Below are 230,686 nucleotides of genomic sequence, written 5' to 3'. Positions count from 1 at the left end.
TGGTGCACCTTCAACAATATGAGGCGGTGAGATAATAAACTCCGGACCAAACTCGGTACGAGCATTACCAGATATCGTGTTGGCCATTTCACCAAGTAAGTCCTTCATCATTGTCATCGATGAATCAGGCTCACCCATTATTTTGATCACTTGGCGCAGCATGTTGCTGGGAGCGCTGACATAAACGCAGCCTTCAAGAGGACCTGATATTTCAATAACACCACTATAGTCATAACCGATAGTGCTTTTATTGTTATTCAAATAAGGGGTATTAATAGCCACTTGTGCGTCATCAATTTGTGCAAAAAATGCATTAATCGAACTTAGGAACACACCTAACTTTTCTACTTTAACCATAATATATTATTGTCCATATCCAACATATGCCCGCAACATGTTTAATCTTGCAGACAAATTACAATTTCGCCGACTTGCGATAGCCAAGTAATAGGAATAATAAAGGAACGCTCTTCGCTAGGTAATACGATACTTTGCGGCGCCCCTTTAAATACGAATGGGACAGAGATGTGAAACTCGGCTCCAAACTCATTGCGTGCATTACCAGCGATAGTATTAGCCACTTCACCTGCAAGATCCATGTAAATCTCTTCACTATTTTCAGTTTCGCCCATACTGTTTAATAAAGAAGTCAGTAACTCGCGTGTTGCTGAAAAATACACCACACCTTTTTGGACGCCTGATATTCCAATCACACCTGTATAGTCGTGAACTTTTGGCTGTTTGTTTTCTAACAAATAAGGCGTATCAGCGATGAGCTCTGAACCTCCGAACTGATTAAAATAGTTACTAATAATGTTCAAAAAAATTTGTAGCTTTTGTTCTTTCATAATGACATCTGCTTAGGTCGTTGGATGATATTAGTCTTGTACCAGCTCATACAAAGACTCTACGAGATCTTCTTCTGAAAAAGGTTTACATAAAAACCCACTAGCACCAAGCGATAATGCTTCGATGCCCGTAGATTTATCTGACAATGCCGATACCACCAAAATTCGTACATCAGGATCAATAGCGATGATCTTTTCAATGCATTCAAGACCATCCATCTGTGGCATGGTTAAATCCATAGTAATGACATCAGGACGATGCGTATTAAACTTCTCAATAGCTTGAACACCGCTGGTTGCCGTCGCAACCAACATAAAATTTCCTGAGTCATAAGCCCGCTGGATGCGGTTTCGAATGATATTGGAATCATCAACAATCATTAGTTTATACATAACGTATTTATTATCCTTAATTAAGCGTTAGGCAGCGTAATGACAAAACGTGTCATCTTACCATGCTCACTATTTACATTGAGCTTACCATCATATTCTTTTACTTGAGCTTTGATGATGTCTAAACCAACACCGCGACCACCATCTTCGTCAGCATCTTCTTTCGTAGAAAATCCAGAAGAAAACAGCTGTTTTAACAGGCCATTACGATCAAGTTGTTTTGCCTCTTCGACATCGAAACGACCTTGCTTGACTAACTTTTCACGAATACCATCATAGTCGATACCTTGACCATCATCTTGTAGGGTCACAATAAAATCTTGACCACTACTTTGCATCTCAAGACCAATTGTACCAACAGCAGACTTGCCAGCTGATTGACGCACATCAGGCGTTTCAATACCGTGTACCACAGCATTACGTAGCAGCTGGATACTGATTTCTTTTACGGTCTTTTTAAGATGCTCTGGTATCTTGATTTGTCCCAAAGTAGCACTATCAAGTTGTACTTGTTTGCCTTGTCTTGCTGCGATATCTCGTGCAAAATCATGATAATAATCGAGCAAATGACTGTCAGCTTCTTCATCCAAGTCAATCTCATTGCCTGCAATTTCTAAACCATCTATTGACAGATCTGTTGCTTGATTTTGGACTACTGCTTCATGTACATCTGATGCTGCACTAGCTGGCGCTGTACGGTTGATACGCTCACCCAATGTCTCGATAGTGTTAGACAAACTGAGCAAATCATCCAAATGCACTGCTAAAGGCAGGAAGTCATTACCAGACAGCTTGCCTTGATTTTGTAGCACGTTAAGCTGATCTTCTGCTTCTGATGCAATCTTAGTAAAGCTGTGTAACTTTAATGCTGAGGCCTCACCTTTTAAGCTATGCATTTCACGATAGATAGCGTTTAATTTAACCTCAAGCTCATATTGCGTACTGCCAGGATTTTTTAAGATATTGTTGATTTTTTCAATATGAGTTTTGGTGTTAGTGATGAACTCATTAATGATTTTTGGATTTACATTTAAGATGGTTGTTAACATCTCAATCTGCATGTCATTTTGTGAACGTTCTTTCTCTAAACGTTGTTCTAGATGAACAGCGTCTGATACATCGTTAACGTTGACCAAAATACGAGCAATGTCTTTATTTTCATAAACCCGTGAAAATCTAAAATCTAAGAAACGGCTGTCCGAACCCTGTTCGCTAGTAGTGTTATGTAGCAATACTTTGTGTAGGGGGTTTAGATCGTTAACCAGTTTTTCTTTCACTCGTGGATTGTATAGCTGCTCAACGAACTGGCGTGTGGTCGTTAGATCTTTATCAGAAATACGGCCGCGTAGTACGCTGGCAAAGTTTTCTCCTGCTAAGCTATCAGAGCCAATAATCTTATTGAGTGCCTTTGAATGCTGCTGACCAATATTTAAGTCTTTATCAAGCAAGAACAGGCCGGTATTAACCGTTTGCATAATCTCTTGGGTCTCGCGACGTGCTGCTAATGCTTCAGCATCTGTTTCACGTAGGCGACGTACAAAGAAGAATACAAAGATCAAAAAGTAGGCAAAGATTGCTGCAACACCAAGTATCTGAACCAGACGAATAGTATTGGCTTGGTTTTCAGCACTCGTAAATACATCATCAGTCAGTTGGTCTAAAGAGTCATTAATAAGCAAACTTGATGTCTTTGCCTGTTCGACTGCTTGCGTTAACTCATCAGCAGAGTCAACCATAATATTATCAGCATCTTTTAGATACGCTTGAATTTTAGGTTCTAAAAGCTGCCATTGCTCACTAGCTGCTACGATGTTGGCTTGTGCCTTATTATCAACTTGCGGTAAATCATAAGTATCGCCATCGATATCAGTAATCGTACCACCTTGTCCGATAGCTGTAATAGAGTTGGTAATCAACCCAGTATTCTGCTCTAAACGCTCAAAAACTCGCTGCATATGAGGAGAGTTGGTATCCTCACCGTAGCTATTATCCAAATCAAACAAGTCTTTGATCACCGCCTGCGCACTGTTGGCAACTTGGTTGGTTTGATCAATTAATACTGTGTTTCTTTCTAATAAGCTTGAGGTATAAAACGTAAACGCAAGCAAAGCACCAATCAACGACAAGAACAATGCAATTGATATAATCAGACCTTGATAACGCTTATTATCGACATTATGTGTGGTTGCCATGTTGAAAGTCCTTTAGTTTGCTTGCTCAGTAGTTTGGGCGTCAGATTGAGCTTCACCTAACCATTTTTCTTCGATTGTCTTAAAGGTCCCTTCTGCTTTAAGTTTGGTGATACCTTCATTAACAGTGTCGATAAGCTGAGTGTTATCCTTTGCCATTAGTACAACTTGCTGCGCTGAAGGCGTATCTTCACCTTCATACGGTACGATAGTAACGTCATACTCTGGATGGGTCTTAGCGGTGTATTGCAAAATAGGCAAATCATGTAGGATAACGTCGACCTTGTTTTGCAGTAGGTCTTCAAATAGTAAAAAGGCTGTGGTTCTTGTAGAAAGCTCACCATATTTGCCAATTTCTTTTAGTTGCTCTGCAGGTTTTGCACCTTCCATACCAGCAACATGTAATCCTCCTAAGTCCTCTAAACGCTTCAAGTCTAAGTCTTTATTTGAGTACATCATGGCTGATGGGTTAAAAAAGTAAGGTGTGGACAAGCCATACTTTACGTTACGATCGTCTTTATAAGAGATACCTGATACCGCCAAGTCACGACCGCCAGTCTCTACGCTATCAAACATGTCTTGCCAAGTTTCTTTATAAAACTCGACTTTAAAGCCTTGCTCTTCTCCAATAGCACGGATAGCATCAATATCAATACCTTGCATATTTCCATAGTCATCCTGAAAGGAAAACGGAGGCATGGTCCCTGTTGTTGCTACTTTAACTACTGGAGCATCATCAGGTAATTTACTGACAAAAGTATCTTTGTTTTCTGCCACTGTTGGACTGGTCGTTGTTGCGTTTTCTTGCGTAGTTGTATTGCCTGCATTGTTAGAGTTGCCACAACCAAATAAGCCCACACTTAGTACAATAGGAAGTACACGATATAACTGTTTCATAATCTATCCTTGAAAAATTGAGAGGTTTTTACAGTTTAATAAATTGTACTTATCACGCTTTCGTATTCAACATTTACTTTTTATTTAATACAAAATGATTTTTCATAAACATCTTTTGTATTTTTGAATTAATAAACTGTCATAAGCTCGAATAGATATTGACTGTTACAGCTTCAAAAAATAAATATCAAATCCATATTTTTCACCTAATACGATATAGAATGAATAGGTAAATAACACGTTGAACTCGCAGTACATTTATTACACAAACTTACAATGAATAATACTCAAGTAACTTTGTAATAGCAATCAAGGTAAGCGAGTAGTAATTGATAATTATTATCATTAACTTGGATATTTGTGTGTAATAACGCTCGTGTATACATAAACAGTATTAGATAAGTTCAAATGTGATAAAAAAAGCATTCATACGATTAATACGTATGAATGCTTTTTAGCAGAGTGCTTTTAGTTAATTGAGTATTTTTAAGTTTATTGATATTAAGTATTTGGTTTACGTTGTTCCGATACAGCTTGCGTCAGATCTTCACCAAACCATTTTGTGGTTAAAGTGGCATAAGTACCATTTTGTTTTAGACTCTTTAAGCCAGCATTTACCTTTTCAAGTAACTCAGGCTGTCCCTTTTCAACGAGCAGTACTTTGTATGCACTTTCTGCATGGATATCTTCATAATCAAAATATTTTGGCTCCAAATCAGGTAAATCATTCATAAGATAACGAAGGGCACCCACATCTTCGGCAACTGCATCAACTTCACCTCGCGCCATAGCCTTTACTGCTAAAAAAGTTGACGGATATGGGCTAACAGATTCAACATTGATTTCACCACTACTAAAGTAGTCATACTGTACGGTATCGCTAAGCACCCCAATCTTTACATCGTCTAATTCGTCTACAGAGGTGAGATTTAAGGACTCATCTAAATACACTAAGCTTGATGGTAGCGGTGCATACGGGTCAGACAGTAAATACTTTTTGTCACGCTCCGTACTATATGGTACAGCCGCTGCAAGCATATCTCGAGTTTTGTTATCTAAGTTTTCAAATACCTCTTCCCATGGATCACTATAGATTTCAACTTTAAATCCTTGATCCTCACCAATCTCACGCATAAGATCAATATCAAATCCAGTAACACTTCCATACTCATCATTAAAACCATAAGGAGCAAACTGCGCGTCAGTGGAGAGCTTGACTGTCGGTGCAGTATCAGGCAATTTACTTACAAACGCATTGTTATCTTTAATAGCTGTAGTACTGTTGGTATTTACATTGTCCTGAGTGGTCGCGTTGTTGGCATTGCTACAACCAAACAAACCTACGCCTAACATCATTGGAAGTACTTTATATAATGTCTTCATAACTCATCCTTGAAAATTAAAAGATATTAGTAACTTTTTCCTTAACAAACTAACAAATTTGTATATAAATTTTTTGTAATAAAAAATACAAACCGTTACATTCGATATTAATTCAGTAATTTTAGGATAGCTAGAAACATAGAAAAAACTAGATAAATGGACGAATAGTATGATAAGAGGTAGATAACAGAGGTTATTTGAAAATTTTACCCATCTATTTGAATGAAATAAATTTTTGGGATATATATAAATTATTGTAATATATCTTTTATTAAAGGTATAAAAAAAGCATTCATTATCTATTAGATAACTGAACGCTTTTTAAATAAAAGCTAATAACAAAATTTTAATCGGTATCTTCAAGATTTAAGTTACGATCTATTTTCCAAATTAAAAAACAGCCCAGACTCATTAAGGCAAACATTGCAATACCAATCTTAAGTACAGGATTAACTGGAAATAAGTTCAACAATAGCCCACCAAAAATACCGACTGAAAACATCAAAGAGCCTTGTAAGGCACTTGCCATTCCAGCACGGTGTTTTTGAAATGCCAACGCAATGGCAGAAGCGTTTGGCTGAGTCAGACCAAGACCTGCAATACAAAAGAAAATACAGCTTAAAACTAGCGGCAGCCAAGCATCTGTACCAAGAAAAATTCCAACCGCAAATAATACGCCTGCAGAAATCACCTGCATCATCGCCCCAAAACGTAAGATACTCAAAATACGAAAGCGATTGGTGAGCCATTGATTAAGCTGAGTTAACGCCACAAACCCTGCAGCGTTCATACCAAAGAGCCAACCAAAATGCGTCGCTGACACACCATACGTGTCCATAATTAGCTCAGAAGCCGAGCTAATATAGACAAACATCGCCCCCATCAACAGCCCGCCACCAATCGCCGGATAATTAAAACTTGGATCTTTTAATAAGCTCCAATATTGGCTGAGCACTTCTTTAGCAGGGCGCACATTACGGTTTTCTGCTGTAAGGGTTTCAAAAAAGAAAAACTTAGTTAATAGTAAATTAAGCACCCCAAAAGCTGCTAAAAACCAAAAAATCGAATGCCAATCAAAGAACTGTAGGAATAGTGCACCAAGTGATGGCGCTAAAATAGGCGCCAATCCCATTACCAAAATCATAATAGAAAAAGCTTTAGCCGTTTGTTTGGCGGTGAGTCGATCACGTATCGCTGCGCGGGTGACGACCGCACCTACGCAGGCGCCAAGTGCCTGTAATGTCCGCCCAGCGAACAAAATATACTCGTTACTGGTCGTAGCACAGACAATCGATGCAATGACATACAAGGTCATACCTATATATAAAGGTTTGACCCGACCAACACGGTCACTAAAAGGACCATAAAATAGCTGCCCAAATACCAAACCAAAAAAGTAAGCTGGTACGGAGTTGGCCATAAATGCTGTAGATACCTCAAAATCATCTGCCATCGATGGTAATGCAGGCAGATACATATCGATAGATAAAGGTCCTATCGCCACAATCAGCCCAAGCATCATAATCCATGCAACAGGCAGATCAGCAGCGCGCACACGTTCAGCAGTCATAGGTTTATTGGGCAAAGAGGTTTTTGGAGCAGACATAGCGGGACCATTTTATACAGAGATTGCTGTTGATACTTCGATTGCTTCTATTCAATATAAACGTTATCAATAAAATATTCCTGTTTATTGACAAGCATTACTGATAAAAACAATGGTGCATATCTAATTTATTATCGTTACAAATATGCAAGCAGACAGTCCTATATCGTACTATCTGCTTGTATTTCAATAGAGATATAACCTTAATAGAACAAACCTCAATAATTAAACAGCACCTACAACACTGCTATAAGCTGAGGATTAAATTAACGAAACTGGCGTTTGCTAAACACTGTACTGACCTCTTTGGCTTTTTTGAGCGCAAGCTTACGATTTCGTCCTAACATAAGTTTTAACTGCCACATTTTTTCTTTATATAGCGTCGTATGCGACTGCTGATACATGGCATTGATGACACGCTTACTTGCGAGCACCGCATCAGGAGAACGCTCGGCAAACTCAGCGGCCAGCAACTGTGCTTGTTGTAATGGTGATTCACTACAATGACTAACCAACCCTAGTGTTCGCCCCTCCTCCGCATCAATGGTACGCGCACTCATTGCTAGCTCTTTTAGCACGTCTGCACGCACGACCCCTAGTGCCGATTGTGTCAATCCCATGTCTGGCACTAATCCCCACTTGGCTTCCATAATGGACAGTTTGCAATCAGGATGACTAATGCGCACATCGCACGCCAGAGCCAGCTGTAATCCTGCCCCAATGCAATACCCTTCTAATACAGCAATCACAGGAACTGGTACTTCGCGCCAGACCAAGCAGACCTGCTGAAATAGGCTTTGGTTAGGTTTAATTAATTCCCAAAAAGCGTACGCTTGATTTTTGGGATGATTCAAATCACCCAAATCTATACCAGCACAAAACGTCCCCTCAGCACCATTAAGAATGACGGCACGTAACGTTTTATCCTTACTAATATGTCTAGCAGCAGCGATCAGCTCATCAACCACTTGAAAACTCATGGCGTTCTTTTTTTGAGGACGATTTATAGTAACGGTGGCAATATTTTCGGTAACGCTAACTTGTAGGGTTTTATATTGATGAGCGGCGATAGCATGCATAACAATCCTTAATAAGCAATTTGGATGATAAGTTGATGTTCGTTTTAGCAGTTATACTTTATTAATCTTAACAGGCTTATATCTGCTGTAGCGCGCGAATAACTGACTGCAGAGGTATCGATATTTTATTGGCCATATCGTTTTATAATATCTGACGCATTACTTTAGTGACAGTTGACCAGATAGTTATTTTGACGACAACCACACTAGATCATTTTCCAAGTCATATCATTTTCGCTCAAGCGATGATAGTTCAGTTGCGGATATGGTGATAGATCAAGCGCCTGTAGATTGTTGAGCGCAAGCAATAAGTTCTCATAGTACGGCTTGAGCATGGCAAACTGCACCGGCGTAGTATGTTGAACATTTAATAGACACTTATCTTCCAAGTCTTGGCTGGCTTTACGCAGTTGCGGGACACCAGTATAGCGACTGGCACCCAAAATGCGGTGTGCAACTTGCGCCAGCATATTTCGATCACGCGCTTGCCACGCTTGAGATAAGGCCTCTTTTTCATCCGCTATTGTATCGATCATCATAATAATGAGCTTAGCAGCCAAATCCGGCTTGTTTGCCGAACGTGTCAGCGCATCTTGCCAGTCCAATATCTCCATCCCAACGATGCTGCTACTTTTTGAGCCATGATCCTGTTGTGTTTGTTCCGGTGAAGGGTGTTGTGATTGCTCATCTTGTTCAATGAGAGTATCTTGATATTGTAAGCTTTGATAACGAGGCTGAGTCGCCCGTTGGGGCTCTCGCCTATACTCATCACGAGGGTGAATATCTCGCATATAGTCATCACGGATTTTTTTTAGAGATAGTGGACGTCGCACAGTTTTATCTACAGACGGACTTTTGATTTTGGTATTGTCTACGACATTGGACGCCATGCTATGGGTAGCGTCAGTAGGCGCAACTGGTAGTAAATGCTGCGACGTTGATGTACGCCCTAACCATTTTTGTAGCACTTGTAACAATTGCGGTTGGCTAATTGGTTTGCCAACGTAGTCATCAATACCACTTGCGAGTAGCTTATCGCGCTCATCAGACAATCCGTGAGCCGTTAGTGCAATAATAGGAATATGGCTATCACCAACCTCTATTTTACGGATTTGCTGCGCCGCTTCACGACCCGACATACGTGGCATTTGAATATCCATAAAAATAAGATCGATGCTGTCTTTATCTTCTGGGTTGTTTTTTGAATGGGCCAACGAATTTTCTTCGGTATCTATGTCTATGGTTGAGGCAGCATTGGCCGACACCTTATGGGTTTGCGCACGGGCCTGAGCTTTTGATATCTGTGTTTTTTTGGATAAGCTTTGTTGCGACGATTTAGCATTTCTTATATTTTTGGCCTGCTGCTTGCTGATCAATTCGATGGCATCAAAGCCACTATTGGCAGTGATGACATGAATACCAAGCTCACTAAGAAGCGCATCTAATACTAAAAGGTTGGGCAGATGATCGTCTACTGCCAGCACAGTTATGCCATGCCAGCGCGGTGCTTGCGCTGCGACCGGTTCGCTTTTCTTTTGAGTGTCGAGCATGGCATATAACTGCCTCTTATCTAACGGCTCATATAAGACATTGGCATGATAGCGGTTTAATAACGCTTGGTCAGCAGCAACTTGATAGCCAAACACAGCAAGCTTGCCTTGATAGTGCAAACGAATTTGCTTAAGCAGTGCTGTCATGTCATCTTGTGTGTCGTTGTCGACGATTACCCAGTCCCAATAATTGCCATGCTCTTTTAGTGACTCAAGCACACCAGGTAACGAGTTGGCTTGAGTAAGTTTGATAGGCAGGACTTGCAGGCTAGCTTTTAAAACTTGTCTTGACGCAATGTGATTGATCCAGACCAATACATTGAACTCATCATTCGCACTAGCCAGTGGTGCAAGTACTGGCAAGGCAATGGTTTGACCAGTGGCAGCTTCCAATACATCGATATGAGTTGGCATACGAAACCAAAACGTCGCTCCTTGATTGGCTATATTTTCTTGTGCATTGTCATAAAACCCAATATCACCGCCCATAAGCCGTGTTAGTTGCTTAGATATGACAAGGCCCAATCCTGTGCCACCATACTGACGCGTGATAGAAGGATCACCTTGGCTAAAGCTTTGAAACAGCATCTTTTGGTCTGCAAGAGATATCCCTTTGCCACTATCTTGGACGCTAATCATCAGATGATTATCGCGATGATCATCTAAGCTTACGCGCACCACGACATCACCGCTATCGGTGAACTTAATGGCATTACCGACAAGATTGGTTAAAACTTGTTTGAGGCGTAGGGCATCACCCACGATTCGCATCGGCACATCGTTATAAAACAGTACGGCCATACGTAGACCTTTCTCTGCCGATACAGGAGAGAGCATATCGACCACGTCATAAATAGTGTCATAAAGATCAAACTCGTGACGATCAAGCACCAACTTGCCTGCTTCAATTTTGGAAAAATCCAACACATCATTTACCAATGCCAGCAGATGTGCAGACGACTTACGAATGGTATGTACGTATAAGTCTTGTTCAGGATTGAGCTCACCGTGACGCGCCAGCAAATTAATAAATCCATCAATACTGTTTAGAGGTGTGCGCAGCTCGTGACTGATATTGGCTAAGAATGCAGACTTAGCCTGACTGGTTGAGATGGCATCATCACGAGCATTTCTGATAGAAATGTTTTGCATCTCCATCTCATCAAAAGCCAGGCGTAGATCGTCCTCGGTTTGTTCCGCGTGGTCTTTCAAATCCTGAAAGCTGCTGTGCAAGCGCCGTAACGTCTTAACCAAGTCTTGTTGTAATAAGTTCAACTCTCCATCAGACTCAACGGGAATAGGCTTGTATAAATTGTCCACATGAGTACGCTGCAGCTGCAAACGCAGCTCATAAATAGGTGCAATCCAGCGTTTGGCATAGATATTGAGACTTAATAGCAAAATCAAGATAGTAAAGAGACCAGTAATGACCAGTGCCATCGCGATGCGGTAACGCGCAATATAAAGTGGCTCGTTATCCATGTCGACGAGCAACCACAATCTATGCCCTTCAAAATTACCCAATACAGTGCCATAAGCTGTACCGATAGGCGTCGATTGCTGGGACAAAAAACTTTGTGATGCATCGATTAGAGGCCAACTTTCACTAACACCATAGCCGACTGTTGCAAGTACCTGATTATTTTCATTGATAATGGCAATGCGTTGTACATGCTGCTCTGACTGCATGCGACTGAGCCTATCGCGAATCGATACCAATGTCGCCATCGCCCCTTGCGGAGCGTCAGCTGTCTCATTGAGACTTTCATCAATAACTGCAGCAGTCGATAAACGTGAGGTAGACACTCCTCCGAGCGCTTCTTCTGACAGCACTGTACTACTTAGTCTGCCTCCGCGGGCACTAATATAATGGTCCGAATGTACTTGTGATAATGGCAGATACTCAGGTCGGATATTGTTTTCAAGTGCTGCTTGACTGGCTGCCGCCATATTATCAATCATATCTTGCGAATTTTTTTCATTGGCTTTTGATCGCTGACGTTCTTGCACTAGCAATGCAGGGATCAGCTCAGTAACCATAGGCTTGTAACGAATCAACACAGCCTCGGCTAACGCTTCTTGTTCTGACTCACTAGCACGCATCGTCTCATGAAAAACAAGAATACCGCCGACTGCTGCTAACACACAAATCGGTAAAAACACCAATATGATCAACTGACCATAGGCGCTACTGGTATCAAAGCGTTTTTTGTATGCCATGTTAAAACTTATCCCTACAGGTTTCTGTGCTATCTATCAATAACCACTATAAATGATTTTATCCAGCCATCAATATGTTAAATACTTTCATTATTTTAGCAGCATTTAGAAGTGTCGGTATTATCTTGGTCATTCATATCAACTTATCATAAATATCAACAATTATTTTATACTGTTATGACTATCCGCTGTCCTCATACTTAGATACCCAACAGACTCTAGTTGACTGACTTTTTAATCTTATTCATTTACCAAAATATCTTGATGCTATCAGCGTAGCTAAAAACAAAATGATATAATGATGCCATTTTCAATTTGTCATAACTTTCGGTTATAGTCGATACCAAATAAAATGGTTACACGACATTATGAGATGTGACCAGTACAAAATTGACTAGAACAAAGATTAGAACTGTATTTACAATACTATTATTCCAAAATAGACAAAGGTGCCCTATGTCCTCCACCACTACGCCAAACGCCAATTTTATCAATCAAGTTACCGAACTTGCTGATTGTGTTGGCCAAACGCCACTCGTAAAATTACATCGTTTGCCTGTAGAAGAAAGTATTACCAATGGAGCGACTTTGCTGGCAAAGCTCGAAGGTAATAATCCTGCAGGCTCTGTAAAAGATCGCCCTGCTTTTAATATGATTTATCAAGCAGAACAGCGCGGAGATATTCAGCCTGGTGACACCTTGATTGAAGCAACTAGCGGCAATACGGGCATTGCCTTAGCCATGGTTGCCGCGATGCGTGGCTATCCGATGACTTTGTTAATGCCAACAAGCTCAACTCAAGAGCGTAAAGACGCCATGAAAGCTTATGGCGCAACCTTAATCGAAGTCGATGAAGGGATGGAGGCTGCACGTGATTTGGCATTACAGATGCAAGCTGATGGTCAGGGGGTTGTGCTTGATCAATTTAATAATATTGATAATAAGCAAGCACATTATTTGACGACAGGCCCTGAACTGTGGGCGCAGACCGAAGGCAAAATTACCCACTTTATCAGCTCAATGGGCACTACAGGTACCATTACAGGCGTATCGCAATACCTTAAAGAACAAAACCCAGCGATTAAAGTTATCGGCCTGCAACCTGATGAAGAGGCGTCTATCGCCGGTATTCGCCGCTGGCCTGCAGCTTATATGCCAGGTATCTTTGAGGCAGATTTAGTCGATGAAATCATGGATATTGACCAACATATCGCTGAAATCTATATGCGCAAACTGGCGAAGACTGAAGGTATCTTTGCTGGTGTCTCATCAGGCGCAGCAGCGTGGGCGGCTATACAAGTCGCCAAAGAGAACCCTGATGCTGTTATTGCCTTTATCGTCTGTGATCGCGGTGATCGCTATCTATCAACTGGTCTATACAATGTCGATGACACTCCTGTCGATGATAATACTCAGTCGTAATGCCTGACCAATGCTTGCACAATAAGTAACTAGGACTATTTATGTCACATGCCCTACCTGCCAATCCTGTACTGGTCTTTGATATTGAGACTGTGGCGGATACAGATGCTGCACGTCGTATTTATCCAAAACTGGCTGACTTAAGCGACGCTGATGCGCTCAGTGCCTTGACTGCCATTCGAATACAAGAAGCTGGCCATGACTTTATGCGCTTACCATTACAGCGCATAGTGTGCATCTCAGCGCTATACATCAAAGATGGGCAGTTTTCTTTATTTTCTTTGACGGCAGATAAGTTTAGCGAAAAAGATATTCTTGCCAAGTTTTTCCGCGCCTTCAGCGATATCGAAACCTTGCCACAGCTGATTAGCTGGAATGGTTCAGGCTTTGATATACCCGTACTCATTTACCGCGCTATGCAGTATGATCTGTCTGCCCCATGGCTGTTTGAAGAGGGCGAGCGTATTAAAAACATGCGTTTTGATAATTATGTCAATCGCTTTCAAACCAAGCATCTAGATTTAATGGACAGATTTAGCCAATATGGTGCGAGTCGCCGTGAAGCGATGGATGTGGTTGCAAGCCTGTATGGGCTACCTGGTAAGACCGATGTGGATGGCAGCATGGTAGGCGCTCTGGTTAATGATAATGATTGGCAAACACTATCGATCTATTGCGAATCTGATGTCATGAATACGTGGCTGATATATCTACGCTGGCTGCGTCTAACCGGTAAGCTGTCGTCTCCGTCTTATAATCATTGGCAACAACAAAGCCGTGACTATTTAGCAAACTTTACTCAAGCAGATGGTCAAGCGCGCCATCATGAGTTTCTTGCCGATTGGACATCCGTACCTGAACCATAAAAGACCAAACACAGTATTATCGACAATAGCACCTACTCTCATTTTTAGTTATTTATTATTAAGGCAGGTTTATGCAACCCACCGATTCAAAAACGTCTACAGCACCTGATACTATGTCACAAGCCAACGATACCCAAACGATCACTATCCCGCCTAATAAGAAAAAATCTAAACCTTCATCCAAGACACGTCGGCGTCTAAAAGAGGCAGAGCCACTTCCCTTCAATATTGATGGATTGTCGCACGATGGGCGCGGGGTTGCCGTATATGGTAATGGCTTTGATGAAAAAGAGGGACATGTAGCAGACAAGCATGGCAAAAAAGTTTTCGTCAGCTTTGCTTTACCGGGTGAAAGTGCTTTGGTCAAACTAACCAATAGTCGTGCCAGCTTTGAAGAGGGAGACGCGATTGATATCACATCCAACCCAAATCCTGAACGTGCTGTACCGCCCTGCCCGCATTTTGGCGTTTGCGGTGGTTGCAGCTTACAACACTGGCAGCCAGATGGTCAAATCAACTTTAAGCAATCGGTACTTGCTGAGATGCTTATACATCAAGCCAATGCTGAGCCGGACAACTGGCTTGCACCGATAGTTGGTGATCGTCTCGGCTATCGTACCAAAGCACGACTTGGCGTACGCTATGTCGCCAAAAAAGAAAATGCATTGGTCGGCTTTCGTGAGCGCTCAAGTAACTTTTTAGCCGAATTAAACGAATGTCATATTTTAGATCCACGTATTGGCTTTGAGATTGAAAACCTCAAAGCACTTATGAGTACACTTGAGAGCCGCGATAAGATTGCTCAGCTAGAGCTAGCAATGGGTGAATACCTACCAGAGCTACCTGATGGCGATCAGCCTGTTGCTCTTATCGTACGTCATCTAGCTCCATTATCAGACTCTGATATCGAAAAGCTTAAAGCGTTTTTTGCAGCGCGTCATTGGCAGCTATATTTACAGTCTAAAGGCGCTGATAGTATCCAACGCGTTGCCTTGACTGACAAAGATGATCTGAGCCAACAATTTGGACGTTTATATTACCAACTGCCAGAATATGACCTTACTTTCGAATTTATCCCAACTGACTTTACGCAAGTAAACCTTTCTGTCAATCGTCAGATGACCAAGCTTGCTTGCGATTTGTTAGATCTAAAAGCGGGCGAGCGGGTACTCGACTTGTTTAGTGGTTTAGGAAACTTTAGTTTGCCTCTAGCTCGTCTTGTTGGTGAAACTGGCGCAGTTGTAGGTGTGGAAGGCAGCGACGCAATGACAGCACGCTCAGCAGACAATGCACGTCGTAACGGTATTCATAATACCAAATTTTATAACCAAGATTTGACTCACGACTGTACTGATAAACCTTGGGCTAACGAAGGTTTTGATGCGTTACTCATTGATCCGCCACGTTCTGGTGCTTGGGAAATCATGCAATACTTGCCTAAATTTAATGCTGAGCGGATTGTCTACGTCTCTTGTAATCCTGCTACCCTTGCACGTGATACAAAAGCTTTGTTAGAGCAAGGCTACCGTCTCACCCATGCTGGAGTAATGGACATGTTCTGTCATACTGGTCATGTCGAATCCATTGCTCGCTTTGAGAAAATAACAACTTAATTTTTATTGATTGTATCATTGGGCTTATTACTGATTTAAATTGAACTGTTTTGCACAAATGGAATTTCGTCAGAATACCGTTACGCTTGTATGCATTATCACTACAGAGCCTTGCTTGAATTAGCTTTCTAAAGTGACATAATAATATCCATACAAGCTGTATGTGTTTATCTACACATTGTGCATATTTGCGCTTATCGTCTTAAAATACTGGGCATAAACTCTTTATAACAGCTGCTAAAAAATGGATTTTTGTAGCTGTGTTGATCATATCTGATAATCATGAATTATGGGGTAGATCAAGCGTTTTTGCATAGCAGGTAAGACGATAAGAAATTTTGAAAATAGCTAAGAGGAGTCGGCTATGGTAAAAATTCGAGAAGGTTTACCGCTTATTGATGGGCAAACAACACAAGCTGATAGTGCAGCTTTAGCAGCACAGTTGGTGGCAAGCCAGCGCTCTCATCAATCTGCTAATAGCTACGCCCAAGTACCATCTGATATTAAACAACAACTAGCAACGCATAAGCTACATACCACTTTTGATCGCTCTGCCTACTACTCTTATCATAGTCATGATCCCAAATTAAAAAACGAATATTCGGATCACATTCTTCTAGACGATATGCAGATGCTTGCAGAAGCATCTATCGCTGATGATTCAGGTCAAGCCAATATTGATGTACCCGTATGGCTAGATAATGTTGCAAAACGTATCGACCAAGAAACTGTCCCTAATTTAGCCGCTGCTTGCGAGTTTATTCGTAGTCGTATGAATACTAGCGAGTCTGAACGTTCTGGTGCTTATGTGACGGGTATTGGTATGGCAGATATCCTGACTTATTTATATCAAGACGAAGACGCTTTGGTGGCTGCTATGTTATACCGTAGCGCACGCAAATCGTTGGTGAGTTTGACTGATATTGAGCAAAGCTTTGGGGTAGAGATTGCAAGTTTAGTTAAAGACGCCTTAGCTATGGGAAAGCTGTCTGCCATTATAGAAAGCAATAAGCGCCTAGAAGACCATTTCGTCAACAATCAACGTGATCAGCTATCTAACATCTACAGCATGCTTATTTCTGTCACTAACGACGTGCGCGTGGTACTTATTAAGCTTGCCGAGCGTACCTTTGCCATGCGTGAGTTATCATTCTCCAAACCTGAACGTCAACAGCGTGTGGCCCGCGAAGTGATGACCATTTATGCACCGCTTGCTCATCGATTAGGTATTGCTCAGTTAAAGTGGGAGCTTGAAGACCTGGCTTTTCGTTATCTTGCCCCTGAGCGTTACAAAGAGATTGCCAAGTTATTATCCGAAAAACGCAGCGAGCGTGAAGACTATATTCAGCGAGTGCAAAACAAGCTAAATGATGCGTTAGCAGAAGCTGATATTACTGCCGATGTCTCAGGACGAGTCAAGCATATTTATTCTATCTATCGCAAAATGAAGCTAAAACGCTTATCGTTTGATCAACTCTATGACATTCGAGCACTACGAGTATTGGTGGAAAACCCAGCGGATTGTTATCATGTGTTAGGTTTGGTACATGGCTTATGGCGGTACATTCCTGAACAGTTTGATGATTACATTACCAACCCAAAGCCTAATGGCTATCGCTCGTTGCATACTGCGGTTATCGCTGAGAACAAGTCACTTGAAGTACAGATACGCACCCAAGGCATGCATTTTGAGGCCGAGCTTGGTATGTGTGCTCACGTAAATTATAAGGAAGGTCTCAAAAAGAAAAAAGACAGCTACCTCACTCAAAAGATCAGCTCATTACGTCATCTGCTTTCTATTAATAACGAAACTCGGAGTCAAAATCGTTTAGGGCTCATAGCAGAGGGTGAGTTTACTGACCGTGAGTTAGGTGAACTAGAAGATGACGAGCCAATCGTTGATTTTGATGAGCTTGAGAGGATTTACATTTTTAGTCGAGATGGTGACATCACTGAACTACCAAAAGGGGCTACCGTACTTGACTTTGCTTATTATGTACACACGCAAGTAGGCAACCGCGCTCAAGCAGCGCGAGTCAATCAGCGTTACGTGCCATTGACTTACCAGCTAAAAACAGGCGAACAGGTTGAGATTATTACTAAAGCGTCACGTGAGCCTAATCGTGATTGGTTAGTTGCGTCACTTGGTTATATTCATACCAATCGTGCCCGCTCTAAATTGCGTCAATGGTTTAACAAACAAGACCGTGATAAAAATATCGAAATCGGTAAGCAGATGCTAAGTAAAGAGCTTGAGCGACTTTCAGTACATCCCAATAGCATCGACTTGAATGACTATACGCAGCATTTTCATGTTAATAATACGGACGATATTATCGTTGGGCTTGTTACAGGCGACATTGGACTCCATCAATTAACTGGTCACATCTCTCGTCAGCTGCATTTAGAGCCTGAAAAAGAAAAGGAAGATTACACCCCTAGTGTTGATCCAAAAACAACAGGCAAACTTGATGCCTACAAAATCTGTATTGATGGTTTGGATAATATTGAAATAAATTTGGCAGGTTGTTGCCATCCTGTGCATGGTGAGCCAATTTCTGGATACATTACTTTATCTCGCGGCGTTAGTGTTCATAACCGTGGCTGTCCTGAATACATGCGTCTGATTGAACGTGACCCTGAGAGAAAGATCAGTGCAGCTTGGAAGTCTAAATCCGGTCGTTATCAGCCTGTTGATATCCATATTGAAGCTTATGATAGACGTGGATTATTGCGTGATTTAACCCAAGTCATTGACAAAGAAAGTGTCAATATACGCAAGGTTGAGACCTTGAGCACTGATGACAATATAGCCTCGCTAAAATTTCATATCGAAGTCTCGGGATTGGCCCATCTATCCAAACTGCTTGCCAAGCTTGAACTGCAGCCAGGGATTTTGCATGCACGTCGTACTATTGTCTAACCGTTAATCGATAACTTAACTTTATATTTTATAAATTTTGTAGAAAGCCCTTATGCCTGAATTACCCGAAGTTGAAACCACAAAAACCAGTCTTGCCCCTTTATTAAAACAAAGAGTTACCGCCATACAAGTATTTCAACCAAAACTACGTTGGCCGATGCCAGATGACTTAGGTATATTAGTTGACTATACGTTGCAAGACGTAGAGCGCCGAGCAAAGTATTTAATACTGACTTTTATACCTAGAGTAAAATTGATAGAAAATGGCCAAAACACCATTGAACATCGACGTCAACTGATCATACATTTAGGCATGTCAGGTAGTCTACAACAGCATCCTTTAGGTACTGATAAACGTAAGCACGACCATTTGATAATAACTTTTGACAATGACGGTATTCAGTCGCAACTGCATTATCATGATCCCAGACGTTTTGGCGCATTATTATGGTATAAGGATTATAGTACCAAGCTTTTAGATCATCTAGGACCTGAACCACTATCAGAAGATTTCGATACTGACTATCTGTATCGCCTGATTCAGCGTAGCAATGTCAATAGTATGTCGGATAAGACAACCAAGCGACGCCCTATTACTCGTGCTATCAAGTCAGTCATTATGGAGCAGCAGGTCGTGGTTGGTGTAGGCAATATATATGCAACAGAGAGTCTATACTTGTCTGCTATTCATCCTGCTACCCCAGCACATCAATTGTCTTACGAACAAATAAGTATATTGGTCAAACATATTAAAGTCATACTACAACGAGCAATCGAGCTTGGGGGTTCGACACTACGTGATTTTACAGTCGCCAGCGGACAAACGGGATACTTTCAACAAACCTTAAATGTCTATGGTAGACAAGGTGAGTCTTGTCCGCATTGCGATACTGTACTCGACAATATCAAACTCAATGGTCGTGCTAGCGTGTTTTGCCCACTCTGTCAGCCAATTTTATAAACAAATATTTACTAATATATATGAGATAAAGTCGATATAATATGTTTTTATATTGCTTATCGGCACACATCTTGCTTTAATAAAGAGTCAACGCTGCTTTGTAAGTACCTTTGTTTATAAGTACCTTTGTTTGTAAATATCTTCAATAGCAGTGTTTATTACTTATACCGCTTACATGTTTTAGGAAATAATGATGACTGCTAATGCCGATAACCCACGCTTCAATAAAAGTAAGATTCTTACGATGGCCTTAAGCATAGGCTTTATGATAGCTTTTACGCAGCCAGCCTCGGCTGCAATAGAGATAGATGAGCGTGATTTTGGTCCATCATATGACACGATGATTGTTGATACAGTCGTTGGAAAGCCCTTACAATTAGTCACCGCTGTCACTGGTACTGCCGCTTATCTCGTCAGTCTGCCTTTTTCTCTTATCGGTGGTAACGCTGATCAAGCACAACAAAAACTGTTCGTTGAGCCTTGGAGTGCGATGGGGCGCTGCTTGGGTTGTACAGTCGCTGAAGACAATTTTTATAAGTCACAAGACGCTAACGACAATATCGTACGTATTGTCGTTGACCAACCTTCAGAAATCCTTATTGATACTAACGATCATGTCGTAGTAACAAAATAACCAACTATAAAAAATTGATGAGCAAACATAAAAAAAGGCTAACGTTGCGTTAGCCTTTTTTCAATCATTCTATACTACAATATTAAGCACCTTTCTTACTACGACCATGACGTTTGCGCTCACTTTCAGTCAAGTAGCGTTTACGAATACGGACAGCTTTTGGCGTCACCTCTACCAGCTCATCATCTTGAATAAATTCAAGCGCTTGCTCAAGGGTAAACTTAACCGCTGGCGTCAACGTCAACGCTTCATCAGTACCACTGGCACGTACGTTAGTAAGCTGTTTAGCGGTCGTTGGATTAACAGCCATATCGTCGTTACGTGAGTTCAAACCAACGATCATACCTTCATATACTTCAAGCTGTGGCTCAGCGAATAGTTTGCCACGCTTTTGTAGATTAAAGAGTGCAAAACCTAAGCAAGTACCGTTTGCCATAGATACCAATACACCATTAGAACGGCCACCGACATCACCAAGTTTCTGTGGTCCATAATGAGAAAAGCTTGACGTCATGATACCAGTACCTGAGGTCAACGTTAAGAACTCAGAACGGAAACCAATCAAACCGCGAGCTGGTATGGTTGCTTCAATACGCATGCGACCTTTACCATCAAGCTCCATATTGGTCATCTCGCCTTTGCGCAGACCTACTTGCTCCATGATAGAGCCTTGATGCTCTTCTTCAATATCGAACACAACGTTTTCATACGGTTCTTGTAGTTTACCGTCAACTTCTTTAACGATAACTTCTGGGCCTGAAACACCCATCTCAAAACCTTCACGGCGCATATTTTCGATAAGTACAGATAAGTGAAGCTCACCACGACCCGATACTTTAAATTTATCAGGAGACTCTGTATCTTCTACACGTAATGCCACGTTATGAATCAATTCACGCTCAAGACGCTCACGAATGTTACGTGAAGTCACAAATTTACCATCACGACCAGCAAACGGTGAATTATTTACTTGAAAGTTCATTGATACAGTTGGCTCGTCTACTGTCAATGCTGGCAACGCTTCTACGTGGTTAGGATCGCAAATAGTATCTGAGATGTTTAGCGCATCAATACCGGTAATACAAACAATATCACCAGCCTGTGCTTCTTCAACATCAATGCGATCAAGACCATGATAGCCCATAATTTTCAAAATACGGCCATTACGTGTTTTGCCGTGCTTATCAATTATTGTTACTTGCGTATTTATACTAACTTTGCCACGCTGGATACGACCAATACCAATAACACCAACGAAACTGTTATAGTCAAGGCTTGATATTTGCATACGGAACGGTGCATCTGCATCTACTTGCGGAGGCTGTACCACATCGACAATAGTTTTAAATAACGGCGTCATGTCATCAGCCAAATCTTCAGCGTCTAGACCTGCAATACCATTCAATGCCGATGCATAAACCACTGGAAAATCTAACTGTTCATCAGTTGCACCAAGGTTATCAAATAGATCAAAGATCTGATCCATTACCCAATCAGGACGGGCACCTGGACGGTCAATCTTATTAATAACAACAATTGGTTTTAGACCTTGCTCAAATGCCTTTTGGGTCACAAAACGGGTTTGAGGCATTGGTCCATCAACAGCATCAACAACTAGAAGTACGCAGTCAACCATTGACATCACACGCTCAACTTCACCACCGAAATCAGCGTGGCCTGGAGTATCCACAATATTAATACGGTATTCTGTATCGTCAGAGCTGTCTGTCCAACGAATGGCCGTGTTTTTGGCCAAAATAGTAATACCACGTTCTTGCTCAATATCACCTGAATCCATTGCACGTTCAGCAATGTTTGCACGATCGCCAAAAGTACCAGATTGATGTAATAGTTTATCAACTAGAGTTGTTTTACCATGATCAACGTGGGCAATAATTGCAATATTACGCAGGTGTTTGATATCGTTCGCCATATAAAATGCTCGTTTCGTCTTAATAAAATGCAGTAGCAGTAAGCGCCGCTGGAGAATCTTTTATCATAAAGCAGATAGTTGTTTTTACTTTACTATAGAGTGACTACGCAAGAGGGGTAGTGAAATAAAAAATACTGGCAAAGTAAGATTTTCTACTGATAAATCCATCATACAGATAGCTATGCTAATGTACACTTTGTCAATTTACAAAGTGTTTGGGCGGCTAGTATAACATTATTAGATTATAAATTTATGCAATAAGTTATTTATCTCACAGTATAAACAAAAAAAAGCCACCTAATAGGCAGCTTTTTTTGTAACTATACAATCTAGAACATAACTAATTGGCTATATATTATTGAATAACCATGTCTTTAGTTTGTTCAACAGTCATTGTTTTGTCACCAGTGATGATGGCATAAACACGACGGTTCATTGCACGACCTTCTTCAGTATCGTTTGGTGCGATTGGGCGGTCATAACCGTAACCAACTGTTGATAGACGGTTTGGAGCGATACCAAATTCGTTAGTCAACATAGATTTCACAGCAACAGCACGAGCTTCAGATAGACGTTGGTTGTAACGTGCTGAAGGACCAGTTTTAGAAGCATGACCTTCTACGCGAGCGCTAGAGTTAGGATACTCACGCATCTTCTCTGCTACTTTAGCGATTTCAGTTTTGTACTGGTCTTTGATAGCTGATTTGTCGTTATCAAAGAATACACGTAGCTCCATTTTTAGCTCATCAGTAATATCTACTGCTACTGGGCAACCGCGCTCATCAACTACGACGTTCATAGGAGTGCCTGGGCATTCGTCGATGCTATCAGGTACACCGTCGCCGTCTGAATCAACGTCTTGCTCAACCACTACTACTGGTGGAACAGACACTTCTGGCTCAACTTGTGGTGGTACAGCTACTGTTGGTGATAAATGGCCACCAAGTACAACTTCTAGACCGGCCAATGCCATGCCTTCCCACCAGTTGTTATCAAAGTTATGAATCGCACGAGCTTCACCACGTAGGCTTAACGCGTCGTTGATGCGATACATAGCACCTAGACCTAGGTTACCGATGGTATCTTTTGATGATGATACTTCAGTACCGGCCGATATATCTTCACCATCAACAGTTACTTGTTGACCATTAGGTGCAACACCAGCAATTGTTTCCTGGTTTTCTACTTCGATCTTAGACTGACCAGCACCAACTAATACATATGGTTTGAACGCGCTATCAGTATAACCAGTAAATTCTTCAGTACCGATCAAGAAGTTACCAGAGATCATTGTTTGTTCAACATCGAAACGGTTAACACCAGCATCTGCAGAATCTTCAGACGCTTCACCGTTAGCACTTGATACGCCGTACTCTACTTGGAACTGAGTAGAAGGAGTCAGTTCAATACCTAGAGCAGCACCAGTATATAGGCTACTTTCTTTAGCCACACCACCATTAGGTACGTTCCCACCACGACCATCGATAGAGTTACCGTTGGCATCGATATATAGATCTTTACCAGTTTTTAGAATATCACGCTGCTCATCATGAGCTTCGTCAGTATAATGATAACCTAGTAATAGCGGGCTAATCGTAACGCCAGCGTTAGCTGCTAAAGGTGCAGCTGCTACGGCAACCAGAGCTAGAGCAATTTTATTCAATTTCATGGACTTCCTCCAAAGGATGATTTGAGTGATGCATTAAGCAAAACCGCTTCCTAAGATGTAATAAAAGTAGACATCTTTTACGAATGCATAATTATACAACAAAACTAATTAGGAAGTAGCTTATCGACTATCTATTAATTTTACAACTTTTTTCGTTAGGCAGCTACACATTATTACACGATAGTGTTGCAACACAAACACAATAGCCTGCTTGTTTTACTAAGAACTAACATACGTTGCAATTTTAGTCTTTTGAATGTTAATTCGCAATAGAAGTAAATTAGATTTTACCTATTGTCTGCAACTAGTTTAATACAATCGAATTTTTTTCTCTATTAATAAAGATTAGTCTTCACTAATTGAAACAAATTTTGACAGTTGCACTATAATTCATATATATTAAATAGTAAACATTATTCTAGTATATACTTTTAAAGTAATGAGCTGATATGTGATTGTTGCGTTAAAAACGTTGTTGTTAAGGTTTGTGAATTTAAAAGTCCAAGGTATTTTTAAAAGTTAAAGTCTTGTATTAGAAAAGGTATCAATGTAGGGCTTCACTCAAATGTATAAAGCTGATGAATTTGGCCTATATAATTAAATCTATAGCGTAAGAGATGACTATATATGATTAGAATATGTCACACCATATCGAACCTTACTCTATCTTATCTGAATCTAACTGTATGCTTAAGAGTCCCATACTTGTCGAAATCTTATCAACAAAAAGGGTTTACTCTTGTAGAGCTTATGGTAACAGTGGCAATTTTAGCTATTATCGCAACGATCGCAGCGCCAGCGATCGTAGATCAATTGGCAAGTATGGAAGCCAAACGTATCAAAAATCAACTAGAAAGCACTCTCAAAATAGCGAAAGCTGAAAGTTTTATTCGACGGCAGAATCTATTAGTATGTTTATCTGATGCAGGTGGACGGTGTAATAAGAATAGTGATAAAAACCTTTTGTTATTTGTTGATAAAAATAATAATAAAGTTTTTGATATTAGTACGGATTATTTACTTAGTAAGCAAGGCTTAAATCCTAAATATGGCACACTACATTTACGGGCTGGAAAACGGCATTATGTTAAATTTTATGGTGATACAGGCAAACCCCGAGGACACTTTGGCCACATAAAATACTGTCCAAGCTTAACCTATAGTCAGACTATGTATCAAATTTCTTTTAATCAAAATGGTAATATCAAATACAAACCTAATGATAGACACCCTACTGGTTGTACATAAATGCATTATTTGTTGTAGCAATATTATTAGAGGCGCTATTAGCTTATACCTGATCTACAAAGTTACTTATGCATCGCAGCTTTCATCATAACCACTGCTTGCTCTAAGCCTACGAATACAGCATCAGCGATCAAGGCATGTCCAATATTAAGCTCATAAATATCACCTATCTGAGCAATAGCATTTACATTGTCACGAGTCAAACCATGACCTGCGTTAACAAGTAACTCGCTGTCTAAATTTTTTGCAATGCTCACTGCCTGTTTGATACGCTCTAATTCGTCCTTTTGAGCATTCGTATTTCCAGCCAGACCTAACTCAGCATAAGTACCAGTATGTAGCTCGATAGCATTAGCATGACAGTCAACTGCTGCTGCAATCTGGTCCTCGTCCGGATCTATAAATAAAGAAACGTTAATTCCTTCTGCTTGTAAGTCTTTAATATAAGGTTTTAGATGACTGATCTGCCCTGCTACATCCAAACCACCTTCGGTCGTTAGCTCCGCACGTTTTTCAGGCACCAAGCAAACCCAATATGGCTTAACTTTATGAGCGATAGATAACATCTCAGACGTTGCTGCCATCTCTAAATTTAATCTGGTTGTTAACTGTTTTGCTATCTCATAGACGTCTGAATCTTGAATATGACGACGATCTTCACGCAAGTGTATGGTGATACCATCTGCTCCCGCTTTTTCACATAATAGCACTGCTTCTAAAGGACTGGGATAGCCAACCCCGCGTGCTTGACGCAAGGTTGCTACGTGATCAACGTTGACACCCAATAAAGGGGTTTTTATTGTATTCTTCGATGAGTGCTGTAAAGATGTGGTCATAAGAAATCCTTTTGATAACGAGTTCCAAGTAACATACAGATGATAGGGCTACAGTAGTACTACCTCAAATACTTTTTGAACGACCATACTTTGTCTAAATATTGATGCCATCATTGGTAACGTTGTTGCTGCTGCCACAGTAATCGACTTTGCAACGGCTGATAATCAAGCAAGTGATCAATCAGATGTTTATGAAGACGTGACCAATTATTTAGTGTGGCCTCAACTATTCCTAGATGTGCCATATCAATAATATCTGCACCGATAAAAAGTGTTTGTAGCGTATTGATCGTCGTTTTATCAGGTTGGTTAGTAGCCACAAAACCTACATCAGATAAAAATCGATAATCCGTATCAGGTTCGATAGGCGTTAATAAATTGTCATGGTCTAGCGTCAAAGAAAAGCCTAACTCTTGAAACAAATCAGCCTCAAACTGACGTAAGCATAACCTAAGAGCAGTCGCTGTTAATGGCTGCTTTAATTGCGTTAAGCTGTCTTGATAATGCTGCCACAATACTGGCATTGGGTCTTCGCTAGGCAATAACTTCCACAGTATCTCATTCAAATACAAAGCTGCATACTGCTGCTGACCGCTTATTTGCTGATAACGTGTCGGCCTAGGCGTTGTAGCATCTTTTGTAAAACTATCTTCTACGGGTAATAAACCAATCTGACTAAAGGTTTTTAGATCGCGCTTACCTGTTGCAAACAGTTGTAGCGGCTCAAACAAAGGCGCACCTTTTTTACCAATACCGTGTACTACGCCATGTTGCCAAGAAAATAAATAGTAAAGCGCCCGTTTTTCTTGGTAAGGACGCTGATGTAATAAATATCCTGTTAATGCTTCATTACGCATTGGCTATTACCTCAGCATCATGTGTAGATCAAATATTTATTTTAAATCAATAACCTAGGCTGGTGAGTGCGCGTTCGTCGTCAGACCAGCCACGCTTAACTTTTACCCACAAAGTTAGCATGACCTTTTTGCCAAATAACTGTTCCATATCTTTGCGTGCATCCATCCCAACTTGCTTGATACGTTGACCTTTTTCGCCAATCACAATAGCTTTTTGTCCATTACGCTCTACATATATCGTGGCATCAATAAAAGTACAGGCTTTACGTGGACGACCAGTTTTTGGGTCTGTATGAGCTGCTTCATCTTTAAACTCATCGATTTGGACGGTGAGATCATAGGGTACTTCGTCGCCTGCACTACGCATGATTTTTTCGCGAATAATTTCACTGGCTAAAAAACGCTCTGAGCGGTCAGTAATTTGCTCAGTATCGTAGATAGGCGTGGCATTCGGTAGATGTGACGCAATTACTTCTTCAAGACGGTCTAAGTTTTGGTTTTTTAAAGCCGAAACAGGTACGATGTCAGCAAAGTCGAAGCTCTCATCAAATGTTTCAATCAATGGAAGCAGCGTACCTTTATCTTTTAACGTATCTGCTTTATTGATGACCAATACGACCGTCAAATCAGTTTCACCAAGCTTTTGTAACGTCAGTAAATCATCTTCACGCCACTGGTCTGAGTCGACTACAAATAATACTAAGTCCACGTCTACCAAAGCTGATACGGCAGCTTTATTCATACGCTCATTGATAGCACGTACTTCATTGTGATGAATACCTGGCGTATCTACGAACACCGCCTGCATCTCATTGGTACTCAAAATACCATGAATGCGATGGCGCGTCGTTTGCGGCTTGCGGGAAGTGATTGATAGCTTTTGACCCAATAGATGATTCATCAGAGTCGACTTACCAACGTTTGGACGACCAATGATCGCCACATAACCTGCTTTAAAGTCGTTAGCAACCCCAGCCTTATTACTTGGCGCAAAAAACCCATCAATCGCAGCATTATTTTCAAGAGTAATACTCTTATCATGTTCATCAGCATCACTAGTGTCGTGCGGCTGAACGGCGGTTAATGAATCGCCTATTTGTCTATTTTCTTGCATATTTTCAACGTTTTCTACAGCTTCATTTTGATTGGTGTCAGCATTTTCTGTCATATTATGGGCATTATTTTTGGGAGTGAATGGCAAGTCATTATGATTGCTCATAGGGTAATCCTGTGGGGTTTTGATAATAATCTTAGTAGCACGTTCTATATTTTAAGAACATCTACAAAGCTAATGTTAATGTAAAGATATTTGAAGTCTGATGGCATCTACTGAGACACTATAAATTGGTAATGTAATCAATGCTTTAGGGCTTATAAAACCGAACATCATATAAAGAAAAAGCTATCAACGTTTTTTACAAGCACCTGGCAACTTATGTAATTGATTAATCATTAATTCAGCTGCTTTTTGCTCGGCTATACGACGACTCTCACCAGATTCAGTAATATCAGGACAATTATTAATATTGACCTGACAGCGTACTACAAATATTTGATAAGGAGCATTGCCCCGTGTTTCGACCAACTCGTAATGAGGCAAATCAAACTGTTTGGATTGTAGCCATTCTTGCAAACGACTTTTGGCATCTTTCAAAGCTTTTTGGTCATTGACGTTATCAATAAGGTCACCATACCATGCTAATACGCAATGACGAGTAACCTCCATATCTTGACTGTCTAAATAAATAGCCCCAATCAATGACTCCACAGCATCAGCCAATATCGAGGCGCGGTTACGACCGCCACCTTTACGCTCACCAACACCTAGAATCAAATGGTTAGACAATTCTAAATTTTGCGCAATAGTCACCAATGATTCTTGACGTACTAACGTAGCACGCATACGCGTCAGACGCCCTTCGTTTTGATTTGGATAACGATGATATAAAGCTTCACCGATGATCATACCAAGAAGCGCATCCCCCAAAAACTCCAAACGTTCGTAGTTCTTCTTGCTATCAAATGAACGATGCGTCAAGGCCAAGTTTGGTAAACTCAAATCATTAAACTCGTAGCCTAATTTTCGGGTCAATACTGCCAGACGCTGAACAAAATCTGAGCCTTTTGGTAAAGTCTCCATAGATGCGCTATTTTTTTTGGCGGTAGGCAGCGCTTTGTATGGTTGTGAAGTTGATTTCATGCGTGGCTTTTGGCTATCCTTTAATGTTAGTGATCTGTACAGTTAAATAGTCGATTAATCTACTGGAGCGGCATTTATCTCACCTTCAAAACGATTAACGATATCAACGTTACCGAAAAAATTACTGGTTTTGTCATAATCTTTATAAAGAGCAAGCTCACCTGGTTTTTTATTGGTAAAAGTAAACACCTCTTCAGCGGTCGTATCGTAATCAGCGTTGATAGACAGTTGACGATTAACACGCTCAACGAATTGTTTTGCAGTCTCGCCATTATTGTTCGCCTCTTTTAGCTGAGTACCTAATGTTTTACTCAGTTGATAATCACCAACTTGAGCCGGCATAATGGCAATCACCAATTTGCCAGCAATAACAATAATAATAAGCAATAAAACTATGCTAGTCACACTCGCCCCACGTTGCGACGACAACCCTGTTAACTGCTGCAGCATAAATTCTCCTAATATTTAATATAATTGTATTTCATACTCTATGATTTATATCTTAATATTTTCTAACCTTTCTGTGCTCTTACACAGCTAGGTTGATGAATTACATACAGTATATATATTAATTTAATTAGGGTTAATATTGATATTAGCACAATAATCAATCAATAGAGTAGCGACTAATCAATTGAACCATTACGTGCAAAAGTTGGAAGATTCAGACCAGGTGGTTTGTGCATCCAAATATACACAGCTTTACCGGCTAAATTCTCATCAGGTACAAACCCCCAAAATCTGCCATCAGCACTACGATCACGGTTATCACCCATCACAAAGTATTCATCATCGGGCACTGTGACACGCCATTCTGTCCCTGCGGAACTGACCACTTCAGGAGATTGCTGTTGCAAAAATGGCGCATATTGTGAGCTGTTCATATCTGATAGATAACGTACTAAATGCTTATTCTCACCTTGTGTTTCTTGAAAATACTGAGCTTGTTCTTCTTCTTGCTGGCCCATTTGCGTAGCCTCAGACTCTGTCAATACTTGACCAGGTGTCACTTGACCAGCAGGATAAAGCTGTGCAGTTAGATCATTATTGGCATTAAAGTCTACAGGCTTAGTATCGACTGGTACGTCATTGATCGCAAGCTGTCCTTGACTATAGCTGACAGTATCACCAGGTAAACCAATGACACGCTTAATATAATAAATGCTAGGGTTTTCAGGATAGCGAAACACCATCACATCGCCATGCTCAGGATTACCCGTTTCTAATACTTTATTATAAGTCAGAGGCAATCGCACTCCATAAGCGTATTTGTTGACTGCAATAAAGTCGCCAGTATATAAAGTTGGCACCATAGACGATGATGGAATATTGAAAGGTTCAATTAAGAACGAGCGTACGACCAAAACCACTGCTAAGACGGGGAAAAAGTCATAAGCCCAGCGTACCAATAAGCTCTCTTTACCATGGCCACGTGTTTTACGCTGTTTTAGTGCCAACTTATCTAGTAGCCATATTAGCCCTAAACCTATCGTTAATGGCACTAAAATCAAGTTAAAATCAAAATCCATACTAATTTGCCTATTAAAAAGCTGTTTATCTCACGGCTTTAACGGTAAGAACAACGACATTTGACGTATTGTGTGTAAAACCAAAGTAAGACAGTGTAAACCATCAACTATCTACTTGCAGTACCGCCAAGAATGCCTCTTGAGGAATCTCAACATTCCCGACTTGCTTCATACGCTTCTTACCTGCTTTTTGCTTAGATAACAGCTTTTTCTTACGTGACACGTCCCCGCCGTAGCATTTGGCAAGGACGTCTTTACGCATGGCTTTGACCGTACTACGACCGATAATCTGACTGCCAATCGCTGCTTGAATGGCCACATCGAACATCTGGCGCGGGATAAGCTCTTTCATCTTGGTCACCAATTGATTCCCGCGGAAACGTGCTTGGTCTTGATGTACGATCATCGCCAAGGCATCTACCTTATCACCATTGATCAATACATCAACTTTGACCAGCTTGTCTACTTGATAACGCTCAAAATTATAATCAAGCGATGCAAATCCACGAGAGACTGATTTTAGACGGTCAAAGAAATCCATGACCACCTCACCCATTGGGATATCAAAAATCAGCTGAACTTGCTTACCCATAAAGCGCATATCAACTTGCACGCCGCGACGCTCAATGCACAAGGTCATAACGTTACCCAAATAATCTTGCGGTACTAAGATTTGACAACGGGCAATCGGTTCGCGGAACTCTTCAATATTGTTAGGCTCAGGCAAATGCGAAGGATTGTCGACATAAATGACTTCACCATCTTTCTTTTCGATCTCATAGATAACAGATGGCGCAGTGGTGATCAAGTCCAAGTCGTATTCACGCTCTAGACGCTCTTGGATAATCTCCATATGCAGCATACCTAAAAAGCCGCAACGAAAGCCAAAGCCTAGCGCATCAGAAGTATCAGGTTCAAAAAACAGTGAGGCATCATTAATTTGCAACTTTTGTAGTGCTTCACGAAACTTTTCGAAATCATTGGCATCAACAGGAAACATGCCTGCATAAACTTGCGGGGTCACTTGCTTAAAGCCTGGAATGCGATCAACGTCTGGTGTTTTAGCATGGGTGATCGTATCACCGACGGGAGCCCCTGCAATGTCTTTGATACCGGCAATAATAAAACCCACTTCCCCAGCTTCTAAAATACCTGTATCGACAGGCTTTGGCGTAAACACACCAATAGAGCTGACCGGATGCGCCTCTTTGGTCGATTTAATGTAAATCTTATCGCCTTTTTTTACGGTTCCTTCACGCACACGCACCAATGAAACCACGCCTAAATAACTGTCAAACCATGAGTCTATAATCAAAGCTTGTAGCGGTGCTTCGCGGTCACCCGTCGGTGCAGGAATAACTTCAACTAAGGTTTCTAATAGTTTGTCAACACCAAGCCCTGATTTGGCAGACACACGCGGTGCATCAATGGCTTCAATACCAATGATATCTTCAATCTCTTGAATCACACGCTCAGGCTCAACTTGAGGCAGATCAATTTTATTTAAAACCGCCATTACCTCCAAGCCTTGATCAACTGCAGTATAGCAATTGGCAACGGACTGCGCTTCTACGCCCTGCGCGGCATCTACCACCAGTAGTGCACCTTCACAAGCGGCTAATGACCGAGAAACTTCGTATGAAAAATCGACGTGTCCCGGCGTATCAATAAAGTTGAGCTGATAGCGCTCGCCATTTGGATGATCATAGAACAGGGTTACTGATTGTGCTTTGATGGTAATACCGCGCTCGCGCTCGATATCCATGGAATCAAGTACTTGTGCTTGCATTTCACGATCTTGCAAGGCACCACACATTTGAATAAATCGATCGGCAAGCGTTGATTTGCCATGATCAATATGGGCGATAATAGAAAAGTTACGAATATTGGCTAATGCAGTCACAAAGCGCCTACTAAATAAAAGGTGATTGGATAACCGCTATTGAACAACGATTCCTGAACAATAGTAAAAAGCGAACGGTTATTAGATATTAATTATGATAAAAATGTTGTAAAACAGAATTAACAATAAAGATAAGTGTTGTCGATGGTTGTCGCCAAAGTGCGTCTGATTGAACTGAATTAATAATATTAACTATTAAAATCACGACGGACGACACTTGCTAACCTACATAGACATATGAGCGTATTCTAGCAGTTTTCCACTATAAAGTAAGAAGATTTTATTAGGAGCAATCTGGTTGAAATTTAACACTATAACTGATCAGCATTGCCAGTTGCATAAGCCTTAATTGTATAAGGCATAATAGTTTAGAGTTACGGTAGCAAATCAGTGACTATAAGTGGTTGCATTAAATGAGTTACTCGATATGTATAAGACATTATTTGACTGTATCAGATACTGCGTCTGTGCTAACTGGTCGTTGCAAGTATTTATACATCCACGGCGACTTACCATAGAATGCCCCATTGATCTGTGTTTGTTCGATCAAATACTCACGGAACCTCAAATAGAACTCATTGTCTGGATGTTTGGGTTGCTGCCAAAATTGTGCAAGCGCCTTAGGATCTGTTAGCTTAGGCGTGTCATAGATAGCGCGTCCCATAACCTTAGTGGGTTTTTTGTGATATACCGACTGTAGACCCGTTGTACTATTGATGGTGACCATGCCAATGCTGTGCTTCATGAGCGTTGGCAGATGCATGTCACAACCATAAAATACTCTTGATTTGATTTGATAAAGGGCTGCTAAGCTTGCTACCAATTCGCGATAATCCCGATGGCCACGGTCTAAGGGATGATGCTTAAATACGAGCATCTGCTTTGTATCAGCATGGTCTGCAAAGCTTGCAATAACTTCGTCTATGAACTGCACGACATCACGATAACCACTATGATGGGTAATCTGCGAATCATTATGTACTTGCAAGCTGACCAAAAAATAATTGTTATCTGCGTGAGTGACGAGATGGTTTTGTAGCTTCTTATCTGGTAAATACCCACGCAATTTACGCCAAGGCGCTTTTAACCAAGCGATTGCTTCTTGCCATGCGGTCATTCCGCGATAATGTGAATAGTGCGGATAACGCGACTTGTATAGGCGGGTAACGATATAATAAACGATAGCAGCAACACTTAATCGATAAAATCGATTGTGCGTGTATAACGGTTTATCATTGGCTTTTTTGAGTGCTTTAATATCGGCAATGTTTAAGCGTGAGTAGCCATTGATACCATGCTCTTGTAGGGTAATATAATCAGGTCGTAAATAGCCTTCTTCAAACACAAAAAAGGATATGCCTAACTTTTCACTCAAGCAGGCAGCTTGCGTATGATGCGGGCGACAATCACCAAAGCAGACAATCGCATCAATGCTGTGCTCTTCAATAAAAGCTTGTAACCAAGAGGAAAACTGCCCTAAAGTCCCTACATAATCATGAGCATTAGGATGACGATAAAAAAACGCATCACCAGCATTGAAGTTAATTTTACTTACTTGAATATCTTGAGTTTGCAAAAATGTTGTAAAACGATTGAAAAAACCACCCATCTTTCCTTGTAGCAGCAAGACGTGTCGATGAGTAAGCAATTGATGCATCGAAGCTGCCATAAGATTAGGTACCGTCGGTTAGAAAGTTAAAAATTAACGTTGAACAAATAAAGCAATGTTGTAACAACTGCTAAATTGTACACAAATTATACCAAAAAAAACATAATTGTCGTAATGGATTTGTTTTAAACCTACTGGTTTTTTTTGTGCAAATGCTGTTGCCATGTATGACGCTGCTGCATAAAGCGCGTAGTAGTATGACGTTTCAACTGATTAGTAAGCTTTGATAGCGTAGACAACTTTACTGGTAAAATAGTGTTTGTTTGAGCCACACTATCATATGATTTATTTTGAGACACTTGTTGATTTTGGTGCTTAGCAGGATATAAGTAATCAACCACTTGCTCTACTTGCGCAAGTCCATAACCCTCAGGTAAGCGATATATTGGATAGCGTATGAGTGCACAGTACAGTAGCTGCTTAAGCGATAATGCTGTGTCCCGCTCTCGCCTCTGTAGATAATCCACCTTTGGTGATAATTGTGCATCTATATCGGTCGTCAAGCCCCACCCTGCATAAAACGGCAAACCGTAACAAGTCACTTTTAGGCCACGTAATAATGCTTCAAAGCCAGTCAATGAGCTAATCGTATGTACCTCATCGACGCACTCTAAACAATCAGGCATCGCTGTATCATAGGCAACTGCTTGTACTTTTGTTAAGCACTCTTTGTCAACCTTTCCTGCTCTTAGGCCAGCTTCAACATCTGGATGCGGTTTATAAATCAGATAGGCCTTAGGATTATCTCGCCTGACACGTTCAATCAGACCTCGGTTGGTCTTAATATTTGAGCCGCAATACTGCACCGACAGATCGTCTTCCACTTGCCCAATGATAAGTATACGTGGACTGCCAGAGACCTTTGCATCCTGCATCCATTGCGTTTTTTGATTAACATTGTCTGTTTTATCAGTAGTGCCAACCAAAGCATTGACTTCCGTACCGACATTGTATTTACTCACTCGCTGAGTAAGCAGTTTCGCTTGAAGCGTCTGTACTCGTGCATTTTGCTGTGGCGTCAACGCTTCACAGTTGCGTAATAAGGTTTCTAAATCTGAGGGCTGAGTGGCATCATAATAAATACCTTGTTTGTCTATTACTACCGACAATGGTGCGAGCAATGTTGCACCCAGACCATTTGAGCGGATAAAACCATCTTCCATACAATAAATAGCTGGCATATCCGACATTGGCGGCTTTGCAAGTTTACTCTGTAGTCGTTTTTGGACTTGTTGACGTTTAGCTAAACCCCACACTAATAGAGGTTGCTGATAATTGACCTTGAAATGATCCGGATGTAGCAAGTTTTTTAGACGCGGTTTTGGTTTGATAAATAATGTTGTACGCGGCAGATTGGTAAAGGCTTTAACGAAAGGCAGTTTCCAACGGCTAAACTCATATACCGTCAACTTACCTTCAAGATGCGATTGCCAATGGCGATTGGTTACCAACCATTCAATTGCAGTATCAATATCACATGCCTGCCTCGTGGCTGGATCGACATAGCGACTATAATCAATATAGGCACTATAAAATAACGTCTCTAACGTTGCTGTTGAGGTTTGGCGGCGCTTTTTAACTGCTTTTAGCAATCGTTTTGGTGCGCCGCTGTCATCAGTGAGCCCCCAACCGCTATACCAATTCACCCCAAAGCAATGTACAGCCTTGCCTAGCATTAACCCCTCAAACCCCATATGCGAGCTGACTGTATAGACATGATCTACCTGTACCAGTAGCGCAATTGGATTGAGTGCTTGCGTTAATAGACGAACATTTTTAGGTAGCTTGAGACGGGTCAGGTAACCTGACTTGGCCGCAGGATGGGCTTTAATCCATATATAGGCATCAGGATGATTGCGACAGGCAGTCTTTAGCATACGTTTAAACTGACCCTTACTTGCACCAGCGCCTTTGATAGAAGCATCGCCAGCGACTTGATCAATTAAGAGTACATGCGACTTTACCGAGTCTTCTTTTAGATTGGTGTTTTCTTCAGTAACCAATTTGTCTAATGAGGAACAAGTAATCACAGCATTATATTTACTCAACTGTTTATCGCAAATATATGTCATTAACTGGCGAGCATGGACTTTATTTAAAATATTACTATCAGAGTTAGCGTATTCTTTAGCGCATGCAACGATTAATTGCTCAAGGCGTGAGCTTTGCGTTAAATCGAAGTAGATACCAATGTCATCAACAACCACGCTCAGTCCATGACGACTACTAATACCAGAATCTAGAGAGCGTAAAAAGCCATCCTCAATACTTAAAGTTGTTAGTTGTTGACGATTAGCAATCTTTTTGGCTCGTCGATAGCTTTTTTTGTGCCCCCAACCGATAAAGGCGCCGGGCGTTTGAATGGTCGAATTAAAACGCTGCTGCACGCTTGACCATGGATACCAGCGCTGAACATCAGCTTGTAATATTTGAGATAACAGTACATTGTTACGACGCATGCCTTTGCCAATGACTGCCAAATTATTGGGCAATCGACGTTGAGTTGATAACAAACGTAGCGCATTATTAGAGGGAGAAGTTAAGGTCATCTTGCCTTCATGTGCCACGCTTTTTGCCATCTCTAATATCCTTGTCAACTATTTATGTCTTAACTTATATATCAAGCATTACATAGTTATAAGTCTAAAATAACTTTAGCCGCGACTGCCAATTGATAAACAATTTGTGATATTCCGCGGGTAATTTCGACGCGCTTGGTTTTGACCTTTGGTAAGACCATAATCTCATCACCCTGCTGGATACGATAAGCGGTATTGACCACTTCGTTCGCGCCATTTTGATGAATCACTAAGATTTCTTTAGTATCCGCATTGTCTCCAAAACCACCTGAATTGGCAATATAATCACCAGCGGTAAAGTCCGGATTAAAGGTGAGCGCGCCTTGTGAACGTACTTGACCATTAACAGTAATCACTGATGTTTGCGCAGGTATTTCGATGACATCGCCTTGCTGAAGGATAATATCCTGCCAAGAGTTTGGTACAACTACTATCTGACCGTCAGGTCTCACAGTACGTGCCTTGGCCACAAACTGCTTGACCAAATTGGCATCGTCTTGGCGTAGCGCTGCCTCCTCACGCGTCGTTGATTGAGTAGCAAGCGTTAATTCTTCTAAGCGATCAAGTGACTCATTAATCATGCGTTTTTGCTGTTCGGCCACCGACTCACGGTAAATAGTCAAGTGCGTAAGCTTCGCTAATGGACTTGGTTGTAACTGCGGAATGATATCTTTTAGACGAGCGCCATAAGGTACGACCATAGCGCCATTACCAGTATGAGCACCTTTTACTTGTACCGCGATAGTGCCTGCATAGCGGTCTGAGGTAACGACCATTTGATCACCATTATAGACAGGTACATTTTGTGCGTCGGCAAGCGAGTAATATTCTGCCGTTTGTGCGCGTCCTGCACTGCGAGTGATGCTGACGTTGGTTGCATTGGCAGCTGGGTTCGCAACTTGTAATACGTCACCAATGGTCAAGTCATTGACATCAAATTCAAAAGTATATTCGTTCTGAACCTGTCCGCTCACAGCGAAAGTTTTTTTCTGCGGTGCAGCCGTGATCACATCGCCATCGCGAAAAGAGAATGGCTGCAGCTTACCTGCTAATAAAAAATCATATAAATTGACTTGCTGTAATAGCTGACCATTACGCTTGATTTGAATATCAATATAACTGCCACGTGTTGGGTCAACGCCGCCTGCCCGATCTAAATATGAGAGCACTGAGTCTGCTGCGAGCCCGCCATAATACCCTGGTTGTTTAACAAAACCTGTAACAAACACTTTAACAGGCTGGGCTTGCTCTAATGAAGCATAAACACCGACGTTTGAGCGATAAATACGGTTAACAGCACTTTTGACGACATTCTGTAGGTTGCCATTTTGTACACCAGATACCCGTACTGGACCCACGTTGGGTAAGAATATATTGCCTTGCGGATCAACAGTCATAGTCGATGCAAACTGATAAGCACCCCACATACGTACTTGTACATTATCACCAGGATTGATGACGTAGCTGTCATTAAAAGTAGAACCTGATGTGGTAGAAAACGCACCGCGAAACAATTGCTCACCGAACATCAGGTCTTGCGTATTGATGTCTTGATAAGGACGCGTGGTATTAATGACTGATTGACTTGGTAAACTGGCCGCATTGACTGCCTCTTGTGTCGTAGCCTGACCAGGAACACCGCCTGCGAATGCTTGAGTCGAGACATTGATATTATTACGGTTTTGATCCTGACTGGTATTGTTGGCACTGGTTCCAAAGCTAGACCCTACCATCTGTTCTGCATAGCTGGTTGCAGCTATTGCTGGAAGACTAGTAGCGGCCATCGTCAAACTGATCACTTTAATCATCATCACGATTGGGCGTGGTTTCATGTTCATGAGCGGTATTCCTTTGCTGATCTGTCGATCATTGCTGATATCTAATTATATAAGTCAAATTGATCAAATCGTTTATAGTTGTTAGATACATTAAGTTGCTAACGACTTGTAGTACTAACAACCAGTGTTTTTTCTAACCACCAATGCCAAACTAGCTACGATGATCACGTATGACTGCCATGACTAATCGTACAAAGCCATAAAGCATTATTAATAACGCCAGCGATGTCCAGATAATGTAGGCACGGCGCGGATACAACGCATCTTCAGCCTCATAAGGGGTTGAGATGACGATCAGGTTCTTCATTTTCTTAAAGGCTTCTAGACGTGCTTTTTCAAGTGAAGATAGCGACAGTTTATAGAGCTCAGTCGCAAAATCGACATCCGCTTTAATCGTTTCAAACTGTACTGCTTGACGATTCAATTTGGTCGTACTTGGGGAGGTCAGCTTGGTTTGTTCTTGAGTGATTTGTTCTTCTACCGCTCTAATCTGACTTCTTATCGACACCACTTGCGGCGCATCAGGGTTCAAGTAACTAAGCAGTTGCCGCTCTTCAGTGCGTAGTGAGCTTAACTGCGCTTGTAAACTACCAATCAGTTGATTTACTATCTGCGCATTGGCTTGCGGATCATAGATCTCATTAGTATTTTGATAAGTAAGTAGCTGCTCTTTAGCTTCATTTAGACGATCTTGCGACTCATCTAGCTGAGTTTCGGCAAATACGAGCTGGTCACGAGCGACTTCTTGCGAGATACGGTTGACGAACTGCTCAGACTCACCCAAGATGGCTTTATTGAGCTCATGAGCGTAATCTGAATCAAAGGCTTCTGTTGAGACGCTAAGGATGTAACTTTGCTCATCTAAGTCGATATGAACGCGCTTTTTGAAGTACTCAAGTAGCTCCTCTTGTGACGCTTCAGGGTTTATCTCATAGATAGGGTCTGAGCCATCGACATAATAAGATTCTCGAAACTGAAACTTATTATCGAGACGTTTGATCATGTCATTGGACAGGATATATTCGGTCAGATAAGTGGCATCTTCCTTACTGGTGCTATTAACGCCCAGTAGCGCTGATAAACCGCCGCCAGAGGGTACGCTTGCATCACTCACTTGTTTGACCACTACGTCAGAAGTCGAAATAAAGCGCGGATGTGCAAGCGTCATGACATAAAAAATCACCAAGACCCATGGAAGGATTACCAAGCCGATAAACAGCGAGAAGTCAATAATCTTATTTTTTCGCTTTGTGGACATGCTCTTCATATACCTCAATCGCTTCTTTTGTATCGTTAAACACGAGTGCTGTTTGATCCATTAACACAATACCAATATCGCAATTACGCTTAATATCACCAATATTATGCGATACTATTAAAAATCCTGCTTGCGCACGGCGAGCCGCCAAAATATCCTCACTACGCTTACGAAAAGCAGCGTCACCAACGGCACCTGCTTCATCGAGCATATAATAATCAAAATCAAACGCTAGACTTAAACCAAAAGTCAGACGTGACTTCATTCCCGATGAGTAGCTTTTGACCGGCATATCAAAATAATTACCGATATCAGCAAACTCTTCAACAAAACGAATTTTTTCATCAATATAAGGACCGCTTGAATATAATCGACAAACAAAACGTACGTTTTGACGTCCAGTCAAGCTACCCTGAAAGCCACCTGCAACGCCGACTGGCCATGAAATCGTTGAGTCAGTAATAATCTCACCGTGGTCCGGCTCATCAAGTCCGCATATAATGCGTAGCAAGGTAGACTTACCAGCACCGTTACGGCCTAGCAAACCCACACTTTGTTTATCACCAATGGTCAGGTTTAAGTCTTTAAATAGATAATGCCGACCTTGCTTGGTCATAAACGACTTGGAAACGTTTTTTATCTCAATCATTTACTTCTCTTTTAGTACAACTTATATAAATTGGTATCTATCAATTCAACGAGAACGAATCATGTCACGTTCAGCAAATTTATAAAGCAGCAAGCCTAAAAAGTTGACACTAAACATCCATTTTAGAAAGTAACCTATATCAATGTGATAGGCTGGGTAGTTGGGGGCAAATGCATGCCTGATAAGTTCAATGTTATGAATAAAAGGGTTATATAGTAAATAACTAAAATAGGGTTCTGGAATAATATGAATAGGATAAATAATTCCAGACGTGAAATATAAAATGGTAAACAATATAGTAATTACCTTACTAATTTCACCACCATAATATCCAACAACCATCATAATTAAAGCAATACCAAAACTAAATATAAAAAGTGTCGCCCAACAAAATAGTACGATATGTAAGTTTTCTAAACTGGCATAGATATCAAAAAAAGCTAAGCCCAGCAATAATAGTATCGAGGTAAAAAAATAAATAACGAGCTCTAAAAATGAGCGAGCAATGATGACATCAATGTGTTTGATTGAACGATACATCAACAGGCCTTTATTGGCTTCAACAGCCCCTAACGCTCTTGTAGCTATCTTCTGAAACATTCGAAAGGGAACCATTCCGGCTACCAAAAACAGAGAGAAATCCATTCCAGGAACCAAACGCTCACGAATCGCACCAAAGATTACTAAAAATATCAATACCTGAAAAAGCACTTCTAACGGCGCCCACAGGTAACCCAAACGATAACCACCAAAACGCGTTTGTAGCTCACGCATTAGTAATGCATGAAAGGCGGCGCCCATGACTTTAAGGCCACTGCGATGTTTAATAGGACGATAAGGAGGCAATTGTACAGACATAGCGTTACAGGACTTCACCAAAAACAGCCCCTATGATAAGTAAGAGGGACATAAGTTACAAGAAATAATCTGTGAGTAGGTAGATAAAGCTATGATTTAGCAAGAAATTGGCAAGTAAATAGCAGTAGTAATGATTGTTTATTGAGCTTGTATCATTCAGACAGACATTGTCTATTAATTTATTTCAGACAAAAAAAAACCAACCACAAAGGATTGGATTTATTCGTACTACACGTTACTGCTATATAGATGGTGGCGATGGAGAGACTTGAACTCTCGACCTCACGATTATGAGTCGTGCGCTCTAACCAGCTGAGCTACATCGCCATTTAAGGCTCGGTATTATGCCGATACAGGTGACTGACGTCAACCCCCCAAACAGCATTTTTTGCAAAAAATATGAATTTCGTTCAAATTAGCTGCAATTATTAGCACTATTAGTGATAAAACACTAACAATAAAAAAGGTTTGGTAAACCGATAAGCCGGGTTCTGTCGTGGACGATCATTCCTCTAGGCGTATCATCGCTGATACGCTCAAGCAACCTACCCGCATCGAACGCGGGCCGCGCCATGCCGATGCCTATTTGGTCTTGCTACGCGTGGAGTTTACCATGCCGTGAGATGTTACCATCCACGCGGTGCGCTCTTACCGCACCCTTTCACCCTTACCTCACGTGCTGACGCGAGGCGGTCTACTCTCTGCTGCACTGGTCGTCGGGTTACCCCGCCCAGCCGTTAGCTGGCACGCTGCCCTATGTAGCCCGGACTTTCCTCCCCTGCAAGTCTGTTAAACAGTATGCAGCGGCGATCGCCTAGTCTACCAAGGGCGCTAGTATAACAAATCTAATCGCAACCTAGTAATAAGTTTTACGCTTATTTGCACTTTTAAGACCAGATTAAGACTTTTTAAATAAAATTCGATGGTAAAACCCACGCTTTATCTACTGACGCTGTTTGGTTGTCAGGCAGTGTTGTATCGTTTAGATAAGGCAACTGTAACCAATATGTGGTTGGATAATACTGTTGTATGTGATTTTTTAAAAACTCAATTGTACTAGTAGCTATCTCGTTATCGGTATTAAGACTCGTATCATGTATGGGATTATAAACAATACTATGCACAGACAATCCACGCGCTTTTATCGCCTCTAGACTAAGCAGCGTATGATTGATACTGCCGAGGCGACCAGAAGTGACTAATACTATAGGATAGCCTTGAGTAGCAATAAAATCTAAGGTTAATAGTTGCTCTGTAATAGGTACGAGCAAACCACCTGCGCCTTCTAATAGCACCACATCATAATCGGCTTGCAAACAGCGCGTAGCATTGTCAACGACTTTGGGGTCTAAGACTGCGTTGGCAAGTTTTACAGCCAAATGCGGTGAAGCAGGCTTTTGATAACGATAAGGACAAGTTGTAAAATCCAAATCATAAGACTGTAGAGGAATACCCATTAACCTACGATGAGTGATGATGTCATCAGCGATACTCATTGTGCCGTTATTATCGATCGTCACGCCGGTCTGTACCAGCTTTTGGGTAATGACACTGATGCCTTGTGTCATTAACGCTTTAGCAATCATTCCAGTCGCGTAAGTTTTACCGATGTCGGTATCAATACCAGATACAAATAGGACGCTCATTATCTACCTTAATAAGAAACTTATTTTTGCGTATTTTCAATTTTTATTGCGCCAGTTGTAAGGTTTGCAGATAGCTTGTCACTACCTTTAACAACGCTTGGCACAATGTGTTAAGTTCACTATCTGTAATCACATAAGGCGGCATAATATAGACCAATTTTCCAAAAGGTCTGACCCAAATACCATTGTCAATCAATAACGCTTGAAAAGTGGGCATATCAACGGCCATCTCTAGCTCGATTACGGCAACTGCCCCCAAACACCTGACCTCTTTCACACCATCTAACGCCGTAGCAGGCGCAAGCTGCTGCTGCATCACAGCTTGCATATTTGCCGTACGCGCCTCGATATCATAAGACATGATTAAATCAATCGATGCACAAGCGGCCGCGCATGCCAGCGGGTTACCCATAAAGGTCGGCCCATGCATCAGCGCTGGATAATCACTGTGATGAATAGTATCCGCGATTTGTCTTGTACATAAGGTGGCAGCAAATGTCATATAACCACCTGTTAGCGCCTTACCAATGGTCATAATATCAGGACAGATATTTGCATGTTCACACGCAAACAGCTTACCGCTGCGTCCAAAGCCTGTGGCAATCTCGTCAGCGATTAACAACACGTCATACTCATCACATAGCTTACGTAACAGTTGCAGGTATTCAGGACTATAAAAGCGCATACCACCTGCGCCTTGAATAATAGGCTCAATAATAAATCCGGCTAATTTATCACTATTGTTGGCAAAAAACTGGGTTAATTCATCGCGCACGTCTTGCGTTAACTTATGCTCAAACCCCATAGGCGGCGCAGAAACAAAATGCTGCGTCGGCAATTGCGTGCCATACAAACTGTGCATGCCATTGACCGGATCGCAAATACTCATGGCATGCCAGGTATCGCCATAGTAGCCTGAATGGGTCGAGGCAAATTGGTTTTTATCAGTACGTCCAACCGCGATTTGGTATTGCAGCGCCATTTTTAGCGCTACTTCCACAGCGATGCTGCCACTATCAGCATAGAATATCGCATCAAGTCCTTTTGGCACTATCTTTAGCAGTTTTTCGCCCAGTTCTATCGCCGGCTTATGCGTCAACCCTCCAAACATGACATGCGCCATTTTGCCCAGCTGCTTTGTGATAGCAATATTTAGTTTGGGATGATTATATCCATGTACGCTCGCCCACCACGACGACATGCCATCGATAAGGCGCGTACCATCTTCAGTGACGATGTAGATACCCTCTGCATGATCAATAACGATATTAGAATAAGTGGGCGGTAGACTGGCATAAGGATGCCAAAGATGATGGTGGTCAAAATCGCTGGTAGAAGTATTTGTCATAGCACACTCTTAAACATCAAACGTGTGGCAAATTGAGTGTCCATTTTCATCATATTATTCCTAGTTTTTAGCACTTTCATACAGTTAGTACTTTCGTATAGATAGTGAACTCAATTTAAAATAGATAAAGTGCGACTGGGATGATTTTTTCGTAGCCGCTGTGATAGCAGCAAGTAAGGAAAATTTATACCAGTCGCGTACAACTATTAACGTATCGATTTTATTTTGAGCTGAGCATTTATCAATAGCATAATCTACAACGCATCACTGACCGGTGATACGTTTATATTTAGCCAGTAAATCGCCTTCAGTCTCAACGTGATTTGGATCCTTGGGTATACAGTCCACAGGACAGATGACCACACATTGCGGCTCATCAAAATGACCGACACATTCCGTACATAGATCGGGGTCGATAACATAAATATCGTCCCCTTCTGAGATCGCTTCATTTGGACAAGCTGGCTCGCATACGTCACAGTTGATACATTCGTCAGTGATTAATAACGCCATAAACTGCTCCTATTAAATAAGTAGGGTTATGAGCCAAGTTTGTTAATAAAAGCTTGTGAGACGCACTTGGGCACAAACTTACTCACATCACCATCAAGCTTGGCAATCTCACGAATCATCGTCGATGAGATAAATGAATAATGCTGAGATGGGGTCAAAAATACCGCTTCAAAGCGCTCATCAAGCTCACGGTTCATATTGGCGAGCTGAAACTCATACTCAAAATCTGACATGGCGCGCAAACCACGTAATACCGCGGTGGCATTTTTTTCACGCATAAAATCGACCAGCAACCCTTCAAAGCCCACGACTGATACTTGCGGTAAATCAGCAAATACCGTCTCTACCAGAGCAACGCGCTCCTCAAAACTAAACAACGGCTTTTTATGATGACCTGAGGCAACAGCGATCACCACTTCATCAAACAACTTAGTCGCACGGGTGACCAAATCGACATGTCCATTTGTGATGGGATCAAAAGTACCTGGATATAAAATTTTGGTATGTAGCTTTGAAGATTTTGAAGATTCTAGAGATTTGGTAGCGTTTGAAAGCTTTGACGCATTAGAATTTGGAAGGTTAGAATCTAAATCGTTAGAAGAAGTTGCTGGATTCATGGCAAGGCTAATTTATTGGTTAATAATAGCGCTTATGCTAACAAATTTTGGTTAAACATAATACTTATCTATGGTCAGTACTTAGTATAACTTTTAATCCAAATCTACTGAATATCGATAACGCACGACTACATTTGCCCTAACATTTTTAGTAGTAGCTTTGCTACAATAGTTGGTTCGACTCATCCATCTTAGCATGACAAAAATATAATCCGTATTAGGGTTAGGGTGAGGAACAGTTAGACAAGGACACGGTATGTTGTAGTCCTTATGGAGAGATTATGTCAAAAAAATCAAGAAAACCGGACAATCAAATTTGCTCAAATAAAAAAGCGCGGCATGAATATTTCATTGAGGAGACGTTTGAGGCAGGATTGTCGCTACAAGGTTGGGAAGTTAAGGCTATTCGTGCCGGTAAAATGACCATTACCGAAGCTTATATTATCTTTCGTAATAATGAGGCTTTTCTTTTTGGCGCGCATATTCAGCCGCTGCTCAGTAGCTCAACGCACGTGAGCCCTGATAGCATTCGTACCCGTAAGCTGCTGCTTAATCGTCGCGAAATCGAAAAGTTGATGGGCGCGGTTAACCAAAAAGGTTATGCTTGCGTGCCATTATCATGCTACTGGAAGCGCTCTATGGTCAAGTGTCAAATTGCACTGGCGGTGGGTAAAAAACAACATGACAAACGCAAAACTCTTAAAGATCGTGACTGGGAGCGTGATAAGCAGCGCGGCTTTAAGCAGCATTTAGATTAAAAAATTTGTCACCATGCAATAAAAAACGGCTATCGTTATGATAGCCGTTTTTACGTTAATGTGCTTAGAGCTATGTAAACCCGCTACGCTGACGCCGCGACTTGCTTGCGTTTGGTCGCTCGCAACTGCTTGACCCCGTGCGCAATTAAAAATGCAATCCCTGTCCAAATCAAACCATAGCTAAAGAGCATGCCTGACTCAAACGGATTGCCCAAAATGGTGATGGCAAGGATAAAGAGCAATGCCGGCTCCAAATAACTCATCATGCCATAGACATTGACGGGCAGCATTTGACTGGCATCAACATTGGTTTTCATCGCCAGCACGCTTAAAACACCCAAGCCAATCAGCATCATAATAAAAAAGCCCGAGCCGCCAACCAAACTTAAGCTATCCGGCGCCATAAAAAATAAATACCCCAAAGCAAATGGCGCAAATATCGTCAAATCTACCAAAAGACCAGTAACCGCACCAACCCCCTGCAAGCGGCGCAAAATATAATATAACGGATACGTGCCGCACACCCAAAGGGTTGCCCATGAGATGCTTTGGGTGCGAATGATTTCACTGCCAACGCCTAACGCGGCAAAGCCCACCGCTAGCCACTGCAAGCGGCTTAATTTTTCACCAAATAAGACACAGCCAAACACCACCATCATCAGCGGAAATAAAAAATATCCCATCGCGGTTTGTACGCCTTGGCCATTGACCGGTGCCCACATAAATAGCCAAAACTGACTTAAAAATATTGGCGTTGGCAATAATAGCCACGCCCATTGCTTGAGGCTGCCAAGCGATTTTAATTTATCAATGTGCCCTGTCAGCTGACTGCTAAAAGTTAAAAAACCAACCAGTGCCGCCCACATCGCCAGCATGCGCCAGATAAATACCTGCGTACCTGATAATGGTGCCAAAAAGCTACTGTAAGCATATAGCACCCCAAATAAAACATTGGATAAAATAGCTAATGCTGCGCCCATCATCAGCGTTCGCTCCTGTGCGCTACCCGACGCCCATACCGCAGGCATCGGCAGCCGTGACAAGGTCGCGTGAAGCGCACCGGATAAAGTAGACGTTGACATAAAAGCACCTTGATTTAGCGAGTGAGTAGAAGAAGATCGGTTATAGGGTTTATCGGTTAACCACTCTGAAATGGTTAACGACTATCATACAGACGTCCTCCAATAAAAAATCTCTATAAAACCTCGTTTATAACTTTATTTATCATAATTTTCGATATTTTCTATACTTATTATCATATCCTCTATAATAGTGATAATAACTACATTTTTTATATTTATGATTTAAGCATGCGCTAATAACCATTACGATTTAACAGAGTATGATCCTATGAGCCAGTCTTTAGACGCCACCGACAAAGCCATTTTAAACCTCCTTCAAGACGATGCCACGCTGCCGCTAAAGACGATCGCCGAACACGTCCATGTGTCCATCGCTACCGCCCAGCGCCGCATTCAAACACTGACAGACACAGGCGTGATCACCAAGCAAGTCGCCATCGTAGATCCTAATAAGGTCGGCTATAGTTTGACGGCGATTGTGATGGTTGAGATGGCGCGCTCAAATAACTCGATGCAGCACCGATTTGAGCGCTTAATGAACGCGCAGGCGCAAGTGATGAGCTGCTATGAGATGTCGGGCGATGCCGACTTTATGCTGATGGTGAGTGCCAAAAACATGAGCGATTATCATCAATTTACGCGCAATCTACTGACGTATGAGAACAACGTGCGCAACTTTAAAAGTCAGTTTGTGATGAACTTTACCAAAAGTGGCACGAAGATTTATTTAGATTGATCCATATGCTAAGGCTGCTTGTTTGGCGTTATCAGATAAAGCAGAAAAGGGATGGCAAAAATAATCGCTATAAAGGCGTAAACAAATAAGACAGACAACCATGTACCGACATGAATGCCGCCATGCGTCATATTTATCCAATATTCAAAAGTGATCAGCGCCATGCCCGCTATGGGCACCAGCATCGCTATCATTAAATATTTATAAGTAAAGGATTTGCGGCAAAAACGACCTTTTTGATAATAATAAACCGTCGTTATTAGATAAATAAGCACGACAACTGGCATAAAGTACACAAGTAAAATCATCGAGAGCATTTTCGATTCCATTAAGTAAACCGCACTATCAATAAAATAGGCCTTTATGGTTCACTATACCCCATTTAATCCATCATTTTACCTTATGCTATCAATCACTTATCGAAGACTTACTATAAATCAGCATTCACACCATGAGTGCAATTCATGGTAAGATGAGCGCCTTTTTATGCATCAGCGACTGCGGCAATACATTGTCCATCTGTCGCGATTGCCAACACGCTATTAATAGGGTCACCTCATGTCTGCCGATACCATCGCTCGCACCGCCTTCAAACAAGGCGTCAAGCCACTATATGACTACGATAAGCATTGGGCAAGCTGCTATGAGCCTGCGCCTTATTTGCCGATGACGCGTGCTGAGATGGACACGCTGGGCTGGGATGCGTGCGATGTGATTATCATCTCAGGTGATGCCTATGTCGATCATCCAAGCTTTGGTATGGCAATTATCGGGCGATTATTAGAATCGCAAGGCTTTCGCGTCGGCATCATCGCGCAGCCAGATTGGAAGAGCAAAGACGCCTTTATGGAGCTTGGCAAACCGGTCTACGCCTATGGCGTGACTGCAGGTAACATGGACAGCATGATCAATCGCTATACCGCCGATCGCAAGATTCGTAGCGATGACGCCTACTCGCCTGGCAATGTCGCGGACAAGCGCCCTGATCGCGCCGCCATCGTCTATAGCCAGCGCTGCCGTGAAGCTTATCCAGATGTGCCGATTATCTTAGGCGGTATCGAGGGCAGCCTGCGCCGTATCGCCCACTATGACTACTGGTCAGATAAAGTACGCCGCAGTATTTTATTAGACAGCCGTGCCGATGTCTTATTATATGGTAACGCTGAACGTGCCATCGTCGATGTGGTGCATGGGCTATCCAAAGGCTATACGTTTGAGCAAATGAGCAGCTTACGCGGTACGGCTTATTTATTAACCCCAAGCCGCCGCCATTGGCAAGCGCATATGACGGAAGTCGCGAGCAACGATGTCGATACGGTCGGCCGCGTTGACCCTATCATCAATCCGTATGTGATGACCGAAGACGTTGATAGCTGCAAGATTGAACAAGAAAAGCCTAGCGACTCGCCAGTTGGGCAAGCCATGACTGGCATGTCAGCCCAGTACAAGGGCTTTGTCGCAGAACCCGTCACCAATAAAGTACTGAACGCCGATCAAGTCGATGATGACACGCAAGTGGTACAGATGCGCGGCTTTGATAATAAAAGACTCACTGCGCGTAAGCACAAATTTAAAATGCCGCCACGTGATAAGACCGTCATTCGCCTACCTGATTATGACCATGTCAAATCAGACCCTGTACTTTACGCGCATGCCAGTCGAATTCTGCATTTAGAGACTAATCCTGGTAACGCGCGCGCCTTGGTGCAGCGCCACAGTAGCGGCGCGGGCAACTCGTTTACCTCCATCGATGTCTGGCTCAATCCGCCGCCGATTCCACTGTCTACCGAAGAGATGGACTACGTCTTTGACTTGCCCTATGCGCGCCTGCCGCACCCAAGCTATGGCGATGCGCGTATTCCGGCTTTTGATATGATTAAATTCTCCGTCAATATCATGCGCGGCTGCTTTGGTGGTTGTACGTTTTGCTCGATCACGGAGCATGAAGGGCGCATCATCCAAAACCGCTCTGAGGACTCTATCCTGCGTGAAGTCGAGGCCATCCGCGATACTGCGCCTGCGTTCACTGGCGTCATCTCCGACTTGGGCGGGCCGACGGCCAATATGTACCGTCTCAACTGTAAGGACGAGACTATTGAGAAAAACTGCCGTAAGCCGTCCTGCGTCTATCCCGATGTCTGTGAAAACCTCATCACCGATCACAGCAATTTAACCCAGCTATACCGTAAGGCGCGTGATATCAAAGGTGTGAAAAAAATCCTTATCGCCTCCGGTCTGCGTTATGATTTGGCGGTCAAAGACCCCGAATATGTCAAAGAATTGGTCAGCCATCATGTCGGTGGCTATCTAAAGATTGCCCCAGAGCATTCTGAAGAAAATGTCTTATCTAAAATGATGAAGCCTGGCATGGGCAGCTACGATAAATTCAAAGCCATGTTTGAGCAGTACAGCCAAGAGGCTGGCAAAGAGCAGTATCTTATACCCTACTTTATCGCCGCGCATCCGGGTACCAAAGATGAGGACATGATGAATCTGGCGCTGTGGCTAAAATCTCACGACTACCGCGCCGACCAAGTGCAAGCCTTTTACCCTAGCCCCATGGCGACGGCAACGACCATGTATCATACCCATAAAGACCCGCTACACAAGGTCAACCGCGAGGGCGGTGATATTGATATCGTCAAATCCGGCAAGCAGCGCAAACTGCACAAGGCGTTTTTGCGCTATCATGACCCGAAAAACTGGGCCTTACTGCGCCGCGCTTTGCAAGACATGGGACGTAGCGACCTAATTGGCAAAAACCGTGGTTGTCTAATACCGCCATTTAATGCGCATTTAGAGGGCCGTGATGCCAGTCAGGACAGCTATCAATCGGCACGTAAAAAGAATAGCCGTATGGGTAATGACTCCGTCAAACGCAGTGGCAAATCAGCGAGCCAAAACCGCAAAAACCAGCCTAATAGCGCGCGCAAAAAAGTCAGCCGTGGTAACTTCCAAACCCAGCATACCGGGTTGCCACCGCGTAAAACCAAATAGTATTGAATGTATAAAACGATGAGCGGAATATTATTGGCTCATCGGATTAATACCATTAGCAGCACTTATTGGCTTCCCAGTCGATAAGTGTTTTTTTGATCAAAGTAGTTCATGCAGTACATACGTCTGTTGTACAGAATTGGCCAATTAAAATACTCTGAGAGTAAAATTACATTAACCAGCGATTACGTAACGTGAATAACAGCTAGCAAACAATTTCTAACAATCTACAAGCTCTACTTTCGCTAATATGTGCGCTATATGCTTAATGCATTGTTAAATACAAATAAACGATATGATTTGATTCTTTGGAGAAAATTATGAACACCTTAACTAAGATTGCGACTGCTCTACCTGCCCTTGCTTTACTTAGCGCTTGTGCTACTACCGCGCCTACGCCTACCGCACCAAACACTCCTACCACGCCAAGTACGACAACGCCTACTTCAGAAAGCGTAACTGATGCAGCCTATGATCGTATGGCACCGGCACCTTATACTTGTACTGATGATAGTCAAATCCTTGCAAAACAATCTATCAATAAAAAACAAGTGATGTTGACTGCCACCCTACCTAAAGTGAACTGGTCAGAGCAGCCAATTATTTTAAATGGCGGCGTAGAGGGCGATACGGCAAGTTATGTCAATGAGTCAAACCCAGAAGTTGTCTATGCATGGCATATGAAAGGCGATAAAGGTATCCTAGCCATGAAATGGGCTGATGGTAAAGAATATCAAGTAAACTGCCAGATCGGTAGATAATGGTTAAGGTTGAATCGTTAACCTTGCGCATTTAAACGATATAAAAACAAAATAAGAAACAGCGAACCGAGAGCAGTCATCGAAAGATGGCTGTTTTTTTATGCGTCTAGGTCTAGATGGTTTGATAGATGGCACTATGCTGTGTTCCATATTTTTAAGATAAGAAAAGATATTTTGCTTTATTCCGCTAGAGAAGCCAAAAGAAAGCTGTCAAAATAGCGCTTATATAAAAATTTATGATTAATAAAGAGGATACGTCGATGACGAAGCGCCTAATAAGTATGATGATAATCGCTACTACAAGTATATGGGCGCTAACAGGCTGCGATAACGCCACCGACTCTGTTGATACTACCGACCAAACCACGCAAACAGCCACGGCAAACTCATCAGCATCAGAAGTCGATACGATAGACTGGTCATTAATAGATAGCGGTGAAAAGCCTGCTGATCGCGCCAATTATAAGTATCCGTTTGCAATCGATAGTCAAAACGTCCTTGATTATGCGGACTACTTTAAAGTGGACGCTGCGACCGCTCAGCATAACCTAACCGTGAGCATGGCAAGTAACGAAGCACTGTCAAAGGTGCTTGATCAAGTCAGCGATAGTTATACTTCTCATGAGCTGACTGATGGTAAAGATATGAAGCTTATCATTCATACTACGCCCGATGTCGCTGCCAGTAGCTATGATTATGTGCTATCCGATGACTTTGCTAAAGGGCTGGTGTTACCCATCGTGATTCAGCCGGATGGTGAGAAAGGTGATGTTGAGGTGCATGGAGAGATGCCACAATAAGAGGTTTAGAATGGTCACTAGTAAGCTCTATCCGCCATAAGTTTTACTGAAGCAAGTTTTTCATTTTTATGTCGAGCAAAGTACTTATTTATCTGCAGGCTGATATAAAAGTTTAAGGATTTTCTAATATTGGAGGGTACGCAAAGCGCACCCTCCTAAAAACTACTTACTAAAGCAAAGCACGAATAAGCATATAGCTACCCATACCTACCATCATCACGTTTTCAGTTAATGAGATAGCCCCTAATGGCACATTACTATCTCCGCCTACGCAGGCACATTTTAGCTCTCGCTTATCAATATAAACCGCTTTGATCACTGAGGCGCCGCCGATCAAACCAATCGTTAACGCTATAATACCCGCTATCGGATTGAGCCAAGGCTGATCAGCAAGCATGGCAATACCAGCAATGGCTTCTAAAAACGGATAGACATAAGCATAACGCACGACTCTTCTGGCCAATAAATCGTAACCCAAAAACCCAGTCGTAAAGCTTTCTAAATCTTCAAGTTTTTTGATGGCCAGCACACACATAGATAAGGCAACAAACCACATCAAAGCTTGCATGGACAATACACTAATTGATAGTGCCCAACATAAAGCCAAGCTCATTAAAGCGGTAACAGAAAATATGGCGATAATGGGCGCATAGGTAGTGTCATCATTGCTTTTGGCTTCGCTATTGCCTAAGAATACTTGTAGTTCCTCATTGCCGCCAATACGCTTGCCCTCAATAAAGGTTTGCGGTGTGGTTTCAACTCCCAATGTATCTTTGACTAAACTGTTTTGGTCTTGTGTGGTGATATGGCGATCGACAATGTCGTAGCCAGCATGCTTGAGCGCGTCCAGCGACTTTAATCCGAACGGACATAGATGATCTTCCATTACCATCCGGAAGATGATGGCGCGTTTGCCGTCACCGTTGACATGCTCACCGGGCAATTTATTGATGAGAAAATCAAGCTTGTCTTGGCTGATAGAGTTGGTGTTGGTTTTTTCAGCGTCGTTATTATTATCGTTGTCTGCGGGCATGATTTACTCCTTTTTACAATTGTACAATCCATTATAAAAAAGAGCGCAAGGCTTGCGGGTAAGCGTATGTTATTGATTTTTAGAGGGTAATAACATTGGGGTTAGTGGTGAGAGATTGGTTGGCTTTTAGAGTTTTATAGGGTGAGTTAGCTAAAGCCTAAATCACCCTACGTTTCTAATTTATAATTGGTGTGCGAGGGACGAGCATGTTATTAAAGTATGACCTAACCAGCAAATCCCCTCTAAGGGATTTGCACTTGCGAACCTGAGGAGGAATAAGCAAAACACTGTTTTGCCCGACGCAAGACAAGAGCCATGCTCGCAGTTAGCAGTGCAATTTTTTAACGGTTCTCATCCCCAACCATCTTTAAAAACTCATCCTCATCCACCACCTTAACCTCTAATTTTTCCGCCTTAGTTAATTTCGAGCCGGCCTTCTCCCCTGCCAGTAGCGCCGTGGTTTTAGCAGAAACGCTACCAACAACCTTTGCTCCGAGTGCTTGTAGTTTTGCTTTAGCTTCATCACGCGCCATGCTATCGAGCGCGCCGGTGATGACCCACGTTTGCCCATCGAGTGGTAGCCCTTCTGATGCGACTTGCTCAACTTTATCCCAATGGACGCCAGCCTCACGTAGTGCAGTGATGACTTCGATATTGTGCGGGGCACGGAAGAACTCATGGGCAAGCTCAGCGGTAATCGCGCCAACGTCAGGAGTTTCAATAAGCGCGTCCATATCGGCTGTCATCAGGCTATCAAGATCACCAAATTGTTGGGCGAGGTTTTGTGCTGTACCTTCACCCACACCGCGAATACCCAGCGCATAAATAAATCTGGCTAAGGTGGTCTTTTTACTGGCCTCGATAGCGCTGATGATGTTTTGTACGGATTTTTCACCCAACTTTTCAAGGGTAATCAACTCTTCTTGATGGTTATGCAATTGATAGATATCAGCGACGGTTTTGATAAGTCCATGCTCAAAAAAGCTAATAAGCCAACGCTCGCCTAAACCATCAATATCCATCGCCCGACGCGAGACAAAATGAATCAATGCCTCGGTCTGCTGCGCGGGACAAAACAGTCCGCCAGTACAACGCGCCAACGCTTCATCTTCTGGCAGGATGACAGGTGAGTCGCAGACAGGACAAGTAGAGGGTAGCTTAACTGGCTCAGAGTCTTCTGGACGCTGATCATGCCAGACGCGCGTGACTTTTGGAATGACGTCGCCTGCCCGGTGTACGCTGACCATATCGCCTGCACGCACATCTAAGCGCTGAATTTCACCAAAATTATGCAAAGTCACATTACTAACGGTGACGCCGCCAACCTTGATGGGTTCTAATTTACCAACTGGGGTAATCTGTCCCGTACGCCCGACCTGCCATTCGATAGTATGCAGACGGGTCATGACGGTTTCGGCGGGGAATTTATAGGCAGTTGCCCAGCGCGGCTCACGTGACAAAAATCCAAGCTGCTGTTGTAAGGCTAAGCTATTGACTTTAATTACCACACCATCGATTTCAAACGGTAGCTTGGCACGCTTTTCAATCACAGACTCATAGTACTCTTGAGTTTCGCGTGGGTTTTTTACCACTCGTACGGCACTGACACTAAAGCCAATGTCACCAAGCCAAGCTAACGCGGCCGATTGCGTCTCAATAGTTTCAGGTAGACCTTGATTTACCGAGTAGCAATAAAAAGCTAGCGGACGACTGGCGGCTATGCTTGGATCAAGTTGCCTCAAGCTACCAGCCGCGGCATTGCGCGGATTGGCAAAAGTTTTGTCGCCCTTCTCTTCGGCAAGGCGATTAAGACGCTCAAAGCCTGCCTTAGGCATCAGCACCTCACCACGTACTTCTAATAGTGGGATATCAGCGGCATCAGCGAGCCAAAGTGGCAAGTTACGAATCGTTTTAGTATTTTGAGTGATGTCTTCACCCGTTTGCCCATCACCGCGCGTGACTGCTTGCACAAACTTACCGTGCTCATATTTTAGTGAGACTGCAAGCCCATCAAGCTTAAGCTCCATCTCGTATTCAGGATTTTGCTGTGCATCGCTCAGACGGTCGTTGATCCTGCGCATGAAAGCATGCAGCTCGTCATAATCAAATACGTTGCCAAGCGACAGCATTGGAATGTCATGGGTCACTTGAGTAAATGCCGACAGCGGCGTATCACCGACTTGATTGATAGGACTGTCCGGCTGCACCAAATCTGGATATTCTTCTTCAAGCTCAAGCAAAGAGCGACGTAACTGATCGTATTCACTATCGTCTAAAACAGGGTTATCAAGCACGTAATAGGCATAATTGTGCGTCTTGATGGCATCAATAAGCGTGCGCATTTGAGTGATGATGTCGTGATGAGCATCAGAATTAATCGAAGGTTGTGAAGCTACTTTTTGATTGGTTTGGGTTTGAGAGGTGGTCGGTGCGATAGGGTCAGTCATAGTCGGCGTCTTTACAATTCAAGATGCCGATATGATAACAATTTTGCAGGTTACTCGGATAGAGTTTTACAGAAAATGAGGACGATTGAAAAAGGCAAATAACGTAACATCAATATACTATCTGCGTTACCTTATTTGCCTGTTGAGATACTACTGGTACGGTTTGATTTTCAATATTTATTAGATTTCATAGTCGCGAACTTGATTACGCAATTGTTGTTTATATTCAGGAGTGATCGATTCATTGTTTTCATCAAGTATCAGCGCATTTAAATCATCCGCCATCATATAAGCAATGCTCATCATACTATCAAAGCTACGCAGCGCTTGTGGATGCGGCAGTGATAAAAATACTACCACCCCATTATAAGTGTTAGTCGCCACACTATGCGGATCAAACGGCGCGATACCACTATCGGTGATACCCATCATACTAAACCACAGCATGCCGGTGCCGTCTTTTTGCTCATAGCGGTGGAACATATTCATGGCCCCAAAGCGTAGGCCATATTTATCAATCAAAGCCAATAAATCGCGGCCACGAATGATTTCTACAGGGCGATCACGGTACTGACGCGGCAAGATAGTAATGTTGATATTGTCTTTGGCATTGATAAGTGGGCCATTTTGCGCTTCATCGACAGGCTCTAACAGATGCTGATCTAGTATCGGGCTGTTGTCATCAAAGCTTGGCTCTTCAGCCGTATCAATCACTGGCATCAAGCTATCCGTCGCTGACATAAGGCTAGAAAACGCATCAAGCTCTTGCTCATTACCAGCTTGCATGTGGCGAGCTGCTTCTGAAAACTCAGCATTATCTGCACGTTGCTGCTCAGCTTGCCAGCGCGTATAGTCTTCATCATTGTTGTCATCAGTATCCACGCCAATCTCACCGCGACCTTGAGTCAATTGTGCATCGACAGTGGTATGGGTCTCGGTCAACGGCTCATCTTCGATAACCGCATCGAGATAGTCACGATTGGGCGCAATGGTGGTCTCACCTGGAACTGTATCATCAAAATCTGGTTGATCGACAATATTACGCTCGTGACGCGGTATGATAGGTATACCATTTTTATCATAATTGACTACCGCAACCTCCGTACCATTCCGACGCTTAAAGCTACGAATGACCATAAACAGGCCTGCAAGCACAACAAATGCAGCAACGGCAATCAAAACAAACTGAATAGCGGTCATGAGAAATACATCCTAATAACTATGATAAAAGGGAATACACAAAATGGAATAAATGGCAATAGTCTAGCATGGCTGACTAACCTCGTCACCATATAGTAATTGTTTATGGTCAGCGCGACATAGTTGCGTTACGTTACACTCTCAGCACTCACTATAATACTAAAGTCTGTATAAAATCCGATACCAGTTATCAATGATTAATATCGATTATTTATACTAATTGTCGATATAGCTGGCCGCTTCATTGAGTGAAACACTCACTAAAGTAGAGATACCAGCATTTGGCATGGTAATACCCTTCAGCTCATCGGCAATTTGCATCGCAAGCTTATTATGGCTGATAAAGATAAACTGCAAATCGTCTGCCAGCTCATGAATGAGGCTAGTAAAACGAGCGACGTTGGCATCATCAAGTGGCGCATCAACTTCATCAAGCACACAAAACGGTGCTGGATGCTGCTTGAATATCGCAAAGATTAAACTCAGCGCGGTTAGGGTTTTTTCACCGCCCGAAAGTACGGCAAGGCGACTATTACGCTTGCCCTTTGGTTGCGCCATTAAGGTTAACCCAGCTCGCCACTGCTCTGATTTTGGTGCATTGGCAGGCATATCATCAGTATTTAACGTTAGGCTGGCTTGCCCACCGCCAAAGACTTTGGCAAATAAATTGGCAAGCTCGTTATTGACCGCGTCAAGCGTTTGTATAAACAAGGTCTTAGTGGTCTCGTCGATGGAGGCAATCGCCTTGCTCAATGTCTCCATACTGGCTGTGATATCTACTATCTGCTGCGCGAGTGGCTCTAAGCGCTCATTGACTTCCGCCAGCTCTGCCACTGCCGCGAGATTGACCGCGCCAATTTTACTCAGTTGCTGCTCAAGTTTCGTCTTTTCGCGCTCAAGCTCAGCGATTTTGTCAGGGCGCACGCGGCGATCATGCGCGATAAAATCCGCTAATAAATTTGAGACACTCGTCATTAACTGGGGCTGCTGTGATAAGTCCTCATCGGCCTTATATTTGTGAGTCACGCTATAATAAGCTTCTAAAGCCTCTTGCGTATGAGTACTGGCATCGTCTAACCGCGCTGCACTTAATGCCAGCTCAGTGGCGTGATGTGCAAGCTCACTTTGCTGAGTCTGCAATGTCTGCTGTAGCGTCTCTAGCTCTGCCTGCTGCTGACTATACTCCTCTTTAAGCGCCGTTAATGCCAACTCACGCTCTGCTAATATTGCCTGCTGCTCATCGCGTGCTGTCTGCGCAGTTTGTAATGCTGATTGCAGTGCTGGCAGTTTATTTTGCTGCTGCTCGTAACTTACCTTTAGACGTTGTTCACTTTGTAGCGACTTGTTATGTTGCGCACTTACACGGTTAAGGCTACTAACGCTATGCTCTAAGCGCATCTCGTTTTGTTGAATACGCAGCTGCAAGGCTTGCCAAGCGTCCTCGTCTGCTTGACGCGTCCGATTTAGCTCACTGCTCTCGGACTGCAATTGCTGACTCAATGCCCGAGCATCCGCTATTTGTGGCGTCAGCGCCGCTATCTCACTTTGGATATGCTGCTGTTCATGATTGAGGGTTTGCTGCTCTTGCGCCAGCTCTTGTTGTTCCTGCTCAAGGGAAACCTTATCCGCATTTAGCCTCAGGCTATCCGCTTGCAAGCGCTCAGCGGTAGCACGCTGGGTGGTGAGCTGCTGCTGATAGTTGTATTTATCACGCGTTAATTGCTCCGCTTGCGCGCGGGTTTCTTCTAAGCTGACCGTTAACGCATCATAGTTGCGCTGGTTATTAGCGATGGTCTTTTGCTGCGCTTGTATTTTGCTTTCAAACTCATCAAGCAAATCTTCTAACGCTTGTAGACGGCTGCGCTGCTGTAAACGCTGGCTTAAGAATTGACTATTGCTATCATTTTGACCATCTTGCGCACCAATAAATTTACTAAGATTCATCGTACCTTGGCGACTGATAAGCCAGCCGTCCGAGGTTAGTAAAATAGCGGATGATGGCAACACTTTTAAAATCTCAGTCAAGTCTTCTAACGTTTGCTGAGTATTAATTTCAGGTTGAGCGCTATATAAATAGCAGTGCTGCCAAAGTGCTAATTTGGGGGCGCTAATCAGCTGTGATAAAGGCAATACTTTATTAATCAAAGTGCTTGGCACTTCGTTGATAATTGGCTTTGCGTTTACATCATTTTGTTTAGTAGATAGCCACAAGCTATGGCCATTTTCTATTGAAGAATTGTCCTGTTTATTAATCTGTTCGTTTTGCACATTCTGATAAGTAAACAAATCCGTTAAGTCATGCTCAAGCGCTTGCCATAAGTTATTCGCTTCTTGAACGTCGCCGTTAACTTTTTTAGTACTTGACTGTTTAGAGACCAGCACATGACTATCCAGCCATAATGCCAATACGCTATCGAGTAGCTCTGCGTACTGCTGACCTTTGGTGCTGAGCTCAATGTGCTCACGCAAGGTGGTGATAGCTAAGTTATTATAGTCGTTGGCTATTTCACTTTCTAAATCAGTTTTTAAATTGTCAGTTCCTGAAATAGATGCTTGCTGTTGCGATTTTGGCGTAGGCTTAGGATGTAATATCTGGTGTAGAGTATCGTACTCACTTGCTAAAACTGCGTGACGTTTTTCATGCTCGCTCAACTCGCGCTGCTGCTTGTTTAAAAGTTGCTGTAAATCATGCGCTTGTGGTTGTAGCTCAGACAGCCGCTCATCGACGCTATCGTATTGGCGCTCAATTTGCTGCAACTGTTTGTTTAGCTTAGCAACTTGCGTGTCTAACGTGCGCTGCAAATTATTCGCATCAGTCTGCTCTTGCCCATTACCATTAGCTCTGTCAGTATTGGCAACTGGTGATAATGACTGCTGTAGCTGCTGCCATAGATTCTGCCAGTTTTGCTGGCGGCGCTGCCACTTATCATGGTTTTGCTGATGCCGTTTTTGCGCTTGAGCATTAATAGCTTGCTGCTGCTCAAGCGCACGATGACTATCTTGCAGTCGTGATAGCTTATTTTGCGCATCATGGTAGGCGCGCTGCAAGGGTTGCTCATTGCGTTTATGTGCTTCACGCTTACTGCTCAGCTCATCGAGCTGCGGACGCAGTTCTTCTAGCACATTCTGCTGCGTGGCTTGCTCAGCTTTTAAACGCTCAATCTCATCGACTGCTTGCTCACGCTGCTGCTCTGAGCCGACTCGTTGCTGTTCAATAACGGTTAGCTGTGACTTGGCATCACTTAGCTGGTGCTCGGCTTGCTGGTAGCTTAGCTGCTGCTGATAATGGCTGCTTTGCGCATCGTCTTTTAGCCACTGTTCTTGATTGATATGCGCAGCAAGCTTATCTTGCTTGACTTTTAGCGCGTCATAACTTGCTTGTAGTGTGGTGACCTCATTAGCGCTACGCTCATGGGCGATTTTTTGCTGCTGCTGAGTATGCTTAGCTTGATACAGTTGCTGAATCGCTAGTTGTTGCTTGATATCAGCAAGCGTTAAGGCTAACTCTTCATAACGCTCAGCGCTAGCAGCTTGCTTAGATAAGCGCCTTTGTTGGCTGACCAGCTCGCTTTGCATATCGTGCAGGCGTGCAAGATTGTCTTTGGTTTTCTCGAGCTTTTTTTGCGTCTCTATTCGGCGCGCTTGATAGCGCGACACCCCTGCCGCCTCTTCTATAAACTCACGCAGCTGCATCGGATTAGAATCTACAATTCGCCCAATCATACCTTGCTCAATGACTGCATAACTGCGCGCGCCAAGCCCCGTGCCCAAGAACACATCGACCACATCACGGCGGCGACAGCGCGTGCCATTGATGAAATAGTCTGAACGTCCCTCTTTATTTACTTGCCGGCGTACAGACAGTTCTTGATAGAGGTTAAACTCATGGCGAATGCCCGTCTGCTCATCTTGGGTGTGCTCAAAAGTCAGCTCGACACTGGCGACACTTTTGGCAGATTTATCCTGCGTACCAGCAAAGATGACATCACTCATTGCCCCGCCGCGTAACTGCTTGGCAGAGGTCTCACCCAGCACCCAGCGAATGGCATCGATGACGTTGGATTTGCCACAGCCGTTCGGCCCGACGATGGCGGTGATACCATGACGGAAGGTAAAAGTCGTTGGATTGGCAAAGGATTTAAAGCCTGCCAGCTTAAGAGATTTTAAACGCATGAATGGTCAGTGAACTTAGCGAAAACAGGCGGCTATTCTACCTGAAATTGTGACGAGTTTTTAGGGTTTGTGAGGAATGCTATAATATGGCTTAAAATCTATATAATTCATATAAACACTAAAAATTAAGGAAATTCAGATGACTGATTATAACCCGCAAGAACTACAACAAAAATATGAAGAATGGTGTGAGCTACATCGTCAACAGCTTGAGGCGCAACAGCAGTTCTTAAAAGCTGAAGCATTGAAAAACGAATTAAAAGACTACTATCTAAATCCGCAATGGATGACGGATCGTGAAGCGGATATGCCAATTGAATACTCAGGTAAAGAGTATTCAATCTTTAGTGAAGATGCGCTTTGGAGTATGCTCAGCGACCATGATGAGTTAGCAAGAAAGTGGATGCGTCTGGGGCTTGATGCGATTGATAAGAAGTAAAAATCGCCCTAAATCACCCCAATACCACTCAACAATAATTGCCCGCCTGCAAATAATAGCAACACGCCAAAGGCACGCTTAAGCGTGAGCGCAGGTAATACATGGGCAAGCTTGGCACCGACTTTTGCCATAGCGAAGCTAACGACTGAAATACATATAAATCCTGTGACATGGACAAAGCCTATCGTACCCTCAGGTAGATTGACCACATCTTGACCAAACCATGCAAATCCTGCCGCGCCAGCCAATGCAATCGGTAGACCGCAAGCCGCTGAAGTACCGACCGCCTGCTTCATTGGCAGTCCTGCCCAATTTAAAAACGGTACGGTCAAACTACCACCGCCGATGCCAAAGATAGACGATGCCATACCAATCCCTGTCCCCGCGCCAAATTGAACGCCAGCTGGCGGTAACGGCTTGCCCAATTGTTCTTTATTGGATAAAAACAACATTTTTAATGCAACCAATAATGCGCCAACACCAATGATGGCCTGCAATACCTTGCCATCAATCATATCAGCGATGCCTGCACCCACTAGACTACCGATGACCAAGCCTAATGCCATCTTGCGCCATACTTCCCAGCGCACACCGCCACGCTTATTATGTGCAGTCAATGAGCTAATAGAAGTCACCACAATGGTCGCAAGAGAAGTACCAATCGCTAAATGCGTAACGACTGCAGGTGAAAAATCATAGGCAGTAAAAATCCACACCAATGCTGGGACGATAATCATGCCGCCGCCGACGCCAAACAAACCCGCACTGACGCCCGCAAACGCTCCTGCAATCACAAACCATACATACAACATCATCGAATTGGCCTTTTGCTTGTTTTTTGAATGTTTTTGTCGTGCCTGACTACTTTTTTGTCTTCTTATTTTTTTGCCTGTCTACTTGGCGCATACTCTCAAGCTAAATCAGAGGTATTAAATAGGTATAATCGACCATATTACATTTGCCAAACTCTCAGCCGATCTTTATGCTGTTTGTCTTATATTGTCTACTTAAGACAAGTGCCAGTATACCAAAGATTACCCATACGACCTTAACTACAGTGACTAAATTTATGCCGTCATCAGCCAGCACCTCCGTCTATTTATCTGAGCTTACGCATTGTCATGTAATCAGCAGCGCCTCTACCAATACTGAGCTGATAGAACGTGTCCAAGATGACACACTGAGCGCCACTGAATTACATCTATTGACGGCTGAGACTCAAAGCGCAGGACGTGGGCAACGGGGGCGTTCATGGCAATCACCGCGCGGCAATGTCTATCTGTCGTTATACCATCCAGTGCATACATCCATTAGCGGCTTGTTATCGTTACTCGTCGGTGTCGAGCTGGCAAAAATGCCTATTATCCAAACGTTAAATGAGCAGCTGCGCGCGCAAGGTTTGACCCCTATTGGCGTCAAATGGGCCAATGACTTGGGCTTTTATCAAAACCTGCCTAAACCAGATGAATCTCAATCAAACAAAGCCACACTAGACACCCAAATTATTCAATTTAATAAACTTGCCGGTATTTTGATTGAACCCGTATGGAAAGCAGGTAAATTGGTCGGTGTGGTCATAGGTGTTGGACTCAATGTACAAGCTGCACCAAAGCTAACCGCGCAAACTTGCGAAGGCATGAGCTATCAAGCGATCAGCTTACAAGACATTTACGCGATGCTGAAAGCAGATACCAATAATAAGAGCAACGATATCAATCTACCAACCTTACAAACGCTTTATCAACAAATGAGCAAAGCGTTGATAGCAGCGATGACGCGCTTTGAGCACTTTGGGATAGAAAAGCCAACTGGACACACTTATTATCTGGACAGCTTTTTGCAAGAATTTGCGACGATGGATGCACTGGCAGGTCTGCGGTTACGTGTGACTCAAGACCATGATGATAAAGCGCATGTGGTGACTGGTCATGCCTGCAGTATCGATACAAACGGGTGTTTGCAATTGCGTGAAGATAACGGTAAGATTTCTGCGCTTTTTACGGGCCGTATTGACGTAACTCGTGAGGCTTAGAGCACATACTTAACGAGCACTATATAAAGGGATTTTTATGCTCTGGTTAGATCTTGGAAACACCCGTCTTAAATACTGGCTCACTGATGATATCGGGCAGATAGTCGCACACGATGCCAAGCAGCATTTGCAAGCGCCTGCCGAATTACTCATGGGTCTAACCGATCGCTTTGAACGTTATGCACCTGACTTTATCGGTATCTCGTCTGTACTGGGTGACGAGCTCAACGCCAAAGTAACAGAAACGCTGAGTCGTCTAAACATCCCATTTGAGTTTGTCCATGTCGATGCGGCGCACCCATTGATGCGTAGCGACTATAATGATGAGCAACTTGGCTGTGATCGTTGGTTACAGATGCTGGGCGCGGTCGATAAGAAAAAACGTCAATGTGTAATTGGTTGCGGTACAGCGGTGACAATTGATTTGATTGATCACGCGACACATTTAGGCGGTTATATTTTCCCCAGTATTTACTTGCAGCGTGAGTCATTGTTTTCTGGTACCAAGCAAATCACCATCTCTAACGGTACTTTTGATAGCGTCAGTCAGGGCACCACCACGCAAGATGCGGTACATCGCGGTATCTTACTATCTATCGTTGGGGCGATCAATGAGATTAGCCGTCGCCATCCCAACTTTGAAGTGATCATGACTGGCGGCGATGCATCCATTATCGCCCAGCACGTCAACCGTTCAGTGCGCTTGCGTGATGATTTATTATTAAATGGTCTGGCACGCTATTTTGACCATAGCAAACAGACATAATGATTTTATAAGATAGAAAATAGACATAAAAAAAGCAGGACGTTTTGAGCGACCTGCTTTTTTGTTATAGCCTGTTCGATTTCAAACCCATACAGAGTGCTAATGGGATGAGTTTTCACAGCCTCTGTCACGCCTGCGAACAGCAAGCAAGAAAAATTTAGCCCATTAGCACGAGGATATTAATGTATCGATGTTGTTTTGAAATTAATATCCAACGAACATTCAATAATTTTTACTTAGTCTCGTTAAACAGTTCACGACCGACCAGCATACGGCGAATCTCACTGGTACCTGCACCGATTTCATACAGCTTAGCATCACGCCAAAAGCGACCCAGCGGATACTCATTGGTATAGCCATTACCACCGAAGATTTGAATGCCCTCGCCCGCCATCCACGTGGCTTTTTCAGCGCACCATAAAATCACACTGGCACAATCTTTACGTACTTCTCGACTATGACCTGCGCCGCGTTGGTCTAGCATATCGAGATTTTTACCGACAGTATATAAGAAGCTACGTCCCGCTTGCAAGATGGTATACATGTCTGCGACTTTACCTTGAATGAGCTGAAACTCACCAATCGCTTGACCAAACTGCTTGCGGTCGTGGATATAAGGGACGACATTGTCCATCACTGCTTGCATAATACCGATAGGACCTGCGGCCAATACTGCGCGCTCGTAATCAAGACCACTCATCAGTACTTTAACGCCTTCACCAACGCCACCTAAGATATTTTCTTTAGGGACTTCAACATTGTTAAAGGTCATCTCACCGGTATGACTGCCGCGCATGCCTAGTTTGTCGAGCTTTTGTGCTGTACCAAAGCCTTCCATGCCTTTTTCAACGATAAATGCCGTCATACCTTTGGCGCCCATCTCAGGGTTGGTCTTAGCATAAACAACCATCACGTCTGCATCAGGACCATTGGTAATCCACATTTTGCTACCGTTTAATATGTAGCTGCCGTCTTTTTCTTCTGCTTTTAGTTTCATACTGACCACATCAGAGCCAGCGCCCGTCTCACTCATTGCAAGTGCACCAACGAATTCACCACTGATTAATTTTGGTAAATACTTTTGTTTTTGTGCCTCATTACCATTGCGTTTAATCTGGTTGATACATAGGTTTGAGTGCGCGCCATAGCTTAGAGCGACGGATGCAGAAGCGCGGCTAATCTCTTCCATCGCGACCATATGGGCGACGTAGCCCATATCAGCACCACCGTACTCTTCAGGAACGGTAATACCATGCAGACCTAGGTCGCCCATCTTTTGCCACAAATCCATTGGAAACTCATCGCTACTGTCAATTTCAGCCGCGCGCGGGGCAATCTCATTAGCCGCAAACTGCTGTACCACATCACGTAACGCGTCGATATCTTCGCCAAGCTGAAAATTTAATCCAGGTAAACTCATAACTATTCCTTGTATATAAATGTTTTAATAATTAAATTTTAATCTGTTTTTAGAGCCATTACATCTTCAGTGCATTTAGTTAGGACTGACGCTTATTAATCAGCGCACGTGCCACGCTAGAACCATTGCGGCGACCGAGAAACTCACTAATACGCTCACCTGTTACGACCAATTTATCTAAATCAATGCCAGTGCTAATGCCCATACCATGCAGCATATAGACGACATCCTCGGTTGCGACATTGCCCGTTGCGCCTTTGGCATACGGACAGCCGCCAAGCCCCGCCACTGAGGTATCAAATTCGCTGACGCCCATCTGTAAGGCGGCCAAGGTATTACTAACGGCTTGACCATAAGTATCATGAAAATGGCCTGATAGCATAGCTATATCAGCATATTCTAAAGCGGCTTGTAGCGCGCGCTGTACTTTCAACGGAGTACCAACACCAATGGTATCGGCAATACCAATCTGCTCTGAACCAATCTCAACCAAACGCTTGGTCACGTACGCCACTTGGCTTGGGTCAATCTCGCCCTCATAAGGGCAACCGACCGTACAAGAGATAACGCCGCGCACTTTGATGCCATGCTCTTTTGCCGCAGCGGCAACGGGGGCAAAACGTTCAATACTTTCATCAATACTACAATTGATGTTTTTCTGACTAAAGGTTTCACTGGCTGAACCAAAAATTACGATTTCATCAGGACGGTGCACGATGGCATTCTCAAAACCGCGCATATTTGGTACCAGTACCGAATAGATAACGTCATCACGCTTATTACCTGCAAGCGCGGTCATCAGCTCACTGTTGTCGCCCATTTGTGGCACCCATTTTGGCGAGACGAAGCTGGTTGCCTCCAGCTTTTTCACCCCTGCTGCGATTAAATCGTTGATAAGCGTCTGCTTCACTGCAGTTGGCACTGTCGTTGATTCATTTTGCAAGCCATCACGTGGACTAACATCAACGATTCTGACATGGTCTGGATACGAATGGCTCATGGTTATTATCCTTTTATTGCCCTTATACTTCGGTTCTTAAGCTTCACTAGCTTCGGTATCGATACGGAGCAGCTCATCACCATCAGCCACTGAGTCACCTGCTGCAAATAACAACTCTGCCACTACCCCATCAGTCGGTGCGGTAATGGTATGTTCGATTTTCATTGCTTCAATAACAGCGAGTGGCTCACCTTTTTTGACTGTGTCGCCGACTTCTACTTTAAATGCCACTACCTGACCTGGCATTGGTGACTTTAAGCTGCCGACCGCTGCAGACTCTTCGCCCACGTGCGCCATGATATCGATCAGCGTAATCTCGTCACGACCGCTGTCGGTGAACACATAAACGATCTCATTATGTACCCAACTTTGAGCGCTAATACGTGCGCCATCAATCCATAAAGTATGATTATGTGCGTCGCTGCTGGCGTAACTCACATCACTCTCATAAATACTTTCTGTCTGAGCGGCTACATTAACATTATTTTGAGTATCGTTACTTGCGATCTCTTTTTCAATAATCAATGTAAAGCTGCTGGTATTTTCAGCACCCTTTTTGCTGTCAGAATAATGTGCGTTGTGCCAATTGCTAATACGAGCGCTATAAGATTGCTCATCATAAACCAAGCTAAACGATCTTGTATAATCGTTATAAGCACGAAAACCAGTAGGCTTACTAAATGGATCTGCATCTGTACCTTGGGCAGCGCCTTCACTGGCAAGCTGCTGCGTAATAGCAGTCACAACCAGCGTCGATAACTCAAGCGGATGCTGATTAAACAACTCATCATGCTCACGTTCAATCAACGCAGTATCAAGATTGGCTTTACTAAATGACTCAGTATTAAGAATATAACGCAAAAACGCCACATTCGTCGGTAAACCAACGATGCGCGTTTGTCCCAGTGCTCGATCGAGTTTCGCCAATGCTTGCTCGCGCGTTGGCGCATGAACGATAAGCTTTGCAATCATAGAGTCGTAAAACGGGCTGATTACATCACCTTCGCGTACACCATCATCGATGCGCACGCCTGCGCTGTCATTATTAATTATAAAGGTACTATGTTCAGGCTTTTGATAGGTAAATAAAGTACCTGTCGCTGGTAAGAAGTCATTGTCAGGATTTTCAGCACAGATACGCGCTTCAATCGCATGACCATTGATCGCAAGCTCATCTTGCGTTTTTGGTAATGGCTGACCTGCCGCGACCAAGAGTTGCCATTCAACCAAGTCTACACCAGTAATGGCCTCACTGACTGGATGCTCAACTTGCAGACGGGTGTTCATCTCCATGAAATAAAAACTCATAGCGCCTTCGCGCTGTTCAACGATGAATTCAACCGTACCTGCACCAACATAGCTAACGGCACGCGCGGCTTCTATCGCTGCTGTCCCCATCGCTTTACGCATAGCCTCATCAACGCCTGGCGCTGGTGCTTCTTCTAGCACCTTTTGATGGCGACGCTGTACCGAGCAATCACGCTCAAACAGATGCACATAGTTGCCGTGCGTATCACCGAATACTTGGATCTCGATATGGCGTGGTTTGAGGGCGTATTTTTCAATCAATACTTGATCATTACCAAAGCTGGTAATCGCTTCACGGCGACATGAATCTAACAAGTCAATAAAGTCGCTGCCCTGCTCTACGATACGCATGCCTTTACCGCCACCGCCAGCGCTGGCTTTAATCAATACCGGATAGCCAATATCATCTGCTTGCTGTTTTAAAAACTGGGCATCTTGATTGTCACCATGATAACCCGGTATCAGTGGCACGCCTGCCGCTTCCATCAAACGCTTGGACTCAGACTTACCGCCCATGGCGCGAATCGCATCGGCAGATGGACCAATAAAGACCAGACCTGCGTCTTGACAGGCTTGCGCAAAATCCGCATTTTCACTCAAAAACCCATAACCCGGATGGATCGCTTGTGCGCCAACATCGAGAGCAATTGCAATGATCGCATCGCCTTTAAGATAGCTATCTTTCGGGGACGATCCACCCAAATAAACCGCTTCATCACAGACAGCGACATGCTTGGCTTCGCGGTCAGCATCAGAATAAACAGCGACGGTATTCACACCCAGACGCTTGGCAGTCGCGGCCACCCGGCAGGCAATTTCACCACGGTTGGCGATTAGAATTTTAGAAAACATAACTATCCCTGTGTCTTGTCATTTTTATTTGTCGTCTTGGCTATCGTTGTTTGCGGCTAGTCTACCGTCAACCAGTCAGGCTTACGTTTTTGCAAAAACGCTTGTACGCCTTCCTTACCTTGTGTGGATGAACGGATATCAGCAATGCCTTTTACCGTATCGGCAATTAAGTCATCACTAATAGGCGCGCCTGCAATATCATGCAACAGCTGCTTGCAAGTTTTAACCGCATCGGGGCTGTTTTTGACCATCTTGGCACAGAATGTTGCCACTGCCTCATCTAATACTTCTTCGCTGACTCGCTCGTGGATAAAACCAAGCTGACGCGCTTTTTTGGCATCAAACACTTCAGCACTTAAGAAATAACGCTGTGATGCTCTAGCACCTAGCGCTCTAATAACATAAGGGCTAATCGTTGCAGGGGCTAGTCCCAAACGCACTTCACTCAAGCAAAAGTTCGCAATCTTAACGGCGATAGCCACATCACAAACAGCCACTAGACCCATACCACCTGCATAAACGTCACCTTGAATAGCAGCAACTGTCGGCTTAGGACACTCATAGATAGTTTTAAGCATTTGCGCGAGTTTATCAGCGTCCGCTAGATTTTCTTCATAGCTATAATCTGCCATGGCACGCATCCAGTTAAGATCGGCACCCGCACAGAACGCTTTGCCGGCAGCCGCTAACACGATGACTCGCACATTATCATCAGCGCCAAGCGTGGTAAAAACCTCGGTCAGCTCGGCAATCATTTCATCATTAAAGGCATTACGTATCTCAGGACGATTTAACGTCACCGTCGCTACGTGCTGCTCAATATCAACCAATAGGCTTTTATAGTTATTCATAAAGGGTTATCTCAATGTTTTATAGTAACTTTCTCTATATTTCCTATGTATGTATCTTTTTATAGATAATTAATTAAAAGACACTTAATCAAACTTTTAGTCAATCCATAATAATATTAATACAAGGAAACCGAATGTAGATGTACAAATCGTACTTCAAATAAGGTTGACGCAGTAGTAAATTATTATGGGCAGACCTTAAAATTCTTACATTCTAAAGACCCCATAAGTCGTCTCTTCAATCGGTGCATTATAGGCAGCGCTAAGACCTAAAGCCAGTACGTTACGAGTATCAGCAGGATCAATCACGCCATCATCCCACAGGCGCGCCGTCGCATAATAGGGATGGCCCTGCTTCTCATACATATCAAGAATCGGCTCTTTAAATGCAGCCTCATCCTCGCTACTCCATTCTTCGCCCTTACGGTCAAAATTATCACGCTTGACGGTTGCCAGTACTGAGGCTGCTTGCTCACCGCCCATGACAGAAATACGCGCATTTGGCCACATCCACAAGAAACGAGGGCTATAAGCACGGCCACACATGCCGTAGTTACCGGCACCAAATGAGCCACCGACAATAACGGTAAACTTCGGCACTTTGGCATTGGCAACTGCCATCACCATCTTAGCACCGTGACGAGCGATACCTTCGTTTTCATACTTACGCCCGACCATAAAGCCAGTAATATTCTGCAAAAATACTAATGGAATTTTACGCTTACAACATAGCTCAATGAAGTGTGTGCCTTTTTGCGCTGACTCACTAAACAAGATACCGTTATTGGCGATAATGCCGACTGGCATGCCTTCGATATGCGCAAAACCACAAACTAGCGTGGTACCGAAGCGCGCTTTAAATTCATCAAAGGCACTGTCATCGACGATACGAGCGATGATTTCTTTAATATCAAAAGGTTTACGCTTGTCTGTTGGAATGACGCCATATAGCTCTTTGGCATCATAACGTGGTGGACGGGGTTTGATTTGATTCGGAATTTGCTTAGCAGGACGATTGAGATGACTGACGATATTACGGGCAATCGACAACGCATGGGTATCGCTTTGTGCTAAATGATCGACGACCCCCGACAGGCGAGTATGCACGTCGCCACCGCCCAAATCTTCAGCGGTGACCTCCTCCCCCGTTGCTGCTTTCACAAGTGGTGGCCCACCCAAAAAGATGGTGCCTTGGTCTTTGACGATAATAGATTCGTCACTCATCGCTGGCACATAAGCGCCACCCGCCGTACAGCTACCCATGACTACGGCAATCTGTGGAATGCCTGCAGCACTCATATTGGCCTGATTAAAGAAAATACGACCAAAGTGCTCTTTGTCTGGGAATACGTCATCTTGGTTTGGCAAGTTCGCGCCGCCTGAGTCCACCAAATATACACAAGGTAAGTTGTTTTCTTGGGCGATTTCTTGCGCGCGCAAGTGCTTTTTGACCGTCATCGGATAGTACGTGCCGCCTTTTACCGTAGCATCATTACAGACGATCATGCATTCAGTACCGTTGATACGGCCAATACCAGCAATCACGCCAGCTGCGGGAATATCCTCGCCATACATATCATGCGCGGCCATTGGAGCCACTTCTAAAAATGACGTACCCACATCAAGCAAGCGCTCGACACGCTCGCGCGGGAGTAGCTTACCACGCGCCAAATGCTTGGCACGGGCACGCTCTGAGCCGCCTTGAGCGACCTTACGCAGGTGTATATATAAGTCGTCGACCACTTCTTGCATAGCAGCACTGTTTTGCTGAAAGTCGCTCGCGTTTGGGCTCAACTTACTGGTTATGATAGTACTCATGATATCCCTTTTCTTTAATGCGTAGAGGTAAGTAGCTTTTTTAGGCAGATTATTCTAAGCGTTACTCACATAATTAATCTTTAATATTTTAGGCTCAGATGTTTTAGGTTCAAATATTTTAGACCTTATAAACAAGCTTATTACAAGCTCAGCTCGTCTTTCATCATCTCAACGATTTTATACTTTTGAATCTTGCCTGTAATGGTCATCGGGTATTCTTCGACGAAACGATAGTAGGTCGGTATTTTATAATGGGCAATGTTATTACGGCAAAATTCCTTCACCTCTTCTTCGGTTAAGCAATCAGGCTCTTTGGGAATAATCCATGCTGCTAATACTTCACCGTACTTAGCATCAGGTATGCCAACGATTTGCACATCGCGAATCTTAGGATGGCGATATAGATAGTTTTCAATCTCTACTGGGTAGATATTCTCACCACCACGAATGACCATGTCTTTGCTACGGCCTACCACTTTGACATAACCATCTTCATCCATAGTAGCCAAATCCCCTGTGTGCATCCAATTATCTTGAATGGACGCGCGAGTTTTGAAGCGGTCACCCCAATAGCCTTTCATCACCGAATAGCCGCGCGTGAGTAGCTCGCCTTTTTCTCCTAGCGGGACAGTCTCACCTGTTTCGGTATCGATGATCTTGACTTCGAGCGCTGGCTGCACCAGTCCGACAGTGGAAACCTGCTTTTCAAGCGGTGTGTGCTTGTTTGTCTGACAAGATACTGGACTGGTCTCGGTCATACCATAAGCAATAGTGACCTCGCTCATGTGCATCTCATCAATGACGCGGCGCATGACTTCAATCGGACAGCTCGAGCCTGCCATAATACCGGTACGCAAAGTGGATAAATCATATTGGTCAAAATCTGGATGATCGAGCATCGCGATAAACATCGTTGGCACCCCATGCAAACCAGTACACTTTTCTTCTTCGACTGCTTGCAGGACACTTAATGGATCAAAACCATCGTTAGGATATACAATACAACCGCCATGGGTCAAAATGGCTAAATTACCAAGTACCATACCGAAACAGTGATAAAGCGGCACAGGAATACACAATATATCATCGAAAGTGAGGTTCATCGCCTCACCGATAAAGTAGCCGTTATTTAAGATATTACGATGGGTTAAGGTCGCACCTTTTGGCGTGCCAGTCGTACCACTGGTAAATTGCACATTAATAGCGTCAGTATTTTTGAGCTGCGCTTGCCGTTCGGCAACGCGTGGGTCGTTAGCATCACCTTCGCTTATCCAGTCAGAGAACCTTTGCATATAACTAAAAGTCTCATCATTACCTGGCTCATCAATCCAAATAATACGCTCAATCGTCGGTATTTCGACCAAATCTAGCTGATTATAAGTTTTATGATAAATCTCTGGACACAGCTCACGTACCATTTGCGTATAATCGCTAGTCTTGAAATGGCGCATTAATACGAGTGCCGAGCAGCCCAATTTATTCAAGGCATACTGTAATTCAAAGGTGCGATAGGCAGGATTAATATTGACGAGGATAACGCCAACTTTAGCGGTCGCTAATTGCATCAAAAGCCACTCGCTATTGTTGTGCGACCAGATACCGATGCGATCACCAATCTCAAGTCCCATCTCTATAATGGCGCTGGCGAGTTGATTGACCTTTTGTTGTAGTTGCTGATAAGTCCAGCGGATACCTTGATGGCGAACGACCAATGCTTCACGCTCTGGATATTTAGAGACAATAGCATCGAAAAAATCACCGATAGTCGCTTCAATCAGTGGTACATCAGGACCTTTGTCGTAGCTTTGAGAAAGTGGCGCATTGGCTGAGCGCGCACCCATGTTGACGCTGGGAATGTTAGCTAGGATAGTATCGAAATCAATATTTTGTGTCATAACGAGTCCTTTCGTTTTATCTTTTTATTCTATATAAAAACAGCCCGTAAGCCGATTTTTCATCCTTGAATCTATATCATATATTATTATCTATAGTAACGCTTCAAATGAAAGACTGTCAATATTATCGATACAATATGTATCATTTAAAAGCAATTTTTAAGAAAGACACATCTTCCATTACTGATTTGTCAGTATTAAGTATAACCAGAAGTAAAAAATCAGCTTGCTACCACTAGGGCATAAAGCTGACTTTATCAGTGTTTAACACTTCTGTCTTTATATCTTTAGCATTCAGTTGTAAGTCTTTATAAAAATAGCACTTATAAATTAATGCTTATAAATTAATGACTTATGTTTGTTAGCAGCTATCTATCTACCATAGTCTACTCTAAACCTAGCTCCTCTATCATTTGTTCAACGATTTTATACTTCTGAATTTTGCCCGTCACGGTCATTGGATATGCATCTACGAAGCGAAAATAGGTCGGCACTTTATAATGAGCGATATGGTCACGACAAAATTGCCTTATCTCTTCTTCGGTCAAATTTCCCGGCTCTTTGGTAATGATCCACGCCGCCAACACTTCCCCATATTTTTTGTCAGGCACGCCAACGATTTGTACATCACGTATCTTAGGATGACGATAAAGGTAATTTTCGACTTCTACAGGATAGATATTTTCGCCGCCACGAATGATCATATCTTTACTACGCCCAACCACCGTAATGTAGCCGTCTTCGTCCATCGTTGCCAAATCACCCGTATGCATCCAGCCATCCTGAATGGCTTTTCGAGTTTTAAAACGGCTGCCCCAATAGCCTTTCATGACCGCATAGCCGTATGTGAGTAGCTCGCCTGTCTCTCCAATCGGGACAACATCACCCGTTTCGGTATCCACGATTTTGACCTCAAGCGCTGGCAGCACCATCCCTACTGTCGACACTCTCTTTTCAAGGGGCGTTTGTGAGCTGGTCTGACAAGAAGCTGGACTGGTCTCGGTCATGCCATAAGCAATGGTTACTTCACTCATGTGCATTTTATCCATGACGCGGCGCATGACCTCAATAGGGCAGCTAGAGCCGCCCATGATACCGGTGCGCAAACTGGACAAATCAAAACTATCAAAATCTGGATGATCCAGCTCCGCGATAAACATCGTCGGGACGCCAAGTAAGGCGGTACATTTTTCTGCCTCCACTGTTTGCAATACTGTCAGCGGATCAAAGCCATCATTGGGATAAACCGCGCAACCACCATGGGTTAAAATGGCTAAGTTGCCACCCACCATGCCAAAGCAATGATAGAGTGGCAATGGGATACATAGCCTATCCTCTTCGGTAAGTTTCATTCCTTCGCCCATAAAATAGCCGTTATTTAGGATATTACGATGCGTTAAGGTGGCGCCTTTGGGTGTGCCAGTTGTGCCACTGGTAAACTGCACGCTAATAGCGTCGGTGTTTTTGAGCTGGGCTTGGCGTTTTGCAACGCGAGGGTCATTGGCATCTCCCTCTGCCATCCAACTAGAGAACTTTTGCATAAAATTAAAGTCTTCATCGCTCTCTGGCTCATCAATCCAAATAATGCGCTCAATGGTTGGAATCTCCACCAAATCAAGCTGTTGATAGCTTTTATGATAAATTTCAGGGCATAGCTCGCGAATCATTTGCGTATAGTCACTGGTTTTAAAATGACGCATCAATACCAAGGCCGAGCAGCCCAATTTATTCAGCGCATATTGCAGCTCAAAGGTACGATAGGCAGGATTAATATTAACTAAGATGACACCGATTTTCGCTGTCGCTAATTGCATCAGCAACCATTCGCTATTGTTGTGCGACCAAATAGCGATACGATCACCTATTTCAAGCCCCATCTCAATCATGGCACTAGCCAGTTGATTAACCTTTTCTTGTAGCTCGCGATAGGTCCAACGGATATTCTGATGACGCGAAACCAGTGCTTCACGCTCAGGATATTTATGGACAATGGCATCGAAAAAATCACCGATGGTCGCTTCAATCAGCGGCACATCAAGTCCTTTATCATGGCTTTGAGACAGTGGCGCATTCGCTGAGCGCGCACCTACATTAACTTTGGGAACATTATTAAGAATACTGTCGAAATCGATAAGCTGAGTCATAACGAGTCCTTTCGTTTTGCTATTAGTTTGATTGTTGCCTTATAAGCATTCAAAGCGCTGCTAAGGTAAATACAATATTCCTCCTTGAATATTCTGTTAACTATATGATCTAGTTAAATCATGCCCTAACCAATATAGCGCCTCAAATAAAAGCCTGTCAACAATATTGATACAGTACGTATCGATTATGATTGTTGCGCAGTACCATCAAGTTAACGATTAACAAAAAGTATCCGCTAGATATTAAAAAAAGCCAGCGCTGCATTGGGATGGCAGCACTGGCTATGATTTAAGAAGTTTTAGCAATTAAGCTTTAGGCATGACAGGCGCTTTAATAGTCACTGTCGCACTGACTTCGTCGTTATCATCTAGCAAATCCATGATTAACTCGTCATCAGTTTCAGTCTTTACCTGCCAATTGCCTGTCGCTTGTGGCACACCAGTCGCCATGACAGAGATGGCTTTATTTTTTAAACGAATCATCGGTGGCTTATGCTCATAGCCCTCATGCTCATGACCTAATATATCGTCGGCAATGGTAGCCGCTTGTGCTCGTAGTGGCGCGACATAACGACAGGCAACGCCATTGATGGACATGCAGTCACCAATAGCATAAATATTAGAAGCATTGGTACGTAATGTTGTCGCATCGACCACGATACCGGTACGGCGATTGAACTCAACCCCAGCAGCGGCAGGCAATTTATCATCGACAGTGAGGCCTGTACTAGCTATCACATGGTCTACGATTAAGGGTTCAGGCTGCTGATCAGCCGTAGAGTCGGCACCTGCTATCGGCTTATAGTTTACTTGTAATTTATCATGGCCACTTGTACTGTCATTATCATTGGCGCTGTCGCTAACACGCGTCACGTCAGACACTTGATAACCACCCAAAAAGTTAATCCCTTGAGATTTGACTGCTTGAGCGATACGAGCTGTGGCTTTTGACGGTAGCATTTGTGAAAGCGGTGCATCATTTAAATCAATCAGCGTCACCTCATGCCCAGCTTTTAATAAATCTTCTGCAATCTCCGTCCCAACCATACCCGCTCCGACGATAGCGACATGTTGACTACCCGTTGCCAGCTTTTCTTGCAGTTGACCAAAGCGTTCAATATGATTAACGTGCCAAACCAAATCTTCTGGCAAGCTTTGCGGAAAGATAGGATGAGCGCCCATTGCTAGTACTAATTTATCATAGCCAATAGTGGCGTAATCCACATTGGCCGGATCTGAGCGCGTAGCAGAGATAAGATGTAATTGCTGACTGGCTGCATCGATGTCACTGACTTGGGTATTGGCAAGTAAATTGACGTTTGCATTCTTAGCTGCATCACTACCTGTAGCCCGTACTAAGTCCGACGCGCGTTTGTTTTGACTAATCGCCATGGTTAGCATGGGCTTGTGGTAACGATCTGCACTATCTGTCGTGACCAACGTGATTGCAATGTCTTTATCTTTCGCACGAATGGCGTCAATGACATGCCAACCCGCCAGTCCTGCCCCAACAATGACGATACCTTTTGATGTAGATGAATGTTCTGCACTCATATAAGCTCCCATTAAGTTGACTATTATGTTTGTTAAGTTTTACAAAATTTGCTGGATATGATTGCTCTTATTGTATCAGTAAACAGCCATGCACTCATCTATTCTCCCGCATCGCTTACGATGTAGTCACTCATTTCAATATTGAGGATATAAACTTACTTACACAAAAAAGCGCCTATTTATAGACGCTTGATATCATTATAAAATGAAATAAACTTTTAATGGTTCAAAATCTTTGACAAAAACATCTGCGCGCGTTCACTTTTCGCGCCTTCAAAGAATTCATCCTTACTACAATTCTCAACGATATAGCCCTCATCCATAAAAATAATACGATTGGCCACCTGGCTGGCAAAGCCCATCTCATGAGTCACACACATCATTGTCATACCGTCGCGTGTCAGCTCGACCATCACATCAAGTACTTCTTGAATCATCTCAGGGTCAAGAGCGGAGGTTGGTTCATCGAACAGCATCGCTACGGGATCCATTGCAAGCGCACGGGCAATGGCGACCCGCTGCTGTTGACCTCCAGACAACTCGGCCGGATACTTCGCCGCTTGCGCTGTCAGTCCCACCCGATCCAAATATGCCATCGCTTTCTTTTTGGCCTCAGACTCTTTACGGCCCAATACTTTAATTTGTGCGACGGTCAGATTGTCGATAATGGTTAAATGTGGAAACAGCTCAAAGTGCTGAAACACCATACCAACGCTACTACGCAGCTTAGGTAGGTCAGTCTTTGGCGCACCGACTGAAATACCATTGACCATAATCTCACCTTGTTGAAAAGGCTCAAGACCATTGACAGTCTTAATCAAGGTCGATTTACCACTGCCCGATGGGCCACAAACCACTACCACATCACCCCTATGTACGTGGGCAGTACAGTCGCTCAAAACCTGGAAGTCGCCATACCATTTGCTGACGTCAGTCATTTGAATGACTATCTCATCACTGGCATGACCATTGTTTGTCACCAGTCCGCCAAAGTCATTTGTATACGTATCAGCATTACTCATCACTGGCTCCTAACCACATTATTTTAAAGTTATTAAAAAACACTCAAAACCTCAGACGTTTTTGTACATGTTGCACACCGATAGAAGCGCTTAAGCTGATGACAAAATATACTGCGCCTGCGCCTAATATATAAGGTGTCAATAAACCCATCAGCTCACCACGGACGTAGGCTGCACGGAAAAAGTCTGTCAAACCAATAGCAAATACCAACGTCGTATCTTGGAATAAAATAATACATTGTTGTAAGATAAGTGGCAGCATTTTGCGAAAGGCTTGTGGTAATACGACCAAACGCATGGTCTGCCCATAAGTCATACCCAAGGCTTTTGCAGCATTGACTTGCCCACTACCAATAGACTGAATACCTGCCCGTACCACTTCTGAAAAGTAGGCGGCTTCGAACATCATAAAAGCAACGACACATGAAGCAAAGGCGGCATCAAGTTGCAAGTATTTACCAGCTACCCAAAAATAAATCATCGGTACGGCAAAATAAAACCATAGTAATACTAGTAACAGCGGTACAGAACGAAAGTAATTGACGTAGAGTTTGGCGGGTACTTCTAGCGCCTTAATACCAGATAAGCGCATTAAAGCGAGTACGGTTCCTAAACTGATACCACCGAGAATGGCTAAAAACAATACTTTTAAGGTGGTTAGCATGCCACCCATTAGACCTGGATAGGCCGTTGCAAGTTCGGTCATCATACTCATTTCTGACTCCCTGCAATAAGCCCTGGTACACGCAGTTTGCGCTCAATCAAACCCATGATGGCGATTAAGGATAGATTAAATACCAAATAGATAACAGTCGCGTAAGTATAAATCTCAAGGTTATTTTGAGTATATTCGCTAATGGTTTTGGTCTGGCTAATGAGCTCCATTACGCCGACCAAAGAGGCCACTGATGCGTTTTTAAAGCAGTTGGTCAGCTCAGAGCTAAGTGGCGGCAAGATGATACGAAAGGCTTGGGGTAATAAGACTTGTTTATAAGCTTGCGGAACACTAAACCCAAGAGCGTAAGCGGCATTGATTTGACCTTGTGGTAGTGACTCAATACCCGTACGCACTTGCTCAACGATACGCGCAGCGGTAAATAAGCCAAGCCCGATACTTGCTGAGAGCATGGCTGAGGTATTCGGAGACAAGTCTTTATACCACCATTCTTGTAAGGCCGGTGTTAGCCAACCAGGGGCGACATAAAACCAAAAGAATAATTGAACCAATAAGGGGATATTACGAAAAAAAGTGACGTAGGCGGTGCCGACACTGCGCGCAGTCTTACTTGGCAAGGTGCGCATGATACCAAAGATGGTACCAATGATCATGGCTATCGCCCATGCAATACTACCAATCAATAACAACCAGCCAAGACCGGTGATCATCCAATGTAAGTACAGCTCATTACCGATACCGGTTTGCTCAAAGAGCACACCCCAGTTCCAGCTATAATTCATTTTGTCTCTCCGAGCAGCGGAAGATAGACTCAAGCGTTAGGTCAATCTAGATGATTTTCCTAAGCGCATGAGTCGGCTATAGTGAGGGACAAATGTCTTATTGTGCAGCGTCTTGTGGCTGAGCACTATCGTGCGGGTTAGCAATTAAAGCCTTTAAGTTGTCTGACATCTCAAAGTTGAGATTGACGTTTTTCGGTGGAATAGGGGTTAAGAACCATTTATCATAGATGCTGTTAATCTCACCTGAGCTAAAGGTATTGGCAAGCGCTTCATCGACCACCGCTTTAAACTCAGGGTCGTCTTTGCGCATCATACAGCCGTAGATTTCAAACGACTGTGGTTCACCTACGATGACCCATTCATCAGGATTTTTGGCTTTGGCTTTTTCGCCAGCGAGCAGTACATCATCCATCATAAAGGCATCGGCACGGCCGTTCTCTAACATCAAGAAACCTTCACCATGATCTTTTGCAGAGATGACGTTGGTGTCCATATTATTTTCATCATTATATTTGCGAATGTAGCGCTCTGAAGTCGTACCGGCCGTAGTAACTAAGGTTTTGCCTTTTAAGTCTTCAAAATCTTGAATGCCAGAGTCAGTTTTGGTTAACAAGCGCGTCCCAATCTCAAAAAAGCCATTAGAGAACGCAACTTGTTTTTGGCGCTCCTCATTATTGGTCGTTGAGCCACACTCAAAGTCTACCGTACCGTTTTGTACCAGTGGGATACGAGTTTGTGAAGTGATAAGATTATAACGGACGTTTAAATCTGGCATGTTTAGCTTTTGCTTGACCGCTTCGACAACTTTCATCTCTAAATCGTGTGCATAGCCCATTGGCTGGTTGGGATCATCAGCGATATAAGAAAATGGGATTGAGGAGTCACGATAACCGACGACGATAGTGCCAGAATCTTTTATTTTTTGTAGGGTACCACTAGCACTCGCGGCAGTTTCCGTCTTTGCAGCGTCGTCTGCTGGAGCTTCGCTGGTCGTTTGATTACTGTTATTACAGCCAGCTAAGCCAAACGCCATAGCAGCAACTAGTGTTAGAGGTTTTGAGAGCGAGTAAGCCATAAGATACATCCTTTTATCAAATTAGTACAAATAGTGATAACTCTGAACATTGTTTATCCTACTGTCCAGCATCCTTGCTGTTACTTTCAGTTATCATAGAGCAACTTAATGTTACTGTACAATACTTTTAACACTCTTAATAGACTTTTCTACGTATATTCATAATATCTCATGTATTGCAACAAGATTTGTATCAGCACATAAAGTCTCTATTGGAACACTATGACTTAAACTTAATTATCATGCTTGTGGCGTTGTTGATAATTTACCAATAATCCCCATAAAGTTAGCAACTTCTTAATCATACTAACGCCTTATGACTCAAACCAATCACAATACTCAAATAACGACAGCTGCCACGGCTTCTACCAATAATGACGTACGTCAGCGCTTTTTTATTCAAGACTCACCTGTACGTGGTGATGTCGTTCGTCTATCACGTAGTTATGCCAGTACTATCGCTCAAAAGCCCTACCCTGAAGCGATTAAGCGCTTGCTAGGTGAGATGCTAACGGCGGCCAGTTTGCTTATTGGTACTGTCAAAATAGACGGCCGCTTATCTATTCAATTACAATCATCAGACAGCGACAGTTTGCTGAATTGGGCAATGGCTGAATGTGATCAAAACGGTATTATTCGTGCGCTTGCCAGCTGGAAAGCTGATACAGATGAGCAAGTACAAGCATGGGAAAACATGACCCGTGCTAATGAAGCCTTCGCTGAGCTTGGGGCTATGGGTCAAGGTGTGTTATTTATTAATATTCAGCCCGATGGCGGTGAGGCGTATCAAGGTATCGTTGAGCGTAGCCATGACAATTTGGCTGATTGCTTGGCCCATTATCAAAAGCAGTCTGCACAAATTCCAACGCTGATTAATTTGGCATCTGACGGTTTGCAAGCGGGTGGTATATTGGTACAAATGCTGCCTCGTACTGCTGAGGAAACCTATGAGGTAGAACAAAACGAAGACGCGGGTATCGATGATGATCTATGGACGCGTTTAAGCGTTTTGACTCGTACGGTCAAAGCCGAAGAGTTGACCACACTTGATACCAACGAAATCTTGTATCGTTTGTACAATGAAGAAAACGTCGTCGCCCCTGACCCTGTCGAGCTAGCCTTTGGCTGTACTTGTTCACGTAAAAAGTCAGAGATGGCGATTGAGCAAATCGGTGAAGCAGAAGCTTTGGATATCATCGAAGAGCAAGGCGGTACTTTTGAGATGGATTGTGGATTCTGCGGTGAAGTTTATAAATTTAACAAAGACGATGTTACAGCGATATTTGCTGAGTAGTTATTATTAACTTACTTTGTTTTATTTGAACTCATAATTAAAACCCTCAAGTGTAATGCTTGGGGGTTTTATTTTACTGGATGAATGTAGATAAAAAAATAAAACTACACCCTCACCTCGATATTTTCAGGATAAGAATGGATGCAAGTGCCAAGTACATCTCCGTCCTGATTAGCGCTACTCTGACCGTTATCCAGCAGCCATGCGACCACTTGTTTGTGCACTCTATCGTTATAAAGTAAATTGTAATGACTCACGCCATAGAAAATAGCCTTGTGTCCTTCAGGTACTGACAAAGCATGTTCACCATCATATTCCCCTAGCGCAGATTCTATCGTCACCAGACCATCACCTAATAAGCTTGTGGCCTTGGAGTCGTAATGAGCTTCAACTAGTGTGGCGGCGATAAAATACGTATTGACATGTAGCGGCAACCGCGCAGGATGATGGAACTCTTGCGGCAGTACACTGCGACCTTCTAAAGACATCCAGTCATCGTCACGAATACTACCATGACGCAAATCGATGATGCCTGTACTACGTAAATCGCCCAGCTTCGCAAGTGATCCTGCAAAAGGCAGTTTGGCTATCATATCCTGTACAAAATAGCCGATACGCTCTAGGCTTGCCCCATGATGCGGTGAACCAAGAGTAATCAAATTACCCACTCGCTTTACCCAATCAAAGCCTTGCTGTTTACCGTAAAACAAGGCACTACGAGCGACCAATCCGCCCATGCTATGTCCAACTAAGTCTATCTGACTGATGTTTGGATTATGTGCTACCAGCTCTTGTAGTACTTTGGAGAAGTTACGACCATTGAGCGAGATACGTCGTCCGGTATTGTAATCAAGATATAGAACGGTAGATTCTGGCAGACTGCGCTTAATATGTGCACCAAGGCTGTTTGGTTCAGCTGGTTGCCAGCTTAAGTGACTCATGCAAAGACCATGGCACAAGATAATAACGCGTCCTGATATCTCTTTGTTTTGCAGCTGTCCACTTCTTGGACGTGAGGCGCTATCGTATAAAATCATGGGAATCGCGAGGGGATTGTCATGATTGACCAGATGATCGCCCATCACGCCATTTAGGACGTTGATAAGCTGTTTAAAAGATTCTGGTAGCGGACGGGCGTCTTTTTGACTAATTACGTTTTTATACAATCGCAGTGCCAATGCTAGATTATTGCCAACTAAGGATGCTACCCGGCGTACCGCTCCATAGATTCGACCGGTGAGACCACGTTGCCATTTACTGACATTGCTTTCATTAAAACGCCCCAAAAGACGTAAAACAATCTCACGGTGAATAGCTTCTACAATATCAGTTACCTCCACCACTCCCATTGTAGCAAGCTGTGCTAATCCCTCAAAAAAGTCGCTTAAAGATATAGGATTATATGCAATGGTGGTTCTATCATCGTTTGCCTGTAACTCTATTGCATCATCGATATAGATATATTCAAGCTTAGCCAGCTCTTCATATAAGTCACCTTGAAACCTTGAGCTAGCATCAGAGCCAGAGCTTATATTAGGCTCAAGCTTATTTTTGGCAAATAAATTGTGAATCGAATCGATAGAATCTAGATTGTTCATAGTTTTGACGTATCTGGTGATAAGAGTACCTATTCATAGTATCTGCTATATCAGATAAACAAAACCTCTATCCTGTCACATAAGATTGCTGTGCTCATCTTCAATAAATACGAACAACTCACCCTCTATGTCGTTCTCACATCCGTTGCAAACGACTCTGCCAGTATCACATCTCCGTCCTCGCGAGTAATCATGACCGTAGCTGAGCGCGGTGTACTACCGCCTGCGACTGCACCCCACGTATTACCAGGATGCTGAATGTTAATAAATAACGTTTTGAAATCTGGTGTTAGGGTAATACCCGTCACCTCGCAGCCTTCAGGACCGACAAAAAAACGTTTGATATTATCATTATTTGCTCTCATACCGACACGAGTTTGTTGTCCTGCCGAGGTAGTTTTGAGCGTGCCATCGCTGACATTACCCGGTAATGCTGCGAGCAACATACAGTTAGTAGTGTCGGTATAAGCGCCGTCATCAGTCTGAATCCACAATACCCCACGTGGGTCAAAGTACAGACCATCTGGGGAAGAAAGGTCGTTATTGTCATTTAATTGCGATAAGTTCTCTGCTGACAAAGTACTCGGCGCAGCAAATAGATAAATATCCCACTCAAAGCTCGTTGCCGCATGATCACCTCCTGCTTCTGCCCAGCGAATAATATGACCATTGTCATTGCCGCGCGCTTTACCACGAGCCTCATAACTACGCGGGTTGGTTGCAGACACTGGTTGGTCATCACGTTCACCGCGATATTTATTATTGGTCAAAGTCACATAAACTTCACCAGTAATGGGACTGACCGATACCCATTCAGGACGGTCCATCTTGGTTGCCCCTAACGTGTCAGCAGCAGCACGAGCAAACACTAATACGTCATCTTGTCCATTGAAGGGCAGCACGCTATTAGAGGCATCCAGTCCGTTTTGACCATGAACCAGCGGCTGCCACTCACCACTACCATCGTCATGAAAGATTGCAACGTATAGCGTGCCCTCATTCATATACTTGTCACCGGCTTTTAGGCCCATCCCTATATCTTTATTGGACCACAAAGCTTTGGAGACAAACTTATAAATATATTCACCGCGAGCATCATCACCCATATAAAAAACCACTGGTTTGCCTTGCTCAACAGGTGCATAGGCACAGTTTTCGTGAGCAAAACGACCCAACGCTGTGCGTTTTTGTGGCATAGAATGTTGGTCAAAAGGGTCGATTTCAGTGATATAACCAAAAGTGTTAAAACCATTTCGGTAATCGTCAGTCGCGGTTGCACCGACAGCAGTCATGTCCCAGCGGGAAAATTCATCAGAGATTTTGGCGTCTTTGGCTTCTGGGGTATGCCATAAATACCCTGAGCTGGCAAAATTTTCTATGGCACCATAACGCTCACGACCATAATTCTGCGCGGCAGTTAATTGACTGGAATCTTGACCACGGGCAAAGACTCCTAAGAAATTCTCTTCTGTGGTCAAATATGTACCCCAAGGCGAGAGTCCTGCACCGCAATTATTATTAATCCCACGAGTCTGAAAGCCTGTTGGATCAAATTTGGTCTTGACCAAATCAGAGCCAGCAACTGGCCCTGCTAACTGCGATTGAGTACTGCTAGTAATACGGCGATTATATTTTGAATTGAGTACCATCTCATAACCTATGCCATCGGCACGGCGAGTCATCTCAACTACAGCCACGCCATGACAATTGGCTTCACGGCGCACATCGCTTGCGAGGCGGCGATTTTTGAATATAGGCGCAGCATTATTATCTTGGATTACATGGTAACCAAACGGGCTTAGCTCGCTACTATTTACGTATTCATGGTTCATGACTAGCAGACCATTCTCTGATTCTTTAGCATCGTATCCATGACCCTTTTTGCCAAAGAACCACATGCCATCATGGTTATCACCCATACGCCAATCAAACGACTCAGCGGACTGCTCACGATTGTCTTTCCAATCATTAATACCAGAAATTAATGGTGTGCCCAGTGGTAATATCATCTCAGCTTTATAACCTTCTGCTACACTCATTGTTTCGGCAGTGGAGTGTGCGACTGCTTCAAACTTTAAAGTCTCAGGACGCTTTAAATCACCTTGCGCAGGAATAGCAGCATTATTGTCGTTATTGACAATGGGGCTTCCAGTACTACTTTCATCATTGTCAGCACATCCGACTAAAGGAAGTGCGCCAAAAAAAGCAGCTGCTGTCAATCCTGTACCACCTTTTAGGATACTACGGCGGTTTAGACGACGATCGATAATGCTTTGAAAGTCAGTATTATGAGTAGGATTGGAGTCTTCAACAACTTCGTGGGCAAGATTTTGCTTATCATTCAGTAGTGTCATTTTATTCAATAATGTCATTGTCAGTCACCTTGCTGTTAGGCTGGATTAGCATAAACGGGGTCAGTAGCAGCTTTGTAATTACCACTACGAAAATGCGGATTACGCTTGAGTCTATTGAACTTTTATGACGATACGATGACATTTAAATAACAGGCTTTATTTAAACAAAAAAATCCCAAGCATTGGCTTGGGATTTTATATTTTCAGACATCAAGTTTTTATTTAAGCTTATAGTTAAAGCAACACTATTGCACTCGCGCCTGCCACTCATGGGCGCCCAGTACCAGCTTTAGCTCGTCATCTGCATGCAGTATACCAACCCCACTTGGGGTGCCGGTCATAATCACATCACCTGCTTGCAAACTAAAAGCATGGCTAATCTCGGCAAGTAACTCATAAACAGGAAACAGCATTAGCGCGCTATTACCATCTTGCTTAAGCTCATCATTAATATAAAGCTGGTAGTGCACATCGCTACAGTCGCCAAACGCTTGCGGATCAATCCAGTCAGCGAGCACACATGCGCCATCAAAGCACTTTGCCCGCTCCCATGGATGGCCTTGTTCTTTGAGCTCACTTTGTAAGTCTCGCAAGGTCAAATCTAGCCCTAGCGTGACTGCTTCAATTAAACCAGTCGTACTGACAACCTCTTCTAACGAAGCTGACTTTAAATCCTTGCCCAAACGTATACAGAATTCTGCTTCGTAATGTACTGGATATACTTTTCCACGAGGTGTATCACGGACACTACTAGGAATAACGTCTGATAAAGAGATAATACTTGAAGCAGGCTTGATAAATAGTAATGGACGCGTTGGAACAGCATTGCCAAGCTCAGCGGCGTGGGCAGCATAATTACGACCGACGCAGACGACTTTGCCTATCAAATGACGCTTGTTTTGGTTGCTGGTATCATCGTCTATGCTAAACTCATTAGCCTCTCTAACAATGTCATTAATCAAAGAAACATGGGGGGATTCAGTCATAATGCGTTCTCACTATAAAAGGAAGTCATACGAGCATTTATCAAGCAACTTTCATCACTATTTTTCATTATTATCTTTTAGTAGCGGTCAATCAATCGCTCTATCGTAATGTATAATCATCTGTGTAATAGAAACATGGTCTTATATCACGGGATAGTACGTGTCACGACATCTGGTGGTACGTAGCTGGTATGACGATTCATGCGTTTTTCAAACCTGCCAAAAACGAATAAAATCACCCATGACAGTAGTAAGTAGACGACACCTGCAGCGAAGAATAATTCCATCAAAGTATAAGTACGGGCGCTGATAGTACGAGCTACCCCAGTGATATCCATCAGCGCAATTGTTGAGGCTAAGGCACTACCCTTAAGCATAAAAATCACTTCGTTACTATACGCTGGAATCACAATACCAAATGCTCGCGGCAAAGTAATACGGGTGAGCTTTTGCCATTTTGACATGCCGATCGCATCGGCCGCTTCAAGCTCACCGACTGGGATGGTCTGAATGGCTCCACGAATAATTTCGGCAAGATACGCACTCGTATTCATCGTAAACGCGATAATGGCACACCAATAAGCTTGGCTAAGTACTGGCTCCCACAAGAACGAATCACGAACGGCTTCAAACTGGCCAAGACCATAGTAAATCAAGAATATTTGTACCAGCAGCGGCGTACCACGAAAGAAGAAGATATACAAAAAAGGTATAATCTGTACCAACCAGCTTTTGGATAATCTTAATAACGCTAAAACCAAACCTAAAAATAGCCCAATGATGCCTGAGACTACCACCAGTTGCACGGTCAACACTGCACCGCCCAATAGATCTGGGATATGATCAAAAATAACCTGCCAATTCCAATCCATGAGTATCTCTCCTCTACCCTGTGGTCGATTGACGGCTAAGCTTCTTTGCATAGCGTGCTGCTGGATTTGCACGCCATTCAAGCCACATCATAAAGCCGGTTATGAGCATCGTCAGCCCCAAATAAATAATCGCTGCTGCCATATAAAACGTAAAAGGCTGCTGGGTTGACTGAGCGGCGCGCGATGACTGATACATAATATCTTTAAGACCGATGACTGATACCAAAGCGGTATCTTTGAGCAGTACCAAAAATAAATTACCCAAACCTGGTAGGGCAATCTGCCACACTTGCGGTAAAGTAATCCGATAAAACGTCTGAAGAGGACGCATGCCAACCGCTTGAGCCGCCTCACTTTGACCTACTGGAATCTCCTGAATGGACATCCGTAAAATCTCGGTCGCATATGCACCAAAGGCAATAGACAAGGCCATGACCCCGCCCCAAAACGCACTGATCTCAATATAGTCGTTATAACCAAACTTTTTGAGTACGCTCATCAGCAGTATAGAGCCGCCATAATATATAAACAGCACCAATAGTAGCTCAGGAATACCGCGCATCGTGGCTGTATAGACAGTCGCAATTTTACGTAGTATCCAAATCTTGGACAGCTTAGCAGTCGCACCCAAAAGCCCGAGGACCATGCCTATAACTAAGCTGGTCAAGGCAAGCTTGATAGTGACGGTTGCGCCGCTCAGTAAGAGCGCGCCAAATCCTTGTAAGTCAAACACAGTTGTCCACTCAGTCTCTTTATATTAGCAAGTTAGCAGAATGTTAGTTAAAAGAATCAGTATCAATCGTCTTATATTTTCTAGAGCAGCAACTCAGTTAAACTTGTGCACAGACGATGATGGATTGACTCGGTAGAAATGCGCCGTGATTTTATCATAATCGGCAAGCTCTATGTTACTGCTCATAAGCAAAACCTGTCTATAAATGAACATTGCTATTGTCAAAACCCCGACTACGAGGATAAATTTGGCAAGACTGTACAGTCAGTAAGATAAAAAACCATCGACAAAATAAAAAGGATATCACCAGTTTGGCAATATCCTTTTGACTAATAAGATAAGTATTTTGGGGTTGGCTTATAAATCATTAGAGCAAGACATCTCTATTGAGCAGCAGTATCTGCGATAGGTTCATCGGTTACCACAGTTGGCGTAGCCTCATTATCAGTATCAGTCTCAGTCGCCGGCATAGCAAAGTACTTTTGGTTGAGCTTATCGTAAGTACCATCAGCTTTTAGATTCGCCAATGATTGATTAATTTTTGCTTGCAAAGCATCGCCAGGACGCACAGCGATTGCAAAGTTATCATCGATATCGATCTCATCACCTTTGACCACATATCCGCTACCTGATGGTGAGCTTAACCATTCTAGCGCTGGCAGCTTATCAGAGATCATTGCATCAACGCGACCTGACCCTAAGTCCAAAAACGCATTGCTCAAAGTATCATATAACTTCATATTGGCTTTTGGATAAGCCTCCTCTAACCACTGTGAAGAGATGGTCGAGCGCTGGGCGGCGATAGAGTGAGCATCGATATCACTACTCAGACTTGGATCAAAGCCACTGTCTTTTTTGGCCAAAAATACCAAGGTATTGCTAAAATAAGGATCAGTAAAGCTGACTTGCTGCGCGCGCTCTGGCGTTATAGACATCGCAGCTACAATCGCATCATACTTGCCGGCCTTCAGGCCAGGAATGATACCGTCCCAATCTTGCGCCGTAATCTCACAGGTGACTTGCATATCCGCACAAATGGCATTGGCCATATCGACATCGAAACCGCCGAGTGTCCCATCTGCATTGGTATAGTTAAAAGGCGCATAAGCGCCTTCGGTACCAATACGTAGCATCTCACCTGACTCAGTCGCCGCCGTAGTCTCATCAGCTGTTGCATTAACGTTCTCAGCACTGTCTTGACTATTACTACAACCAGCTAACGTAAACGCTGCCGCCATAGCCAATGAAGGAGCTAATAAACGATTCACTCTAGTCGATCTCACAACAGACATATTCGCCATTACGATCGCGGAAACAAAATGGTTGCTCATAATCATCCTTGATATTTACTAAAGACCAACAGCTCAGATTTTACTTATTAAATCCGCTATTAATTAGTCGCCGATTCTGTTTGCTCTTCTTCAGCAATCATAGCATTGGCATCGACGCCCTCTTCGTCCACGACGACAACTTTTTCAACACCGTCGGTGGTTGCCGCTTGTTGGGCCGCAGCGGTTGTGCTGGTACCAAAGTAGCTACCAGTGATCTGATCATAGACACCATTAGACTTTAGCTCAGCCAACGCTTCATTGAATTTGGCAACTAGAGGATCACCTTTACGAAAGGCCATGCCCATGGCATCTTCTTCGGTACTAATCTCTTGGCCTTTGACTTCATAGTCTTGACCAGCTTCTGTCTTTAGCCAATCAATACCTGTCACTTTATCTGACATCATTGCACGTACGCGACCTGAAGTTAGGTCTAGATAGGCATTGTCTTGAGTATCATAAAGCTTGATGTCAGCATCAGGGTATTCGTCTTGCAGGTACTGTGACGAGACCGTTGAGCGCTGCGAAGCTACAGGCTGTCCTTTTAGGTCAGCGACACTGATGTCATCGCCTTTTTTGCCGATTAAGATAATGCCAGTGTGAAAGTACGGATCCGTAAAATCTACCACTTCTTTACGCTCAGGTGTGATCGACATACCAGCGATAATCGCATCGAATTTTTGTGCATTAAGTCCAGGAATAAGACCATCCCAATCTTGAGAGATTACCTCACACTCAGCTTGCATTTGCGCACATAGCGCATCGACCAGTTCAATCTCATAACCGATAAGTTTGCCATCAGCATCTGTGTAGCTAAATGGCTTGTAACTTGATTCGGTGGCGATTTTTACATTAATAGGCGCATCAGAAACTGCTGTATCAGAGGCAGCGCTCTCTTCTGGTGCAGTACTATTGTTACAGCCAGCCAGCATCAGCATAGCAGCGCTAAGCGGTGCCAACCATTTGGCTTTATTTACGATTGATGATGTCATAGATATTGTCATAATTGCTACTCTCTTATTTCTAAAACAGATTTTTATTGACCAAAGTTTTCTTGTTCAAGACGAGCAAGCTCACCGTTGCTGCGGATCTCACTCAACGCCTTATTAAAGTCATCTTTAAGAGAGTCGTTTTTACGTACAGCGATAGCAATGTTGTCATCATTATCTATCTCATCACCAACAATACCAAAGCCTTCGGGGTTATCTGCTAACCACGATTTGGCAGATACTTTTTCGGCCAATACAGCATCACTACGACCAGATTTTAGGTCTAGGTAGGCATTATCATAATTATCATATAATTGAACCGTATTACCGTCTTTACCTTCATAATTGTCCTGCAAATAAGCACCTGGAGTCGTTGAACGTTGACCGCCCAACGTCAGGTTTTGCATTGCCATTGGATCAAAACTGCCAGTCGTATCGGTCAGCCATACCATGGTATTTGCAAAGTAAGGCTCAGTGAAATCAACCTTTTCTTGACGCTCAGGAGTAATCGACATACCTGCGACCACAGCATCATACTTTTGAGCCAATAGACCTGGAATGATACCGTCCCAATCTTGTGCGACGATTTCACAGTTGGCTTGCATCTGCTCACACAAAGCATTGGCAACATCGACATCGAATCCTGCCAAGCTGCCGTCAGCATTAGTATAGTTAAAAGGAGGGTAAGCACCCTCAGTTGCGATACGAATCGTCTTACCAGCCGCGTCCGCTGCCGGTGCATCAGCGTTAGTATCAGCGGCCTCGTTGGCAGGTTGACTACAGGCACTAAGTGCAATGGCCGCGGTGATGGTCATTGACGACCACAATAGGCGAGAGTTCGACATCATACGTTCCTCATTTTTTAATAAAATTTTGATAAAGATTTGTGTAGTTTTAACGTCTGGCATCCTTGCCAGATATAAATACAATAACAAGTATTGACATTTTATGAACAACTCGATAATACCTCACTCAAATATCAAAAACAAACGTTTTGCATATTGACTGTTATTATCGAGCAATAAAGCATCAAATGAGGATAAAAGACATACCTAATGTTTGTATGTTATCGCCACTATCTGACACTGTCAGAATGACTCAGAATGACAAAGTCAAATAGTGGTCAGGTAATTGATTATCTGAAGCTAAGGCTAATATATGGCACGCTATATAAAAGATTATAGATAAGTTTAGCTATTAGTTTTGATTGTGCGATGCCATAAACTCTTTGACTCGCTCTGAGGTAGGGTTGTCAAACACTTGTTCGGGTGTGCCTATCTCTTCAATCACACCTTGGTGCAAAAACACCACTTTGTTTGAAACTTCACGAGCAAAGCGCATCTCATGAGTGACAATTAACATCGTACGCCCCTCCTCTGCTAAGTCGCGCATAACGGTCAGCACTTCATTGACCAGCTCAGGGTCAAGTGCAGAAGTTGGCTCATCAAATAATAATACCCGTGGTTGCATAGCAAGTGCACGAGCGATCGCAACACGTTGACGCTGACCGCCTGATAAGTTGGCAGGATAAGCGTCTTTTTTATCAAGCAAACCAACTTTATCTAGCAGTTTTTCTGCATCAATGATAGCCTGCTCTTTTTTGACTTTTAATACTTGTGTTGGTCCTTCAATGATGTTTTGAAGAATGGTCTTATGCGGCCACAAATTAAAGTTTTGAAAGACAAAACCCACACGGGCCCGTAAGCTATCAAGCTGCTTGTTGTCTGCTGCTTGCATCTCGCCAGATTTGGTTGGCTTTAGCATGAGCTCTTCATTGCCAATGCTTATATGCCCTTGTGTTGGTTTTTCAAGTAGATTAATACACCGTAGTAAAGTCGATTTACCAGAGCCAGAAGACCCTAAGATAGAGATCACATCGCCATCATAAGCAGTCAACGATACACCTTTGAGCACAGCCAATGAGCCGAAGCTTTTATGAAGATCTTGTAACTCTAAGGCAATAGGGCGAGTCGAGTTTGCGGCAGTCTCAAGCATGGGTCGGTAGATTTCCAATAAAAATAAATAAAGGGAGAAGCGTAATAATAACTTAAAATGATGCTAATAAGTTCTATAGGACGTTTGCGCCACATTGTCGCCTAAAACAAGACCAAAAGGCAAACTTTCTATCTATTTTTTGTGCTTGATATCTCTTGCTTCTTTATCCTTTTTCCATAAAAATAGCTCAGACAGCGTTAGCATATCTGAGCTTACATATGATATTACTGTTTTTTATATAAAACTGGTAATAGTCAGCTTAAGTTATAGCCAGTTTATAGGCTTATCAACAGCCAGTCTGTAAGCTTATTAATAGTAATTTAAGAGATTAAAATTAGTAGGTTGATACATGCTCTTCTGATTCGCTACCGTCTAGTATCTCAGTGTCGTCAGCCACTTCAGACTCATCAGCCGTAGCAACGGCAACATCATCATTCACCATAGGATCATCAGAGATATCTGCACTGTTGACTCCTTCTGTGACTTGCTCGACATCATCAACACTAGTGGCATCTTGCTCTACTTCTACTTGCGCATCCATAGCTGTTTCGTCTTCACTCATAGGTGCTTCTTTATCTGCACAAGCACTCAATGTTAAAGCCGCTGCTGCTAAAGAAGCGTAAAGCCACTTTTTATGCATAGGTTTGTGAGTGGTCGTATCTGAGGTAGTCATATCTTTAATAGTATTCATCTGAACTCTCCGTTGCTTAATAAGCATAATGGGATGAAAAAATTTTCTAAACCCACTTAATGGATATTGAGTTTAGGGAATGTCTGGTTATTTAGTACTCAACTATACTGATAACTGTTTGTCACTACCTTAGTATTTACAGCACAGTTATGTTAAAAGTGCGTAACCGCGTACGTATTAAGTTTTTTATATGATTATTTTGAGTTAACAGACTTACGAATAGACAATATTTTGATTTAAATCTTATATTTATAAAGGCTGGCAAAGACATTGTAAGTGACAAAAATTGCTAAGTAAAAGCAGATACTGTTCACAAATTCATCTTTACTATCGACGGTAACTCCTCTATGTTAAATAGCATCACGTTGTGAAGGCGAAAAAACGTAAATTCTTGCCAATGACAACCCCTTATTAGTGAAAAACTCTCATCCACACACACAAGGAACCCTTCTATGAGTCAATCAAATACCGCAGATGTCGCTACTTACATGCAACAAGTCGGCAAACAAGCTCGTACAGCATCGCGTACGCTTGCCGCTGCCAATACTGGCGATAAAAATTCAGCATTGATAGCGATTCGTGATGTATTAGTTGATAACAAACAAGATATTTTATCTGCTAACAAAATCGATATGGATAACGGTCAAAAAAACGACCTTGAAGCAGCACTCTTAGATCGCTTAGAGCTCAACGAAGATCGCTTTGAGGGCATGCTTCAAGGTCTAAAAGATGTCGCAGCCCTGCCTGATCCTATCGGTGAGGTCACCGATATGACCTATCGCCCATCTGGTATTCACTTAGGTAAAATGCGCGTGCCACTTGGCGTCGTTGGCATGATTTATGAGTCACGCCCAAACGTTACTTTAGAAGCTGCTTCATTGGCCCTAAAATCAGGTAACGCCATTATTCTACGCGGTGGCTCTGAAGCCTTTGAATCCAATCAAGCAATCGCTAAATGTATCCACCAAGGCCTAAAAAAAGCGGGCCTCTCTGAGCATAGCGTACAAGTACTGCAAACCACAGATCGCGCTGCCGTTGGCGAGCTTATTACTATGACAGAATACGTCGATGTCATTGTACCGCGTGGCGGCAAAGGCTTGATTGCTCGTATTAGTAATGATGCCAAAGTACCCGTCATCAAACACTTAGACGGTAATTGCCATACCTTTATCGATAGCGACGCTGATTCAAAAATCGCCATCGATGTCAGCGTCAATGCAAAAACCCATCGCTATGGCACATGCAACACGATGGAGACGTTATTGCTCGATGACACGATTGCAGATGAGCTATTACCGAAGATTGCTGAAGCTATCGTACAAGCTGATGACGCCATGCAACTACGTCTCGATGATAAGGCGCAAGCTCTCTTGAATGACAATGCCAAGCTTGAGGGTCACCTATCGTCTGCAACCGATGAGGACTGGGATACCGAATATCTAGCGCCTATCTTAGCGATTAAAATCGTGGCAGGCATCGATGAAGCCATTGAACATATCAACACCCATGGCAGCCATCATACTGATGTCATCATTACTGATAACTATACTAAGTCGCAGCGCTTTATTCGTGAAGTGGACTCAGCAAGCGTCATGATTAATGCTTCTAGTCGTTTCGCAGATGGTTTTGAGTATGGCTTGGGCGCAGAGATTGGCATCTCAACCGACAAGATTCACGCGCGTGGCCCGGTAGGACTCGAAGGCCTAACCTCACAGAAGTGGATCGTCTATGGACATGGTGAGACACGTGCCTAACTTGTTGTCTCTTGTTAACTTTTACTCCTTAACCTACCACTTATGACCTAACCTCAAGTATAATCCACAAAAAACGTCAGCCCCATTGCTGGCGTTTTTTTATTGAGGGTAAATGGGCCATAAAAACTCACTTTCTCAATGAAAACCATGATAAAGATCAGGTTGCAACATAACGAAAACATTATATAGGAACATGGTCTCATGCAAAGTGGCAAAATTAAGCACTATAACTCAGATAAAGGCTATGGCTTTATCGATGTTGATGAGCAAAGTGAAGATGTCTTCTTTCATGTCAGTAACGTCAGGTTGTCGCAGCCAATTACCGTAGGTCAACGAGTCTATTTTAATAGCGAACGTAACCATAAAGATCAATTGCGAGCAACTGAGGTTACGGATGCTTCGTTGAGTATCGAAGAGAGTTCCGCCAAAGTAAATCACGCCTCAATACGTTCAAACCAAAGTCATCAGAGCGGCAGTCAGAGACTAAGTGACGTGAATAGCCGTAACGATACTAGTAACTCTAATAGGCAGAACAAAAAAAGCTGGAAATCGACTGCTCTTAGCGTACTTATTCTTATTGCCATCATATTCTTTGGCTATACAGAATTAAAGCTGGCGTTACTCGGTGATGCTCCATCTAATACTACGTCAACCTCTTCTTATATTGAGACACAGACAAACGCTATCACTGGCGACCCTCAGATAGACCAAACAGTCGCGCTGATTCAACAAGGTGGACCTTTTCCATATCCGAATAAAGACGGTACTACCTTTTATAATCGTGAAAGCAGACTGCCTGCCCAGTCCCAAGGCTACTACCGTGAGTACACCGTACCTACGCCTGGGGTGTCTCATCGAGGAGCGCGGCGTATTGTCACTGGTGGCAACCCTCCTACCGTCTATTATTTGACCATCGACCATTACGATAGCTTTCAAAAACTGCAGGTAAACTGATATGAGCCAAGCCATTTACTATATTAATCAAAACGGTATAACACTTAGTGATAGCATTCCTGAGCAGGCTATCGATATCCCAATCGGTAAGGTTTTTGATAAAGAAACACTTTTAACAAGTTTAGCCGAAGCGTGCGATTTCCCCAGCTACTTTGCCCATAACTGGGACAGTGCGTGGGATTGTTTGACAGACAGTAAATTTGCATATCTAGCGCTTAATTTGGCTGCGGTAGAGAACATAAACACTGAGGACTTTAACGTTTTTAAAGGCATTATTGAAGATGCCTATAAGGACTTCGGCAAGCCGCAACTTTGGGTGACTATGCCGACAAAAGACAAGGATTAGTCGCTAATTATCACGAGACCTAAATTTGGGATAAATATAATTTTGTCCCAAATTTGGGTTAATTTATATTTAGAGAAAGGATTGAAGTATGGAGATTACTTTAAATGGCTATTACACCTTGATACTAGCCACTTTAGTACTACTGCTAGGGCGTTTTTTGGTTAAAAATATTAAATTTTTAGAAAACTTTAATATTCCAGAACCAGTTGCAGGTGGTTTGGTCGCTGCAGTCGTTGTTTATATATTAAATATATTTTGGGGATTTAGCTTTAACTTTCACCAAGGATTGCAAACGGCGACCATGCTGATGTTCTTTGCCTCTATCGGTCTGAGTGCTGATTTTAGTAAGCTCAAAGCAGGTGGTACGCCATTATTAGTTTTCACCATTGTGGTTTCCGTTTTTATTATCTTGCAGGATATCGTTGGTGTCGCGATGGCAAGTGCTCTTGGACTTGACCCTTTACTTGGGTTGGTCACAGGTTCTATCGCGCTTACTGGTGGACATGGTACAGCAGGCGCCTGGGGCATTACTTTAGAGGAGCAATATGGCGTAGTCGGTGCAACGACTCTAGGTATCGCTGTTGCAACTTATGGTCTAGTCGCAGGCGGCGTAGTCGGTGGGCCTGTAGCTCGTCGGTTGATTCAAAGGCTTGGTATAGAGCCAACTCCCTACAATCAAAGTCCAAGTGATATCGAAAAGGTAACAGGCGCGCAGTCACTATATAGTACCAAGCACGACGAAGACGACATTTTAAATGATAAAGAAATCTTTGAAAGACCTGACCACATTCGTCTTATTACTGCGTCCTCTACTATCGAAACTTTGGCATTGTTCGCCGGTGCACTGGCGTTTGCAGAAACCATGACATTGGTTGCAGCCGATACTTGGTTTGAGTTGCCTACCTTCGTCTGGGCGCTGGCAGGCGGTGTGATTATTCGTAACGTACTGACGATATTTTTTAACTTCGAGATGTTTGACCGTGCCATTGATGTATTAGGTAACGCCTCTTTAAGCCTGTTTTTGGCCATGGCATTGTTGTCACTAAAACTATGGCAGCTGACTGATTTGGCAGGACCTGTACTGATTATCTTAATTGTACAAACGGTGATTATGATTATCTATGTGTACCTAGTAACCTTTAAGGTAATGGGCAAAAACTACGATGCTGCTGTCTTGTCAGCAGGACATTGTGGTTTTGGTATGGGAGCAACGCCGACTGCGATTGCAAATATGCAGGCGGTCACCGATCGCTACCTGCCTTCGTATAAGGCGTTCTTAATTGTGCCAATGGTTGGTGCATTCTTTGTCGATATTGTCAACGCTACGGTATTGCAAATATTCGTTAATTTGCCGTTTATGTAAAAACAAGACTTTTTAGACCAGTCTTAGTAATAATTAAAGCCCCAACTACACTTTGGTTAGTTGGGGTTTTTAGTTAGCGTGTTTACTGATCACATAGTTTAAAGAACAAACCTTACGTTTTTGTTACGCAACTTATAATGACACCAAAACCATTAGCCGTTATCAATGTTGTATAAAAATATTGAGGTAAATTATGTTAGTGTTTGCAGTAATCATTGTTGTATCAGGCGCCCTTATCGTCGGGGCGCTTTGGGGTTTGTATGGACGACTACCTAGCTGGCTTGAAGGCAACTTGTTGGCGGTCGCAGGCGGCGCACTGACGATATCAGTGGTCATCGAGCTATTACAACCAGCTGTGACTGATAGCGGAATTTGGATCACAGCGGCTTTCACTTTATTAGGCGCCATCGTATTTGCAGGTGTTGACTACCTGATTGATGAAAAACTCAACTCAGACGGCGGTGGTGGACTATTGGCTGCTATCACACTTGACGGGGTGCCTGAAAATTTGGCGCTAGGCGTATCACTTCTAAGCGGTAACGTAATGCAAGTCGCTGCATTAGCAGGTTCTATCTTGTTGTCCAACCTTCCAGAAGCGGCCGGCGGTGCCAAAGAGATGCGCAAAAATGGCAAAAGTAACAAGAAAGTGCTCATGCTCTGGATCGGTGCTGCTGTTTTGTTATCGCTTGCTGCTATCTTAGGTAAGGTGCTGCTCAAGGGCGTTGATGAAGAGATTATTAGTGCTATCGATTGTTTCGCTGCTGGAGCTGTTATTGCTTCTCTAGCGACTGAGGTGTTTCCAACTGCTTTTAAACGCGGCAACCACTGGGCGGGTATCAGTGCGAGTGTTGGCCTGATATTGGCGTTGGCCTTAAATCAGCTTGGTGGTTGATGTGTTTGGCATGGCTGATACGTTGGCTGCCTAATCTCCGTGTACTATAATTCTGAATACTATGACCAAACCATCAATGTTCCAAAATCACGACTGGAAATTTAGCTATAACAAGGCTGTCAGTTACTCATAACCTTAAGCATAAAAAGACAGACTTTTTTATAACAAGAAAAAACCGCTCAGCCTAAGCTGAGCGGTTTTTTTTATCCAACGACTAATAAGCGCTGGCTAAATTAAGAGAACTGGCTTACTGGTTTTTTTCGTAAACTGGTAGCTCTTTACAGATGGCTTCTACTTTGTCACGTACATCAGCCAAGACTTTTTCATCACCGCGGCTATCTAGAACATCACAAATCCAGCCAGCCAAATCACTAGCTTGCGCTTCGTTAAAACCACGTGTAGTAATCGCTGGCGTACCGATACGGATACCAGAGGTGACAAACGGAGATTTTGGATCATTTGGTACAGCGTTTTTATTGACAGTGATATGCGCATCGCCAAGCCATTTATCCGCTTCTTTACCCGTCATTTCTTGCTTAACCAAGCTAATCAGCATTAGATGGTTTTCAGTACCACCAGAGATGATTTCATAACCACGCTCTTGGATAACTTTAGCCATCGCTTGGGCGTTTTTGACGACTTGCTGCTGATAGGTTTTGAAGTTGTCTTCTAGCGCCTCTTTAAAGCAAATCGCTTTGCCCGCGATTACATGCATCAATGGACCACCTTGGTTGCCTGGGAATACCGCAGAATTGAGCTTTTTCGCCAGCTTCTCATCGCGAGCCAAGATCATACCTGAACGCGGGCCACGTAAGGTTTTGTGCGTTGTCGTAGTGACTACATCAGCAAATGGTACTGGGCTTGGGTAAACGCCACCAGCGATAAGACCAGCCACGTGTGCCATATCTACTAGTAAATACGCGCCTACTTCGTCGGCGATTTCACGGAAACGTGCCCAATCTACAACCTGTGAGTATGCTGAAAAACCAGCAATAATCATTTTAGGCTTATGCTCTTTTGCCAAACGCTCAACTTCATCATAATCGATAAGGCCAGTGCCCTCGACCAAGCCGTACTGTACGGCGTTGTAGTTAAGGCCTGAAAAGTTAATATGCGCGCCATGAGTTAAGTGACCACCCGCGTCTAGGCTCATGCCTAGTACCGTGTCGTTAGGCTCAAGCAATGCTAAAAAGACGGCTGAGTTTGCTTGGCTGCCTGAATGCGGCTGTACGTTGACATATTCAGCACCGAACAACTCTTTTGCACGATCAATAGCCAATTGCTCAACGACATCAACGTGTTCACAACCACCGTAATAACGCTTGCCTGGATAGCCTTCAGCATATTTATTGGTAAGGTCTGTACCTTGCGCTTCCATCACAGCTTGCGAACAGTAGTTTTCTGAAGCAATAAGCTCGATATGGTTTTCTTGACGTACACTTTCAGCTTCCATGGCTTTTGAAAGTTCTGGATCAAAATCCTTGATAGATATATCTTTAAACATATAAATGTCCTATATATTGACTATTATTAGAAAGGCGTTGTTAGAAAGAAGAAGCCTAGAGACGGCATCTCGGTAACAGCAATAGTTTTGATGTACTTCTGCACTTAGTGTATCGCTATGGGCAAGTGTAACATGAAATTTTATGTTATGAACGCAAAAAACCCTTACCTTAAGCTAAGCGAATTAGATGGTTTTATAGCGTGAATAAATGGCCAATAAAATAAGCGTTTTTCTTATCTTAATACATGCCAACACATGTTAAATACGTCATATCTAGCAATGTTTATCTAGCAAACCTACGATTATTAAAAACCCTCAAGCATCACTAGACAAAAATGCTGATAAAAAGGTTTCACTAATAAGTAGTTTACGTCTATACCAGTCATAACACGTTTGACGTTGCCACCCATCGTCAGTTAAGCAAATAGAGCGCTTATTAGGTAAAGTACGGCTGCGTTTAAATAAGACATAGCCGATAGGAATACCTTTTAATTGCTGCAGACGACGCGCACCTCCCTTTAGACTTGCTAAAGGAAAGACACTCTGCGCCTGTACCCAAGGCTTATCATCATTACCATACAACCGAACTTCGCGTACCCACGCTAGTATTGGACGATTAAGTGCGGAGCTATGCAGACCTAGTTGCCGCTTTTGGTTTAACGTAAGCTGACGATAACCTTCAAAGCTACGCTCTACGCGTAATGGCTGCCCTGCCTTTTCTTCTAGCATTGCAGTCAATGAACCTTCGGCATTGAGCCATGGTAATAGCTCAATGGGCGGTGGCAAAGTATTGAAATAATCAAAGGAGTAACTGGGCATAAGTGACTAAATGTGAGAAGTTAGAAAAGAAAAGCTAATATTACTCATAACTCTCAAACCTTATCAATCATGATCAGTAAACTCTGGCATGTTATCAATATTAAACGGTAATGCATCGTGCGCTTGCTGGCGATATCGCGCCATTTGTAGTCGATCTTTTGCGCAAAAGTCAGCAATCGCTGGTGCAAAACGTGGATCATAAATACGGTGCAATGAGTGTGTTTTAGTTGGAATAAATCCTCTTATGAGTTTGTGCTCACCTTGAGTACCGGGATCAAAATGCGTCAAACCTTGCTCAATGGCAAACTCAATGCCTTGATAATAGCACAGCTCAAAATGCAAACTATCATACTCACCAAGCGCACCCCAATAGCGCCCATATAAAGTCGCATTGTCGCTATGGGGTTTGTCGTATAAAAACAAGCTACTGGCAATAATCTCATCATTAGTATCGTAAGCTTGTACTAACAACAGACACTCAGGCATCTGTTTTGCTAATGCCATAAAAAACGCTTCTTTTAAATATGGCTGCTGTCCGCGGACGGCATAGGTCATTACGTAACAATGATAAAATGCCTTCCAATCCGCCTCAGTAATCTCATCTCCGCATTTACGAACGCAACGAATCCCCTGGGCAATCACTTTTCTACGCTCAGCACGAATATTTTTACGTTTTCTAGCCGTCAATGTCGTTAAGAACGTATCAAAGTCTGTAAACGGCTTGCCATCTTGCAGTAAATCCTTATTTTGCCATAAGAACTGACAGCCTTGGCGCTCAAGGATAGGATTATTTGCAGTAAGCGCCTCTATTTCAGTATGGGTTATTTGTGCCGGATCACTCACATTATGAGCAGGCATTGCTGACATTGCCAGCTTGGCCAATTCTGGCGTTACAAACAGTCCATGCCAACTTGACGCTCCTACTTGCTGGGCAATGTCGTCTACTCCTGCCATAATCATTTTTACGATATTGGTATCAAGCGTTTCGCCAGCCGCCAACCATAAGCGCTGCCCAGTAATTGGGGTATAAGGAGAGCTTGTCACTAGGCGCGGATAATAGTCAAGACCATATTGCGCGTAAGCTTGCGCCCATGCATGATCAAACACAAACTCACCGCGATGATGATTTTTTACAAATACTGGCATGACGGCGACAGCTTGAGCGATATCTACTGGTTCTATGATAGTATCGATCGTAGCTTTGTGACCCACATCATCTGTACGATAAACCAAAACGAAAATAGGCAACCATCCTGCCTGCTCGCCAATGGCATGTGTATCTATCAATGCCTGCCAAAAGGCAAACGACATAAAAGGCGTATCAGGCAATTGCCAATCGATTTGACTCTGCCAGCTTGTGTCTTTGAGTAGTACATATTGTAAATTCATAATTCTCACATTGCATTTTCTTTATGGTTTAGCGTATCAAACGTCAACTATTTTGCTGTCACAATTTGCAAAATATCCCATTAAAGCAAACAATAATGTTCAAAAAATTGAGCTTTATGCTCAACCAATACAAAAAGTCATCTACAACGCTGCAGATGACTTTACTTATTATGTTGTATGATTATAGCCAAGCAAGGCGTTTGCTACATAAACCACAGATATTTACGTTATCGATTGGTTTTATAAATATACCAAAAAATTTGCCCCTAGATAATAGTTGCAAAAAACGTTAATTGCATGGAAAAGATGATATCAGTGTCGATGACTGGTAGAATAAAGCTGTTATTAGATTAATATAATTTAGATACATAGGATATGAGCAAAAACAGTACACTTAGTTCATTAAACAAGATTGACATTGAGCGAATTTATAGCGGATTAGCTATAATGTGCTGTCAATCAGTTACTTTTAAAAATGGTTTCTTTAGGGCAACCTTTTGAAATCTTATATTAACGCCTGTAAATGAATATGAGTAATAGAAAATTTTAAGCCGTTTCAACTTTTGGAACTGCATATAATGTACTGGTTATAGCCATATAGTTCGTTATCGCTTAGTAGCATTTAGCATTTAGCATTTAGCATTTAGCATTTAGCATTTAAAATAATACTAAGCCTTATTATTAACTACCGACTAAAGGATTACCCTACTAAAATGTCAAAAATTATTTATACAAAAACTGATGAAGCCCCAGCGCTAGCAACTCTGTCGTTCTTACCTATTGTTAAGGCTTTTACACAGACGGCAGGGATTGCTGTTGAGACCAGCGATATTTCTGTTGCTGCCCGAGTATTGGCTGAATTTCCTGAATACTTAAATGAAGAGCAACGCGTTCCTGACAATTTGGCTGAGCTTGGTCGCCTAACACAAGAACCTGATACCAATATTATCAAACTACCTAACATCAGTGCCTCTGTGCAACAGTTGAAAGCGGTAATCAAAGAGCTACAAAGCAAAGGCTACGCGATACCCAATTTTCCAGAAGATCCTCAAACGGATGAAGAAAAAGAGCTGCGTAAGCGTTTTGGTAAAGCGCTGGGTAGTGCAGTAAACCCTGTACTGCGTGAAGGTAACTCAGATCGCCGTGCACCAAAGGCTGTCAAAAACTATGCTCGCAAACATCCGCACTCTATGGGTGAATGGAAGCAATGGTCAAGCACGCACGTATCGCACATGCACGGCGGTGACTTTTATGATGGTGAGCAGTCTATAACATTAGATAAAGCTCGCACTGTCCGCATGGAATTGTCGCTCGATGACGGTACTAAAAAAGTCTTAAAACCTGAAATTGCGTTGCAAGACAAAGAAGTCATCGATTTGATGGTCATGAGTAAAGATGCACTGCTAGAGTTTTATGAGCGTGAAATGGAAGACTGCCGCGAAGCTGGTATTTTGTTCTCATTGCACGTAAAAGCCACCATGATGAAAGTTTCTCACCCTATCGTCTTTGGTCATGCAGTAAGAATCTACTATAAAGAAGCCTTTGAAAAACATGGCGCGTGTTTTGATGAGTTAGGCATCAACGTCAACAACGGCATGGCTGATCTATACGATAAAATTTCAGTATTACCAGCATCGAAGCGTGAAGAGATTGAGCAGGACTTACATGCCTGTCAAGAGCATCGCCCGCGTCTGGCCATGGTCGACTCTGCAAAAGGTATTACCAACTTCCATTCTCCAAGCGACATTATCGTAGATGCTTCTATGCCTGCTATGATTCGTAATGGCGGTAAAATGTGGGGCGCCGATGGCAAATTATACGATTGCAAAGCCGTTATGCCTGAGTCTACTTTTGCTCGTATCTATCAAGAAATGATTAATTTTTGCAAATGGCATGGTAATTTTGATCCAACGACGATGGGTACTGTCCCTAATGTCGGCCTTATGGCTCAAAAAGCTGAAGAGTATGGCTCGCATGATAAGACCTTTGAATCTAGCGATACAGGTATGGCACGTATTGTCGATATTGACACCGACGAAGTCTTGCTCGAAAAAGACGTCAAAAAGGGTGATATCTGGCGCATGTGTCAAACCAAAGACTTACCGATTCAAGACTGGGTGAAACTTGCTGTACGCCGCGCACGTGAATCAAATACGCCTGTTATCTTTTGGCTAGATCCATATCGTCCGCACGAAAACGAGCTCATCAAAAAGGTTAATATGTACTTAAAAGACCATGATACTGATGGCTTACATATTGAGATCATGTCACAGGTTCGTGCGATGCGTTATACCTTAGAGCGCGTGGCGCGTGGTCTGGATACTATTTCTGCGACTGGTAATATCTTACGTGATTATCTAACAGACTTATTCCCTATCTTAGAGTTGGGCACGAGCGCAAAAATGCTTTCAGTTGTACCTTTAATGAAGGGTGGCGGTCTGTTTGAAACGGGTGCCGGTGGTTCTGCTCCAAAGCACGTCGAGCAGCTGGTAGAAGAAAACCATCTACGTTGGGATTCGTTGGGAGAGTTTTTAGCCTTAACTGAGTCTTTGGAGCATTTGGCCAAAAACGATAACAATACCAAAGCACAGGTATTGGCAGATACGCTTGATAAAGCGACAGAAAAACTGCTATTGAATGACAAATCACCATCACGCAAAACAGGTGAGTTAGATAACCGTGGTAGTCACTTCTATCTGGCTATGTACTGGGCTGAAGAGCTTGCGGCACAAGAGCAAGACAGCGAGCTAAAAGAGAAATTCTCTAAATTTGCGCAAAGTCTTGAGAGTCAAGAAGACGCTATCGTTAAAGAGTTCAATGACGCTCAAGGTAAATCTGTAGATATCGATGGCTACTATTTTGCCGATGAAAAGTTGGCTGAGCAGGCGATGCGCCCTAGCACAACATTCAACGAAGCTATCAATTCGTTATAAGTACGTAATTGGTTAAAATAACAACACCCCAACGGTCTAAGATCGTTGGGGTGTTTTTTTCGGTTTAAGAAATTAGTGAAACAAAGAATCACTATGTAGCGTTATAAGCAACGCAGGTTTAAAGCTGACGTTCCATGAACTTTTAAGCGCTCATATGCTTGATGACTGCTGCACCGAACTCCGAGGTACTAAGTAAGGTAGCCTTTGGCATCAAGCGCTCAAAATCATAAGTCACTGTCTTATTAGCAATCGCACCTTTTATACCTTCAATAATCAGGTCTGCTGCTTCAACCCAGCCCATATCACGTAACATCATCTCAGCTGACAGTATTAACGACCCTGGATTTACTTTGTTTTGACCTGCATACTTTGGCGCAGTACCATGAGTGGCCTCATAAACAGAAACAGCGCCGCCTTTATTCGCGCCTGGTGCGATACCAATACCGCCAACTTCTGCTGCCAGTGCATCAGAGATATAGTCCCCGTTTAAGTTTAGTGTTGCCACCACTGAGTAATCTGCAGGACGCATTAGTATTTGCTGTAAGAATGCATCGGCGATGACGTCTTTAATGACAATCTCATTACCTGTTTTGGGATTCTTCATTGTCATCCAAGGACCGCCATCTAACAACTCGGCGCCAAAACGCTCCGCAGCTAACTCATAGCCCCACTCTTTAAATGCACCTTCGGTAAACTTCATAATGTTGCCTTTATGCACTAAGGTTACATTTGGCAAGTCATTATCGATAGCATGCTGGATGGCTTTGCGCACTAGGCGCTGTGTGCCTTCTTTTGATACAGGCTTGATACCGATACCGCAGTCTTCAGGGAAGCGTATTTTATCGACACCCATCTCATTTTGTAAGAAGTCGATGACCTTTTTGGCATCTTCACTACCCGCTTTCCATTCAATACCAGCGTAGATATCTTCTGAGTTTTCACGGAAGATGACCATATTGGTCAATTCAGGATGTTGGACTGGACTTGGGACACCCTCAAACCAACGTACTGGACGCTGACAGACATATAAGTCAAGCTCTTGACGTACTGCAACATTTAATGAACGAAAACCGCCGCCAACTGGTGTGGTTAATGGACCTTTGATACTGATGACATAGTCTTTTAAGACATCTAATGTCTCGCTTGGCAAGTAGTCACCTTCGTAGATTTTGGCAGCTTTTTCACCAAGGTAGGCCTCCATCCAGATGATTGATTTTTTGCCATGGTAGGCTTTGTCTACAGCAGCATTGACCACCTTTATCATGACAGGCGTGATATCTATACCGATACCATCACCTTCAACGAATGGAATAATGGGATTATTAGGAACGTTTAACGACAAATCAGCGTTGACTGTCACTTTTTCTCCGTCTCTTGGTACGATAACCTTGTTATAAGACATAAATAAAATTCCTTGATTATGTGTTAGGGTTCTCAGGCCCATTGATCACTTTGTTATGTGACAAATATTTGCTATAAATATTTCAATTACTAGCACTACAAACACCTTTATCCAATCATGGTTTTGTAATTGAGATTAGCTAACATGATGTTTGTTTAGTATGCTATTGACTCAATATTCCTTTCGTTTTGTCTGACTATGTTGAACGCTTATCAACTGGTATATTTATAATATGATGGCTGTTCATGCTTAGTACATACTTAGTATAAGTAAAGAATAGTGCCTATTTTAACATCTATTCTCAAACGGTTTGGTTTCAAAATGTCAGACGATAATAGGTAGCGCAGTCTTCCTTTGTATCACATAAAATCTTTTCTTTTTTGTTTGGATATATTTGCCTTATGTCAACCTCAAGCCTTGTTTTATTTAACAAACCTTACGGAGTACAAAGTCAGTTTCGTGACGATAGTAACAATGACCATACTACGTTATCTGAATACTTCACTGACAAGTCTTTGAGAGTGGCTGGTCGATTGGACGCGACTTCAGAAGGCTTACTTATTTTGACAAGTGATGGACGGATAAACAAAGCCATCACGCATCCACCAAAGGCCAATGATGGGCACAAACAAGGTAAAACTTACTTGGTACAAGTTGAGGGTATCCCAACTCCTGAGCAACTACGTCAGCTTGTAACAGGTGTTGTTTTAAAAGACGGTAAGACGCTGCCTGCTAAAGTCAAACATCTAAACGAAGACGAATTACCGATGCCTCTTTGGGCACGTAACCCGCCTATTCGCGAGCGTAAAAGCGTCCCTGACTCCTGGCTAATGCTGACCATTTACGAAGGGAAAAACCGTCAAGTACGTCGTATGACAGCGCATGTTGGCCTGCCTTGCTTGCGCTTAATCAGATGGTCAGTGGCTGGGTTTGAATTGGGCGATCTAGGTGTTGGTGAGTTTGTACGTATTCACTTAAGTAAAGAGCGCTGTCAGCAGTTAGGTATCATAAAGTAATAGAACACAGGTTGTAGCAAATTTGCTGCTGACATTTAAAACGTTAGCGACTCGAATTAGCAAGACTAATCTGCTAATATCCATTATTTGTTGTGTTTTAGCCAAATGGTTTGTCAATTTATTTATTCATTCATTTGACTGACTAGCGGCTTATTTATGTTAAGGACATATCATGGCTTCTTATCGTTATCCTCTTCCTGCTATAGCTATTAGTGTTACAACGCTACTTGTGCTTAGTGCTTGCCAGCCAATCACTGAAAACTCAGAAAGTACAGTCCTTCAAAACGATGAGACAACGACCATAGAAGAGGTTGTAGCACCTTCAACTCAAGCAACTGAACAAGCAACCAAGGTAGATGAAACGATTGATGGGCATGCAGGTCATCATATGCCAGATGCAGCTATGAGCGCTGATGATGTACAAATGAGCGATATGCTCAAAGATTACAGTAAGTCGATGGCAAGAATGCATGATGAGATGATGATCGGGATGAATTATAATGATCCGGATACTGCATTTGCCAAAGGCATGCTTGGACACCATCGCGGTGCCTTAGATATGGCAAAAACTGAGCTTAAATACGGTACTGATGAGACTATGCGTAAGCTTGCGCAAGACATTATAGACTCACAGCAAGTTGAGATTGATACTATAAATAAGTGGCTTGCCAGTCATCCTGATGCCGCTAAACCCAAACCTGATACTCAAGCAATGCAGCAAGCCTATGCTAAGGGTATGGAAACTATGCATGGGGAGATGACACTTGGCATCGCAGACCCGATGCCTGATATGGCATTCGCTCGCGGGATGCTGCCACATCATATAGGTGCAGTAGATATGGCAATGGTGCAGATGAAGTATGGTAAAGATACAGAAATGCGTCAGCTTGCACAGCAGATCATTGATACACAGCAGCGTGAAATTGAGCTGATGCAAGATTGGATTGCTCTGCAAGAGATCGATAATAACGAGCTCAATCAATAGCCTTACTTTTGATAACGCTCTATGCCATCAAGCCACATTTGCCAAGCCGGAACAGTCTGTTGACGCGCTCCGTCTTGCTCTTGCGAGCTGTCTGTTTTAGCCAACCGTAAATTTATCTTATGTGGAAATGCTTGTTCCACTCTATCTTGACCTTGCATGATCACGTTAGGCAATACGGTGACACACATCAGCTCATCACGGCGGAATAGATGACAAGTAACTTTATGCTGAGCGTTACTTAAAGCTGTTAGTTGTTTACTATCAGCCTTGATACCATCGATAGCGATAATGACATCATGAGCTGATATTCCAGCCTTTGCTGCAGCGCTACTACGTTGTACCCGATTGATTTCTAGACCTGCTGGTGTCTCAGTGTAACGTATGCCCCAAGGTATCTTTTTATCGGCTGTTTCTTTGACACCATCATGAATGGTAATTCCATTGTCAGTAAGCAAGCGCTCAAGAGGCAACTCCTCCACCCCATTGACATAACGGCGCTCAAAGTCTTCCCAGTCTGCTATTGGCATAAACTGACCGATCACCGTACCCATATCAGCACTACTGATACCAATGCGCTTATTGTCCTTTTGCTTGGCCTGCTCATAAAACGCTTTCACCACATCGAATAGGCGGTAGCGACCAGCGCTTTTTTGCTGTAGCGTCAAGTCTAAGCAAAGAGCGACTAATGCGCCTTTGTTGTAATAACTGATCCCTGCATTGCCAGTATTTTCGTCGCTACGATAAAGCTTAATCCACGCATCAAAGCTTGATTCCGCGACACTTTGGTACGCTCGTCCATCTGTCTGATAGTAGCGATTAATTTGTTCAGCTAATAGTTTGAGATAACTTGCTTTATCAATTACCCCTGAGGCTTGCAGCATAAAATCATCAATGTAAGAGGTAAAACCTTCAAACACCCAAAGTAGCGGTGTGAATACTTCTTTGCGCAAATCAACCTCTAGCATCACATCTGGGCGTACGGTCTTGACCCACCACGAATGAAAGTACTCATGGCTACATAAACCCAAAAAGCGCTGATAGTCGCTACTTGGTATCTTAGGCTCATCAAAACTTGGTAAGTCACGGCGCGGGGTGATCAGGCTGGTAGAGTTGATATGCTCAAGGCCACCATAATCTTGACCACTGGCGTAAGTCATAAAGGTATAGTCATCAAACGGCGCATCACCCAGCCAATTGACATACGTCTGACAAATCTGCGTCACATCTTGCTGCAAGCGCCCCATGTTGGCGTTGTGTTTGCCAGAGATAAAAAATCGATGACTCAATGTCTGATGCATATCGTCTTGAACGATAAAGTTAAATGATGTTTGAGCGGCAATCTCAAAAGGATGATCTATCAGCTCATAGTAACTGTCTGCTAGTAAACTATAGCTATGCTTACCATGACCATCTTGCGCATCAACGTGTAGATGCGTGGCCTCAAGACCGCATGCCAGTGTGATATCACTATCATCATTAGTCGTCAGATTCTGCTCTGCTAAAAATGTGGCTGGTACGATAAGGCTTACCTGTACTGGTTTTCTCTCTTGTCCTTCTACAGCCAAGGCAAGCGACGTAAAATTTCCATACAAACGCTGCTGGTCGACATAGGCAGTACGCACTGATAAGTCATAACAATAAACTTCATAATGGACGCTTAGCAGCTGCCCAGCTTCAACCTGTGGTAGTTGCCATGTATTTTTATCAATCTTATTAGCACGTTGTTTGAAAGAGCTGGCACCACTATGTTCTTTACTTTCTTGATTCTCTATTCGGTAATAAACTGCCGTAATATTACGAGCAAACTCACGCATCAAATAGCTGCCTGGTATCCATGCTGGCAACCATAAGCGCGGTGATGCTGTATCTGCTATAAAGCTTAGCGTAACATCGACTAAATGCTCAAAAAAGCGGTCAAAATCGAGCTGATAGCTAATATCAGTAGTAAGTTTTGGTGCAGACTGATGATTTGATGAGCGGTTTTGTGATAAGGATAGAGTTGTCATATTAGATACTTATTATGGTGTTTAACGTTATGGTAGAAGCCTCAAGTGCAAAACGCAACCAATAAGCAATGAGTAATATGATCAATGCATCTTAAAATGAATACAGAGTGATTGAGACGGTGAATAAAACAATGACTGAGGTAAATTTTTTAACTCTTGTCTGGCAAAACGTAAAGTTAACGAGACAAAGTGGTATCAGTAGCGCATCAACACGCTTGCCCTGTGTTTATTTTAAGCTGACTGATATAGTAAAAATTGAATAAATTTCATGAATATTGGCATTTTTTATGTTTTTTGCCTTGAAAGTTATTATTACCATCTCAATTAAAGATGCTAACTGTTAAAGTTACTTTTATAAGTTTAAATAAACTGACGATAATTGACTAATGATATGGCTTTTGGCTTACTGATTGGCTTTTTTAGGTTTATTGCAACCGCATCTAATTTTTTACATAGATATATTTAGGATAATTTATGACTACTATCGCAAAAGACACTGCCGTCAAATTTAATTACACGCTAAAAGACGACGAAGGCAACATTCTTGACCAGTCACCAGAAGGTCAACCGCTTGCTTATTTGCATGGCCATAGCAACATTATTCCAGGCCTTGAGCAGCAGCTAGAAGGTAAATCTGCTGGCGAAAAAGTTAATGCAGTCGTTGAACCTGCTGATGGCTACGGCGAATACCAAGAGCAAGCAGTACAGCACGTGCCACGTGATAACTTTCAAGGTGTTGACGATATCCAGCCTGGTATGCAGTTTCAGTCAGAAGCTGGTGGCCAAGTTATGTTAGTGACGGTTACTGAAGTATCTGATGATCAAGTGACTGTTGATGCCAACCATCCACTAGCTGGCAAGCGTTTAACGTTTGATGTAGAAATTCAAGAAGTACGTGCAGCAACTGAAGACGAACTCAACCACGGCCATGTACATGGCGCAGGTGGCGTTGAGCACTAATCTATCATAAATGAGATAGAACGTTGAACAATGAGTAGTAAACATTACTTATTGTTTAAACCAAAAAAACCAGTAGCGATGTCTACTGGTTTTTTTTGGTCTAAACGATAAGAGTAGTTGTCTTTGAACATTATCGTAAAAAAGATGTTATGGATGTCTTGGAAATAAAACCATTCCCTTTCAAACGTAATAAAACCGCACAACGACAAGCGCTATGCGGTTTCTATCACCAACCATCCTTGTTTACGTTATGCTATACCCAATCCCAAGACATAGTATAACTGTTAGGCATCCAGCCTTATCATCCGTAATGAGCAATCCATCCCTGAAACAATTTATAAACAACCTACAAATACCAATCCCTAGTATTAAACATAGTATCGTCAAACTGTGCACTGGGTCTATAATCGCAGATTGCCCCTCGCTTAGTAAGAGGTTGAAACGACATTGTCTGTAAGCATATGCTTACAGACAATGTTCAAGGTATTTAAGGCTCTATTGTTGTTTGCAGTTTTTCTTTAGGACTGGGCGTCGCTTTTGGATCAGCGCTTAGCATTAAATAAGCCGCCTCGCTGATAAAAGCTTCGTCCTCTGGTAGCTGCGGACGTTCATCAACTTTCATTTTGCTGCGCTCTTCAAATTTTGCATCCATGGCTGCTTGATAAGTATCCCAATTGGCATATGGACTCTTACCTGTCGCTATTAAACGTTTATTCTCAGCTTGCAATGAGCGCTGCTCAATCAACTCCATCTTCGCTCGGCGACTATTTATATCCAAATCAATGGGCTTTTTTTCATCATCCATATCGCGTATGTCATTTAGAGTAGATAGATAAACAAACTGCGGATTTTGCTGTTGACGTATTTTCGATTGCTGGTTCAAGGTGGCAAGCGTGTCTGAAGCAAACTTACCTTCAGGCTTATATGCCGCTGTTTTGATAGTATCCCATGGTAGCGCTTTTTTCTGTGCGCGCTCACCAAAGGTAGCATCATCATATATATTTACCAACTCTACATCAGGTACAACCCCTTTATTCTGTGTACTACCCCCTGTAATACGATAAAACTTACGCTGAGTTAATGTTGCAGAACCCAGCGCTAGATTATCCAACTGAATCTGTGCAGAGCCTTTACCTGTCGTTGTGCTACCAACCACCAAACCTCGTCCATAGTCCTGAATAGCTGCCGCAAAAATCTCACTAGCAGAAGCTGAAGCTAAGTTTGTGAGCACCACTAACTTGCCATCATATAGCTGTTTGCCACCATCATCATCGCGATACACTTGAACATTGCCACGGTTATCACGTATTTGTACTAATGGCCCACCTTTGATAAATAACCCTAGCATCTTTGCTACTTCATCCAAAGAGCCGCCTGGATTGTTACGCAGATCCACCACCAGACCATCGATATTTTCTTTATTTAGGGCTTTGATTGCCTTTTCAGTATCAACACTGACACTACGATAATCTTCACCATTGCGCCGCGCACGATAGTTCAAATAAAAGCTTGGTATCTCAAGCACACCAATGCGTTTTGGCGTGTCATCAATGTTAGGACGTTGTACCTCTACGATACGGTGCGTGACTCCTGATTCTTCTTGCTCGATAATGTCACGTACGACTGTAATAGTACGAGCACTCGCCTCTGGTGTATTGGGCTGACGCACTTTTAGAGTCACTGAAGTCCCACGTTTACCGCGAATCAAACCGACAATCTCACGCGTTGACCAGCCGACCACATCGATCATGGTTTTGCCATCTTCAGCGATACCGATGATGAGATCGTTGGGTTTGATTTGACCCGTTTTGGCCGCAGGCCCACCATCGACTAAAGTGACGATACGTGTATAATCTGGGTTTTTACGATCTGGACGAATAGAGACCCCGATTCCTTCTAGCTGTAAGCTTGACTGAATCTGTAGCTCAGTCGCCTGAATAGGCGCATAATAGTTACTATGTGGATCGTAAGTGAGCATGGCAGTATTGAGTACTGTCTCCATAATCTCATCGTCTTTTAGACGTGACATCTGCCCTTGTTGGCGCGACAAACGATTTAATAAAATCTCACTTGGCGTACGCTGATCATCACGTACTAAATCTTGACCACGAGTAATGTCAGGGTTATCTAAAAATATCTGCTCTTTGCCTTTTTCACTTTCCTTACCTAAAGAGATACTTATTAACTGAAATTTTAACTGACGTGCCCAATAATCACGCTGTGCTTTTTTGGTTTTAAAATGTTCAAGCTTCTCTCGGTCAAGAATGATGGTCTCATCACTTGTCAAATCAAGATCCGTTTTGAGCATTCTTGTGGCCATATCGAAGTACTCATTTGAGCGTTTGCGATAACGCTCAAAAATATCGATACCAGCAGATAGATCACCGCGCTTGAGTCGATTGCCAAATTCGCTTGCATATTTCTTTTCGAATTCATCAACATCAGATTGCAAAAACAACGTATGATTTGGGTCTAGATTATCAATGTACATAGACAAAATTTCACTGCCCATTTCACTATCAAGTGGTTGGTTCAAATAATGACTGCGGTCTAATAGTGCCGCGACTTGCCTAGTTGTAATTTTTTGTTCAGGAGTTTGGACAAACCCTTCAGTACCAGTATCTGCTACTGCTGTACCATAGCTTTGTGTCAGAATAAGCCCAGCTACGCCAACTGACGCTGCGCTGAGTAACCACTGTGCTGGTTGTTTTTTCATTATGTGTACCTGGTTGTTTTAAGTGATAAAATGCCTAAAATGTGTCTTAAATTGTCCTATCAATATGTCTTAAACGGGTTTGTTACTATAGAATACTTTGCGTTCAATATTAGCATGGTCATTGGCTTACAACTGTCTCAAACTGTATAAACAATCTTACACGCTACGTCTTTACATACCAAACTTTCTATCGTCTTTATTGTACGTGCTATCATATTTATAGTAATGGTTTGATCAACGCCAGTTATACAACTTAAGTTGTGGTAATAATTCTATACTTAAATGGTAGCGATGATAAATATACTAACAGCTGTATCTGCTAAATTAACATAGGTCTGATAAGCGACAACTGGCATAATAGGTTGATAGAAAAAGGCAGTTTTCACCCATGCTGCTTTAATGATGTCATCATCAAACCAATAATATCAATAACCAGTCATTATCAAAACTCATAATATAAGTGCACAGCACTCTAAGGATCTTGCCATGTATGGTGTGTTAATGATCGATATCGGTAGCACCGCATTGACAAATGAAGACATCAGTTTACTAGAACAAGCCCAAGTTGGTGGCGTAATTTTGTTTGCACGTAACATCGTCGATGCCGCACAAGTACGCGCGCTATGTGACGATATTCGCTATCATAACCCTGATATTCTCATCGGTGTCGATCAAGAAGGGGGGCGCGTTGCTCGGTTACGTAATGGGTTTACACCAATACCCGCTATGGGTAAGCTTGGTGAGTTGTTTGATCATCATTCAACTGAGGCGCTAAGCTGCGCCTATGATTGTGGTTATTTGATGGCTGCTGAAGTATTAGCAGTGGGGGTTGACCTCAGTTTTGCACCAGTACTTGATAGAGATGGCATTAGTCAAGTAATCGGTGACCGTAGCTTTCATAAAGATCCGCAAGTGATCGTCGCTTTGGCCACACAGTTTATGCGTGGTATGAGAGCGGCTGGTATGGCAACCACAGGCAAGCATTTCCCTGGTCACGGCGCTATCGCTCCTGACTCTCATGTGGCAGAAGCCATTGATGATCGCAGCCTTGATGAAATACTAGCCACTGATATGCAGCCTTTTGCCCAGACATTACCATGGCTCGATGCACTGATGCCAGCGCATGTGATATTTTCGCAAGTAGATGATAAACCTGCAGGTTTTTCCAAGGTTTGGTTGCAAGACATCATTCGTGATCAGCTCAAATTCGATGGTGTTTTATTTTCTGATGATTTATGTATGGCAGGCGCACAAGCGGCTGGCGACATTAGCGACCGTGTACGTGCAGCCATCAAAGCCGGTTGTGATATTGCTCTAGTATGCAATGATCGCATTGCAGCTCATGAAGCGGCCAAGGTTGCTCAAGAACTGCCCTACCCTAACCAAAGCCGCCTCAAAACTATGTGTGGACAGGTACCGTCATGGCAAGGAGATTTAAAATCGACCTGCCAGCAGTTTGAATATTGGCAGCAAGCTAAGGAGAATGTTCTAAAGACGTTTTTTAATGCTCAATCTGATTTTTCGCTACCCCAAAGTGAATATAAGGAACTAGACCCAACTGACTACAGATAAATAGTTTTGGTAGTTAAGTAGTTTTTATCGTCTTTGAGGACATTTTATATAACAAAAAAACGCACCCTTAAAAGGTGCGTTTTTTTAAATTAGCAGTTAAATTTAATCCTTATTGTGGGTCTAATACCGTACCTTGAGTAGGATCATCACCATCTGGCAATACATCATCATTGTTGTTGTCTAATGGATTTAAATCTGGATCTGGCACAGTAGCATCTACGCCATTGTCATCACCGTCCACCGTCATATCATCATTATTGCTATCCAACGGATTTAAGTCTGGGTCAATAGCATCATTGGTAATCGTACCACTGGCACCTGTACCATTCAGTGTAGCTTCGTCGTTAACAACAAATTCGATACGACGATTGCGGAAGCGTCCTTGTTCGGTCGAGTTATCAGCGATAGGCTCGCTTTCACCCATACCTTTGGTTGTAAGCTTACTTGCATCAACACCTTTAGAGACCAGATACTCTTTTACGGCTTCAGCGCGGTCACGAGACAATTCCATATTGTATGCATCAGAGGCCTGATTGTCTGTATGTCCGATAATCACTAATTCAACGTTAGGGACTTCTTGGACAACATTGGCAGCACGATCAAGAAAAGGTTTGTTCACCTCTGGAATCATCGCTTTATCAAGCTCAAAGTTAATCACCTGAATACTCAAAGCACGAGCAACATCACGAGGGTCTGGGTTTTCACCAAGATTATCGACAGCAGCCTCTGCTGCAACCAAACTATTATCAATCTCATTCTGTAGATCTAATGGGCCCTCTGCTTTTATAGACAGTGCTGGTGCAGCCGCTTGTAAGTCAGAGATGAGCTTATCAAGTACATCTGTATCAGCCGAATTAACCACGATTTCATCGCCTTTGATGATCATACTAGCGTTTGGCACACTTTTGATAATTGGTAAGATAGAAGCCAGTTGTGCAGCAGCTGGCATATCTGTTGAAAAATTATCATCTACATCTGCACGGCACTTATCAGCCTCATTGCCGAAGGTGCTACTCATAGCATTCATAATGGTTGTTTGTAATGTCTCATCACCCACATTCATACGGCATGCATATAAGGTATTTGCCTCGCCAGTAGCAATACGAATAGAGGCCGGCTCCACACTAGCGGCGACCGCAGCTACCGCTTGACCATCATCTTCAACTGACTGTTCAGTAACGACTGGAGTAGCTACAGGTTCTGGATTGTCTTGACACCCTCTTAATAACGCCCAAGCCAATGCACCTAAAATAATCAAACCGATAATAGGTAGCAAAGCTTTCATAAAACTACCAGATTCTTCTTCTTTGTGCTGAAGTGGCGCCATACTGGTAGTATCAGAAATGCGCGTACCAGCGGCAGCACCAGCACCAAGCATACCAGCAGGAACTACTGCACTGGCCCAAGCAGGAATATGATGCTGATAATCAGCAGAATTATCGCTTAAGAACTGTGGTACAGGCGTCGTACCTGCTAGGTTTTTGATTTCATGATAAGCAAGTGGCGCTGCCATAGCGACTAAACCACGAGCCGCCGTTGCGTCCACATTATGAGCACCAGCAAGCTCACGTGAAATACTGTCACGGTGCGAGCCGTCAGTCCATACGCGATCATAAAAGCTCTGATCATCGCGGGCAATATTTTCGTTAGCAAAACGTCCATAGGTGTCTTTATCTGCTAAACGTGCAGCAAAAATCGCATAGAATTGTTCTAGCAAACTTTTTTTAGCGGGAGACTGATCATCTCCTAATACTGCAGGGCTAACGGTACGTGTTAAATGACCAATGATATCCATAATGTACTTCCTCCAATCATTCTTGTTTTATGTCTAACTCATTCAAAAGATATAAAAAATCTATTATAAATCTGTATATAGATAAATAGTCCAAATAAAAAAGTGCTGAGCACCTTATATTCTGACTAATTTTATTCATATAAGATTTACAATTAACTACTCATTTATAAAACTTAACTATCAGATATTATAAAAGCAATGCATAAATCAACTCTACAAACACGCTGTTGTGCAAATGATACATTAGGTAATTTTTGAGATGTGGCACGTAACTGTATCGCTAATACCTTACAACTTCTTAACATAAAGATAAAAATAGTATGAAGATCAAATATCAATCGCTACGTAGACTTTGATTAAATCGTTAAAAACTGTTTGAATATTTCAGTGCGTGCTTATCTTTCCTGAACGATATTCTTATCAACTGGCCTCTCATTACGTAGCTTCTCAGCGACAATCGTAGTATTGGCCAAATTATCAACCTCTGCTGCTGACATAGAACCAGTTGAAGTGGTATACGAGCGCTCGTTGTTAGGCTGGTTATTCATATCTTTATTAGCATTGGTATTGTAGGGTATTGTTTCTGTTGTACTACTTGTATCGTTATTTGATTGCCATGCACTCTGGTTGGAACTCATATCGTTATTTTGAAGGTTATTGTTTTGAGGATAAGTCTCGTCATAAGTATTGTTTAGTGGTTTTTTTATATCGCTAGACTGATTATCGCGACTGTTCATCATACTTATATCATCGTTATTATTGACGGTTATCTCGTCGCTATTTGCTAATGGTAAGGGCGCAGCATGGGTAATCATTGCTGTCGGTATTATAGTCCGTACATCAGTCACTAGGCGTTGGAGTAATACGTCATCCGGTACTTCTAGGTTAAGCGCGGCGTTCTGTAGTTGTAATCGTGCAAAAGGAACTGCGCGCAGTAGCGTGAATACACGGGGCAACGCTTCTACATCGATGTTGGATAAACGCTTAGCAACACCTTGCTTTACTTCTAGCATACAAGAATTTGCTTGCTCTCCAAAGCTGACGTGTAAGGCTTGATTCAGCGCATTTTGTAACACTGTATCCCCTACAGTCGCGGTACAAGTATATATATTCCCACTGTCATCTATCACAACCAATAGCTCCACTGGTGATAAATCTTCTACGGCAGGCTCAGTTGTCGGCTCAGCTTTGACAGGTATATCAGCAACTGGCCCTACAGGTGCAGCGGTTAGATAATTAGGCTTGATGACGAATACCCATGCTAGCCCGATGGCGAGCAGTGCGCCAATCAATAGCAAGACCTTTACTATCAGATTATTCCTCGGGTTACGAGTACGGCCTTTTAAACGACTCTCAGAAGTGTCTGAGTCACGATAGTCAGATGGATTAGCATAAATAGTATCTGTCGTATCGATTAAAGGGGGTTGTTTATCTAAGTTTATAGCGTCGTTGTCTGCATCCTTTGGCGATATGACCTTCTCTGCCCATACTGGCAAATAAGGCCTAACTGACAGTTGCTGCGTCTGTAAAAAAACAGGTAAAAACTGACCATCGGCTAACACATTCAGCTCTTGATAGGTCAGCGATGCAGCATTGTTTAGTAGCTTTTCGGTGGTCTGTGTATCAACATGATGGCTTGTCGCCAATTCATCAATTAACCATTGACGCAGGCTTGCCTTTTGCCATAGCTGCTCAAACATCGTGATGCTTGAGATCTCAGGGCTCAAAGTTGCTGGTACTGATATGTCTTGATCAGCATGTAACAACTGCGTATATACATCAGGCTGAGCTAAACGTGCAATAAAAATGGCATAAAACTGTTCAAGTAAACTAACATGCGCCACGTTATTATTATTACCTAACACCGCTGTCGTTACCGTTTGGTCAAGCTGATCAATGATAGTCATAAATATTGCCTTTGAAGCGAGATAATATATAGGGGATTCACGTCAAAACCGATGTAATACAACTGAGATGAAATGGCCGTATTCTTAGTCATAGTAGCGCGCAGAAAATACTTATCTTGTTTGTATGTGATTATTAAGTTAACGATTTTATTTTGAACTGACTATAGTTAATTTGCTATAAAAACGATACAGCAAGACTGGTATAAATTTTTTACAGGGTCTGTCAGCGTAGACACAGCAATCAAGAAAAATTTATATCAGTTGTGCATCACGTTACAACGTATCGGTTTTATTCGGTATCGACTATATAGTAAAGGTAATAAAAGTAGCTTTTGTAAATATGGCTATAATATGCGCTATTGATTATTTAGTTAATCATAATTTTAGTTATTAGATTTTAAAAAAACCAAAATAGCTTTTTTCATTGAATGGTTATATCGATATTATACTTTTAAGCAAAACTAATTTTAAAAGTCGATAGTAAAAACCTATAAATAAACCCTAATGTCGCTCCTGCGGTCGATTTAAAAATATGATTTATGTACGTTAAATTAATTACCTATTCAGTATAATTTGTATACGTATGTAAATTCATTCAACCTATGGCCGTCTTTTAACTTTATAATCTGACCCATTGGTCGCTGTATCTATGATAGATGCTGATAATATGCATCTAATCTATCGTACCAAAACGTAATTTTTGACGTATATTAATCTCTAAAAGCACCTTGAGCTGTAGCAACTAAGCTTGCAACGTCTTTGTTTATCAGGCTTGGCCTAAGGATTACTCTTTGTTTAATCACACGACACTTATCATTATAGTCACAGTCATCGTAAGTTTATTAGCATGGCAAAATAAAACGCTGTTTAATCGATTAATTTTTTACCCACCAGCGGTAAGTAATGGTCAATGGTATCGCTTTGTCAGTCATGGCTTTATCCATGCTGATAGTATGCATTTACTGTTTAATATGTTTACTTTGTATTTTTTTGGTCGCGCTATAGAAGGGCTTTATCAGCCATTTTTGGGTGGATATGGGTTTGTGGCTTTTTATTTGTTGGCCATTATCATTGCAATGATACCAAGCTATCTGCAAAATAAGAAAAACGCCAGTTATTTAAGCTTAGGTGCATCAGGTGGCGTATCAGCGGTATTGTTTGCTTTTATTCTGTTGGCGCCATGGGAGTCCATCTATCTGTTTGCTATTGTGCCGATTCCTGCGATACTGTTTGCTGTTGCTTATGTTGCCTATAGTATCTACGCTGACAAACGTGGTGGCTCTAATATCAATCATATGGCTCATATGTGGGGCGGTGCATTTGGTGTGGTAGCGACCATCATTCTTGAGCCACAAGTACTGCCACATTTTATTAATGCTTTACTTTCTCCTAGTTTTTAGCTTATCTAGTATATGGTGTCATTTACTTTTTAATCTCATTTACTTTTAGGTTTTGATAACGACTTATGATTATAGATGTTATTGGTGATATTCACGGTTATGCTGACAAACTGACGGGATTGCTTGAGCAATTAGGTTATGTCCATAATGGGCAATACTTTGTGCCGCCAGATGGTCATCGTGCGCTCTTTATTGGTGACTTAATTGATCGCGGTCCTCAGCAAGTAGCGACCCTTGAGATTGCTTTTGCTATGTTAGATGCTGACGTCGCTGATATCGTCATGGGCAATCACGAATATAATGCAATCGCGTTTGCAACGCGTGATCCCAACAACCCTGAACGCTACTTGCGCTCACATGATGAAGTCCATACGCGTCAGCACGAAGCATTCTTGGCTGAAGTCCCCTTTGACTCAGAGCTACATCATTATTGGCTACAGCGCTTTTATGAGATTCCTTTATGGATTGAGACTGATTATGCCTGCTTTGTCCATGCTTGCTGGGATGTGGACAGCATGGCGCTGCTCAAACCCTTACTTACAGCCGATAACTGCCTAACCCCTCATGCGCTTGCAGTGACTTCAAAAGAACACACCCCACCATTCGATGCTTTAGAGCGTGTGCTAAAAGGTGTGGAGACGCCATTACCGGATGGCATTGTTATGATTGACAAAGAAGGCACTAAACGCTCACGTGTGCGGGTACGTTGGTGGCTCGACAAGTTAAGATCGCGTACGCTTCATGAGATTGCCCGCGCACCCACGTCAGCACTGGCACAGATTCCAGTTGACGCTTTGGCTGAGAATATTGACTTTGCTATAAAAACTCATAAGCCTGTGTTTGTCGGACATTATTGGCTGGCAGGCGAGCCTGAACCGCTCAGCTCGCAGGTCGTTTGTACGGATTATTCAGCAGCGATTGATAGTGGTTATCTGACTTGTTATCAGCTCGATACCACTCAACCGCTACCTCTACAGTCTGCCAACTTTGTGCAATATCGCCCTCATTAAACCATATTCATTTAACGAATATGAGGATAATGTGAGTATTATCATTAAAACATGGCTTTACGGCTATAGCATAATTTTTGTATGATGGTCGTTTTGAGGGTATTACATTATGAGCACCGTATTGGCGACCGAAAACCCCAAGCCTGTCTCCTCTCCTACTGGCCAGCCAAAAGTGGGTATCATCATGGGTTCGCAGTCTGATTGGGCAACCATGAATTGTGCCGCACAGCTACTGGCCGACTTTGATATTGCTTTTGATTGCGAAGTTGTCTCTGCCCATCGTACGCCTGATAGACTATTTGATTATGCAAAAGGCGCCAAAGACAAAGGCTTACAAGTTATTATTGCTGGTGCAGGCGGGGCTGCGCATCTACCAGGTATGTGCGCCAGTCAGACGCCGCTTCCTGTATTCGGTGTACCAGTGAAATCATCGATGCTAAGCGGTTGGGATAGCTTACTCTCTATCGTACAAATGCCTAAAGGCGTGGCGGTTGGGACCTTAGCAATCGGTACTGCTGGCGCTTATAATGCAGCCTTACTTGCGATTCAAGTACTGGCTTTGCATGATAGTACCATCGCTGCCAAACTTGATGATTTACGACACACTCAAACTGAGACCATCTTAGCCAGTCCTACGCCTGGTATTATTAACCGTTAAACAATATTTGTATAACCATGATTCCTCATTTTCTTCATTGAGATGAGTTAAATTTAATGGTTCTCCACTTGATATTTAATTTCAGATAGGTTTTACTGACTACAAGGTGCATACATTGCACCTTTTCCTATTTTAAACCGTACGTTTTAATTCATTTTTAATCCAAAGAGTTTCTCATGACCACAGCAAACGCTTATCCTGTTACGCAAACTATCCATACCATCGGTATCTTAGGCGGTGGTCAGCTTGGTATGATGCTCGCACAATCTGCTCTGCCACTTGGCTATCAATGTATATTTTTAGAAGACAACCCTGACTGCCCTGCCAGTCTTTATGGGCAGGTATATAGCAATGAGCAATTAGACGACTTCATTGCTGTAGCCGATGTATTTACATTGGAGTTTGAAAACACCCCAACATCGACTGTCGAGAAGTTAGCAAACCTTGCAGCGGCGGGCAAAAAACAAGGTATGTTTCCACCGCTCATCGCCCTCGATATCGCTCAAGATCGCTTGAAAGAAAAGCAGATGTTTAATGATCTTGATATCGCGACGGTACCTTTTATGGCGGTGAGTACGCAAGCTGAATTAAAACAGGCTTGTGAGCAATTAGGCTTGCCTATTGTCCTCAAAACCAGTCGCGGTGGTTATGACGGTAAAGGTCAATACGTCATCAAGCAAGACAGCGATATCAAAGCCGCTTGGCAAGATCTTAAAGATGCAGTCAGCGGTAAAGGCAGTTTAACACCAACTCCTGCGCCCCTTATTGCAGAAGGCTTTGTTAACTTTAGCCGTGAGGTCTCTATCATTGCAGTCCGCGCCCAAGACGGTAGTGTGCGCTGTTATGACTTGGTTGAAAACCATCATCATCATGGCATTTTAGCCAAGACCCAAGCACCTGCCGTTGGTACCAGCCACATATTTAATCAAGCCAAACAAGCTATTACTACGGTTATGAACCATTTAGGTTATGTCGGGGTGATGGCACTAGAATTATTCGTTGCTAAAGATGCGCGCGGTCATGATTATCTACTTGCCAATGAAATTGCACCGCGCGTGCATAACTCGGGACACTGGAGCATTGAAGGCGCTATCACTAGTCAATTTGAAAACCATATCCGCGCGGTCGTTAACTTACCATTAGGCGATACAGATAATGTCCATCCTGCGATTATGGTCAACGTACTAGGACAGTATCCTGATATCAGTGCGGTGCTGGCTATCGATGGCGCGCATTATCATAGTTATCACAAGGCGGAGCGTGAAGATCGGAAAATCGCCCACATAACCTTGATGCCTAACGATGTGACCGACTTAGAGCCTTCAATGGCTAAATTGGTAGCCGTGTTACCTAACAAAGTTGGCTTAGATAAAGAATATATGCCTATCCAAAAAAGTCAAAAACAGCAAGATGAGCCAAGCAATCAAGATGCCACAGAGCTTGATGACAAAAACGAAACGTCCATCAAAAACACTGATATCAAAAACACTGACATCGAAAATACTGATTTAGCAAATAAAGACAGTCAAATGGCTAGTGCGCCTGACGTTAAGGCAAAGACAGAAAAGGCTAAGAAATAATGCAAATTTGGGTGGATGCTGATTCGGTACCGTTAATTGCTAAAGACTTGATTATCAAAACTGCCGAGCGTACGCAAACAGTGGCAATATTCGTCGCCAATCAGCCTATTAAACTACGTAAGTCACCGCTGCTCGTCATGACCGTGGTGCCGTCGGGGTTTGACAAGGCTGATGACTATATCGTAGAACAAATACAATCAGGCGATTTGGCTATTACTAGCGATATTCCTTTGGCCAATGATATTTTGGACAAAGGTGGCTTGGTTTTGACAACCCGCGGTATGGTCTATGATAAAAACAACATCAAGCAAAAGCTCAATATGCGCGATTTTATGGATACCATGCGTGGCACTGGCGTGTTAGAGCTACAAGAGATGAGTGGACAAAAGCCTTATGGCGATCGCGACAAAAAAGCCTTCGCCGATGGTCTAAACAAACTGGTACGTTAACTTTTCAGTTCTTAATCATCTCACCTCCCTTGCAAACCTTATACACTCTATAACCAAACACTATGCAACTGGCACGCTTCATAACGAAGTGTGCTACCTATTCTTGTTACCGTATATACAGTTTTCAATACTTACTTTTGACAAGTAGTTTTTGAATACAAAGTACTCTTATTATAAAGATTTATAGCATAACGACAATACAAACAAAAATAGGAAAGAATATGAAAATTTTAGTCATAGGTGCCAGTGGTCGCGTTGGTAGTGATCTGGTTGAGCGATTATTAGCTGATAACCATCAAGTGGTCGGTACTACCCGTCAAGATGAAATATTATTTAATGATGATAATTACACGCAGTTAGATTTGGACATTACCGCCGAGAAAAATGCTATTCAGAGCCAAATCGCTGATGATATCGAGGCAGTATATTTTGTCGCTGGGTCTGGCGGTAAGGGCGTGTTAGAAGTTGATTTGCATGGTGCGGTTAAGACGATGCAGGCGGTAGAGGACAAAGGTATCAAACGTTATATCATGCTAAGCACCGTGTTTTCATTGGATACCAGCAAATGGGACAACCCTGCTATCGCTGACTTAAAAGACTATTACATTGCCAAGCATTATGCGGATCAGTGGTTAGTGAATAACAGTACACTCGACTACACTATCGTGCAAGCTGGTGCTTTAAAAGAGCGTGCAGGCACTGGTAAAATCGCTGTAAACAGTACTGAGGCTGGTGAAAATGCCATTGAGGACGTTGCCGCTACGTTAGTAGCAGTATTAAATGCCGATAATACCAATAAGCAAGTCTTTAGTATGCAAAATGGTGACACTGCTATTAGTGATGCTATTGCAAAATTATAATATAACGTAGCGCTAAAAGAGCTAAAGCGAGTAAGCCTAAAGGTTTGCTCGCTTTAATTTTGGAACGCCTTGTAAAGTAATTATGTTATCAAATAGCTAGAGTAGCGAAGAGGATTGTGACATATCAACTTAGTAACAAACCAACTTAGTAACAAGCCAAATTAGTATCTAAGCTAATTAATGCTAAGCTAATTAATGCTAGGCCAAGTCGCTTGGAAAAGTAATGACTTCTTCTAAGCTGGTTACCCCTGATAGCACCATAAGTAGCCTATCTAAACCCAATGCAATACCGCTACAAGCTGGCAAATCATCACAAGCGGCAAGCAGATGCTCATCTATAGGCATGTTCGGTAAGTCATGACGCTGACGCAATAGATTGTCTTGTTCAAAACGCTGCTTTAATGCTGCACCGTCTGCCAGTTCATCATAAGCATTGGCAATCTCAATCCCATTGATATATAGCTCAAAGCGTTTAGCAACTAGATTGCCGTCTTTGTCTAACTCAGTCTTAGCGAGAGCCGCTGTGGCAGGTGGATAGTCGATAATTATCGTCGGTAATTCGTGTCCCAGATTTGGCTCGACAGCATGGCTGAATAATAAATCTAACCACCCTTGCCGACTATCTTCTTTATTATCTATATCAGTATCAAAATCAAAACCTGCCAACCCTTTGTCTTCTGCAACCGCTTCTAGTGCTTCTATACTGGCCGTCAAAGGATGGATTCCCACAAAGTCCATAAATGCGTCAACATAACGATAGTGATTCATGACTACCGGATAGCCATATAACGCCTCTAACAATTGACCTAGCTCGTCAGCTAGCTCCGTCAAACTATAGTACGGCTGATACCATTCAAGCATGGTAAATTCAATATTATGCCGCGTCCCTATCTCATTATCGCGAAATACAGAGCAAATCTGATACATAGGCACTTGCCAGCTGGCAAGAAGACGCTTCATCGCAAACTCAGGCGAGGTATGTAGATAATAAGTATACGGCTTATCTTGATAAGTGACTTGCGCAGCCACTGATTGCAAAAAAGTATCGGTATTACCCGCTTGCGATAGTAGTGGCGTCTGCACCTCAAGCACTTGACGCGTTGCAAAAAACTGGCGTATACCACTAAGCAGTTTTGCACGTTTTTGTGCCATGGAAAGTGTCATAGTTGGCGCGTAGACAGGCTTAGAAGTATGAGTAGAAGTACGGCTTGATGGGTTCATTATTATCCAATATGATTATTAATAATATCTTCTTAAGATTGATATCTACCGTCTTTAAAACTGCCACTCACGGCGCAAATGATAATCACGACGCAGCTGGTCAAAATCCGCGCCACTTACCTGTCCATTAGTTACTTTTTCGCGCAGTTCTCTATCATCCTGCATAATGTCATAAAACTTTATCAGTCTATCTGGATAGGCTTTAAGCTCAGACCATAGATACATGTTGACTGGCAATAGCTGCTGCATAGCTTGTGTAGGCGTGACAGCAAATTCTTCACATAATGCATCATAGACCATTTGCGTACCGCGTAGCTTGCCTTCTAAGGTATAACCAGCGATATGCGGGGTGGCGATAGCCAGCTTTGTTAGTAACTGTTCAGATATGTACGGCTCATGCTCAAACACATCGAGCACTACTTGACGCTCATTACTCTTGATGTCAGCTTGTAATGCTGCTGCATCGATAACTGGTCCGCGTGCACTATTAATGAGTAAAGTTTTGGACGGCATAGCATCTAATACGATTTTATTAATTAAGTGCCGCGTAGGATAATCACTACCACTAGGATTATTATTGTCTTTTTTGTCAGTCAGCGGTACATGTAAGCTAATAACGTCACTTTGGCTAATGACCTCATCAAAGCTGGCATTATTGATGTTCGATGCAGGTAATAGCGGATCATAACCCAATACTTGCCAGCCAAGATCAGTAGCGTATTGCGCAAGTATACTACCAATATTACCAAGCCCGATAATACCCAATGTCGGTGACGTCGATAGCTGCTGCCAGTACTCTGGGCGCAAGGTTAAGATAGCCGTCAACACATATTGCGCCACCGAATGCTTGCTACAACCCGCTGCATTGGCAAAAGTAATATTGCGTGTTGTCAGATACGCTTGGTCGACATGATCAGTACCAATCGTCGCTGAGCCGATAAATTTAACGCTATCATTGTCTGCCAATAAAGCTGCATCAACCTTGGTCACAGAACGGATTAACAATACATCTGGTTGCAGCTTAGCCACCAATTGCGCGTTGATATCTCGTCCAGCAACTTTGATAATATTAACCGTTTGATAAGTATTTTGGCCCAACGTATTTTCATTAAAAAAATCTTCAAGACCAGCGATATTGCTATCAGCGATGATGGTAAGCTTATGATTGATTTTAGATGTCATAGAATCAGAGCTTATAACATTAGACATAAATGAGCGCCTCGATTAATGGTGGATAGATAATATGGACATACGCTATTAGACAGCAATACTGCCTAACGAATAACTCAGCTTTTTGTTTTCTTTTTTATCAGATCATCAAAATCTAACAACATCTGATTATCTACTAGCGTCACCTCTTTTGGCGCAAAAATCTCATCTCTATGCTGAGAGATCCATTCACGCCATACAGCAAGTCCAATGGCCAGCACTACTGGTCCGATAAATAGACCGACAAAACCAAACGCGGTAAGACCACCCAACACACCAATAAAAATAATAATAAAAGGAATTTTAGTCGCACCACTAATTACAATCGGACGTATCAAATTGTCCACCCAACTAATGACTAAAATACCCCACAATGCCAGACCAATGCCTTCTGTCGTATGCCCTTGACTCAATAGCCAAAACGCCACCGCGCCCCACGCAAACGGCGTACCAAACGGTATTAACGCAATCATAAAAGTTACGATGGTCAGTAAAATAGGGCTGGGTGATCCTGAGAAATAATAGCCAATACCGGCAAGCAGCGCTTGTGCCAATGCAGTCAGACCGATACCGTATACCACCGCGCGTGTGGTTGTACCAACCGAATCAATATAACCGTCGATTCGATTGCCAATGACGTTGCGTAGTGCCTGACGAATCTGACGTATCAAACTGGTCCCATCCCGATAAAAGAAAAACAGCGTCATTAGCGCCATACCAAGCTTGGCTAAAGTACTGAGTACCACATCTAGGGCTACTTTGCCATAGTATAAATGCGATTGAATCCAAGCGCGAAACGCCTCAAGTGTCCCTTCAGGGTTTTTGTTAATTTGCCACAAAATATCTTTTATCTGCTGACCGATAACGGGCAATTCTTTAAAATAATCGGGTACATCAAGGTAGCCTACCTTCACACGGTAGATTAAGTTGCTATAGAGACTAAGCGCCTCTTGTTGCAAAATAAACACTCCTATCACCAGTGGCACTCCGATAATCAACGAGATACTGACCGTCATAATACCAGCACTAAAATCCGGACTAAGTCTGACTTTTTCATGAAAAAAGGTATAGATTGGAAAAGTCACGTAGGCTAATATCGCTGCCCATAAAGCTGGTACAATAAAAAACTGCACTACCTGAAAGCACAGAATAAATAACATTATCAGTAAGGTAATAGCGAGCAGGCGTTGAATGACGACTTCTTTTGTCCAGTTTTCAATCATAACTTTTGAACCAAGCATTGACAGTAAGAAATTAGCGAGCTTTTTACTGCAAAATTTATAAATGAATAGACATCCGCTTATAGATGATGTCTACAAACTATATCCATGTATAACAGAGCTATATAATAAATCTGTTTGATAAATTTGAGAGTCTTTGAACTTTTATTTTTGTTCTTTATGCTGTCAACTATATCCTATTCACAGCTCAATAACTTATATACAACAACAAATAATTTATTGATTGACCTAACTGACTCAATATTGTCAACTTGGTAAAAAAACTTAAATATTGGCAATCATTATGCAATAACGTTCTATAAATAAACAATGATGTGTTGTAATTTTTACTTACAATTTCACTTTTATTTAGCAAAAAATTGACGTTTATGTGATACAGAAAAATTAATACTTATTACAATAATACTTAGACAACTGAGTAGTCATCTATAGGGGTAAATCACTGCTGCGTTCTCGTAGGTTATACAATTGATGTTATACTAAAGCTATTAATTTGATTTTAACAATACTATGTAGATTTTTCGGACAATATTCTGTGCAAATGTCAATATCGCCGATCGTATGCAGGCGATTATTAGTATTGATTGATACTGTTTACCTAAAAATATTAGCATACAGTCTAATAATTAAAACGTGATGCCTGAGCAGGCTATAACTGCTAGCACCGTTCTATAGATACTTTTATTTTGGGTTCACAATAGCCCACCAATTTTCGTTGATATACTTATAGGAATAACAACAATGTCAAAAGACACTGATAACTCTAATCTTACGGCAGACAACTCTGCTAATACAACGAGTTCACCTTCAAACGATAGGTCTGCAAACAATGTAGCGCCAAATGAGGTTACCTTCGCTTTAGCCCAATCACATTTTTTGGTAGGGGATATCTCTGCCAATGCTAACAAAATGCGTCAACTTGCCATCCAAGCGCGCGATCAGGGCGCTGATGTCATTGTCTTCCCAGAATTGGCTTTGCTAGGCTACCCACCGCAGGATTTACTGCTTCGTCCAAGCTTATCTGGACGCATCAAAAGCGCATTATCGGCTCTAAGTGATATTCAAGATATTGTGATGATCGTCGGCTATCCACATGTTGACCATCATGGCACCTTTAACTCAGCCGCTATCTTGCATAATGGCCATCAAAAAGGTTTTTATCATAAACAGTTTTTGCCCAATTATGGGGTATTTGATGAACGCCGTTACTTTGATAAAGGCCGTAATCAAGTGTTATTTGATTATAAAGGCATCACCATCGGACTACTTATCTGCGAAGATTTATGGGAAAAAACACCCATTGCAGATCTCAAACAGCAAGGCGTCGACATCATTGTCAGTCTTAATGCTTCTCCGTTTGAGACGGGTAAGCAAGATATGCGTAAGACCATGCTGACTCAGCGTAGCCGTGAACACAAAGTACCCATTGTCTATGTGAATGCAGTAGGTGGTCAAGACGACTTAGTATTTGACGGTGGTTCTATTGTCGCGCAAGCCGATGGCTCTATCGCTCATGAAGCTCCACGCTTTTTAGATCAATTAATGCTAGCGACTTTAAATGTTGATAGCAATGCATTCAACACTCAAGAAAAAGCGCCACTAACGCTGAGCCGTGAGTCAGAGATGTACCAAGCGTTAGTCGTTGGGCTACGTGATTATGTCAATCATTCAGGATTTGGTGGCGTACTGGTTGGTTTATCAGGTGGTATCGATTCGGCCTTGACCTTGTGTATCGCTGTAGATGCTTTGGGTGCAGATAAAGTCTATGCTGTCATGATGCCTTATGAGTTCACTTCAAAGATAAGCTTAGAAGATGCTCAAGCACAAGCGCGTCGTCTAAATGTCTCTTATACTGTCTGCCCTATCTTTGATGCCGTCGAAGGTATTCGCCATACGTTAGCGCCATTATTCAACAAGTCACCTGCTGACACCACTGAAGAAAATATCCAAGCACGTGCGCGCGGTGTTATCTTGATGGCATTGTCTAATAAATTTGGACATTTGGTCATTACGACTGGCAACAAGTCTGAGCTAGCAGTCGGCTACTCTACTTTATATGGTGATATGGCTGGTGGCTTCGATGTGCTAAAAGACGTTTATAAATCACAGGTTTATAACTTGGCAAGCTATCGTAATCGCTTAGAGGATACGCCTGTGATTCCTGAGCGGGTCATTACTCGCCCGCCATCAGCTGAGCTACGTCCTGATCAAAAAGATCAAGACAGCCTACCTGATTATGAGGTATTAGATGGTATTTTAACCTTGTATATCGATGAAGATATGGGTTATCAAGCGATTGTCGATAAAGGTTTTGATGCCGATATGGTGGCCAAAACCATCAAAATGGTGGACAATAGCGAATATAAACGTCGTCAGTCACCGATTGGTACGAAGATTAGTCAAAGAGCCTTTGGGCGTGAACGTCGCTATCCGTTAGTCAACAAATGGTCGATTAATAGCTAAAAGTTTATTGGTTTTACTGTTTGGTTTTGATCATACCTTTATATTATTATGTTTATTATTAGCTGGGCACTTCTTGTCCAGCTTTTTTTATTAGCAGTACCTTAATTCCTTAGTATGATAGTTTTAGCATGGTTATTAAATATTTTATACAAGTACAAATACGTATTCGGTAACTATTCTATCAATGTATAAATCATAGTTATCATAACTTGCGGTGCTGCCTTTTTATTTACTTTCAAACCTTTCTATTCTTCTACCTTTCTTTGAGTACTTCATGAGTTTGCTAACCGCTAGTATCTGCCTTCTTTTGTTGCTTGCCCTAAGCGCTTTTGTTTCTGCTGCCGAGATTGCCATTGCCGCTGGTCGCAAAATTAAACTACAAATTATGGCAAAAGAAGGAGAAGTCCGAGCACTTGATGTCCTACATATGCAGGACAATCCTGGTAGCTTTATCACAGTAGTACAAGTGGTTTTAAACGCTGTCGCTATTTCAGCTGGTGCAGTGGGCGAATCAGCTATCAGTCCTTATCTACATCTTTTATTTAACAATGAAGCTATAGCATCGATTGTCTCTTTTGTCTTGATTACAAGCTTGTTCTCTTTGCTGGCTGACCTGATGCCCAGACGTTTGGCAATGTCTAGTACTGAGATTATAGCCGTGCGACTCGTACGGCCAATGATGCTTTTAATTTTTGTGTTCAAACCCATCATCTGGGTATTTGATGGTGCGGCAAATGTTATTTTTGAGGTGTTGGGTATATCAACAGCACGTCAAGATGATATGACGCCAGAAGATATTTATGCCGTTATGGATGCTGGGGCCGAAGCTGGGGTGTTAAAAAAGCAAGAACATCATTTGATAGAAAATATCTTTGAGATGCAAGAGCGGACAGTCACCTCAGTGATGAATCCCCGCGAACATATTGTTTACTTTGATACCAAAACAAGTACCGACAAAGTGGTCGAGACCATGATCGAGCAACCCCATAATAAGTTTTTGGTGTGCAATGATGATGACTTAGAGCATATCGTTGGTTATGTAGAGTCTCGTAGCTTTTTAGCGTTAGTCCTTAATCAGCAAAAGGTTAGTTTAACCGATAAAGCGCTATTAAAGCCGGCCCTATTCGTGCCTGACACCTTGTCTTTGTTTGAAGTGCTAGAGATGTTCAAATCCACTGGTGCGGACTTTGCCGTCATCGTCAATGAGTATGCAATGGTCGTGGGTGTCATAACGCTTAAAGACGTGATGAGCATTGTCATGGGTGAGCTTGTTACATTAGAAGATCAGCCTATTGTCCAGCGTACTGATAACTCTTGGCTGATCGACGGTATGACGCCTATCGAAGATGTGGTTCGTGCTTTAGATATCGTAAACTTACCGCGCAATCAAAACTATGAAACCATCAGTGGTTTTATGATGTATATGCTGCGAAAAATACCCAAAAAAACGGATACCATCGAATATGCCAACTATCGGTTTGAAATACTAGATACTGAGAAATTAAAAATCAATCAGATGCTAGTGACCAAACTTGAAGAAACTGCCTAGACATTCTGCAAAAACAGCTCTTTCTTGGAGAGGTCTGTCGATGATCTCAAAGACAAATAGTGAGAACAGTAAGTAACCTAATCAATCTCGTGCACCAAATATCGCTGTGCCAACCCTTACCATCGTAGAGCCGTTAGCAATAGCGGCTGCCATATCATTACTCATACCCATACTAAGCGTATCCCAAGCTTCTAAATCCGGATGTTCTTGCTTTATCTTTTCAAATAACATCTTGGTGCGTTTAAACGCATCTGTATTAGACTTAGCAGGAATAATCATTAAACCGCGTAATTGTAGGCGCTCATAGCCTTTGATAGCTGCTAGTAGGTCGGATAAATCTTCAGGGCGACAACCTGACTTACTCTCCTCATCATCTATATTAAGCTGTATAAGCACATTCAGTGGCGGCATATCTGTTGGACGCTGATCGTTCAGACGTTTTGCAATGATGTCACGCTCAAGCGTTTGTACCCAATCAAAGTTTTCGGCAATGTCACGAGTCTTGTTACGCTGAACATGCCCAATATAATGCCATACGATAGAGGCAGCTTCAGGCTGACCTTGTAGTGTCTTGATTTTTTCAATGGCTTCTTGCAGATAGTTCTCACCAAAATCCCGTTGTCCTTGCCGAGCCAATATAGCGATCATATCAGCAGGTTTGGTTTTCGAAACTGCAAGCAATATGACGTCTGACGCTGATCTAGTAGCTCTTTCCTGCTCCGTTATTAAATCATTAGCCTGCAAACAGGCTTGAGTTACTTGTTCGTTAACCTGTTGCCAGTTGGCGATTAAACGATGCTCATTCATATTGTATCCTTCTTATTATCTTTTCTGTCATCCAAAACTTGGTTTATAAAACCTTGAACATATAATGCTTGGCAAAAATTTTCTAAGAAAATTATACCGTTAATCGTCATTATTTACATTTAATCTGTTTCTTTTATGATAGAAATTGACTATTATTGTTATTAATTTGTTACTTTAGCTCACTTGCACTACTAAAGTAGGTATGAGCTGTAAATAAAGTAAAGCTAGTGTTATTAGTCTCCTAATAGCTCTATCAAACTTTAAAGTAATTTCAACACAGAAACTCTTTATTGCTCATTTTTACTGTACTGCTAGATAGGAACGCTCGACCATGGCTGAAAAAAGCAACTTAAGCATTGAAGATCTGCTGCGATTTACTGTTAAACATAAAGCATCAGACTTGCATCTATCAGCTGGCATGCCCGCCGTTATTCGAGCAGATGGCGAAATTACGCGTATTAATATGCCGGTTATGAGTCATCAAACTGTGCATCAGCTGATTTATGACATCATGAATGATAAACAGCGTGCCGACTTTGAGGAGTTTTTTGAGACTGACTTCTCGTTTGAGATTCCAAACCTAGCGCGCTTTCGGGTAAATGCTTTTAATCAAAACCGCGGTGCTGGTGCTGTCTTTCGTACCATCCCTTCAGAAGTTCTTACTTTAGAGGACTTAGGAATGGGTGATGTATTTAAACAAGTTTCGAACTTTAAACGTGGTGTAGTACTGGTAACAGGGCCGACTGGTTCTGGTAAATCTACTACCTTAGCGGCAATGATCGACTATATCAATGATACACGTAAAGAGCATATTTTGACTATCGAAGACCCTATCGAATTCGTTCATGCATCCAAAAAGAGCCTTATCAACCAGCGTGAGGTCCACCGTGATACGTTAGGTTTTGAGCCTGCATTACGCTCCGCACTGCGGGAAGATCCAGACGTTATTTTGGTCGGTGAGCTACGTGACCTTGAAACGATTCGTTTGGCTTTGACCGCTGCTGAAACTGGTCACTTGGTGTTTGGCACTTTGCATACCAGCTCTGCCGCGAAGACAATTGACCGTGTGATCGATGTTTTTCCGGCTGCTGAAAAAGATATGATTCGTGCAATGTTATCTGAATCGCTGCAAGCCGTTATTTCACAGACGCTACTACCAAAGCAAACAGGTGGACGTGTAGCTGCTCACGAAATCATGCTCGGTACACCTGCCATTCGCAATCTCATACGCGAAAACAAGATTGCCCAGATGTATTCTGCTATTCAGACTGGTGCTGGTGACGGCATGATTACGCTCGACCAAACTCTCAAAAACTTAGTCAGCAAAGGCACTATTAGCAAAGACGTCGCTCGTCCTTATGCAAAACAGCCTGAAGCATTTATATAACACTGATTTGACCCTCTTATTCTTACATTATATTTAGTACCTTTAACTTATTTTTTAATAACTCACTTTTAATTTGGATATGATATGGACTTCGATAAACTACTGCAACTCATGGTTAAGAAGAACGGCTCTGACTTGTTTATTACAGCTGGCGTTGCGCCTTCTATGAAAATAAACGGTACTATTTGTCCTGTAGGACAAGCGCCATTAACGGGTGAGCAAACTTTGCTTTTGGTCAAAAGTCTTATGACCTACAATCAGCAAAAAGAGTTTGAAGACACCAATGAATGTCAGTTTGCCATCTCAGATAAATCGCAGCTGGCACGCTTTCGGGTCAGTGCTTTTATGCAGCGTGATATGGCAGGCATGGTTTTACGAAAAATCGAAAACAAAATTCCAACGGTTGAAGAGCTGCGCCTGCCTCCTTCGCTAAAAGAGTTGGCGATGAAAAAGCGTGGTATCATCTTATTAGTCGGTGCTACAGGGACAGGCAAATCAACCACGCTTGCTTCTATGATCGGTCATCGTAACCAAAACTCTCATGGTCATATTATTACTATCGAAGATCCCATTGAGTTTGTACATCAGCACAAAGGCTGTATCGTCACGCAGCGTGAAGTTGGTGTCGATACTTTATCATTTGAAGCTGGGCTAAAAAACACCTTGCGCCAAGCGCCTGATGTTATCCTTATTGGTGAAATTCGTAACCGTGAAGTGATGGACTATGCGATCCAATATGCTGAAACAGGACATTTGGTTTTTGCAACATTGCACGCAAATAATGCCAACCAAGCGATCGATCGTATTATCCATTTCTTTGAAGCTGATCGTCACAATCAGTTGTTCATGGATCTCTCGCTCAACTTACAAGCTATTGTTGCGCAGCAGCTTATCCAAACGCCAGATGGCAAAGGCTACCGTGCAGCAATTGAGGTGTTGCTTAACTCACAGCTGATTAGTGACTATATCCGTAAGGGTGAACTACACGAAATCAAAGAAGTAATGACGCGCTCACGTGATAGTGGCATGCAAACCTTTGATCAAGCATTGTTCGACTTATACGAAAATGGTGACATTACTTACCAAGATGCGATTAAACATGCGGACTCTCCAAATGACTTGCGCTTAAAAATCAAACTAAACAGTAAAAATGGCAGTAAAGACATTGAAGAAAATGCCAGCAGCTTGTCTTTAAATATTGGCTAATTGCAATTTATTGAAATCAAGAAAACCAAGCATGCAAATAAAAAACCGCTTTCAAATTGAAGGCGGTTTTTTGTTTTAGTTAAGTCTATTGATTATTTTGCACTGTCTTTACATTCTTGATTGTTACAAATACCATATAACACCAGTGAGTGCCCAGACAGTTTAAAGCCATGCTCCGCTGCTACTTTTAACTGCTCTTCTTCAATGACCTCGTTATGAAACTCAATAATCTTGCCACAAACATCACAAACCAGATGATCATGATGCTCTTCTTGAGTGATTTCGAACACTGACAAATTGTTTTCAAAGTTATGACGTTCAACAATACCTGCTTGCTCGAACTGCGTCAATACTCGGTAAACTGTCGCCAATCCTACATCTTCGCCTTGCTCAATAAGCGCCTTGTATACCTCTTCTGCACTCATATGATGCAGCTCTGCTCTCTCAAGTAGCTCTAAAATTTTAATACGCGGTAAAGTTACTTTTAATCCTGCTTTACGTAAGTCCTGATTGGTAAAAGAAGCCATAATATCCCTTCTGACTGTTAAAGTCTTAACAAATAAAAATTGAAGAATAGTTATAGTGAATTAGTAGCTAGGCTATGCCCTCACTTTAAAAATGATGATAAAAATAAAATATATTGTAGTTATAAGCTTATGAATTGACACTATAAATTACTGAGTATATCAGGTAGCATTTGGTAAATAATGTCGTAAGTGGTAGGCAATTGCAAGTAAATGACGTATCATTTGTTCAAGATTGCCGGCAAGACTTGCCCAATATGCATTTAGCCGCGCCTAACCCATTTTTATGAGCCATCTTACCATGATAAAGCTATTAAATCGTTCTCCCCTTGGCCGTCAGTCATCTCATTACTCAGCCAATCTGCGCAAAATTATGATTACTGCAACCCTTGGCATTACTGTTGCCTTATCTGGTTGCTCATTATTTAACGTTTATAGAATTGATTTACCACAAGGTACACCAATTACTCAAACTCAAGCTCAAAAACTACAAGTAGGCATGAATCAAAACCAAGTATTGTACATACTAGGGAGCCCTGCTATCAAAGACACATTAGCACCCAATCGTTGGGATTATATCTACGACTACCAGGCAGGCACAGAAGGTGAGCGCAAAGGTATCACAGATGTCAAAAATGCCAGCCAGCATTTGATTGTCTATTTTGATGCCAATGGTATTGTCACTCGTATCGAAGGTATAGAAACCCTACCTCAGTCTTAACCATTTATATTTGCTTTTTTTTATCACGATTTTTGCGCTGAGACATGGGATCAGCGCTTAAGCTACGGTATACCTCGATGCGATCTAGAGGTTGTAATATGTAGCTTATAGGCTGTTTTTGTGCATAAATTCCTACATGCCAGCGCTTGGCAGTAGGCGTTATCATACTTGCTACTTGTTCGCACCATACGGCCAAGTTAGGAAACTGAATTAACCATCCAGCTTGTTCTAGTGCTTCATATAGAGTCGTACCTTCAACGACTTGTAATGTCAGATAATGTTGGCGCTTTACATCTTCAGCATAGGCCAGTTGCACTGTCATCATGGCTGGCTTATGAGAGCGTTTAGACGTATTCTCTATCAACTCAGCCATAGCAGTATCCAACCTACTAATGCTAAAATCAGTGCTAACGGTACAATGAGACGAATGGCCACGCGCCATAGGTTGTACGATGCTTCACTGCCAAAGTTTAAAGACTTACGCAAGTGACTGATTTTCATATGCCAGCCGGCAAATATAGACAGCACTAGCACTGCAATACTACTCACTATAACCAATAGACCCACTAGCCAAGCTGTCGGTACTATTGTGACTAGTAACAAACCTACAATCAATGTTATAACCAAGCCGACCACTAGGCCAAATTTATGCGCTAGCTGCTGGGCGCTATAATATAACAAATAGCTTGCTACAAATAATACGCCTGCATGGTATAGCAGTTGCCCAATGGGCGGTAGTGCTAAGCCACTACTGAATAATGCAATGATACCAATGACTAGCTGCAGTATCCAGATGGGTAGCACCAGTTTGGCAGCACGATAGGTATGAGGAGCCTTAGTCGAATGTGACTTGGTTACATTGAGACCATCTGGCTCTACTGCAGTTACTATCTGCTTCGTCACTAGATGCTGACCAAACCAGTATAGTCCAGTACCTGCTCCTACACTGACCAACGCAAGTGCAACCGCTCGTGCCCATTCGGTTAAGTTAATGTTCGTCATGGCGAATTCAACTTGCGGGAGGCCATTGGTCAGGCCCATCACTAAGCCTACAACCATCAGACCTAGACCTATAGGCAGAGGCGCGACCCCAAGCAAGCTTAACAATACTGCAATCACCATTAAACCACCAGCAACCGCAAAAACTGGCAAGCTAGGAGCGCTATTCAGCTCTGTCAGCGCAGATAAAAGACCGCTACTTGCTCCAGATATTATAAGTGCAGCAATCGCAATCGCTACTATCGCTGTCAACCAACCAAAACTACGCCATAACGGACTAGCATCAGCTTCGCGGGTTAGTTTTTGCATGCCTGCTAAGGGTGCTTCAATACTACGATAAGCCAAAGCAATCTCTGCATAAATCACTGGCAATGAAACCAATACCATCGCAAATAGCCACAACAACCAAAAGTCTATTTCACCAATTGAAGTAGGTGCAAACCAGCGAAAAAGCAGTAGTGGCAACAGTGCTGCCATAAAATAAGAAGCATAGCGGACCATCATAATCTCAATCCAAACGATCTAAAGTGAATAACAATAGGCAATTATACAGACCCATTAAGTATACAGACCCATTAAGGAAGCTGTATTTCTTTATACAATATAGGGACAGGCACCTATAAAAAAACCCCGAAAACGGGGTTTAATAATCAAATAGGCATCAATTAATGAATAGCACTTACATAATCCGACAAGATACGAATATCACGATCTGACAGTCTCGCTGCTACCGTCTGCATCATACCCATCTCGCCTTCTTTGGCTGCATCGTTGACACGTTTTTGATCGTCGCTTGCGATATCGTCCACGCGGCCCGCTGCACGGAACAGTTTTAACTGAGTAGCGATATATTCTGCGTGCTGACCACCTAGTTTAGGAAATGCGGCCCAATCATTACCAGCTGCATCTGGACCATGACAGCCTGCACAACCAATCACACCGCGTGACTTATCGCCACCTAAATAAAGCTTGGTTGCTTCTTGATTGGTTGCAGGATTACCAAAGCCCACGCCCCAAGGTGACTGCTCAGCATAGTATCCTGATACGTTAGCCATATCTTGCTGCGACAAATTAGCAACCTGCGACTGCATAATGCCGTTTTTGCGGTATCCAGATTTAAAATTGACCAATTGCTTATATAAGTACTTTACATTTTGACCGCCAAGATTTGGCTGAGCTGGCACGACACTCACTCCATCAACACCATGACAAGCGGCACAGACCGTTTCTGCAATTTGTTTACCTGCATTAGCGTCATATTCAGGAACAATAATAGCAGCTTGTACGCTGAAACTTGCAACACATAAGCTGGCGGCAGCGATTAACTTTTTCATTGATACAGATCCTACTAACTCGCCGTAAGTATTATCTCGATTGATTGTATTAACAGAGCACTCACCAAATCACACAAGCACGTCTATAGCTTGACTAAATTAATCATGAAATTTGCGGTGTTCATAACAAGCAGCCCGAAAGCACTTACTAACATCAGGGTTTATTTGCAATTATTATAGCAAGACTTTAAAGAATTTGCCTACTTAATCATAGTAACTAACGTTTTTTTATCTAAAACTAAGCATACAACATATTTTGTAAATCATCTGCCTGTTTTATAAAATCTTATAGGTATCATTAGGATACTCAAAGGTCTATAAAGTAGAATTGACAGCTAAGTTTCTCGCTACTTACTCATATATTCAATCAATTTGCGATAATCATCATCACTACAGCTATCACATAATCCGCCCGCTGGCATTTGAATCATGCCACCCTTTACAGAATCAATCAGTGCAGGCATACCTTTTCGTTCTATAAGGCGTTGCCACTGAGCGCTATCACCTTTCTTGATGGCATTTAATGCCCCACTGTCATGGCAAGCCGCGCATGAGTCATTGTAGATTTTGGAGATATCAGTTGCTGCATGACTACTCGTCATAGCAATGCTGATGACAAGTGCCACCATACTACTACTCAAGGCTTGGCCTATTTTAATGCTACTAATATTTAATAAACGCATATGATATCCTCTTTAACAGAATAATCATGTCTACAATTATTCGATACATAAACTTGTTAACTGATAATATCTTATATTGTAACGATATATGTCGAGTCAAAGTAGTATTATCTCGTTTAATGTTAGTAACGCTTAAGCGTTGTATGATAATTTTGCTAAGCTGCTATTCACTTTAGTGTTATGCTGTCATATATAGAACGGCAGAGATAAGCAATATACCAAATAGATCATCGTAACACTCATCCTTTATCTGGCTGCTTATTGGTATTAAAAGTCATTCTAAGTTTTATATTATCGATGTGACAGCTAGCCGCTTATCTTTTTTTGACTTGTTCTGTGATGTTATTTCAAACTTCGTTTTAATTTTTTGATTGTTAATGAGTCATTTATGAGTACCCCGTTTAAAGATGTTGCCGCTGAACATGCGGTGTTTAATACCAAAGCCCGCCAGCGTATCCAGCAAACTGAATTTATGACGTCGGCGCCTACTTTTCGTCTTTGTCCGCCAGATATCGGACTAGAAGTCGCTTTTGCAGGACGCTCAAATGCGGGTAAGTCCTCGGCTATCAATGCGTTAACCAACCAGCGTCAGCTTGCCCGCTCGTCTAAAACGCCGGGACGTACACAAATGATAAACTTTTTCAGCATTGGTGATACCAACAGACGCTTGGTTGACTTACCAGGCTATGGTTATGCAGCTGTCCCGCTTGAGATGAAAAAAGAATGGCAGGTAGAGTTAGAAGAGTATCTGGTATCACGCTCAAGTCTTGCAGGTTTAGTGCTGATGACAGATATTCGCCATCCTCTTAAGTTCTTTGATGAGCAGATGCTACATTGGGCTAAAGATGGCGAGTTGCCTGTCCATATCTTATTGACTAAGGCGGACAAACTCAAATATGGGGCATCAAAAAATGCCTTACTTAATACTCGTCAAGCCCTAAAAAAACTGGGGTTAAACTGTACTATTCAGCTGTTTTCTGCATTAAGAAAAGAAGGCCTTGATGAGCTGGCAGGCGTGATGGGCAAATGGTACGATTACAAACTTGATGATGACAAGCTGGTTGAGTCAAATCTTCAGTCGCTTCCTGCTACTCAGCTAGACGCTGAACCACAAGATGTTAAATCACAAGATAGTCAGTAAGATGCTGAATAACCATCATCTGCATAAATTAAAAAAGGGTTTATCATAATTAGTGATAAACCCTTTTTCTGTTCATTACGTCTCTTATTTTAACCACATAGTAGCTCTGTTAAAGCTTGGGGTGTATCAACTTGATAAGTCGGCTGCTGAGCGGCGAGCTCTTTATTGGTTGCCGTACCATAATCTACAGCAATACTGGTCATACCAAGCTTGTTCGCCATTTGAATATCATAAATACTATCACCGATAAATACAGCTTTAGATATACTGTGCTGCGTATGCTCTAAGATATCTGTCAGCATCTGCGGGTTGGGCTTGGAGCCTGACTCATCAGCACAACGAGTTATCTCAAAGTAGTGCTGGCTAGCAGATGCGGTAAGCACCCTATCAAGACCTCGTCTTTTCTTACCCGTCGCTACAGCCAATTTGCGGCCTTGCTGCTGCAACGTTTGTAACATGCCTTCTATAGGAGTAAAAAACGGTGTACGGTGACTGTTAGGAATGTAGTAGTCAGCATAACTTTGTTGAATAGCAAGCTTTTGTGACTCATTCGCTTGCGGATATAAAATCTCAATACCATTCATTAAACTCAATCCGATAATATCTTTGACTGCTTGATTAGTGGTGCAAAAACCATGCGCCTCTCCAGCAACATGCATGGACTCAACGATTAAACCGATCGAATCCATCAAAGTACCATCCCAATCAAAGATAACCAACGTCTTATCTGCTAAGCGATGATTAGACTGTTTACTCATAAATTTACCTTAGCGCACGGCAATAAACCAAAAATTCGATGTCAATACATTAGTAGTCAATACATTAATATAGGGGAGGGTTAAGTTTATTCTGGCAATGCAGTTTGCTCCGGCAACCAGTCTGCCATATCATCTGGTAACGGGGCGGTAATGATTTTATAGCCTGGAATATCTAGTCGCCATGCGTGCAAGCACAAGCGATGAACGCCTGATTTATCATGTACATTATACTTGTCATCACCCAAGATCGCATGACCGATATGGGCCAAATGTACACGGATTTGGTGCGTGCGTCCTGTCAATGGTTTGGCTTCAATCAAGCTGACTGGCTGACCTGCCAGTATAAAACGGCTATGTACGATGATATCCGTTTGGCTGTCTTTAGATTGCAGGTCCTGATTTTGTGAGGTACTGCTATCCACTTTGACACGGCGCTCACCATTAGCAAGCGTGTAACGTAACAGTGGGGCATCAATACGTTGCTCATTCAGAGCAGGCTGCCCTTTTGCCAGACATAGATAGTGCTTTTGAATGGTTTTGTCAACTAGGTGCTGCTGCAGCACTTTAAGTGTTGAGCGCTTCTTAGAAATCATAAGCAGGCCTGAGGTATCTTTATCAATACGATGAATCAGCTCTAGGTACTTTTTACCAGTCACCTCACGCATGGCCTCGATAACACCAAAATCAAGTCCACTACCGCCATGTACTGCGATACCAGACGGCTTATTGAGTACCAACAGCCCATCATCTTCATACACTACGCGCGCTAATAGGCTCTTCGCAAACTCAGTACTAATGATGGGTTTTTCGCGGGTTGCCAACTGAATAGGTGCGATACGTACGACATCGTCGCGCTCTACTCTATCATGTGCTTTGCAGCGCTTATTGTTCACTCGAACTTCATCTGACCGTATCATTTTATAAATATGAGATTTTGGCAGCCCTTTTAAGCGGTTTAATAAAAAGTTATCTAAACGCTGGTCATGCTGATGGCGAGTAACTTCAAGGTAGTTAACCTTTCCAAAGTTGCTAATTTCATCATCAGCGCTTTGTGGGCGCGTCTTGCTATTGAATATTGCTGGAGCTTCATGGGTAGGTGCATCGTCAGTCATTTTGGAATTTGTCATTTTTAGTTAGGTATTTACACAAAGATTTGTTATAGTTTACCATGTTGAGCGCCAATTAAGCAGAGACTAAGACAATAATCGTTATTGTCTTAAACAACTTATTGTTATCATTATTACTGGCTAGTAATGAGTTGATCTGGCGATTTTTGCACGCATCATCTACTTTCAGGACATCCTGCTCAGTAACGTCTGGCGTGATGTCCAATAAAAGGTATTTATACCAAATTAATCGCTTCGGTGATAATGGCAAACATGCTAAATTATCAAGCGGTAATAGAACACAACTACTCATTAACACACGGCCATGACTTGATTTTTTAATCATTGGGTTGGTGCAGCTGGGTAAGTAATGTTAATCCGATGTTAAGAGTTTACAGCTGCCTGAATATTGGCGGTCAAACAGATAAAACGATTGTCATACAAACAATGTATAGCCTACCGAGCTTGTAAGCCGGTTACCTATTCTGTTTGCCAAGTACGCCCCGCTGAATAACAGTGCAGTGGCACTTTTAACTTAAGATTCTTCTAAGACAGTTAGATGTTATAAAATAATAGATAGATAAAATCATTGAATTAATTTGAGCTGATATTAAGACGTTCGCTAGTGTTAACAGTTTAGACAAAACGGCGAATAAATTGTGACTTTGTGGTAAGTGCTTGGATACCCTTACAAAGTAAACCAGGTACGCCTTATATGTCAATAATCTTTGTAAAACCTAACATAGTAATGTGTTAGGTACTAGCCTTGAAACCAGTATAGGATGATTGGCATTAGATCATGTTACAGCCCTACACTCTGTATCAAAATTACTTAGAACGATTATTTTAGTCACTTTAAACACAGTCGTTAAATTTGAACCAACGATCAGCGACGATGACCTTTTAATTCGATACCTGTATTTATCCGAGCAGTACGCTCGCCCTACATCTACTAATTTTTAGTATTAGCATGACTTATCATCGCCACTTTACTTTGATTATATTTATGTTGTTTGCTGTCCATTTGGCAGCCTGAATAATCTGTTGGTGCTTTTTATCGTTAAAGCCGCTTGATAGCAGATTTTTTATTCAGAACCACTCAATATAATAACCCTTCTTGTCATTGTCCTGTGTACTCATAGGATAATAGTATGAAACGCATTTTGATTAACGCCACTCAAAACGAAGAAATTCGTGTCGCTTTGTGTAAAGGCAATCATCTCTACGATTTTGACCTAGAAAACCGTACCCGCGAGCAAAAAAAATCCAACATTTATAAAGGCCATGTCACCCGTGTCGAGCCATCACTTGAGGCCGTATTCGTTGAATACGGTTCACAGCGTCAAGGGTTTTTGCCTATTCGTGAAATCTCTACCGAATACTTAAGTGGCAACCCACGTGATGAAAATATCAAAAAGCTTATTAAAGAAGGCGATGAGCTGATCGTCCAAGTTGAAAAAGAAGAGCGCGGCAACAAAGGCGCGGCTCTCTCCACTTATGTCTCGCTCGCTGGTCGTTATTTGGTACTGATGCCCAATAACCCTCGTGGTGGTGGTATTTCGCGTCAAATCTCCGGCAAACTACGCGAAGATATGAAGCGTATGCTTGCCAATCTTGATTTGCCTAAAGGTATGAGTGTCATCATTCGTACTGCAGGTATTGGCAAAACTCAAGAAGATCTGCAACACGACCTAAATCATCTGCTCAATATTTGGCAAGCCATTCAAGAACAAAACAAAAAGTACCCATCACCACGCTTGGTTCATCAAGAAGCAGGTGTGGTGACACGTGCGGTACGTGATTATCTGCGTGACGATATAGCTGAGATTTGGATTGATAACGAAAACGCTTACATTGAAGCGGCAGGATTTATCGATGCAGTGATGCCAACACAAGCGGACAAACTACGCAAATATACTGACTACGAGCCTATGTTCGCACGCTTTAGCATTGAAAAGCAGATCGAGACCGCTTACCAGCGTGAAGTACGCCTGCCATCTGGCGGCTCAATCGTCATTGACCAAACTGAAGCGTTGGTATCAATCGATATCAACTCGGCCAAATCTACTAAAGGTTCAGACGTCGCTGAAACTGCCTACCATACCAACTTAGAAGCAGCTGATGAAATCGCTCGCCAATTACGTCTACGCGATATGGGCGGCTTGATTGTCATTGATTTCATTGACATGAATGACAATAAGCACCAAAAAGAAGTCGAAAAACGCCTGGTTGATGCGACCAAATATGACCGTGCTCGTGTTCAGTTCGGCGAGATATCTAAGTTTGGTTTGATGGAGATGAGTCGTCAACGTCTACGCCCATCATTAGAAGAGTCTACTGGCTATATCTGCCCACGCTGTCATGGCAACGGTATGATTCGTGATCTGCGCTCTTTATCATTGTCTATCATGCGCCAAATCGAGCAAATCGCTTTAAAAGAACGTCAAGGTGAAGTACAAGCAGAAGTACCAACTGACATTGCCGCATTTATTTTAAATGAAAAACGCGACAGCTTGGTTTATCTTGAACAAGACAGCGGCACACGTATCACTATCCTGCCACATGCTCACCTAGAGTCGCCCAATTTTAAATTGCATTTTAATCGTGATGGTTTTGCACCGACAAGCTATGAGCGTATCACTGATACGCAGCAACAAGAGCATAATGACCTCGGTTATGACGTTGACTGGCAAACATCAGAAAAAGAACGTCCTGAGCAGCAGCCTACTCGTCAGCCGCGTAAATCAGCTGATAACAAAAGTAGCCCAGACAATCGTGCAAGCAATCAAAGTAACGGACGCGCGTCATCATCGAATGTAGGCCAAAATAGCCATCGAAACAATGGCTCAAATAACGAACCAAAAAATACCGACAACCATCAGCATACTGACAATACGCAAGTAAGTACGCAAGTCTCCTCAGCGCGTGCTGCCACAAATCATACTACACAGAGTAATCAGCAGGTCTCTACTACGCAGCCAAAAGCCGTTGCTTGGCTGTCTAATCTGTTTGCGCAAGCGCCGCAAGCACAGACTGCAAACAGTGTTAGTAGTCGTGATGCCGCTGAAGCTATTGAAGCATTAGTCAATACTGGGGCGCAAAGCTTAGGTTCGTTTGGGCAAGTGGATCGTACAGCGTTAGATAACAGCCAGCATTCATCAAATCAAAGTGATGATCCGCAAAATGTACGTCAGCAAGACGATAACAATACTCAAAGTGTCACTCAATCATCAAAGCAAAGCGCGCTTGATGATGACAAAAAAGAGAGTCACAGCGACGATAGAAGAAAGCGCAAGTCACGCAAATCAAAATCTTCTAAATCGCGTCAAAGAAAAGATCAGCGCGATGACAACGATAGCGCAGATAATAGTACAGATGATACCAACGATAATAATCGATCTGATACGCAAGATGGACGCGAACGTGATAATAAGCGTGGCAACGATCGTAACGGCAATCGTCAAAACACTCGCCAAGACAACCGTAATAATCATCAAAATGCCAGCGAGCGTACAGAAGATAGTACCTCGAGCGAGCAGTCACGTACGAAACGCAAGCCTCATAGCCAGCGCAACTCACGTGGTAAGCTTGAACGCGGGCAAACCTTAACAGTTGACAATGATACTAAGCAGAATAATCAGCAGTCCACTGCCAATGCGGCAAAAGGTAAACCACAAGCGAATGCTCAGCGCGACCAAGACCCCAATGAAGTAGTATTACAGGTCAATGAAGCGCCGACTAAAAGCAAGGCTTCAGAAGTAGTGCATCTTTCTTTGGACGACAGTAAATCGAGTCAATCGTCGTCTAAAGCTATGGATACGCAAGAAGCTGGTCAGCATAATGTTGATGACAAAGACAAGGCTGCTAAACAACGTCATCCAGACAAATCTGAGACGACAACATCTAAGTCAGAAGATCGCTCATCATCCACTGCGAGTAGCGCTAAACCTACTGAAAGCTTAGTTGAGAGCAAGGCTCAAAGCGCTGAGTCAAAAGGTAATTCATCTGATAGCACATCATCATTTGAAGAGAGTAAAGAAGAAGTCGCTAATGCTAAGGCAACCTCTCAGCCATCGGCTCAAAAAGTAGCTTTAGAGCCAAAAGCAGCTAAAGCTAGCAGCATACAATCTGCTGCTGATACTCAGCCAGCTGAAAACGATGAGTCTAAAAATGGTAATAAAGCTGATGTGATAAGCAGTACAAATGAGGATACAAAAGGTAATAACGCCCTCACGTTTACTCACGAGGCCTTATTTGCCGCTCGTTATGTGACTGCTGATAAGTTTGGTCAAGCAAGCAATGACCCACGTGTCGTCCGACGTCAGCAGCCAACACCAGTCGCTGAGACTAATGCACAGGCGAGTTCTGCACCTGCTACCATTCGCGGTACAGTTGGTGAGTTTATTCACGCAACGTTAGCAGATGCACAAAGCCGCTTGGCAGATAAAGGGGTTATCAGCTGCTTTATTCAAGCGATTGAAGCACATACGCAGCATACTGACGCTACTGACCTGACTAACATTGACACTAGTCATGCAGACGATAGCCAAGATGAGGCTTTTGACTTTAGTAATTATGGTTATCAGCCTTTAGATGCTGATTACTTGACCCAGTTTGATGCCATGACTCAAGCAGCGAGCCAATTTGCTACTGCTCAAGGCAAGACAGAGGTCGCACCTCAGGCTATTGGTCAACGTGCTAGTAATGATCCACGTGGGCAGCATCCTGACTATCGTGCTGAAGAACAGCAGGCCATATTGAGCATTTCTGATGACCATCAAGTCGATGCTCATGAAACCGCAGCCGCTGCATTGGCCAGTGAAGTACAAGCTGACGACATCACTGTTGAGAGTGAACAGCTGTTAAAAGCAGATCAGGCGTTACTTGATGATAGCAAAGCTGCTGAGCATAGCGATGCTACAAAAGAGGACAGCCAAGCAGCTAAATCAAAGACGACTATTGCCAGTTATAAAAACATGATCGAGAGTGTCGCTGAGCAGCTGCTGCCACAGACTGGTATGTTTAATTTGACCACGCCAAAGGTGCCAAAAGCGCGTAGTCGTAAGCCAAAGTCTGAACATATAAAGCCTACGCAAGCTGAAAAGTCTGAAAATGACCATTCAAGTAGCGACAGTTGATTATTAGCCCTGATATAATTTGTATAATTGGTATAACGCAACTTTTATAGCAATTTTATACTTATAATTTAAAAAGCCCCAAAGTTACCAGTAACTTTGGGGCTTTTTAATGTTTATATAGTAATCAGATAGTGTTAGTGCTATGACGCTTTAATGAGCGGAAGCTCCGTTACCGCGTAACTTATTGACCATAGTAAAGATAGCGACCACTACCGCACCAATAATAAAGCCTATCAAACCATTTAACAGCGCTGTCGTCACACTTTCAAAAATGCCGGTTAAGTGCGCCAGATCCTCTACTCCATGATGTAAAAAACTGATACCGTGCACTAAAATACCGCCGCCCACTAAGAACATCGCCAACGTGCCAGCGATAGATAGAAACTTCATCAATTTTGGTGCAGCTGCAAACATCACCTTGCCAAGCTTTTGTTTAAAACTGCTTTCTTGCTCCATTAAATGCAAGCCTGCGTCATCTATTTTGACAATACCGGCAACCAAACCATAAATACCAACCGTGATAGCAATCGCTAAAATAGACAATACCAGACTACGCTCTAACAATGTGGCACTCGCCGTTGACCCCAAAGCGATGACAATAATCTCTGCTGATAAAATAAAATCTGTACGTATCGCGCCTTTGATTTTTTCTTTTTCAAATGCCACCAAATCCACTGTTTCATCGGCATTGGCAAGGCGACGCGCACTTTGTTCTTCGTCATGCGGCAAAGCATGTGGCCAAAATCTATGGATAACTTTTTCAGCGCCTTCATAAACCAAAAATAAACCACCGCACATTAATAAAAAGGTTACCAATGGTGGGTAAACGGCACTGATAAGCAGCGCAGCTGGCACCAAGATAAGTTTATTAACAAAGGAACCTTTTGCTACCGCCCAAACAACTGGCAACTCGCGATTGGCTTTGACACCAGTGACCTGTTCAGCGTTTAGCGCAAGATCGTCACCCAATACACCAGCGGTCTTTTTGGCCGCAACCTTAGTCATTACTGAAACATCATCTAATATCACACTGATATCATCAAGTAGGGTTAATAAACTGGCACCTGCCATGCTCTCTCCTTAGCGTAAAATCGCTCAAATAGTTAATAAGTATTAAAATTGATCATGTTGATTTGTCTTGTTTACTGTAGCCTACTGAGCTACTGCAACATATGAAATAGTAGGAATGTAGCTTATTTTACTTTTTTGTTCGATCATTACCAAATTATTAGTTAAGTAAGTTTTGGTTTTGACTGTCATTTATAAAAATATGTTAGTATATGGCACTTTATCACTATTTATGTTATGACTCACTGCTTACTTTATAATTGAGATGATTCGTCATCATAGCCAGAGTGTTGTAGCTTAGAATTTATTCGTTTGACTGCTGATAAATAAAGAGACTTATATCGTCTGTCTTTATACTGAGTTTTTATTACAATCATGATCAAGCGCGTCCGTTTATAGGAAATGCCGTATGTCCTTACCCTCTGTATCTACTAGCCTAAAGCCTGCTAACATCTCTACTCGTCGTAAGCTCTCAGGCGCCATTATCAGTGCGCTACTAGTTACTGTCGCGACAGGCTGCTCAAACAATACTGCCGATACTACCAGCAAGACCAGTGTGGTAAGTAGCACAAAGGCAAGTAGTACAACCAGCACCTCCAAACCTGCTGCCGATAGTGATCAATCGGTCGTTACAGCATTGCAATCGAACCTAGGAGCGTCTGGTATCGACGAAAAAATTGTCTCCGCAGTACCAACAGAGATGGATGGTATTTATTGGGTAACCGCTGAAGGGTTGCCAGCATTTTTTACTGATAAGTCAGGCAAACATATCATTCAAGGTCAGATCATCTCTGTCGGACAAGGCGAACCTGTCGATATTAGTGGTGCGTTAGTTGCTCGCACTGCGCAAGAGGCGCTCAAAGCTGTAGACAAAAAAGACATGATTATTTATCCAGCTAAAGGCGAGACTAAGTCAGTGGTGTACTCTTTTACCGATGCTGATTGTCCTTACTGCACTAAATTGCATTCAGAAATGGATGAGCTCAATGCGCTAGGGATTGAGGTTCGTTACCTAGCTTGGCCTCGTAGCGAAGGAAGCATTCCCAAAATGGAAGCCATTTGGTGTAGTGAAGATCGCGTTGCGGCTATGAATCAGGCAAAATCAGGCGCCAATGTCATGGCTCCTAGCTGTGAGAGTCCAGTAAAAGAGCAAATAGAATTGGGCGCCCGTCTTGGTGTACGCGGAACGCCTGCCATCTTTACTGAATCTGGTCAGCAGATTGGTGGTTATCTACCAGCTAAACAATTGGCACAGACAGCGATCGATGCCAGCTAATCGCCTACTATAATATCATCGGCTTTAGCAACAGTCAGCTTAGGTAGACGTCACAATTGCTTGTCGGTATGATACGGTGAGATGCTATATAAAAATGGCTTTATTGGTAATAGTTAACGTTACAAGAGCCATGTTTTCATCTTATATAATTTACTATCATTTAATTTTCTGAGGATACTGTGAGTAAATCCATCAAACTAGCGATACTTGGCCTAGGTACCGTCGGTACTGGCGTGGTCAATCTAATCAATGATAACTTAGCTGAGCTTAAACGTCGTAGTGGACGCGACATTATTATTACCGAAGTTGGTACACGTCGTCAGCGTGATGATATCGACCCTAGTATCGTCCAAAACGATGATTTGATGGCAATTGCTGCAAGTGACAACGTCGATATTGTCATCGAAGTCATTGGTGGTACAACTCTTGCCAAAGACATTATTATGCATGCCATTAAGAATGGTAAACACGTCGTTACAGCCAACAAGGCGTTACTTGCTGAGCATGGCAATGAGATATTTGCGTTGGCGGAGGCCAATCATGTGCACGTGGCTTATGAGGCAGCAGTGGCAGGTGGTATTCCTATTATCAAGGTTATGCGCGAAGCACTTGCCGCCAATAAAATAGATTGGTTAGCTGGTATCATCAACGGTACTGGTAACTTCATCATGACTGAGATGCGTGATAAAGGGCGTCCATTTAAAGACGTTTTGGCAGAAGCACAAGAGCTTGGCTATGCTGAGGCAGACCCGACATTTGATGTTGAAGGTATTGATGCTGCTCACAAGCTTGCTCTACTCGCCTCTATCGCCTTTGGCATTCCATTACAGTTTGACAAAGTATATTGCGAAGGTATCACTGGTATTACGCTACAAGACGTCAACTACGCTGAAGAGCTGGGCTATCGTATCAAGCATTTGGGCTTTGCCGTTCGCCGGAGTAGTAAAGATGATCCACAAGGCAGCGCTGGCATTGAGCTACGCGTACATCCAACATTGATCCCGCAAGACGCTTTACTTGCCAATGTGAATGGGGTAAAAAACGCGGTACTGGTGAACTCACATCCTCTAGGACAAACGCTGTATTGCGGTGATGGCGCAGGCGCAGGCGCTACCGCCTCAGCAGTAATGGCAGATGTCATGGATCTTGTACGTGTATTAGGCCCCAACGATCGTAACAGTCATAGCGAGCACAGTAATCATGTGCCTCATTTGGCGTTTATGCCGGAAGAGCTATGTGATACGCCTGTCTTACGTGCCGAGCAGATGATAACAGGCTATTATCTGCGTGTACACGCTTATGACAACCCAGGCGTATTGGCGGATATCACTCGCATCTTAAGTGATGCTGGTATCAATATCGACGCTATTTTACAAAAACCTGCTCACAAACTTGGACAAGTACCTGTCATTATTTTGACATTACCAGTCATTGAAAGTCAGATGAATCTGGCGATTGAAAAGATCGAAAAATTGACTGCGGTTGCTGATAAAGTCGTCCGTATTCGCTTAGACGAGTTGGCCTGATGATATAAATCAGTAGTGACCAGTGAGTTATCTTAGTAAACCTTGATTTTTATCTTAACAATGCACATTATAATAATGATTCTTTATTAACGATTAGTGAGGCACAGTGTTCATCTAAAGCGCTGAGTTTTAATTTAAAACAGGTAAATGAGGCAGAATAACGATGTCGAACGATGCAATTGTAATTATTAATGGTGCGCGTACGCCAATGGGCAGTTTTCAAGGCGCTTTAAAAGATGTCAGTGCTACAGAGTTAGGTGCGACAGCTATCAAAGCAGCCGTTGAACGTTCAGGTGTGAGCAGTGACAATATTGATGAAGTCATTATGGGATGTATCTTGACCGCTGGATTGGGTCAAGGCCCTGCTCGTCAAGCCATGCGTCAGGCAGGTCTACCTGATGAGACTGGCGCCGTGACGATCAACAAACTTTGTGGTTCGGGTCTAAAAGCGGTTATGCAGGCGCATGATGGTATCAAAGCAGGTAGCTTTAATGTGGCTGTCGCTGGTGGTATGGAGTCGATGACTAATGCGCCATATATTATGCCAGGGGCACGTGGTGGCTATCGCATGGGGCATAAAGAAGTCAAAGATCATATGTTCTTAGATGGTTTAGAAGATGCAGAGACTGGTCGCTTGATGGGTCAGTTTGCGCAAGAAATGGCCGATGAAAAAGGCTATACGCGTGAACAAATGGACGAGTTTGCGATTGAATCACTAAATCGTGCGTTGACTGCGATTAAAGAGGGTCATTTCAAAAACGAGATTGAGCCTGTCACTTTTGAGACTCGTAAAGGCGAACAAACGGTCGAGGATGATGAAGAGCCAGGTCTTTCTAATGCAGATCGTATTCCTAACCTACGTCCTGCGTTCGCCAAAGAAGGCACCATCACTGCAGCTAATGCCAGCTCAATCTCAGACGGTGCTGCTGCTGTCGTGATGATGAAAGAGTCACAAGCGCAGTCTGAAGGTCTAGACTACCAAGCCCGTATTATTGCGACTGCTTCTAACTCACGTCATCCAAGTGAATTTACCATTGCTCCGATTGGTGCGATCGAAAAAGTATTGGCTAACGCAGATTGGTCAGTTGAAGACGTCGATCTTTGGGAGATCAACGAAGCCTTTGCCATGGTTACTATGGCGACGATGGATGCGTTAGACATTGATCATGCAAAGGTTAATATCGAGGGCGGTGCTTGTGCTTTAGGTCATCCTGTAGGTTGCTCAGGCGCTCGTATCCTGATCACGCTTATCAACTCATTACAGCGCACTGGTGGTAAAAAAGGTATTGCAACCTTATGTATCGGTGGCGGTGAAGCGGTAGCAGTAGCTATTGAGTTGTCTTAATCAAAAGACATTGTCAAAAGCTTTTATTATGACGCTATTGGATATGTCGTCACAATGCATCTAGTCAGATGACTGTGTAATACTTATCATTTTGATACTGATAACTCCATAACCGTACTATTAATCAATAGTACGGTTTTTTTTGTGCATGGCATACAACAATATGGTTAATATTTATGTGTGTAAAAATGCGTTAACTTATACCCAATTGATGTTATGACACTTACAGCCTATTACACGCAATTACGTCAGTTGCACATTTTGCTACCTTGTTTCTATATCTCGAGTAAAATCGCGATGTTACGATAGTTACAAGTTGATGCAGTCACTGTTTAGTTGTCAGTCAACAATGATAAGCATGATTCTTTATCGTTACTGACTGAATTCACTACTTATAACTGCAAATAATGAAGTAGAGGAAGAGTCGGTGTATTCTGACTTATTCAACGACATATTTATCATTGGCGTTATTTTTTGACGCTACTATTTTATTTATAAATAACCATTTACTCATATAAAAGGAAGACAATAATGAGCCAACTAATTCGCTTACAAGACATCCAAGCAACTCATCGTGACCTTATTGGTGATGACTATTATGACCCAACAGGCAAAACTGCTTACGGTGTCAATGAAGAAAAAATCGGTAAGATCGATGGCGCACTAGTAGAAGATACTACTGGCCGTATTCGCTATCTAATCGTTGACGCAGGCGGCTGGTTTAGCTCAAAAGAAGTTTTAGTACCAGCGGGTTTAGCGCGTATTGTTGGTGATGATGTATTCTTTGATAGTTTAACCAAAGCACAAGCTGATGCCATGGAAGAGTATGATCATGACTATCAGTATAGCTATAAAGAGCAGTACGAAAAAGATCGTCAAGCATTTGTAGCTGACACTGTACCAGCAGAAGAGCGTATGGAAGTTGCAGACCATGCTTATGATGCACCAAACACGCTAGAACTACTAGAAGAGCGTCTGACAGTAAATAAAGATCGTATCGTTGCAGGCCTAGTAAAAGTCGGCAAGCATGTTGTGACTGAAGAGCGTAACGTTGAAGTAGATCTTGAAGAAGAGCATGCTAACATTCAACGTACTACTGTAGATCGTCCATCAGAGCGTCGCATTGGTGACGTGACTGATAACGAGACTATCGAAGTTGAACTAGAAGCTGAACGTGCTCGTGTTAACAAAGAGACTTATGTTTCAGAAGAAGTTAATGTCGGTAAGACCACTGAGCGTCACACTGAAACCATCGTAGAAACTATTCAGCGTGAAGAGCTAGATATTGACCGTGATGGTAATGTTGTTGACCGTGAAGGTAACATCGTAGACCGTGATGGTATCACTGCTGAAGATGTACGTAGCGCACGTGGTATGTAATATTCTGATCTATCGTTTATCCTAATATGATAACTGCGATTAGGTAGCGTGAATATATAGCTAAGTAATCATCCTTAGCGAATTAAGGTCAGAGTTTGTCTCTGGCCTTTTTTTATGTCTTTCCCATGAATAATAGGCTTATATGTCGTTATCTAATCATATTAGTAAAATACTTGCCAATAATAAGGAACGTAATGATGAATACTAACCACGAAAAAGAGACCAATAATAAGTACAGTGCAAACGAAAGCGAAAACCAACGAGCGGGTACGACACCGCTATCAGCGTCTACGGCAAAGCTAGAGGATCATGCAGGAGAGAATAAACTGGCAGCGCCGCATACTACGGATAGCAGTGCTATTAGTAACCGTTTAGAATTACTAGAAGAGCGTCCAGTCATCAACAAGGAGCGCCTAGACGTCGGTAAAGTGACAGTGACTAAGCATACCCGTACCAAGTCTATTGAAGTGCCAATTGAGCTAGTAGAAGAGTATGTCACGATTCGCACTGAGTACAACGATGCTGAAAGCCAAGATCTGCTATCAGGTAACTATGATGAAAAAGACATTTTACGCCATGTTGAACCCTCATTAGATAGTAAGGCGGTAGTCACTATCAATGGTAAACAAATAGAAGTTGGCGATGCTCCTGTTGAAATCGTTTTATCACGTCAAGTGGCAACCATTACAAAAGATACTTATGCTATTCAAGAAATCGAAGTCAATAAGACCACGCATACGCATACAGACAGTATCCAAGTTGAGCTACAACACGAAGAACTAGATGTAACCGAGGAAGGGTTTTTAGAGCACGAAACTTCTCGTGTTCGTAAAGACTAGTCCTACCCGAAGCAAACTTATTTATTAAAAATAAGCGTGTTAAAGTTGAAAGTTAGAATATAAAAAAAGCAACGTGAACGTTGCTTTTTTTATGTCAGAATTAAAGTATACGGCTATTAATGCCTAGGTCTTATTACACTCGTAAGTACTGATATCCGTTTCGTCCTCGCCTGCTGTACGCATGACGCCTGTTGCACGCTCTTCGTGTGCCACGCGCCACTGAGTAAAGCCTTGACCACCATCCATAGCTGTATCAACTTCAAATACTTCAGGGTTGGTGCCTTCATTGGTTTGCATCAATGTAACTGTACCCATATCAGTACCGATAACCACTTGATTGGTTTCATCTTTATAAGTCGCTTCAACTTTTAAAGCAGGTGTACACAAATAAGTTATTTGAGTCAGATCAGTATTAACATTGGCAATCGTATCATCCTGTACTTCATTTAACGAAGCATCCTCAGTCGCGACGACGGTATCACTAGGGTCTGCTGGATCAGCCGACATTGGTACTGACTCTTCAGCGTTGATGCTATCCTCTAGGCTCGGCTCTGGCTCTTGCTGCTGCTGACAAGCACTGATGCTAATCGCACTAGCGAGTAAACCTGTCATCAAGGCCGTCATACGTAATTGTTTTAATTGTCCTAGATTCATCATTGTCTCCCAGATTGTTATGGTAAATACTATAGCGTGTCCGCCTATATTCGCCTATGTTGAATTTGTAAACAGTCATGACAAATTATCAAAATTCTTATTTGATAATCATATAGGTCTATCCATAGCCTACGTTAAGCAGCCAATGATCTTGCATAAAAATACCTATCACTGCTAACAGGGATAGGTAATTAAAATAAGCAATTAGGTATAAATTTTGGTGTTAGATTTTTCCATGGCATTGTTTGTATTTTAGACTAGAGCCACAAGGACAAGGCGCGTTACGGCTGATATTCATACCGGCATACGGGTTTGGCTCAGCGTCATTTGCATTATCAGGAATACTGACTCCTGCACTTGCGCCTGCTGCTACGCCTCCAGCAAGATTGACACGCATCTGACCGTTTGCCCGTTCACCTGGGTTTTGAGGGCGCGGCGTTGGCTGCGGTTCACCTGATAAGTTATCGACATCGTTATGCTCGAACTGCATTTTCATGCGCTCAGCATCTGCACGTTGCTGCGCTTCTAGTGCTTCTAACTCTTCTTTAGTTGGAATATGGACACGTGATAGATCTTGCACTGTCTCTGATTTGATAGCACCTAGCATCATCTGAAACAGCTCAAAGGACTCACGCTTATATTCTTGCTCAGGGTTCTTTTGTGCATAGCCACGCAAGTGAATGCCTTTACGTAGCTGATCCATCTGTGTTAAATGCTCTTTCCAATGCTTATCAAGGCTTTGAAGCATAAAGTGACGCTCAAGCTGGGCGGCGCTTTGGTCGCCCATTTGCTCACGGCGACCATGATAATGCGCTAGTGCTGTTTCGATAATTTTTGCTCGCAAGCCTTCTTCATCAAGACGACGGTCTTCATCGAGCCAATCATTGAGTGGCATGTAGACTTTGAACTCTTCTTCAAGCTCATCTTCTAATCCATCAACATTCCACTGATCATCGACAGAACCTGGCGGGATAAATTGATTAATCATGGCATTATAGACTTCATGATGCATCACTTCGATGGCATCCAGTAAATCCATATCATCGAGCAAATCATCACGCTGAGCATAAATAACTTTACGCTGCTCATTGGCCACGTCATCATACTTTAGCAAGTTTTTACGCGCATCAAAATCTCGGCTCTCAACCTTACCCTGAGCGTTTTCAATCGACTTTGACACCATCTTATGTTCGATAGCTTCGTCTTCTTTGAGACCCATAGCACGCATCATATTGACCACGCGATCACCAGCAAAGATACGCATGAGATCGTCTTCAAGCGATAAGAAAAAGCGCGACATACCAGGGTCACCCTGACGACCGGCACGGCCACGTAGCTGGTTATCGATACGACGAGACTCGTGGCGCTCAGAGCCGATAATATGCAAACCACCTGCGGCGACCACTTGATCGTGCTTGATTTGCCATTGGGCTTTTAGGCGTTGCATCTCATCAGCACTGACTGAGTCTATGTCTTCAATAAATGACTGCCAGTTACCACCCAAGATGATATCGGTACCGCGGCCTGCCATGTTGGTTGCAATAGTAACGGATTTTGGGCTACCCGCCTGCGCGATGATATCAGCCTCGCGCTCATGCTGCTTGGCATTTAGGACGTTATGCTTAACGCCTTCTTGATCGAGCAAATAAGATAACTCTTCACTGGCTTCAATCGTCGCTGTACCGACTAGCACTGGCGCGCCTTTATCCTGTATCTCTTTAATCTCGCGAATAATGCCTTTGTATTTACCCAGTTTGGTCAAAAATATCTGATCATCCATATCGACCCGGGCTATGGGCTTATGGGTTGGGATGACAATCACTTCCAAATCATACGTCGACTTAAATTCTGCCGCTTCGGTATCGGCCGTGCCGGTCATACCTGATAACTTGTCGTATAAACGGAAAAAGTTCTGGAAAGTTGTGGTTGCAAGCGTCTGGTTTTCGGCTTGAATCTCGACGTTTTCTTTGGCTTCGACCGCCTGATGCAGACCTTCTGACCAGCGACGACCTGGCATCGTACGGCCCGTATTTTCGTCAACGATGACCACTTCGCCTTCATCGACGATATAGTGCACGTTTTTGACAAATATGTGATGGGCGCGAATAGCCGCTTGTACGTGAGCTAATAAGGGTAAACGGCTTGGACTATACAGACTCTCATTTTCACCAAGCTCGCCTACTTCGATTAAGAAACTCTCAATCTTTTCGTAGCCTTTTTCGCTGATTTCGATTTGACGGTTTTTTTCATCAATCCAAAAATCTTCATCTTCATTATTCTTATTGGCTTCTTCATCTTTTGAGCGCACAAGCACCGGAATAATAGTATTAATCAGTGCATACATCCTTGATGAATCCTCGGCTTGACCTGAGATGATCAAAGGCGTACGCGCCTCATCGATTAAGATAGAGTCAATCTCATCAATGATACAAAAGTTCAGCGGGCGCTGCTTTTTCTCGCTGAGACTAAAGACCATATTGTCACGCAGATAATCAAAACCGTACTCGTTATTGGTACCATAAGTGATGTCCGCTTGATAAGCATCGACCTTTTCTTGTGCTGGTTGCTGTGAGTAAATCACTCCAACCGTCAGTCCCAAAAAGTTAAATAGTGGACGGTTCAAGTCCGCATCACGAGCGGCCAAGTAATCGTTGACCGTGACCACGTGGACACCTTTACTACTAATAGCATTTAGATAAATCGCCAAGGTCGCCATCAAGGTTTTACCCTCACCGGTCTTCATCTCAGCGATTTTGCCTTCGTGCAAGGTGATACCACCGATCAGCTGCACATCATAGTGACGCATGCCATTGACCCGCAGTGACGCTTCACGGCAGACGGCAAACGCTTCAGGCAATAGCGCATCTAAGCTCTCACCTTTTTGAAAGCGCGCTTTGAACGCTTCTGTTTTTTGTTGTAATTGTTCATCAGACAGAGCTTGCACGCCAGCCTCTTGGGCATTAATCTTGGTGACCACCTTACGCATACGTTTTAGTTCGCGGTCATTTTTGGTGCCAACCACACTGCCTACAATCTTTGATAACATAATTTTTTAACCTATGGAAATATTCGATAATTAGCGTAAATATAGTCAGCACAACACAAAATCGATAAGTGACGCCAAATGCATAGTCACTTATGATAGATATAAATCGTCGTTGTACATTGCTTGCAAGCGTGTCTTCGTACCAAAAACCCATGTCTTAACAGCACTATGCCGCTTGTAAAGTGCATCGACTATAGTAGCCAAAGCTTTACCCGCCGTCCTATCATCATCCGACCCAGTACTATCTGATGAAGCATCGCCAATAAAATGTGCCGTCATTATATATGGTTATGGCGCGGATGAATACAAGGGCAACCGGCGGATATTTGCCAGCGCTGAAACGCGGCAGGTCATGTTAAAATGGTAAATATTTGGCTATCGCCAAGCGCTGTTATCTACCTACCGTGTACCCAACTCTATACCTTTTATCAGCAATATTTAAGCCAAGCAATATAAGAGAACATGAATGTCTGCTAAACCACTTGATGTAAACCATGCCACCTCCAAAACCCTAACCATAGGCGATGCTGTCTACGATTTGGCCCATCATACGCCAATGATGGTGCAGTATCTGACCATGAAAGCGCGCTACCCAAATGCCTTGTTGCTCTATCGAATGGGCGATTTTTATGAGCTGTTTTTTGATGATGCCAAGCGTGCCGCGCAGATATTGGACATTACTTTAACGCGCCGCGGCACTGACAAAGCCGGCAACACTATCGCGATGGCAGGTGTACCCTTTCATGCTGCAGATAGCTACATGGCACGGCTCATTGCCGCTGGGCAAACGGTGGTGGTCTGTGAGCAAATCGATGAGGCAGCCGATAGCAACTCTTATCCAAGCATCGGCGAAAAAAGCAAAAAAGATAATACGCTACACAATAAAGGTAGCACTAAAGCCGCTAAGGCTAAGCCGCCCACCATCATGCGCCGCGAAGTGGTCAAGACGCTGACTGCTGGGACGATAACCGATGATGCACTTATCGCGCCCAATCAGACGCCTACTGTCGTCGCCATCGACATCGCCACACCGAATCCAAAGGCAAAAGATCGTAAACTGCCTATCCAAGCTGCAATCAGTCAACTGGACTTGACGGCAGGGACGCTCACCACTCAAACCCTAAGTGTGGATAGTAGTACAAGCGTTGCAACTGGAGAGAATAGTGATATAGCAACGCTACAAGCGCAAATGCTCACTGTCTTGGCACGCTTTGCCCCTAGTGAGTGTATCATCAGTGAAGCCACCAGTGAAGACTGGCTACTGTGGTTACGTAGTCATCTCGACTGCCCTATCATCGAAGTGGCGGCCAATGACTTCCACCGTGAGCACGCGACCGCAACGCTGTGTCAGCAGTTTGACGTACAGCGCTTAGATGGTTTGGGTATTAGTGATGCGCCCCTCAGTCAATCTAGCTGTGCTGCGCTGATACATTATGCACGCCAAACGCAGCAGCGCCAAGTGCCGCAGGTCAACCAGCTTATCGTTGAACACAGTGACGACTATCTGATTATCGATGCCAACAGCCAGCAAAATCTTGAATTGTTTACGCCTGTTAGTGCGAATGGAACGTCTCTGATATCGGTACTCAATCACTGCAAAACGCCCATGGGACGACGGTTATTGGTACAGCAAATGAAGCGTCCACTACGCTTACATACTCGTATCAACCAGCGCTTGGATGCGATAGCCAGCCTAATAGAAGTAGACAGTGCAAAAAACCATTTATCCAATAAAAATGCGATATTAATCACACACTTAGTCACACACTTACGCGACACCCTCAATGCCATTGGTGATATCGAGCGTATTAGCAGTCGTATCGGTCTGATGAGTGCCAAACCGCGCGATCTACGTAAGCTCGCCGATGGGATTGCCAGTAGCAATCATCTAACGACGCTACTGACCGAAGCGGGCATCCATCCTGAGCACACAGGATTACTACCGATGCTGATGCAGCAACTGCCCACTCAGCTGCCAACCGTACAAGCCGTCGCCGACCTTATCGAGCGCGCTATTGTCATAGAGCCACCTGCTCATATCCGTGATGGCGGTATGCTTGCAGCGGGTTATGATGAAGACTTTGATCGCTTGACCCATCTGCATGACAATATCCAAGCGACCCTTGATGAGATGGCAGAACGTATGCGGCAAGAGTGTCAGCTGCCAAGTCTAAAAGTCGGCTTTAATAAAGTCAGTGGCTTTTATTTTGAGCTGCCCAAGATGCAGGCTCAAAATGCGCCCAGTCACTTTATCCGTCGCCAAACACTCAAAAACGCTGAACGCTTTATCACTGATGAATTAAAAACCGTCGAAACCGAATATCTAAGCGCACAAACCTTGGCACTGGCGCGAGAAAAACAGCTATATCAGCAATTGCTGACCACGCTTAGCGACCATTTAACCGAGCTACAACAGTTAAGCGCCGCTATCGCTCAGATAGACGTCCTTAGCAATTGGGCGCAGCTGGCTATGACTCATAACTGGCAACGTCCAGTCATGCATGATGGCGCATCAAATAGCGTTATAAATAGTAAAAATGCAAAAAAAGAAGACAATAAAAACAGTAACGCTCAGCAAAACCAGCTGAACTTTGACGGCGCTAATCAAAGTCAGGCTCAAAGCCAACGGTCAGATCAAGCGCAAAGCCAAACCAGCATCGATATCCGTCAAGGTCGTCACGTCGTTGTCGAAGCGGCGTTAAATCCAGCCAATACGCACCAACAAAACACGCAAAATGACCATCCTAGCCATTTCGTTGCCAACGACTGCGCGCTTGGCAGCGATGAGCATCCCGAACGCTTATTAATCATTACTGGCCCTAATATGGGCGGCAAATCGACCTATATGCGTCAGACTGCCCTGATCGTGCTACTCGCTCATTGCGGCAGCTTTGTACCGGCTGAACACGCTCTTATCGGTGATATCGACCGGATTTTTACTCGTATTGGTTCTGCCGATGATCTGGCTGGCGGCAAATCTACCTTTATGGTGGAGATGATCGAAACCGCCAATATTTTGAACTTGGCAACAGATAGATCACTGGTACTCATGGATGAAGTCGGCCGCGGTACGGCAACCACTGATGGGCTTGCTATTGCACACGCTTGCGTCAATCGGCTACTTGAGATTGGTTGCTTGACCTTGTTTGCCACTCATTATTTTGAGCTGACTGCCCTGGCAAACAACGAGCTGGCAAATAATAAGCAGGCAGACAACGAACTATCAAACGATGAGCTGACAAATAAAAACGACAAGATTCGCAATGTGCATGTCGCGGCAAGCGACGTTGATGGGCAGCTATTACTGCTACATCAAATCCGTGAGGGCGCGGCAAGCTCCAGCTTTGGGTTGCATGTCGCCAAGATGGCAGGCATACCAGCACAAGTGCTAAACGATGCCAAACGTTATCTTATCGACAACTTAAGGTCTGAGCAGACCAAAAGCACTGATGACAAAACTGAATTAACTAAGTCGGCAAATGATAAAGGCCAGACATTCGATCAAAGTGATATAACTGAGGCGACTGTAGAAACCAATGCACAGGCAAGTTATCTAGCAGATAATAAACAACAAAAACAATTGCTTAGCTTATATGACGAGCTGATAAATACTGATCCTGACAGTCTAACGCCCAAGCAAGCTCATGACTTATTGTACGATCTTAGACAACGCATCAGTCGCTAAAGGGGTTTGTTAAAATCGTTTAAAAGCGCTAAAATATGCATTATTTTCATTATTCTATTCAGGCATTAGCCGAATCAATAACAGGTAGACCTCAATATGACCTTCGTCGTTGCAGATAATTGTATTCTTTGTAAACATACTGACTGTGTGGAAGTCTGCCCTGTGGACTGCTTTTATGAAGGGCCAAACTTCCTTGTCATTGATCCTGATGAGTGCATCGACTGCGCACTATGCGAGCCTGAATGCCCAGCCAATGCGATCTTCTCAGAAGATGAAGTGCCTAAAGGGCAAGAGATATTCATTGAGCTGAACGAAGAGCTGGCGCAAAAGTGGCCAAACATCACGGAGATGAAGCCGCCTATGCCAGACGCTGAAAAGTGGGACGGTGTCGAGGGTAAGATTCAGTATCTTGAGAAGTAGATTGATTTATTAGATAATTACTCTTAATGATATAGAGGCTGTAGCTTTTTGCTATAGCCTTTTTTATTGAAAGGCTTTTGATAAGCTATATTGTAGGGTAGGTTAGCAAAGCGTAACCCGCCAGACGTTATTCAAAATGAAATTATAGAAATAGCTAAATTTTAATCATGATAATATTGTTTTATTATAATTAACTTTTTCGTAGAACCCATGAAAAACTATCGTAGAAATAGACAAGCTGGGGCAACTTATTTTTTCACGTTTTGTCTAAATGATAGACGCAGCTCTCTTTTGACTGACTACATCGATGAATTAAGACAGGCTTATAGGAAAACTCAGTCAAAACTACCTTTTACTAGTGAGGCTATGGTAATACTTCCCGATCATATTCATGCGCTATGGACGATGCCCAACAACGACGATAATTATCCTGCCCGTATCAGGCTATTTAAAAGTCACTTTAGTCGTCAACTGCCTCAATCGCTCAAACAAACGAGCAGTATCAGTCGCACCAATCGTAAAGAAACTGGCGTTTGGCAACGGCGATATTGGAAACATACGATACGTGATGAGTTAGATTTTAATAATCATATGGACTATATTCACTTTAACCCTGTCAAACATAAGCTGGTAAGTTGTGCCACTGATTGGGCGTATTCTAGTTTTTTGCATGAGGTTAAAAAAGGAAGGTATGCTAAGGATTGGGCTACGGAAGCATTTGATAATGAAGCTATTGGAGAATAATAAATTTTGGGTTAATTGATCTTTTGCTACTAACAAAGGCGGGTTACGCTGCGCTAACCCACCCTACATAGTCAAATTAACAAAATTAACCTTTCGTAGGGTGGGTTAGTTTTATCAAATTCTTAACAAGAATTTTGTTAAAACGTATTCCGCCACTTTGTATTATGCTAATAGAAAATCCTATTTAAAGAATTTTCCTTGCAAGCCCTACTCTCTCGCTGCTTTTTAAATCTAAAAACCATTTAACGATATGATAACGTTAGATGGTTTTTTTATAGACTCTTTATAGACCGATAATAATACCTATCTAACCTAGGCAAATCATCAGTATGCACGGGTTGCTGCGCATTAAAAAATCCAGATTGAGCCAGCTTTTGACTACCAGGACAGGCAAAATTACATAGCATGATATTTTGTAGATTGACACTGTCGTATTTGGTCAGCACGTAGGCGGTATCTCCAAATACTTCTTGCCAATTTTTGAGAATGGTTTGGGTATAGCCATGCTCCTTTCGCGGTATGCCGATGATATTTGCCATGATATCGTTACTGTTGGCTTTGAACTGTGTCAACGCTTCAAGCGTGTACAGATTACTCGCAACATGTTGACCTTGAAAGGCATCAATGAGCATAAAATCATAACGGGCTTCTTTATTTCGGGTCAAATAGCCTCGAGCATCATCGCCTATAAACTCAATATTTGCCGCGATGGGTGCTTTTAAAAAGTGTTTTTCGATAATCTTTGGTAAGTCTTTGTCAATGTCGATAACGGTAAGCGCCATCTCGGGATTGTAATGTGCCACTTCACTTGGTGTGCCCATACCTGCACCACCCAAAAACACCAAGGTCTCGGGCTTGGTTTGTCCGATGGCTTCTACGGCAATCTCACCATACCAATGACAGTTTTTTTTGGTGGCGTATACCCAGCAGCTACTCGTCGACTGTCCTGGCTTGTCAGTGATAGTGACTGCCAAGTCTCTACCCGCCAGCGTATCTTTGATAAACCAAGCCCCTGTCGCGGTCTGGTAGCCAGTATCCACTCTGTTCATCATAATAAACGCCGCCGTCATGACTAGTGCCGAGGTAAAGAGCAAATAGTTGGTGACATGATCAGACGGCTTGATCGGCTCGTCGCTCTCTATTTGGATGGCAAGCTTGGTACAGAGCCATGCACTAAATGCCAATGACGCTATAAATAGCGCCAAGCTACTCATAAGCCCAATATAAGGCAACAAAAAAATCGGCGTCACGGTTGAGCCAAGTACGCTACCTACCGTGGTAATCGCTACCATCGTGCCAGCGTTTTTGCCCGCGTCAACACCATCGTCATTTTTGTATTTCAATGACAAAAACTGAGTAATAAGAGGAATGGCAGTTGAGCCAAACGCTAGCCCTACCCCGAACAGCAACCCGACACCGATTGCGGCGATGATAGGGCTGTCGGTACTGGATGTCATGGCTGCCAGTAGGGGCAACTGAATAATACAGGCGATGGCATGAGAGATGGCGGACAATGACAACACATAGCCTGCCTTTAGTAACGCTTGCCTTGGGGTGTATACTGCTTGCGATAAGCGCCCGCCATACCAGTAGCCAACGGCGATGGCGATCAGTACCATTGCCAGTATAACGCCAGTGATGGAGATGGATGAGCCAATATAGGTGGCTGATATACGAATGGCATAAATCTCGATACCAAGACCAGCAAAGCCTTCAAGTAGCGCAATGACCAAACATATCATTAAGACTTTTTTTTGCATAAGCTGAATCATTATAGGGGTGAGCAATTATGCAGAGTTTACACTATTCTTATTATTAGATGGGATGGTAGCTATGGTTAGTTACCTATGAGGATTTATAAATAAAAAAAGCCAACGTGACGTTTGGCTTTTGAGATATTGAGTAGGGTTTTTTGTAGGCTGGGTTTTTAACCCAGCATCGTGAACTTGCAGAATAAAAAAGCTGGGTTAAAAACTCAGCCTACGCCAACTAAGGCAGTATACGACACGGCGAACCGTTAGGAATATCACATTCAATACGAACATTTGAAGGTTGTTTAGCAGTCGCTATGATTTTTTGTTGAGTCTCTAGTGTCCAGCCTGTAGCATCGGTTATGGATTGACAAGCACTTATAACTGGAGCAATTATTGATACACTAGTATTATTTTCGTCTTTGAGCGTATAAAACACCTTATTACTATACCCTTTGACTTCTGATAAACAAGCGCTTTGTTTGGCTTTAGAAATATATTGCGTATAAATAGGAGTCGCAATCGCAGCCAATAAACCAATGATAACCACTACAATCATCATCTCTACGACTGTAAAACCTTTTTGTAATTGTTGAGTCATTATATTCGACTAAAGTTGTATTTAATGAGTAAGGTATAAAGCAGAAACTATGCCAATATGATTGTCTATTTAGTACTAATGGGTTTTTAAATATAAAAAAGCCAAACATGATGTTTGGCTTTTTAAGTAGTACGCTCATATTGTGAGCTGGGCTAAAAGTTCGGCCCACCCTTACTAGTTTTTAACTAGAATTACCAATATTTTAAGTTGGAGCAGTACATGTACCTACACTATTGCCTTCGATTAAGTCTTTAGCCGTCGTTTGAGTTACAGTTGTAGAATTACACCAAGTAATACCAGTACTACCTAACGTAGGAGTAAACGCTATTTTTTTGCCATCTACTCCACCACTGTTAATTCCTGTAGCTAAGGTCATTACAATCACACCATTCTCTGTAGCAACAGAAGCTACTTCTTGAGTTGCTGTAAAACTAGCATCTGCTGTAATTCCGTTAGAACCACTATCACAATCAGTTAATGCGCCTGTTTCTTGAGCACACAAAGCAACCTCAGTTTTTAAAGTTTGAGCAGCTGTAAGAGCTTTTCCAACTTTTGCTTTAACTGTATAGTTCTGATACTGGGGAATAGCGATCGCAGCTAGAATACCGATGATCGCAACAACGATCATTAGCTCGATAAGGGTAAAACCTTTTTGTGTAGTAGCGTTCATAAGAACTCCTTTAGATAATAGGTTGACAGCGTCGCCATATATTAGTTGGGCGTAGATACCTGCTGTCAGTGATATAAAATGCACGCTACCATATAGCGCATGCTGTCTTAATATGACTCTTAACAGGAGTGTTGCAGGTACTGTGCCAACTTTTTAAAGGAGAGGGGTCGAGATTTGATTATTTTGCTCACACTCAGTGTGTCATTATCCGTGCTTAAGATAAGCGGTTTTATTTAGCGATTGAACGGTAAAAATATAGTTAAATATTATTAGATTATAAAAGTTATTTAAGATAACTAACTACTAAAAAACGAATGGTAAGCTAAATTAAAATAGAATTAATAGGTAAATAAGGACTAAATACTAGTAACAAATTTTGTCACCATTTTTATCATCATGATAATGTTACTAAATTGTTGCAGCAAATTGTCACTCTCCAAAAAAGGTACTTTGGTCTAGATTGGAGAGATGACATTTTGTGTCAGGATGGGTTGATGGCGGGCGTATCAATTGTGGTATAAAGCTAACGATAAGAGCTAATTCCACTCATCGCCTGTACCGCAAGTTGCGACATTATTGACGTTACGGCATTTATTGCCTTGATAATTAAGGCTTAATGCACCGTCATTTGCCATCTGAGTACCAGCTTTTGGCGTAGCGGTAATACGCCATTTGGCGGTAAGCGGGTTGGGCGTAATAGCGATAGTATAAAGAGCATCGCCTTGCTTGGGATAGTCGCCAGCCAAATCTGTATTCACACCGCTACTGATAGCGTCATAGCTACCTTGTGCCAATTTGCGACTTTGAATCTCGGAGGCGATGTTTTGCATCTCAGTCATCATGTCCCCGCGTTTGGTCTTGATGGTATAGCCTTGATAGCTAGGCAAAGCGATGGCTGCGAGTATGCCGATGATAGCGACGACGATCATCAGCTCAATCAGGGTAAAGCCTTTATTACTATCTTTTGTTTGCATTACCAGCTCTCCGAATAGCTACCACAATCACTAGAGGCGAGAGTGACACTACTGTCATTATTTTTAGTTTTGCACTGTATGCCGTTGCTACTTAATAGGATTTTTTTGGCGGATGCATAGTTGCTATTGGGCTCTGCCATCATCTTCCAAGAGCGACCAACGGCATTGCTTACATTGCCACCTGTCTGCGTAGCGACTAGGCTTTTGGTTGTATCAGTCCCATCGACCAGACTGATCTTGTAGCGATAGTTGGTCGCATTGCTGCCTTTTGGCAGATAAATGGTTTTATTGTCAGATTCATCAAACCCGTAAGTCATCTCTCCGTTTGCATTGATGCTCTTTTTGGGGACAAAGCCTTTATAAGTTAATGCCGAGGCTCGCCAGCGGTTCAGCTCTATCTCTAAGCGCTTCATTTGCGACTGTGTTTCAAGCTCGGCATTACGTATGACATATTGACGATAAGAAGGCACGGCAATCGCTGCTAATACTCCGATAATCATGACCACAATCATAAGCTCAATCAGAGTAAAGCCTTGATTATGAGCGCCTCGAGGAGCGCTATTATTGGGTAGGATATACTTATGATGCATAATCGTTTTATCCTAGTCAGAGGACTTTCGATACCAGCGCTGGGTGTCAAGCACATAGCCGCTCGTATTACCGAATATACCTGCTGATCCCATACCATCTGTATCAGAGGGTCTGCCGCTGCCATTGACATTATGCGGTAAGACGTCGGGCGTGGTATCCAAAAAGCTTCTATCACCGTAGCCACTACGATTTTGATCGACAGCTTGTTCGGAGAATGTTTGGTTGCCTATCAGGACTTGCACATTGGTAAAGTCTTTACTAAAAGCGCCTAGTGATAGCTCTTGTATGCCTTTACCTGCACGTACAAACCCGCCTGTGCCATTTTTGGAAGTATCATCTTCACAGACTCCCCACGGCAAGCAATACAATTGACGCTCAGAGCCACCAACTACTTGAGCTGAGCAGGTATTGACGGTCGTGTCATACTGCATCTCGGGGCTATAGGCGGTCATATAGTAAATACCGCCCATCGCTAAGCCATCTCCCATGCTTTTGACGTGTTTGATGTTTGAATAACCATCAAAATAGGTCAACGGATAGCTCCAGCCTTGCAAGACACCGTTTTTTAGGGCAGATATCACCCCAGACTTGGTTTTTGGTATTGGGGAAACAATGTCTGTAGGCGTCGTTATCTTGTCGAAAGGTAGTGATGCCAAGTCATTCAATGTCAGATCGTCTGCTTCTAAAGCGATATTATTACCGTATAAGTTTTGATCGACGATATCTCTATCTATGATGCCAAAGACTCGATTGGACTCTAATAGGCTATTACGATGACGTGATAATGGACTACTACGATCTCCTGAGGCGATATTTACTACAGCTATACGCTGTGTATTGGCACCATCAGGCTGAAAGAAGCTGACTGATGGCTGGGCGTAAAATCGGTATTGTAGACCTTTATTGACCAATAACTTTGAGGTCAAATCACTAATGCTATCACCACTGGTATTTAGCACTCGTACGACGCGGCGCACAAAGGTATTGAGACCTGTACTTGAGCTGATGCTTTGACCGTTCTGCAGATCGACGCGGTATAACTGACCGCCCAAATCTCCGAAGTATAAATGATCAATGAGTCCATCGTTGTCACGATCTAGCGTCGTAATTTCACTGACGATACTATGCTTCATAGAGGATACGCTGACGTTTTTGCCACCTGTCGTCGCGCCTGATATCGAAGCAATCAGCGCTCCTGTATCTGCATCGGCAATATATATCGCATTGCCTTTTGCTTGAGCAATACTGCTACAGCCTTCAATATTATTGGTAATAGAGTTTAGTTTAAAGGTAGGGTCTTCATAACATTTGTCATAGCCACCAGCGAAGATGATGACGTCTTTGATAGCGTTTTTACCAGCGCCTATCTTGACTTTACCGACGACAGGCTTTGACATAATCATACCCATACGGCTATAGCCTGACGTTGTATCATTGATCGTAAACAGCTTGCTTGGCTTGGTCATCGTGCTTACGTCGAGCCCGTATAGGCCTACCCCACCTTTGCTCAAGCCGCCATATACTTTCATACTACTGGCAGAGACAGAACCACTACCATCAGCAGCGAAGCTATATTTGTACTCGCCCGTTGATGTCCATGGCGCATCCACCCCAAATACTGGCGTTTTTGTCTTCGCATCGGTATTTATCGCTGCATCTTTTAAGGCTTTTAGTTGGCTTTTTATGAGTACCTTTGGGACAAAAGCGAGGGCTTCTTCACCAGTTGCAGACTTTGCCAAATGCAGCGCGCCTTCCATAGAACCAAACATCACGTAGTCATTACGATCACTTGGGTCGGTGGAGATTTGACCTGCATCAGCATCGATGACGCCATTGCCATCGCTGTCTTTATCAGGTGAGTTGATATTGCCGCCATAGCTGACTACGGTTGGCTTGGAATGTAGTACCCCGCCCAAGACCTTAACGTCGCCGCTAGGAGAGGTAATCAGCTTTGCAAGCTCAGTTTCTTGATTGCCAGCTGCGTTTATCTTATTGATTAAAGCGGTATCAATATTGATGTCATAGCCCAAAAAGCTAAGTAGATATAGCTTCTCTGCTGCGCCATAGCTGCTATCTAATTCATCAAATCCTACTAACTTACCAGCAGTCACTGCTACTTTTTTAAGTCCAGTGCCACTCTCGACATAGACGGCGCGAGTAGTATTATTGGCGGCGGTTGGTGACTTTAGTTGTGCGTAAAACCCGCCTGCGGTGATGCGATCATTAACATTGATCGTATTACCATTACTATCGACACTTTGATAGTTTTTGGTGCTCCATAGATCACGAGCATTTGGATTTAGATCTGCTGGGAACTTTTTCCCTGTTGTATCGATATTACCGTCTTTATCGATGTTGACGTATAGGCGTGTATCAGCAGTGGTGCCCTTTGCGGACTTACCGTATAGCGTACCTTGATTGACTTCATACTTCTTTAGGTTGCCTGGCCATACCATAAGATTAGAGCCTACTTTGGGCTCAAGCATCGGCAGATAAGCATAAGGTTGAACGTTTTGTGCACTTAATGGATCTTGAGGAATGGTAATCGTGCCCGAGGGTATACTGGCTAACTCGTTATCGAGCTTGGTCACAAAGGACAACACACTATTGACGATGTCTTTTGAGTCCTTGGCATAATAAAAGCCACCCTCACCAAAGCCGCCCACACCAGCATAACCGTTAAAGCCTGTCTTGGTATCCTTAGATTCCATACCTAAATTACATGAATTCTGCGCATCTTTATTGGTTAATAGATCACAGCGGTAGTACTTTTTCTCATAAGGCGTGCCATCATGCAGAGTTGCTTGTATTGACTGGTAATTATCAGAATTATTAAAAACATCAAAACTACTACCAAAACCTACCATAGCCGTTTTAATGCCTTTATCATTTAATGCCTTAGCATAGTCACCGATACAATCCCAGCGTGCGTTACTCCCAGCAGCAGCACCCGTATTGTTCATTAAACCGCTACATTGAAAACTTTGATTGGTCAGCGTTGCATTCATTATATACTGAGTATAGTTTGCTCCGTTGTTAGGCTCACCATCTGTCAACATGTATACACCAGTACCAGCACATTGTGAGCTTTCTGGCTTGATATAATTGTTGTTGTTACGAATAACACCATCGTTGGTCGTGTTCAAAAAACCGCTATAGGTACTTGTACCTGCAGCAGTAGAAGTACCCATTACATAAGCGCCTGCTTCTGCAAAGGCCCTAGCAATCGGTGTACCACCACTAGGAGATACATCTGCTACGTATTCTCTTATGTCCTCTTTTTGATCATCATTTAAAGGCTTAGCAGCAACGCCTATCTTTCCATAGCGCGCATTATTGTAGCCATACGCGCCTGCACCCATACTGACACTACTGTCCATTCTCGGGTTACGAAGCAGTTTAAATACGGCGACCTTTAACGCACTCATTCTATCCAAGCGCCAGTTGGTTGGTACATCACGCGCAGCAATCTCAGTGACCGTGCGGGTATCTTCAGTACTAGTGTCTATACAATAATTGATGTTATAGCTCTCGCCATCATCGTTACGGGACTCACTGATAAAGTTTATCTTAACATTTGAGTTATTTGTTTCCCGATAATAGCAAGGTTTATTGTTATCGCCTTTTAAATTAGGTGTTTGATAGTTGTAGGTTACATTGGTAGGCACAATAACAGTATAATCTCTGTAATACCCTCGAGTACATTTCCCTTTCCAGTTATATTTAGTACAAACAAACTCTGTTCTTGTTTGTTCTCTATTTTCTACTATTGTAAAAGGGTCGTATTGATAATCTTTGCTACCATAGTCATCCCATAAGCTTCTACTGTCCATACTGCCTGACTTATCAAGCATCAGCATAACTGTGGGTTGAATCTCGCCCACAGGAGGTTGGTAGATCGACAGATCTCCCAAAGTGTTATAGCTTGCAACCCCTCTGGCGTCATAACTAACTGCCGCTTGAGACTTGGTAGCCATACCAATAGTAGATAATGCCAATGTAAGCGCTGTGACTTTAAACAACGTCTGAGGAGTACAGGGTTGTACTGATAATGAATTGAGCTTTTTCATGTTGTACTCCTTGGAGTGTAAGTATTGTTACAAGACAGCATAGAGCTTCTTTGGCTTAGTTTTTTGAACCTGTTGCGCCAGCGGCTTTGGGCGTACCAGATGCAGTAACATTTAATAGCTTTTGACAAGCGTCGCTAAACGCATTGTTTGCAGTACCTTTGCCGTAGTCCAAGCATTTTTTAGAGGTCAGTATATTCTCAAGCTTGACATCCTCTACTAGGGTCGTCGCTGGGACCCCAATACGCGCTAAACACTGCGTCAGTGTCTCATCGTAATACTTGGTGATGTCTTTATCGTCTTTGTCTTTAGCGCTATAGCCAAAGTCAGCAGCGTTTTGATTGGGTTTTTTTAGACATTCTAGGATGTCGCTCTCTTTTGCTTGCGTAAGTCCAGGTAAGAACGAGCTACTAAACAGACGAAAGTTCGGTGAGCTACTAGCAACGTTAGTCGTGGTGATGGTCTGCTCTAAGGGTACAAACTCAAAAGGCCCTGCCGCTACCATATCGCTACTAGGCCGAGTGACCGCTACTTGCGTCATCACGTTGTTGCGTGCGCTACTAAAATCTTCTGCTTTACTGACACGGCAAAACCCGCCCGTATTTGAAGCGCCTGTCGTCAGCTTACTACCACCGCTTGGATCAATCACGGTTGCTTCATTCATTCTAAAAAAGTAGTCGGCGCGCGGACGATAACAAAATACAATTTGATCCCCGCGATTCTCTTCTGCTCCAATGTTCATAAAGTAACCAAACATACCAGCTGAGCTAAGCGCTAGGTTTTTTTGAGTCACTGCGTCGGCATCAGTTGTGTCTACATTGATAAGCTGCTCGATACTTTTATTATTATTGTCTGCTGTGTTCAGTAGCAGTGCATCTGCTTGATCACTCGTTGCAAGTTTTAAGTCTGTCGTACTGCTTCTTACTGCTATAACGCCTGCTAGCGTAATAAGAACTAAAAATAATAAAACCACAATCAAGGCGACACCTTGCTGATGAGTAGGCATAGACAAATGCTTTTTCATAGTATTTCGCCTTATATTGAGGGTTTCTGTCTTGCGTTTCGCAGCGCAATTTCATTTTGAAAAATAAAGCGTAAGTATTTTTTTTCTACATCGGTTGCATCCGTTTTTAGAGCGACATCATTACCCAAAACGGTAAAATTATTAGATAGCTCTGAGGTTTGGACGACGTTGTTGGAGCGTATGATGCCGCCCACTTTTACTGATATAACATCTGGTTTGTCTGTCAGATCAGTGTATTGTTTGACCGTGTAATAGCGTATGTCATCAGCCTCTTTGGTGCCGAGCAAGATATCGAAGTAATCCATATTTTGAATAACGACGACGCCTTTATCGCCGAAGTCTTTTATCCGGTTTTTGGCGGTCAATACAGTAGCAGGCTTGTCTGCTCTACCTTGCTCTTTATAGTCATCCATATCTTCGGTAATGTATTTGCCAGCGTCACAATATAAAGAGAGTTGATTGGGTTTGGAGGCATCTTGAGCATTTAAATAATAGCGCTCTATAATGATTTGGCCATCAATGACTTTTTTGACTTTATTAATATTAACTTCTCTTGGACCCAAAGCTGCCCTACCTTCACAGTCAAACATATTCTGCGGCGCTCTAAACTGTATCGTTAGCTGTCCGCTTGGTGTGTCTGTCGCAGTCATCGCTGACCATTGATTGCCTGAGCCTTTCGTTGTTACATCGCCAGTATTGGTTAGTAATGTCAGAGGTATTTCTTTATCACCATCCAACTTTATGTTTTTTAGGTTGCCAGCTTGGGTCAACACCACCCCTGCCCCAGCATTGGTATCATTGATAGTGTCTGCCAGTCCCAAGTTAGCCAGTCGTATATGCTCTTCTAGCACAGGGATACCAAAGACGCTTGAGTCAATAATGCTTGAGCCTGCTTCTTGTAGAGTGACCGATCTAACATTGGCAATATAGACTTGCATTACCGCTGCTGATATCAATAAACCCAATACTAAAGAGATCATCAGCTCCACCAAGGTAAAACCTTGCTGAGTTGGCGGTAGCGTATTGGTAGGCTGTTTGGATAGATGACGATGTATAGTAGACATCAATAAGCCTCCATAATAAAACATGAGGCGCTAGGCTTATAAGTGCCGTTGGCATCCGTACAAGAATACTTTTCGTCATTCATAGTCGGTTTAGTCTGACTCCACGCTGCAATGATACATTGGCGCTCATTCATATCATTGGTATCTGTACAGACCTCCATATTCAGCGCGATTTCTTTTTCACAAGCAGCGACGAGAATGATGCCAACATTATGGTTGACCATCTCATCGATACTACAGTCGTCCGTATTACAATCAGGAGCTGCAGTACTATAAGTTTTGACATCTTTACAGTAGGCGCTTATGTCGTAATCGCTATTTACTTTTTTACTGCTTTTATAAACGCTATTTACCTGCTCTCTATAGATTGGACCAGTATTTGGTAGTATGCGCATACTCTCTGACAAAGACTTCATAGTAGATATAGAGCGAGTACGCATCAGGCTCTCATCAGTCGCTTTTATAGCGCTCATTTGCATAGCACTAAAACCCAATACCGCCACTGTGAGTAGCAGCAGCGCTACCATAACCTCGATTAAGCCCACACCTGCCTGAGTCGTTTGTGTCTTCATTAGCAGCTCCCAACGGCCGTAATATTGATATTAGCGATACTGTTAAGGCTGACTTGCCTAGGAGTCTCACTAGTAGAAGCATCATCGCAAACGGTATAGCTAACGCTGGCGCCACCAGCCATGACTTTATTAGGCTGAAAGGTAACTTCAGTGACCGTAGTAGGAGTAATCTCTTGATTGATTGTGCTTTGAGAGGCGATATTATAGGTAGACAAAACGGTACTACTGTCGTCCTGTAAGGTGATGGTCTTGGGCGTGCTACTGTCGTATACCACTGTGATGTTTTGCCGGCGTATGATACTTTCAGCTTTCGCTTCTTTAAGCGCACTCTCTATGGTTGAGACAGTTGACTTTACTCGCTGATTGGCTAACTGGTTGCTGATATTGGGCGCGGCAATGCTTACAATGATCGCCAGTACAGCTATCGTTATCATTAGCTCAATCAGGGTAAACCCTGCGCTGGTTGCTGGTCGTTGGTAAGATGAGCTGTACAAAGATGCATCCACATCAATATCCTATTAATAACAATCATACATAATGACAACGACCAGTTTATTTATATAAAGAATAGACACTACTTAGCTAGTTTTTTGTTTATTCTTAAATACTGTTGCAATATTCATTCCAGTGTGATGGTATCAGCAGGTAATGCTTTAGAGCAGACAACCCACGTGATAAATGAATTTATCAATGAAATAGTTATAAGAGTCGACATAAGAATGGACAATGTAGCATAGATACATTTCTGTATCATTAATAATACATAAAAATATCTTTAAATATTATTTATTAACATTATTTGTCTAGGTGTCGTGACTGCCGTGCGCAAGTGCATAGGCTGATATATGGTAAATATCAGAGACAGGCATGTTTTTATCGTGGAATGTACTTTGATTTATAGGATGGGTCTGACTATAAGAAGATGACTTGGCAGACAGTGTTCGAGCCAGTGCTTGTAGACTTGCTCCTGTGGTCGCCACATCATCAAATAGCAATATACGTTTGACAGGCGGCAATGTCGTCAACGTAAAAGCATCGTTTAGGTTCGTTAGGCGTTCTGCACGCGTTAGGCCTTGTTGACTAACAGTATGATCAATGCGCTGGACACCTTGCCAGATAGGTATATTCCAATGCTTGGATAAATATGCAGAAAGAATAGTCACCGGATCAAAGCCGCGCTCAACTAGGCGATTGGCGGTGGTAGGCATGGGTAAGATGACACTATTTTGGCTATGGCAGCCGGCTGGTCTTGGGAGCTGACGCAATACATGTACCAATAAAGGCAGTTTGGTCATGTCCTCTGAATGTTTAAAAGCTCGAATGGCTTGGCGAATTGGATAGTCGTAATAAGTAGCAGCTTGGATAGTAAGAGAAGCACCTGCGGCAATATCTACAGTAAATACCTTGGGGAGCCACGCGATATAATCATGACAGCGTGCACATAAAATGCCTTTATATAAATAACGCCGTATATGATTGTGAAGCGATGGGGCTGCGCTGCTGGGTATGGAAGCTGTACTACGATAGACATGACATAGCTGACAGCGTAAATTTATATACTCTGCCAGCCATAGGCCGCTTTGATATGGTGCTAAGCGCTGCATAAATAACGAGGACACTTATCTATAATATTTAGCGAATTATAGCCCTCTCCAGTCATTGAGCATTATCCCAACACCGATAGCGGTATTTTTATGGTTGTAGTCGATGATGGACTCACCATAACCATGGAACAGCTGAACATAACCATTGACGTTGTTGGACAATGGATAGATATAATCGACTTGCGCTGCGCCTTTTTCTGTCTTTGGGTTATAACGCAAAGTACCGCTGACACTGTGTTTGTTTGGCAAGTCATATAAGAACTTCATATCACCATAACCCAAGAAATCTTCGATATCTGGGTTATCATCCGTGTCGCCACTCTCGGTACTGACTCGCGTCCACAGTCTTGGTACAATCGCAAACTTACCCCATTCAGCACCAGCCATAAGATAGGCACGGTTCCATGAACGAGACAAATTGTCAGACTGACCGTTTGAGTGATGCGAAGCTCCCGCCCCTAACATACGCAAGCGTCCGCCAAAAGGTAAGTTTGCTGTGACAGGCTGAGTTACAAATACCTCTGGCTCATAGTCAGTTGCTCGAAACGGACGAGAGTTGTCTTCATTGTAGACCTGCCAATGCGACTGCTGCGTATAGCCAAACCACATATCGGCATTGGTATCGAATAAGTCCTCTGCGACCTTAGTCTTAATAGATACTTGCAGTTTTAGCTCAGGTACTCTTAGCTCATTGGGACTAAAAACCTCCTCATCTCGAGTCGGCGTGCTTGGACTACGGTTGGGCTTGGCATTTAAAAATAATGGCAATAAATACATAGGACGGTGTGGACGCGCTGACCAAGTCCCGCGCTCACTGTTTTGGTCCAAATCATAGGCCAGACTCAGCGGTGTGTATTTTTCGATATCGCTTTGAGTCACGCCGACATCATCTAATATCTCGGTTTGTGTCTTGTCTATCGCGGCCTTATTTGTTCCATTATTGGAAGACAACTGATTGGCAATGAGTACCGTATCCGCAGCTGCTACAGTATCACCCTGCATCTTAGTCATATCTTCTGCAAGTACCACCTGCGGCTCACCCGAAATGGTACTTTTAATGGTGCTTGCCAAATCTAATGGTTGCTTAGTCGTGGTATAGCTTGGCGTCTCGCCTTGCTCTGCAACTTTGTCAAAACAGGCCAGTCGTGCAGCGGCCGTACGTACTTGCGTACATTCAAAAAACAATTGTGCTTGCTGTGCGACAAAAGCATCGTTAGACAGTTTTTGATTATCAACGTTTGGTGTCTCTAACTGCTCAACAGTAGCTTCCTGCACGTCTATAGCTAATTCATCATTTATCTGATTGTTATCTACCGCATGCACTTGCATGGTAAAACAACTCAGTGCCACGCCAACTGCTATGCTCAAATGGGTTTTGGTTACTGTGTGCTTAGTAGCTTGAGAAACAAAAGCAAGGCCCATCATCTGACGCTGCAAAGCTGTATGAACAAACATAAGTGTCCCTTGTGTTAATTGACACGATGGTCAATAAATTATCTACGATGACTAAAATCAAACTTGATCGGTAAAAAGCAACTACGGTATTTTATTAGTACAACTTAACTATTGTTGCTTTAGTGTAATAAATATAACCGCATTATACTAGAGTTATTTGTCTTTAGTACAATGTTAAATAACAAGAATTTGTCTCTAACAAATCTTTAAGCGTACGCTTGGCAAGTAAAAAGAGCCAGTCACTGTGTCATAACAGTATACTGGCTCTTTTATCGTGTGGACTTTTATTAATGCTGCATTATTTGTTGAGTGCAGTTAAAGTCTCTTCAAACTTTGAGCGTCCAATCTCACCAACTTGCTGATTTATCAATTGTCCATCTTTGTAATACAACAATGCTGGCGGACCAAATAGTTGGTAGCGCGCCAAAATTGCCTTTGAGTCTGGAGTAGTTTCAGTGATATCAAGCCTGATCAGCTGCCAGTCTTGCATCTGCGCTGGGCGATTATGAAACAAGTTTTTATCCATAATACGACATTCGACACACCAATCAGCCGTCACATCCACGATGACTTTGGGATTTTCGACAATGATTGTATCTAATTGCGCAAGTGTCGTAATGTGCTCATCGTTTGCATTACTACTACCAACCGCTTGACCACTATTCGACTGTAGCATCGTCGGTGCAGCGCTCAGTGACGCTAACGGATGGAGACTATCATCGTTGCCAAGTGCTGCCCCAATTATCAAGCAAGCGGCCCAAATACCAGTCACTAGACCAAGTGCTTGGGTAAACATTCGGCCACGACCCAGCCAGCTCCATGCCCATGTCGCCACTACCATAAACCATAATGCCCATACTAACAGCATTATAGGCGATACAAATACGCGCTCAATTAATAACAGCGCTACTGCAAATAATAATAAAGCAAAGCCTTGTTTGACCCAGTTCATCCACTCGCCAGCCTTTGGTATGATTTTGCCTTGAGTGGCACCAATCAAAATCAGCGGTGCTGACAAACCAAAACCAAGCATAAATAAGGCGGCAAAACCAAGTAACGGACTACCAATAGTCGACACTGCAAGCAAGGCGCCAAATAGTGGCGCGGACACACAAGGCGATACGACCAATGCTGATAAAAACCCAGCAATGAGGCTACCTCCCGTACTACCAAGCTTACTGTCACCCGCTTGACTCAAGCCTTGCATCTTACTACTAATGGCTCGTGGCAGACGAATAGTAAACACTCCCAGCATATATAGCGCTAATAAGACAAAAATAATAGCAAAGCTAATCAAGATAATTGGGTTTTGTAGCCAGCCAATAATGCCTAATGACTCGCCAAACACCGCGATGACTGCACCCAAAATACCATAGGCAGTAGCAACCCCAATGGCATAACTGGTGGTCAATATTACGCCTCTTTTTACTGTTGGGTTTTTCTCACGTGCCACGATATTGGCGACGATAGGCAGCATCGGTAGCACACAGGGGGTTAGTGCTAAGCCTAAACCTGCTAAAAATAATAAACCTAATGCCAACCATGGATGCGAAGCAAGACCAAACGGATCAGTATCGACTAAACTATCCTCGTTGACAGTAGAGCTGCTGGCATTGCTGGCCGTGTTGTTATTGGTCGTATTGCTATCAACCGTACCGCCACCGATGACATTGGTATCTGCTCCAGAAATCGTATTGGTTGTAAGCTCGTCATCTAAAGAACTGTCATCTAGTAAGGCATAGTCAATCACCTCATCATCTGTCTCTACTTGCTGTGCTGTAGGCGTAGCATTTTTTATATCAGTTGCAGTCGCTGTGTCTGCTGTCGTGGCAGCACTCATAGCAGCTTTGACGGTAGAGTCTGTCGTCTGATCTTGAGAAGACGTACTATTGCCACTCGCTGCAGTCTGCGGGGTAGTCGCAGCGATATTGACAGTAGTATTTATCTTTTCAGGCGGGTAACACAGTCCCGCTTTGGCGCACCCTTGCCAGCCAATAACTACTGCAGCATCGTCCACGCTTTTGCCATTTGTACTATTTAACGTCGTGGTAGCAACCATATTGGCTTGATCAAATACGGGCACACGACCAAAGGTGGGATCATCAATAGAAACAGCCGTCTGATTAAAAGTAAATGGCGTCGCAGTTATACCAGCAGGCAAGGTAAGCTTTATTTTATCTTTATAGACATAGTGCTCAGGCGTGATGTCGAAGTTGATCGATAACTGCGTCCCTGTCGCGACAGGCTTACTGACACTACCCACCTGAAACGCTTGATCGACGGGTAAAAACTTTGGCTTCGCTGAGCTTTTATTATTACCAAACAAATCACCCAAGCTAACAGCTTGAGCTGTCATAGATGTGGCGGTCAGTCCAGTAGCGACCAATCCAGTAGGTAGTAGTCCTGTCAGCAATGAGCTACTGCTTAAAGCAAACGCTAACAGATAAGACTTTTTGGAAGAACGATTTTTATAGGAGGATGGAGGTTTTTCTGGTGTCTTAATGGACATAAAGGACTGCCTATTGATTACTAATACTGACATCGACTCGGTCGATATTTACTTACGTTGTGCTGCGATATCAACCGTGGTTCTGATTTTCTCTGGCGGGTAGCATAATCCAGCTTTGGCGCAGCCTTGCCAACCGATCACGAGCGGTGCATTCTTTGCCCCTTTGCCATTATTGGTCGTAAGTGTCGTCGTCGCTATCATATGCTTTTGAGTAAATACTGGAACCTTGCCAAAAGTTGGATCATCGATTGAGACTGGTGATTGGTTAAACGCAAACGGCGTTGCGCTCACCCCTTTCGGGAAATTTAAAGTAAGCTGGTTTTTGTAGACGTAGTGACCTGGCGTGATATCAAAGGTGATGGATAAACGCGTGCCTTTGGATGTTGCATTGGTAATGCTATCAACTTGGAAAGCTTTATCCACTGGTAAAAACTTCGACTTTGTAGCACTATTATTACCAAACAACTCACCTAAACTTGCTGCCTGAGCAGTCATAGCAAGCATTGAAGAACCCATCATCATTGAGGTGCTCATGATAGCAAGTGTAAGCGCATTAGACTTTTTAGAAGTGCGTTTGGATACTGCGACTGATTTTATTATTGGTGTTTTGATTGGCATGAATAATTACCTTTAATTGCTGCTTTCAATAAACGAGGGCTAAAATCTAACTATTCTGGCGATGGTATTGGTATCAAACGAAAAGACTGTAATGTTAAAAACTTTAGTATGACAACTTATATAAGAACGGCGCTAACTTTCGTATTAATAAAAAATATCAACCAATAATGTCTTATTGGTTGATAATAGTTACGATCCAGTTATCCGTTTCTGGCCGTTATTACTGAGTACGCTAATGTCTCTATTTATAGTTTTGCATAGATGTCAGCGTCTTGACCTTCGCCGCCTTGTTGACCATCTGCACCCAACGAAAATAAATCATAAGGGCGACCTTCACTACCTGGAGAGACATACTGCAGCTCATTTTCCCAACCATCAGTTGGATAGCCACCTTTGATATAACCCCCTTCAGGATAATTCTTCGCGTCCGCAGGCGGTGTGCTCAGCGCTTCCAAACCCTGCGCTGTCGTTGGGTAGCGTGAGTTATCTACCTTATACATATCAAGCGTATTAGATACGGTCGATAAGGCCGTTTCTGTCGTTTTAACCCGCGCTTTGTCGCTCTGGCCCACGACTTTTGGCACGACCAATCCTGCCAAAATAGCCAAAATGACAATGACAACCATAATTTCAATCAGCGTAAAGCCTGACTGGCTAACGTTCACTGCCGTCCGTTTATTGATGACGTGTACGTTATTTATATCTGCATGAGATTGTATACTTTTCATAGGGTGCTGCTTTGCTGCTTTGGTTGGGGTTTTATCACTCATAATCATCGCTTTTATCATTACCGTTATACACAAATATCAAGACGATTATCACTATAGACTATGATTGTATATTTATCTACTAGCGCACTTTGATTTTAAATTTTGATTTTAAGTTTTGGATTATCGCTGTCCCTACTTATAGGTACATAAACCTCTATATATGTATAAACGTCACTGTTTATAAAGGTCACTATAGCCCAAATAATCAATGAACGACAGTGTATTTGCCTATCATTGATTAATATACAACAGTAAGCAAAACTTAAGAAACCTGCTGTAAGGTTAAAGTGATACGGTCAAATAGTAAACCGCCCGAACTAACCTGCCAAGTCGTTCATATTCACAATCGGCAGCATAACTGCCATCACAATAATCATCACGACGACGCCCATCAGTACTAGCATCAACGGCTCTAATAACGACAGCAAAGTACTAATAAAGTTGGTCGCTTCTGCCTCTTGCATACTGGCTGCTCGGCTGAGCATATTGTCAAGCTCACCCGAGTTTTCCCCACTTTTTATCATCTGTACCATCATCGGTGGGAAATAAGACGTTTTTTCGAGTTGGCTTGATAAGCTGGCACCTTCTGTTACTCGATCTGCAGCAGTAACGATGGTTTGTTTAATATGTAGATTGGTGGTGACGGCGGCGCCAATATGTAAAGCTTCAATTAATGGCACACCTGAACGTACCAATATCGCAAGTGTACTGGCAAAGCGGGCAGCATTGAGACTTTTAGAGAGCCGTGCCAATATTGGCAACCGAAGGACGATGCTATCAATAGCAAGCTTGCCTGCTTGCGTTTGCGCAAACCGGTAAAACAAAAAAGCGCTACTTATGAATATTAATAGCATCAGCCACCACCACTGGGTGATGGCATTGGACATCGCTAGCACCACCTGCGTAATTAATGGCAGTGCCTGCTCAGACTGCTCAAACACTTTGACAATCTTAGGTACCACAAAGCTCATCAACCCCATAATGACACCGACTGCCATGACCATTAGCACAATAGGATATACCATCGCACCTTGGATTTTTTTTTGTAAGGCAAAGCGGTTTTCAGTATAGTCGGCCAATTGATTAAGAATCAGATCAAGATGACCTGACTTTTCACCAGCCGCGATAGTGGCAATATATAAAGGCGGAAAACTCGCAGCTTGCTGTAATGCACGGGCAAAGCTTAAGCCCTCTAGGACGTGTGAGCGCACTGCCAGCATAAGAGACTTGATATGAGTTTTGGGCGATTGCTTGGCGACAGCTGCTAGGGTTTCTTCGAGTGGAATACCAGCTGCTAGCAGGACAGAGAGCTGGCGAGTTAATAGCGCCAGCTCATATGCAGATGGCTTTTTATAACGACTGCGCTGTCGACCTTGCTTGTCATTGACAGCATTGACCTCTACTGGCGTCCATTGTTTGTCACGGATCTGCTGGCGTACTTGCCGCGCCGAGTCACCTTCTAGTAACCCTTTTTGGACATCGCCTTGGTCATCAAGCGCTTTATAATGATAAGCAGGCATAACAGCGAGTATCCTAAGGCAATAGATGAGAAAAGAAGTGGTGAGTCATGTCTTTAAAAAAGTGGCGTAGAATCATTACTCTCGGGCATCATTCCTTGTAATAACAATACATCTAAATGCTGCTGCTGTAGCTTTTTATCAAAATCATTAACTTCGGCGATAAGCATTTTTTCGATACGTTTATCAGACGCATAGACGCTAAGACGCGCGCAAATGACTGCCAACTGGTAAATACGCTTTTTACAATAGCTGTCTAAGCCTTGCAACAAACGCACCATATAAGGCGTCTCAAGACTAGCATAGTCATACCCTTCAACCACTTGCTCACCAAGTGCTGTGACGCCGTAGCTAATAGACAGGTGCGCACAAAAATAACAGCTGAATAAATAACCAACCACATGACCAATATAATATCCACGATCATACGTAAAACTACTCACCCCAAAGTGACCAAGCACATAGCTATTTAGACTGGCTTGATCCTCAATAGGTTTGGGGTGTTTTAGCTGACCCACAGTTGCAAGTCTTAGTGGATTATGACCATCTTGCGCCGTCAGCTGCCACCCTGCTGGCTGCTGAGCTGGCATATGGCGTACGATGTCAGCGATAATATCATCGACCACATGCAACTGCTGCCATAAGCGCTCAAGTGGATTGACATCGAGCAGGCCACGCTTATCAAGCTGCTGCGCAAGCTTATACTGCTGATACTCTGCAAACTGACTCTTTAACGTCTGTACCAGATAGGTTGGACGTACATTTGCAGAAGCCAAATATAGCAAGCGAGTACGCTCATGCTGCAGGCGATAAAGTGTTAAACGCAGCTCAGCCACACTAGACTCTGAGGTGTCAGTTGCGTGAACAGCAGATGACAAAGAAGATGACGTGGTAAAAAGAGCAAGCAGCGCCGCTTTATCTCTCACTGCCGATTCTTGTAGCGATGATAATGTCTCATGGCTACTTCTATCATCAAAGATGGAGGCACTACTATCGCTATTTATCGTAGTAGATTGTAGGGTATTGTTAAAAGTCGGTTGGGTCATAATGTACCATCACCAGCAAAAAATAAATGTGGCCTTCAGTATCATAAGCGTATATCTAAGCTATATATTTAAATGCCATAACTAAAGATAACAAATAGCCAGATATCGTAGTGACTGCGTTTGGACTACTGACTATTATATAGTACCTGAACGCACTTTGGTTGTCAGTGTTATGGCCGCTCTTTATCTGAATTTTTAAAGATGGGAACTTATAAAATACTTACGCTGTCAGTTTACGTTGATACTGCTGACGATAAGCTTTTGGTGATACACCATAAACGCGCTTAAAGGCTTGACTAAAGGTGGAGTCTGACGCATACCCTACTAGCTCACTAATACGGCTGATGCTGTTTTGCTGCAAACGTAGATAACGTGCTGCCAAGCGCAAACGGTAATCAATTAAATATGTCAAAGGCGGCATTCCAACCACATCTTTAAACCGCTGAGCAAAGCTTGAGCGCGACATTCCTGCTACCTCAGCAAGCTTATGAATCGTCCAGTTTCGATCTGGTGCATAATGCATCGCTACCAAGGCTTTGGATAAAAATGGGTCTTTTAGCGCTTTAAGCCAATTGTCTGTCGCCTCAGGCAAGCTCTCTATATAGGTGCGCAGACACTCAATCATCATAATACTGGCCCAATGGTTGATGACTGCCGTCTTACCCATACGCTCATGCTCAGACTCCAAGGTCAACAGCTTGACCTCGACATCAATAACGCCAAATCGACCATCAGACATCTCGGCAAGCTCAGGCAATATCGTTGGCAGAACTGACAATAATGGTTGCGTCATCTCTTTTTCATATTTACATTCAATCAAAATCAAACATGCATTGATCTCACCTTCTCCATTGAGATCTATAACATGGCTTTCAGATTCATTGAGCATCTCATCTAGAGGTTTGGCATTATCACCATGATGATTAAGTGCATAGCTGACATGTTTATAGGAGTTTGAGATCATAATTGTATCGCCAGTCTTTGCCTCTCGTATCTCACTGCCGACATCGATACAAAAACTACCCGATAACACTAAATAAAACAAAATCGTATCTTTTCTATCAATTGAATATGACCAATTACCTCTACCATTTAGACGGTAGTAATTTGTCTCAAACAAATGCACGTTCTGTAATAACATACTAAGTGCGTCCATTAACAATTTCCTCAATAATGTATGGCAACTTACGGCAGCTACGCCGAACTCTGCAAAATAAACTACCTAAGAGACAATACACAAGAAAAATCGTTTACTGTGGACTGCTATTAAAGTTATACGCACGCTACACACATTTTATATTGATAGCAGCGAGACAATATTCTTTGTATAGACTATTAATATACATAGTATTAATCAGAAAGATACTGTTTCTTAAGTGTAGATTTAGGATACTGCTTAATAATGGGGGTTATTTCGCTAAAATTAACAATAAATGCGTAGAAGACAGTATGGGCATTTTTTTAGAAACCAGATAAAAGATAGGTACTAAGCCAAATGAAATTATCAAGCTTACAAAAAATAGCTATAAAATGAATAAAAAGATAGGAAAGAAAAACGCAGACGAAAAAAAATGCCAACGAGGGCAATTTATGTATGTAAAAGCAGATATATCAAATAAAAATTGGGGCGACTGATGGGACTCGAACCCACGACAACCGAGATCACAACCCGGGGCTCTACCAACTGAGCTACAACCGCCATAACTATTGCCAAGGAAGGCAAGATTTGCAGGCTAAATGGCGCGCCTGGCAGGGCTCGAACCTGCGACCACCTACTTAGAAGGCAGGTGCTCTATCCAACTGAGCTACAGGCGCTCTTAAGGGCTTTTACGTATTAAGTATAATTCGTAATGCTACGAACAAAACTATTATACATAAAAAAAAGCCTGTAAGGCTCTTAAAATAGATGGTCGGAGTGATAGGATTCGAACCTACGACCCTCTGGTCCCAAACCAGATGCGCTACCAAACTGCGCCACACTCCGATATTCTCTATTATCTCGCTAGTTTTGTCACTTAACTCGTTATCGGCAGTACCGCTAACTTGTTAATGTTCCTCGCTATCGAGGTGCATATATTAAGACTTATAGTCGGTAGTGTCAACACCTATTTTTAATTATTTTCATCAATTTTGACTAAGTACTTTATCAACGAATTGTTTGCACAGATATCTGCATAATATTTGCTTTTAATCGCCTAAATTTTTTAGGCGATTAAAGTAGTTTTATTAAGCGTTCCAGTCGTAACATTAAAAGGCATGAGCCATAGTGTCGCGGGGTTCGACTCTATAGAGTCAATAGACTGCTGAAGTGCGACTGGTTGAGCGGTGTCATCCATGACCGGATAGACCAGCCAAACTTGCTTAGCTTGGTAAGCTTGAGCATAACTGATCAGCTGATACGCATCAGTAGCGCTAATATCACGCGCATGAGTCAGTGTCTTCCATTTGATATCAATGACGTGACTACAGTGAGTGGTGTTAGCATCCGCCTTACTGATGTGCTGTTTTTGGCTATTTGCTTCGGTAGCTGTATTATAAATCAATAAATCTGGCTGTATAGACAGACATGTCTGCCCTGTAGCATCTCGAAGCCATACATCTTTTTGCTGAGTAAATGTTTGGTAAATAGGCTGGTTGATACTGGTGGACTGCTCAAACAGCTGCGTAAGACGCAAACTTGCCCACTGCTCAAAAGCTTGGTTCATATTAATCAGCAAACATAGGCGTATCTGCCCACCTTTATGGCCAACACCATTACCTGTAGGCATAGTTGAGTACTGCATTTGAAGTAGCCAATACGCCAAATCTAATAGCTTATGTACAGACTGCCGCTGCAACCGAGACAGTGGCTGTGTGGTTAGCTGCTGCTTTGCCCTTTGATAAAGAGAGCTTAGTCTTTGTTGCTCGTAGTGGCTAAACTCAGTAATCTGTCGCCAGTACACCAGCTTAGACAATAACGCTGCGGACAACGACATAGAGTGTGGGTGATAGCCTTGAGACGTGCCTGCTAGCTGCTCAAGAAAAACCAACGCACTTTTTATCAGACGATTGGCCAGCATATCGACGCTTAACTGGTCTACTTCACAAACAAACTTATGAGGCTGATGACTATTATGCTTTAGCTGCTCTTTAATCAGTAGCTTACCTTGTAGCATCGACTGGTTGTGGCTTTGGGTTTGATACTGCTTGGTTGGCTGATAGCTGGACAATAGCTGCAAAAACTGGCTGATGAGCCATTGTGATAGCGGCGGCGTTTGTGTCGGTAATGGCGTAAGATATTGACTAAGCTGGCCTAAGGTTTTGGTGTGCGGCAGCTTATGATGTCTACTAGATAATACCATCAAATCGGCCAGCATCATCTGTACCCATTGACGCGTCCGTATGATTTCATCGCTTTGGTTAAGGCTGTTTTTTTGCATGACTGCCGCTGCTTTAGGCAGTATCTCAAGCGTAATGCCACTTGGCAGCAAAACAATACCGATATAGTGACCCACCTTGAGCTGCCACTGTCCACGTTGGCGCTTAATGCTAAATACCGCAAATTCTTGCGCAAGCAGCCAAGCAAAATCATCGACGTCAATAAAGTCCTCTGCTACCAAGCGCTGGTGTTCAAACACGCTCATAGTCGCATGACCCACTGTATTTGAGTCAGGAAATGAGCATCCAGCGCTATAATAATGACTGTTTATTGGTATATGTTTCATTAAAATTAATACAAACGTTGATAAACATAAGGTTTGACAAACTCGCCAGTCTGCCTCACAAGCTCTGGATTGATAGTATAGCTAGTAGATGCCATCATCGAACCTCCAAACGCACTTTGATCAGCGAACATAGGGTGTTGATGGTCTTTACTTAACGATTGCGACAGACTGCGTTGACTGTCATGAATAAACTGCGAGGTCACTGCCTGCTGCTCATCATTAAATAGATACTGTAATAAAGCCACTTGCCCACCAACAGCTTGCGCCAATTGTGGAATAATTTGCTCTACCAATACTGTTTGTAGCTGTGTCAAACTCTTTACCGAGTATAAAAAGGCATGACCAAGCTGCGCCTCTTGCCCCAAGGTTTGCATGATACGCTGATTCAGCCCTGTTAACAGTTTGGCCAAATCTACCTCTTGTGATGACTTATGCTTATTTGAGCTTTGATGCGCGTCTGTATGATCTAAAACGCGAATAATTGGCAGCAATTTGGGCTGCGGAGGACAGTCGATAAAGCGAAAGCGTCGACGCAGTGCCATATCAAGCGGCGCTAATGAGTGATCTTGCGTATTCATTGTTGCATAGATATCGACATTGGCAGGCACGCTAAAGGCTCGCCCAGAATAAGCCAAATTCACTTGCATGGCATTTGGTTGCCCGCTACGTTTATCAGGCTCAATCAGACTAAGTAGCTCACCAAATACTCGGGAGACATTGGCACGGTTAATCTCATCAATGAGCATGGCATAACGATGTTCCGGATCATTGGCAGCGCGCTTACAAAGCTTTAAAAAAGCCCCATCTTGGATATCATAGCGCATCTGATTGCTAATCCCTTGCTCACCTGCTTGGCGGTTGATTTGAGTACCCTGCCCCCTTGATTCATCACCGCCCATCACCGGGCGAATGCCTTCGACAAACTCTTCATAGCCATAGGCTTGATGAAAGCTGACCATACTATAGTACTGCTTTTGTACAGGCTGATTGTCTTGTTGCGCCTGTCGGAACTCGTCAAGCTGCTGCGACAACTGAGTCAATAACATCATACTCTCTGGCAGTAGATGCCACGCTCCGCTTTCGTCTTTATCAAAGTAAGCTTGGCTTGCGCGGTTCTTATAGGTCACTGTTTTTGAGCTGGCCGAACTGTGCATTTGCAGCACTGACCATGCTGTATTGCTCAGGTTTTTCTCACGTGCATTTTGCGCCGCCTTAGCGATAAAAAACTCGTGATTGACGATTTCAGGCACTTTTACCAGCTCTTTTTTTTGAACCTTAAAGTCTAAAAATATCAGGCACACCACATCGCGCCAGCTAAGCTCAAAAAGCAACTGTAACAACAGCTCATTGCCATCCGTGATGGGCAAATAATGGGTATACTGTTTGGCAGTTTGTAACAATCGATAAGTCTTACCTGTGCCTGCGACACCCGTATAAATAATATTGGTAGGCTCGCTAATGGGTCTGTCATTCATAACTTCACTCAATATTAAAAACGATTGATAAAAACAATAGACATAAGGTTTGCAACTTTTCGATAGTTACGTTACTACTATTTTGTGTGCAGGGTCATTTATGGTACTAATATTAATCAGATGCAAGTAGTAATCAGATGTATTGCTTTATTCGTTATCTAAAAATGCCCAACCAGATTAATTTGAGGAACGTTGTATGTCAGGATTATTAAATAAGCTACCCAGTAAATTATCGACGAAGATACCAGCTAAGTTACCTGAAAAAATATCTGATGCGCTAACCCCTCAAGCAAATACCCCGTCGAACCCTAGCTCGCTTAAGCCAGTAAACAATCAATTTACCAAGCTGCTATCCATTACCAAATATCTACCTACTGCTGCACGCTCAACTATTTTATCCAAAGCCTTTGGTAAAGTCGTGCCTTATGTGGGGACCACGGGTGTCTATTACGAAACCGTAGAACCCAATCAAGTGGTAGTCAGCTTAAACAATAATAAACCTGTACAAAACCATATTGGCTCTATTCATGCGGTCGCTGTTACACTACTTGCTGAGACCGCCACAGGCTTTATCTTAGGGTTAAACCTACCTTCTGATCGTGTGCTGTTGATAAAATCTTATTCTGTCAATTTTTACCGTCCGCTCAAAAAAGGGCAAGTAGCAGCGGTCGCTACCTTAAGTGATGAACAGCGCTCAGACATTTTAGATACCCCCAAAGGCGAGATGGTTATTCCATGCATCATCAACGATCGTGAGTCTGACAGCGTGCGTGATCCCATTACCGTTGAGATGACATGGGCATGGATACCTAAGGCTGAATTAGAAGCCCGTCGTCAAGGCAAACCTTTTGATAAAGCAACTGACACTGACAACGACAACAAGACTGAAACTGAAACTGAAACTGAAACTGAAAACCTATCTTCCACCGATAATAAATAACCAGTAGACGATAACGTAAATAATCAACAACAAGGAGTCAATAATGTCTAAACTTACCAATCAATTTATCAGTCGCCTATCTAAGGCATTTTTTGTGGGTGCTTGCTCACTGGGACTGGCTATTAGTGCAAATGCTGCTCCGGCAGCAACTACCAACGCAACTACTATGACCAAATCTAAGCCTGTCTTTTTAGGTGATGGCGGTGACTATCCGTTTTCTAGTGCTGTTCGAGTTGGTGACACTTTATATATGTCAGGACAAATTGGGTTTAAAGACGGCAAACTGGTAGAAGGCGGTATTAAAGCCGAAGCCGCGCAAACGTTAGACAATATCAACGACGTATTGCTGCAATATGGCTACCAAAAGTCTGACATCATCAAATGTATGGCGATGCTGACTGATATGAACGACTTTAATGCGTTTAATGAAGTCTATAAAGCCAAACTCGCCAAACCCTACCCTGTACGCTCAGCATTTGGTGTCAAAGACTTGGCCGCAGGTGCTAGCGTTGAAGTTGAATGTATGGCAGCAAAATAATAGCTCCAATTATACAATGATAGCGTCCTCAGTTAGGGCGCTTTCTTTGGTGACGCGTAGTACTTCTTCTAATGTCGTCTGTCCCGCTATCACTTTATGCAAACCATCGGCACGAATCGATGGGGTCTTTTGACGAGCATAAGACTCAAGCTCATACTCCGCAGTATTACTATGAATCATACGTCTTAACGTATCATCAATTGGTACGACTTCATATATTGCTGTACGCCCTTTAAAGCCAGACTGATTGCACTTATCACAGCCAACGGGATTTGGTAGCTTAAGCGCTGTCGTCACCGAGGCTCTAGAAACAGTTTCAATACCAATCTCAGAGAACAGCTTTGCTTGCTCACTATCTGCCGTTTGCCACGTATGACAATGGGTACAAAGGGTCCGCACCAGACGCTGCGCGACCACGCCAATAAGCGAAGACGATAATAAGAACGGCTCTACCCCCATATCTTGCAGGCGAGTCACCGCACCGATAGCGGTATTGGTATGCAGTGTTGATAACACCAAATGCCCTGTCAATGACGCTTGTACTGCAATCTCAGCAGTTTCGATATCTCGAATCTCACCAACCATGACCACATCTGGATCTTGTCGTAACATCGCCCGCAAACTTGTGGCAAAAGTCATATCTACTTTATTATTCACTTGGGTCTGACCAATACCATCAAGCTGAAATTCGATGGGATCTTCAGCCGTTAAGATATTGCGGGTCTGATCGTTTAAATCAGTCAATGCAGCATATAGGGTCGTCGTTTTGCCTGAACCCGTAGGACCTGTCACCAAAATAATGCCATGCGGACGATGGATTAAGCGTTTAAGCTCAGTATAGTCATTGTCTGCAAGCCCAAGATAAGTCATATTGAGGCGGCCTGCTTGCTTATCTAACAAGCGCATGACCACGCGTTCCCCAAAGCTTGAGGGCAACGTTGATACCCGCACATCGACCTCACGCCCTGCTAGCCGTAGACTGATACGCCCATCTTGTGGCACGCGTTTTTCTGCGATGTCAAGTTTGGCCATGACTTTGATCCGTGAGACCAAAAGCGGTGCCAACTGACGTTTGGGCGTAATGATTTCTTTGAGCTCACCATCCACCCGAAAACGGACAACCAGACGCTTCTCAAAAGTCTCGATATGGATATCTGAGGCATTAAGACGTATCGCTTCTGATAATAGCGCATTGATGAGACGTATAATAGGCGCATCATCCTGCTGATCCATCAAGTCTTCGGTCTCAGGCACACTATCTGCTAAGCTGTCCAAATCTGGATGGTCTTCAAGACCAGCGGCGATATGCTGGGATTCACCCGTATTGCCTGCATAAGCTGCATTCAGGCGTTTTTCAAATTCGTCCATGCTGATGCTGTCATAAACAGGCACACCGCGTACGCCTTGCTGCTGCAAAAATCGCACAGCTTCATTGATGGCAGAAAGCGGTGTGGCTTTGGTCAATACCAACGTCGGTGGCAGCTCAGCATCTATCGCTAAAATCACTAAAAGCTGGTGGCGTTTTGCAAAACTGTACGGCAGTTGCATCATAAAAACGACCTGATAAAAATAAAGTGGGTGATAAACAAATTCATAAGTGCTTAGCCTCTTTAGTAAAGGCGTTAGGGTTTTTAATAAGTAGGCAGTATCTAATATAAGTGCCTTATACTTACATGATTAAACTCAGTAAAGTTATCGGTAAGCGCTTATGAGTTTGTTATAATAACATTTTGTTTTATATCATTAGCAAGGCTTTTACGACCTTTTACGATTCGATAAGCGTATATCAGTATTGACTCCTAGTACTATTTTTGATTTCTAGTACTGGCTTTGACTGCTCGTATTAGTGCTGCTTATGCCTTTCATCTTTTATAGTCCGCCCGTTATTAGGATTTCAGATATGTCTCAAGCCTCCATTCAAACTACCACTGAGAACTCCCCTATTGTTCAAGATACTTTTACTGTTGGTAGTCGCACCTTTTCATCACGTCTATTGGTCGGCACTGGTAAATATAAAGATATGGCTGAGACCGGAACCGCTATTGCAGCCTCAGCGGCCGAGATCGTCACTGTCGCTATTCGTCGTACCAACATTGGTCAAAACAGTAACGAGCCGAACTTGTTAGATGTCATCTCGCCTGACAAATATACTATTTTACCCAATACTGCTGGTTGCTTTGATGCTGAGACGGCAGTTCGAACTTGTAAGCTTGCGCGTGAACTGCTGGGAGGTCATAACTTAGTTAAGCTTGAAGTATTGGGTGACGAAAACAGTTTGTACCCCAATATTATGGAAACTTTAAAGGCGGCAAAAGTACTGATTGATGATGGCTTTGAGGTGATGGTATACACATCAGACGACCCCATTGTCGCGCAAGAGCTAGAAAGTATGGGCTGTGTGGCGATTATGCCTTTGGGTAGCCTTATTGGTTCTGGTCTTGGACTCCTCAACCGTCATACGCTCAGCCTTATCATCGAAAACGCTAAGGTGCCAGTATTGGTTGACGCTGGCGTTGGTACTGCCTCTGATGCAGCTATTGCCATGGAGCTTGGTTGTGATGGTGTACTTATGAACTCAGCGATTGCCAATGCTCAACGACCAGTGATGATGGCCCATGCAATGAAACACGCTATTTGGGCAGGTCGTGAAGCGTTTTTGGCAGGGCGGATGCCTATGCGTAAGATGGCACAAGCCAGCTCGCCGCAAACTGGTTACTTTTTTCAATAAAATAGTTTTAATACCCAGTCGTTTATATACTTAATTTAACCGCTGTTCATATCGATGTGCCGACAGGCTACTTATAATACGCAGCTCACTGACCTTACTCATTGACCCTAAAGGACACCCCATGCGCTTACTGACGGCAGTTGATCAGTTATTTTTACTTCTTGAGTCGCGTAAACAGCCTATGCATGTGGGCGGCTTGTTTTTGTTTGAACTACCGGTCGACGCTCAAAACGCAGAGGGTGATTTTGTTTATCAGCTGGTAAGACAAATGCAAACCTCTGACGTACCACCAAGCTTTCCGTTCAATCAGGTACTCGAACGGTTGTTGTTTTGGAAGCAAGATGAAGATTTTGATGTTGAGCATCATTTTCGTCATGTTGCCTTGCCAAGACCTGCTCGCGTCCGAGAGCTACTGATGTACGTCTCAAAAGAGCATGGGCGCTTACTTGATCGGGCGATGCCACTATGGGAATGTCATGTCGTTGAGGGCATTCAACCAGAGACTGACGATAGTCCTGAACGCTTTGCCCTATACTTTAAGATTCATCACTCATTGGTCGATGGTATCGCTGCCATGCGCCTCATCCAAAAGTCGCTTTCACAGTCACCGTATGAGCCTATGACGCTGCCAGTGTGGTCACTCATGGCACGCCATCGTAATCAAGTAGATGCTCTGATACCTACTGGACGCTCTGTGACTCGTATTATAAAAGAGCAGCTATCTACCATTAAGCCGGTATTTACCGAACTACTGGATAACTTTAAACATCATGGCAAAGACGATTATGTTGGCACCTTTGATGCTCCCATGAGTATATTAAACCAGCGCATCTCTGCCTCACGGCGAATTGCAGCGCAATCTTATGATATGCAGCGCTTTGATGACATCGCTGACAAACTCGATGTCAGTATGAATGATGTGATACTTGCTGTTTGCTCTGGTGCCATACGGCGTTACTTGCTCAAACTTGATGCGTTACCGAATAAACCCTTGATTGCTTTTGTACCGATGTCATTACGCAGCGACAATAGTACCACTGGCAATCAAATCTCATTTGTTTTGGCAAACTTAGGCACGCATTTAGATGACCCTCTTCGTCGACTACAGCTGATCAATGGCAGTATGAATAGTGGAAAACGTCGGTTCCGGCGTATGAATCAAGCACAGGTAATCAACTATAGTGCCATCGCTTATGCGTGGGAAGGCATTAACCTATTAACGGGGATATTCCCCAAAAAACAAGCTTTTAACCTTATTATCTCTAATGTACCTGGGGCTAAAAAGCCACTGTACTGGAACGGCGCACCGCTCAAAGCACTGTATCCAGCTTCTATTATATTAGATGGTCAAGCAATGAACATCACGCTTGCCAGCTATTTAGATAAAGTAGAGTTTTGTATTACCGCTTGTAGCAAGCTGTTGCCGCATGTACAAGACATGCTGGGCTTGATTGAAGAAGAGCTTGCTGTACTAGAAAACGTGAGTAAAGAAAAAGAATTGGGACTACGTGAATAACGTTGAGGGCTGTGAATAACGTTAAAGGTCTCATCTTATAAAATTACCATAAAAAAAGCTGACCCTATCATAGAGTCAGCTTTTTAAATTTTTTAAACACAACTTTTTAAGTACAGTCTTATTGGTGCAACGCCCTTATACAGCGTCACGCCATGTTGGCACCACTATTTGCATCAATGGTTTTAGTAGCTTGACGTTACAAGCAAAAATAGAGCCTGACTTCATGGAATTATGTGCGCCTGTATGATCAACCACGACTCCGCGTGCCTCTGATACGATCAGCTCACCTGCTGCGATATCCCATGGCTTAATAGACATCTCAAAATAACCATCAAAACGCCCTGCTGCCACATAGCATAAATCAAGTGCTGCCGAGCCCAAACGACGCATTTGACCACCTGCCTCAGACACTTTTTGTAAGCTTTCAAAGTGCTCTTTAGCAAAAGAGATGACTTCACCATTACGATGACGTTCAAGTGGATGACCAGTCGTAAACAACCCACCATCGATGGTCTTACGCTCGCTTACGTTGATACGGCGCTGGTTTAGACGTGCGCCCTTGCCTCGGCTGGCAGAGAACATCTCATCACGAATAGGGTCATATACCACACCGTGCTGAGTAACGCCTTTGTGCTGCACAGCGATCGATACACAAAACTGCGGTACTCCGTGGACGAAGTTTTTGGTCCCATCAAGTGGATCAATAATCCAGCACCAATCTGCATCTTCACCGCGGCCTTCTTGCATACCAAACTCTTCACCCAAAAACGAATGGTTTGGATAATTGCTTTTGAGGGTCTCGATAGTGAGCTCTTCACTAAAGCGATCAATGCGTGTCACTAAACCGTCGATACCTTTTGACTCAGTATCAAACTCAATTTTGTGGCGATTTTGATGCGCGTGTAGAATCTCTGCACCAACTTTTTCGGCAGTACGCGCTGCGATGACGACCATGGGTTCCATAAATAACCTATCTACTTGTTGAATAAATAAAATGAATGAAGACTACAGATATTACTATTGCTTACATAGTTGGCACACCAATTGTCTGCCAATCTATGCCTTTCTTATACGATCTCAAACAGCCTGATCGCAACATACTAAAAACAAAAAACGATAAATAACAGGCTTACCATGGCTAATGGCCACCATCAAAAATCATGCAAGCTGTAAAAAAATTAGCACCTACGGCAAGCAGGTGTTACGCCAAACTATCATGCTTTGAGCGAAGTCAATAAACGCTGTAACTGTGTGACCACGCCATGAGTGTCTAAACCACAATCCGCCAATTGTTCTGCTTGTGAACCATGGGCAATAAAACGATCAGAAATACCGATATTAGCAATAGCTGGACGGCTAACAGCAAATGCAGCAGACGCATTGAGCAAATACTCGTTGACAGCGCTACCTGCACCGCCCATGATCATATGCTCTTCTAAGGTTGCAATATGCGTCACACCTTGCTCAATCAACGTTTCAAGCAAATTGGTATCCAATGGCTTTACCCAGCGCATGTTGACGACTTGCACCTGACAATCACTGGTTGCACCATCAGATGTCAATATCTTGGCCGCTTGCTTGGCCGTCGCTACCATCGTACCAAAGGCCAATAGCGCAAGCTTGTTAGTAGCATGGGCATTTCCCAATACGGTCTCTACCACGGCTTGTCCTATCTTATAGTTCTGTGCTGGACGACTTATCATCGCGCCAGTGCCGATGCCTCGTGGGTAACGAACCGCTGTGCTTCCTTCATACTCATAGCAAGTATTAAGCAGGTGATAGCACTCGTTTTCATCTTTTGGCGCTGCAATAAGCATGTTGGGTACGCAGCGCAGAAAAGCCAGATCAAATACGCCAGCATGGGTTGCGCCATCCTCTCCAACAAGACCGGCTCGATCAATCGCGAATGTCACATCAAGATTTTGCAATGCAATATCGTGAATAAGCTGATCATAACCACGCTGCAAAAAGGTGGAGTATATCGCGACAATGGGCTTGACGCCTTGCGTTGCCATACCGCCCGCAAGTGTCACCGCATGCTGCTCAGCAATGGCCACATCAAAAAACCGCTCTGGGAACTGGCGGGCAAAGTCAATCATCCCAGAGCCCTCTTCCATCGCTGGAGTGATCGCTAATAGCCTATTATCTTGTGCCGCTTTATCGCATAAAAACTGCCCAAACACTTGCGAATACTTTAGTTTAGAAGGCTTATCTTTAGTAGCTTCACTCTCGATAGTCGCTTTATCTTTGGCAAAGTCACAAGCGACAATGTCTTCAGCAGGTAATTTGCTAATGGCATGATAACCGACGGGATCGGCTTCCGCAGGCGCAAAACCTTTGCCTTTGGTCGTATAAATATGTACTAGTACTGGTCCTTTTACCTGTTTGGCAAGTGACAATACTCGTAGCAGCTCAGGAATATTGTGACCATCAAAGGGCCCAAAATAGGTAAAACCAATGGCTTTAAACAAATTGTCTTCTAACTGCGGTACATCACGATGTTCACTATGACGTTTGCGTCGATCAAATGCCTGCATGTTTGGACGATGGCGCAGCACCGGTGCCCCTGTATCTGAGATATCAACTTGATAACCTGACTCCCAAAGCATCGCTAAGTGTCGCGAAAACCCACCAATAGAACACGATATCGACATGTCATTGTCATTTAAAATGACCAATAAATCCGCATCTTGCTGTACAGCATCATTCATAGCCTCAAAAGCCATACCACCAGTCATTGCGCCATCACCAATGACACAAGCAACCGTCTGCGGGCGCCCTTGATAGCGTAGCGCCAAGCTCATACCCAAGCCTGCTGAGATAGACGTTGATGAATGTCCTACGCCAAAAGTATCGTAAACGGATTCCACACGCTCAGGGAATGCTGTCAAACCATTTTTGGCGCGTATACTACTGAGCTTATCGCGACGACCAGTGAGGACCTTATGCGCATACGCTTGATGACCCACATCCCAAACAATCTGATCTTGAGGTGTATCAAGCAAATAATGCAGAGCGATAGTCAGTTCAACCACACCCAGATTCGCCCCAAAATGCCCACCACTTTGACCCGCTGAATACAATAAAAACAAGCGCAGCTCATCGACCAACACGATTAATTGCTCAGTGTTGAGTGCTTTGATGTCTACAGGCGCATCAATTGTATCAAGTAGCGGCGTATAAGGACGCGTGCGCGGTATCTGCTTAAAAGTCTGTTGCAAGCCTGATAGGTGTGCAGCAGAATCGGTAGCCAATGGCCTAGATAGCGACGTATGAGGTGACGCAGATGCTGACTGAGACTGTAAAAAATAAGGTGACTGCTGCATAAATCGTACGATACCTACCAAGCTGCTGACAAAGCGCCATCTTACTATATCGTCATACACCGTTATCATATTGATACGGTGTTATGAAACCATCTACAATAGCTAGGTAGTATATACTGCTATTACTTATAGATTGCGATATGCTTAGCGCATCGTCACTGTTTATTAGTATTTACATGAAACTATTTACATGTTTTGTTTAAATGTACCATTATCATAGACATAAAATAAAAGTAACCATGACAATAGTAAATCAATAACCATATATTGCATACTATGCACAAATGACGATACAGTAATATAAGGGCAAAGACTTGTCACTGTATCCGTTAAAATAGTATGGCATAATAGCATTTTTTTTAAACTGTCGCTTTACTCATCGTGCATCGTCTGTGAACTTTGTGTGTTTTTCTCACAATCACGTTGAAAAGTTATCATTATGAACATTATACAATGATAACCAGCTAGTGACAGTTATTATGAACAGGGGTTTTGCAAACATATAGCTTGCTTATCCCGCTCTTCGACACATAGCCGTTACGATACGACTATGGCCTTTATAATTTCTACTGCCACGATGATCGGCCTATGCAGGACATCAATGTCATATCAATTTATTACCAGTGCAAAACTACCCACTCGTCACGGCGAGTTTGACCTTCATGTATTTGAAAATGAAGACGGTCAAGAACACGTGATGCTTAGTGTTGGCCTACCAGTGGTAGACCCTCTGCCAGAAAAAAACACTATGCAAACACGCCCTATAAAACCTCATACCAAGCCAGTAGAGAGCTCTGTACCTTTAGTGCGCATCCATTCTGAATGCTTGACAGGCGATGCTTTTGGCTCGTTAAAATGCGATTGCGGACCACAGCTTAATACGGCTATGGAGGCAATACAAGCGACTGGCTACGGTGCTATTTTATATCTGCGTCAAGAAGGTCGCGGTATTGGATTGACCAATAAAATTCGTGCCTATGCTTTGCAAGATCAAGGCCATGATACCCTAGATGCCAATCTTATGTTAGGGCTGCCTGCTGACGCGCGCATCTATGATATGTGTGGCCCTATGCTTGCTCATGTAGGCGTTGATGAAGTTCGTCTTATTACCAACAACCCGGATAAAGTGTCTTATTTAACGGACAATGGTATCAATGTCGTTGAGCGGGTACCATTGGTGGTCGGGGTCAATGACAGCAACGCTGATTATTTGGCCACCAAACGTGACCGTATGGGTCATCTGCTTGATAAAGAGTTTTATACCAAAGCTCATCTTAATAAATAAACTTATCATCAAAAATCTTTACCAACGGCTATAGTGATAGAAATTTTTATGAGCATTCCCAATCTAAACAGTACTCCCAAACACAATACTGATGCTAACGGCAACCAAACCACGCCGACACCTGATGACATCACACGTGTACGTGAGTTTTTGGTTGACCTACAAGCGCGTATTTGTCAAACACTAGAAGCGCAAGAGCGTGACGGCGGCGGCGATGCAACCTTTGTTCCTGACGACTGGGAGCGTCCAGAAGGTGGGGGCGGACGCTCGTGTGTTTTAGCAGATGGCAAGGTCATCGAAAAAGCAGGTGTCATGTTTAGCCATATCCATGTTCATAACTTGCCCGCTTCAGCAACTGCTCGTCACCCTAACATTGCCGGTCGCAAGGCACAAGCAATGGGTGTATCTCTAGTCGTACATCCCAAGAATCCAAACGTCCCTACCAGCCACGCTAACGTGCGTTTATTTGTCGCAGAGGCTGCAGGCGAAGATCCTATTTGGTGGTTTGGTGGCGGTTTTGATTTGACGCCGTTCTATCCTGTATTGGCTGACTGTGTTCATTGGCATCAAGTCTGTCATAATCTGTGCACGCCCTTTGGTGACAGCGTCTATCCTGATTTTAAACAGTGGTGTGATGAATACTTTCATTTGCGTCATCGAGATGAGCAGCGCGGTATTGGTGGTCTATTCTATGATGATGTCAATACTGAGAGTCGTGGCTGGGATTTTGAGACCTGCTTTGACTTTATGAAAGCGGTAGGTAATGGTTACCTTGAAGGTATCGTGCCTATTTTTGAGCAGCGTAAAGACATCCCTTATACTGATGAGCAGCGCGAATTTCAGCTGTATCGTCGCGGTCGTTATGTCGAGTACAACCTTGTCTATGATCGCGGCACTTTGTTTGGGCTACAAAGTAATGGCCGTATCGAGTCTATCTTGGTAAGCATGCCGCCCCTTGCCAGTTGGCATTATCGCTTTGAGCCAGAGCCTGACTCACCTGAGTTTGAGCTAACCGATTTTTATCTAAAACCGCGCGATTGGTTGACTTTATAATCCTTGTTGGCATAATGGAGCTTACAATGGTCAATCAGTATTTTTAGTATAATCTATACCGTATAGTGGTCATTGTATTGCGCTTATACCTAACGATATTTTATAAACTGTCTATTCTTTATGGACAGCATCGTATCCAATTACGAATGAAGGTCAGCTTTTATAGCTGACCTTTATTTTTATAGTGCTATTAATTATAAAGTTACATGCGCTTACAAAAGTGTACGCAAGAGACCTACATCTATCATAGCATCCACCGTTACATTAAAGACAATGCATATAGAATAGACACTTATGAGTAACCATTGTTTATAGGCGTCTATTTTATATTTTACATAACCATCTCATTTAAGGATTGGCATTGGTTAGATGCTTCCTATTAGCCACGTATAAAGGAGTTATATACATGACACAAGTTCACGCTAACAAATCGATAAAATCAATCTTCGGCGTTACGCTTATGGCAGCGGCACTTGGCCTCACCGCTTGTAGCAGCCCTACTCATCCTGATGTTAAAGCGCGTCAAGATATTATGAAAAATTATGGCGATTCAATGAAGGTCATGGGCGGCATGGTCAAAGAACCAGATACCTTTGATGCTGAAGTATTTCAAGAGCAAGCCGCGTTTTTGGCGGAAGAGTCTAAGACCCCTTGGAATCATTTTGTAGATGCTGAAGCTGTTGGTAATGCAAAAGAAGAAGTTTGGAGCAACAACGAGGATTTTATTGCTCGTTCAGAAGATTTCCAACAAGCCAGTGCTGAGCTTAATATGGCGGCATCAACGGCAACCAGCGCCAGCGATATCGAAGCTGCTTTTGGTGCGGTTGGTAAAAGCTGTAAGTCATGCCACGATGACTATCAAGTAGAAACAGATAACTAAAACAGTCTAAATCAAAGATTATGGTTAATCATGCGTTGTTGGTGACCATAATCTATAAGGTATAAAGGGTCAGCAGTGCGACTAGCTTCTAGGTTTCGTCAGCGGCAAACAGTACGTTGCGTACCACAGAGCGAGAATCTGCCGACCCACCAAGCGAGCCTGACAGCACTCCCACCGCTGCCAAAAAGGCAGCCAGTCGCATATGAGCGGCAAAGGTAGCACCGTCTTTATCAGAAGTCCATGTGCTCATCAGTGCATCCGGAAACACAAACACCACCACGCCGTACATCAACACGCCAAACATAAAAAACATACAAATTAAGGTCAGTACCAGTGCCAAATAGGTGGCTGCCGCTGTAACCACTGAACTCTCCGACGTCTGCCCTCGCCGTGTTGCAATCAGCCGAAAAGAAAAAGCTCGATATAGCACAAAGCTGGCTGCCAAAAAACTTGTAATCACAAAGACTGTGAGCTGTCCGTAGGAAACTGAAGCAGCAAAATCCCATGTCTCCCCGCCAAATATAAGGACGATAATCACTGAAAGCGCTGTTGCGATCATGGTTGGTAGCTTGGTGGTAATGCGTAACGGATTCGCTCTAATAGCGCCGCGAAATATTCGAGGAAGGTTGCCTAAGATGTGACGTATGATAAAGGTAAGCTTACCGCCCCTAGAGTAACGATCATTGGCTTCTTGTGGCAAATTTTTGACCATCTGCTGCTGCTGAATCACTGTGAAATGTCGCATGGCGTCAAGATCGTCTGACATCTCCACTCGCGCCAAATAGTTGGTTGGCTCCTTTGTATAGCTTAGGTTGAGCAGTCGCCCAAAGCAGTGCAGCATTATCGTGGTAAGTCGCTCGGTACGAAGCCCTTTTTGTAAAAGCTTGTCCTCTCCATGATCGACCAAGCGGCGCGTGGAGATTACAGCCACGTTCGTAAGCTGCGATGGCAGCGCAAGAAGGTAGGACATCGACGCGGCGGCAATCTCCACATCTGTAACGATAAGCAAAAAGGCCAGTTTGCGTTCAGTCTTTTCGTTGATACCGATCTGTACAAAGTCGAGGGCTTGGTAGCCTTGCTTGCTAGGAGTAAGGCTATGCCCTGTAAAGGAAAACGACGACACCTCAATATCCAACGTCTTTTGGACAACTTGATTAAACGCAACCATAGCTGCTTCAGTTAAGGTATCTAAAGCACTGTGGTCTTGTTTTTGAGCCACGCTAAGTTTCATGACTCCAAGGGCGATGGTTCTTTTAGTCATAGGCGAAGACTACTCAACGTAGACAAACATTGTGGCCAAAGCAGAGGCCTTATTGTAATCAAGCTATTTTTCAGCTTTATCGGTATTAACAGCTTGATGTTCATTTAATCTATTGACGATGGCTTTTACTGAAGGATCGCTTAGATCTATCGTCCTTATTGGGAAGGGGATATTGATATCTGCTGCATCCAGCGCTGTCTTAATCTCAACGATGACTTGATGAATCGAGGCGACTTTGTTTGCTTGAGTACCATCTTCGATAAACCAGCGTACTGTCAGATCTATAGACGAGCCACCAAAGCCAGTTGCGATAACACTTGGTTTAGCTTTCGTCGATACGCTATCGGCCTTATCTAACGCACGTAAAATCTCCGCTTTTGCCGTCTCAATATCGTCTTCATAGCCGATACCGACTGCCACTTGCAGACGGCGCTGCTTATACGCCGTATTGACAGTCAATGCTGACGTATACAGATCTGAGTTTGGAATGACCACTTGCCGACCATCATAAGTCCTGATAGTCGTCGCACGGATTTTGATGTCTTCAACAGTCCCTTCATAATCGCCTGAGACAATCTGATCGCCGATACGAAAGGGTTCTGAGAGCAGCAGCAAAATACCAGAGAGCAGGTTTTGAAAAATATCTTTAAACGCAAAGCCAATGGCGACCGAACCGATACCAAGTGCACCAATCAGCTTGGCAGGCGTAAAACCTGGCACTGCAATGACCATGGCTATCATAAAGCCAATAAAAATAATCAGTGCCCCGCCTACCCGCTGAAACACTTTGACCAGATTTTGATGTCGACTCCGACTACCTAATAGTTTGTGAACGATTTTTTTAAATACTATTGATAAAAACCAAAAAATTAGGATAACGATAATTGATGCAACAAAATATGGAATACGCTCGACAAAACCAACCAATATCTCATTTGCTGAATCTATGATGCTATGATACGTCAGCTCATCGGGCGTGGTAGCTGGATCAACAGCAATGGTGTCTGCCTCAGGGCTAGGCATATAGGGGAAGCTCCTTAAGTTATTTACCTTTTTTATTAAGTCATTGTCTTTCAGTCATTGTCTTTTGGACGCTGCAATTTAACGCATCAAGTCAGCTTGTACAATCTCAATCCAGTAACCATCGACATCTTTGATAAAGGCGATATTTTTCATACTGCCATCTTCAGGACGTTTTTTAAATTCCACATCGTTTGTATCAAACCAAGCTATCGCTTCATCTAAATTGGGTACGCTAAAGCAAATATGACCAAAGCCTTGCGGCTCGCTATTGCCATCATGGTAGCTAAAGTCGGTCTTGTTTTCAGTACCATAGTTGTGGGTCAGCTCTAAAATACCGCGTTGACGGAACGCAAAGATTTCCAAGTCACTACCTGCTGGCAAGTTTTCGCGCTCGCTTTCTGTCAGCTTGGCCAAAAAGTATAAATCAAATTCCATATCAGGGAACTTTTTTACCGCGAGCAAAGTCATACCCAGTACGCCAGTATAAAACGCTAAGGACTTAGCAGGGTCTTTTACCCGTAGCATGGTGTGGTTAAATGTAAAACCTGTGGTTTGAGCGGAGATGGATTGGACACCATTTGCGTTTACGCTACTTGTAGGCTGGGTTATCGTTGAATTGTGGTTATCAGTTGTCGAGTTAGAGGCTAAATTAGACATAATCATCCTAATAAGTGACAAAAAGTGATTGGGAAGCTAGCAAACCACTGTAACTATAGTAGCGATCTGCTAAGCCACTTCATCGTAATAAAAATTCATAAAACTATTGATAAAGTTTTGTAAGAGCGTGTCTTTAATATGCTGAGCTTATGATACTGACTAGTTCTCTAAAAACCGTACTTTTCCTGTCTCTAAGTCATACTCTGCACCAACGATAAGCAGCTGACCACTATTGGTTAGATCTTCTAGCGCACGCGAACCATGTTTTAGTTGACTGACTGACATACGCACATTAGCACTGATAGAACGCTCAAGTAATTCGTCCGCATCTACGTCTTGACCATTGGCCGTCGCAAGCTCATGCAAGTTATAAACGCTTGGGCGAATACGATCGACGATAGATTGTAAGTTGGGCGTATAGTTCTGCTCAGGGTTGATAAGCGCTTCAACACAAGCCGTCACCGCACCGCAGTGTGAATGTCCGAGCACCACCACCAGCTTGGTACCGAACTTTTCGGCTGCAAACTCAATTGAACCGATTTGTGATGGTGCCACCACATTACCTGCTACCCGAATGACAAATAAATCACCCAAACCTTGATCAAAGACAATCTCAACGGGCACGCGTGCATCTGAGCAGCCCAAAATTATCGCTAGTGGATCTTGATCATTGACAAGCTCAGGGCGTCTTTGCATACAGGGGTCGGTATTAGTCAGGCTATCGACGTAACGTGCGTTGCCTTCTTTTAAAAGCTCGAGTGCTTCTTGACCTGTTTTTGGGCGTGTATCATTCGGCATAAAGTGTCCTTAATTATTGATAATTATTAGAGCATTAAATGGCTTTAGATTTATTTTCTAGCGATTACTTAGCTCGTGGTCTATTAGTAATTCTTAAGCCTTTTGGCTCATTATATTGGTCAGCCATGAAGTAATTGTATAGGAATAGAGGCTAAAAAATGATAAAAAAATTGTGTTAAAGTCATTTTTTCAATTAAAAACTAGAAGTAGTCTCTAGAGCGTATTAGATTTTCGCGTACGTTTCGGCTTTACACAAATGATGAACCTCTCAAATTATACATAGAAATACTAGGAAGATGCTTTAAAAAATAGCAACACTTTTGCCGTCACAGCCTACGCAACAAATAACGAACTTGGCTTAATTTATATTAAGGGTTTGTTATAATGTATAGTAACCAGACCACGCTTATGCTTTGCCAAACCACGTTGTTTACAGTGTCTTATCTTAAAAGATGTACTGACATGCTGGACACTTAGGAACGAATATTATGACCGACTCATCTACGAATACGCCCTACAACCTTGCATCATCTGACACTGTACTGTTACAACTGACTGGTCTAAAAAAAACTTACGATCAAACAGAAGTATTAAAAGACATCAACCTTGATATCAAGCATGGTGAATTTTTAACCTTGCTTGGCCCATCAGGTTGTGGCAAGACGACACTACTGCGCCTAATCGCTGGGTTTGAACAGCCAAATGCTGGGGCAATATATTTGGATGGCGTACAGATGGCAGGTCTGCCCGCCGATAAGCGTCCGGTTAATACTGTGTTTCAGCAGTATGCGTTGTTTCCACATATGAGTGTCGCACAAAATGTCGCTTATGGTCTTAAACTCAAAAAAGTCCCCAAAGCTGAGATTCAAACGCGGGTGCGCGAGATGCTGGCGATGGTACAGCTCGAGCACTTAGCCAATCGCAAACCACAAGATCTATCAGGCGGTCAGCAGCAGCGCGTCGCCATTGCACGTGCGGTGATTAATCGCCCTAAGTTGCTACTGCTTGATGAGCCACTATCAGCGCTTGATCACAAGCTGCGTCTGCAGATGCAATCTGAGCTAAAAAGGTTGCAACGAGAATTAGGTATTACTTTCGTTTTCGTCACTCACGACCAAGAAGAAGCGCTATCTATGTCAGACCGTATCGCGGTGATGAAAGACGGTACATTCCAGCAAATTGGCACGCCGATTGAGATTTATGAAACCCCTGCCAATTTATTTACCGCCAAATTCATTGGTGAAACCAACCTATTTAAAGCCGAAGTGAAAGGTCTCTATCCTGATCAGCCAGATCGTGATGGACGAGTGACCAATGGGCGCATTGAGGTTGAGGTCTGTGAAGCACAGGCGCAAGACGGGCCAACGACGTTACGTAATTTGCGCCGCCCTGATTTTGCTAACGGTGTACAAGTGGGTGATATCGTTAATTTACTACTCCGCCCTGAGGATTTGCGAATTTATGATCCCAATGATAAAGAACATGGTGGCTTACTCGGTCATGTTATTGAGAGTAACTATAAAGGCAGCACCTTAGATTCGATTATTGAGTTAGCAAACGGTCATATTATTAAAGCCTCTGAGTTCTTTGATGAGGATGATCCTAGCTTTGATTATAAATTGAATGAAGCAGTCAAAGTCTCATGGGTGGATGGTTGGGAATGGGTATTGCCAGAAGACCATCTGACGGAGCGGAATGCACCTGAACAAAATGAAGCTGGGCAAAACGTATTGGCGCAAAATAAAATTGTGCAAAAGGACGGCAGCTGATGGCAGGTAATAGCCGTTTCAATTTGGGCAGCAAAACCCCTTTCCGCACCGCAACGCTTTGGTTGATCTGGGGTTGGCTACTGATATTTGCGTTATTGCCAAATATATTGGTGATCGCTGTCAGCTTTCTGACTCGCGATAGCAGTGCTTTTATTAGCTTGCCTGTTAGTATCGACAGCTATATACGCATGATTGACCCATTGTATTTTGAGGTCTTCGTCCATTCGTTATGGATGGCAGGCATTACCACGGTCATCTGTTTATTGCTTGGTTACCCTTTTGCGTGGCTGATATCCAAAGCGAAAGTGCGTTGGCAGCCGCTGCTGATGATGCTATTAATACTGCCGTTTTGGACCAACTCTTTAGTGCGGACTTATGCACTAAAATTGCTGTTCGCCAATAATGGTTTGATTAATAAAACCCTACTAGCGATAGGCGCTATCGATGCCCCTATTGATATTTTATACACCCAAGGCGCGGTAATAGCAGGTTTAACTTATTTGTTATTCCCGTTTATGGTATTACCGCTCTATGCAGTATTTACTGATTTGCGTAATGACATGCTGCTCGCTTCGCAAGATTTGGGCGCTTCAAAAACGCAGACCTTTTGGCACGTGGTACTACCATTGACTACACCTGGGATTATCTCAGGGGTGCTATTAGTGTTATTGCCAGCAATGGGTATGTTCTATGTGGCAGATATTTTGGGTGGCTCGCGCAATTTATTGGTTGGTAACATTATTAAAAACCAATTTTTGGATGCGCGCGATTGGCCATTCGGTGCAGCAGCCAGCGTATTATTGACCCTTGCAATGGCCGTACTATTACTCGCCTATCGTGCCAGTAGCCGCCGCATTGGCAAGACCGACTTTAATGAGGTGGCCTAATGTCTGATAATTCATTAAGCAACTCATCAAGTCGCTCATCCGTTAAGAATAAAAGTTCTATGAGGATTGGCAACATAGCCGCTAAGGGCTATCTTGGCCTGATTTATACTCTGTTGTATTTGCCCATTATCGTCTTGGTGGTAATGTCATTTAATAAGTCAAAAATTGGCTACAACTGGGGCGGCTTTAGCCTCAAATGGTACGAGTCGCTGTTTAATAACCAAGCGATGCTTGATGCATTTTGGCATTCTATTGTATTAGGTTTGGTCGCTGCGACCGTCTCAACGTTGATAGGAACGTTGACTGCCCTCGCACTACATCGTTACAACTTTCGCGGCAAAGGTCTGTTAAATGGGCTGTTATTTGTACTGATGATGTCACCTGAGATTGTCTTGGCTATCTCATTGCTCGCATTATTCTTATTAATTGGTCTGCAATTAGGTTTCGTATCGCTGTTACTCGCGCACATTACCTTTTGCCTGCCGTTTGTAGTCATCACGGTGTTTGCACGCTTAAGCAGCTTAGATGAGCGCCTGATGGAAGCCGCGCGTGATTTGGGCGCTAACGAATCAACGATGGTGCGTACAGTACTGATTCCCGTCATTCTGCCAGCGGTAATGGCAGGTTGGTTGCTTGCATTTACCCTGTCTTTAGATGACGTGGTGGTATCAACCTTTGTCACCGGCCCAAGCTATGAGATTTTACCGCTACGAATTTATTCGATGGTGCGGGTAGGACTCAAGCCAGAAGTAAACGCCATTGGTACGTTGTTGCTTGCCGCTTCTCTTATCTTAGTCATTATCTCGCAGCTGCTGTTACGTCGGCGCTAGTTATTAACAATCTATTAATAAGAAACTTTTAATAATAGCATTTGAGTGGAATTCACTGCTACATTAGTTATAATGAATTTTTCTCACCTCAGCGATCAGGTTGCCTTATGTTAGAACTCCGCCATCTCAATACTTTAACGGCATTACGAGCGCATGGCTCTTTGGCCGCAGCTGCTGATGAGCTGCACGTCACCGCTTCTGCAGTGTCGCATCAGCTAAAAGAGCTAGAGAATTACTACGATATTAGCTTGGTCAATCGCCGCACACGTCCGCTCACCTTTACGCCTGCGGGTAAAACGGTACTGGCATTGGCAGACAGCATCATGCCGCAGGTCACCCGCACCAAATCCAATCTTAAACGCTTAGCTCACGGTCAAGCTGGCAGATTACGCCTAGCGTCTGAATGTCATAGTTGCTTTGATTGGCTGATGCCGATACTCAATCATTACCGCCGTGAATGGTCAGATGTGGAGCTGGACTTTGCGACTGGCTTTGAGCCTGAACCGCATCATCTGTTGATGGAAGGTGATATTGACCTGCTCATTACCACCAGTGATTTACCGATAGAGGGTATCAGCTATCAGCCCCTATTCGAGTATGAGAGTCGCTTGGTGTTATCGCCAACGCATGATTTGGCCGCGCAAGAGTTTATTGAGCCCAGTGATTTAACTGATGAGACTTTGATTGCTTATCCGGTGGAAGCCAAGCGCCTTGATATTATCGCCAACTTTATGACACCTGCAGAGGTAAGTTTTGCGAGTATTCGTACCACAGAGTTGACCGCGATGCTTATTCAGCTAGTCGCTAGTGAGCGCGGCGTAGCGGCATTACCTGACTGGGTAGTGGCAGAATATGAGAAAAAAGGCTGGGTGGTTTCAAGACCCTTAGGGGATGGCGTACATTGTCAGCTGTATGCAGCGACGCGTACCTCAAGTCAAGATACCGCGTATATGCAGGGGTTTGCGAGTTTGTTGGAAGGGATTGTGAAGCCGGTTTAACATTTTACTATAGTTATCAAGTGTTTTCTGCAACCCAATCATAATCAGGATCAAACCCACCGTCATTTATAACTTTCATAATAAAATTATATTCTTGAAAATCGTCATTCCTATACACTAACCAACTAAATAGACGAACAATCGCATCTATCGAAGGGCGGTCTTTACCATTCATTGATAATAAGTGATCTAGAGTTAGTTTTAAACCTAAAGAAACACTATCTAGGTTTATTGTATATTCTTCAGGAAGATTAGCACGATGACGACGTAGGGCTGTTATATCCTCTATATGTTTTACATCGAATGGCTCTTTTCCAAAAATTAATGTATAAGCATAAACACCAAACGCCCAAGAATCATAATTTTCCGTATTATTACCCTTTTCTAAGAAGTCTGGCGGCATACAGACGAAAGATGATAGAACTCTACGATTATTATCTTGAAAAACAGCATCTAAGTCTAAGTCTCTTACTTTATCATAAACTTCATTATATATAGAGTTTTCATCACTATCGTCTCTTTGGCAATTACCCATATCAAGAAATTTAACTCTTGGATCGTTTTCCACACTAGTTGGATCCATCCAATGGTTTGCAAGTAGTAGTATATTTTCTGGATGTAAATCTCTATGTACGTAACCAACCTTATTAAAATAATTCATACTAGATGCAATACGATGTAAGAGTGAAATCTTATCTTTAATTGTATATTCACTTGTATCTAACTCAGAGAGAAGCTCACCTTCTTCATATAAATAACCGAAGTAGTAAACTGAATTATTATATAAACTGCCTAAATAAACCTTTATAGTAGGTAACGGATAACTGGTCTCAGGTCCTATAAATCGACTTATATCAGAAGTAAATTGACCATCTTTCGGCCGCGAATTAGCTGGGTTATACATTAGAACTGAATATTCAAGCTTAAACCTCTCTATTTCAACAGAGTTTCTAGGCGCAATCAAAAACTTAAAAACAACTTTTTCATCACCTTTTTTGTATAAACTACTTAAAGCACTTTGCCCACCTAATCTTTTAACGAATTTAAAGCCATCTATTTCTAATAGGTCCAACTTCTCTAATAACGCGTCAGAAATCATAAGCTATTTCTCATCATCTTTTTCAATATTGAAATGAGTGCAGTACAACATAATCTCGCCTCTGAATTCTATAGGTAACTCATCGAAGCTAGACACTACAGCGTAATCCCTACTTTCTAGCCAATCTATAATTTTATTTTCGTTTTCTAGATCATCAATCTCGTCCTGAATATTAATGAAATCATCAACATTACTACTGTATATTAATCGATAGTTCATAGTGTCTGGAACTGTTATCTCATAAGCTTCACCGTATTCAGCAGCTTGATGACAATTACGAGTACAAAAAATAGTCTCGCTTCTGGCTTTAATTCCAAATTTATCGTCAAACCATTGGTCTGCAATTTTATGTACAAAAAGATCAGAGTCTTTTGGTCTTCTCGGTCTCATCAAATTTTCGTTTTTATTTAGACCAAACTTTACTGAGCCTGTAAACCCTCTGAATATTTTCATGATTAGTGTTCTATTCCTTATATAATAATCCAGAAAATATATAGGATAACTCTTATATCAAACGACTAAACGAGCAACATCTACCAAAGCTCACAAAACCATCTTAAAAAAGTAAAACCCAAGCGCGGTTGCTAGCAAAGTCAGTCCGACGTGCAACCCTATCAGTGCCAAACCTGCCAGCAGCCGTCCATCATGCATAAAACTAAATACCTCAGCGCTAAAAGTGCTAAAGGTCGTCAGCCCGCCCAAAAATCCTGTTATCACAAATACCCGTACATGATCAGACAAATGGCTTCCCATTCGCTCAAACCATACCAGCGCCAGACCAATTAGCAGACCGCCCAACACATTTGCGCCAAGCGTACCAAGCGGTATCCAGCTGTGCAGCAGATTAAAACGTGTTAACCACGCTCGCAAGCAAGCTCCAAGTGCTGCTCCTAAACCAATGGCGAGCCACTGCATAGATTATCCTTAGTTTGTATGGATTTGAAACTTTATACCGCAGGCAACTCGGTCATCGGCCAACGCGGAATACAGCTAACTGCCAAATCATCTGACTGACCCGCTTGTAGACGCTCATAGCCTGCATAAGCAATCATCGCCCCATTATCAGTACATAACGCTGGCGGCGCATAATGCACAGTGGCATTAATTTTGGCCAGCTCAGCTTCTAAGGTCTCGCGCAGATGCGTATTGGCACTGACGCCGCCCGCAATCACTAAGCGGCTCATGCTGACTTGCTTAAGCGCTTTCACGCATTTTTTGACTAGTGTATCAACCATAGCATGCTGAAAGCTTGCGGCAATATCGGCGCGCACTTGTGGATCGCTATCAGAGCCAGCAGTGTCTTTGATAAGGTTATGCACGGCTGTTTTCATACCGCTAAAAGAAAAATCCAAGCCGCGATGTAACATTGGTCTTGGCAGACTGTAGGCATTTTTATCGCCATTTTCAGCCAGTTTGGCAATATTAGGACCGCCAGGATAAGGCAAGCCTAGCATTTTGGCGGCTTTATCAAAGCACTCACCTGCGGCATCGTCGATCGACTCACCCAAAATTTCATACTGCCCGATGCCACGGGCGGCGATCAGTAGCGTGTGCCCACCAGACACCAATAGTGAAACAAATGGAAAGTCTGGCGGATTGGCGCCCATCAGCGGTGCGAGCAAATGCCCTTCCATATGATGGACCCCAATCGCAGGGATATCCAAGCCATATGCCAAGCTGCGACCAAACAAGGCGCCCGTCATCAATGCACCGATCAAGCCTGGGCCTTTGGTATAAGCGATGGCATCGATCTCGCTTTTTTTGACATCACACTGCTCGAGCAGCTCATTGAGCAAAGGTACCAGCTTACGTATATGATCACGGCTGGCAAGCTCGGGCACCACACCGCCATAGAGCGCATGCAACTCTATCTGTGAATACAGTACTTGTCCGACCAAACCTTGATTGTCATCATGCATCTGCTCACTGTCAAAGATCGCCAGCCCCGTCTCATCACAAGAGGTCTCTAAACCCAATACCTTCATAGTTTTGCCTTTATGCTTTTGTCTTCATATCGTTTTTTGCGATGTTTTTCATTATTTAGCATCTAAAAAAATATGCATAAAAAAACCGTCATTGTCAGTCACAATGACGGTCAGTTTAGCAAATTTCAATAGCCAATATGCTCTATATATAGAGTATCACTGAACTGCCTCGACCATATAATCAACCGCAGCATAAACTTGCGCTTCACTTATCTTATCAGTCGCTTGCGCTGGCATCTTATTAAAACCTTTAGCTGAATGCATATGTAGCGTCTCTATACCTTTAGCAAGACGCGGTGCCCATGCAGCCTTATCACCGTATTTGGGCGCATCGAGCAGACCTGCTTCGTGACAGACTTTGCAATTGGACTCATACAGCTTTGCTCCTGCATCAGCTGCCAACATCTCAGGCTCAGCAGCCGTTTCTTGCTCTGTTTCTTCAGTCATCGCTACTTTAACTGGCTCAGCTTCCACTTCAACCATAGGTTCAGCTTCGACCACAGGTTCAGGCGTCATGGTTTCAGGATCTGCTACAGATGCTTCTTCTACCACTGTGCTTGTCTCAGCAGGTTCATCCATCGTGGCAGACTCGTCAGCAGTGTTATTATCACCACTACAAGCACTTAATAACAGCAATGTGCTAATACTAAAAGCAGATAAAGTTAGTTTGTTTATCATCATAACTCCCCTCTTAGTTTATGTTAGCAGCTACTCATTCGTTTCTGGTTCAGCATCAGTTTCTGTTGCTGCAGTATCAGTAGCTGGCGTAGTTGCACTATCAGTCGTAGTTGCGTCGGTATCGTCAGTAGTGGCTTCTGCTGTAGCAGGCTCAGTCATGCCTTCTTGTGTAGTCATAGTAGCATCTGCTTCTGTACCATCTACAGCAGTGTCATCGGCTCCCTCTACAGGCATTGGCGCTGTCTCTGGAAACTCCATGTCTTCAGCTTCAGGAGCATTTTGACGAGCCAATTCAGCGGCTTCTTCTACTTTGTCCACTGCTAAGACCTCATGTGACTCGCCGTCTTTGTCACCACTACAAGCGGTAACACCCAACCCAAGAGTAACAACCATTGCTGCGCTTAACGCTGTATTTAGTACTGTTTTTTTCATTCCAACACCTTTAATAAAATGGAGACAGCATCTTGAATATGCCTACTACTAGATGGGAATTATCATAGCATAAACTCAAACCAAACCGTTATACGCAGTAAGGTTTTTTATTCACTCTTCTCTTATCTACCTACCTTAGCTTTAAGCGTGTCTATAAAGGCTTGTAAAATGGACAATAATGCATGTTTATCGTCCATTTTACACGACAATACCCATCGTTAAACGCACTAAAAGCATTGACTTTGTTGCTATTTTTTATTAAAATACCTGCCCTTGTGCTATAGCACAAATTATCCTAGTTTGAGCTGATGCCGGTAATCTTGAGATATTACGGCTAAATACTAATACACAGCCAAACTAATGCCCTTATATCTCATCCTAATCAAGGAGTCTTCATGCCTGCAGTTAAGGTTAAAGAAAACGAACCAGTTGATATCGCTATCCGCCGTTTCAAACGTGCTTGTGAAAAAGCTGGTGTATTATCAGACGTACGTAAGCGTGAGTTTTATGAAAAGCCAACGCAAGTACGCAAACGTAAAAAAGCTGCTGCCGTAAAGCGTTATAAGAAAAAACTGCAACGCGAAACTATTCGTACCACTCGTATGTACTAATCACTAATACGATTAGTTAAGTACAAGCGCTACACTAACGCCACTGTTATCAATAAATAACAGTGGCGTTTTTTATGCTACAATTTTTGTTATTGCTGTTGTTTACACAGACTTTTATTAATAGGTCAATCATAAAGCACCTTCTTAAAAGCCTAACGAATAAAACTTAACGAATAAGGATAATAATAGTGAGCCAACTTAAACAGAACTTATCGGACAATATCACAGCCTCTATGAAAGCGCGTGAGCTTGAGCGCGTCAAAGTACTACGCAATGTGCAAGCGGTCGTCAAACAAATCGAGATTGACCGTCAAAAAGAGCTTGATGATGCAGGCGTCTTAGAAGTGCTACAAAAGCAGCTAAAACAACGCCAAGAGTCGTTAGCTATCTTTACTGAAAATAGCCGTGATGACTTGGCAACCAAAGAGCAGTTTGAGATTGATATCATCAATGAGTTTATGCCGCAGCAGATGAATGACGCTGAGCTGGCCGCCTTAGTCAATGCAGAAATCAAAGAACAAGGCGCAACCTCAATGCGTGATATGGGTAGTGTCATGGGCGTACTGAAAAATAAGACTGCTGGTCGCGCTGATCCTGCACTCATCTCAAAACTGGTAAAAGACGCGCTACAAGGTTAATCCTTACTGTTTAAAGATAGCCGCTGCTATCTAAACAACCGCCTAAGGTTTAAAATCTTTGGCGGTTTTTACGTTTTTAATTTCTTGTTCGATATTGGCCAGTAATGGACGAGCACTGCTGCTCTTTGCGCTAGCGTCCAATTGTTCGACCAGTCGTTTGGCCTGCGTAAGTGAGATAAGTGCCGACTCGTAACGACCATTCCATAGCTGATCATGACTGCGATAACGCAGCGCATTAATCGTGGCGATACGGGCTACTTGCGGCGATGGAGCAGTTTTGGCCAGCTTCTCATTGGCCAGCTGCAGGCTTTGCCACGCATAGCGATCGCTTGGCTGCTGCTGGGTCAAAGGCTTGAGTAGCGCTTGTGCTTGGGTCGGCTGATTATCATTGGTCAATGCTTCTGCCAGATACAATCGCAAATCGCGGCGCTCAGGATAGAGGCGCTGCTGCTCTGCTAATACGTCTGCTGCCTTGGTCCAGTTGTTTTGTTCACTTAACACTTGGCTATAGGTGATAGATAATAGCGGCTCTAGTATTTGTCGCTCAGCTGCCGGCAAGCCTTGTAACTGCTGCATTGTTTTATTTGCTTCATCAAAGCGCTGCTGCTCTCCATACCAGTGTGCTAACGCCAGTTTTGCCCCGACGCTATTGCGGGCAGCAGTCGTTAGAGCGGTTTCTGAGACGTGCTGGCCCATGGTCTGTACTCGCCAGTAAAGCAGATCAAATAAAGCTTGATGGCGCTGCTGCTGGATCAATGATAAAGGTGGATAACGCTGAGCTCGACTTTGTGAGTCGCTTAGGCGTTCATTACTAAGTGGATGCGAGCGTACAAAGCTTGGCAAAAATCGATTGGCAACTTGATTTAGCTGGTGTTGCTGATTCATTGTAGCAAAGAATCTTGGCATTGCTCGTGGGTCGTAGCCTGCCTGTGTCATAATTTGCATGCCCACACGGTCAGCTTCGCGTTCATTATTACGGCTAAAAGCCATGCTACTGTTCATAGCTGCGGTTTGGCTGCCCATCATGACAGCAGCGCCAGCATCCCCGTCAGCTGCTGAGGCAGCAATCGCTGCCAACATGCCGCCTATTTGCATCAGCATGGCTTTTTTGCGCTCATCTGCACCGCTTTCGTAATGTCGCTGGCTAATATGGGCAACTTCATGTGCCACAACGCTTGCCAGCTCATCCATACTATTTGCCGCTAGTATCGTTCCTGTATTGATACCGATGACCCCTCCTGGCGCAGCAAAAGCGTTGATACTTGGATTATCAATAATGACTACCGCCAGTGGTGCTTGCTGCCGTACTTGAGCATTGAGACGCCATGTCATGTCTTTTATGGTCTCTTGAACCCAAGGATCATGCTCCATCTTGGCACGGCCATTGATATTTTGTAGTGACCACTCACCCAGCAGCTTGTTTTGATACTGGTCAGCGAAGCTTAGACCCTGACCTTGCAAATTTGGTAGCTGTAACTCATCAGATTTTTCGGTTTGCCAAGTGCCATACGTTGAGCCTGTCATTAATGCTGATGGCGTTGATGATGTTATCGGCTGCGGGGTAACAGTAGCAGCATAGCTCTGATGACCAACAAGTAGCGGGAGCATAAGCAGGCCTGCATATCGTAATATAGACTTTTTGCATAGCCAAGATAACCGCCATAATCGAGTCTGCGGTTTGTCGGCTGTACGCTGATCTGCTATAAGCTCGTTGCTTAAAAGGCTATTTAAATAATTCAAAGGTATGTCCTGTTCTATTAGCTACTAATGGCCATAGCGTTTTTTGACTATACGAGGTTGGCTATACAAGGTCAATTTTTATGATGATTTTAATAGCTCAATCATAGCGTTGACTATATTCAACTGCTTTTGCTCTACTACAGTTTGTTATAATATAACCGTTATTTCAAAATAGTTATGTTTCATATTGACGATGTTTTTACTTTGCAGTAATTTGCAACGATTTTAAACGTTGGTTTTTAAAGTTTAATTAATCATGGCTCAGATGTTAAGGATTTTATCTATGTCTGCAAAAGGCAATTTAAATACTACGATATACACACCTCATCAGGTCTGTTTGCAGCAATCATTATCTGCTACCGAGCAAGATAAGATTGCGTCTTTACTGCGTTTATTACCAACCTACTACATCAATTATATTGAGTCAGCTGAGGCCGTAGACCATACCCAGCCTGTCATTAAAATAAAAAATATGGTAGATGGACGCGGACTTGCTTGTCCAATGCCACTACTAAAAACCAAAGTCGCACTGCGTAGTGTAGCGAGTAGTGAGTCGTTATATGTCGTAGCAACTGACCCCAACTCTCAAGCAGATATTGCAGCATTTTGTCAGCAGTCGCGTAAGCCCAATGATACTGACCAGCTGCTTTTGACTCTCAATCAAATGACTACTGAGCAAGAGACGGATAACACTTCGATGAAGACTTCCGATACAATATTTCACTTCATCATTACCAAAACCGATAGCAACTAAGCGTCGCTATCCTTTACAATTGAGATAACACAGAATTTTATCTGAATATTTGCTTATTTAATGTTTGCTTACCTATATTAACCAAGGTCAAGAATATGACTACTCCATCTACTGAATCGTCCACAACAAAAAAGACGCAAGACAGTGCTGGTACTGAAAAAAATGCTGCACGTGAAGCGGCGCTAAATGCGGCAGCGCAGCGCCCGCCTTATGATGCTAGTGCACTAGAGGACACCAGTACGCGTGACTTAGTACCTGCCATGCCAACCCATCTGTCTGCACCAGGGGTGAACTTGGGTGCGTATATCAATACTGTCCATCAGATCCCTATCTTGACACCGACGCAAGAGCAAGAGCTTGCCCATCGCTACTACGATGAAGGCGATGTCGAAGCTGCGCGCTTATTGGTCATGTCACATTTGCGTTTTGTTATTCATATTGCACGCAGTTACTCAGGGTACGGTCTACCGCAGGCTGATTTGATTCAAGAAGGCAATTTGGGATTGATGAAAGCGGTTAAACGTTTTGATCCTAATAAAGGCGTACGTTTGGTATCCTTCGCGGTGCATTGGATTAAAGCTGAAATCCATGAATTTGTAATTCGTAACTGGCGTATCGTTAAAGTTGCCACTACAAAAGCCCATCGTAAATTATTCTTTAATTTACGTAGTCTAAAAAAGACCAATAATCAGCTGACGCTAGAAGAAGCGGATGCTATCGCAAAAGACTTGAATGTCACACGCAAGCAAGTGCTAGAGATGGAGTCACGTCTGACGTCTTACGACGCCTCGTTTGAGACCCAATCAAGTGACGATGATGATGGACGTTATGCGCCGCAGTTGTTTTTAGAAGATGGTATTGATCCTGCTGAGATGATAGAGGAGTCTGATTGGGAAGAAAGTAACTCATCAGCATTGATTGCAGCGATGGATACCTTAGATGACCGCTCGCGCGATATCGTCGAGCAGCGTTGGCTGACAGAGCAAAAGTCTACCTTGCATGAGCTGGCTGCCGTCTACTCTATCTCAGCGGAACGGGTACGTCAGATTGAAAAAAATGCCATGGATAAAATTCGTGATGCGATGACTATTGAAAGCGTTATTTTGCCTGATGACATTCAATAACCATATTGTCTGATATAAAAATTGAGCTCATAAAATAATATTCAATCAATAGTCAGATATAATTTTAATAGTCTAAACGTATTACTTATAATAAGTGTGGTCGCATGGTGAATTGGATAAGTGTTGCAGCGATAAATCTCGCTATCGCTATCGGTCTAGGCGCGTTTGGAGCGCATGCTATCAAAAGCATGGTGAATGCACAGCAGCTTGATTGGTGGCATACGGCAACGCTATATCTGTTTATTCATGCACTTGGATTATTGGTTATCGGACTCTTGATTCGTCTAGGCTATGCGACTTATGTCAGCGCTTGGCTGCTGCAGATTGGTATTATTATATTCGCTGGTAGCTTATTTGCGATGACTCTAGGCGCCCCGCGTTGGTTTGGCGCTATCACGCCTGTAGGCGGTGTCTTATTGATAGCAGGATGGCTATGGCTCGCCATTACTGTATTTAAAATGAGTAAATAACGATAAACCGTTATAACCTTAATATAACCCATCGAATAGCTATTGAATTAAATCATTGTTTTGAGGGAGCAAATATTATGAGTACTATTCATGTTAATGGAAGAACCTTACAGACCACGCATCAAACTGTGCAATTGGTTGTCAATGAGTTGGGACTGAGTAGTGGTCGCTATGCGGTCGAAGTCGATGGTGAGCTTGTCCCTAAAAGCGAGCTTGCACAGCTACGTATCGTTGAAGGTATGAATATAGAAGTCGTACAAGCAGTCGGTGGTGGTTAGATCGTATCTCTGCCTTTTGTATCAAATGAATAACATATAAAAAGACCTTAACACATGATGTGTTAAGGTCTTTTTATATGTTATTCATTCCTCTTGTCTTGGTTTTTTATTGTATTTATTATGACTTTATTGCTTGATTTTCTTATTAACTATCTCATGATACATTAAGTCGCTGGAGCAACTTCAACTCCTGATAACTCTTCATAGCGACCATCACGTCCTGCACCGCGGACTTTTTTGCGTTCTTGACGAGTTTTATACTTGCGTACTTGTCTATCAAGCTTGTCTGCCATCTCATTAATGGCTTTATACATATCATCTTCACACGCTTGGACGAACATTTCTTGACCTGAGACTCGCATGATCGCTTCGGCTTTATGACTCTTTTTGCCGCCGTCGTTTGCACCGCTATTATCTAGCGATAGTATCACTTGAATACTTTGAATCTGGTCAAAGTGACGCTCTACTTTTTCAAGCTTCTCACGTACAGCTGTGTTCATTGCATCGGTTACGCTGATATGGTGACCACTGATAGAAACGTTCATATGCTGATCCTTATATTTATTACTCATAGTCAACAGATGGTTTGGCACACCGACCTATACCACCTTGCCTTATCAATAACAGTAGTAGAGTCATCATATATTCATTCTGTGGTAAATCCTCTAACAACCACTTATTTATAATATAGAGTAACTGCTGTAAATTTATTATTGATATGCTTCTAATTTGTCATGAAAGCTGATTAGTAGCAATACGCTATATTGTAATTAAATGTAATCAAGTCTTTTGTTCTTTTCACAATTATATATAATCAGGAATTTTTATTTTTTATTGAGACTGTTATATGAAACAATCTTTCTAGTAGATATCAGCCGCTACTAAAGCGCTAAACCTTCTATCTAGTATCACCCAATCTTTATAGTTAAAACATTTTTACGAGATGAGCAGTTCTTAATACTTTTGTTTGCGCTGCGTAGAAGAGCTGATATTCATCGCTTCTCGATACTTGGCTACTGTACGTCGTGCGATATCTATACCATCAGTAAGTAGCTGAGTTTGAATACGGCTATCGGATAAGGGCTTTTTGGGATTTTCATCCTTAATAAGCTGCTTGATCATGGCACTGATAGCAGTAGATGAGATGTCTCCATCATTACTGCTAACATGGGATGAAAAAAAGTGCTTGAGAGAAAATAGCCCTTGAGGGGTTAAAATTGTCTTGCTAGTGGTCAGGCGCGAGACAGTGGATTCATGCAGCTCTACTTCTTCTGCCACATCTTTTAGAATCAGCGGCTGCATCGCTGTAGCCCCATGTTGCAAAAACTCGTCTTGACGGCGTACGATACTAGTGGCGACCTTTAACAAGTTTTGATTACGCTCCTCGATACTACGAATGAATAGCCGGGCGTCTGTGAGGTTTTCACGTAAATATTGATTGTCAGGACTGTCGTCACCGCGTTTCACCAAACTTGCGTACTCTTGATTGACCCTCAGTTTTGGTAATGTCGCTGGATTTAGACGTACATGCCAGCCGCCCTCTTTTGCTTCGCCATTGGACGTTTGACGTATCGGGGTCACCAACACATCAGGGATATCGTAGCTGGCAGGAGGCTGAGCGTAATCAGGCTGCGTGTTTTGAAAGGACAGTCCTGGTGCAGGGTTCAAGGTACGCAATAAGTTAATAGCAGGGGTAATATGCGCAGGTAATAAGCCTGTGGTCTCAGTCAGCGCTTTAATATTGTTATTGACCAAATAATCACTAGCAGATAGCAGCGCCTGAGCATGCGCTAAATGTTCCGTATTAGGATCAAGCTTGTTCAACTGAATCGCAAGGCACTCACTTAAATTGCGCGCGCCTACGCCGAGCGGGTCACAAGATTGAATAATACGTAGTACCACTTCTATCTCGTCACGCTCAATCTGCTCATCCCATTGATAAAAGCTTGCCATTGTATCGAAACTTTTGAACAGCTCGTCAATATCCAATTGTACAAAGCCCATGTCATCCATCGAATCTACTAGATACTCTGCTATTAGAGTATCTGCGTCTGAAAGATGTTTAAAATTCAGCTGCCAGCGTACATAGTCTTGGATACTGGCGCTGGTACTGCCTTGATAATCATCAAGCTCGTCGTAATCTGTGCTCGCTGCGGCACTACTCCCACTAAAGCTTCCGATATCATAGTTACCGTAGCTTTCATCGCTATCCGTGCTCTGATAATCGCTGCTTGAGTACGTATTGTCTGCATCAGTGTTGTCCATAGCACTGCCATCGATGTTTGCTTGTTGTAGTTTATCTAAGCTGTCGCTAAAAGTGTCATCGTAATCAGTAGCATAATCAGTAGTGCCATAATCAAAAGTATCATCATTACCATCCGATGCGTCAGACGATAGACTTACTTCGCTATTATCATTCCACATCTCAAGCGTTAAGGAGTCATCTAATGCATCTGCTGCCGTATCGTCACTGTCTTCATACTCGTACTCATCTTCCTCAATGCGCTCAAGTAATGGATTGCTATCCAACTTCGCTTGAACCTCTTGTGCAAGCTCAAGGCTAGAAAGCTGCAACAATTTGATGGCTTGCTGCATTTGCGGGGTTAGCTTTTGGGAGGTAGATAGCGTGGTCGCCAATCCAAACGACATACTCATAGCTTATGTATTACACTCCGATATTATTACTTTAATCATATATATTTATGGCTCACGGATAACGACTCATACTTTTAAGCGTATGTATCTTTATAAGCTTATACCATTTGCAAAAATAAAAATAGCAGGTAAAACAATTACCAGCATTTAGCATGGTAGCTTAAATAAGATTAGGCATATTAGATCATTTTACAAGCTGATAGCGATAGGCAGTACAACTGCACTGAACAATGACGATAGCATTATTTGTCCTAATTTTGCTATGATAATTTATATCTTAAAACAATAACTGAGAATAAATACATGGATAACCATTTGCCTAATCATAAGCTTACGGTCGCTGCGGTACAAATGAATAGCCAACAAGACGTTGATGCAAACCTAGCGACTATCAAATCTGCTATTAAGGAAGCTTGTACTCAAGGCGCACAGCTTATAGTGCTGCCTGAAAACTGCTGTAGTATGGGACGGCAGTTTGCAACTGCTGAGCGCTTTGAGTCGCTCTCAGCTACCCTAGCGGACTATGCACGTACCAACCGCGTTTATTTATTGGTAGGGTCGCTACCTTGTTTTTATCGACCAGATGGAGTCGTCGTGCCCGATGGACGTCTACGCCAAGTTAGTCAGCTATTTGGCCCTGATGGGACGCAGGTCGCACGCTATGACAAGATTCATCTGTTTACTGCCACTGTGGCTGATAAACAAGGCAGCTACAACGAAGCGGCCACGTTTGAGCCTGGCATGCAGACAGTCGTGGCGCCCATTGAAGCAAACAATTTAGTCTATCAACTTGGGATGATGGTATGTTTTGATTTGCGCTTTCCAGCCCTAGCTCAGCGTCTACGCCAAGCTGGAGCCGACTTATTAAGCGCGCCCTCTGCTTTTACTTATTTGACAGGACAAGCGCACTGGTCGCTATTGTTGCAAGCTCGCGCCTTGGACAGTCAATGTATGGTCATTGGTGCGGCGCAAGGCGGTGATCATGCGTACAAAAACGGCAACATTCGTCAGACATGGGGACATACGGCCATTACTGATTTTAATGGTACTGTCAAAGACTGTTATGACAACAGCCATCTTGATAATCAAACCCAAGACAAAAACTATGCTTTGGTGTTTGCAGCTTTAGACAAGCACGCTCAAGAGCAGGCACGGCAAAAGCTGCCTATTTTTCAGTGTCATCACCTAGCATAGTCAACATCACCGTCTATTTTTGTACCATATTATTCTCTCTCGTTTTGTGTGTGCGTCGCACGTGGATGAGCGCGGTCATAGACTTGGGTCAGCTTGGCAAAATCTACATGAGTATAGATCTGCGTGGTACTGATATCACTATGGCCTAGCATCTCTTGGACAGCGCGCAAGTCGCCACTACCTGAGAGCATGTGCGAGGCAAAGCAATGGCGCAGTAAATGCGGATATAGGTTTTGAGCGATACCCGCTCGCGTCGCTGCTACTTTGAGACGCTGCTGCACAGCGCGCGTTGATAAGCGGGTACCTAGCTTTTCACTGATAAATAAAGCGCTATCTTGTTGTTCCACCCACAGGTTGCGATGCGGTAAATAGCGATTGATGGCTGCGGTAGCCTTGTTGCCTAATGGTACGAGACGGGTCTTATTGCCTTTGCCCGTAATCCGCACCCGCAAATCGGACAAATCTATATCATTGATATCCAGCGCCACCAGCTCACCCACGCGCAGACCACTACTATACAGTAGCTCAAACATCGCTTTGTCACGCAGCCATAACCGGGCCTGCTCGGGTGTATCAGGCATCTCTTGATCAAGTAATTGGGTCAATAAATCAACATCAGCAATAGAAGGCAACGGTCTAGCGCTGCGTTTTAGCTGATAGCCAGTAGTGGGATTGATACGTGCCAACCCCTCCTCAATCATCCAGCCGTAAAAATGCCGAATAGCGGACAGCTCTTGTTGGACACTTGCTAGCGCCAGCTTATCTTCATCCAAGCGTTGACTGATATGCTGCGCAAGTGTGCGTTTATCACAACGTGTCCATGTCAGCTGCTTACCACGTAAAAACAACGCCAGTTGATTTAGTCCAGCGAAATAAGACTTTAAGGTATGCATGGAGTGATTGCGCACCGCCAAAGTGTTTAGCCAGCGATGCACTGGCGACAATAACTCACGTAGCGTCTTATCTATTTCTATAGATTCAGCAGGCATGTAAATATAGTCATCTTTAATAGACATAAAGTGTCCTTGATGCCTCAAATACCAAGTAGTTGACTCAGTTTGATGAGTTGACTGGGTTGGGTTTGATTCCTGCTTGTGCCATCAAGCCGTCTGGGCTAAATACACCCTCATACACAAAGGCCGTTGGACCGGTCATCATCACTGAGTAGCCTGGCTGCCACTGAATGATCATACTACCGCCATATAGCTGCGCCCGTATTTCTTCGCCTTCATCAAGCCAGCCCTCGCGTACGCCGACGGCTACTGCCGCACAAGCACCTGTCCCGCATGCTTGGGTCTCACCGACGCCGCGCTCATAGACACGCAGACGGATATGACGCTGATTCATGATCTGCATAAAGCCTACATTGACGCGCTCTGGGAATGCTGGATGTGACTCAATGGCCTTACCTAAGGTTTCAACATCAGCGTCTAGTACATCATCGACTTTGATGACAGCATGCGGGTTACCCATATTGGCAACATAGAGCTGCATAGGTGTACCATTGACGTCTAAATGATAGGCGTTTTGAATTTTGGTCGTCGCTCTGGGCGTAAATGGTATCTCATCTGGCTCAAACTTGGGTTTGCCCATATCGACTTCCACCCAACCATAGCGATCCGTCGTCAAGGCAATGATACCGCCTGCGGTCTCGACACGTAAGCGCTGTTTAAATGACAGTTTACGCGCTTGCACAAAACGGGCAAAACAGCGCGCTCCATTACCGCACTGCTCAACCTCTGTGCCATCGGTATTAAAAATACGATAACTAAAATCAACATCTGGGCGCATCGGTGGTTCGACGACGAGTAATTGATCAAAGCCAATACCTAGATGACGATCACCCAATAATTGCACCAACTCTCTGGTCAAATCTAAGCGCTGGGTCACCAAATCAATGACCATAAAATCATTGCCCAGACCATGCATTTTGGTAAATTCTATTAGCATATCCTTGTGTCCTATTGTATTTTTATGTGTCCGTTATATTAGCATGGTGTCTGCCACAATGATAACTATCAGCGCGTTAGAGACTGTATGAATCCATTAAAATAATAAATAACTGTGCTTATCATAATGAAACTCATAGCGACCATAATCACCGCCATAAAAAACCCATTGTCATGATAACAATGGGTCGTTATTACATCGGCAAGAGTGGCAGTTACTCTATCTATAATGCACTCTACTTTGCGTTTTGCCAAAGTATCTCATCTGCATATAATGCTTCAACAGTTTCACGTTTGCGAACTAGCTGATGACGACTTCCTGCAACCATGACTTCACTTGCACGCGGGCGTGAGTTATAGTTGCTACTCATGGTAAAGCCATACGCTCCTGCACCAGTAATCGCTAAAATGTCACCAGTTGCAAGTGATAATAGACGGTCTTTTGCTAAGAAATCCCCAGTCTCACAAATCGCCCCAACGATGTCCCACGGCTGAGTGCCATCTGTCTCGATACCTTTACTAGGTAATACGTTGGGAATCACTGCCATTTCAGCTTGATATAATGCAGGACGAATCAGATCATTCATCGCAGCATCAACGATGGCAAAGTTTTTATGCGCTGTTGGCTTTAGTACATCGACACGGGTCAGCAAAATACCTGCATTGGCGACCATGCTACGGCCTGGCTCAAAAAACACTGGTAAGCCAAGCTCAGTCAGTTTCGGTAGGAGTGCTTGCGCAAAGTCATGAATAGAGACTGGCGACTCATCAATATAACGCACGCCGAGACCACCGCCCAAATCAATATGACGCAGCTCAATACCTTTTTCACGCAAGCTATGGACCAGCTCAATGACTTTATCCAATGCAGCAATAAAGGGTTCAACTTCCGTTAATTGTGAGCCAATATGACAGTCAATACCAACAATATCAATATGCGATAAAGCAGCGGCCTCTTCATAGACAGCGACGGCCTCTTCATGGGCAATACCAAACTTATTGTCTTTTAGACCGGTTGAAATATAAGGATGGGTCTTGGCATCGACATCGGGATTGACCCGTAGCGATATCGGTGCACACTTATCGAGCTGCTTTGCTACCTCATTAATTAATGTCAACTCACTAATAGACTCAACGTTAAAGCAGCCAATACCTTGAGTTAGCGCATATTCGATATCGCTTTTGGTTTTACCGACGCCTGAAAACACGACTTTACTGGCCTGCCCACCGGCTGCCAATACGCGCATAAGCTCACCGCGCGAGACAATATCGAACCCTGCACCTGCTGCCACAAGCACACCCAACACCGCAAGGTTTGAGTTTGCTTTCACTGCATAGCAAATCTGATGGTCAATCGCTGCAAAGCTGTCGCTATAGGCTTGGTACACATCGAGTATTGCCTGCTGCGAATATACATAGCATGGCGTATTGTAGCGTTCTACCAACTCATGAATACTTACCTGCTCCATCCATAGCCCATCTTGATTGTAGTGAAGTTCAGGTAGATGGTTGGTTAAGGCTACTGGATCGACATACATTCCTTGCTCAGTATGGATGGTTACACCGTCAGCTTGCAATTTCGTCTCACTCATATCGGGTTCTCAAATCTAATCAGGTTATCAATTATTAAAGTTAATAGTCGTTAGGATCGTCACTGGCGCTAGGCAGTGTCTGCTGTTGCTCTAAATACCGGCTCTTGTCATAGTTGTCATCATCGAGAGTAGCAAAAGCGGCATCTTGTGGATGACTGGTACTAGCTAGTTGATCTGAGGCAGCTACCGTCTGACTACTAGGCTCTGCTAAGTAAAGTGCCCCTTTTTGTCCGCAACCCGACAGTCCGAGCATAACGGCACTACCAATCGTCAATGTCCAGATAGCATAACGACCAGAGTTGGCAGATAAATTTTGGGTGCCTCTAGTATCTAAAGAGCGGCGTATAGTAAACATATGATAGATAACCTTGCAACAGTGGAGATGCTATAAGAAGTATTATAAAAGGGCGTTGAAATTTAGCACGAGCCAATCATAGCATTATTCACTAAAGCTATGCTTGCCTTGAGTTTTATTAACGGATAATTTTACTGGTTTTTTGACCACATTACTCTAAAACATCGCTTTGTTAGCTCTCTATTTATTTGCCTACTTTTAACTTATGCCATGTAGGCATACCTTGTCTTAAAGGTTTGTGAAATTATCAAAAAAGATGTTTAGAATCGGACGGACAAACTTCCTTACAATTTTGATAATAAGCAAACTTGCCTTTATAGCGCTTGCTATAGCCACTGCGGATGGAGAGCCATGTTCGGTGAACAGTTGTTATGATGCCTTGACGAGCGCCAATCTTTAACCTTATAGTTATCGAGGTATAGCAACCACCCCTCATAAAACACAATCTAAGGATAGAGCATGAGCGACAGCGCCGTTAACCCCACTCTCAGCGATCAAGAGACGACATCAACACTGACTAATCCTACCTTGGTACTTAACTGTGGTTCATCTTCTATCAAATACGCCCTAATCAGCGAAGATGAATCAACCCGCATCACTGGTCTCGCTGAAAACCTAGGTCTCGATACTGCCCGCATTAAACACAATACTTTAGATGGTAGAAAACTAGAAATTGCTATTGCAGGTGGACGACAT

Annotated in this window: 187 protein-coding genes, 4 tRNA genes and 1 other RNA gene (2 of these 192 only partly in view); 66 read left to right on the top strand and 126 right to left on the bottom strand. The window is 43.0% G+C overall.

Annotation, left to right across the window (positions count from 1 at the left end):
• The 9 genes from ACS8FC_RS01205 to ACS8FC_RS01165 all read right to left on the bottom strand — a co-directional run.
• Window positions 1–357: the 5' portion of a chemotaxis protein CheX gene (locus ACS8FC_RS01205; RefSeq protein WP_439295625.1), read on the bottom strand. 93 nt of this gene lie to the left of the window's left edge; 357 of the gene's 450 nt are visible here — the first part of the coding sequence; the start codon lies at window positions 355–357; the stop codon falls past the left edge of the window.
• A 41-nt stretch (window positions 358–398) separates the two neighbouring features.
• A complete protein-coding gene (locus ACS8FC_RS01200; protein WP_439295624.1) occupies window positions 399–848 on the bottom strand; it encodes a chemotaxis protein CheX in 450 nt (149 codons plus the stop codon).
• A 30-nt stretch (window positions 849–878) separates the two neighbouring features.
• Complete coding sequence (locus ACS8FC_RS01195) at window positions 879–1,241, bottom strand: response regulator (RefSeq protein ID WP_439262706.1); 363 nt, start codon at window positions 1,239–1,241, stop codon at window positions 879–881.
• Window positions 1,242–1,261: 20 nt separating this feature from the next.
• Window positions 1,262–3,433 (bottom strand): ATP-binding protein, encoded by a 2,172-nt coding sequence (locus ACS8FC_RS01190; protein WP_439295623.1) that lies wholly within the window; start codon window positions 3,431–3,433, stop codon window positions 1,262–1,264.
• Between the two features lie 12 nt (window positions 3,434–3,445).
• Window positions 3,446–4,327, bottom strand: a complete 882-nt coding sequence (locus tag ACS8FC_RS01185) for a substrate-binding periplasmic protein (protein WP_299218112.1) — start codon at window positions 4,325–4,327, stop codon at window positions 3,446–3,448.
• Between the two features lie 501 nt (window positions 4,328–4,828).
• A complete protein-coding gene (locus ACS8FC_RS01180; RefSeq protein WP_439295622.1) occupies window positions 4,829–5,710 on the bottom strand; it encodes a substrate-binding periplasmic protein in 882 nt (293 codons plus the stop codon).
• A 346-nt stretch (window positions 5,711–6,056) separates the two neighbouring features.
• Window positions 6,057–7,280: a multidrug effflux MFS transporter gene (locus ACS8FC_RS01175; RefSeq protein ID WP_439295660.1), complete on the bottom strand. Its 1,224-nt coding sequence runs from the start codon at window positions 7,278–7,280 to the stop codon at window positions 6,057–6,059.
• 302 nt (window positions 7,281–7,582) lie between these two features.
• Complete coding sequence (locus tag ACS8FC_RS01170; protein WP_439262713.1) at window positions 7,583–8,395, bottom strand: crotonase/enoyl-CoA hydratase family protein; 813 nt, start codon at window positions 8,393–8,395, stop codon at window positions 7,583–7,585.
• 206 nt (window positions 8,396–8,601) lie between these two features.
• Window positions 8,602–12,165 carry a hybrid sensor histidine kinase/response regulator gene (locus ACS8FC_RS01165; RefSeq protein WP_439295621.1) on the bottom strand — a complete coding sequence of 1,188 codons (3,564 nt, stop codon included), beginning with the start codon at window positions 12,163–12,165 and terminating at the stop codon, window positions 8,602–8,604.
• A 456-nt stretch (window positions 12,166–12,621) separates the two neighbouring features.
• On the opposite strand from ACS8FC_RS01165, the gene cysM reads away from it, so the two are divergent.
• From cysM to ACS8FC_RS01135, 6 genes are all read left to right on the top strand, one after another.
• Entirely contained in the window at window positions 12,622–13,587 is a 966-nt protein-coding gene (cysM, locus tag ACS8FC_RS01160) for a cysteine synthase CysM (protein WP_439295620.1), read from the top strand.
• A gap of 41 nt (window positions 13,588–13,628) precedes the next feature.
• Complete coding sequence (locus ACS8FC_RS01155) at window positions 13,629–14,453, top strand: 3'-5' exonuclease (protein ID WP_439295619.1); 825 nt, start codon at window positions 13,629–13,631, stop codon at window positions 14,451–14,453.
• 71 nt (window positions 14,454–14,524) lie between these two features.
• Window positions 14,525–16,066 carry a 23S rRNA (uracil(1939)-C(5))-methyltransferase RlmD gene (gene rlmD, locus ACS8FC_RS01150; protein ID WP_439295618.1) on the top strand — a complete coding sequence of 514 codons (1,542 nt, stop codon included), beginning with the start codon at window positions 14,525–14,527 and terminating at the stop codon, window positions 16,064–16,066.
• 364 nt (window positions 16,067–16,430) lie between these two features.
• On the top strand, window positions 16,431–18,989 hold the full coding sequence (locus ACS8FC_RS01145; protein WP_439295617.1) for a RelA/SpoT family protein: 2,559 nt from the start codon (window positions 16,431–16,433) through the stop codon (window positions 18,987–18,989).
• Between the two features lie 52 nt (window positions 18,990–19,041).
• Entirely contained in the window at window positions 19,042–19,950 is a 909-nt protein-coding gene (mutM, locus tag ACS8FC_RS01140; protein ID WP_439295616.1) for a bifunctional DNA-formamidopyrimidine glycosylase/DNA-(apurinic or apyrimidinic site) lyase, read from the top strand.
• Window positions 19,951–20,140: 190 nt separating this feature from the next.
• Entirely contained in the window at window positions 20,141–20,584 is a 444-nt protein-coding gene (locus tag ACS8FC_RS01135) for a hypothetical protein (protein WP_439262727.1), read from the top strand.
• An 82-nt stretch (window positions 20,585–20,666) separates the two neighbouring features.
• On the opposite strand, the gene typA is transcribed toward ACS8FC_RS01135, so the two are convergent.
• Together typA and ACS8FC_RS01125 are read right to left on the bottom strand one after the other, a co-directional pair.
• Window positions 20,667–22,517, bottom strand: a complete 1,851-nt coding sequence (gene typA / locus ACS8FC_RS01130; RefSeq protein ID WP_439295615.1) for a translational GTPase TypA — start codon at window positions 22,515–22,517, stop codon at window positions 20,667–20,669.
• A 355-nt stretch (window positions 22,518–22,872) separates the two neighbouring features.
• Window positions 22,873–24,186, bottom strand: coding sequence for an OmpA family protein (locus ACS8FC_RS01125; RefSeq protein ID WP_439295614.1), 1,314 nt, complete (start codon window positions 24,184–24,186; stop codon window positions 22,873–22,875).
• A 705-nt stretch (window positions 24,187–24,891) separates the two neighbouring features.
• Between ACS8FC_RS01125 and ACS8FC_RS01120 the strand changes: the two genes are divergently transcribed.
• Window positions 24,892–25,434, top strand: a complete 543-nt coding sequence (locus tag ACS8FC_RS01120; RefSeq protein ID WP_439295613.1) for a GspH/FimT family pseudopilin — start codon at window positions 24,892–24,894, stop codon at window positions 25,432–25,434.
• Window positions 25,435–25,496: 62 nt separating this feature from the next.
• Here the strand turns inward: ACS8FC_RS01120 and ACS8FC_RS01115 are convergent, their stop codons facing one another.
• From ACS8FC_RS01115 to coaD, 19 genes are all read right to left on the bottom strand, one after another.
• A complete protein-coding gene (locus tag ACS8FC_RS01115) occupies window positions 25,497–26,270 on the bottom strand; it encodes a pyridoxine 5'-phosphate synthase (RefSeq protein ID WP_439295612.1) in 774 nt (257 codons plus the stop codon).
• A gap of 110 nt (window positions 26,271–26,380) precedes the next feature.
• The gene (gene recO, locus ACS8FC_RS01110) at window positions 26,381–27,127 is read right to left on the bottom strand and encodes a DNA repair protein RecO (RefSeq protein ID WP_439262735.1); all 747 of its coding nucleotides are present in this window, start codon (window positions 27,125–27,127) and stop codon (window positions 26,381–26,383) included.
• A 46-nt stretch (window positions 27,128–27,173) separates the two neighbouring features.
• The gene (era, locus tag ACS8FC_RS01105; RefSeq protein WP_439262911.1) at window positions 27,174–28,241 is read right to left on the bottom strand and encodes a GTPase Era; all 1,068 of its coding nucleotides are present in this window, start codon (window positions 28,239–28,241) and stop codon (window positions 27,174–27,176) included.
• A gap of 291 nt (window positions 28,242–28,532) precedes the next feature.
• Complete coding sequence (gene rnc / locus ACS8FC_RS01100) at window positions 28,533–29,327, bottom strand: ribonuclease III (RefSeq protein WP_439295611.1); 795 nt, start codon at window positions 29,325–29,327, stop codon at window positions 28,533–28,535.
• Window positions 29,328–29,381: 54 nt separating this feature from the next.
• Window positions 29,382–29,777 (bottom strand): DUF4845 domain-containing protein, encoded by a 396-nt coding sequence (locus ACS8FC_RS01095; RefSeq protein WP_439262739.1) that lies wholly within the window; start codon window positions 29,775–29,777, stop codon window positions 29,382–29,384.
• A gap of 176 nt (window positions 29,778–29,953) precedes the next feature.
• On the bottom strand, window positions 29,954–30,856 hold the full coding sequence (lepB, locus tag ACS8FC_RS01090) for a signal peptidase I (protein ID WP_439262741.1): 903 nt from the start codon (window positions 30,854–30,856) through the stop codon (window positions 29,954–29,956).
• Between the two features lie 103 nt (window positions 30,857–30,959).
• Window positions 30,960–32,759 (bottom strand): translation elongation factor 4, encoded by a 1,800-nt coding sequence (gene lepA, locus ACS8FC_RS01085; protein WP_439262743.1) that lies wholly within the window; start codon window positions 32,757–32,759, stop codon window positions 30,960–30,962.
• A gap of 439 nt (window positions 32,760–33,198) precedes the next feature.
• Window positions 33,199–34,428, bottom strand: a complete 1,230-nt coding sequence (locus tag ACS8FC_RS01080) for a capsule biosynthesis protein (RefSeq protein WP_439262745.1) — start codon at window positions 34,426–34,428, stop codon at window positions 33,199–33,201.
• A 131-nt stretch (window positions 34,429–34,559) separates the two neighbouring features.
• Complete coding sequence (locus tag ACS8FC_RS01075) at window positions 34,560–37,007, bottom strand: capsular polysaccharide biosynthesis protein (RefSeq protein WP_439295610.1); 2,448 nt, start codon at window positions 37,005–37,007, stop codon at window positions 34,560–34,562.
• A gap of 56 nt (window positions 37,008–37,063) precedes the next feature.
• Complete coding sequence (locus ACS8FC_RS01070; protein WP_439295609.1) at window positions 37,064–38,845, bottom strand: polysaccharide biosynthesis/export family protein; 1,782 nt, start codon at window positions 38,843–38,845, stop codon at window positions 37,064–37,066.
• Between the two features lie 151 nt (window positions 38,846–38,996).
• Entirely contained in the window at window positions 38,997–40,103 is a 1,107-nt protein-coding gene (locus ACS8FC_RS01065) for a capsule biosynthesis protein (protein WP_439295608.1), read from the bottom strand.
• A complete protein-coding gene (locus tag ACS8FC_RS01060) occupies window positions 40,081–40,752 on the bottom strand; it encodes an ABC transporter ATP-binding protein (RefSeq protein WP_075103441.1) in 672 nt (223 codons plus the stop codon). The genes ACS8FC_RS01065 and ACS8FC_RS01060 overlap by 23 nt, the downstream gene beginning before the upstream one ends.
• Window positions 40,753–40,797: 45 nt before the next feature.
• A complete protein-coding gene (locus ACS8FC_RS01055; protein ID WP_299218154.1) occupies window positions 40,798–41,610 on the bottom strand; it encodes an ABC transporter permease in 813 nt (270 codons plus the stop codon).
• 250 nt (window positions 41,611–41,860) lie between these two features.
• Window positions 41,861–41,937, bottom strand: a tRNA-Met gene (locus tag ACS8FC_RS01050).
• Window positions 41,938–42,074: 137 nt separating this feature from the next.
• An RNA gene (gene rnpB / locus ACS8FC_RS01045) (RNase P RNA component class A) lies at window positions 42,075–42,436 on the bottom strand.
• A gap of 82 nt (window positions 42,437–42,518) precedes the next feature.
• Window positions 42,519–43,256: a dethiobiotin synthase gene (bioD, locus tag ACS8FC_RS01040; RefSeq protein WP_439262754.1), complete on the bottom strand. Its 738-nt coding sequence runs from the start codon at window positions 43,254–43,256 to the stop codon at window positions 42,519–42,521.
• A 43-nt stretch (window positions 43,257–43,299) separates the two neighbouring features.
• Complete coding sequence (gene bioA / locus ACS8FC_RS01035) at window positions 43,300–44,604, bottom strand: adenosylmethionine--8-amino-7-oxononanoate transaminase (protein WP_439295607.1); 1,305 nt, start codon at window positions 44,602–44,604, stop codon at window positions 43,300–43,302.
• Window positions 44,605–44,868: 264 nt separating this feature from the next.
• Window positions 44,869–45,117, bottom strand: a complete 249-nt coding sequence (locus ACS8FC_RS01030; RefSeq protein ID WP_439262758.1) for a YfhL family 4Fe-4S dicluster ferredoxin — start codon at window positions 45,115–45,117, stop codon at window positions 44,869–44,871.
• A 26-nt stretch (window positions 45,118–45,143) separates the two neighbouring features.
• Complete coding sequence (coaD, locus tag ACS8FC_RS01025) at window positions 45,144–45,734, bottom strand: pantetheine-phosphate adenylyltransferase (protein WP_439295606.1); 591 nt, start codon at window positions 45,732–45,734, stop codon at window positions 45,144–45,146.
• Window positions 45,735–46,015: 281 nt separating this feature from the next.
• On the opposite strand from coaD, the gene smpB reads away from it, so the two are divergent.
• The gene (gene smpB, locus ACS8FC_RS01020; RefSeq protein WP_299218160.1) at window positions 46,016–46,492 is read left to right on the top strand and encodes an SsrA-binding protein SmpB; all 477 of its coding nucleotides are present in this window, start codon (window positions 46,016–46,018) and stop codon (window positions 46,490–46,492) included.
• A gap of 83 nt (window positions 46,493–46,575) precedes the next feature.
• Here the strand turns inward: smpB and rarD are convergent, their stop codons facing one another.
• Window positions 46,576–47,574 (bottom strand): EamA family transporter RarD, encoded by a 999-nt coding sequence (gene rarD / locus ACS8FC_RS01015; RefSeq protein WP_439295605.1) that lies wholly within the window; start codon window positions 47,572–47,574, stop codon window positions 46,576–46,578.
• Between the two features lie 268 nt (window positions 47,575–47,842).
• Between rarD and ACS8FC_RS01010 the strand changes: the two genes are divergently transcribed.
• Complete coding sequence (locus ACS8FC_RS01010) at window positions 47,843–48,310, top strand: Lrp/AsnC family transcriptional regulator (RefSeq protein ID WP_439295604.1); 468 nt, start codon at window positions 47,843–47,845, stop codon at window positions 48,308–48,310.
• 8 nt (window positions 48,311–48,318) lie between these two features.
• Here the strand turns inward: ACS8FC_RS01010 and ACS8FC_RS01005 are convergent, their stop codons facing one another.
• On the bottom strand, window positions 48,319–48,627 hold the full coding sequence (locus ACS8FC_RS01005) for a hypothetical protein (protein ID WP_439295603.1): 309 nt from the start codon (window positions 48,625–48,627) through the stop codon (window positions 48,319–48,321).
• A gap of 241 nt (window positions 48,628–48,868) precedes the next feature.
• Here ACS8FC_RS01005 and ACS8FC_RS01000 point away from each other — a divergent pair, with 241 nt between their 5' ends.
• From ACS8FC_RS01000 to ACS8FC_RS00990, 3 genes are all read left to right on the top strand, one after another.
• Complete coding sequence (locus ACS8FC_RS01000; protein ID WP_439262769.1) at window positions 48,869–51,307, top strand: YgiQ family radical SAM protein; 2,439 nt, start codon at window positions 48,869–48,871, stop codon at window positions 51,305–51,307.
• Between the two features lie 320 nt (window positions 51,308–51,627).
• Entirely contained in the window at window positions 51,628–52,068 is a 441-nt protein-coding gene (locus tag ACS8FC_RS00995) for a hypothetical protein (RefSeq protein ID WP_439262771.1), read from the top strand.
• 260 nt (window positions 52,069–52,328) lie between these two features.
• Window positions 52,329–52,868 (top strand): hypothetical protein, encoded by a 540-nt coding sequence (locus ACS8FC_RS00990; protein WP_439262773.1) that lies wholly within the window; start codon window positions 52,329–52,331, stop codon window positions 52,866–52,868.
• A gap of 169 nt (window positions 52,869–53,037) precedes the next feature.
• Here ACS8FC_RS00990 and ACS8FC_RS00985 read toward each other — a convergent pair whose 3' ends face one another.
• The 4 genes from ACS8FC_RS00985 to ACS8FC_RS00970 all read right to left on the bottom strand — a co-directional run bounded on the left by ACS8FC_RS00985 (window position 53,038) and on the right by ACS8FC_RS00970 (window position 61,721).
• Entirely contained in the window at window positions 53,038–53,901 is an 864-nt protein-coding gene (locus ACS8FC_RS00985) for a MauE/DoxX family redox-associated membrane protein (RefSeq protein WP_439262775.1), read from the bottom strand.
• Between the two features lie 341 nt (window positions 53,902–54,242).
• Window positions 54,243–56,348, bottom strand: coding sequence for an NAD-dependent DNA ligase LigA (gene ligA, locus ACS8FC_RS00980; RefSeq protein ID WP_439262777.1), 2,106 nt, complete (start codon window positions 56,346–56,348; stop codon window positions 54,243–54,245).
• Window positions 56,349–56,528: 180 nt separating this feature from the next.
• Window positions 56,529–57,548, bottom strand: a complete 1,020-nt coding sequence (locus ACS8FC_RS00975) for a cell division protein ZipA (RefSeq protein WP_439295602.1) — start codon at window positions 57,546–57,548, stop codon at window positions 56,529–56,531.
• Window positions 57,549–57,764: 216 nt separating this feature from the next.
• Window positions 57,765–61,721 (bottom strand): AAA family ATPase, encoded by a 3,957-nt coding sequence (locus tag ACS8FC_RS00970; RefSeq protein ID WP_439295601.1) that lies wholly within the window; start codon window positions 61,719–61,721, stop codon window positions 57,765–57,767.
• 139 nt (window positions 61,722–61,860) lie between these two features.
• On the opposite strand from ACS8FC_RS00970, the gene ACS8FC_RS00965 reads away from it, so the two are divergent.
• Window positions 61,861–62,160, top strand: a complete 300-nt coding sequence (locus tag ACS8FC_RS00965) for a DUF4298 domain-containing protein (RefSeq protein WP_439262782.1) — start codon at window positions 61,861–61,863, stop codon at window positions 62,158–62,160.
• 8 nt (window positions 62,161–62,168) lie between these two features.
• On the opposite strand, the gene ACS8FC_RS00960 is transcribed toward ACS8FC_RS00965, so the two are convergent.
• Window positions 62,169–62,972: a sulfite exporter TauE/SafE family protein gene (locus ACS8FC_RS00960; RefSeq protein ID WP_439262913.1), complete on the bottom strand. Its 804-nt coding sequence runs from the start codon at window positions 62,970–62,972 to the stop codon at window positions 62,169–62,171.
• 257 nt (window positions 62,973–63,229) lie between these two features.
• Here ACS8FC_RS00960 and ACS8FC_RS00955 point away from each other — a divergent pair, with 257 nt between their 5' ends.
• Window positions 63,230–64,192, top strand: coding sequence for a biotin--[acetyl-CoA-carboxylase] ligase (locus ACS8FC_RS00955; protein WP_439262784.1), 963 nt, complete (start codon window positions 63,230–63,232; stop codon window positions 64,190–64,192).
• A 37-nt stretch (window positions 64,193–64,229) separates the two neighbouring features.
• A complete protein-coding gene (locus ACS8FC_RS00950) occupies window positions 64,230–64,958 on the top strand; it encodes a pantothenate kinase (protein WP_439262786.1) in 729 nt (242 codons plus the stop codon).
• Window positions 64,959–65,190: 232 nt separating this feature from the next.
• On the opposite strand, the gene ACS8FC_RS00945 is transcribed toward ACS8FC_RS00950, so the two are convergent.
• The 12 genes from ACS8FC_RS00945 to ACS8FC_RS00890 all read right to left on the bottom strand — a co-directional run bounded on the left by ACS8FC_RS00945 (window position 65,191) and on the right by ACS8FC_RS00890 (window position 81,313).
• A complete protein-coding gene (locus tag ACS8FC_RS00945; protein ID WP_299218180.1) occupies window positions 65,191–66,378 on the bottom strand; it encodes an isovaleryl-CoA dehydrogenase in 1,188 nt (395 codons plus the stop codon).
• A gap of 79 nt (window positions 66,379–66,457) precedes the next feature.
• Window positions 66,458–67,378 (bottom strand): hydroxymethylglutaryl-CoA lyase, encoded by a 921-nt coding sequence (locus tag ACS8FC_RS00940; RefSeq protein WP_439295600.1) that lies wholly within the window; start codon window positions 67,376–67,378, stop codon window positions 66,458–66,460.
• 36 nt (window positions 67,379–67,414) lie between these two features.
• Window positions 67,415–69,538 (bottom strand): acetyl/propionyl/methylcrotonyl-CoA carboxylase subunit alpha, encoded by a 2,124-nt coding sequence (locus ACS8FC_RS00935; protein ID WP_439295599.1) that lies wholly within the window; start codon window positions 69,536–69,538, stop codon window positions 67,415–67,417.
• A 56-nt stretch (window positions 69,539–69,594) separates the two neighbouring features.
• Window positions 69,595–70,389, bottom strand: coding sequence for an enoyl-CoA hydratase/isomerase family protein (locus ACS8FC_RS00930; protein ID WP_439262790.1), 795 nt, complete (start codon window positions 70,387–70,389; stop codon window positions 69,595–69,597).
• A 207-nt stretch (window positions 70,390–70,596) separates the two neighbouring features.
• Complete coding sequence (locus ACS8FC_RS00925; protein ID WP_439295598.1) at window positions 70,597–72,207, bottom strand: carboxyl transferase domain-containing protein; 1,611 nt, start codon at window positions 72,205–72,207, stop codon at window positions 70,597–70,599.
• Window positions 72,208–72,347: 140 nt separating this feature from the next.
• Window positions 72,348–74,102, bottom strand: coding sequence for an AMP-binding protein (locus ACS8FC_RS00920; RefSeq protein ID WP_439295597.1), 1,755 nt, complete (start codon window positions 74,100–74,102; stop codon window positions 72,348–72,350).
• 386 nt (window positions 74,103–74,488) lie between these two features.
• Window positions 74,489–76,246, bottom strand: a complete 1,758-nt coding sequence (locus ACS8FC_RS00915; RefSeq protein ID WP_439295596.1) for an AMP-binding protein — start codon at window positions 76,244–76,246, stop codon at window positions 74,489–74,491.
• A 306-nt stretch (window positions 76,247–76,552) separates the two neighbouring features.
• Window positions 76,553–77,800, bottom strand: a complete 1,248-nt coding sequence (locus tag ACS8FC_RS00910) for an FAD-dependent oxidoreductase (RefSeq protein WP_439295595.1) — start codon at window positions 77,798–77,800, stop codon at window positions 76,553–76,555.
• Window positions 77,801–78,018: 218 nt separating this feature from the next.
• A complete protein-coding gene (locus ACS8FC_RS00905; protein ID WP_439295659.1) occupies window positions 78,019–78,738 on the bottom strand; it encodes an amino acid ABC transporter ATP-binding protein in 720 nt (239 codons plus the stop codon).
• Window positions 78,739–78,865: 127 nt separating this feature from the next.
• Window positions 78,866–79,537, bottom strand: a complete 672-nt coding sequence (locus ACS8FC_RS00900) for an ABC transporter permease subunit (RefSeq protein ID WP_439262795.1) — start codon at window positions 79,535–79,537, stop codon at window positions 78,866–78,868.
• On the bottom strand, window positions 79,534–80,280 hold the full coding sequence (locus tag ACS8FC_RS00895) for an amino acid ABC transporter permease (protein WP_439262796.1): 747 nt from the start codon (window positions 80,278–80,280) through the stop codon (window positions 79,534–79,536). Before ACS8FC_RS00895 ends, ACS8FC_RS00900 begins: the two co-directional genes overlap by 4 nt.
• Before the next feature lie 97 nt (window positions 80,281–80,377).
• The gene (locus tag ACS8FC_RS00890) at window positions 80,378–81,313 is read right to left on the bottom strand and encodes a glutamate/aspartate ABC transporter substrate-binding protein (RefSeq protein WP_439295658.1); all 936 of its coding nucleotides are present in this window, start codon (window positions 81,311–81,313) and stop codon (window positions 80,378–80,380) included.
• Window positions 81,314–81,671: 358 nt separating this feature from the next.
• On the opposite strand from ACS8FC_RS00890, the gene hslO reads away from it, so the two are divergent.
• The gene (hslO, locus tag ACS8FC_RS00885; protein WP_439295594.1) at window positions 81,672–82,649 is read left to right on the top strand and encodes an Hsp33 family molecular chaperone HslO; all 978 of its coding nucleotides are present in this window, start codon (window positions 81,672–81,674) and stop codon (window positions 82,647–82,649) included.
• Window positions 82,650–82,753: 104 nt separating this feature from the next.
• Here the strand turns inward: hslO and ACS8FC_RS00880 are convergent, their stop codons facing one another.
• From ACS8FC_RS00880 to ACS8FC_RS00835, 10 genes are all read right to left on the bottom strand, one after another.
• Window positions 82,754–84,247 (bottom strand): alpha/beta fold hydrolase, encoded by a 1,494-nt coding sequence (locus tag ACS8FC_RS00880; RefSeq protein ID WP_439295593.1) that lies wholly within the window; start codon window positions 84,245–84,247, stop codon window positions 82,754–82,756.
• Window positions 84,248–84,372: 125 nt separating this feature from the next.
• Window positions 84,373–86,601, bottom strand: coding sequence for a PhoX family protein (locus ACS8FC_RS00875; RefSeq protein ID WP_439295657.1), 2,229 nt, complete (start codon window positions 86,599–86,601; stop codon window positions 84,373–84,375).
• Between the two features lie 245 nt (window positions 86,602–86,846).
• A complete protein-coding gene (locus tag ACS8FC_RS00870) occupies window positions 86,847–87,587 on the bottom strand; it encodes a fumarylacetoacetate hydrolase family protein (protein ID WP_439295592.1) in 741 nt (246 codons plus the stop codon).
• Between the two features lie 146 nt (window positions 87,588–87,733).
• Complete coding sequence (locus tag ACS8FC_RS00865) at window positions 87,734–88,459, bottom strand: ABC transporter permease (RefSeq protein WP_439295591.1); 726 nt, start codon at window positions 88,457–88,459, stop codon at window positions 87,734–87,736.
• 13 nt (window positions 88,460–88,472) lie between these two features.
• Entirely contained in the window at window positions 88,473–89,192 is a 720-nt protein-coding gene (locus ACS8FC_RS00860) for an ABC transporter permease (RefSeq protein WP_439295590.1), read from the bottom strand.
• A gap of 383 nt (window positions 89,193–89,575) precedes the next feature.
• Window positions 89,576–90,493, bottom strand: coding sequence for an ABC transporter substrate-binding protein (locus tag ACS8FC_RS00855; protein ID WP_439295656.1), 918 nt, complete (start codon window positions 90,491–90,493; stop codon window positions 89,576–89,578).
• 89 nt (window positions 90,494–90,582) lie between these two features.
• Window positions 90,583–91,524 (bottom strand): transporter substrate-binding domain-containing protein, encoded by a 942-nt coding sequence (locus tag ACS8FC_RS00850; RefSeq protein WP_439295589.1) that lies wholly within the window; start codon window positions 91,522–91,524, stop codon window positions 90,583–90,585.
• A gap of 32 nt (window positions 91,525–91,556) precedes the next feature.
• Entirely contained in the window at window positions 91,557–92,357 is an 801-nt protein-coding gene (locus tag ACS8FC_RS00845; RefSeq protein WP_299218206.1) for a transporter substrate-binding domain-containing protein, read from the bottom strand.
• Window positions 92,358–92,706: 349 nt separating this feature from the next.
• On the bottom strand, window positions 92,707–93,504 hold the full coding sequence (locus ACS8FC_RS00840) for an ABC transporter ATP-binding protein (protein WP_439295588.1): 798 nt from the start codon (window positions 93,502–93,504) through the stop codon (window positions 92,707–92,709).
• A 334-nt stretch (window positions 93,505–93,838) separates the two neighbouring features.
• Window positions 93,839–94,195 carry a hypothetical protein gene (locus ACS8FC_RS00835; protein WP_439295587.1) on the bottom strand — a complete coding sequence of 119 codons (357 nt, stop codon included), beginning with the start codon at window positions 94,193–94,195 and terminating at the stop codon, window positions 93,839–93,841.
• 452 nt (window positions 94,196–94,647) lie between these two features.
• Between ACS8FC_RS00835 and ACS8FC_RS00830 the strand changes: the two genes are divergently transcribed.
• From ACS8FC_RS00830 to ACS8FC_RS00810, 5 genes are all read left to right on the top strand, one after another.
• A complete protein-coding gene (locus ACS8FC_RS00830) occupies window positions 94,648–95,949 on the top strand; it encodes a glutamate-5-semialdehyde dehydrogenase (protein ID WP_439262815.1) in 1,302 nt (433 codons plus the stop codon).
• 201 nt (window positions 95,950–96,150) lie between these two features.
• Window positions 96,151–96,903, top strand: coding sequence for a ribonuclease domain-containing protein (locus ACS8FC_RS00825; protein WP_439295586.1), 753 nt, complete (start codon window positions 96,151–96,153; stop codon window positions 96,901–96,903).
• Between the two features lies 1 nt (window position 96,904).
• Window positions 96,905–97,249, top strand: coding sequence for a barstar family protein (locus ACS8FC_RS00820; RefSeq protein WP_439295585.1), 345 nt, complete (start codon window positions 96,905–96,907; stop codon window positions 97,247–97,249).
• A gap of 88 nt (window positions 97,250–97,337) precedes the next feature.
• Window positions 97,338–98,612 carry a sodium/glutamate symporter gene (gene gltS, locus ACS8FC_RS00815; protein WP_439262821.1) on the top strand — a complete coding sequence of 425 codons (1,275 nt, stop codon included), beginning with the start codon at window positions 97,338–97,340 and terminating at the stop codon, window positions 98,610–98,612.
• 193 nt (window positions 98,613–98,805) lie between these two features.
• Window positions 98,806–99,504: a ZIP family metal transporter gene (locus tag ACS8FC_RS00810; RefSeq protein ID WP_439295584.1), complete on the top strand. Its 699-nt coding sequence runs from the start codon at window positions 98,806–98,808 to the stop codon at window positions 99,502–99,504.
• Window positions 99,505–99,751: 247 nt separating this feature from the next.
• Here the strand turns inward: ACS8FC_RS00810 and glyA are convergent, their stop codons facing one another.
• The 3 genes from glyA to ACS8FC_RS00795 all read right to left on the bottom strand — a co-directional run bounded on the left by glyA (window position 99,752) and on the right by ACS8FC_RS00795 (window position 103,216).
• Window positions 99,752–101,008 carry a serine hydroxymethyltransferase gene (gene glyA, locus ACS8FC_RS00805; RefSeq protein WP_439295583.1) on the bottom strand — a complete coding sequence of 419 codons (1,257 nt, stop codon included), beginning with the start codon at window positions 101,006–101,008 and terminating at the stop codon, window positions 99,752–99,754.
• 315 nt (window positions 101,009–101,323) lie between these two features.
• A complete protein-coding gene (locus ACS8FC_RS00800) occupies window positions 101,324–101,827 on the bottom strand; it encodes a chorismate--pyruvate lyase family protein (RefSeq protein WP_439295582.1) in 504 nt (167 codons plus the stop codon).
• A 63-nt stretch (window positions 101,828–101,890) separates the two neighbouring features.
• Window positions 101,891–103,216: a GNAT family N-acetyltransferase gene (locus tag ACS8FC_RS00795; protein WP_439295581.1), complete on the bottom strand. Its 1,326-nt coding sequence runs from the start codon at window positions 103,214–103,216 to the stop codon at window positions 101,891–101,893.
• 713 nt (window positions 103,217–103,929) lie between these two features.
• On the opposite strand from ACS8FC_RS00795, the gene ACS8FC_RS00790 reads away from it, so the two are divergent.
• A complete protein-coding gene (locus ACS8FC_RS00790) occupies window positions 103,930–106,149 on the top strand; it encodes an NADP-dependent isocitrate dehydrogenase (RefSeq protein ID WP_439295580.1) in 2,220 nt (739 codons plus the stop codon).
• A gap of 142 nt (window positions 106,150–106,291) precedes the next feature.
• Here ACS8FC_RS00790 and icd read toward each other — a convergent pair whose 3' ends face one another.
• Complete coding sequence (gene icd, locus ACS8FC_RS00785) at window positions 106,292–107,551, bottom strand: NADP-dependent isocitrate dehydrogenase (protein ID WP_439295579.1); 1,260 nt, start codon at window positions 107,549–107,551, stop codon at window positions 106,292–106,294.
• Window positions 107,552–107,952: 401 nt separating this feature from the next.
• On the opposite strand from icd, the gene ACS8FC_RS00780 reads away from it, so the two are divergent.
• Complete coding sequence (locus ACS8FC_RS00780; RefSeq protein ID WP_439295578.1) at window positions 107,953–108,567, top strand: pseudouridine synthase; 615 nt, start codon at window positions 107,953–107,955, stop codon at window positions 108,565–108,567.
• 172 nt (window positions 108,568–108,739) lie between these two features.
• Entirely contained in the window at window positions 108,740–109,552 is an 813-nt protein-coding gene (gene copM / locus ACS8FC_RS00775) for a CopM family metallochaperone (RefSeq protein ID WP_439295577.1), read from the top strand.
• 2 nt (window positions 109,553–109,554) lie between these two features.
• Here the strand turns inward: copM and ACS8FC_RS00770 are convergent, their stop codons facing one another.
• Complete coding sequence (locus ACS8FC_RS00770) at window positions 109,555–111,558, bottom strand: M61 family metallopeptidase (protein WP_439295576.1); 2,004 nt, start codon at window positions 111,556–111,558, stop codon at window positions 109,555–109,557.
• A 474-nt stretch (window positions 111,559–112,032) separates the two neighbouring features.
• Here ACS8FC_RS00770 and ACS8FC_RS00765 point away from each other — a divergent pair, with 474 nt between their 5' ends.
• Window positions 112,033–112,518 (top strand): FKBP-type peptidyl-prolyl cis-trans isomerase, encoded by a 486-nt coding sequence (locus tag ACS8FC_RS00765; protein ID WP_299218235.1) that lies wholly within the window; start codon window positions 112,033–112,035, stop codon window positions 112,516–112,518.
• Between the two features lie 487 nt (window positions 112,519–113,005).
• Here ACS8FC_RS00765 and ACS8FC_RS00760 read toward each other — a convergent pair whose 3' ends face one another.
• Window positions 113,006–115,234, bottom strand: coding sequence for a carboxy terminal-processing peptidase (locus ACS8FC_RS00760; protein WP_439295575.1), 2,229 nt, complete (start codon window positions 115,232–115,234; stop codon window positions 113,006–113,008).
• 486 nt (window positions 115,235–115,720) lie between these two features.
• Between ACS8FC_RS00760 and nagZ the strand changes: the two genes are divergently transcribed.
• Window positions 115,721–116,806, top strand: a complete 1,086-nt coding sequence (gene nagZ, locus ACS8FC_RS00755) for a beta-N-acetylhexosaminidase (RefSeq protein ID WP_439262843.1) — start codon at window positions 115,721–115,723, stop codon at window positions 116,804–116,806.
• A 109-nt stretch (window positions 116,807–116,915) separates the two neighbouring features.
• On the opposite strand, the gene ACS8FC_RS00750 is transcribed toward nagZ, so the two are convergent.
• Both ACS8FC_RS00750 and ACS8FC_RS00745 read right to left on the bottom strand, forming a co-directional pair.
• Entirely contained in the window at window positions 116,916–118,601 is a 1,686-nt protein-coding gene (locus tag ACS8FC_RS00750; protein WP_439295574.1) for an OmpA family protein, read from the bottom strand.
• Window positions 118,602–118,996: 395 nt separating this feature from the next.
• Window positions 118,997–120,508, bottom strand: a complete 1,512-nt coding sequence (locus ACS8FC_RS00745; protein WP_439262847.1) for a hypothetical protein — start codon at window positions 120,506–120,508, stop codon at window positions 118,997–118,999.
• Window positions 120,509–121,299: 791 nt separating this feature from the next.
• Between ACS8FC_RS00745 and ACS8FC_RS00740 the strand changes: the two genes are divergently transcribed.
• From ACS8FC_RS00740 to ACS8FC_RS00715, 6 genes are all read left to right on the top strand, one after another.
• Window positions 121,300–121,908: a rhomboid family intramembrane serine protease gene (locus tag ACS8FC_RS00740; RefSeq protein WP_439295573.1), complete on the top strand. Its 609-nt coding sequence runs from the start codon at window positions 121,300–121,302 to the stop codon at window positions 121,906–121,908.
• Window positions 121,909–121,973: 65 nt separating this feature from the next.
• On the top strand, window positions 121,974–122,918 hold the full coding sequence (locus ACS8FC_RS00735) for a metallophosphoesterase (RefSeq protein ID WP_439295572.1): 945 nt from the start codon (window positions 121,974–121,976) through the stop codon (window positions 122,916–122,918).
• A gap of 109 nt (window positions 122,919–123,027) precedes the next feature.
• Entirely contained in the window at window positions 123,028–123,576 is a 549-nt protein-coding gene (gene purE, locus ACS8FC_RS00730; RefSeq protein ID WP_439295571.1) for a 5-(carboxyamino)imidazole ribonucleotide mutase, read from the top strand.
• 176 nt (window positions 123,577–123,752) lie between these two features.
• On the top strand, window positions 123,753–125,156 hold the full coding sequence (locus ACS8FC_RS00725) for a 5-(carboxyamino)imidazole ribonucleotide synthase (RefSeq protein WP_439295570.1): 1,404 nt from the start codon (window positions 123,753–123,755) through the stop codon (window positions 125,154–125,156).
• Window positions 125,156–125,605 (top strand): YaiI/YqxD family protein, encoded by a 450-nt coding sequence (locus ACS8FC_RS00720; protein WP_439295569.1) that lies wholly within the window; start codon window positions 125,156–125,158, stop codon window positions 125,603–125,605. Before ACS8FC_RS00725 ends, ACS8FC_RS00720 begins: the two co-directional genes overlap by 1 nt.
• A 221-nt stretch (window positions 125,606–125,826) precedes the next feature.
• The gene (locus tag ACS8FC_RS00715; protein WP_439295568.1) at window positions 125,827–126,465 is read left to right on the top strand and encodes an NAD(P)H-binding protein; all 639 of its coding nucleotides are present in this window, start codon (window positions 125,827–125,829) and stop codon (window positions 126,463–126,465) included.
• A 198-nt stretch (window positions 126,466–126,663) separates the two neighbouring features.
• Here ACS8FC_RS00715 and epmA read toward each other — a convergent pair whose 3' ends face one another.
• From epmA to ACS8FC_RS00700, 3 genes are all read right to left on the bottom strand, one after another.
• On the bottom strand, window positions 126,664–127,686 hold the full coding sequence (gene epmA / locus ACS8FC_RS00710; RefSeq protein WP_439295567.1) for an EF-P lysine aminoacylase EpmA: 1,023 nt from the start codon (window positions 127,684–127,686) through the stop codon (window positions 126,664–126,666).
• A 54-nt stretch (window positions 127,687–127,740) separates the two neighbouring features.
• Window positions 127,741–128,868, bottom strand: a complete 1,128-nt coding sequence (locus ACS8FC_RS00705) for a 4-phosphoerythronate dehydrogenase (RefSeq protein ID WP_439295655.1) — start codon at window positions 128,866–128,868, stop codon at window positions 127,741–127,743.
• A gap of 104 nt (window positions 128,869–128,972) precedes the next feature.
• On the bottom strand, window positions 128,973–130,118 hold the full coding sequence (locus ACS8FC_RS00700) for an AI-2E family transporter (protein WP_439295566.1): 1,146 nt from the start codon (window positions 130,116–130,118) through the stop codon (window positions 128,973–128,975).
• A gap of 759 nt (window positions 130,119–130,877) precedes the next feature.
• Between ACS8FC_RS00700 and ACS8FC_RS00695 the strand changes: the two genes are divergently transcribed.
• Both ACS8FC_RS00695 and paeA read left to right on the top strand, forming a co-directional pair.
• Entirely contained in the window at window positions 130,878–132,599 is a 1,722-nt protein-coding gene (locus tag ACS8FC_RS00695) for an NAD+ synthase (RefSeq protein ID WP_439295565.1), read from the top strand.
• 274 nt (window positions 132,600–132,873) lie between these two features.
• Complete coding sequence (gene paeA / locus ACS8FC_RS00690; protein ID WP_439262863.1) at window positions 132,874–134,148, top strand: polyamine export protein PaeA; 1,275 nt, start codon at window positions 132,874–132,876, stop codon at window positions 134,146–134,148.
• 81 nt (window positions 134,149–134,229) lie between these two features.
• Here paeA and ACS8FC_RS00685 read toward each other — a convergent pair whose 3' ends face one another.
• Window positions 134,230–134,955, bottom strand: a complete 726-nt coding sequence (locus ACS8FC_RS00685) for a YggS family pyridoxal phosphate-dependent enzyme (RefSeq protein ID WP_439262865.1) — start codon at window positions 134,953–134,955, stop codon at window positions 134,230–134,232.
• A 331-nt stretch (window positions 134,956–135,286) separates the two neighbouring features.
• Between ACS8FC_RS00685 and ACS8FC_RS00680 the strand changes: the two genes are divergently transcribed.
• Complete coding sequence (locus ACS8FC_RS00680; RefSeq protein ID WP_299218267.1) at window positions 135,287–136,342, top strand: type IV pilus twitching motility protein PilT; 1,056 nt, start codon at window positions 135,287–135,289, stop codon at window positions 136,340–136,342.
• 84 nt (window positions 136,343–136,426) lie between these two features.
• On the top strand, window positions 136,427–137,548 hold the full coding sequence (locus tag ACS8FC_RS00675; protein ID WP_299218269.1) for a PilT/PilU family type 4a pilus ATPase: 1,122 nt from the start codon (window positions 136,427–136,429) through the stop codon (window positions 137,546–137,548).
• Between the two features lie 92 nt (window positions 137,549–137,640).
• On the opposite strand, the gene fur is transcribed toward ACS8FC_RS00675, so the two are convergent.
• Window positions 137,641–138,075 (bottom strand): ferric iron uptake transcriptional regulator, encoded by a 435-nt coding sequence (gene fur, locus ACS8FC_RS00670; RefSeq protein WP_068034202.1) that lies wholly within the window; start codon window positions 138,073–138,075, stop codon window positions 137,641–137,643.
• Window positions 138,076–138,358: 283 nt separating this feature from the next.
• Here fur and ACS8FC_RS00665 point away from each other — a divergent pair, with 283 nt between their 5' ends.
• The gene (locus ACS8FC_RS00665; RefSeq protein WP_439262867.1) at window positions 138,359–138,793 is read left to right on the top strand and encodes an outer membrane protein assembly factor BamE; all 435 of its coding nucleotides are present in this window, start codon (window positions 138,359–138,361) and stop codon (window positions 138,791–138,793) included.
• Between the two features lie 4 nt (window positions 138,794–138,797).
• Here ACS8FC_RS00665 and ACS8FC_RS00660 read toward each other — a convergent pair whose 3' ends face one another.
• From ACS8FC_RS00660 to ACS8FC_RS00645, 4 genes are all read right to left on the bottom strand, one after another.
• Window positions 138,798–139,166 carry an RnfH family protein gene (locus ACS8FC_RS00660; protein ID WP_439262869.1) on the bottom strand — a complete coding sequence of 123 codons (369 nt, stop codon included), beginning with the start codon at window positions 139,164–139,166 and terminating at the stop codon, window positions 138,798–138,800.
• Entirely contained in the window at window positions 139,154–140,296 is a 1,143-nt protein-coding gene (locus ACS8FC_RS00655; RefSeq protein WP_439262871.1) for a hypothetical protein, read from the bottom strand. Before ACS8FC_RS00655 ends, ACS8FC_RS00660 begins: the two co-directional genes overlap by 13 nt.
• Window positions 140,297–140,457: 161 nt before the next feature.
• Window positions 140,458–141,126: a c-type cytochrome gene (locus ACS8FC_RS00650; RefSeq protein ID WP_439262873.1), complete on the bottom strand. Its 669-nt coding sequence runs from the start codon at window positions 141,124–141,126 to the stop codon at window positions 140,458–140,460.
• 347 nt (window positions 141,127–141,473) lie between these two features.
• Entirely contained in the window at window positions 141,474–141,809 is a 336-nt protein-coding gene (locus ACS8FC_RS00645; RefSeq protein WP_299218281.1) for a c-type cytochrome, read from the bottom strand.
• A gap of 388 nt (window positions 141,810–142,197) precedes the next feature.
• Between ACS8FC_RS00645 and yihA the strand changes: the two genes are divergently transcribed.
• Complete coding sequence (gene yihA, locus ACS8FC_RS00640; RefSeq protein WP_439262876.1) at window positions 142,198–142,950, top strand: ribosome biogenesis GTP-binding protein YihA/YsxC; 753 nt, start codon at window positions 142,198–142,200, stop codon at window positions 142,948–142,950.
• A gap of 89 nt (window positions 142,951–143,039) precedes the next feature.
• Here yihA and ACS8FC_RS00635 read toward each other — a convergent pair whose 3' ends face one another.
• The 3 genes from ACS8FC_RS00635 to ACS8FC_RS00625 all read right to left on the bottom strand — a co-directional run bounded on the left by ACS8FC_RS00635 (window position 143,040) and on the right by ACS8FC_RS00625 (window position 145,127).
• Window positions 143,040–143,708, bottom strand: a complete 669-nt coding sequence (locus tag ACS8FC_RS00635) for an HAD family hydrolase (protein ID WP_439262878.1) — start codon at window positions 143,706–143,708, stop codon at window positions 143,040–143,042.
• Between the two features lie 86 nt (window positions 143,709–143,794).
• Window positions 143,795–144,820: an RluA family pseudouridine synthase gene (locus ACS8FC_RS00630; protein WP_439262880.1), complete on the bottom strand. Its 1,026-nt coding sequence runs from the start codon at window positions 144,818–144,820 to the stop codon at window positions 143,795–143,797.
• Between the two features lie 70 nt (window positions 144,821–144,890).
• Window positions 144,891–145,127: a hypothetical protein gene (locus tag ACS8FC_RS00625; protein ID WP_439276812.1), complete on the bottom strand. Its 237-nt coding sequence runs from the start codon at window positions 145,125–145,127 to the stop codon at window positions 144,891–144,893.
• Window positions 145,128–145,965: 838 nt separating this feature from the next.
• On the opposite strand from ACS8FC_RS00625, the gene ACS8FC_RS00620 reads away from it, so the two are divergent.
• Window positions 145,966–149,952, top strand: a complete 3,987-nt coding sequence (locus tag ACS8FC_RS00620; protein ID WP_439295564.1) for an Rne/Rng family ribonuclease — start codon at window positions 145,966–145,968, stop codon at window positions 149,950–149,952.
• Between the two features lie 150 nt (window positions 149,953–150,102).
• Here ACS8FC_RS00620 and ACS8FC_RS00615 read toward each other — a convergent pair whose 3' ends face one another.
• On the bottom strand, window positions 150,103–151,023 hold the full coding sequence (locus tag ACS8FC_RS00615; RefSeq protein ID WP_299185740.1) for a DUF808 domain-containing protein: 921 nt from the start codon (window positions 151,021–151,023) through the stop codon (window positions 150,103–150,105).
• A 406-nt stretch (window positions 151,024–151,429) separates the two neighbouring features.
• Between ACS8FC_RS00615 and ACS8FC_RS00610 the strand changes: the two genes are divergently transcribed.
• From ACS8FC_RS00610 to ACS8FC_RS00590, 5 genes are all read left to right on the top strand, one after another.
• A complete protein-coding gene (locus ACS8FC_RS00610) occupies window positions 151,430–152,296 on the top strand; it encodes a DsbC family protein (protein ID WP_439295563.1) in 867 nt (288 codons plus the stop codon).
• Window positions 152,297–152,475: 179 nt separating this feature from the next.
• Window positions 152,476–153,822 (top strand): homoserine dehydrogenase, encoded by a 1,347-nt coding sequence (locus ACS8FC_RS00605; RefSeq protein ID WP_439262885.1) that lies wholly within the window; start codon window positions 152,476–152,478, stop codon window positions 153,820–153,822.
• A gap of 163 nt (window positions 153,823–153,985) precedes the next feature.
• Window positions 153,986–155,167: a thiolase family protein gene (locus ACS8FC_RS00600; protein WP_439295562.1), complete on the top strand. Its 1,182-nt coding sequence runs from the start codon at window positions 153,986–153,988 to the stop codon at window positions 155,165–155,167.
• A 531-nt stretch (window positions 155,168–155,698) separates the two neighbouring features.
• Window positions 155,699–156,547, top strand: a complete 849-nt coding sequence (locus ACS8FC_RS00595; RefSeq protein WP_439262889.1) for a DUF2382 domain-containing protein — start codon at window positions 155,699–155,701, stop codon at window positions 156,545–156,547.
• Window positions 156,548–156,741: 194 nt separating this feature from the next.
• A complete protein-coding gene (locus tag ACS8FC_RS00590; protein WP_439295561.1) occupies window positions 156,742–157,386 on the top strand; it encodes a YsnF/AvaK domain-containing protein in 645 nt (214 codons plus the stop codon).
• Window positions 157,387–157,509: 123 nt separating this feature from the next.
• Here ACS8FC_RS00590 and ACS8FC_RS00585 read toward each other — a convergent pair whose 3' ends face one another.
• The 3 genes from ACS8FC_RS00585 to ACS8FC_RS00575 form a co-directional block, all read right to left on the bottom strand.
• Window positions 157,510–158,043, bottom strand: coding sequence for a hypothetical protein (locus tag ACS8FC_RS00585; RefSeq protein WP_439262892.1), 534 nt, complete (start codon window positions 158,041–158,043; stop codon window positions 157,510–157,512).
• Between the two features lie 220 nt (window positions 158,044–158,263).
• Window positions 158,264–161,086, bottom strand: coding sequence for a preprotein translocase subunit SecA (gene secA / locus ACS8FC_RS00580; protein ID WP_439295560.1), 2,823 nt, complete (start codon window positions 161,084–161,086; stop codon window positions 158,264–158,266).
• A gap of 90 nt (window positions 161,087–161,176) precedes the next feature.
• Complete coding sequence (locus ACS8FC_RS00575; protein ID WP_439295559.1) at window positions 161,177–161,365, bottom strand: hypothetical protein; 189 nt, start codon at window positions 161,363–161,365, stop codon at window positions 161,177–161,179.
• A gap of 187 nt (window positions 161,366–161,552) precedes the next feature.
• Between ACS8FC_RS00575 and mutS the strand changes: the two genes are divergently transcribed.
• The 3 genes from mutS to ACS8FC_RS00560 all read left to right on the top strand — a co-directional run bounded on the left by mutS (window position 161,553) and on the right by ACS8FC_RS00560 (window position 165,935).
• Window positions 161,553–164,771, top strand: a complete 3,219-nt coding sequence (gene mutS / locus ACS8FC_RS00570; protein ID WP_439295558.1) for a DNA mismatch repair protein MutS — start codon at window positions 161,553–161,555, stop codon at window positions 164,769–164,771.
• A gap of 96 nt (window positions 164,772–164,867) precedes the next feature.
• Window positions 164,868–165,191, top strand: a complete 324-nt coding sequence (fdxA, locus tag ACS8FC_RS00565) for a ferredoxin FdxA (RefSeq protein ID WP_299185756.1) — start codon at window positions 164,868–164,870, stop codon at window positions 165,189–165,191.
• 210 nt (window positions 165,192–165,401) lie between these two features.
• Window positions 165,402–165,935: an REP-associated tyrosine transposase gene (locus tag ACS8FC_RS00560; protein WP_439295557.1), complete on the top strand. Its 534-nt coding sequence runs from the start codon at window positions 165,402–165,404 to the stop codon at window positions 165,933–165,935.
• 272 nt (window positions 165,936–166,207) lie between these two features.
• On the opposite strand, the gene ACS8FC_RS00555 is transcribed toward ACS8FC_RS00560, so the two are convergent.
• From ACS8FC_RS00555 to ACS8FC_RS00445, 23 genes are all read right to left on the bottom strand, one after another.
• The gene (locus ACS8FC_RS00555; RefSeq protein WP_439295556.1) at window positions 166,208–167,695 is read right to left on the bottom strand and encodes a fused MFS/spermidine synthase; all 1,488 of its coding nucleotides are present in this window, start codon (window positions 167,693–167,695) and stop codon (window positions 166,208–166,210) included.
• Window positions 167,696–167,924: 229 nt separating this feature from the next.
• A complete protein-coding gene (locus ACS8FC_RS00550) occupies window positions 167,925–168,287 on the bottom strand; it encodes a prepilin-type N-terminal cleavage/methylation domain-containing protein (protein ID WP_439295555.1) in 363 nt (120 codons plus the stop codon).
• Between the two features lie 202 nt (window positions 168,288–168,489).
• Window positions 168,490–168,957, bottom strand: a complete 468-nt coding sequence (locus ACS8FC_RS00545; protein ID WP_439295554.1) for a pilin — start codon at window positions 168,955–168,957, stop codon at window positions 168,490–168,492.
• Between the two features lie 536 nt (window positions 168,958–169,493).
• Window positions 169,494–169,931, bottom strand: a complete 438-nt coding sequence (locus ACS8FC_RS00540) for a type IV pilin protein (RefSeq protein ID WP_439295553.1) — start codon at window positions 169,929–169,931, stop codon at window positions 169,494–169,496.
• Window positions 169,931–170,521 (bottom strand): type IV pilin protein, encoded by a 591-nt coding sequence (locus ACS8FC_RS00535; protein ID WP_439295552.1) that lies wholly within the window; start codon window positions 170,519–170,521, stop codon window positions 169,931–169,933. The genes ACS8FC_RS00540 and ACS8FC_RS00535 overlap by 1 nt, the downstream gene beginning before the upstream one ends.
• Before the next feature lie 12 nt (window positions 170,522–170,533).
• Window positions 170,534–174,592, bottom strand: coding sequence for a pilus assembly protein (locus ACS8FC_RS00530; protein ID WP_439295551.1), 4,059 nt, complete (start codon window positions 174,590–174,592; stop codon window positions 170,534–170,536).
• 55 nt (window positions 174,593–174,647) lie between these two features.
• Window positions 174,648–175,613: a PilX N-terminal domain-containing pilus assembly protein gene (locus ACS8FC_RS00525; protein WP_299189553.1), complete on the bottom strand. Its 966-nt coding sequence runs from the start codon at window positions 175,611–175,613 to the stop codon at window positions 174,648–174,650.
• A gap of 11 nt (window positions 175,614–175,624) precedes the next feature.
• Window positions 175,625–176,677, bottom strand: a complete 1,053-nt coding sequence (locus ACS8FC_RS00520) for a PilW family protein (RefSeq protein WP_439295550.1) — start codon at window positions 176,675–176,677, stop codon at window positions 175,625–175,627.
• Window positions 176,677–177,249, bottom strand: coding sequence for a type IV pilus modification protein PilV (gene pilV, locus ACS8FC_RS00515; protein ID WP_439295549.1), 573 nt, complete (start codon window positions 177,247–177,249; stop codon window positions 176,677–176,679). Before pilV ends, ACS8FC_RS00520 begins: the two co-directional genes overlap by 1 nt.
• Window positions 177,249–177,755: a pilus assembly FimT family protein gene (locus tag ACS8FC_RS00510; protein ID WP_439295548.1), complete on the bottom strand. Its 507-nt coding sequence runs from the start codon at window positions 177,753–177,755 to the stop codon at window positions 177,249–177,251. The genes pilV and ACS8FC_RS00510 overlap by 1 nt, the downstream gene beginning before the upstream one ends.
• Window positions 177,756–178,052: 297 nt before the next feature.
• Complete coding sequence (locus tag ACS8FC_RS00505; RefSeq protein ID WP_439295547.1) at window positions 178,053–178,853, bottom strand: ComF family protein; 801 nt, start codon at window positions 178,851–178,853, stop codon at window positions 178,053–178,055.
• Between the two features lie 36 nt (window positions 178,854–178,889).
• The gene (locus ACS8FC_RS00500) at window positions 178,890–180,308 is read right to left on the bottom strand and encodes a phospholipase A (RefSeq protein WP_439262159.1); all 1,419 of its coding nucleotides are present in this window, start codon (window positions 180,306–180,308) and stop codon (window positions 178,890–178,892) included.
• A 298-nt stretch (window positions 180,309–180,606) separates the two neighbouring features.
• Window positions 180,607–182,817 (bottom strand): protein-disulfide reductase DsbD, encoded by a 2,211-nt coding sequence (gene dsbD / locus ACS8FC_RS00495; RefSeq protein ID WP_439295546.1) that lies wholly within the window; start codon window positions 182,815–182,817, stop codon window positions 180,607–180,609.
• Between the two features lie 48 nt (window positions 182,818–182,865).
• Window positions 182,866–183,435 (bottom strand): protein-disulfide reductase DsbD domain-containing protein, encoded by a 570-nt coding sequence (locus tag ACS8FC_RS00490; RefSeq protein WP_439295545.1) that lies wholly within the window; start codon window positions 183,433–183,435, stop codon window positions 182,866–182,868.
• A 245-nt stretch (window positions 183,436–183,680) separates the two neighbouring features.
• Window positions 183,681–184,205, bottom strand: a complete 525-nt coding sequence (gspG, locus tag ACS8FC_RS00485; protein WP_439295544.1) for a type II secretion system major pseudopilin GspG — start codon at window positions 184,203–184,205, stop codon at window positions 183,681–183,683.
• 317 nt (window positions 184,206–184,522) lie between these two features.
• Window positions 184,523–185,725, bottom strand: a complete 1,203-nt coding sequence (gene gspF / locus ACS8FC_RS00480) for a type II secretion system inner membrane protein GspF (RefSeq protein WP_439295543.1) — start codon at window positions 185,723–185,725, stop codon at window positions 184,523–184,525.
• A 53-nt stretch (window positions 185,726–185,778) separates the two neighbouring features.
• Window positions 185,779–186,768 (bottom strand): hypothetical protein, encoded by a 990-nt coding sequence (locus ACS8FC_RS00475; RefSeq protein ID WP_439262169.1) that lies wholly within the window; start codon window positions 186,766–186,768, stop codon window positions 185,779–185,781.
• Between the two features lie 220 nt (window positions 186,769–186,988).
• On the bottom strand, window positions 186,989–187,924 hold the full coding sequence (locus tag ACS8FC_RS00470; RefSeq protein WP_439295542.1) for a helix-turn-helix transcriptional regulator: 936 nt from the start codon (window positions 187,922–187,924) through the stop codon (window positions 186,989–186,991).
• Window positions 187,925–188,391: 467 nt separating this feature from the next.
• Window positions 188,392–188,467, bottom strand: a tRNA-His gene (locus ACS8FC_RS00465).
• A 39-nt stretch (window positions 188,468–188,506) separates the two neighbouring features.
• A tRNA-Arg gene (locus ACS8FC_RS00460) sits at window positions 188,507–188,583 on the bottom strand.
• A 92-nt stretch (window positions 188,584–188,675) separates the two neighbouring features.
• Window positions 188,676–188,752: transfer RNA gene (locus tag ACS8FC_RS00455), tRNA-Pro, on the bottom strand.
• Between the two features lie 220 nt (window positions 188,753–188,972).
• Window positions 188,973–190,391: an McrC family protein gene (locus ACS8FC_RS00450; RefSeq protein ID WP_439295541.1), complete on the bottom strand. Its 1,419-nt coding sequence runs from the start codon at window positions 190,389–190,391 to the stop codon at window positions 188,973–188,975.
• A gap of 86 nt (window positions 190,392–190,477) precedes the next feature.
• Window positions 190,478–191,947: an McrB family protein gene (locus ACS8FC_RS00445; RefSeq protein ID WP_439295540.1), complete on the bottom strand. Its 1,470-nt coding sequence runs from the start codon at window positions 191,945–191,947 to the stop codon at window positions 190,478–190,480.
• Between the two features lie 196 nt (window positions 191,948–192,143).
• Between ACS8FC_RS00445 and ACS8FC_RS00440 the strand changes: the two genes are divergently transcribed.
• Complete coding sequence (locus tag ACS8FC_RS00440; protein ID WP_439295539.1) at window positions 192,144–192,887, top strand: DUF4442 domain-containing protein; 744 nt, start codon at window positions 192,144–192,146, stop codon at window positions 192,885–192,887.
• Window positions 192,888–192,930: 43 nt separating this feature from the next.
• On the top strand, window positions 192,931–193,425 hold the full coding sequence (locus ACS8FC_RS00435; protein ID WP_439295538.1) for a RidA family protein: 495 nt from the start codon (window positions 192,931–192,933) through the stop codon (window positions 193,423–193,425).
• A gap of 9 nt (window positions 193,426–193,434) precedes the next feature.
• Here ACS8FC_RS00435 and gspE read toward each other — a convergent pair whose 3' ends face one another.
• The gene (gspE, locus tag ACS8FC_RS00430) at window positions 193,435–194,976 is read right to left on the bottom strand and encodes a type II secretion system ATPase GspE (protein WP_439295537.1); all 1,542 of its coding nucleotides are present in this window, start codon (window positions 194,974–194,976) and stop codon (window positions 193,435–193,437) included.
• Window positions 194,977–195,325: 349 nt separating this feature from the next.
• Between gspE and ACS8FC_RS00425 the strand changes: the two genes are divergently transcribed.
• The gene (locus ACS8FC_RS00425) at window positions 195,326–196,153 is read left to right on the top strand and encodes a thiazole synthase (protein WP_439262182.1); all 828 of its coding nucleotides are present in this window, start codon (window positions 195,326–195,328) and stop codon (window positions 196,151–196,153) included.
• Window positions 196,154–196,274: 121 nt separating this feature from the next.
• Window positions 196,275–197,669 (top strand): WS/DGAT/MGAT family O-acyltransferase, encoded by a 1,395-nt coding sequence (locus ACS8FC_RS00420; protein WP_439295536.1) that lies wholly within the window; start codon window positions 196,275–196,277, stop codon window positions 197,667–197,669.
• Window positions 197,670–197,804: 135 nt separating this feature from the next.
• Here ACS8FC_RS00420 and ACS8FC_RS00415 read toward each other — a convergent pair whose 3' ends face one another.
• Window positions 197,805–198,632 (bottom strand): inositol monophosphatase family protein, encoded by an 828-nt coding sequence (locus tag ACS8FC_RS00415; RefSeq protein WP_439295535.1) that lies wholly within the window; start codon window positions 198,630–198,632, stop codon window positions 197,805–197,807.
• A gap of 251 nt (window positions 198,633–198,883) precedes the next feature.
• Entirely contained in the window at window positions 198,884–200,995 is a 2,112-nt protein-coding gene (gene dxs, locus ACS8FC_RS00410) for a 1-deoxy-D-xylulose-5-phosphate synthase (protein ID WP_439295654.1), read from the bottom strand.
• 601 nt (window positions 200,996–201,596) lie between these two features.
• Between dxs and ribA the strand changes: the two genes are divergently transcribed.
• The 3 genes from ribA (at window position 201,597) to ACS8FC_RS00395 (ending at window position 204,213) form a co-directional block, all read left to right on the top strand.
• Complete coding sequence (ribA, locus tag ACS8FC_RS00405) at window positions 201,597–202,280, top strand: GTP cyclohydrolase II (protein ID WP_439262187.1); 684 nt, start codon at window positions 201,597–201,599, stop codon at window positions 202,278–202,280.
• A 48-nt stretch (window positions 202,281–202,328) separates the two neighbouring features.
• Window positions 202,329–203,333: an oxygen-dependent coproporphyrinogen oxidase gene (gene hemF, locus ACS8FC_RS00400; protein WP_439295534.1), complete on the top strand. Its 1,005-nt coding sequence runs from the start codon at window positions 202,329–202,331 to the stop codon at window positions 203,331–203,333.
• A gap of 406 nt (window positions 203,334–203,739) precedes the next feature.
• The gene (locus ACS8FC_RS00395) at window positions 203,740–204,213 is read left to right on the top strand and encodes a c-type cytochrome (protein ID WP_439295533.1); all 474 of its coding nucleotides are present in this window, start codon (window positions 203,740–203,742) and stop codon (window positions 204,211–204,213) included.
• Between the two features lie 88 nt (window positions 204,214–204,301).
• Here the strand turns inward: ACS8FC_RS00395 and ACS8FC_RS00390 are convergent, their stop codons facing one another.
• The 4 genes from ACS8FC_RS00390 to ACS8FC_RS00375 form a co-directional block, all read right to left on the bottom strand.
• Window positions 204,302–205,474 (bottom strand): hypothetical protein, encoded by a 1,173-nt coding sequence (locus tag ACS8FC_RS00390; RefSeq protein WP_439295532.1) that lies wholly within the window; start codon window positions 205,472–205,474, stop codon window positions 204,302–204,304.
• Between the two features lie 63 nt (window positions 205,475–205,537).
• Window positions 205,538–206,497: a mechanosensitive ion channel family protein gene (locus ACS8FC_RS00385; RefSeq protein WP_439295531.1), complete on the bottom strand. Its 960-nt coding sequence runs from the start codon at window positions 206,495–206,497 to the stop codon at window positions 205,538–205,540.
• A 78-nt stretch (window positions 206,498–206,575) separates the two neighbouring features.
• Window positions 206,576–207,154, bottom strand: coding sequence for a lactoylglutathione lyase (gloA, locus tag ACS8FC_RS00380; RefSeq protein ID WP_439295530.1), 579 nt, complete (start codon window positions 207,152–207,154; stop codon window positions 206,576–206,578).
• 159 nt (window positions 207,155–207,313) lie between these two features.
• Entirely contained in the window at window positions 207,314–207,952 is a 639-nt protein-coding gene (locus ACS8FC_RS00375; protein WP_439262197.1) for a carbonic anhydrase, read from the bottom strand.
• A 488-nt stretch (window positions 207,953–208,440) separates the two neighbouring features.
• Here ACS8FC_RS00375 and potA point away from each other — a divergent pair, with 488 nt between their 5' ends.
• From potA to ACS8FC_RS00355, 4 genes are all read left to right on the top strand, one after another.
• Window positions 208,441–209,721 (top strand): spermidine/putrescine ABC transporter ATP-binding protein PotA, encoded by a 1,281-nt coding sequence (gene potA, locus ACS8FC_RS00370; protein ID WP_439295529.1) that lies wholly within the window; start codon window positions 208,441–208,443, stop codon window positions 209,719–209,721.
• On the top strand, window positions 209,721–210,608 hold the full coding sequence (potB, locus tag ACS8FC_RS00365) for a spermidine/putrescine ABC transporter permease PotB (protein ID WP_439295528.1): 888 nt from the start codon (window positions 209,721–209,723) through the stop codon (window positions 210,606–210,608). The genes potA and potB overlap by 1 nt, the downstream gene beginning before the upstream one ends.
• Window positions 210,608–211,438, top strand: coding sequence for a spermidine/putrescine ABC transporter permease PotC (potC, locus tag ACS8FC_RS00360; RefSeq protein ID WP_439295527.1), 831 nt, complete (start codon window positions 210,608–210,610; stop codon window positions 211,436–211,438). The genes potB and potC overlap by 1 nt, the downstream gene beginning before the upstream one ends.
• 107 nt (window positions 211,439–211,545) lie before the next feature.
• On the top strand, window positions 211,546–212,436 hold the full coding sequence (locus ACS8FC_RS00355) for a LysR family transcriptional regulator (RefSeq protein WP_439295526.1): 891 nt from the start codon (window positions 211,546–211,548) through the stop codon (window positions 212,434–212,436).
• Between the two features lie 16 nt (window positions 212,437–212,452).
• Here ACS8FC_RS00355 and ACS8FC_RS00350 read toward each other — a convergent pair whose 3' ends face one another.
• The 6 genes from ACS8FC_RS00350 to ACS8FC_RS00325 form a co-directional block, all read right to left on the bottom strand.
• On the bottom strand, window positions 212,453–213,535 hold the full coding sequence (locus ACS8FC_RS00350; protein WP_439295525.1) for a protein kinase domain-containing protein: 1,083 nt from the start codon (window positions 213,533–213,535) through the stop codon (window positions 212,453–212,455).
• 3 nt (window positions 213,536–213,538) lie between these two features.
• Window positions 213,539–213,988: a hypothetical protein gene (locus tag ACS8FC_RS00345; RefSeq protein ID WP_439295524.1), complete on the bottom strand. Its 450-nt coding sequence runs from the start codon at window positions 213,986–213,988 to the stop codon at window positions 213,539–213,541.
• A 90-nt stretch (window positions 213,989–214,078) separates the two neighbouring features.
• Entirely contained in the window at window positions 214,079–214,450 is a 372-nt protein-coding gene (gene crcB / locus ACS8FC_RS00340) for a fluoride efflux transporter CrcB (RefSeq protein ID WP_439295523.1), read from the bottom strand.
• Window positions 214,451–214,482: 32 nt separating this feature from the next.
• On the bottom strand, window positions 214,483–215,520 hold the full coding sequence (tsaD, locus tag ACS8FC_RS00335) for a tRNA (adenosine(37)-N6)-threonylcarbamoyltransferase complex transferase subunit TsaD (RefSeq protein ID WP_439295522.1): 1,038 nt from the start codon (window positions 215,518–215,520) through the stop codon (window positions 214,483–214,485).
• 156 nt (window positions 215,521–215,676) lie between these two features.
• Window positions 215,677–216,201: a c-type cytochrome gene (locus tag ACS8FC_RS00330; protein WP_439295521.1), complete on the bottom strand. Its 525-nt coding sequence runs from the start codon at window positions 216,199–216,201 to the stop codon at window positions 215,677–215,679.
• 27 nt (window positions 216,202–216,228) lie between these two features.
• Window positions 216,229–216,630 (bottom strand): hypothetical protein, encoded by a 402-nt coding sequence (locus tag ACS8FC_RS00325; protein ID WP_439295520.1) that lies wholly within the window; start codon window positions 216,628–216,630, stop codon window positions 216,229–216,231.
• Between the two features lie 395 nt (window positions 216,631–217,025).
• Between ACS8FC_RS00325 and rpsU the strand changes: the two genes are divergently transcribed.
• Together rpsU and ACS8FC_RS00315 are read left to right on the top strand one after the other, a co-directional pair.
• Window positions 217,026–217,241, top strand: coding sequence for a 30S ribosomal protein S21 (gene rpsU / locus ACS8FC_RS00320; RefSeq protein ID WP_010195908.1), 216 nt, complete (start codon window positions 217,026–217,028; stop codon window positions 217,239–217,241).
• 188 nt (window positions 217,242–217,429) lie between these two features.
• On the top strand, window positions 217,430–217,879 hold the full coding sequence (locus tag ACS8FC_RS00315; protein WP_299218393.1) for a GatB/YqeY domain-containing protein: 450 nt from the start codon (window positions 217,430–217,432) through the stop codon (window positions 217,877–217,879).
• Between the two features lie 42 nt (window positions 217,880–217,921).
• On the opposite strand, the gene ACS8FC_RS00310 is transcribed toward ACS8FC_RS00315, so the two are convergent.
• Entirely contained in the window at window positions 217,922–219,487 is a 1,566-nt protein-coding gene (locus tag ACS8FC_RS00310; RefSeq protein WP_439295519.1) for a M48 family metalloprotease, read from the bottom strand.
• A 415-nt stretch (window positions 219,488–219,902) separates the two neighbouring features.
• Here ACS8FC_RS00310 and ACS8FC_RS00305 point away from each other — a divergent pair, with 415 nt between their 5' ends.
• From ACS8FC_RS00305 to thiS, 4 genes are all read left to right on the top strand, one after another.
• Entirely contained in the window at window positions 219,903–220,373 is a 471-nt protein-coding gene (locus tag ACS8FC_RS00305) for a sulfurtransferase TusA family protein (protein WP_439295518.1), read from the top strand.
• 260 nt (window positions 220,374–220,633) lie between these two features.
• Window positions 220,634–221,497: an RNA polymerase sigma factor RpoH gene (gene rpoH, locus ACS8FC_RS00300; RefSeq protein WP_197409062.1), complete on the top strand. Its 864-nt coding sequence runs from the start codon at window positions 220,634–220,636 to the stop codon at window positions 221,495–221,497.
• Window positions 221,498–221,601: 104 nt separating this feature from the next.
• The gene (locus ACS8FC_RS00295) at window positions 221,602–221,967 is read left to right on the top strand and encodes a DUF423 domain-containing protein (protein ID WP_439295517.1); all 366 of its coding nucleotides are present in this window, start codon (window positions 221,602–221,604) and stop codon (window positions 221,965–221,967) included.
• 77 nt (window positions 221,968–222,044) lie between these two features.
• Window positions 222,045–222,245 carry a sulfur carrier protein ThiS gene (gene thiS / locus ACS8FC_RS00290; protein ID WP_058367968.1) on the top strand — a complete coding sequence of 67 codons (201 nt, stop codon included), beginning with the start codon at window positions 222,045–222,047 and terminating at the stop codon, window positions 222,243–222,245.
• A gap of 164 nt (window positions 222,246–222,409) precedes the next feature.
• On the opposite strand, the gene hpf is transcribed toward thiS, so the two are convergent.
• Window positions 222,410–222,790 (bottom strand): ribosome hibernation-promoting factor, HPF/YfiA family, encoded by a 381-nt coding sequence (gene hpf / locus ACS8FC_RS00285; RefSeq protein WP_439295516.1) that lies wholly within the window; start codon window positions 222,788–222,790, stop codon window positions 222,410–222,412.
• A gap of 409 nt (window positions 222,791–223,199) precedes the next feature.
• Window positions 223,200–224,900 carry an RNA polymerase factor sigma-54 gene (gene rpoN, locus ACS8FC_RS00280; RefSeq protein WP_439295515.1) on the bottom strand — a complete coding sequence of 567 codons (1,701 nt, stop codon included), beginning with the start codon at window positions 224,898–224,900 and terminating at the stop codon, window positions 223,200–223,202.
• Window positions 224,901–225,203: 303 nt separating this feature from the next.
• On the opposite strand from rpoN, the gene ACS8FC_RS00275 reads away from it, so the two are divergent.
• Window positions 225,204–226,094, top strand: coding sequence for a carbon-nitrogen hydrolase family protein (locus tag ACS8FC_RS00275; protein ID WP_439295514.1), 891 nt, complete (start codon window positions 225,204–225,206; stop codon window positions 226,092–226,094).
• A 29-nt stretch (window positions 226,095–226,123) separates the two neighbouring features.
• On the opposite strand, the gene ACS8FC_RS00270 is transcribed toward ACS8FC_RS00275, so the two are convergent.
• The 4 genes from ACS8FC_RS00270 to lptM form a co-directional block, all read right to left on the bottom strand.
• Window positions 226,124–227,110, bottom strand: a complete 987-nt coding sequence (locus tag ACS8FC_RS00270; RefSeq protein ID WP_439295513.1) for a tyrosine recombinase XerC — start codon at window positions 227,108–227,110, stop codon at window positions 226,124–226,126.
• Window positions 227,111–227,147: 37 nt separating this feature from the next.
• Window positions 227,148–228,044, bottom strand: coding sequence for a diaminopimelate epimerase (dapF, locus tag ACS8FC_RS00265; RefSeq protein WP_439262227.1), 897 nt, complete (start codon window positions 228,042–228,044; stop codon window positions 227,148–227,150).
• 235 nt (window positions 228,045–228,279) lie between these two features.
• A complete protein-coding gene (gene lysA / locus ACS8FC_RS00260; RefSeq protein WP_439295512.1) occupies window positions 228,280–229,635 on the bottom strand; it encodes a diaminopimelate decarboxylase in 1,356 nt (451 codons plus the stop codon).
• A 40-nt stretch (window positions 229,636–229,675) separates the two neighbouring features.
• Window positions 229,676–229,990, bottom strand: coding sequence for an LPS translocon maturation chaperone LptM (gene lptM / locus ACS8FC_RS00255; protein WP_439262230.1), 315 nt, complete (start codon window positions 229,988–229,990; stop codon window positions 229,676–229,678).
• Window positions 229,991–230,449: 459 nt separating this feature from the next.
• Between lptM and ACS8FC_RS00250 the strand changes: the two genes are divergently transcribed.
• Window positions 230,450–230,686: the 5' end (the start) of an acetate/propionate family kinase gene (locus ACS8FC_RS00250; protein ID WP_439295511.1), read on the top strand. 996 nt of this gene lie beyond the right edge of the window; 237 of the gene's 1,233 nt are visible here — the first part of the coding sequence; it begins with the start codon at window positions 230,450–230,452; the stop codon falls past the right edge of the window.

The organism is Psychrobacter sp. 1Y4, assembly GCF_051847555.1.
This window is presented reverse-complemented; position numbering and strand designations above follow the sequence as displayed.

Excerpts from the sequence above, each read along its gene's own strand:
- ACS8FC_RS00385 (WP_439295531.1), bottom strand. The coding sequence starts at position 206,497 with ATGCCTAGCCCTGAGGCAGACACCATTGCTGTTGATCCAGCTACCACG.
- ACS8FC_RS00765 (WP_299218235.1), top strand. The coding sequence starts at position 112,033 with ATGACTACTATCGCAAAAGACACTGCCGTCAAATTTAATTACACGCTA.
- ligA (WP_439262777.1), bottom strand. The coding sequence starts at position 56,348 with ATGACTGACCCTATCGCACCGACCACCTCTCAAACCCAAACCAATCAA.
- ACS8FC_RS00685 (WP_439262865.1), bottom strand. The coding sequence starts at position 134,955 with ATGAATGAGCATCGTTTAATCGCCAACTGGCAACAGGTTAACGAACAA.
- ACS8FC_RS00940 (WP_439295600.1), bottom strand. The coding sequence starts at position 67,378 with ATGAGCCATTCGTATCCAGACCATGTCAGAATCGTTGATGTTAGTCCA.
- ACS8FC_RS00725 (WP_439295570.1), top strand. The coding sequence starts at position 123,753 with ATGACCACAGCAAACGCTTATCCTGTTACGCAAACTATCCATACCATC.
- coaD (WP_439295606.1), bottom strand. The coding sequence starts at position 45,734 with ATGAATCCAGCAACTTCTTCTAACGATTTAGATTCTAACCTTCCAAAT.
- ACS8FC_RS01005 (WP_439295603.1), bottom strand. The coding sequence starts at position 48,627 with ATGCTCTCGATGATTTTACTTGTGTACTTTATGCCAGTTGTCGTGCTT.
- ACS8FC_RS00435 (WP_439295538.1), top strand. The coding sequence starts at position 192,931 with ATGTCTAAACTTACCAATCAATTTATCAGTCGCCTATCTAAGGCATTT.
- ACS8FC_RS00890 (WP_439295658.1), bottom strand. The coding sequence starts at position 81,313 with ATGGCGTTTGGCTTAGCTGGCTGTAATAACAGTAATCAAACGACCAGC.
- ACS8FC_RS01055 (WP_299218154.1), bottom strand. The coding sequence starts at position 41,610 with ATGTCTGTACAATTGCCTCCTTATCGTCCTATTAAACATCGCAGTGGC.
- ACS8FC_RS00505 (WP_439295547.1), bottom strand. The coding sequence starts at position 178,853 with ATGCAGCGCTTAGCACCATATCAAAGCGGCCTATGGCTGGCAGAGTAT.
- yihA (WP_439262876.1), top strand. The coding sequence starts at position 142,198 with ATGAGTACCCCGTTTAAAGATGTTGCCGCTGAACATGCGGTGTTTAAT.
- ACS8FC_RS00325 (WP_439295520.1), bottom strand. The coding sequence starts at position 216,630 with ATGAAAAAAACAGTACTAAATACAGCGTTAAGCGCAGCAATGGTTGTT.
- ACS8FC_RS00720 (WP_439295569.1), top strand. The coding sequence starts at position 125,156 with ATGCAAATTTGGGTGGATGCTGATTCGGTACCGTTAATTGCTAAAGAC.
- ACS8FC_RS00865 (WP_439295591.1), bottom strand. The coding sequence starts at position 88,459 with ATGGATTGGAATTGGCAGGTTATTTTTGATCATATCCCAGATCTATTG.
- ACS8FC_RS00625 (WP_439276812.1), bottom strand. The coding sequence starts at position 145,127 with ATGAGTAGTTGTGTTCTATTACCGCTTGATAATTTAGCATGTTTGCCA.
- fur (WP_068034202.1), bottom strand. The coding sequence starts at position 138,075 with ATGGCTTCTTTTACCAATCAGGACTTACGTAAAGCAGGATTAAAAGTA.
- ACS8FC_RS01115 (WP_439295612.1), bottom strand. The coding sequence starts at position 26,270 with ATGACCACATCTTTACAGCACTCATCGAAGAATACAATAAAAACCCCT.
- ACS8FC_RS00935 (WP_439295599.1), bottom strand. The coding sequence starts at position 69,538 with ATGTTTTCTAAAATTCTAATCGCCAACCGTGGTGAAATTGCCTGCCGG.
- ACS8FC_RS00945 (WP_299218180.1), bottom strand. The coding sequence starts at position 66,378 with ATGAGTTTACCTGGATTAAATTTTCAGCTTGGCGAAGATATCGACGCG.
- rnc (WP_439295611.1), bottom strand. The coding sequence starts at position 29,327 with ATGAAATCAACTTCACAACCATACAAAGCGCTGCCTACCGCCAAAAAA.
- rpoN (WP_439295515.1), bottom strand. The coding sequence starts at position 224,900 with ATGAGTATGTCGTTTGGATTGGCGACCACGCTATCTACCTCCCAAAAG.
- ACS8FC_RS00660 (WP_439262869.1), bottom strand. The coding sequence starts at position 139,166 with ATGGCTGAGTTGATAGAGAATACGTCTAAACGCTCTCATAAGCCAGCC.
- ACS8FC_RS00910 (WP_439295595.1), bottom strand. The coding sequence starts at position 77,800 with ATGAGTGCAGAACATTCATCTACATCAAAAGGTATCGTCATTGTTGGG.
- ACS8FC_RS00525 (WP_299189553.1), bottom strand. The coding sequence starts at position 175,613 with ATGAAAAAGCATTTGTCTATGCCTACTCATCAGCAAGGTGTCGCCTTG.
- ACS8FC_RS01190 (WP_439295623.1), bottom strand. The coding sequence starts at position 3,433 with ATGGCAACCACACATAATGTCGATAATAAGCGTTATCAAGGTCTGATT.
- ACS8FC_RS00550 (WP_439295555.1), bottom strand. The coding sequence starts at position 168,287 with ATGACTCAACAATTACAAAAAGGTTTTACAGTCGTAGAGATGATGATT.
- ACS8FC_RS00305 (WP_439295518.1), top strand. The coding sequence starts at position 219,903 with ATGTCTGCAAAAGGCAATTTAAATACTACGATATACACACCTCATCAG.
- ACS8FC_RS00875 (WP_439295657.1), bottom strand. The coding sequence starts at position 86,601 with ATGACACTACTGAATGATAAGCAAAATCTTGCCCACGAAGTTGTTGAA.
- ACS8FC_RS00795 (WP_439295581.1), bottom strand. The coding sequence starts at position 103,216 with ATGAATTTACAATATGTACTACTCAAAGACACAAGCTGGCAGAGTCAA.
- hslO (WP_439295594.1), top strand. The coding sequence starts at position 81,672 with ATGACTCAAACCAATCACAATACTCAAATAACGACAGCTGCCACGGCT.
- ACS8FC_RS00475 (WP_439262169.1), bottom strand. The coding sequence starts at position 186,768 with ATGACCCAACCGACTTTTAACAATACCCTACAATCTACTACGATAAAT.
- rpoH (WP_197409062.1), top strand. The coding sequence starts at position 220,634 with ATGCCAACCCATCTGTCTGCACCAGGGGTGAACTTGGGTGCGTATATC.
- hpf (WP_439295516.1), bottom strand. The coding sequence starts at position 222,790 with ATGAACGTTTCTATCAGTGGTCACCATATCAGCGTAACCGATGCAATG.
- ACS8FC_RS00520 (WP_439295550.1), bottom strand. The coding sequence starts at position 176,677 with ATGTCTACTATACATCGTCATCTATCCAAACAGCCTACCAATACGCTA.
- ACS8FC_RS01175 (WP_439295660.1), bottom strand. The coding sequence starts at position 7,280 with ATGACTGCTGAACGTGTGCGCGCTGCTGATCTGCCTGTTGCATGGATT.
- ACS8FC_RS00895 (WP_439262796.1), bottom strand. The coding sequence starts at position 80,280 with ATGAATTATAGCTGGAACTGGGGTGTGCTCTTTGAGCAAACCGGTATC.
- nagZ (WP_439262843.1), top strand. The coding sequence starts at position 115,721 with ATGTATGGTGTGTTAATGATCGATATCGGTAGCACCGCATTGACAAAT.
- ACS8FC_RS00900 (WP_439262795.1), bottom strand. The coding sequence starts at position 79,537 with ATGAGTATGATGACCGAACTTGCAACGGCCTATCCAGGTCTAATGGGT.
- ACS8FC_RS00530 (WP_439295551.1), bottom strand. The coding sequence starts at position 174,592 with ATGAAAAAGCTCAATTCATTATCAGTACAACCCTGTACTCCTCAGACG.
- ACS8FC_RS00855 (WP_439295656.1), bottom strand. The coding sequence starts at position 90,493 with ATGGCGAATATGTCTGTTGTGAGATCGACTAGAGTGAATCGTTTATTA.
- ACS8FC_RS00965 (WP_439262782.1), top strand. The coding sequence starts at position 61,861 with ATGACTGATTATAACCCGCAAGAACTACAACAAAAATATGAAGAATGG.
- ACS8FC_RS00925 (WP_439295598.1), bottom strand. The coding sequence starts at position 72,207 with ATGAGTACTATCATAACCAGTAAGTTGAGCCCAAACGCGAGCGACTTT.
- ACS8FC_RS01070 (WP_439295609.1), bottom strand. The coding sequence starts at position 38,845 with ATGAACATGAAACCACGCCCAATCGTGATGATGATTAAAGTGATCAGT.
- ACS8FC_RS00575 (WP_439295559.1), bottom strand. The coding sequence starts at position 161,365 with ATGACGGCACATTTTATTGGCGATGCTTCATCAGATAGTACTGGGTCG.
- era (WP_439262911.1), bottom strand. The coding sequence starts at position 28,241 with ATGCAAGAAAATAGACAAATAGGCGATTCATTAACCGCCGTTCAGCCG.
- ribA (WP_439262187.1), top strand. The coding sequence starts at position 201,597 with ATGTCATATCAATTTATTACCAGTGCAAAACTACCCACTCGTCACGGC.
- gspF (WP_439295543.1), bottom strand. The coding sequence starts at position 185,725 with ATGCCTGCTTATCATTATAAAGCGCTTGATGACCAAGGCGATGTCCAA.
- ACS8FC_RS00355 (WP_439295526.1), top strand. The coding sequence starts at position 211,546 with ATGTTAGAACTCCGCCATCTCAATACTTTAACGGCATTACGAGCGCAT.
- thiS (WP_058367968.1), top strand. The coding sequence starts at position 222,045 with ATGAGTACTATTCATGTTAATGGAAGAACCTTACAGACCACGCATCAA.
- ACS8FC_RS00790 (WP_439295580.1), top strand. The coding sequence starts at position 103,930 with ATGTCAAAAATTATTTATACAAAAACTGATGAAGCCCCAGCGCTAGCA.
- typA (WP_439295615.1), bottom strand. The coding sequence starts at position 22,517 with ATGGCGAACGATATCAAACACCTGCGTAATATTGCAATTATTGCCCAC.
- dapF (WP_439262227.1), bottom strand. The coding sequence starts at position 228,044 with ATGCTAATAGAATTTACCAAAATGCATGGTCTGGGCAATGATTTTATG.
- rlmD (WP_439295618.1), top strand. The coding sequence starts at position 14,525 with ATGCAACCCACCGATTCAAAAACGTCTACAGCACCTGATACTATGTCA.
- ACS8FC_RS01145 (WP_439295617.1), top strand. The coding sequence starts at position 16,431 with ATGGTAAAAATTCGAGAAGGTTTACCGCTTATTGATGGGCAAACAACA.
- potA (WP_439295529.1), top strand. The coding sequence starts at position 208,441 with ATGACCGACTCATCTACGAATACGCCCTACAACCTTGCATCATCTGAC.
- ACS8FC_RS01060 (WP_075103441.1), bottom strand. The coding sequence starts at position 40,752 with ATGATTGAGATAAAAAACGTTTCCAAGTCGTTTATGACCAAGCAAGGT.
- ACS8FC_RS00590 (WP_439295561.1), top strand. The coding sequence starts at position 156,742 with ATGATGAATACTAACCACGAAAAAGAGACCAATAATAAGTACAGTGCA.
- fdxA (WP_299185756.1), top strand. The coding sequence starts at position 164,868 with ATGACCTTCGTCGTTGCAGATAATTGTATTCTTTGTAAACATACTGAC.
- ACS8FC_RS00880 (WP_439295593.1), bottom strand. The coding sequence starts at position 84,247 with ATGAACAATCTAGATTCTATCGATTCGATTCACAATTTATTTGCCAAA.
- ACS8FC_RS00415 (WP_439295535.1), bottom strand. The coding sequence starts at position 198,632 with ATGGAACCCATGGTCGTCATCGCAGCGCGTACTGCCGAAAAAGTTGGT.
- mutM (WP_439295616.1), top strand. The coding sequence starts at position 19,042 with ATGCCTGAATTACCCGAAGTTGAAACCACAAAAACCAGTCTTGCCCCT.
- ACS8FC_RS00995 (WP_439262771.1), top strand. The coding sequence starts at position 51,628 with ATGAACACCTTAACTAAGATTGCGACTGCTCTACCTGCCCTTGCTTTA.
- ACS8FC_RS01080 (WP_439262745.1), bottom strand. The coding sequence starts at position 34,428 with ATGGCAGCTTCGATGCATCAATTGCTTACTCATCGACACGTCTTGCTG.
- ACS8FC_RS00930 (WP_439262790.1), bottom strand. The coding sequence starts at position 70,389 with ATGAATAACTATAAAAGCCTATTGGTTGATATTGAGCAGCACGTAGCG.
- secA (WP_439295560.1), bottom strand. The coding sequence starts at position 161,086 with ATGTTATCAAAGATTGTAGGCAGTGTGGTTGGCACCAAAAATGACCGC.
- ACS8FC_RS00270 (WP_439295513.1), bottom strand. The coding sequence starts at position 227,110 with ATGTCTATTAAAGATGACTATATTTACATGCCTGCTGAATCTATAGAA.
- ACS8FC_RS00680 (WP_299218267.1), top strand. The coding sequence starts at position 135,287 with ATGGCTGAAAAAAGCAACTTAAGCATTGAAGATCTGCTGCGATTTACT.
- lepB (WP_439262741.1), bottom strand. The coding sequence starts at position 30,856 with ATGGATTTTGATTTTAACTTGATTTTAGTGCCATTAACGATAGGTTTA.
- ACS8FC_RS00470 (WP_439295542.1), bottom strand. The coding sequence starts at position 187,924 with ATGGACGCACTTAGTATGTTATTACAGAACGTGCATTTGTTTGAGACA.
- ACS8FC_RS00545 (WP_439295554.1), bottom strand. The coding sequence starts at position 168,957 with ATGAACGCTACTACACAAAAAGGTTTTACCCTTATCGAGCTAATGATC.
- ACS8FC_RS01200 (WP_439295624.1), bottom strand. The coding sequence starts at position 848 with ATGAAAGAACAAAAGCTACAAATTTTTTTGAACATTATTAGTAACTAT.
- ACS8FC_RS00585 (WP_439262892.1), bottom strand. The coding sequence starts at position 158,043 with ATGATGAATCTAGGACAATTAAAACAATTACGTATGACGGCCTTGATG.
- ACS8FC_RS00620 (WP_439295564.1), top strand. The coding sequence starts at position 145,966 with ATGAAACGCATTTTGATTAACGCCACTCAAAACGAAGAAATTCGTGTC.
- ACS8FC_RS00665 (WP_439262867.1), top strand. The coding sequence starts at position 138,359 with ATGAGCCATCTTACCATGATAAAGCTATTAAATCGTTCTCCCCTTGGC.
- purE (WP_439295571.1), top strand. The coding sequence starts at position 123,028 with ATGAGCACCGTATTGGCGACCGAAAACCCCAAGCCTGTCTCCTCTCCT.
- ACS8FC_RS00870 (WP_439295592.1), bottom strand. The coding sequence starts at position 87,587 with ATGACTGAATCCCCCCATGTTTCTTTGATTAATGACATTGTTAGAGAG.
- ACS8FC_RS00950 (WP_439262786.1), top strand. The coding sequence starts at position 64,230 with ATGCTCTGGTTAGATCTTGGAAACACCCGTCTTAAATACTGGCTCACT.
- potB (WP_439295528.1), top strand. The coding sequence starts at position 209,721 with ATGGCAGGTAATAGCCGTTTCAATTTGGGCAGCAAAACCCCTTTCCGC.
- ACS8FC_RS00450 (WP_439295541.1), bottom strand. The coding sequence starts at position 190,391 with ATGAGCGTGTTTGAACACCAGCGCTTGGTAGCAGAGGACTTTATTGAC.
- ACS8FC_RS00440 (WP_439295539.1), top strand. The coding sequence starts at position 192,144 with ATGTCAGGATTATTAAATAAGCTACCCAGTAAATTATCGACGAAGATA.
- ACS8FC_RS00445 (WP_439295540.1), bottom strand. The coding sequence starts at position 191,947 with ATGAATGACAGACCCATTAGCGAGCCTACCAATATTATTTATACGGGT.
- bioD (WP_439262754.1), bottom strand. The coding sequence starts at position 43,256 with ATGAGCGTCCTATTTGTATCTGGTATTGATACCGACATCGGTAAAACT.
- ACS8FC_RS00345 (WP_439295524.1), bottom strand. The coding sequence starts at position 213,988 with ATGAAAATATTCAGAGGGTTTACAGGCTCAGTAAAGTTTGGTCTAAAT.
- ACS8FC_RS00275 (WP_439295514.1), top strand. The coding sequence starts at position 225,204 with ATGGATAACCATTTGCCTAATCATAAGCTTACGGTCGCTGCGGTACAA.
- ACS8FC_RS00700 (WP_439295566.1), bottom strand. The coding sequence starts at position 130,118 with ATGATTGAAAACTGGACAAAAGAAGTCGTCATTCAACGCCTGCTCGCT.
- ACS8FC_RS00810 (WP_439295584.1), top strand. The coding sequence starts at position 98,806 with ATGTTAGTGTTTGCAGTAATCATTGTTGTATCAGGCGCCCTTATCGTC.
- ACS8FC_RS00915 (WP_439295596.1), bottom strand. The coding sequence starts at position 76,246 with ATGACTCAGCTTATCGATTTCGACAGTATTCTTAATAATGTTCCCAAA.
- recO (WP_439262735.1), bottom strand. The coding sequence starts at position 27,127 with ATGCGTAATGAAGCATTAACAGGATATTTATTACATCAGCGTCCTTAC.
- ACS8FC_RS01185 (WP_299218112.1), bottom strand. The coding sequence starts at position 4,327 with ATGAAACAGTTATATCGTGTACTTCCTATTGTACTAAGTGTGGGCTTA.
- dxs (WP_439295654.1), bottom strand. The coding sequence starts at position 200,995 with ATGCAGCAGTCACCTTATTTTTTACAGTCTCAGTCAGCATCTGCGTCA.
- ACS8FC_RS00800 (WP_439295582.1), bottom strand. The coding sequence starts at position 101,827 with ATGCCCAGTTACTCCTTTGATTATTTCAATACTTTGCCACCGCCCATT.
- ACS8FC_RS01065 (WP_439295608.1), bottom strand. The coding sequence starts at position 40,103 with ATGTCCACAAAGCGAAAAAATAAGATTATTGACTTCTCGCTGTTTATC.
- ACS8FC_RS01170 (WP_439262713.1), bottom strand. The coding sequence starts at position 8,395 with ATGCATGCTATCGCCGCTCATCAATATAAAACCCTACAAGTTAGCGTT.
- ACS8FC_RS00425 (WP_439262182.1), top strand. The coding sequence starts at position 195,326 with ATGTCTCAAGCCTCCATTCAAACTACCACTGAGAACTCCCCTATTGTT.
- ACS8FC_RS00830 (WP_439262815.1), top strand. The coding sequence starts at position 94,648 with ATGAGTCAATCAAATACCGCAGATGTCGCTACTTACATGCAACAAGTC.
- copM (WP_439295577.1), top strand. The coding sequence starts at position 108,740 with ATGGCTTCTTATCGTTATCCTCTTCCTGCTATAGCTATTAGTGTTACA.
- rarD (WP_439295605.1), bottom strand. The coding sequence starts at position 47,574 with ATGTCAACGTCTACTTTATCCGGTGCGCTTCACGCGACCTTGTCACGG.
- ACS8FC_RS00695 (WP_439295565.1), top strand. The coding sequence starts at position 130,878 with ATGTCAAAAGACACTGATAACTCTAATCTTACGGCAGACAACTCTGCT.
- gltS (WP_439262821.1), top strand. The coding sequence starts at position 97,338 with ATGGAGATTACTTTAAATGGCTATTACACCTTGATACTAGCCACTTTA.
- ACS8FC_RS00845 (WP_299218206.1), bottom strand. The coding sequence starts at position 92,357 with ATGATGTCGAACTCTCGCCTATTGTGGTCGTCAATGACCATCACCGCG.
- ACS8FC_RS00675 (WP_299218269.1), top strand. The coding sequence starts at position 136,427 with ATGGACTTCGATAAACTACTGCAACTCATGGTTAAGAAGAACGGCTCT.
- ACS8FC_RS00735 (WP_439295572.1), top strand. The coding sequence starts at position 121,974 with ATGATTATAGATGTTATTGGTGATATTCACGGTTATGCTGACAAACTG.
- ACS8FC_RS00490 (WP_439295545.1), bottom strand. The coding sequence starts at position 183,435 with ATGCCAATCAAAACACCAATAATAAAATCAGTCGCAGTATCCAAACGC.
- ACS8FC_RS00540 (WP_439295553.1), bottom strand. The coding sequence starts at position 169,931 with ATGCAAACAAAAGATAGTAATAAAGGCTTTACCCTGATTGAGCTGATG.
- glyA (WP_439295583.1), bottom strand. The coding sequence starts at position 101,008 with ATGTTTAAAGATATATCTATCAAGGATTTTGATCCAGAACTTTCAAAA.
- ACS8FC_RS00330 (WP_439295521.1), bottom strand. The coding sequence starts at position 216,201 with ATGATGATAAACAAACTAACTTTATCTGCTTTTAGTATTAGCACATTG.
- ACS8FC_RS00500 (WP_439262159.1), bottom strand. The coding sequence starts at position 180,308 with ATGTTTGTTCATACAGCTTTGCAGCGTCAGATGATGGGCCTTGCTTTT.
- tsaD (WP_439295522.1), bottom strand. The coding sequence starts at position 215,520 with ATGAAGGTATTGGGTTTAGAGACCTCTTGTGATGAGACGGGGCTGGCG.
- ACS8FC_RS00970 (WP_439295601.1), bottom strand. The coding sequence starts at position 61,721 with ATGCGTTTAAAATCTCTTAAGCTGGCAGGCTTTAAATCCTTTGCCAAT.
- cysM (WP_439295620.1), top strand. The coding sequence starts at position 12,622 with ATGTCCTCCACCACTACGCCAAACGCCAATTTTATCAATCAAGTTACC.
- ACS8FC_RS00295 (WP_439295517.1), top strand. The coding sequence starts at position 221,602 with ATGGTGAATTGGATAAGTGTTGCAGCGATAAATCTCGCTATCGCTATC.
- ACS8FC_RS00615 (WP_299185740.1), bottom strand. The coding sequence starts at position 151,023 with ATGGCAGGTGCCAGTTTATTAACCCTACTTGATGATATCAGTGTGATA.
- ACS8FC_RS01155 (WP_439295619.1), top strand. The coding sequence starts at position 13,629 with ATGTCACATGCCCTACCTGCCAATCCTGTACTGGTCTTTGATATTGAG.
- ACS8FC_RS01010 (WP_439295604.1), top strand. The coding sequence starts at position 47,843 with ATGAGCCAGTCTTTAGACGCCACCGACAAAGCCATTTTAAACCTCCTT.
- ACS8FC_RS00780 (WP_439295578.1), top strand. The coding sequence starts at position 107,953 with ATGTCAACCTCAAGCCTTGTTTTATTTAACAAACCTTACGGAGTACAA.
- ACS8FC_RS00705 (WP_439295655.1), bottom strand. The coding sequence starts at position 128,868 with ATGACATCTAAAATCAATCATAAGCTTACCATCATCGCTGATAGCAAT.
- lptM (WP_439262230.1), bottom strand. The coding sequence starts at position 229,990 with ATGTTTACTATACGCCGCTCTTTAGATACTAGAGGCACCCAAAATTTA.
- ACS8FC_RS00610 (WP_439295563.1), top strand. The coding sequence starts at position 151,430 with ATGTCCTTACCCTCTGTATCTACTAGCCTAAAGCCTGCTAACATCTCT.
- mutS (WP_439295558.1), top strand. The coding sequence starts at position 161,553 with ATGTCTGCTAAACCACTTGATGTAAACCATGCCACCTCCAAAACCCTA.
- rpsU (WP_010195908.1), top strand. The coding sequence starts at position 217,026 with ATGCCTGCAGTTAAGGTTAAAGAAAACGAACCAGTTGATATCGCTATC.
- ACS8FC_RS00960 (WP_439262913.1), bottom strand. The coding sequence starts at position 62,972 with ATGTTGTATGTATGGTTTGTGATTGCAGGAGCGTTTGCGGGCGTCAGT.
- ACS8FC_RS00715 (WP_439295568.1), top strand. The coding sequence starts at position 125,827 with ATGAAAATTTTAGTCATAGGTGCCAGTGGTCGCGTTGGTAGTGATCTG.
- ACS8FC_RS00630 (WP_439262880.1), bottom strand. The coding sequence starts at position 144,820 with ATGACTGACGATGCACCTACCCATGAAGCTCCAGCAATATTCAATAGC.
- icd (WP_439295579.1), bottom strand. The coding sequence starts at position 107,551 with ATGTCTTATAACAAGGTTATCGTACCAAGAGACGGAGAAAAAGTGACA.
- ACS8FC_RS00835 (WP_439295587.1), bottom strand. The coding sequence starts at position 94,195 with ATGAATACTATTAAAGATATGACTACCTCAGATACGACCACTCACAAA.
- ACS8FC_RS00600 (WP_439295562.1), top strand. The coding sequence starts at position 153,986 with ATGTCGAACGATGCAATTGTAATTATTAATGGTGCGCGTACGCCAATG.
- ACS8FC_RS00985 (WP_439262775.1), bottom strand. The coding sequence starts at position 53,901 with ATGCCCGCAGACAACGATAATAATAACGACGCTGAAAAAACCAACACC.
- ACS8FC_RS00770 (WP_439295576.1), bottom strand. The coding sequence starts at position 111,558 with ATGACAACTCTATCCTTATCACAAAACCGCTCATCAAATCATCAGTCT.
- ACS8FC_RS00395 (WP_439295533.1), top strand. The coding sequence starts at position 203,740 with ATGACACAAGTTCACGCTAACAAATCGATAAAATCAATCTTCGGCGTT.
- ACS8FC_RS00350 (WP_439295525.1), bottom strand. The coding sequence starts at position 213,535 with ATGATTTCTGACGCGTTATTAGAGAAGTTGGACCTATTAGAAATAGAT.
- ACS8FC_RS00560 (WP_439295557.1), top strand. The coding sequence starts at position 165,402 with ATGAAAAACTATCGTAGAAATAGACAAGCTGGGGCAACTTATTTTTTC.
- ACS8FC_RS00655 (WP_439262871.1), bottom strand. The coding sequence starts at position 140,296 with ATGATGGTCCGCTATGCTTCTTATTTTATGGCAGCACTGTTGCCACTA.
- ACS8FC_RS00390 (WP_439295532.1), bottom strand. The coding sequence starts at position 205,474 with ATGACTAAAAGAACCATCGCCCTTGGAGTCATGAAACTTAGCGTGGCT.
- ACS8FC_RS00760 (WP_439295575.1), bottom strand. The coding sequence starts at position 115,234 with ATGAAAAAACAACCAGCACAGTGGTTACTCAGCGCAGCGTCAGTTGGC.
- ACS8FC_RS00850 (WP_439295589.1), bottom strand. The coding sequence starts at position 91,524 with ATGACAATATCTATGACATCATCAATCGTAAATAAAGCCAAATGGTTG.
- bioA (WP_439295607.1), bottom strand. The coding sequence starts at position 44,604 with ATGACAAATACTTCTACCAGCGATTTTGACCACCATCATCTTTGGCAT.
- ACS8FC_RS00645 (WP_299218281.1), bottom strand. The coding sequence starts at position 141,809 with ATGCGTTTATTAAATATTAGTAGCATTAAAATAGGCCAAGCCTTGAGT.
- ACS8FC_RS01180 (WP_439295622.1), bottom strand. The coding sequence starts at position 5,710 with ATGAAGACATTATATAAAGTACTTCCAATGATGTTAGGCGTAGGTTTG.
- epmA (WP_439295567.1), bottom strand. The coding sequence starts at position 127,686 with ATGAACCCATCAAGCCGTACTTCTACTCATACTTCTAAGCCTGTCTAC.
- paeA (WP_439262863.1), top strand. The coding sequence starts at position 132,874 with ATGAGTTTGCTAACCGCTAGTATCTGCCTTCTTTTGTTGCTTGCCCTA.
- smpB (WP_299218160.1), top strand. The coding sequence starts at position 46,016 with ATGTCAAAAAAATCAAGAAAACCGGACAATCAAATTTGCTCAAATAAA.
- gspG (WP_439295544.1), bottom strand. The coding sequence starts at position 184,205 with ATGAGTGATAAAACCCCAACCAAAGCAGCAAAGCAGCACCCTATGAAA.
- ACS8FC_RS00820 (WP_439295585.1), top strand. The coding sequence starts at position 96,905 with ATGAGCCAAGCCATTTACTATATTAATCAAAACGGTATAACACTTAGT.
- pilV (WP_439295549.1), bottom strand. The coding sequence starts at position 177,249 with ATGAAGACACAAACGACTCAGGCAGGTGTGGGCTTAATCGAGGTTATG.
- ACS8FC_RS01125 (WP_439295614.1), bottom strand. The coding sequence starts at position 24,186 with ATGAAATTGAATAAAATTGCTCTAGCTCTGGTTGCCGTAGCAGCTGCA.
- ACS8FC_RS00555 (WP_439295556.1), bottom strand. The coding sequence starts at position 167,695 with ATGCAAAAAAAAGTCTTAATGATATGTTTGGTCATTGCGCTACTTGAA.
- ACS8FC_RS00420 (WP_439295536.1), top strand. The coding sequence starts at position 196,275 with ATGCGCTTACTGACGGCAGTTGATCAGTTATTTTTACTTCTTGAGTCG.
- ACS8FC_RS00975 (WP_439295602.1), bottom strand. The coding sequence starts at position 57,548 with ATGACCGCTATTCAGTTTGTTTTGATTGCCGTTGCTGCATTTGTTGTG.
- gloA (WP_439295530.1), bottom strand. The coding sequence starts at position 207,154 with ATGTCTAATTTAGCCTCTAACTCGACAACTGATAACCACAATTCAACG.
- potC (WP_439295527.1), top strand. The coding sequence starts at position 210,608 with ATGTCTGATAATTCATTAAGCAACTCATCAAGTCGCTCATCCGTTAAG.
- ACS8FC_RS01095 (WP_439262739.1), bottom strand. The coding sequence starts at position 29,777 with ATGCTGCAGCAGTTAACAGGGTTGTCGTCGCAACGTGGGGCGAGTGTG.
- ACS8FC_RS01030 (WP_439262758.1), bottom strand. The coding sequence starts at position 45,117 with ATGGCGTTATTAATCACTGACGAATGTATCAACTGTGACGTATGCGAG.
- ACS8FC_RS00840 (WP_439295588.1), bottom strand. The coding sequence starts at position 93,504 with ATGCTTGAGACTGCCGCAAACTCGACTCGCCCTATTGCCTTAGAGTTA.
- ACS8FC_RS00990 (WP_439262773.1), top strand. The coding sequence starts at position 52,329 with ATGACGAAGCGCCTAATAAGTATGATGATAATCGCTACTACAAGTATA.
- ACS8FC_RS00750 (WP_439295574.1), bottom strand. The coding sequence starts at position 118,601 with ATGGATATCATTGGTCATTTAACACGTACCGTTAGCCCTGCAGTATTA.
- ACS8FC_RS00745 (WP_439262847.1), bottom strand. The coding sequence starts at position 120,508 with ATGACTATCATTGATCAGCTTGACCAAACGGTAACGACAGCGGTGTTA.
- hemF (WP_439295534.1), top strand. The coding sequence starts at position 202,329 with ATGAGCATTCCCAATCTAAACAGTACTCCCAAACACAATACTGATGCT.
- crcB (WP_439295523.1), bottom strand. The coding sequence starts at position 214,450 with ATGCAGTGGCTCGCCATTGGTTTAGGAGCAGCACTTGGAGCTTGCTTG.
- ACS8FC_RS01165 (WP_439295621.1), bottom strand. The coding sequence starts at position 12,165 with ATGGCATACAAAAAACGCTTTGATACCAGTAGCGCCTATGGTCAGTTG.
- ACS8FC_RS00595 (WP_439262889.1), top strand. The coding sequence starts at position 155,699 with ATGAGCCAACTAATTCGCTTACAAGACATCCAAGCAACTCATCGTGAC.
- ACS8FC_RS00310 (WP_439295519.1), bottom strand. The coding sequence starts at position 219,487 with ATGCTCCCGCTACTTGTTGGTCATCAGAGCTATGCTGCTACTGTTACC.
- ACS8FC_RS00375 (WP_439262197.1), bottom strand. The coding sequence starts at position 207,952 with ATGCCGAATGATACACGCCCAAAAACAGGTCAAGAAGCACTCGAGCTT.
- ACS8FC_RS00825 (WP_439295586.1), top strand. The coding sequence starts at position 96,151 with ATGCAAAGTGGCAAAATTAAGCACTATAACTCAGATAAAGGCTATGGC.
- ACS8FC_RS00650 (WP_439262873.1), bottom strand. The coding sequence starts at position 141,126 with ATGAAAAAGTTAATCGCTGCCGCCAGCTTATGTGTTGCAAGTTTCAGC.
- ACS8FC_RS00905 (WP_439295659.1), bottom strand. The coding sequence starts at position 78,738 with ATGACTGACGTCAGCAAATGGTATGGCGACTTCCAGGTTTTGAGCGAC.
- ACS8FC_RS01000 (WP_439262769.1), top strand. The coding sequence starts at position 48,869 with ATGTCTGCCGATACCATCGCTCGCACCGCCTTCAAACAAGGCGTCAAG.
- ACS8FC_RS00955 (WP_439262784.1), top strand. The coding sequence starts at position 63,230 with ATGCCGTCATCAGCCAGCACCTCCGTCTATTTATCTGAGCTTACGCAT.
- ACS8FC_RS01195 (WP_439262706.1), bottom strand. The coding sequence starts at position 1,241 with ATGTATAAACTAATGATTGTTGATGATTCCAATATCATTCGAAACCGC.
- lysA (WP_439295512.1), bottom strand. The coding sequence starts at position 229,635 with ATGAGTGAGACGAAATTGCAAGCTGACGGTGTAACCATCCATACTGAG.
- ACS8FC_RS00535 (WP_439295552.1), bottom strand. The coding sequence starts at position 170,521 with ATGCATCATAAGTATATCCTACCCAATAATAGCGCTCCTCGAGGCGCT.
- ACS8FC_RS01075 (WP_439295610.1), bottom strand. The coding sequence starts at position 37,007 with ATGGCAAAAAGCGTGGCACATGAAGGCAAGATGACCTTAACTTCTCCC.
- ACS8FC_RS01135 (WP_439262727.1), top strand. The coding sequence starts at position 20,141 with ATGATGACTGCTAATGCCGATAACCCACGCTTCAATAAAAGTAAGATT.
- gspE (WP_439295537.1), bottom strand. The coding sequence starts at position 194,976 with ATGATGCAACTGCCGTACAGTTTTGCAAAACGCCACCAGCTTTTAGTG.
- dsbD (WP_439295546.1), bottom strand. The coding sequence starts at position 182,817 with ATGTCCATTAAGACACCAGAAAAACCTCCATCCTCCTATAAAAATCGT.
- ACS8FC_RS00635 (WP_439262878.1), bottom strand. The coding sequence starts at position 143,708 with ATGAGTAAACAGTCTAATCATCGCTTAGCAGATAAGACGTTGGTTATC.
- ACS8FC_RS00920 (WP_439295597.1), bottom strand. The coding sequence starts at position 74,102 with ATGACACAAAATATTGATTTCGATACTATCCTAGCTAACATTCCCAGC.